General features: G+C 61.7%; 205 protein-coding genes, 2 tRNA genes and 4 pseudogenes (2 of these 211 running past the window's edge). 140 read left to right on the top strand and 71 right to left on the bottom strand.

The features are described from left to right. Positions 1-1,424: the 5' portion of a sulfate adenylyltransferase subunit CysN gene (gene cysN, locus OU993_RS04280; protein ID WP_326493823.1), read on the bottom strand. 454 nt of this gene lie to the left of the window's left edge; the window shows 1,424 of its 1,878 coding nt (coding positions 1-1,424); the start codon lies at positions 1,422-1,424; the stop codon falls past the left edge of the window. Beyond that, positions 1,424-2,323 carry a sulfate adenylyltransferase subunit CysD gene (cysD, locus tag OU993_RS04275; RefSeq protein WP_268155006.1) on the bottom strand — a complete coding sequence of 300 codons (900 nt, stop codon included), beginning with the start codon at positions 2,321-2,323 and terminating at the stop codon, positions 1,424-1,426. Before cysD ends, cysN begins: the two co-directional genes overlap by 1 nt. Before the next feature lie 344 nt (positions 2,324-2,667). Between cysD and OU993_RS04270 the strand changes: the two genes are divergently transcribed. The 23 genes from OU993_RS04270 (at position 2,668) to folD (ending at position 25,572) form a co-directional block, all read left to right on the top strand. Then, on the top strand, positions 2,668-3,609 hold the full coding sequence (locus OU993_RS04270) for a flagellin N-terminal helical domain-containing protein (RefSeq protein ID WP_268155005.1): 942 nt from the start codon (positions 2,668-2,670) through the stop codon (positions 3,607-3,609). A 278-nt stretch (positions 3,610-3,887) separates the two neighbouring features. Then, entirely contained in the window at positions 3,888-4,862 is a 975-nt protein-coding gene (locus OU993_RS04265; RefSeq protein WP_268155004.1) for a flagellin N-terminal helical domain-containing protein, read from the top strand. A 276-nt stretch (positions 4,863-5,138) separates the two neighbouring features. Continuing rightward, positions 5,139-5,771, top strand: a complete 633-nt coding sequence (locus tag OU993_RS04260; protein WP_268155003.1) for a hypothetical protein — start codon at positions 5,139-5,141, stop codon at positions 5,769-5,771. Next, positions 5,768-7,072, top strand: a complete 1,305-nt coding sequence (locus tag OU993_RS04255) for a MotB family protein (RefSeq protein WP_268155002.1) — start codon at positions 5,768-5,770, stop codon at positions 7,070-7,072. Before OU993_RS04260 ends, OU993_RS04255 begins: the two co-directional genes overlap by 4 nt. Further along, the gene (gene motC, locus OU993_RS04250; protein ID WP_268155001.1) at positions 7,072-8,352 is read left to right on the top strand and encodes a chemotaxis protein MotC; all 1,281 of its coding nucleotides are present in this window, start codon (positions 7,072-7,074) and stop codon (positions 8,350-8,352) included. Before OU993_RS04255 ends, motC begins: the two co-directional genes overlap by 1 nt. Positions 8,353-8,453: 101 nt before the next feature. Beyond that, positions 8,454-10,049 carry a flagellar hook-length control protein FliK gene (gene fliK, locus OU993_RS04245; RefSeq protein ID WP_268155000.1) on the top strand — a complete coding sequence of 532 codons (1,596 nt, stop codon included), beginning with the start codon at positions 8,454-8,456 and terminating at the stop codon, positions 10,047-10,049. After that, positions 9,964-10,554 carry a transglycosylase SLT domain-containing protein gene (locus OU993_RS04240; RefSeq protein ID WP_268154999.1) on the top strand — a complete coding sequence of 197 codons (591 nt, stop codon included), beginning with the start codon at positions 9,964-9,966 and terminating at the stop codon, positions 10,552-10,554. Before fliK ends, OU993_RS04240 begins: the two co-directional genes overlap by 86 nt. Positions 10,555-10,836: 282 nt before the next feature. Beyond that, positions 10,837-11,508: a response regulator transcription factor gene (locus tag OU993_RS04235; RefSeq protein WP_165215526.1), complete on the top strand. Its 672-nt coding sequence runs from the start codon at positions 10,837-10,839 to the stop codon at positions 11,506-11,508. Positions 11,509-11,717: 209 nt separating this feature from the next. Next, positions 11,718-13,274: a flagellar hook protein FlgE gene (locus tag OU993_RS28760; protein WP_326493822.1), complete on the top strand. Its 1,557-nt coding sequence runs from the start codon at positions 11,718-11,720 to the stop codon at positions 13,272-13,274. A gap of 29 nt (positions 13,275-13,303) precedes the next feature. Beyond that, complete coding sequence (gene flgK, locus OU993_RS04220) at positions 13,304-14,755, top strand: flagellar hook-associated protein FlgK (protein WP_268154998.1); 1,452 nt, start codon at positions 13,304-13,306, stop codon at positions 14,753-14,755. 5 nt (positions 14,756-14,760) lie between these two features. After that, positions 14,761-15,843 carry a flagellar hook-associated family protein gene (locus OU993_RS04215; protein WP_268154997.1) on the top strand — a complete coding sequence of 361 codons (1,083 nt, stop codon included), beginning with the start codon at positions 14,761-14,763 and terminating at the stop codon, positions 15,841-15,843. A gap of 37 nt (positions 15,844-15,880) precedes the next feature. Continuing rightward, positions 15,881-16,228 (top strand): flagellar biosynthesis regulator FlaF, encoded by a 348-nt coding sequence (gene flaF, locus OU993_RS04210; protein WP_268154996.1) that lies wholly within the window; start codon positions 15,881-15,883, stop codon positions 16,226-16,228. Next, entirely contained in the window at positions 16,225-16,674 is a 450-nt protein-coding gene (gene flbT, locus OU993_RS04205; protein ID WP_268154995.1) for a flagellar biosynthesis repressor FlbT, read from the top strand. Before flaF ends, flbT begins: the two co-directional genes overlap by 4 nt. Next, positions 16,665-17,165: a flagellar hook assembly protein FlgD gene (gene flgD, locus OU993_RS04200; RefSeq protein WP_268154994.1), complete on the top strand. Its 501-nt coding sequence runs from the start codon at positions 16,665-16,667 to the stop codon at positions 17,163-17,165. The genes flbT and flgD overlap by 10 nt, the downstream gene beginning before the upstream one ends. 64 nt (positions 17,166-17,229) lie before the next feature. After that, positions 17,230-17,496 carry a flagellar biosynthesis protein FliQ gene (gene fliQ, locus OU993_RS04195; RefSeq protein ID WP_268154992.1) on the top strand — a complete coding sequence of 89 codons (267 nt, stop codon included), beginning with the start codon at positions 17,230-17,232 and terminating at the stop codon, positions 17,494-17,496. Positions 17,497-17,614: 118 nt separating this feature from the next. Then, entirely contained in the window at positions 17,615-19,702 is a 2,088-nt protein-coding gene (gene flhA / locus OU993_RS04190; protein WP_268154991.1) for a flagellar biosynthesis protein FlhA, read from the top strand. After that, entirely contained in the window at positions 19,699-20,451 is a 753-nt protein-coding gene (fliR, locus tag OU993_RS04185) for a flagellar biosynthetic protein FliR (RefSeq protein WP_268154990.1), read from the top strand. Before flhA ends, fliR begins: the two co-directional genes overlap by 4 nt. An 8-nt stretch (positions 20,452-20,459) precedes the next feature. Then, positions 20,460-20,870: a hypothetical protein gene (locus OU993_RS04180; protein WP_268154989.1), complete on the top strand. Its 411-nt coding sequence runs from the start codon at positions 20,460-20,462 to the stop codon at positions 20,868-20,870. Between the two features lie 147 nt (positions 20,871-21,017). Then, entirely contained in the window at positions 21,018-21,575 is a 558-nt protein-coding gene (locus OU993_RS04175; protein WP_268154988.1) for a rod-binding protein, read from the top strand. 26 nt (positions 21,576-21,601) lie between these two features. Next, positions 21,602-21,967 (top strand): hypothetical protein, encoded by a 366-nt coding sequence (locus OU993_RS04170; protein WP_268154987.1) that lies wholly within the window; start codon positions 21,602-21,604, stop codon positions 21,965-21,967. Next, entirely contained in the window at positions 21,967-22,509 is a 543-nt protein-coding gene (locus tag OU993_RS04165) for a hypothetical protein (protein ID WP_268154986.1), read from the top strand. Before OU993_RS04170 ends, OU993_RS04165 begins: the two co-directional genes overlap by 1 nt. 159 nt (positions 22,510-22,668) lie before the next feature. After that, the gene (locus tag OU993_RS04160) at positions 22,669-24,546 is read left to right on the top strand and encodes a hypothetical protein (protein ID WP_268154985.1); all 1,878 of its coding nucleotides are present in this window, start codon (positions 22,669-22,671) and stop codon (positions 24,544-24,546) included. 126 nt (positions 24,547-24,672) lie between these two features. Continuing rightward, the gene (gene folD, locus OU993_RS04155) at positions 24,673-25,572 is read left to right on the top strand and encodes a bifunctional methylenetetrahydrofolate dehydrogenase/methenyltetrahydrofolate cyclohydrolase FolD (RefSeq protein ID WP_268154984.1); all 900 of its coding nucleotides are present in this window, start codon (positions 24,673-24,675) and stop codon (positions 25,570-25,572) included. 6 nt (positions 25,573-25,578) lie between these two features. Here folD and OU993_RS04150 read toward each other — a convergent pair whose 3' ends face one another. Beyond that, positions 25,579-26,604, bottom strand: coding sequence for a LacI family DNA-binding transcriptional regulator (locus OU993_RS04150; RefSeq protein WP_268157503.1), 1,026 nt, complete (start codon positions 26,602-26,604; stop codon positions 25,579-25,581). A 273-nt stretch (positions 26,605-26,877) separates the two neighbouring features. On the opposite strand from OU993_RS04150, the gene OU993_RS04145 reads away from it, so the two are divergent. The 8 genes from OU993_RS04145 to OU993_RS04110 all read left to right on the top strand — a co-directional run bounded on the left by OU993_RS04145 (position 26,878) and on the right by OU993_RS04110 (position 35,539). Further along, positions 26,878-28,239 (top strand): ABC transporter substrate-binding protein, encoded by a 1,362-nt coding sequence (locus OU993_RS04145; RefSeq protein WP_268154983.1) that lies wholly within the window; start codon positions 26,878-26,880, stop codon positions 28,237-28,239. Positions 28,240-28,356: 117 nt separating this feature from the next. Then, a complete protein-coding gene (locus tag OU993_RS04140; protein ID WP_268154982.1) occupies positions 28,357-29,370 on the top strand; it encodes a carbohydrate ABC transporter permease in 1,014 nt (337 codons plus the stop codon). Position 29,371: 1 nt separating this feature from the next. Beyond that, the gene (locus tag OU993_RS04135; protein WP_268154981.1) at positions 29,372-30,535 is read left to right on the top strand and encodes a carbohydrate ABC transporter permease; all 1,164 of its coding nucleotides are present in this window, start codon (positions 29,372-29,374) and stop codon (positions 30,533-30,535) included. A 27-nt stretch (positions 30,536-30,562) separates the two neighbouring features. Beyond that, positions 30,563-32,218, top strand: coding sequence for a beta-galactosidase BglA (bglA, locus tag OU993_RS04130; protein ID WP_268154980.1), 1,656 nt, complete (start codon positions 30,563-30,565; stop codon positions 32,216-32,218). A gap of 105 nt (positions 32,219-32,323) precedes the next feature. After that, the gene (locus OU993_RS04125) at positions 32,324-33,412 is read left to right on the top strand and encodes an ABC transporter ATP-binding protein (RefSeq protein ID WP_268154979.1); all 1,089 of its coding nucleotides are present in this window, start codon (positions 32,324-32,326) and stop codon (positions 33,410-33,412) included. 157 nt (positions 33,413-33,569) lie between these two features. Next, entirely contained in the window at positions 33,570-33,926 is a 357-nt protein-coding gene (locus OU993_RS04120; RefSeq protein ID WP_268157501.1) for a hypothetical protein, read from the top strand. Between the two features lie 62 nt (positions 33,927-33,988). Continuing rightward, complete coding sequence (locus OU993_RS04115) at positions 33,989-34,789, top strand: AraC family transcriptional regulator (RefSeq protein ID WP_268154978.1); 801 nt, start codon at positions 33,989-33,991, stop codon at positions 34,787-34,789. A gap of 138 nt (positions 34,790-34,927) precedes the next feature. Continuing rightward, positions 34,928-35,539 carry a LysE family translocator gene (locus OU993_RS04110; protein ID WP_268154977.1) on the top strand — a complete coding sequence of 204 codons (612 nt, stop codon included), beginning with the start codon at positions 34,928-34,930 and terminating at the stop codon, positions 35,537-35,539. A gap of 31 nt (positions 35,540-35,570) precedes the next feature. Here the strand turns inward: OU993_RS04110 and OU993_RS04105 are convergent, their stop codons facing one another. The 6 genes from OU993_RS04105 to OU993_RS04080 all read right to left on the bottom strand — a co-directional run bounded on the left by OU993_RS04105 (position 35,571) and on the right by OU993_RS04080 (position 43,981). Further along, positions 35,571-36,926: a metallophosphoesterase gene (locus tag OU993_RS04105; protein ID WP_268154976.1), complete on the bottom strand. Its 1,356-nt coding sequence runs from the start codon at positions 36,924-36,926 to the stop codon at positions 35,571-35,573. Between the two features lie 114 nt (positions 36,927-37,040). Further along, positions 37,041-38,861 (bottom strand): phosphogluconate dehydratase, encoded by a 1,821-nt coding sequence (gene edd / locus OU993_RS04100; RefSeq protein WP_268154975.1) that lies wholly within the window; start codon positions 38,859-38,861, stop codon positions 37,041-37,043. Between the two features lie 112 nt (positions 38,862-38,973). Continuing rightward, the gene (pgl, locus tag OU993_RS04095; RefSeq protein WP_268154974.1) at positions 38,974-39,672 is read right to left on the bottom strand and encodes a 6-phosphogluconolactonase; all 699 of its coding nucleotides are present in this window, start codon (positions 39,670-39,672) and stop codon (positions 38,974-38,976) included. A 5-nt stretch (positions 39,673-39,677) separates the two neighbouring features. Beyond that, entirely contained in the window at positions 39,678-41,150 is a 1,473-nt protein-coding gene (gene zwf, locus OU993_RS04090) for a glucose-6-phosphate dehydrogenase (protein ID WP_268154973.1), read from the bottom strand. A 94-nt stretch (positions 41,151-41,244) separates the two neighbouring features. Then, positions 41,245-42,531: an NAD(P)/FAD-dependent oxidoreductase gene (locus tag OU993_RS04085; protein WP_268154972.1), complete on the bottom strand. Its 1,287-nt coding sequence runs from the start codon at positions 42,529-42,531 to the stop codon at positions 41,245-41,247. A 10-nt stretch (positions 42,532-42,541) separates the two neighbouring features. Next, positions 42,542-43,981 (bottom strand): glutamine synthetase family protein, encoded by a 1,440-nt coding sequence (locus OU993_RS04080; RefSeq protein ID WP_268154971.1) that lies wholly within the window; start codon positions 43,979-43,981, stop codon positions 42,542-42,544. A 128-nt stretch (positions 43,982-44,109) separates the two neighbouring features. Here OU993_RS04080 and OU993_RS04075 point away from each other — a divergent pair, with 128 nt between their 5' ends. The 3 genes from OU993_RS04075 to OU993_RS04065 all read left to right on the top strand — a co-directional run bounded on the left by OU993_RS04075 (position 44,110) and on the right by OU993_RS04065 (position 48,389). After that, on the top strand, positions 44,110-45,291 hold the full coding sequence (locus OU993_RS04075) for an NAD(P)/FAD-dependent oxidoreductase (RefSeq protein ID WP_268154970.1): 1,182 nt from the start codon (positions 44,110-44,112) through the stop codon (positions 45,289-45,291). A gap of 212 nt (positions 45,292-45,503) precedes the next feature. Further along, positions 45,504-48,026 (top strand): methyl-accepting chemotaxis protein, encoded by a 2,523-nt coding sequence (locus OU993_RS04070; protein ID WP_442792864.1) that lies wholly within the window; start codon positions 45,504-45,506, stop codon positions 48,024-48,026. Positions 48,027-48,260: 234 nt separating this feature from the next. Continuing rightward, entirely contained in the window at positions 48,261-48,389 is a 129-nt protein-coding gene (locus tag OU993_RS04065) for a hypothetical protein (protein WP_268154968.1), read from the top strand. Between the two features lie 35 nt (positions 48,390-48,424). Here OU993_RS04065 and OU993_RS04060 read toward each other — a convergent pair whose 3' ends face one another. After that, a complete protein-coding gene (locus tag OU993_RS04060) occupies positions 48,425-48,652 on the bottom strand; it encodes a hypothetical protein (RefSeq protein ID WP_268154967.1) in 228 nt (75 codons plus the stop codon). An 88-nt stretch (positions 48,653-48,740) separates the two neighbouring features. Between OU993_RS04060 and OU993_RS04055 the strand changes: the two genes are divergently transcribed. Beyond that, positions 48,741-49,613 (top strand): LysR family transcriptional regulator, encoded by an 873-nt coding sequence (locus tag OU993_RS04055; protein WP_268154966.1) that lies wholly within the window; start codon positions 48,741-48,743, stop codon positions 49,611-49,613. Positions 49,614-49,646: 33 nt separating this feature from the next. Here OU993_RS04055 and OU993_RS04050 read toward each other — a convergent pair whose 3' ends face one another. Continuing rightward, the gene (locus OU993_RS04050) at positions 49,647-49,883 is read right to left on the bottom strand and encodes an SMc00767 family acetate metabolism repressor (RefSeq protein WP_165215450.1); all 237 of its coding nucleotides are present in this window, start codon (positions 49,881-49,883) and stop codon (positions 49,647-49,649) included. 207 nt (positions 49,884-50,090) lie between these two features. Next, positions 50,091-51,380, bottom strand: a complete 1,290-nt coding sequence (gene aceA, locus OU993_RS04045; RefSeq protein ID WP_268154965.1) for an isocitrate lyase — start codon at positions 51,378-51,380, stop codon at positions 50,091-50,093. Positions 51,381-51,607: 227 nt separating this feature from the next. On the opposite strand from aceA, the gene OU993_RS04040 reads away from it, so the two are divergent. The 5 genes from OU993_RS04040 (at position 51,608) to OU993_RS04020 (ending at position 57,268) form a co-directional block, all read left to right on the top strand. Further along, complete coding sequence (locus tag OU993_RS04040) at positions 51,608-53,026, top strand: helix-turn-helix domain-containing protein (RefSeq protein ID WP_268154964.1); 1,419 nt, start codon at positions 51,608-51,610, stop codon at positions 53,024-53,026. A gap of 145 nt (positions 53,027-53,171) precedes the next feature. Continuing rightward, on the top strand, positions 53,172-54,266 hold the full coding sequence (locus tag OU993_RS04035; RefSeq protein WP_268154963.1) for a polyamine ABC transporter substrate-binding protein: 1,095 nt from the start codon (positions 53,172-53,174) through the stop codon (positions 54,264-54,266). Between the two features lie 92 nt (positions 54,267-54,358). Continuing rightward, positions 54,359-55,525 carry an ABC transporter ATP-binding protein gene (locus OU993_RS04030; RefSeq protein ID WP_268154962.1) on the top strand — a complete coding sequence of 389 codons (1,167 nt, stop codon included), beginning with the start codon at positions 54,359-54,361 and terminating at the stop codon, positions 55,523-55,525. Positions 55,526-55,535: 10 nt separating this feature from the next. Further along, positions 55,536-56,444 (top strand): ABC transporter permease subunit, encoded by a 909-nt coding sequence (locus OU993_RS04025; RefSeq protein WP_268154961.1) that lies wholly within the window; start codon positions 55,536-55,538, stop codon positions 56,442-56,444. 5 nt (positions 56,445-56,449) lie between these two features. Then, complete coding sequence (locus tag OU993_RS04020) at positions 56,450-57,268, top strand: ABC transporter permease (RefSeq protein WP_268154960.1); 819 nt, start codon at positions 56,450-56,452, stop codon at positions 57,266-57,268. A gap of 65 nt (positions 57,269-57,333) precedes the next feature. Here the strand turns inward: OU993_RS04020 and OU993_RS04015 are convergent, their stop codons facing one another. From OU993_RS04015 to OU993_RS04000, 4 genes are all read right to left on the bottom strand, one after another. Then, complete coding sequence (locus OU993_RS04015; RefSeq protein WP_268154959.1) at positions 57,334-57,570, bottom strand: DUF378 domain-containing protein; 237 nt, start codon at positions 57,568-57,570, stop codon at positions 57,334-57,336. Between the two features lie 83 nt (positions 57,571-57,653). Further along, positions 57,654-59,465 carry an AsmA family protein gene (locus OU993_RS04010; protein WP_442792863.1) on the bottom strand — a complete coding sequence of 604 codons (1,812 nt, stop codon included), beginning with the start codon at positions 59,463-59,465 and terminating at the stop codon, positions 57,654-57,656. A gap of 406 nt (positions 59,466-59,871) precedes the next feature. Further along, entirely contained in the window at positions 59,872-61,440 is a 1,569-nt protein-coding gene (locus OU993_RS04005; RefSeq protein WP_268157497.1) for an ABC transporter permease, read from the bottom strand. A gap of 135 nt (positions 61,441-61,575) precedes the next feature. Next, entirely contained in the window at positions 61,576-65,463 is a 3,888-nt protein-coding gene (locus OU993_RS04000) for a PAS domain-containing sensor histidine kinase (protein WP_268154958.1), read from the bottom strand. 258 nt (positions 65,464-65,721) lie between these two features. Here OU993_RS04000 and OU993_RS03995 point away from each other — a divergent pair, with 258 nt between their 5' ends. The 3 genes from OU993_RS03995 (at position 65,722) to OU993_RS03985 (ending at position 68,054) form a co-directional block, all read left to right on the top strand. Further along, a complete protein-coding gene (locus tag OU993_RS03995; protein ID WP_268154957.1) occupies positions 65,722-66,168 on the top strand; it encodes a phasin in 447 nt (148 codons plus the stop codon). A gap of 142 nt (positions 66,169-66,310) precedes the next feature. After that, positions 66,311-66,387: transfer RNA gene (locus OU993_RS03990), tRNA-His, on the top strand. A 152-nt stretch (positions 66,388-66,539) separates the two neighbouring features. Continuing rightward, positions 66,540-68,054 (top strand): bifunctional aminoglycoside phosphotransferase/ATP-binding protein, encoded by a 1,515-nt coding sequence (locus OU993_RS03985; RefSeq protein WP_268154956.1) that lies wholly within the window; start codon positions 66,540-66,542, stop codon positions 68,052-68,054. 8 nt (positions 68,055-68,062) lie between these two features. Here the strand turns inward: OU993_RS03985 and OU993_RS03980 are convergent, their stop codons facing one another. Further along, a complete protein-coding gene (locus tag OU993_RS03980) occupies positions 68,063-68,944 on the bottom strand; it encodes a LysR family transcriptional regulator (protein ID WP_268154955.1) in 882 nt (293 codons plus the stop codon). A gap of 242 nt (positions 68,945-69,186) precedes the next feature. On the opposite strand from OU993_RS03980, the gene OU993_RS03975 reads away from it, so the two are divergent. Continuing rightward, positions 69,187-70,683, top strand: coding sequence for a CoA-acylating methylmalonate-semialdehyde dehydrogenase (locus OU993_RS03975; RefSeq protein ID WP_268154954.1), 1,497 nt, complete (start codon positions 69,187-69,189; stop codon positions 70,681-70,683). A gap of 295 nt (positions 70,684-70,978) precedes the next feature. Here OU993_RS03975 and OU993_RS03970 read toward each other — a convergent pair whose 3' ends face one another. Then, on the bottom strand, positions 70,979-72,007 hold the full coding sequence (locus OU993_RS03970) for a Fe(3+) ABC transporter substrate-binding protein (protein WP_268154953.1): 1,029 nt from the start codon (positions 72,005-72,007) through the stop codon (positions 70,979-70,981). A 185-nt stretch (positions 72,008-72,192) separates the two neighbouring features. Here OU993_RS03970 and rirA point away from each other — a divergent pair, with 185 nt between their 5' ends. The 3 genes from rirA (at position 72,193) to OU993_RS03955 (ending at position 75,009) form a co-directional block, all read left to right on the top strand. Beyond that, a complete protein-coding gene (gene rirA / locus OU993_RS03965; RefSeq protein WP_268154952.1) occupies positions 72,193-72,660 on the top strand; it encodes an iron-responsive transcriptional regulator RirA in 468 nt (155 codons plus the stop codon). 155 nt (positions 72,661-72,815) lie between these two features. Beyond that, positions 72,816-73,814, top strand: coding sequence for an AbrB family transcriptional regulator (locus OU993_RS03960; protein ID WP_268154951.1), 999 nt, complete (start codon positions 72,816-72,818; stop codon positions 73,812-73,814). 502 nt (positions 73,815-74,316) lie between these two features. Next, positions 74,317-75,009 carry a TetR/AcrR family transcriptional regulator gene (locus OU993_RS03955; RefSeq protein WP_268154950.1) on the top strand — a complete coding sequence of 231 codons (693 nt, stop codon included), beginning with the start codon at positions 74,317-74,319 and terminating at the stop codon, positions 75,007-75,009. Between the two features lie 53 nt (positions 75,010-75,062). Here the strand turns inward: OU993_RS03955 and OU993_RS03950 are convergent, their stop codons facing one another. Further along, positions 75,063-76,367, bottom strand: a complete 1,305-nt coding sequence (locus OU993_RS03950) for an NAD(P)/FAD-dependent oxidoreductase (protein WP_268154949.1) — start codon at positions 76,365-76,367, stop codon at positions 75,063-75,065. Between the two features lie 8 nt (positions 76,368-76,375). Further along, entirely contained in the window at positions 76,376-77,623 is a 1,248-nt protein-coding gene (locus tag OU993_RS03945; protein ID WP_268154948.1) for an NAD(P)/FAD-dependent oxidoreductase, read from the bottom strand. A 185-nt stretch (positions 77,624-77,808) separates the two neighbouring features. Between OU993_RS03945 and glf the strand changes: the two genes are divergently transcribed. The 3 genes from glf to OU993_RS03930 all read left to right on the top strand — a co-directional run bounded on the left by glf (position 77,809) and on the right by OU993_RS03930 (position 80,599). Continuing rightward, complete coding sequence (glf, locus tag OU993_RS03940) at positions 77,809-78,957, top strand: UDP-galactopyranose mutase (protein ID WP_268154947.1); 1,149 nt, start codon at positions 77,809-77,811, stop codon at positions 78,955-78,957. A 139-nt stretch (positions 78,958-79,096) separates the two neighbouring features. Further along, the gene (locus OU993_RS03935) at positions 79,097-79,924 is read left to right on the top strand and encodes a manganese catalase family protein (protein WP_268154946.1); all 828 of its coding nucleotides are present in this window, start codon (positions 79,097-79,099) and stop codon (positions 79,922-79,924) included. A gap of 312 nt (positions 79,925-80,236) precedes the next feature. Continuing rightward, positions 80,237-80,599 carry a hypothetical protein gene (locus OU993_RS03930; RefSeq protein WP_268154945.1) on the top strand — a complete coding sequence of 121 codons (363 nt, stop codon included), beginning with the start codon at positions 80,237-80,239 and terminating at the stop codon, positions 80,597-80,599. Positions 80,600-80,631: 32 nt separating this feature from the next. On the opposite strand, the gene OU993_RS03925 is transcribed toward OU993_RS03930, so the two are convergent. Next, positions 80,632-81,084 (bottom strand): sigma-70 family RNA polymerase sigma factor, encoded by a 453-nt coding sequence (locus OU993_RS03925; RefSeq protein WP_326493834.1) that lies wholly within the window; start codon positions 81,082-81,084, stop codon positions 80,632-80,634. 288 nt (positions 81,085-81,372) lie between these two features. Between OU993_RS03925 and OU993_RS03920 the strand changes: the two genes are divergently transcribed. The 6 genes from OU993_RS03920 (at position 81,373) to OU993_RS03895 (ending at position 87,022) form a co-directional block, all read left to right on the top strand. Continuing rightward, a complete protein-coding gene (locus tag OU993_RS03920; protein WP_268154943.1) occupies positions 81,373-82,497 on the top strand; it encodes an ABC transporter ATP-binding protein in 1,125 nt (374 codons plus the stop codon). 40 nt (positions 82,498-82,537) lie between these two features. Next, positions 82,538-83,671 carry an ABC transporter substrate-binding protein gene (locus OU993_RS03915; RefSeq protein ID WP_268154942.1) on the top strand — a complete coding sequence of 378 codons (1,134 nt, stop codon included), beginning with the start codon at positions 82,538-82,540 and terminating at the stop codon, positions 83,669-83,671. A 231-nt stretch (positions 83,672-83,902) separates the two neighbouring features. After that, complete coding sequence (locus tag OU993_RS03910) at positions 83,903-84,724, top strand: ABC transporter permease (RefSeq protein ID WP_268154941.1); 822 nt, start codon at positions 83,903-83,905, stop codon at positions 84,722-84,724. Further along, complete coding sequence (locus tag OU993_RS03905) at positions 84,724-85,548, top strand: ABC transporter permease (protein WP_442792862.1); 825 nt, start codon at positions 84,724-84,726, stop codon at positions 85,546-85,548. Before OU993_RS03910 ends, OU993_RS03905 begins: the two co-directional genes overlap by 1 nt. Positions 85,549-85,577: 29 nt before the next feature. Next, positions 85,578-86,576 carry a LacI family DNA-binding transcriptional regulator gene (locus OU993_RS03900; protein ID WP_268154940.1) on the top strand — a complete coding sequence of 333 codons (999 nt, stop codon included), beginning with the start codon at positions 85,578-85,580 and terminating at the stop codon, positions 86,574-86,576. A gap of 89 nt (positions 86,577-86,665) precedes the next feature. Continuing rightward, positions 86,666-87,022, top strand: coding sequence for a hypothetical protein (locus tag OU993_RS03895; protein ID WP_268154939.1), 357 nt, complete (start codon positions 86,666-86,668; stop codon positions 87,020-87,022). 96 nt (positions 87,023-87,118) lie between these two features. Here the strand turns inward: OU993_RS03895 and rpsU are convergent, their stop codons facing one another. The 3 genes from rpsU to OU993_RS03880 all read right to left on the bottom strand — a co-directional run bounded on the left by rpsU (position 87,119) and on the right by OU993_RS03880 (position 88,024). Next, on the bottom strand, positions 87,119-87,361 hold the full coding sequence (rpsU, locus tag OU993_RS03890) for a 30S ribosomal protein S21 (RefSeq protein ID WP_165215382.1): 243 nt from the start codon (positions 87,359-87,361) through the stop codon (positions 87,119-87,121). A 52-nt stretch (positions 87,362-87,413) separates the two neighbouring features. Beyond that, on the bottom strand, positions 87,414-87,698 hold the full coding sequence (locus tag OU993_RS03885; protein WP_268154938.1) for a cold-shock protein: 285 nt from the start codon (positions 87,696-87,698) through the stop codon (positions 87,414-87,416). A gap of 116 nt (positions 87,699-87,814) precedes the next feature. Next, entirely contained in the window at positions 87,815-88,024 is a 210-nt protein-coding gene (locus OU993_RS03880; protein ID WP_165215377.1) for a cold-shock protein, read from the bottom strand. A gap of 492 nt (positions 88,025-88,516) precedes the next feature. Here OU993_RS03880 and OU993_RS03875 point away from each other — a divergent pair, with 492 nt between their 5' ends. The 7 genes from OU993_RS03875 (at position 88,517) to OU993_RS03845 (ending at position 97,401) form a co-directional block, all read left to right on the top strand. Next, positions 88,517-89,950 (top strand): aldehyde dehydrogenase family protein, encoded by a 1,434-nt coding sequence (locus tag OU993_RS03875; RefSeq protein WP_268154937.1) that lies wholly within the window; start codon positions 88,517-88,519, stop codon positions 89,948-89,950. Positions 89,951-90,243: 293 nt separating this feature from the next. Further along, positions 90,244-90,504: a DUF4212 domain-containing protein gene (locus tag OU993_RS03870; RefSeq protein ID WP_268154936.1), complete on the top strand. Its 261-nt coding sequence runs from the start codon at positions 90,244-90,246 to the stop codon at positions 90,502-90,504. A 10-nt stretch (positions 90,505-90,514) separates the two neighbouring features. Next, positions 90,515-92,281, top strand: a complete 1,767-nt coding sequence (locus OU993_RS03865) for a sodium:solute symporter family protein (RefSeq protein ID WP_268154935.1) — start codon at positions 90,515-90,517, stop codon at positions 92,279-92,281. Positions 92,282-92,374: 93 nt separating this feature from the next. Beyond that, positions 92,375-94,198 (top strand): DUF294 nucleotidyltransferase-like domain-containing protein, encoded by a 1,824-nt coding sequence (locus tag OU993_RS03860; protein WP_268154934.1) that lies wholly within the window; start codon positions 92,375-92,377, stop codon positions 94,196-94,198. A gap of 17 nt (positions 94,199-94,215) precedes the next feature. Then, complete coding sequence (locus OU993_RS03855; RefSeq protein ID WP_268154933.1) at positions 94,216-94,746, top strand: hypothetical protein; 531 nt, start codon at positions 94,216-94,218, stop codon at positions 94,744-94,746. A 47-nt stretch (positions 94,747-94,793) separates the two neighbouring features. Continuing rightward, positions 94,794-96,428, top strand: coding sequence for a 3'-5' exonuclease (locus tag OU993_RS03850; RefSeq protein ID WP_268154932.1), 1,635 nt, complete (start codon positions 94,794-94,796; stop codon positions 96,426-96,428). Between the two features lie 40 nt (positions 96,429-96,468). Next, positions 96,469-97,401: a DUF429 domain-containing protein gene (locus OU993_RS03845; RefSeq protein ID WP_268154931.1), complete on the top strand. Its 933-nt coding sequence runs from the start codon at positions 96,469-96,471 to the stop codon at positions 97,399-97,401. 40 nt (positions 97,402-97,441) lie between these two features. On the opposite strand, the gene OU993_RS03840 is transcribed toward OU993_RS03845, so the two are convergent. Next, positions 97,442-98,269, bottom strand: a complete 828-nt coding sequence (locus tag OU993_RS03840) for a bifunctional allantoicase/(S)-ureidoglycine aminohydrolase (protein WP_268154930.1) — start codon at positions 98,267-98,269, stop codon at positions 97,442-97,444. A gap of 170 nt (positions 98,270-98,439) precedes the next feature. Continuing rightward, positions 98,440-99,699, bottom strand: coding sequence for a capsule biosynthesis protein (locus tag OU993_RS03835; RefSeq protein WP_268157493.1), 1,260 nt, complete (start codon positions 99,697-99,699; stop codon positions 98,440-98,442). Positions 99,700-99,781: 82 nt separating this feature from the next. Here OU993_RS03835 and OU993_RS03830 point away from each other — a divergent pair. The 5 genes and pseudogenes from OU993_RS03830 to OU993_RS03810 all read left to right on the top strand — a co-directional run bounded on the left by OU993_RS03830 (position 99,782) and on the right by OU993_RS03810 (position 111,436). Beyond that, a pseudogene (locus OU993_RS03830) lies at positions 99,782-100,774 on the top strand (IS481 family transposase). A gap of 66 nt (positions 100,775-100,840) precedes the next feature. After that, entirely contained in the window at positions 100,841-108,238 is a 7,398-nt protein-coding gene (locus OU993_RS03825) for a type I polyketide synthase (protein ID WP_268154929.1), read from the top strand. Positions 108,239-108,267: 29 nt separating this feature from the next. After that, entirely contained in the window at positions 108,268-109,626 is a 1,359-nt protein-coding gene (locus OU993_RS03820; RefSeq protein ID WP_442792861.1) for an aminotransferase class I/II-fold pyridoxal phosphate-dependent enzyme, read from the top strand. Between the two features lies 1 nt (position 109,627). Continuing rightward, positions 109,628-110,464: an SDR family oxidoreductase gene (locus OU993_RS03815; protein WP_268154928.1), complete on the top strand. Its 837-nt coding sequence runs from the start codon at positions 109,628-109,630 to the stop codon at positions 110,462-110,464. Between the two features lie 72 nt (positions 110,465-110,536). Further along, positions 110,537-111,436 (top strand): class I SAM-dependent methyltransferase, encoded by a 900-nt coding sequence (locus OU993_RS03810; RefSeq protein ID WP_268154927.1) that lies wholly within the window; start codon positions 110,537-110,539, stop codon positions 111,434-111,436. Positions 111,437-111,561: 125 nt separating this feature from the next. Here the strand turns inward: OU993_RS03810 and istB (OU993_RS03805) are convergent. The 4 genes and pseudogenes from istB (OU993_RS03805) to OU993_RS03790 form a co-directional block, all read right to left on the bottom strand. Continuing rightward, positions 111,562-112,357, bottom strand: a pseudogene (gene istB, locus OU993_RS03805) (IS21-like element helper ATPase IstB). Further along, entirely contained in the window at positions 112,347-113,867 is a 1,521-nt protein-coding gene (gene istA / locus OU993_RS03800; protein ID WP_268154926.1) for an IS21 family transposase, read from the bottom strand. Before istA (OU993_RS03800) ends, istB (OU993_RS03805) begins: the two are co-directional and overlap by 11 nt. Before the next feature lie 349 nt (positions 113,868-114,216). After that, the gene (locus OU993_RS03795; RefSeq protein ID WP_268154925.1) at positions 114,217-115,278 is read right to left on the bottom strand and encodes an ATP-binding protein; all 1,062 of its coding nucleotides are present in this window, start codon (positions 115,276-115,278) and stop codon (positions 114,217-114,219) included. After that, complete coding sequence (locus OU993_RS03790; protein WP_268154924.1) at positions 115,275-115,964, bottom strand: response regulator; 690 nt, start codon at positions 115,962-115,964, stop codon at positions 115,275-115,277. The genes OU993_RS03795 and OU993_RS03790 overlap by 4 nt, the downstream gene beginning before the upstream one ends. 210 nt (positions 115,965-116,174) lie before the next feature. Between OU993_RS03790 and OU993_RS03785 the strand changes: the two genes are divergently transcribed. Further along, positions 116,175-117,302 carry an efflux RND transporter periplasmic adaptor subunit gene (locus tag OU993_RS03785; protein WP_268154923.1) on the top strand — a complete coding sequence of 376 codons (1,128 nt, stop codon included), beginning with the start codon at positions 116,175-116,177 and terminating at the stop codon, positions 117,300-117,302. After that, positions 117,302-118,318, top strand: a pseudogene (locus tag OU993_RS03780) (efflux RND transporter permease subunit); the annotation flags it as partial. The gene OU993_RS03785 and the pseudogene OU993_RS03780, both read left to right, overlap by 1 nt. 249 nt (positions 118,319-118,567) lie before the next feature. On the opposite strand, the gene istB (OU993_RS03775) reads toward OU993_RS03780, so the two are convergent. Then, a complete protein-coding gene (istB, locus tag OU993_RS03775; RefSeq protein ID WP_268154921.1) occupies positions 118,568-119,341 on the bottom strand; it encodes an IS21-like element helper ATPase IstB in 774 nt (257 codons plus the stop codon). Continuing rightward, positions 119,334-120,833, bottom strand: coding sequence for an IS21 family transposase (istA, locus tag OU993_RS03770; RefSeq protein ID WP_268154920.1), 1,500 nt, complete (start codon positions 120,831-120,833; stop codon positions 119,334-119,336). The genes istB (OU993_RS03775) and istA (OU993_RS03770) overlap by 8 nt, the downstream gene beginning before the upstream one ends. An 824-nt stretch (positions 120,834-121,657) precedes the next feature. Here istA (OU993_RS03770) and OU993_RS03765 point away from each other — a divergent pair. Continuing rightward, positions 121,658-123,796 (top strand): annotated as a pseudogene (locus OU993_RS03765) (efflux RND transporter permease subunit); the annotation flags it as partial. A gap of 196 nt (positions 123,797-123,992) precedes the next feature. Here the strand turns inward: OU993_RS03765 and OU993_RS03760 are convergent. After that, entirely contained in the window at positions 123,993-124,907 is a 915-nt protein-coding gene (locus OU993_RS03760; RefSeq protein ID WP_268154919.1) for a LysR family transcriptional regulator, read from the bottom strand. Between the two features lie 131 nt (positions 124,908-125,038). Between OU993_RS03760 and OU993_RS03755 the strand changes: the two genes are divergently transcribed. From OU993_RS03755 to OU993_RS03695, 13 genes are all read left to right on the top strand, one after another. Beyond that, positions 125,039-125,965: an ABC transporter substrate-binding protein gene (locus OU993_RS03755; RefSeq protein WP_268154917.1), complete on the top strand. Its 927-nt coding sequence runs from the start codon at positions 125,039-125,041 to the stop codon at positions 125,963-125,965. A gap of 68 nt (positions 125,966-126,033) precedes the next feature. After that, positions 126,034-127,779 (top strand): thiamine pyrophosphate-binding protein, encoded by a 1,746-nt coding sequence (locus OU993_RS03750; RefSeq protein ID WP_268154916.1) that lies wholly within the window; start codon positions 126,034-126,036, stop codon positions 127,777-127,779. 1 nt (position 127,780) lies between these two features. Then, positions 127,781-128,602: an ABC transporter ATP-binding protein gene (locus OU993_RS03745; protein ID WP_268154915.1), complete on the top strand. Its 822-nt coding sequence runs from the start codon at positions 127,781-127,783 to the stop codon at positions 128,600-128,602. Further along, positions 128,599-129,369 carry an ABC transporter permease gene (locus OU993_RS03740; protein ID WP_268154914.1) on the top strand — a complete coding sequence of 257 codons (771 nt, stop codon included), beginning with the start codon at positions 128,599-128,601 and terminating at the stop codon, positions 129,367-129,369. The genes OU993_RS03745 and OU993_RS03740 overlap by 4 nt, the downstream gene beginning before the upstream one ends. Continuing rightward, entirely contained in the window at positions 129,366-130,133 is a 768-nt protein-coding gene (locus OU993_RS03735) for an ABC transporter permease (protein ID WP_268154912.1), read from the top strand. Before OU993_RS03740 ends, OU993_RS03735 begins: the two co-directional genes overlap by 4 nt. Before the next feature lie 29 nt (positions 130,134-130,162). Next, on the top strand, positions 130,163-130,597 hold the full coding sequence (locus OU993_RS03730; protein WP_268154911.1) for a GlcG/HbpS family heme-binding protein: 435 nt from the start codon (positions 130,163-130,165) through the stop codon (positions 130,595-130,597). A gap of 91 nt (positions 130,598-130,688) precedes the next feature. After that, positions 130,689-131,630 carry an alpha/beta hydrolase gene (locus OU993_RS03725; protein ID WP_268154910.1) on the top strand — a complete coding sequence of 314 codons (942 nt, stop codon included), beginning with the start codon at positions 130,689-130,691 and terminating at the stop codon, positions 131,628-131,630. A 713-nt stretch (positions 131,631-132,343) separates the two neighbouring features. Further along, on the top strand, positions 132,344-133,591 hold the full coding sequence (locus tag OU993_RS03720) for a helix-turn-helix domain-containing protein (RefSeq protein ID WP_268154909.1): 1,248 nt from the start codon (positions 132,344-132,346) through the stop codon (positions 133,589-133,591). Between the two features lie 73 nt (positions 133,592-133,664). Then, positions 133,665-134,078: a hypothetical protein gene (locus OU993_RS03715; protein WP_268154908.1), complete on the top strand. Its 414-nt coding sequence runs from the start codon at positions 133,665-133,667 to the stop codon at positions 134,076-134,078. A 119-nt stretch (positions 134,079-134,197) separates the two neighbouring features. Continuing rightward, positions 134,198-134,707 carry a hypothetical protein gene (locus OU993_RS03710; protein WP_268154907.1) on the top strand — a complete coding sequence of 170 codons (510 nt, stop codon included), beginning with the start codon at positions 134,198-134,200 and terminating at the stop codon, positions 134,705-134,707. Between the two features lie 4 nt (positions 134,708-134,711). Then, positions 134,712-136,751 carry a phage tail tape measure protein gene (locus tag OU993_RS03705; RefSeq protein ID WP_268154906.1) on the top strand — a complete coding sequence of 680 codons (2,040 nt, stop codon included), beginning with the start codon at positions 134,712-134,714 and terminating at the stop codon, positions 136,749-136,751. 294 nt (positions 136,752-137,045) lie between these two features. Further along, a complete protein-coding gene (locus tag OU993_RS03700; RefSeq protein ID WP_268154905.1) occupies positions 137,046-137,303 on the top strand; it encodes a hypothetical protein in 258 nt (85 codons plus the stop codon). Continuing rightward, positions 137,275-137,721, top strand: a complete 447-nt coding sequence (locus OU993_RS03695) for a hypothetical protein (RefSeq protein WP_268154904.1) — start codon at positions 137,275-137,277, stop codon at positions 137,719-137,721. The genes OU993_RS03700 and OU993_RS03695 overlap by 29 nt, the downstream gene beginning before the upstream one ends. A 56-nt stretch (positions 137,722-137,777) precedes the next feature. Here OU993_RS03695 and OU993_RS03690 read toward each other — a convergent pair whose 3' ends face one another. Beyond that, positions 137,778-138,026, bottom strand: coding sequence for an AtpZ/AtpI family protein (locus tag OU993_RS03690; protein WP_268154903.1), 249 nt, complete (start codon positions 138,024-138,026; stop codon positions 137,778-137,780). A 100-nt stretch (positions 138,027-138,126) separates the two neighbouring features. Then, the gene (locus tag OU993_RS03685) at positions 138,127-138,423 is read right to left on the bottom strand and encodes an Arc family DNA-binding protein (protein WP_268154902.1); all 297 of its coding nucleotides are present in this window, start codon (positions 138,421-138,423) and stop codon (positions 138,127-138,129) included. Positions 138,424-138,521: 98 nt separating this feature from the next. On the opposite strand from OU993_RS03685, the gene OU993_RS28815 reads away from it, so the two are divergent. The 7 genes from OU993_RS28815 to OU993_RS03655 all read left to right on the top strand — a co-directional run bounded on the left by OU993_RS28815 (position 138,522) and on the right by OU993_RS03655 (position 143,307). Next, positions 138,522-138,704: an Arc family DNA-binding protein gene (locus OU993_RS28815; protein WP_442792860.1), complete on the top strand. Its 183-nt coding sequence runs from the start codon at positions 138,522-138,524 to the stop codon at positions 138,702-138,704. A 49-nt stretch (positions 138,705-138,753) separates the two neighbouring features. Next, positions 138,754-139,062, top strand: a complete 309-nt coding sequence (locus OU993_RS03680) for a hypothetical protein (RefSeq protein ID WP_268154901.1) — start codon at positions 138,754-138,756, stop codon at positions 139,060-139,062. After that, positions 139,059-139,334 carry a hypothetical protein gene (locus tag OU993_RS03675; RefSeq protein ID WP_268154899.1) on the top strand — a complete coding sequence of 92 codons (276 nt, stop codon included), beginning with the start codon at positions 139,059-139,061 and terminating at the stop codon, positions 139,332-139,334. Before OU993_RS03680 ends, OU993_RS03675 begins: the two co-directional genes overlap by 4 nt. Before the next feature lie 112 nt (positions 139,335-139,446). Next, entirely contained in the window at positions 139,447-139,995 is a 549-nt protein-coding gene (locus OU993_RS03670) for a hypothetical protein (protein WP_268154898.1), read from the top strand. Between the two features lie 2 nt (positions 139,996-139,997). After that, on the top strand, positions 139,998-141,947 hold the full coding sequence (locus OU993_RS03665) for a prohead protease/major capsid protein fusion protein (protein WP_268154897.1): 1,950 nt from the start codon (positions 139,998-140,000) through the stop codon (positions 141,945-141,947). Between the two features lie 156 nt (positions 141,948-142,103). Further along, entirely contained in the window at positions 142,104-142,286 is a 183-nt protein-coding gene (locus tag OU993_RS03660) for a hypothetical protein (protein WP_268154896.1), read from the top strand. Further along, complete coding sequence (locus OU993_RS03655) at positions 142,276-143,307, top strand: tyrosine-type recombinase/integrase (protein ID WP_268154895.1); 1,032 nt, start codon at positions 142,276-142,278, stop codon at positions 143,305-143,307. The genes OU993_RS03660 and OU993_RS03655 overlap by 11 nt, the downstream gene beginning before the upstream one ends. Before the next feature lie 59 nt (positions 143,308-143,366). Here OU993_RS03655 and OU993_RS03650 read toward each other — a convergent pair. Beyond that, a tRNA-Gln gene (locus OU993_RS03650) sits at positions 143,367-143,440 on the bottom strand. Between the two features lie 432 nt (positions 143,441-143,872). On the opposite strand from OU993_RS03650, the gene OU993_RS03645 reads away from it, so the two are divergent. Together OU993_RS03645 and OU993_RS03640 are read left to right on the top strand one after the other, a co-directional pair. After that, a complete protein-coding gene (locus tag OU993_RS03645; RefSeq protein ID WP_268154894.1) occupies positions 143,873-145,537 on the top strand; it encodes a Ppx/GppA phosphatase family protein in 1,665 nt (554 codons plus the stop codon). Further along, positions 145,534-146,271 (top strand): RlmE family RNA methyltransferase, encoded by a 738-nt coding sequence (locus OU993_RS03640; RefSeq protein ID WP_268154893.1) that lies wholly within the window; start codon positions 145,534-145,536, stop codon positions 146,269-146,271. Before OU993_RS03645 ends, OU993_RS03640 begins: the two co-directional genes overlap by 4 nt. A 9-nt stretch (positions 146,272-146,280) precedes the next feature. Here OU993_RS03640 and OU993_RS03635 read toward each other — a convergent pair whose 3' ends face one another. After that, the gene (locus tag OU993_RS03635; protein ID WP_268154892.1) at positions 146,281-147,687 is read right to left on the bottom strand and encodes a DHA2 family efflux MFS transporter permease subunit; all 1,407 of its coding nucleotides are present in this window, start codon (positions 147,685-147,687) and stop codon (positions 146,281-146,283) included. A gap of 231 nt (positions 147,688-147,918) precedes the next feature. Between OU993_RS03635 and OU993_RS03630 the strand changes: the two genes are divergently transcribed. The 9 genes from OU993_RS03630 (at position 147,919) to OU993_RS03590 (ending at position 157,070) form a co-directional block, all read left to right on the top strand. Continuing rightward, complete coding sequence (locus tag OU993_RS03630) at positions 147,919-148,905, top strand: MBL fold metallo-hydrolase (protein WP_442792924.1); 987 nt, start codon at positions 147,919-147,921, stop codon at positions 148,903-148,905. 161 nt (positions 148,906-149,066) lie between these two features. After that, positions 149,067-149,570, top strand: coding sequence for a ferritin-like domain-containing protein (locus tag OU993_RS03625; protein ID WP_268154890.1), 504 nt, complete (start codon positions 149,067-149,069; stop codon positions 149,568-149,570). 172 nt (positions 149,571-149,742) lie between these two features. Continuing rightward, positions 149,743-151,236 carry an IMP dehydrogenase gene (gene guaB, locus OU993_RS03620; RefSeq protein WP_268154889.1) on the top strand — a complete coding sequence of 498 codons (1,494 nt, stop codon included), beginning with the start codon at positions 149,743-149,745 and terminating at the stop codon, positions 151,234-151,236. 100 nt (positions 151,237-151,336) lie between these two features. Then, positions 151,337-151,699 (top strand): hypothetical protein, encoded by a 363-nt coding sequence (locus OU993_RS03615; protein ID WP_268154888.1) that lies wholly within the window; start codon positions 151,337-151,339, stop codon positions 151,697-151,699. A gap of 82 nt (positions 151,700-151,781) precedes the next feature. Further along, entirely contained in the window at positions 151,782-152,198 is a 417-nt protein-coding gene (locus OU993_RS03610; RefSeq protein ID WP_268157490.1) for an MAPEG family protein, read from the top strand. A gap of 131 nt (positions 152,199-152,329) precedes the next feature. Then, positions 152,330-153,358, top strand: coding sequence for an alcohol dehydrogenase AdhP (adhP, locus tag OU993_RS03605; RefSeq protein WP_268154887.1), 1,029 nt, complete (start codon positions 152,330-152,332; stop codon positions 153,356-153,358). Positions 153,359-153,524: 166 nt separating this feature from the next. Continuing rightward, the gene (locus tag OU993_RS03600; RefSeq protein ID WP_268154886.1) at positions 153,525-154,688 is read left to right on the top strand and encodes a patatin-like phospholipase family protein; all 1,164 of its coding nucleotides are present in this window, start codon (positions 153,525-153,527) and stop codon (positions 154,686-154,688) included. A gap of 17 nt (positions 154,689-154,705) precedes the next feature. Next, complete coding sequence (locus tag OU993_RS03595; RefSeq protein WP_268154885.1) at positions 154,706-155,488, top strand: 3-hydroxybutyrate dehydrogenase; 783 nt, start codon at positions 154,706-154,708, stop codon at positions 155,486-155,488. 295 nt (positions 155,489-155,783) lie between these two features. Next, a complete protein-coding gene (locus OU993_RS03590) occupies positions 155,784-157,070 on the top strand; it encodes a methyl-accepting chemotaxis protein (protein ID WP_268154884.1) in 1,287 nt (428 codons plus the stop codon). Between the two features lie 77 nt (positions 157,071-157,147). Here the strand turns inward: OU993_RS03590 and OU993_RS03585 are convergent, their stop codons facing one another. After that, positions 157,148-158,101 (bottom strand): LysR substrate-binding domain-containing protein, encoded by a 954-nt coding sequence (locus OU993_RS03585; RefSeq protein WP_268154883.1) that lies wholly within the window; start codon positions 158,099-158,101, stop codon positions 157,148-157,150. A gap of 183 nt (positions 158,102-158,284) precedes the next feature. Between OU993_RS03585 and OU993_RS03580 the strand changes: the two genes are divergently transcribed. Continuing rightward, on the top strand, positions 158,285-158,584 hold the full coding sequence (locus OU993_RS03580) for a DUF1127 domain-containing protein (RefSeq protein WP_268154882.1): 300 nt from the start codon (positions 158,285-158,287) through the stop codon (positions 158,582-158,584). A 113-nt stretch (positions 158,585-158,697) separates the two neighbouring features. Here OU993_RS03580 and OU993_RS03575 read toward each other — a convergent pair whose 3' ends face one another. From OU993_RS03575 to OU993_RS03555, 5 genes are all read right to left on the bottom strand, one after another. Next, positions 158,698-159,576: a DUF937 domain-containing protein gene (locus OU993_RS03575; RefSeq protein ID WP_268154881.1), complete on the bottom strand. Its 879-nt coding sequence runs from the start codon at positions 159,574-159,576 to the stop codon at positions 158,698-158,700. A 97-nt stretch (positions 159,577-159,673) separates the two neighbouring features. Next, positions 159,674-161,047 (bottom strand): glutamate--cysteine ligase, encoded by a 1,374-nt coding sequence (locus tag OU993_RS03570; protein WP_268154880.1) that lies wholly within the window; start codon positions 161,045-161,047, stop codon positions 159,674-159,676. Between the two features lie 128 nt (positions 161,048-161,175). After that, complete coding sequence (locus OU993_RS03565; protein WP_268154879.1) at positions 161,176-161,913, bottom strand: 16S rRNA (uracil(1498)-N(3))-methyltransferase; 738 nt, start codon at positions 161,911-161,913, stop codon at positions 161,176-161,178. 21 nt (positions 161,914-161,934) lie between these two features. Next, positions 161,935-163,476, bottom strand: coding sequence for an inorganic phosphate transporter (locus OU993_RS03560; RefSeq protein WP_268154878.1), 1,542 nt, complete (start codon positions 163,474-163,476; stop codon positions 161,935-161,937). A 72-nt stretch (positions 163,477-163,548) separates the two neighbouring features. Further along, positions 163,549-164,052, bottom strand: a complete 504-nt coding sequence (locus tag OU993_RS03555; RefSeq protein ID WP_268154877.1) for an NUDIX hydrolase — start codon at positions 164,050-164,052, stop codon at positions 163,549-163,551. Positions 164,053-164,313: 261 nt separating this feature from the next. On the opposite strand from OU993_RS03555, the gene OU993_RS03550 reads away from it, so the two are divergent. Genes OU993_RS03550 through glcF form a run of 3 tightly spaced genes read left to right on the top strand, consistent with a single transcriptional unit; the run spans position 164,314 to position 168,251 of the window. Beyond that, entirely contained in the window at positions 164,314-165,753 is a 1,440-nt protein-coding gene (locus OU993_RS03550; RefSeq protein WP_268154875.1) for an FAD-linked oxidase C-terminal domain-containing protein, read from the top strand. Further along, the gene (locus OU993_RS03545) at positions 165,750-166,958 is read left to right on the top strand and encodes an FAD-binding protein (RefSeq protein WP_268154874.1); all 1,209 of its coding nucleotides are present in this window, start codon (positions 165,750-165,752) and stop codon (positions 166,956-166,958) included. The genes OU993_RS03550 and OU993_RS03545 overlap by 4 nt, the downstream gene beginning before the upstream one ends. Before the next feature lie 3 nt (positions 166,959-166,961). After that, a complete protein-coding gene (glcF, locus tag OU993_RS03540; RefSeq protein ID WP_268154873.1) occupies positions 166,962-168,251 on the top strand; it encodes a glycolate oxidase subunit GlcF in 1,290 nt (429 codons plus the stop codon). Between the two features lie 193 nt (positions 168,252-168,444). Here glcF and OU993_RS03535 read toward each other — a convergent pair whose 3' ends face one another. After that, positions 168,445-169,134: a L,D-transpeptidase gene (locus OU993_RS03535; protein WP_442792859.1), complete on the bottom strand. Its 690-nt coding sequence runs from the start codon at positions 169,132-169,134 to the stop codon at positions 168,445-168,447. 125 nt (positions 169,135-169,259) lie between these two features. Next, complete coding sequence (locus OU993_RS03530) at positions 169,260-170,087, bottom strand: L,D-transpeptidase (RefSeq protein ID WP_268154872.1); 828 nt, start codon at positions 170,085-170,087, stop codon at positions 169,260-169,262. A gap of 221 nt (positions 170,088-170,308) precedes the next feature. Here OU993_RS03530 and OU993_RS03525 point away from each other — a divergent pair, with 221 nt between their 5' ends. Continuing rightward, positions 170,309-170,938 carry a DNA-3-methyladenine glycosylase I gene (locus OU993_RS03525; protein ID WP_268154871.1) on the top strand — a complete coding sequence of 210 codons (630 nt, stop codon included), beginning with the start codon at positions 170,309-170,311 and terminating at the stop codon, positions 170,936-170,938. 10 nt (positions 170,939-170,948) lie between these two features. Here the strand turns inward: OU993_RS03525 and OU993_RS03520 are convergent, their stop codons facing one another. The 6 genes from OU993_RS03520 to OU993_RS03495 all read right to left on the bottom strand — a co-directional run bounded on the left by OU993_RS03520 (position 170,949) and on the right by OU993_RS03495 (position 174,602). Next, positions 170,949-171,614 carry a DNA-3-methyladenine glycosylase I gene (locus OU993_RS03520; protein ID WP_268154870.1) on the bottom strand — a complete coding sequence of 222 codons (666 nt, stop codon included), beginning with the start codon at positions 171,612-171,614 and terminating at the stop codon, positions 170,949-170,951. Continuing rightward, a complete protein-coding gene (locus OU993_RS03515) occupies positions 171,614-172,330 on the bottom strand; it encodes an HAD family hydrolase (protein WP_268154869.1) in 717 nt (238 codons plus the stop codon). Before OU993_RS03515 ends, OU993_RS03520 begins: the two co-directional genes overlap by 1 nt. Before the next feature lie 95 nt (positions 172,331-172,425). Beyond that, positions 172,426-172,803 (bottom strand): CopM family metallochaperone, encoded by a 378-nt coding sequence (gene copM, locus OU993_RS03510; protein ID WP_268154868.1) that lies wholly within the window; start codon positions 172,801-172,803, stop codon positions 172,426-172,428. Between the two features lie 51 nt (positions 172,804-172,854). After that, positions 172,855-173,256, bottom strand: coding sequence for a hypothetical protein (locus OU993_RS03505; RefSeq protein ID WP_268154867.1), 402 nt, complete (start codon positions 173,254-173,256; stop codon positions 172,855-172,857). 38 nt (positions 173,257-173,294) lie between these two features. Beyond that, complete coding sequence (locus OU993_RS03500; protein ID WP_268154866.1) at positions 173,295-174,050, bottom strand: hypothetical protein; 756 nt, start codon at positions 174,048-174,050, stop codon at positions 173,295-173,297. Positions 174,051-174,275: 225 nt separating this feature from the next. Further along, complete coding sequence (locus OU993_RS03495; RefSeq protein ID WP_268154865.1) at positions 174,276-174,602, bottom strand: hypothetical protein; 327 nt, start codon at positions 174,600-174,602, stop codon at positions 174,276-174,278. Here OU993_RS03495 and hisS point away from each other — a divergent pair. The 3 genes from hisS to hisG all read left to right on the top strand — a co-directional run bounded on the left by hisS (position 174,601) and on the right by hisG (position 178,152). Beyond that, entirely contained in the window at positions 174,601-176,109 is a 1,509-nt protein-coding gene (gene hisS / locus OU993_RS03490) for a histidine--tRNA ligase (RefSeq protein WP_268154864.1), read from the top strand. The two genes, OU993_RS03495 and hisS, sit on opposite strands and share 2 nt — an antisense overlap. 226 nt (positions 176,110-176,335) lie before the next feature. After that, the gene (locus OU993_RS03485; protein ID WP_268154863.1) at positions 176,336-177,460 is read left to right on the top strand and encodes an ATP phosphoribosyltransferase regulatory subunit; all 1,125 of its coding nucleotides are present in this window, start codon (positions 176,336-176,338) and stop codon (positions 177,458-177,460) included. Then, positions 177,457-178,152: an ATP phosphoribosyltransferase gene (gene hisG / locus OU993_RS03480; protein ID WP_268154862.1), complete on the top strand. Its 696-nt coding sequence runs from the start codon at positions 177,457-177,459 to the stop codon at positions 178,150-178,152. The genes OU993_RS03485 and hisG overlap by 4 nt, the downstream gene beginning before the upstream one ends. Before the next feature lie 228 nt (positions 178,153-178,380). On the opposite strand, the gene OU993_RS03475 is transcribed toward hisG, so the two are convergent. After that, positions 178,381-178,830: a DoxX family protein gene (locus OU993_RS03475; protein ID WP_268154861.1), complete on the bottom strand. Its 450-nt coding sequence runs from the start codon at positions 178,828-178,830 to the stop codon at positions 178,381-178,383. Positions 178,831-179,024: 194 nt separating this feature from the next. Between OU993_RS03475 and OU993_RS03470 the strand changes: the two genes are divergently transcribed. Continuing rightward, a complete protein-coding gene (locus OU993_RS03470) occupies positions 179,025-180,047 on the top strand; it encodes an alpha/beta hydrolase family protein (RefSeq protein ID WP_268154860.1) in 1,023 nt (340 codons plus the stop codon). An 88-nt stretch (positions 180,048-180,135) separates the two neighbouring features. Here the strand turns inward: OU993_RS03470 and groL are convergent, their stop codons facing one another. Then, positions 180,136-181,776 carry a chaperonin GroEL gene (gene groL, locus OU993_RS03465; protein ID WP_268154859.1) on the bottom strand — a complete coding sequence of 547 codons (1,641 nt, stop codon included), beginning with the start codon at positions 181,774-181,776 and terminating at the stop codon, positions 180,136-180,138. Positions 181,777-181,845: 69 nt separating this feature from the next. Continuing rightward, a complete protein-coding gene (groES, locus tag OU993_RS03460; RefSeq protein WP_268154858.1) occupies positions 181,846-182,142 on the bottom strand; it encodes a co-chaperone GroES in 297 nt (98 codons plus the stop codon). A gap of 286 nt (positions 182,143-182,428) precedes the next feature. Between groES and OU993_RS03455 the strand changes: the two genes are divergently transcribed. From OU993_RS03455 to OU993_RS03440, 4 genes are all read left to right on the top strand, one after another. Further along, positions 182,429-183,253 carry a sulfurtransferase/chromate resistance protein gene (locus OU993_RS03455; protein WP_268154857.1) on the top strand — a complete coding sequence of 275 codons (825 nt, stop codon included), beginning with the start codon at positions 182,429-182,431 and terminating at the stop codon, positions 183,251-183,253. After that, the gene (gene chrA, locus OU993_RS03450) at positions 183,250-184,611 is read left to right on the top strand and encodes a chromate efflux transporter (protein ID WP_268154856.1); all 1,362 of its coding nucleotides are present in this window, start codon (positions 183,250-183,252) and stop codon (positions 184,609-184,611) included. The genes OU993_RS03455 and chrA overlap by 4 nt, the downstream gene beginning before the upstream one ends. A gap of 102 nt (positions 184,612-184,713) precedes the next feature. Further along, the gene (locus OU993_RS03445) at positions 184,714-185,562 is read left to right on the top strand and encodes a TIGR01459 family HAD-type hydrolase (RefSeq protein ID WP_268154855.1); all 849 of its coding nucleotides are present in this window, start codon (positions 184,714-184,716) and stop codon (positions 185,560-185,562) included. Positions 185,563-185,575: 13 nt separating this feature from the next. Next, positions 185,576-186,556, top strand: coding sequence for a bifunctional riboflavin kinase/FAD synthetase (locus OU993_RS03440; RefSeq protein WP_268154854.1), 981 nt, complete (start codon positions 185,576-185,578; stop codon positions 186,554-186,556). Positions 186,557-186,577: 21 nt separating this feature from the next. Here OU993_RS03440 and OU993_RS03435 read toward each other — a convergent pair whose 3' ends face one another. Further along, on the bottom strand, positions 186,578-187,033 hold the full coding sequence (locus tag OU993_RS03435; RefSeq protein WP_268154853.1) for a type II toxin-antitoxin system VapC family toxin: 456 nt from the start codon (positions 187,031-187,033) through the stop codon (positions 186,578-186,580). Beyond that, positions 187,030-187,305: a type II toxin-antitoxin system prevent-host-death family antitoxin gene (locus tag OU993_RS03430; RefSeq protein WP_268154852.1), complete on the bottom strand. Its 276-nt coding sequence runs from the start codon at positions 187,303-187,305 to the stop codon at positions 187,030-187,032. The genes OU993_RS03435 and OU993_RS03430 overlap by 4 nt, the downstream gene beginning before the upstream one ends. A 285-nt stretch (positions 187,306-187,590) precedes the next feature. Here OU993_RS03430 and ileS point away from each other — a divergent pair, with 285 nt between their 5' ends. Together ileS and OU993_RS03420 are read left to right on the top strand one after the other, a co-directional pair. After that, positions 187,591-190,602, top strand: a complete 3,012-nt coding sequence (gene ileS, locus OU993_RS03425; protein ID WP_268154851.1) for an isoleucine--tRNA ligase — start codon at positions 187,591-187,593, stop codon at positions 190,600-190,602. A gap of 129 nt (positions 190,603-190,731) precedes the next feature. Then, the gene (locus OU993_RS03420) at positions 190,732-191,361 is read left to right on the top strand and encodes a hypothetical protein (RefSeq protein WP_268154850.1); all 630 of its coding nucleotides are present in this window, start codon (positions 190,732-190,734) and stop codon (positions 191,359-191,361) included. Positions 191,362-191,367: 6 nt separating this feature from the next. Here OU993_RS03420 and OU993_RS03415 read toward each other — a convergent pair whose 3' ends face one another. Beyond that, the gene (locus OU993_RS03415) at positions 191,368-191,820 is read right to left on the bottom strand and encodes a nucleoside deaminase (RefSeq protein ID WP_268154849.1); all 453 of its coding nucleotides are present in this window, start codon (positions 191,818-191,820) and stop codon (positions 191,368-191,370) included. 158 nt (positions 191,821-191,978) lie between these two features. Here OU993_RS03415 and OU993_RS03410 point away from each other — a divergent pair, with 158 nt between their 5' ends. From OU993_RS03410 to OU993_RS03400, 3 genes are read left to right on the top strand one after another with little or no spacing between them, the layout of a single operon-like run. Beyond that, positions 191,979-194,006 carry a pseudouridine synthase gene (locus OU993_RS03410; protein ID WP_268154848.1) on the top strand — a complete coding sequence of 676 codons (2,028 nt, stop codon included), beginning with the start codon at positions 191,979-191,981 and terminating at the stop codon, positions 194,004-194,006. Positions 194,007-194,012: 6 nt separating this feature from the next. Continuing rightward, entirely contained in the window at positions 194,013-194,573 is a 561-nt protein-coding gene (gene rsmD / locus OU993_RS03405) for a 16S rRNA (guanine(966)-N(2))-methyltransferase RsmD (protein ID WP_268154847.1), read from the top strand. Between the two features lie 11 nt (positions 194,574-194,584). After that, complete coding sequence (locus OU993_RS03400) at positions 194,585-195,475, top strand: patatin-like phospholipase family protein (protein WP_268154846.1); 891 nt, start codon at positions 194,585-194,587, stop codon at positions 195,473-195,475. Positions 195,476-195,486: 11 nt separating this feature from the next. On the opposite strand, the gene OU993_RS03395 is transcribed toward OU993_RS03400, so the two are convergent. Then, entirely contained in the window at positions 195,487-197,289 is a 1,803-nt protein-coding gene (locus OU993_RS03395; RefSeq protein WP_268154845.1) for a monovalent cation:proton antiporter-2 (CPA2) family protein, read from the bottom strand. A gap of 102 nt (positions 197,290-197,391) precedes the next feature. On the opposite strand from OU993_RS03395, the gene OU993_RS03390 reads away from it, so the two are divergent. The 6 genes from OU993_RS03390 to lpxK all read left to right on the top strand — a co-directional run bounded on the left by OU993_RS03390 (position 197,392) and on the right by lpxK (position 203,096). Beyond that, positions 197,392-198,738: a TldD/PmbA family protein gene (locus OU993_RS03390; protein ID WP_268154844.1), complete on the top strand. Its 1,347-nt coding sequence runs from the start codon at positions 197,392-197,394 to the stop codon at positions 198,736-198,738. A 2-nt stretch (positions 198,739-198,740) separates the two neighbouring features. After that, complete coding sequence (locus tag OU993_RS03385) at positions 198,741-199,541, top strand: 3'(2'),5'-bisphosphate nucleotidase CysQ (protein ID WP_268154843.1); 801 nt, start codon at positions 198,741-198,743, stop codon at positions 199,539-199,541. A gap of 59 nt (positions 199,542-199,600) precedes the next feature. Continuing rightward, positions 199,601-199,840 carry a DUF4170 domain-containing protein gene (locus OU993_RS03380; RefSeq protein ID WP_268154842.1) on the top strand — a complete coding sequence of 80 codons (240 nt, stop codon included), beginning with the start codon at positions 199,601-199,603 and terminating at the stop codon, positions 199,838-199,840. A gap of 108 nt (positions 199,841-199,948) precedes the next feature. Then, positions 199,949-201,262 carry a lipid IV(A) 3-deoxy-D-manno-octulosonic acid transferase gene (waaA, locus tag OU993_RS03375; protein WP_268154841.1) on the top strand — a complete coding sequence of 438 codons (1,314 nt, stop codon included), beginning with the start codon at positions 199,949-199,951 and terminating at the stop codon, positions 201,260-201,262. Beyond that, positions 201,262-201,990, top strand: coding sequence for an HAD family hydrolase (locus OU993_RS03370; protein ID WP_268154840.1), 729 nt, complete (start codon positions 201,262-201,264; stop codon positions 201,988-201,990). The genes waaA and OU993_RS03370 overlap by 1 nt, the downstream gene beginning before the upstream one ends. 65 nt (positions 201,991-202,055) lie before the next feature. After that, entirely contained in the window at positions 202,056-203,096 is a 1,041-nt protein-coding gene (lpxK, locus tag OU993_RS03365) for a tetraacyldisaccharide 4'-kinase (protein WP_268154839.1), read from the top strand. 9 nt (positions 203,097-203,105) lie between these two features. On the opposite strand, the gene OU993_RS03360 is transcribed toward lpxK, so the two are convergent. Together OU993_RS03360 and mutL are read right to left on the bottom strand one after the other, a co-directional pair. Next, complete coding sequence (locus OU993_RS03360; RefSeq protein WP_268154838.1) at positions 203,106-203,339, bottom strand: DUF2093 domain-containing protein; 234 nt, start codon at positions 203,337-203,339, stop codon at positions 203,106-203,108. Positions 203,340-203,433: 94 nt separating this feature from the next. After that, positions 203,434-205,284 carry a DNA mismatch repair endonuclease MutL gene (gene mutL / locus OU993_RS03355; RefSeq protein ID WP_268157486.1) on the bottom strand — a complete coding sequence of 617 codons (1,851 nt, stop codon included), beginning with the start codon at positions 205,282-205,284 and terminating at the stop codon, positions 203,434-203,436. 290 nt (positions 205,285-205,574) lie between these two features. On the opposite strand from mutL, the gene OU993_RS03350 reads away from it, so the two are divergent. Continuing rightward, positions 205,575-207,257 carry a response regulator gene (locus OU993_RS03350; RefSeq protein WP_268154837.1) on the top strand — a complete coding sequence of 561 codons (1,683 nt, stop codon included), beginning with the start codon at positions 205,575-205,577 and terminating at the stop codon, positions 207,255-207,257. A gap of 82 nt (positions 207,258-207,339) precedes the next feature. Next, entirely contained in the window at positions 207,340-208,707 is a 1,368-nt protein-coding gene (locus OU993_RS03345; RefSeq protein ID WP_268154836.1) for a putative bifunctional diguanylate cyclase/phosphodiesterase, read from the top strand. Positions 208,708-208,811: 104 nt separating this feature from the next. On the opposite strand, the gene OU993_RS03340 is transcribed toward OU993_RS03345, so the two are convergent. The 5 genes from OU993_RS03340 to OU993_RS03320 all read right to left on the bottom strand — a co-directional run bounded on the left by OU993_RS03340 (position 208,812) and on the right by OU993_RS03320 (position 212,846). Further along, on the bottom strand, positions 208,812-209,429 hold the full coding sequence (locus tag OU993_RS03340; protein ID WP_268154835.1) for a PRC-barrel domain-containing protein: 618 nt from the start codon (positions 209,427-209,429) through the stop codon (positions 208,812-208,814). A gap of 194 nt (positions 209,430-209,623) precedes the next feature. Beyond that, positions 209,624-210,511 carry an SMP-30/gluconolactonase/LRE family protein gene (locus OU993_RS03335; protein WP_268154834.1) on the bottom strand — a complete coding sequence of 296 codons (888 nt, stop codon included), beginning with the start codon at positions 210,509-210,511 and terminating at the stop codon, positions 209,624-209,626. Beyond that, the gene (locus OU993_RS03330) at positions 210,508-211,146 is read right to left on the bottom strand and encodes a 2-dehydro-3-deoxy-6-phosphogalactonate aldolase (protein WP_268154832.1); all 639 of its coding nucleotides are present in this window, start codon (positions 211,144-211,146) and stop codon (positions 210,508-210,510) included. The genes OU993_RS03335 and OU993_RS03330 overlap by 4 nt, the downstream gene beginning before the upstream one ends. 5 nt (positions 211,147-211,151) lie before the next feature. Next, positions 211,152-212,075, bottom strand: a complete 924-nt coding sequence (locus tag OU993_RS03325) for a 2-dehydro-3-deoxygalactonokinase (protein WP_268154831.1) — start codon at positions 212,073-212,075, stop codon at positions 211,152-211,154. Next, the gene (locus OU993_RS03320) at positions 212,076-212,846 is read right to left on the bottom strand and encodes an SDR family NAD(P)-dependent oxidoreductase (RefSeq protein WP_268154830.1); all 771 of its coding nucleotides are present in this window, start codon (positions 212,844-212,846) and stop codon (positions 212,076-212,078) included. Positions 212,847-212,966: 120 nt separating this feature from the next. Between OU993_RS03320 and OU993_RS03315 the strand changes: the two genes are divergently transcribed. The 11 genes from OU993_RS03315 (at position 212,967) to OU993_RS03265 (ending at position 223,495) form a co-directional block, all read left to right on the top strand. Then, complete coding sequence (locus tag OU993_RS03315) at positions 212,967-213,794, top strand: IclR family transcriptional regulator (RefSeq protein WP_442792922.1); 828 nt, start codon at positions 212,967-212,969, stop codon at positions 213,792-213,794. A gap of 167 nt (positions 213,795-213,961) precedes the next feature. Next, on the top strand, positions 213,962-214,693 hold the full coding sequence (locus tag OU993_RS03310; protein WP_268154828.1) for a LuxR family transcriptional regulator: 732 nt from the start codon (positions 213,962-213,964) through the stop codon (positions 214,691-214,693). A gap of 404 nt (positions 214,694-215,097) precedes the next feature. After that, positions 215,098-216,273 carry an Mrp/NBP35 family ATP-binding protein gene (locus OU993_RS03305; RefSeq protein WP_268154827.1) on the top strand — a complete coding sequence of 392 codons (1,176 nt, stop codon included), beginning with the start codon at positions 215,098-215,100 and terminating at the stop codon, positions 216,271-216,273. 144 nt (positions 216,274-216,417) lie between these two features. Next, on the top strand, positions 216,418-217,389 hold the full coding sequence (locus tag OU993_RS03300; RefSeq protein WP_268154826.1) for a magnesium transporter CorA family protein: 972 nt from the start codon (positions 216,418-216,420) through the stop codon (positions 217,387-217,389). A gap of 16 nt (positions 217,390-217,405) precedes the next feature. Beyond that, positions 217,406-219,319 (top strand): potassium transporter Kup, encoded by a 1,914-nt coding sequence (locus OU993_RS03295; RefSeq protein ID WP_268154825.1) that lies wholly within the window; start codon positions 217,406-217,408, stop codon positions 219,317-219,319. Between the two features lie 145 nt (positions 219,320-219,464). Beyond that, the gene (locus OU993_RS03290; protein ID WP_268157484.1) at positions 219,465-220,598 is read left to right on the top strand and encodes a cell wall hydrolase; all 1,134 of its coding nucleotides are present in this window, start codon (positions 219,465-219,467) and stop codon (positions 220,596-220,598) included. A 233-nt stretch (positions 220,599-220,831) separates the two neighbouring features. Beyond that, positions 220,832-221,188 (top strand): AtpZ/AtpI family protein, encoded by a 357-nt coding sequence (locus tag OU993_RS03285; protein ID WP_268154824.1) that lies wholly within the window; start codon positions 220,832-220,834, stop codon positions 221,186-221,188. A gap of 78 nt (positions 221,189-221,266) precedes the next feature. After that, positions 221,267-222,019, top strand: a complete 753-nt coding sequence (locus OU993_RS03280; protein ID WP_268154823.1) for a F0F1 ATP synthase subunit A — start codon at positions 221,267-221,269, stop codon at positions 222,017-222,019. 66 nt (positions 222,020-222,085) lie between these two features. Further along, a complete protein-coding gene (locus OU993_RS03275) occupies positions 222,086-222,313 on the top strand; it encodes a F0F1 ATP synthase subunit C (protein ID WP_010026583.1) in 228 nt (75 codons plus the stop codon). Positions 222,314-222,395: 82 nt separating this feature from the next. Further along, positions 222,396-223,004 (top strand): F0F1 ATP synthase subunit B, encoded by a 609-nt coding sequence (locus OU993_RS03270; protein WP_268154822.1) that lies wholly within the window; start codon positions 222,396-222,398, stop codon positions 223,002-223,004. Between the two features lie 5 nt (positions 223,005-223,009). Further along, the gene (locus OU993_RS03265) at positions 223,010-223,495 is read left to right on the top strand and encodes a F0F1 ATP synthase subunit B (protein WP_268154821.1); all 486 of its coding nucleotides are present in this window, start codon (positions 223,010-223,012) and stop codon (positions 223,493-223,495) included. A 176-nt stretch (positions 223,496-223,671) separates the two neighbouring features. On the opposite strand, the gene OU993_RS03260 is transcribed toward OU993_RS03265, so the two are convergent. Beyond that, positions 223,672-224,325, bottom strand: coding sequence for a ribonuclease HII (locus OU993_RS03260; protein WP_268154820.1), 654 nt, complete (start codon positions 224,323-224,325; stop codon positions 223,672-223,674). A 178-nt stretch (positions 224,326-224,503) separates the two neighbouring features. Further along, a complete protein-coding gene (locus tag OU993_RS03255) occupies positions 224,504-225,661 on the bottom strand; it encodes a PA0069 family radical SAM protein (RefSeq protein ID WP_268154819.1) in 1,158 nt (385 codons plus the stop codon). A gap of 130 nt (positions 225,662-225,791) precedes the next feature. Here OU993_RS03255 and OU993_RS03250 point away from each other — a divergent pair, with 130 nt between their 5' ends. Beyond that, on the top strand, positions 225,792-226,304 hold the full coding sequence (locus tag OU993_RS03250) for a glycosyl transferase (RefSeq protein ID WP_268154818.1): 513 nt from the start codon (positions 225,792-225,794) through the stop codon (positions 226,302-226,304). Between the two features lie 9 nt (positions 226,305-226,313). Here OU993_RS03250 and moaB read toward each other — a convergent pair whose 3' ends face one another. The 4 genes from moaB to OU993_RS03230 all read right to left on the bottom strand — a co-directional run. Next, positions 226,314-226,865 carry a molybdenum cofactor biosynthesis protein B gene (gene moaB, locus OU993_RS03245; RefSeq protein ID WP_268154817.1) on the bottom strand — a complete coding sequence of 184 codons (552 nt, stop codon included), beginning with the start codon at positions 226,863-226,865 and terminating at the stop codon, positions 226,314-226,316. Next, positions 226,865-227,743: a 4-(cytidine 5'-diphospho)-2-C-methyl-D-erythritol kinase gene (locus OU993_RS03240; RefSeq protein WP_268154816.1), complete on the bottom strand. Its 879-nt coding sequence runs from the start codon at positions 227,741-227,743 to the stop codon at positions 226,865-226,867. The genes moaB and OU993_RS03240 overlap by 1 nt, the downstream gene beginning before the upstream one ends. Positions 227,744-227,746: 3 nt before the next feature. After that, the gene (locus OU993_RS03235) at positions 227,747-229,750 is read right to left on the bottom strand and encodes a tetratricopeptide repeat protein (protein ID WP_268157483.1); all 2,004 of its coding nucleotides are present in this window, start codon (positions 229,748-229,750) and stop codon (positions 227,747-227,749) included. 143 nt (positions 229,751-229,893) lie between these two features. After that, positions 229,894-230,686, bottom strand: the 3' portion of a protein-coding gene (locus OU993_RS03230) for a polyprenyl synthetase family protein (RefSeq protein ID WP_268157482.1). Its footprint extends 224 nt past the window's final position; 793 of the gene's 1,017 nt are visible here — the last part of the coding sequence; the start codon falls outside the window, past its right edge; its stop codon occupies positions 229,894-229,896.

The raw sequence follows: 230,686 nt of genomic DNA, 5'->3' as shown, positions 1-230,686 counted from the left end.
ATCTTCTCCAGCGCGTTGGCGACGGTCGACTTTCCGGCACCCGAAAGCCCGGTGAACCAGAGCACCGCAGGCCGTTGCGCCTTCAGTTCGGAACGGACCTTTTTGTCGACCGACAGCGTTTGCCAATGAACGTTAAGGGCGCGCCGCAGCGGGTGGTCAATCATGCCGGCGGCAACGGTGGCATTGCTCATCCGGTCAATCAGGATGAAGTTGCCGGTCACCCGGTTTTCCCCGTAGGCATCAAAGAGGATCGGCGTCTGCGTCGAGATGTTGCAGACACCGATTTCGTTCATCTGCAGAACCTTCGCGGCCTCGTGCATAAACGAGTTGATGTCGATCTGGTGCTTCAGTGTCGTGACTGTCGCGCTCGTTGAATGGTTCTCTGTCCGCAGAATATAGGAGCGACCCGGCATAAGCGGGCTGCTATCGAACCAGATCAGCTTTGCCTGGAAATGATCGGCAACCGTCGGGCGATTGTCCGGCAGCGAGAGCAGGTCGCCGCGCGAGGCATCCACCTCGTCTTCCAGCACAAGCGTGACGGCCTGGCCGGCCTCGGCCTCGGCAAGGTCGCCGTCCATGGTGACGATGCGCTGAACGCAGGTGGTCTGCCCGGATTTCGCCAGCACGATCTCCTGACCCGTCCGGATCGATCCCGATGCGATCTCGCCCGAAAGCCCCCGGAAGCTGTCGTCCGGCCGCGATACCAGCTGGACCGGAAAACGGAACGGCCGGCCGGTCAGGTCCGTCTCGGTCTCGACACTTTCCAACTGCTCGATCAGTGTCTTTCCCCGGTACCACGGCATACGGGACGAGGGAGAGCAGACATTGTCGCCGAACCGCGCGGAGAGCGGGATCGGGCAGATGCTTGCAAAGCCCAGGGTTTTCGCGAAGGACTGATAATCGGTGACGATCCGGGAGAAGACCGCTTCATCGAAATCCACGAGATCGATCTTGTTGACCGCAAGAATGATGTGGCGGATGCCAAGCAGCGAGGCGATGAAGCTGTGGCGCCGTGTCTGGCCGAGTATGCCCTGGCGCGCATCGACAAGCACCACCGCCAGATCCGCCGTCGAGGCGCCTGTCGCCATGTTGCGGGTGTATTCCTCGTGGCCGGGCGTATCCGCAACGATAAACTTCCGCCGGTCGGTCGCAAAGAACCGATAGGCGACGTCAATGGTGATTCCCTGTTCGCGTTCGGCCTCCAGACCATCGACGAGGAGGGCAAAATCGATATCATCACCCGTGGTGCCGAAACGTGAGGAATCACGCTCGAGAGAACGCATCTGATCATCGAAGATCATCTTCGTGTCGTAGAGAAGACGACCGATGAGCGTCGATTTTCCGTCGTCCACCGAGCCGCATGTCAGGAAACGGAGAAGGGAGTTCTGGCTGGCCGCAGGCGCCTCGGAAACGTCGGTTGCCATCAGAAATACCCCTCCTTCTTCTTCTTCTCCATCGAACCGGCTTCGTCGCTGTCGATCAGCCGGCCCTGGCGTTCGGAGCTTCGTGCGCCAAGCACCTCGCGGACCACGGCATCCAGCGTGTCGGCGGATGATTCGATCGCACCTGTCAGCGGGTAGCATCCCAGAGTGCGGAAGCGGACCAGTTTCTCCTCGACCACGTCCCCGTCGCGCAGCGGCATTCGCTCATCATCGACCATGATCAGCGTGCCGTCCCGTTCGATGACGGGGCGTCTGGCGGCGAAATACAGAGGGACGATGGGGATCGATTCCTGCTGGATGTATTGCCAGATGTCGGCCTCCGTCCAGTTGGAAATCGGGAAAACGCGGATCGATTCGCCAGGCGCGATGCGGGTATTGTAGGTCTTCCACATCTCCGGTCGTTGTGCCTTCGGATCCCAGGCATGCTGGGCATTGCGGAAGGAAAAGATGCGCTCCTTGGCGCGCGATTTCTCTTCGTCGCGCCGCGCTCCGCCGAAGGCCGCATCGAAACCGTGTAGATCAAGCGCCTGCCGCAGCCCGAGCGTTTTCCAGACGTGGGTATGCAGGTTGGAGCCATGGGTGAAGGGATTGATGCCTTGTGCGATCCCGTCCGGGTTCCGGTGGACGAGGAGGTCGATGCCGAGGCGTTGCGTGATCTCGTCGCGAAACTTGATCATCTCGCGGAATTTCCAGGTCGTATCGACATGCAGGAAGGGAAAGGGCGGCCTGCGCGGATAAAACGCCTTCATCGCCAAATGCATCATCACCGAGGAATCCTTGCCGATGGAGTACAGCATCACCGGCTTGGAAAACGTCGCGACCACTTCCCGCATCACGTGGATCGATTCGGCTTCGAGACGCTGAAGATGTGAAAGGCCCATGGGTAAACGCTTATCCTTGCTGGCGTTTTGTATCCGGTCAGGTGATTCCCGTTCAGGATGTACATATCGACTAGCAGGAACCGGCGTGTCTGTCAGCGCATCGTGCCACGGGCGCTGTGACGACCGGAGAAGGGGAGGAGGGCTGAAGATGCCTTCGTCTCCAGGACGGCGAGAAATGGTTAATCTTATTTACGATACGTTAACTATGATAAGGTTAACTGTTCTCACTCAAGCGGTGCGTCTCTTGGCGAAGAACTAGTCGAGAATGGCATGATGCGCAGCACCCTTGCCGGAACAGGAACCGGAATGTCCCTGATCTTTCAGTCTGCACAAGGGGCAGTATAATGACGAGCATTCTGACCAACTCCGCTGCAATTGCAGCCCTTTCTACTCTGCGCACGATCAACAGCGATATGGAAATGACGCAGAGCCGCATTTCCTCGGGTTACAAGGTCGAGACCGCAGCCGATAACGCAGCCTATTGGTCGATCGCCACCACCATGCGTTCCGACAACAAGGCACTCGGTACCGTTCAGGACGCACTCGGCCTCGGCGCCGCCACCACCGACGTTGCCTACACGGCCCTCGAATCCTCCATCAGCGTTGTTGATGAAATCAAGGCGAAGATCACCGCCGCTTCCGAGCCGGGCGTCGACAAGGCCAAGATCCAGAAGGAAATCGATCAGCTGCAGAACCAGCTGGAGTCGATCTCCAAGTCGGCCTCCTTCTCGGGCGAAAACTGGGTTTACCACACCGCATCCGCCGGTGCCGGCACGCAGGCCATCGTTGGCTCGTTCAACCGTGATGCCGAAGGCAATGTCAGCCTGACGACGCTGGAATACGACACCAACAACTCCTCGCTCATCGAAGTCGACACGGCCGGCGCAAACGTCACCGACGGCACGGGCCTGCTCTCCACCAATATGAGCTTCTCCAGCGCGACCGGCGCGACCGTTTCGCTGACCTACTCGGTCCTGTCGCTCGACATCAGCAACATGACGACCGGCGACCTGGCTGACGCTCTGTCGGGTGTTGACGCGGTCCTCCAGGAAATGACGGACGCTGCCGCTGACGTTGGTGCGATCAACAGCCGTATCGACCTGCAGACGGAATTCGTCGCCGACCTGATGGACTCCATCGAAAAGGGCGTCGGCAAGCTGGTTGATGCCGACATGAACGAAGAATCGACCCGCCTGAAGGCCCTGCAGACACAGCAGCAGCTGGGTATCCAGGCTCTGTCGATCGCCAACAGCGGCTCGCAGAACATCCTCTCGCTCTTCCAGTAAGATCGATCCAGTCACCAATACCGAGAAAGGCCGCGGATTTCCGCGGCCTTTCTTTTTTGCGTTTTCCGTCACAATCCAGCTTCGCGCAGGTTAATGAGCTTTTAATAGGTCTTAAGAATTGGTTATTGCGTTCCCCGCGCCCTTGTTTATAAGGTTAACCATTGCTTAAGAACGCCGGGCAGCCACCAGGGCAATGACTGTGTCTGCCAGCATGATGCTATCCTGCGTTGCCGGTTGAGCTCCGGCATGTCCCGCCAACGTAAGGGGCAACTCCTCACATGACCAGTATTATTACGAACACCGGCGCATTGGCTGCGCTGCAAACTCTCCGCACCGTCAATCAGGACATGGAGCAGGTCCAGAACCGGATTTCCTCCGGTTATCGCGTTGAGACCGCCGCGGACAACGCAGCGTATTGGTCGATCGCGACGACCATGCGATCCGACAACAAGGCACTCGGGACCGTCCAGGACGCTTTGGGTTTGGGCGCCGCGAAAACGGATACCGCCTACACCGGTCTCGAATCGGCAATCAGCGTCGTCGACGAAATCAAATCCAAGATTACGGCCGCGTCCGAACCGGGCGTTGACAAGACAAAGATCAACAAGGAGCTCTCCGAGCTCAAGAAGCAGCTCTCCTCGATTGCCGAATCGGCATCGTTCTCCGGCGAGAACTGGCTTTACAACACTGGTTCGGCTGGCGCTGGTGTCAAGAACATCGTCGCCTCGTTCAACCGCGCTGCTGATGGTGCCGTTTCGCTGACCACGCTCGAATATGACGCCGGTGGATCGATCATGATCGACACCTACAGCGCAGGCCGCGGCATCCTAACCAAGGACTGGAGCGTCACGCAGCCCTATGGCACGTCCGGCACGACGGTCGCCAACTACTTCCTGATCGATATCGGCACTGCAGCAGGCGCAACAGCAACGGGGGCCGAGATCACCCTGGATGAAAACACCAGCGCTGATGACCTTGCGGGCATGCTGTCGGCCGTCGAAGCAATGTTGCAGCAGCTGACGGATTCGGCCTCGACCCTCGGTGCGATCACCAGCCGTATCGACATGCAGGAGAGTTTCGTGTCGACGCTGATGGATGCCATCGACAAGGGCGTGGGCCGTCTGGTGGATGCCGACATGAACGAGGAATCAACGCGCCTCAAGGCACTGCAGACGCAGCAGCAGCTGGCCATTCAGTCGCTCTCGATTGCAAACACCAACGCGCAGAACATCCTGCAACTCTTCCAGCAGTAAAAAAGATCCACCGCAAGAGCCTCGGCTGCCGGTCAGCGCCACAGGCTCACTTTGGACCGCGAACTGCCCTGTCGCGGTCCAAACGCTTCACTTTCGCACAAGTTTGGCTGCCTAAGGTTCCGATATCTTCACGCTATTTGTTTATCTGTAGTTCGCGTGCTTCTCGACTTTTATCAGGACTGAGTAAATGACCGCTGCGCTAGGATGCCGATTGTCTCGTCGTTGCCCAGAGAACGGCGGTGTCGTTGAAACGTTTGCGCGATCGGGAGCTTCGAAATGACAGCACCGCTTTCTCGTTACCTGAAAGATTTTTCCTCACCCCCGCCGATGCCGGCATCGCCGGAACCGGAAGATTTCGGCCCGGCGTTCAGCTTCGAACTCGATCCTCCCGAACCTGCGTTTGATCTCGATGCGGAGCGCGCCGCTGCCTTTGCGGAAGGTAAAGCGGCCGGCGAGGCGGAAATCCGCTCTGCCTGGGAGGCCGAACGCGAAGCCAGAGACCTTCAGCACGCAAAGGCGCAGGAATCGTTGCGGACCCGGCTGGAAGGCGATGCGGTGCTGCGTCTTGAGACGATGCTGCGCGATACCGTCGAGCGCCTCGCAGACCACGTCTGTCAGCAGGTCGCCCCGGTTCTCGCTCCGGTCCTGCAGGAGGCTGTCGCAGCCACGGCCATTGCGGAACTTGCGCGGTCCGTGAAGGATGCCCTGCTGGCGGAAAAGGCGGCACAGATTACGGTTCGCGGCCCGGCATCGCTGTTCGAGCAGTTCAAGGAGGCTCTCGGCGAGGACGCTCCAGACCTGTTGCACAAGGAAGCCGACGACCTCGACCTTGCCGTTGAACTGAACGATGCCGTCCTCGTGACGCGCCTGTCTGCCTGGGCTGGCAGCCTCAGGAAGGTGCTGGCATGAGCGAGCAGAATCACCATCACGGCAAGAACGAGATCATCATCGTCAAAAAACACGGCGGTGGTCATGACGGGGCGCATGGCGGTGCTTGGAAGATCGCCTATGCCGACTTCATGACCGCGATGATGGCCTTCTTCCTGGTGATGTGGCTGGTCAACGCCGCCAACGAGGAAACCAAGGCATCCGTCGCCAGCTATTTCAACCCGATCAAACTGTCGGACGAGACGCCGGCCAAGAAGGGGCTCGAAAAGCCGACCGAGGCTGCGGATGGCGAGGAAAGCAAGGAACGCTCGAAGGTCCAGGCGGATGCCGACAAGGTGGGTGCCGCTGCGGCGACCGGGGATGACCTGACCTCAAGCTCCGGCGAAGAAACCAACTATTCGGAAGCAGACTTCTTCGAAAATCCCTATTCGGTGCTTGCCGAGATCGCGCAGGAAGTGGGCCAACAGGCGAACGTCAGCGCGAAGGGCGAAGGCGGTGCCAGCGATTCCGGCCCTGCAACGGGTGCGGATGGCGGAGAGGCCTATCGGGATCCGTTCGATCCTGATTTCTGGACCAAGCAGATCGAAGTGACGCGCGCCGACGGCCAGGAAAAGGCACCGGCGGAGTCACAGCCCGTCAATGAGGCAAGTCAGACGCCGACTGAAATGCTGCCGCCGGCACCTCCGGCACCCGGACCTGTGCCGGTAACAGCACAACAGACCGCGCAGGCTCAGGTCAAACCTGATGCCGCCGATCCCGCGAAAGCGTTGGAAGTCGCTGTCGCCATTCCACAGGCCCGTCCGGATCCCGCGACAGTGCAGGCCGAGGCACAGAAGCAGGCAAAACTTTCGGATCAGGAACGCAGTGCCGAGGAACTCAAAGAGCAAATTGCGTCGGAAATCGGCGGCGTTGCCGGGAAGCTTCCGGAAGGCCTGATTGTCACCCCGGCGGAAGGCGGTTTGCTGATCACCATTTCGGATCAGTTGCAGACACCCATGTTCAACACCAGCTCTGCCGTGCCCCGCAAGGAGCTTGTGCTGGCGATGGAGAAGATTGGCGGGATTCTCGCCAAGCGGCAGGGGGATGTCGTAATCCGCGGGCATACCGACGCTCGTCCCTTCAAGGACAACAGCAACGACAACTGGCGGCTGTCCGCCGCACGAGCTCACAGTGCCTATTTCATGCTTGTGAAGGGCGGCTTGAAGGAGGATCGGGTGAAGCAGATTTCTGGTTTTGCCGACCGGCGCCCGCAGGTGACGGATGATCCGCTCGCGCCGCAGAACCGCCGGATCGAGATTTTGCTTGAGGACGGCAAGACCTGATGAAACGCGGGATCCGGCAACGTCTGCTCTTTGCCACAACGGCGGCATGTTTCCTCTCCGTTGTGTGGGAGAACGCGTATGCCCAGCAGGCAAGCGAGACGCTTGAGCCCTATCAGATGATACGCTCGCTGCAATATGTGCAGGATACGGTGGTGATGGGCGATCACTCGGCCGGCGAAATGCAGCGCTTCATGCTGACTGCGCTGGACAAGAGACTGCGCAACATCAACCCGAAGGTGTTCGAAGATCCCCGCAATGTCGATGCTGCCTTGATCTATGCGATGAGTGGCGGCAATCCGGCGACGCTTGAGTTCCTGGTGGCGCGGGATGTCGGCGGCAATTTCGACACGCGTGTCGGCGATGTATTGCGGAAATACCTGGCGGGCCGGGGGCTGATGGTCGCCAAGACGCTGACGGCGATGGTGCCGGAATATCAGAACCAGCGTATCGGACCCTATCTTGCGCTTGTTGCCGGCAATGTCATGGTGGCAAGAGACGCCAATGAAGCGTTGCGCTTCTACACGGCCGCGCGACTTGCCGCGCCGGGCACCATCATTGAGGAGGCCGCGCTTCGGCGTTCGGTCGCCATCGCCGTTGAAAAGGACATGCCGGAACAGGGGATACGCTATGCGCGCCAGTATGCGCGCCGCTTTATTCATTCCCCTTACGCCAGCCAGTTTGCCGACCTCTTTGTCGACCTGATCGTCAAACACTACGGTGTCATCACGCAGGATGACGTCGATGGCGCCCTTGAAGTCATGAGCGATGACCGCGCACAGGCGATCTACCTGCGCATCGCACGCCAGGCGGCAATTGACGGGAAGACGGAACTGGCGCGCGAAGCATCCTTGCGGGCCAAGGAGCGGGGTGGTGACGCCCCGACCCCTGGGGGTTCTGTGGCCAAGCTCTATGGCGGCGTGGCAAACCTGTCAGCCGGAGAAGTCGGCAAGGCTGCCGAAACGATCGATGCCGTGCCGGAGGATCAACTGTCTGCGCAGGACAGAGCGCTGAAGGCTGCGGCGCAGCGGGTTGCCGAGGAAGTGATGCGTCCACCATCGAACGTCAGCCTCGAGCAAGTCTCTGCGGACACAGTTGCAAATCAGATCAGTGCCGAGAAGACATCGGCATTACCCGGGCATGACGCTGCCGGGTCAAATGCCGCGGGAAATGCGGCAGCTTCTGCCAGCGCATCTTCTCTCGAATCCGAAGTCAAGTCCTTCATCGACAAGGGTCGTTCGAGTCTGAGCGCGGTTGACGATTTGCTGAAAAAGGACAAGTGACAATGCTCACACCGGGAACAATTGTATCTGACGTCAGTCAGCCCTCACGTACGTCTGCGAACCGTACGAGCGCGGGCCGATCAGGTGAGTTCGGTGAGGCGTTGTCGGCCGTTGCCCAGGAGGAGCGGCCACTTCGCGATGATCATGAGGACGCGGAGCCGGATGTTGCGGCAGAAGATGACGAAACAGCGGAATCCACTGGTACACGCACCACCTCTCGCCTGGCGCTGAGCTTCCTGCGCCAAGCCGGCGACACGGCATCTGCAGAGGCAAAGCTGGAAAATGGACAGCTTGCGACAACGACTGTGTCTCTGTCTGGGCAGAAGACTGCGGCTGTCGCGGCGGCAGGGGGGCAAACGCACCCCTCAGCGGGTGCGGCGGAGACGCTGGAAGGTCTCGGCGGACTCGTTGAAGCGGACGGAACTCTGACAGATCCGGCTGTGGCGACGGATTCGGCAATCACGGCGGGCTTGGATGCGCTCACTGTGAGCGGCGGAAAGAAGTCTGCCGTGGCGGGCGCGATGTCTGACCTGTCGACAGAAACACTGCCGGCCTCGGATCTGGATGCCCTCGTGAAGAATGCCGGAAAGCTTGGCGCAGACGACAAGACAGGCAAGGTGGCATCGGGCGACCGCAAGACGCCTGGCATCGGCGAATCGAACGTCACAAAGCAGAGCGCCGTGGATGCAGAAGCTGGTCAAACCGCAGCTGCTGATGCGGGTCAGATCGTTTCGGAGACCAGCACGGCCACCGATAGTGACCTGCAGACCAGTGCGCAGGCAGTTGCGACACTGCTGGGCGGTCTGATGGCAGCGGAGGGCCCGCAGTCGCAGGTCAAGACGACAGCCCGCAGTGACGCCGCGTCGAGCAAGTCTGACAAGGAAAACGCAGTCCTCGCGAACTCTGCCGCTCTGGAAGACGGTGTTCTGCTTGATGCGGCTTTGGCCGAAGATGCACTGAACAAGACCATTCTGGAAAAGTCCGTGGCCGCCGACGAAACCGAAAAGCGGTCCTTCCGCCTCGTGTCCGCTCAAGGTGGGCGCAGTCTGGACATGACCATCGGCACCGACCAGAACGGCAAGGCGACCGTCGATACCTCGACGAAAACGTCAGGCGCGGAAACCGTCACCGTACTCGACAGCCGCCGGTTCCTGGGTTTCATCCAGTCGACCAATGGCGCGGCTTTGACGTCGACGATCTCAGGCGATGCCGAATGGCAAAGGGCAATGCAGCCGGGTGCGACATTGCAGAATGAACAGGCCCGCAGCGGCACGAGCAATGTCGTCAACACGCTGAAACTCCAGATGACGCCGATCGACCTCGGGACGGTGACTGCGACGCTGCGTCTCGTTGGCGAGGAGTTGAGCGTTCATCTGACCGTGGAGACACGTGCGGCCCATCAGCAGCTGTCGGACGACAGCAGCGGCATCCTTGGCGCTCTGCGTGCCCAGGGTTTCTCGGTGGACCAGGTCACCGTCACCATGTCGTCGCAGGATTCGAACGCCCAGCTGTCCGGTAACGGCCAACAGCCCTCGGCGGACACGAATGCGCAGCAGGGTAACTCCCAGTCACAGGGACAGTCATCGGGCCGGTCAGAGGCATCAGTGAAGCATGGATCGAACGAAATCGAAGCGGGGTCTGAAGCACGGCCTCATTCCACTGACAGTGCTGGCGGGACTTCTGACCTCTATCTCTGATGCCAGGGCGACGGCGGATGGAGCCTGTGAACGCGAAATCCAGGCGGCCGCATCGAAGTATGGTATCCCCGAGGGGATCCTGTATTCGGTCGGATTGACGGAAACCGGACGCAAGGGCAGTCTCTATCCGTGGGCACTGAATGTTGAGGGCAAGGCGGTCTTTCCGGAGACTTCTTCCCAGGCGCTGCAGGCCTTTGCCGAGGCCCGGCGCCAGGGCAAAACCCTCATCGACGTCGGGTGCATGCAGATCAATCAGTACTTCCACGGCGAGAATTTTGCGTCCGTGGAGGAGATGCTGAACCCGAGGCGCAATGTAGAGTACGCGGCGAAGTTTCTCCGCAACCTTCATGACAGGCATGAAACCTGGACCATGGCGGTAGCAAGATACCACGCTGGACCCAATAATGATCCCGCGCAGAAGCGTTATGTCTGTCGCGTGATCGCCAACCTGGTCGCAACGGGTTATGGCAATTGGACTCCGACGGCGCAGCAATTCTGCCAGTAATGCAACCATAGATCTATTGCATGCTCGCGATTTTTCGTGGGTGTTTGTCCCGTTGCTGATTTGTCCAAAACATGGCAAAGCAAGGGCTGAAAAAGGTCTTGTTAACTTTTCCACCGCAAAATAGTGTGGAAAATTCGAAAGACCCACAAGATGTAGGGCAAATCGCGCCCCAATCCTTAATCAACTATTAAAACCCATGGTTAATTTTGTAGAGTTGTCCATGACTCCTTCGATTCGTACCCATAGTGCATCGAGGCACCACACTGATTCGGAGGCGGACGAATGATCGTAGTGGTTGATGAGCGCGAGCTCGTTAAAGAGGGTTACACCTCACTATTTGGGCGCGAAGGCGTACCTTCAACAGGATTTGATCCGAAGGAATTCGGAGAATGGGTCAATACGGCGGCGGACACGGACATTGCCGCGGTCGAAGCATTTCTCATCGGGCAGACCGAACGCTCGCTGGAGCTTCCCCGTGCGATCCGGGATCGCACCTCAGCTCCCGTGATTGCGGTCAGTGATCAGCCGTCGCTCGAGGCGACGCTGGCACTGTTTGACAGCGGCGTCGACGATGTCGTGCGCAAGCCTGTTCATCCGCGGGAGATCCTTGCACGTGCGGCAGCGATCCGCCGGCGCATCAAGGCGCTGACGAACTACACCGATATCGGTCCGATCCGCGTCTTCGACGATGGTCGCGATCCCGAGATCAATGGGGACATCTTCCCGCTTCCGCGTCGCGAGCGCCGTATCCTGGAGTATTTGGTCGCCAACCGCGGACGTCGCGTGTCGAAGACGCAGATCTTCAATGCAATCTACGGAATCTTCGATGACGAGGTCGAAGAAAATGTCGTAGAAAGCCACATCAGCAAGCTTCGCAAGAAGCTGCGCAAGAAGCTTGATTTCGATCCGATCGACTCCAAGCGCTTCCTTGGCTACTGCATCGACTGGAATTGAGACAGGTAACGCCTCGGCGTTCCTCTTCTTCATCAAGTATTAGTTACATTCGACCCCGGAAATCGACGCAGGTTTCCGGGGTTGTATTTTGTCGGCGTGTTGAGCTCCAAGCGTTGCTCTCAGGTCGTCAGTTGCAGGCGGTCATCTCAGACAGCTTCACGCAAGGCCCGTCATCTAGTGTCGTCTCATAGGCAAAACGGGGATTTGATATGAGCCTTTACGGAACGATGCGGACGGGTGTGTCCGGTATGAACGCACAAGCCAACCGTCTCGGCACCGTTGGCGATAACATCGCCAACTCCAGCACGGTCGGCTACAAAAAAGCATCGACAGAATTTTCATCAATGCTTCTTCCTTCCTCAGGCGGCTCTTATAATTCGGGCGGCGTCCAGACCAATGTCCGTTATTCGATCAACGAACAGGGCTCTTTCAGCTACACAACATCCACGACCGATCTGGCTATCAACGGTTCGGGCTTTTTTGTCGTCACCGGCGCTGATGGAACGGAATATCTGACCCGCGCTGGCAACTTTGAGGTCCAGTCCGACGGGACTTTGATGAACGCGGCGGGTTTCACCCTTATGGGGTATCCTTACGAGGAGGGTGTTGATCCGACCATCGTCATCAACGGTTTCGAAGGGCTGTCGGAGATCAATGTCACGGGTGGTGGTCTGCAGGCAACGGCATCGACCAGCGGAAGCCTTGAAGGCAACCTGCCGGAAAACGAGGCCGTGGGTTACACGAAGTCTTCTTCCGTCGTCGCTTTTGACAGCAAGGGCAATTCCCGTCTTCTCGATTACGTCTACACCAAGACGGCGCAGAACACCTGGACGCTCGACATCCAGTATGAAGGCACCTCGGTCACCGGTATCACGCCTGTTGGTTCGACAACGGGAACGGCAACCGGCAACCTTTACAGCGCCGCGGCTGTGGGTGATGTTGTTACCACGAGCTCGATCGCTTACGGTAGCGATGGCGAAGCACACACGCTGACCTACAACTACACAAACACCGGTGCCAATACCTGGGATCTCGAGATTCTGGACGGAACCACGTCAATCGGTACCCAGACCGGCCTGACCTTCGACGCGACGACCGGCGCCCTGACGTCCGCCCCCACAACGCTGACCACCACGGCCAACGGCACACTCGGCGCGCTGACCATTGACTTCTCGGCACTCGCCGAGAGCACCAGTGTGAGCTCCGTAGCGGCTCAGTCGGACGGCAATGGTACAGCCTATGAACTGTCTTTCGACGGCGCAGGTGTGCTCACAACGCCGACCTCGGTCACGACGACGCAGCAGTCGATTGATGGCGCAACGCTCAACGCTCTGACGATTGATATCAGCGCCCTCACCGAACTTGGTGCCGACTATTCGATTACCGGCGACGTCGATGGCAAGGGCGCTTCGGCTGTCGACTCGGTCGAAATCAGCAGCGATGGCATCGTGTCGATCCTCTACGAGAACGGCCAGTCGGTTCCGACCTATCGTATCGCCGTGGCGAACGTCCAGAGCCCGAACAACCTTACGTCGCTCGCCGGTAACGTTTACTCGCAGAGCCAGGATTCGGGTGTCGTCGTCATGGGTTACGCAGGCAATTCGGGCTACGGCGAAATCCTGTCCAACACGCTTGAAGACTCAAACGTCGATATCGCCGAGGAACTTACCACGATGATTGAAGCGCAGCGCAACTACACCGCTAACTCGAAGGTCTTCCAGACCGGTTCGGAACTGCTGGAAACCCTCGTGAACCTCAAGCGATAATCGCTTCGTAGCGTAACAAAGGTAAGCTAATGTCGCTTTCTACAGCACGGTCAACAGCTCAGGCGATCTTCAACAACACGGCCCGTCAGACGGCCGTGCTTGGAACGAACATCTCGAACACGCAGAACGCCGATTACAACAAGCGTACCGTGATGATCGTCTCGACGGAGTCCGGCGCCCGCGTCGGAACTGTCTACCGCGAAGAGAATGCGGCATTATTCCGCCAGTCGCTGGAAAGTCGTTCACAGGCCAGCGCCCAAACGACGCTGGTCGACGGATTGACGAACCAGATCGCAAACCTGCTCGGAGGCAACGATTACGGGCTGTCTCCGAACACTTATCTGACCAGCTTCTACAGCGCGCTGGAATCCTACGCTGCCAAACCAAGCGATACCACGCTTGCGTCGGGTACGGTTTCAGCCGCGCAGGATCTCGCAAACTCGCTCAACACGACGTCCAAAGGACTGCAGAGCATTCGCGCCGATGCAGACAAGACCATCAGCGAACAGGTCTCCGATCTCAACAACCTGCTTGAACAGTTCGAGGCCAAGAACAACGAAGTGGTCACGGCAACGGCGACCGGCAAGGATGCGAATTCCGCTCTTGACGAACGCGATTCCCTGCTGAAGCAAATTTCCGATATTGTTGGCGTCTACACTTGGTCGCGCGAAAACGGCGACATGGCGCTCTACACCATGGACGGGACCACGCTGTTCGAGACGGTGGCGCGACAGGTTACCTTCACGTCGACCACGACCTACGATGCCTCTGTGACGGGCAATGCGGTCTTGGTGGATGGCGTCCCTCTGTCGGCCGGAGAGGGTGGCGATACCACCGCAAGCGGTTCCCTGCAGGCTCTTCTTCAGATTCGCGACGATATTGCCCCCACCTATCAGCGGCAGCTCGACGAGATGGCAAACTCTCTGATCGAAATGTTCTCGGAAACCGACACATCGACGTCCACGACCCTCACCGGTCTGTTCAGCGACAGCGGTTCGACCACCGGTTCGATCGGCTCGATCGACAACCTCGCCTATCGCATCACGGTCAATTCGGCGGTCATTCCTCCGAACGGTGATCCATCGCTCATTCGCGACGGTGGTATCAACGGAACAGCCTTCGTTTCCAACACGACGGGTGAAAGTGGTTACTCGGACTTGCTCGACGCCTATGCCCAGAAATTCGAAGAGACGCGCACCTATACCAATGAGACCAATATCGGCGGATCGCAGACGCTCCTGAATTTCTCCACCGCGTCCATCGGCTGGTTCGAAACCATTCGCAGCTCGGCAACGAGCGCCGAAGAAACCAAGACCGCGCTCATGTCTCGCACAAGCGAAGCATACTCTAATGCGACTGCAGTCAGCCTTGATGAGGAACTGTCTCTGCTTCTCGAAGTGGAACAGTCCTACAAGGCAGGAACAAAGCTGCTGAACGCAGTCGATGAGATGATCCAGACACTTCTCGATACGGTAGGCTAAGGGTTATGAAAACGTCATTCAGCTCCAACATTGGTATCCAGAGCAGCCTGGCACAGACCATGGCCAAGGCCCAAAAGGAGCTTGTTGAGGCAAACCAGGAAGTGTCGACGGGTGTTCACGCGGATATGGGCGTTGCGCTCGGTTCCTCGACGACCCGCAGTCTGAATCTGACGCGCGATCTGCTTCGGATCGAAAGCCTCTTGGCTTCCAATTCCTTGGCAACGACCCGTATTGATTCGTCCGAGGGTGCCCTCAGCAATATGGCGGATCAGATCACCACGGCTTCCGGCCTGCTGACCGGTCTCGGCAATACCGAATCGACGGTCAACGAGGTCGTATTGACCATGACGTCGGCTCTTGATGCATTCACCGCTGCTGGCAATTCCTCCGCCGCTGGCGAATATCTGTTCTCCGGAACGAACACCGATGTCGAACCGCTGACCTCCTATACAGAGGACGGTTCAACGTTCAAGGCGGCGGTTGATCTGGAACTCAACCAGTTCCTGTCGGACAATGGCATCGCGTCCAAGGCCGATATGACCGAAGCCCAGATGCAGACGTTCCTGACGGATCTGGAAGCGAAGTTCACCGGTACGGCAACTTTGACCGATCCGCCGCACACGGGGCTCGCGGGCGAGGACTTCTGGACGACCTTCGTCTCCGACGCGTCTGATACGAACATGACGACGCGCATCACATCGAGCGAGACCATCGTCAGTTCGGTCAATGCGAATGATGCCGGCTTCCGCAACTTCATGTTCGGTGCCATCGTCACCATTGAATTCCTGCCGACCGCAACGGATGAAACCCGTTCGGCGATCGTCGACAGCGCCCAGGCTGCATTGGGCCGCGCCTCGACCGGCATCTCCAGCCAGCGCAGCCAGCTTGGTCTTTCGAGCGAGCGAATCTCCAAGGCGACGGACAGCCTGGAGGCGCAGAAGACCATTATCGAAAACAGCGTGAGCGATCTGCAATCGGTCGATTCGTATGAAGCAGCAACGCGGGTCACGGAACTGCAGTCGCTTCTTGAAGCGGCTTACACGCTGACCTCGCGAATACAGCAACTGAGTCTCATTAACTACCTTTGATGATCAAAGGGAGTCCGTGAAAATGAAGGATACATGAATGTACCAGTTTTCATATGCCGAGATCATGGAGGATGACGTCGCTGACGCCAAAACCCGAGAACGGCAGGCGTTGGATCGCTCCATCGAACTCTTGAAGGCTGCACGAGAGGAAAAACGATACTCGCGCGCCTCGATCGAGGCGCTGTTTTACACGCGGCGCGTCTGGATCAGGTTCATCGAGGACTTGAGACAGCCGGAAAACGAGTTGAACGCCGACCTCCGCGCCAATCTGATCTCCATCGCCATCTGGATCTTGAAGGAATGCGAACAGATCAGGCGACGGCAGTCGGACAATTTCCAAGGTATTATCGACGTGACCACCATCATCAGGGATGGACTTAAATGAAAAGTACGCTGCGCATCTCGCTGAAATCGGGCGAAAGGATCTTCATCAACGGGGCCGTTCTGCGCGTCGACCGTAAGGTGGCGCTCGAATTCCTCAATGACGTGACCTTCCTGCTCGAAAACCATGTTCTCCAGCTGGAGGACGCGACGACGCCGCTTCGTCAGCTCTATTTCATCGCTCAGATGATGCTGATCAACCCGGAAGGCAAGGATCAGTCGCTGTCCATGTTCCGCAAGTCGATCACCATGCTGTTGACCTGCTTCCGCGATGAGGAAGTCCTGGCGGAGCTGAAGCGGATCGATGCGATGGTCGTCAGCGGCCGTGCATTCGACGCCCTGAAGGCGATCCGCGGCCTCTACACGATCGAAGATCGCATCCTCAACAACCAGGAAATGTCGCCTGCGACGGTCGAGCAGATTCGCAGGGAGATCGCTCCGTGGCGGTAGATTCGGTCACCTCCACCACCTCCTCGTCCAACCCCTGGGCGAATGCAGCAGCATCGTCGACCGACGCCGACAATGCGAGCCTGAACTACGACAGCTTCCTGCAGCTCTTGATCGCCCAGATGAAGAACCAGGATCCGACGGATCCGATGGACGCGTCCGAACAGATCTCGCAGCTCGCTTCGTTCTCGCAGGTCGAGCAGACGATCCAAACGAATACCCACCTGAAGAGCCTGCTTCAGGCGGAAGCGATCACACGCGCCGGCGACATGGTCGGTAAGTACATCATGAGCGCTGACGACACCACGACCGGCAAGATCCAGGAAGTCCAGGTCTATTCGGATGGTATCATCGCCGTCACGGAAGCTGGCGACAAGATCCTTGTTCAGGCTGGTGTTGTCGTTTCGGATCAGGAGATCGAGGCTGACACTGATACCGACACGAGCACTGATACGACCACCGACACGAGCACGACCGACGAAAGCTCGACGTAATCCAACAGGCCCGGTAAAACGGGCCTGTCGAATCACCCTGAATGATTCAGGGCAGGAGAGGCTGATGAACGAAGCCGATGCGTTGGAAATCATGCAAGCCGCGATGAGGACGGTCCTGATTGCTTCGGGACCGGCAATCCTCGTTGCCATGGTCGTAGGGGTGGCGATCGCCTTCCTTCAGGCCTTGACGCAGGTGCAGGAAATGACGCTCACCTTCGTGCCGAAGATCGTCTCGATCCTGCTGGCGGTGGGATTTACGGCTCCCTTCATCGGCAGTCAGATCAATCTGTTTGCCCAGCTGGTGTTTTCGCGGGTCCAGTCCGGTTTCTGAGGAACCGGACGGGAGATGGCGCGCGCATGCCATCCTCGCGCAAGCTTCGCCCTCTAAGGTCTCGTTGACTAGGCATGATCTCCGTCATGCCGCCTTCTCATGAAGAGATGGATACCTGATGGCGCAACCACCGGCATTATCGATTCCCAAGGTCAATCCCAACGGCCGCGACATTGGCTTCGCGCTCGGCATCGTCTGCATCCTGTGCATTCTGTTCCTGCCGATACCGACCTTCCTGATCGACATGGGTCTTGCCTTCTCGATCGCCTTTTCCGTCCTGATCCTGATGGTTTCTCTGTGGATCCAAAAGCCGCTCGACTTTTCGTCCTTCCCGACCATCCTCCTCATCTCGACGATGATCCGCTTGTCGCTGAACATTGCGACGACCAGAACCATCCTGACCCACGGTCATGAAGGACACGATGCGGCCGGCGGCGTGATCGCCGGTTTCGCCTCGCTGGTCATGTCGGGCGACTTCATGATCGGTGTGATCGTCTTCATGATCCTGGTGACGGTCAACTTCATCGTCATCACCAAGGGTGCCACGCGTATCGCGGAAGTCGGCGCCCGCTTCACCTTGGATGCCATTCCCGGCAAGCAGATGTCGATCGATGCGGACCTGTCCGCGGGCATCATCGATGAGAAGGAGGCGCAGCGCCGCCGCCGCGAACTCGAAGAAGAAAGCATGTTCTTCGGTTCGATGGACGGTGCCTCGAAGTTCGTGCGCGGTGATGCCGTCGCCGGCCTGATCATCACCGCCATCAACATCTTCGGCGGCATCGTCATCGGTGCCTTCCGCCATGGCATGCCGATCGGCGAAGCGGCCGACGTGTTCGTCAAGCTGTCGATCGGCGACGGTATCGTGTCCCAGGTTCCGGCGCTCATCGTTTCGCTCGCCGCCGGCCTTCTGGTCACCCGCGGCGGTACGGCAGGCACGGCCGACCAGGCTGTTCTGGACCAGCTTGGCGGTTATCCGCGCGCCCTGTCGGTCGCAGCCGGCCTGATGGGTATCCTTGCACTCGTTCCCGGTCTTCCCTTCGTACCCTTCGTTGCGCTCGGCGGCCTGATGGCCTTCGGTGCCTGGATCGTTCCGCGCCGTATCGAGGCGGAGAACAAGGCACGCCGCGATTCGGAAGAAAAGAAGAAGATCCAGACCAAGGAGTCCGACAAGGATTCCGTCAAGTCGATGCTCAAGACGGCGGAGATCGAGCTTGCTCTCGGCAAGCAGGTCTCGACCCGCCTTCTCGGCGCGCATCAGGAGCTGGCCTTCCGCGTCGGCAAGATGCGCAAGAAGTTCGCGACGCAATACGGTTTCGTCGTCCCGGAAATCAAGGTCGCCGACGACATCACGATCCCGGAGAAATCCTACCAGATTCGCATCCACGGCACGACGATCGCTTCCAACGTCCTGCGGGTCGGCGATGTTCTTGTCATCACCGGTTCGGGACGAAAACCCAGCATTCCGGGCGACGAGATCCGCGAACCCGCCTTCGGCATGCCTGCGGTCTCCATCCTGGAGGCCTTTGCCGAAGACCTGAAGCGCGAAGGGTTCCACCCGATCGACAACGTGTCGGTCGTGCTGACGCATCTGAGCGAAGTCATCCGCAACAATCTGCCGCAGCTTCTGTCCTACAAGGACGTCAAGATCCTCATCGACCGTATGGATCCGGAGTACAAGAAGCTCGCCGACGAGATCTGCACCTCGCATATGTCCTATTCCGGCCTGCAGGCGGTGCTCAAGCTGCTGCTGGCGGAACGGGTTTCGATCCGCAACCTGCACCTCATCCTCGAAGCGGTTGCGGAACTTGCGCCGCATGTGCGCAAGACCGAGCAGATTGTCGAGCATGTGCGTGTGCGCATGTCGCAGCAATTGTGCGGCGATCTTGCCGACAACGGTCAGCTGCGTGTGCTGCGCCTCGGCAGCAAATGGGATCTTCTTTTCCACCAGGCGCTCAAGCGCGATGCGAAGGGTGAAGTCCTCGAATTCGACATCGATCCGCGTACGCTGGAGGAGTTCAGCGAACAGGCCAGCAAAGTTATCCGTGAGTTCATGGATCGCGGCCTGCCCTTCGTGCTTGTCACATCGCCCGAAACAAGGTCCTATGTGCGCATGATCATCGAGCGACTCTTCCCGACACTGCCCGTCCTGTCGCATGTGGAACTGGCAAAGGGCCTCGACATCAAGATATTGGGCTCGATTTCATGATCACTGACCCGCAGGGGACCGTGCTGACACTCTTTCTGGCTTTCTGTCGGATCGGGGGATGTTTCATGGTCCTTCCGGGTTTTTCAAGCGCACGCGTGCCGTCCAATATTCGGCTTTTCCTGTCCCTGGGCTTGTCGCTCGCCGTCATGCCGGTTCTTTGGGACACGCTCTATCCGAGGGTATCCGCCACGCCGGCGAGCATGATCGGGCTGATCGGCTCGGAGATGCTGATCGGCATCATGTACGGAATGATCGCCCGCATGTACGTGCTGGGCCTGCAGTTTGCCGGCTCCATCCTCACCATGTCGATCGGCTTTACCGCACCCGGCGGGCACGATGTGCTGGAAGACATGCAGGAAACCTCGCTGACCAGCCTCATCACCTTTTCCGGGCTGATGTTGCTCTTCATCCTGGACTTTCATCACATGATCTTCCGGGCGCTCATCGATTCCTATTCCGTCACGCCGGTCGGCGCCGTGCTGGAGCCGCAGAAACTGCTGATCACGCTGACGGATACGCTGAGGGCCTCCACCAACATCATGTTGCGACTGGCGAGCCCGTTTCTGATCTACGGGCTCCTGTTCAACGTGGCGGTCGGTCTCGTCAACAAGCTTGCGCCGCAGGTTCCCGTCTACTTCATTTCGACGCCCTACCTGATCACCGGGGGGATCTTCATGATGTATCTGGCAATCGCCGCGATGATTCGTCAGTTCGCCGATGGTTTCGGCCCGATCTTCCAGTCGTTTTGAGGTCTGAGATGGCAGACGGCGGACAACCCCGATCCAAGAAGCTGAAGCGCCTCGTCGCCCTGCAGCGGCACGTCGAAAAAATGGTTGAGGGGGAACTCGCCGACACCACGCGGCAACGCACCGAAGTGGGCGAACAGATGGATATGGTCATCGGCGCCATCGGTTCGATGGCTCCCGTTCATATGCAGTTCTCCAAAGGTTATTCGGAACGGTTCAGCCGGTTGATGGTGAAGGACAAGCAATTGTCCGGTGTCCAGCAGGTGCAGGAGGCGAGAATCCTGCGCGAGCGCACCAAGGGTGACCGCCTGGAAGAGCAGATGCAGGAGGCCCGCGGTCTTGAGGATCGGGAGAAGGAAGACAACGCCGTCTACGATCTGCTCGAGATCATGCTGATGCCGGGGCGCGACAAGAAATACTGAGCCAGGCCCGCGCGGAGCGTCAGGCCCGCTGTGGCAGATCCTCTACACCTTCCGCACGCGATGCGTTTAGTATTCGCTTGCGACGACGCCAGCCTGCAGCAAGCTTCAGAACGCATAGTTTCGCCACTTACATGAAAGGAAGCTCAAGTGGCGATTTCTCCTCCAAGCGATCTCGTACTCGACGTCCTGCGCGCAGCAGATCCGACGGACGTCCAAGCCGCCCAGGCGAAGCTGAAAGCAACCCGCGCCGCCTTTGCAGCGAGCAGCCTGGCCTCTGCCGGCACGGGTTTTTCCGCGGCCGTCGACCTTCTGGATGGTTCGGCCACGAAAGCGCGTGTGGACCACGCCGACCGATCGGCGAAATCGGCGGAAATGCCCGAGGAATACCGTAAGTTTGAAGCCTCCATCCTGCAGAACTTCGTCAACGACATGATGCCGAAGGACAGCGAGGAGATCTATGGAAAGGGTTCGGCCGGTGAATTCTGGCAGAGCATGATGTCCGAGCAGATTGCCGATCAGATGTCGAAGAACGGCGGCGTCGGCATTGCGGAGCAGATCTACTCCCAGTCGCTGCAGCGGCTGCGCAACGAAGGCACACCCAACGCCGTGACGGATGAGGACAGCCGCAATCGCTCCCTCAGCATGGTGGATGATTTTCAGAGAAAAGTACTCGACCTCGCCCCTGCTGAGCGAAGCGAGGCATAATGATGAATAGGACTGGAACAGGGCACATGGAAGTTATTTCCGCGGATTACCGTATCAAGTCGGTTCTGGGCCGGCTCGAAATGATCATCGACAACGAGAACGAGCGGATCGGCAAGGATCCGCAATTCGATCTCAAGGTGTCGAATGCGCATAAGAGCCGTTGCCTCTATGAACTGACAATGCTCTTCCGCGGCACCAATCCGCAGGAATTTGCCGTCAACCACATCGAGCAGATGCATGCGCTGAAGGCGAAGCTGACGCTGAATGCGCGTCGCGTCGAGGCGCATCTTCATGCCGTGCGCACGGTGGCGGATCTGTTGAAGAACGCCGCGCGTGATGCGGAAGGTGATGGCACCTACACGCAAGAACAGTTCATTTACAGCGAAGTCTGATGGTCAAGCTCATCCTCACCGGTCTCTGGGTCTGCGTCGTCACGCTCGGTGCCGTCTATTTCTCCGTTCAGATGTCGCTTCCCAAGCCGCCGGTGGATGAAGCGACACTTTTGAAGGAAAAGTCCGAACTGGTGAAGGGCGAGTCGATCAACGTTCCGATGCTCGCCGATGGCGCGGTCCAGGGTTATTTCCTGACGCGCATTTCCTTCATGATGGACAAGGAAAAGATCAAGGGCGTCCACCTGCCGGTGACGGAAATGATGACCGACGAGTTGTTCACCCTTCTCGTCGGCAACAAGATGGTCAATCTGGATAACACCAAGGCGTTCGATCTCGCGGCATTCCGCAGCAACATCAAGGAATCGCTGAACAAGAAGTTCGGCGGAGACTACGTCCTTGATGTTCTGGTCGAACAGCTCGATTACATGTCGAAGGACGATATCCGCGCCAATGGCGAGCGCAGCCCCACCAAGCAGGTGACCCCTCTCAAGATCGTCGAGGGTGCGAAGGTCGAGGCAGCACCCGCCAGCAGCGGGCACTGAGGTGCTTTGACCGGCCCGTGGTTCCGCGGGCCGGGACGCTTTTCAGCATCGCAAGCGCGATCCGCTCCGCAAATTAACGATTTGTTCGCCAAAGAAATTTAGACTGCCTTAACATTTTGGCGGCCGAACCGATGTGCGGCCGTGGGAACGGTTGAGCACATGGTTTCTGCGAGCGAAGCAAGGATCGGCGAGATGGCAGGCGATGGCAGGCCCCCCCGCGCGGTCCGCAAAGGCGGCCTGGCCGTCAAGGCATGCGTGCTGAGTGCCGCAGCCGCCCTCGGTGCCCTGGTGCCGTTCCTGCTTCCCGTCGATCTCACCCGCCACTATACCGCCGAAACACAGCTTGAGTTGCCGGGGGCGGGGAGGGCGCAGCAGACCGCCTTTTTGGCCGAGGCCCATCGCAAGCTGGAGGCGCAGGCCTTTCTGGACCAGGCCCTTCACCGGATTGCGTCGTCGCTTCCGGACGCTTCGGGACCGCAACAGCTGACGGCGCTCGGTTTCCTGTCCGATCTCGTGACGCGGCGCGACGTCCGCCCCTCGACCGCCGAACGGTTGGAGCGAAGCCGCCTCGCCGAGCAGATCGTCCTCGTCGGCGGCGACACCGACCGCCGGGTGGCGGTTGCCGTTCGTGATCCAAACGCCGCGCGTGCCGTGGTGACGGCCAATGCCATTGCAGATCTGCTTGCATCTTCCGGCCAGGGCCAGCCGCTGGGCGAGGCTGAGACCGTCCGCACCGCTCGTCAGAAGCTGGAGAAGGTTCAGGCCGAGCTGGAAGCGATTGTCGTTCCCGATCATGAACTCGACGCCCTGAAGGCACTTGAGACTGGACGCTCCGAGCTTGCGGCCGAGCGCGAAGCCCTCGACGCAGCACAAGCCGCCTTGCAGGAAAAGGCGGCCCTCTTGGGAGAGCTTCAGCCGCGGTCCATCCTCGACAATGCGGTGCCGGAAGCGCTGGCCGGAACCGGTCTGGAGGAAGCTCGCCGCCGGTATCAGGATGCCAAGCTCGAGGTTGATCAGCTGTCGGTCTCGCTCGGACCACGCCATCCACGGCTTGTTGCGGCCAAGGCCACCGAAGATGAAGCGCGTGCCGCAATTGCAACCAGCCTTCAGCGCGCTGCTGCCAATCTGAAGCAGCAGCAGGATGGACTGAAGGCGCAGATCCAGGATCTGACGAAACGGCAGGCTGATCTTAACGCACAGCCTGTCTCCGAAGCAGCGCGCAAACGGCTCGCGCTGGAAAACCAACTTGATGAGGCGCGGCGCATCTATCTGGACGCGCTGCGACTGGCGGAACAGGCGCCGCAGTCCTCCCCGTCCGTCATCCGCCTCGACAGGGCAACCGTCGCAGCCGCCGACGCTTCGGGTCTTCCCGCCTGGCTCTACTCGTTGCTTGGGGCCCTCGCTGCGATGTGTCTTGCAGGCGCGGCGATGCCCGCACGCATCGCGGACGAAGCGGAAGAGGAGCGATTTGCAGATGTTCCTGCAACGCGCCTGCCCGAAAGGTCAAACGAGCCCGAATTCTCGCAGTTGCGTCCGAGCGATCCGATACATCGATCCGACACCTTGAGGATTGCGGCGCCGTCGGATCTGGGCATTTTCAATGCGCCGGAATCCCTGCCGCCGGCTGGAACCGTTGCGCGCACTGTTGTGCCGGAGCCAATGCCGCGGATGCCGAGCTTTGACGCGTATTACGAGCCGAAGCAGCAATACCCTGCGAAACCCGCCTGGATGGAAGCGCTTGCGGAGCATGCCGCAAATGATGCCGACCCAGGCCGCCCGGACGACAGCGTGGTTCTGTCGGCCCTATTGTCCAATCGGACAGTTCCGTCGGAGCAGCAGCCCTTGCCGGTGCTTCTGGCCTCGATCCTCTCCCGCCGTCAGGCGGAAGCCCGTCCGGAGGTCAGGGCGCAGTATGCGGCGGAAGACCGCGAAATGCTGGAACTGAAACGCGGCATCGAGGCCCTGCGCCGCCAGGTCGAAGAGCAGCTGGCGGATCGGGAAGCCCATCTCCAGCCACGCTACGCATCGGGGCGTTGAAGTCGCACCCGCCAGCAGGACCGCATTCCGCCCTTGCAATCCCGGCCATGTCGGCATAGGCGTCTGCCACGAACGGCACTGGCCTCCCGTTTGCACGGGAGCTCTTGAACACCGTAGGAGCAGGACGTGGCAACGATCATTGACGGTAAGCAGGAAGCGGCAAAGGTGACGGATATCGTCACGCAAGCGGCGGCGGTGCTGGAGCGCGAGGCGCATATCAAGCCTGGCCTTGCCGTGGTGATCGTCGGCAACAATCCGGCAAGCCATGCCTATGTGAACGCCAAGAGCCGCATGGCCAAGCAGTGCGGTTTTCATTCCATGCAGTATTCGCTTGCCGAAGACACGACGCAGGACGACCTGGAATCGCTTGTCGCCAAGCTGAATGCAGACCCTTCCGTGCACGGCATTCTGGTTCAACTGCCGCTGCCCGACCATCTGAATGCCGAGCCGGTCATCCAGTCGATCCGCCCCGAAAAGGATGTCGACGGCCTGAACGTCGTCAATGCCGGCAAGGTGGCGAGCGGTGATCTGGCAAGCGGTCTCGTTTCCTGCACGCCAGCCGGCGCGATGATCCTGGTGCGCAACATCCACGGTTCCGACCTGTCGGGGCTCAATGCCGTCGTCATCGGCCGCTCCAATCTGTTCGGCAAGCCGATGGGGCTGCTGCTGCTTGCCGCCAATGCGACGGTGACTATGGCGCATTCGCGCACGAAGGATCTGGCCTCCGTCTGCCGCCAGGCGGATATTCTGGTTGCCGCTGTCGGGCGGCCCTTCATGGTCAAGCAGGATTGGGTGAAGAAGGGTGCCACGATCATCGACGTCGGCATCAACCGCATCGACGCGCCGGAAAAGGGTGAGGGCAAGTCTCGTCTGGTCGGCGATGTGGCGTTCGATGAATGTGCGGATGTGGCCGGTGCGATCACCCCGGTTCCGGGTGGCGTCGGCCCCATGACGATCGCCATGCTGATGGCCAACACGGTGGTTGCTGCCTATCGTTCCGTCGGCAGACCGATCCCGAAATTCTGACCCGTCTCAGACGGGCGCCGGCCCCGTCGAGGCACGGATGGTAAGGTCTGCCGTCCACAGTTCCTGCTGCGGCAGGTCGGCCTCCGGTCCGGTTACGGCGGCGATCAGTCTTTGCGCGATCCGCCGTCCCGCCTCGCGGAGCGATGAGCGCGTCGTCGTCAGCGGCGTTGAAAAATGCTCCGGCTTCAACAGCATCAGGTCGTCGTCATGGGCGATCAACGAGATGTCGCTGCCAAGCTGCAAGCCTGCTTCGCGGATGGCACGCACGGCGCCGAGCGCCAGAACCGTACTGGCGCAGAGGACGGCGGTCGGCCGTTTATCGCCTTGCAGCAGCCGTGCCATCTGCAGGTAACCGTTGGCATCGGTCATCATGGTATTGCTGACGCTTGCCTCTTCCAGGACAAGGCCCGCCGCCGCGAGCGCACGTTCCACGCCAATTCGCCGACGGGCAGCGAAGTCGAGGTCGGCCGGGCCGTTGATCAGCGCGAAATGTCGATGCCCCAGCTGAAGCAGGTAGTCTGCCGCCTCCCGGAACGCCCGCTCATTGTCGACGTCGAGAAACGGGTAATCCTCGGCGATCCCCAATGAGCGGCCATGCACGATGAAGGGGAGCGCAAGCGACTTCGCCATCTCGATGCGAGGATCCTGCGCCCGCATATAGGCGAGATAATAGGCGTCCACGCTGCCGCTGTTGACGAGATCGCGGATCGCCTGCTCCTCCTTCTGCGGATGGGCGGGCATGATCACGAAGTGGAATTCGTGATTGAGACATTCATCGGCAAGCCCGCTCTGGAATTCCGCGAAGTGGATGTCCGCCGATTGTCCATCGGAAATCGGCATCACCAAGCCGAGCGAACCGGCCTTGCCGGTCGCCAGACGGCGGGCGGCGCGGTTGGGGCGATAACCGGTTTCCTCCGCTGCCTTCAGAACGCGCTGGCGCGTTTCCTCGCTGACCTCCGGATAGCCGTTCAGCGCACGACTGATCGTCGTCTGGGACAGCCCCAAAAGTTCTGACAATTGCTTGAGATTCACCGTGTTCACTCCCCACTTTCCCGACGTTCCCCTCAAAAAACGTCGTTCAAAGCGCTTCGGGAGCTTATCAGCCGCGCGGCGGCACGGAAATGAAAAAGTGGACGCTGGTGACGTGTGCTCTAATTCATGGCACACTTCGCTTCAATCCGAAGTGGAATGAAAAGACTCTTGACTCACAGGGGCAGAGCGTGGCTTCTTCGCATCCAAAGCGCTTTGAATGCTTTTGATGTGTCTGGGTGGAAGACAAAGATTTCAGGAACGGGAGGTACTTGCATGAGACATTTGTTGCTTGCTGGCGTTGCGGCCATTTGCCTGGGAGGTTCGGCTGCCACGGCTGCAGATCTGAAGTTCGCGCCCGGACAGGATGCGAAGTTCAACTGGAAGAGCTATGAAGACTTCAAGAAGGCGCATGGCGACATCAAGGGCCAGACGCTGACGATCTTCGGTCCCTGGCGCGGGGATGACGAGAAGCTGTTCCGCAGCGTACTCGCCTATTTCAACGATGCCACCGGAGCGAACGTCCAGTATTCGTCCTCGGAAAATTACGAGCAGCAGATCGTCATCGATACGCAGGCAGGTTCGCCGCCGAACATCGCGATCCTGCCGCAGCCGGGTCTTCTGCAGGATCTGGCCTCCAAGGGTTTCCTCACGCCGTTGAAGGCCGACACCTCGGACTGGGTCAAGACGAATTACGGCGCGGGTGAATCCTGGGTCAAGCTCGGCACCTACAAAGGCAAGGACGGCAAGGACGCCTTCTTCGCCTTCCCGTACAAGGCCGACCTGAAGTCGCTCGTCTGGTACGTTCCGGAAAACTTCGAGGAGGCCGGCTACAAGGTGCCGAAGACGATGGAAGAGCTGTTCGCGCTCTCCGACCAGATCGTCAAGGATGGCGGCACGCCCTGGTGCATCGGCCTCGGTTCGGGCGGTGCGACCGGCTGGCCGGCAACCGACTGGGTCGAAGACCTGATGTTGCGCATGAACACGCCGGAAACCTATGACGGCTGGGTCAACAACACGGTGAAGTTCAACGATCCGAAGATCGTCGGCGTCATCGAGGAATTCGGCAAGTTCGCCAAGAACGAAAAGTATGTCTCGGGTGGCGTGGCCGCAGTCGCCTCGACCGATTTCCGCGACAGCCCGAAGGGTCTCTTCGACATTCCGCCGAAGTGCTACCTGCATCACCAGGCCTCCTTCATTCCGACCTTCTTCCCGGAAGGCACGAAGCTCGGAACGGATGCGGACTTCTTCTACATGCCGACCTATGCCTCGAAGCCCGAGCTGGGCACGCCGGTTCTCGGCGCCGGCACGCTGGTCACGATCACCAAGGATTCGCCGGCGGCCCAGGCCTTCGTTGATTTCCTGAAGACGCCGATCGCGCATGAAGTCTGGATGGCCCAGTCCGGTTTCCTGACACCTTACAAGGGTGTGAAGACCGAAGCCTATGCCAATGATGCGCTGAAGAAGCAGGGCGAGATCCTGACGACGGCAACGACCTTCCGCTTCGACGGTTCCGACCTGATGCCGGGCAAGATCGGCGCCGGCGCCTTCTGGACCGGCATGGTCGATTTCGTCGGCGGCAAGTCTGCTCAGCAGACCGGCGACGAGATCCAGAAGGCTTGGGACGGCCTGAAGTAAAGAACGCCAACACCCGTGCGCGACCGGCGTCCTACCGGTCGCGCACGCTCTGCCTTAACAAACAGCCGGAATGATCACCGGTATAACGAGGTCCGGGCAGGACCATGAGGAGGGGACATGATATCGCAGATCGTCTCGGCCGTTGGCGTGATGATCGTCGGCGTTTTCGCCTGCGCTCTCTATTATTGGCTGTCGGATAAGATCCTCAATCTGGCGCTGCCGGTGCGCGATGGGGATGTCACGCAGGCCTCGCGCAATCTGAACCGCCGCGCTGTCGTGCGTCCCTGGCTGTTTCTCGGGCCGGCCCTTCTGCTGCTCGGCATCTATCTCGTCTACCCGGTCATCGCGACCTTCATCCTCTCCTTCTACGATCGCAGCGGCCAGACCTTCGTCGGTCTCTCGAACTATCGCTGGGCCTTTTTCGACGCAGGCTTCCGGCAGTCGATCTTCAACAACATTCTCTGGCTTGCGGTCGTCCCGGCTGCCTGCACCTTCTTCGGCCTGGTGATCGCCGTGCTGACCGACCGCATCTGGTGGGGCAATATCGCGAAAAGCATCGTCTTCATGCCGATGGCGATTTCCTTCGTTGGTGCCTCCGTCATCTGGAAGTTCATCTACGAATATCGCGGGGCCGCTGATAACCAAATCGGCCTCCTGAACGCCATCGTCACCTCGCTGGGCGGCGATCCGCAGGTGTGGATCTCCATGCCCTTCTGGAACAACTTCTTCCTGATGGTCATCCTGATCTGGATCCAGACGGGTTTTGCCATGGTCATCCTCTCGGCAGCTTTGCGCGGTATTCCGGAAGAGACGATCGAGGCGGCTGTCATCGATGGCGCCAATGGCTGGCAGATCTTCTGGAAGATCATGGTACCGCAGATCTGGGGCACGATCGCTGTCGTCTGGACCACCATCACCATTCTCGTCCTCAAGGTCTTCGACATCGTGCTGACTATGACCAACGGCCAGTGGGATACGATGGTGCTCGCCAACCTGATGTTCGACTGGATGTTCCGCGGCGGCGGCGACAGTGGCCGAAGTGCGGTCATCGCGCTCGTCATCATGGCAGCCGTCACGCCGATCATGGTCTGGAACATCCGCCAGGCGAACCGCGACGCAGGAGGACACTGACATGGCGAACCTTGTGACCCGTCTCAAACGCGTCGGCCTGCCGCGCCTCATCGTTCACCTCTCGGTGCTCCTGATCGTCATCCTGTGGCTGATCCCGACGCTTGGCATCCTGGTCACCTCGATCCGCGATAAGGACCAGATCACCACGTCCGGCTGGTGGACGGCCTTCAGCAGTTCGACGCAGACCAGCGCCGGACGTCTCGGCGATCCCTCGAGCGCAAAACAGGACGGCGCCAACTACGTGATCACCGGTTCGGTCTTCGAGGAGGGCCAGGGTGGAACCGTGCGCGCCTTCGGTGTTCGCGTTCAGGACCCCGCAGCCTTCCCGGCCGGCGAACCGGCGGATCTCGGCGAAGGCGAGACGCTGACCATCGAGAGCGACGGCTCCTACGTCTACACCAAGACCGCGCCCTTCGAAGGTTCGCGCGGCAAGCGCATCTATCTGACGGTTGCCACCCCGCCGGAATTCACGCTGACGAACTACCAGACCGTTCTGCAGGGTGAGGGCATCGGCCAGGCCTTCATCAATTCGCTGACGGTGACGATCCCCGCCACCATCATCCCGATCCTGATCGCCGCCTTCGCCGCCTATGCGCTGTCCTGGATGAGCTTTCCGGGCCGGGCGCTGATCATCGCCATGGTGGTCGGCCTCATCGTCGTGCCGCTGCAGATGTCGCTGATCCCGCTACTCAGGCTCTATAACGAGGTCGGCAATTTCTTCGGTACCTCGTCGAAAACCTATGCCGGCATCTGGCTGGCGCATACCGCCTTCGGCATGCCGCTCGCCATCTATCTGCTGCGCAACTACATCGCCGGACTTCCCAAGGAGATCATCGAAAGTGCGCGCGTCGACGGCGCGTCGGATTTCGAGATCTTCGTCAAGATCGTCCTGCCTCTGTCCTTCCCGGCACTTGCCTCGTTTGCCATTTTCCAGTTCCTCTGGGTCTGGAACGACCTTCTGATCGCCATCGTGTTCTTGGGGACAGGGCGCGACCAGCTGGTGCTGACCGGCAGCCTCAATGCGCTGCTCGGCTCACGCGGCGGCAACTGGGAAATCCTGACGGCCTCCGCCTTCGTCACGATCATCGTGCCGTTGCTGGTGTTCTTCGGGCTCCAACGTTATCTGGTGCGCGGTCTCCTTGCCGGTTCGGTCAAGGGCGGCTGAGCACTTCTCTCTCAAGGTCAACAACGCATGATTGCTTCTCCCCAGACGACGGAAGCGCCGGACGCCGATTGGTGGCGTGGCGCGGTCATCTACCAGATCTACCCGCGCTCCTATCAGGATTCGAACGGCGACGGCGTCGGCGACCTGAAGGGCATCACGGCGCGTCTGCCGCACATCGCAGCCCTCGGCGCCGATGCCATCTGGATCTCGCCCTTCTTCCCGTCGCCGATGAAGGATTTCGGCTACGACGTCTCCAATTATGCCGATGTCGACCCGATGTTCGGCACGCTGTCGGATTTCGACGCGCTGATTGCCGAGGCCCATCGCCTGAAGATCAAGGTGATGATCGACCTCGTCATCTCGCACAGTTCCGACCAGCATGCCTGGTTCATCGAAAGCCGGTCGAGCCGTGTCAATCCCAAGGCCGACTGGTATGTCTGGGCCGATCCGAAGCCGGATGGCACGCCGCCCAACAACTGGCTGTCGATCTTCGGCGGGTCCGCCTGGGCCTGGGATCCGACACGCATGCAGTATTACCTGCATAACTTCCTGACTTCGCAGCCGGACCTCAACCTGCACAATGCCGATGTGCAGGATGCGCTTCTGGATGTCGTGCGCTTCTGGCTGAAGCGCGGCGTCGATGGTTTCCGCCTCGACACGATCAACTTCTATTTCCACGACAGGGAGCTGCGCGACAACCCGGCGCTGGCACCCGAGCGGCGTAATGCCTCGACGGCGCCGGCCGTCAACCCGTACAATTTCCAGGAACATATCTACGACAAGAACCGTCCGGAAAACATCGCGTTCCTGAAGCGCTTCCGGGCCGTGCTGAACGAGTTCCCGGCGATTGCCGCCGTCGGCGAGGTGGGCGACAGCCAGCGCGGTCTCGAAATCGTCGGGGAATATACCTCCGGCGGCGACAAGATGCAGATGTGCTACGCCTTCGAATTCCTGGCGCCCGATCAGCTGACACCGGCGCGTGTCGCTGAAGTACAGAAGGATTTTGCCGCGGCAGCACCGGAAGGCTGGGCCTGCTGGGCCTTTTCCAACCACGACGTCGTGCGCCATGTTTCCCGCTGGGGCGCCGACGTGATGGACCGCGAGGCCTATGCCAAGCTGCTGTCTGCCATTCTGCTGACGCAGCGCGGTTCGATCTGCATCTATCAGGGCGAGGAACTCGGCCTGACGGAGGCCGATATCGCCTTTGCCGATCTGCAGGACCCGTATGGCATCCAGTTCTGGCCGGAATTCAAGGGCCGCGACGGTTGCCGCACGCCGATGGTGTGGGACGATCATGCGGCTCAGGCCGGCTTCTCCACCGCGGAAAAGACCTGGCTGCCGATCCCGGTGGAGCACCAGCTGCGCGCCGTCAACGTTCAGCAGGGCGTTGAGACTTCGGTGATGGAGCAGTATCGCCGCTTCCTCGCCTTCCGGCGTGAGCATCTGGCCTTCGCCAAGGGCGAGATCGCCTTCCTGGCCCCGACCGAAAGCCTGCTCGCCTATACCCGCTCCTTCGGCAACGAGACGCTGCTCTGCCTCTTCAACATGAGCGCAGACTCGATCGACGCGGAACTTCCGGCGGGCGAATGGGAAGTGCTGACCGGTCACGGCTTCGAGGCGACGCTCGATGGTCGCACCGTCGGCCTGCCGGCCTGGGGCGCGTTTTTCGCCCGGCTGGCATGACATGACAATCAGGTCCGGGAGGGGCAACGCTCCCGGACCAGCAACACGAACGAAACCTGGCCCATCGCAAACAACCGGGCACAAGGCGTGAAGAAGGGGAGAGACATGGCTGGCTTGGTTCTGAAGGACATCCGCAAGGCGTATGGTCAGGTGAAGGTGCTGCACGGCATCGATCTCGACATCCGGCAGGGCGAATTCATCGTCTTCGTCGGCCCGTCCGGCTGCGGCAAGTCCACGCTGTTGCGCATGATTGCCGGCCTGGAAGAGATCACCAGCGGCGACATGTTCATCGATGGCAACCGGGTCAACGAGGTGCCGCCCTCCAAGCGCGGCATCGCCATGGTCTTCCAGTCCTACGCGCTCTATCCGCACATGACGGTCTACGACAACATGGCCTTCGGCATGCGCATTGCCGGCGAAAGCAAGGAAGAGATCGATCGTCGCGTGCGCGCGGCTGCCGATATTCTCCAGCTGACGCAGTATCTGGAGCGGCTGCCGAAGGCGCTCTCCGGTGGCCAGCGTCAGCGTGTTGCGATCGGCCGGGCCATCTGCCGTGATCCAAAAGTGTTCCTGTTCGACGAGCCGCTTTCCAACCTTGATGCGGCCCTGCGTGTCGCGACCCGTATCGAGATCGCCAAGCTCAACGAGAGCATGCCGGACACGACGATGATCTACGTCACCCACGACCAGGTGGAGGCGATGACGCTTGCCGACCGGATCGTCGTTCTGTCGGCCGGGCGCATCGAACAGGTCGGCCCGCCGCTCGAACTGTACGAGCGCCCGCAGAACCTCTTCGTAGCGAAGTTCATCGGCTCGCCGGCCATGAACATCATTCCGGCAACGGTGAAGGAAACCGGTGCGACGACCCGCATCGACCTGAAGGGCGGCAAGCTCGTCTCCGTTCCCGTTGCGACGGAACCTTCGGAGACCGGCAAGGCCGCAAGTTTCGGCATCCGCCCGGAGGATCTGACCGTCACGACCGGCGAGGATTACCTGTTCGAAGGCAAGGTCGCGATCGTCGAGGCGCTTGGCGAGGTGACGCTTCTCTACATCGAGGGTCTCACCGACGAGGAGCCGATCATTGCCAAGCTGCCGGGCATTTTCAGGGTCGAAAAGGGCGAGGTCCTGCGCTTTTCCGCCGATCCCGCCAAGATGCATCTTTTTGATGCAAGCGGACAGACCTACCGGCGCTGAGCGTCTTGCGCAAAGCAATGGGCGTAACCAAAACGTAACAGTTGGCCACACCCAATGTTAAGGTTCGCTCCCTAGGATCACGGCATTGAATAAAGACGTCGATGCCGAGGGTAAGATGAATTCTCGTCCGCACTACCTGAAAAAGGAAGAGTCCTTCATGTATGACCGCGAAACGCGGTTCAAGCTTGAAGAGACGATGAATGCGGGACGGATCGAGTTCACCGAAAAGCACGTCATGCACATGGCGCAGCGCCGCTGCGACGTGATCGCCATCTCGATGAGCGGGGCGGTCCTGTCGCTCCTCTCGCAGTCGAACCTGCCCAACGAATTCGTCCTCGACATTCCCGATGCCCGCATCATGAAGATCGGCTGCGTTTTGATGCGCATGAATGCCAACAACACGATCGATGTGCGTTTCCTGCGCCTGTTGACGGAAAAGGAACTGAACCGCATCTTCATCTTCTCGACCCATCCGGCGCACAAAGACAAGAAGCTGGATGTGAGGAGCTGGTGAGGGTGCCGGGCTAAGATCTCGGATTTCGCCGGCAACCAAGATGCTTGGCAAAGGTGACCCGGATGAATGGCCGCTTTCTCTCTCTGCCGTCAGGTATGTCCGGCATCGACGCGGTCGTGGCCGATTCCGCCATGACCTTTTGCCGCCACACCCATGACCAGTTCGGCATCGGCGTCATCCTGCGGGGTGCGCAGCAGTCGGCGAGCGGACGTGGCCACGTCGAGGCCGAGGCCGGCGACGTGATTACCGTCAATCCGGGCGAGGTGCATGACGGCAAGCCGCTTGGCGAGGGCGGCCGCGCCTGGCGGATGATCTATCTCGATCCGCAGATCGTCTGGGCGGCAGGCCTTGACCTGACGGATGGCAAGCACCGGCAGCTCGAGCTGACGAGGCCGGTCGCCCGAGACCATCGGCTTGCCGACGAGGCAGCGGCGCTGTTTGCCGCGGCCACGGCCGCTCCGGTGAAGGATGCTCCCTTGATGGTGGAGGAGCGTCTTTTTTCGCTTCTGATGCACCTGGCCGAAGAGCGGCCGGCGCAGACACTGCCGGATGACCGGCTGCGGTGCGCGCTGCAGCGCCTGCAGGAGGACCCGGCACAGCCGGTCACGCTTCAGGATCTCGCAGACCTCACCGGCCTCAGCCGCTTCCAGGTCCTGCGGGCCTTCCTCAAGATGACGGGCCTTCCGCCACATGCCTATCAGCGGCAATGTCGTCTGCATCTGGCCCGCCGCCTGCTTCGCCAGAGGAAGCCCCTGGCGGAGGCAGCCCTTGAGGCCGGTTTCGCGGACCAGAGCCATATGAACAGGCTGTTTGTCAAAACCTACGGCATGACGCCCGGCGCCTATGCGGCGGCCGTGCGATAGCCTCGCCCTGCAATAGCGTTCAAGACCGGGTGCGGAGATTGACGGCATAAGAGGCTCATTCAAAAGGAGCCTCTGCATGAAAACGAACGTCACATCATCGTATCGTTCAATCCAGTCGTTGGCAGCGGGAGGCCGCGCATGAGCTGGGAATTTCTGCTCACCTCGCTGATCGTGGTCGCGACCCCCGGCACAGGTGTCATCGTCACCCTTGCGGCCGCGCTCACCCATGGCCGCCGCGCCGCCATCATCGCCGCCTTCGGTTGCACGCTCGGCATCGTGCCGCACATGCTGGCGGCCATCACCGGCCTTGCCGCCGTCCTGCACGCGAGTGCGCTGGCCTACGAGATCATCCGTTATGCCGGTGTCGCCTATCTTGCCTATATGGCCGTGATGATTTTACGCGAGGAGGGCGCACTGTCGATCGACACCGGACAGGCCGCCCGCTCGGACCGGCAGACGATCCTTTCGGCGATCCTGGTCAATCTGCTGAACCCAAAACTGTCGATCTTCTTTTTTGCCTTCCTGCCGCAATTCGTTTCTGCCGGGACAGGAGATGGTCTGTGGCGCATGATCGAGCTGTCGCTCGTTTTCATGGGCATGACCTTCGTGATTTTTGTTGCCTATGGCTCGTGTGCGGCGGCGGTGCGCGAACACATCACGTCGCGACCGAACGTGATGACGGGTCTCAGGCGCGGTTTTGCCTTGGCCTTCGTCGGGCTCGGCATCAAGCTTGCGACGGCAGATCGATAAAAGCCTGCCGTCGCCGCTCGGAGCGACGGGATCAGGCGCGGGCGAGCGCCTCGATCACCAGGGCCTTCAGCTTCACGTCCGGGACTTCGGCAAAGGCCAGGTCCTCGCGGCCGAAATAGGCCTTGCGGTTGATCGCCGACCAGTCGTTGCAGGCTATGATGTAGCTCTGTTTGCCGGGGGCAAGCGTCGGTGCCGAATAGAGGAAATCGCCGGTGCGGGCAGACAGGGGCACGTCCCCATCCTGGTTGCAACGCGCCAGGATGGCGGCAAGGGTCGCCGCATCCACCTCGGTCTTCATGATCTTGCCCTCGAAACGCAGCGCCGCATTGTAGTCGAAACGGCTCACCTCCCCCTTGGGCAGGCCGGTGCCGAAGGAGGTGTGGCCGATGAAACCGATATCGGCGCCGGCCTTGGCGGCAATGGCGGCGGCGGCAAAACGGGCCGTCTCACCCAGCGTCAGCGGCGCCTTGGTGCGGGCGACGACGCTGCGGTCTTCCGCCGTCAGGTGTTTTTCCAAAACGGCGGCGATGGCGCTTTTGAGGTCCGGCGCGGCCGGGCCGCCGCGTTCGATCGCGATCCGCTCCAGGCTGGCGGCTGCACCCGGGGCTGCAATCGTCGCCACCGTCATCAGCGAGGCCCAGGACCCGGTATGCACATAGCGGGTCTTGCCCTGTTCATGCACCAGCGTCAGGTGGTCGTGGCCGCCGATCATGAGCGTGCCATCCGGCAGCATCGGCAGGATGTCGCGATCGGCGATGACACCGGCATGGCTCAGCACGATGTTGACGCTATTGCCCTTCAGCATCGACGGCAGGTTGGCCTTGGCCCATTCCACCGGCTGCGGCACGGCGATCATCTCGCGCGTCGCCTTGGGATAGGTGTTGATTGCATTGGTGCCGAGGGCGGCGATGCTGAGCGTCAGGCCGCCGGCGGAGAGCGTGGTGGAGGCGTCCGTAAAGGGCTTGTCCGACCGTTTGTCGGTGATGTTGCTGAGCACGGTCACGCCGAGCGAGCGGGCCTTCTCGACGAAATGGGCGAGGTCATTGTCGAAATCCGGCTCGTGATTGCCGATGTTGAAGACGGTCGGCGCGAGTTTTGCCAGAGCGCCGAGGAAGGCCCAGTCGGCCTCGCCGCCGGAGCGGGCGGCAACCACATTGCCGACCTCGAACAGATCGCCGTTGAAAAGAATGACTTGGGGCCGGCTGGCAGCCGCCACACGCGCCTGCACCGCCTGCAGCAGCTCGGCCATCCGCTCATAGGCCGAATGCAGATCCGAGAGAATGATGAGATCGACACCCGCCTCCGCGGCGCGGGCACCGGTGCCGATAAGCGGCAACAGCGCGGTGGAGGAAATCAGGCCAAGCACGGCACGGCGGTTCAGCAACATCTGGGCAATCCTTTGATTGGAAATGCCTCCGCCTACCAATGCTGTGCTACACGCTTGTGACGTGTATGCCGGGGCGGCGATGCCCGCCCCGTATATTGTATGGCGTGCTTTCGCTTATCCGAAGAACACGCTTGCGCCGGAATCCGCCGGGCCGACATTGCGGCGGAAGGGGGCGAAGAGTTCGCGGCCCATGCCGAATTCGTTGTCGTCCAGATTGGCCTCGGCCAAGGGGCGCGAGGCAAACTCAGCCGCATCCACCAGCACTTCCAGCGTGCCGTTGACGGCATCGAGGCGGATCATGTCGCCGTCCTGGATGCGGGCGATCGGGCCGCCATCTGAGGCTTCCGGCGTCACATGGATCGCCGCCGGCACCTTGCCGGAGGCGCCCGACATGCGGCCATCGGTGACGAGCGCCACCTTGAAACCGCGGTCTTGCAGCACGCCGAGCGGCGGGGTGAGGCGATGCAGTTCCGGCATGCCGTTCGCCTTCGGGCCCTGGAAACGCACCACGGCGACGAAATCCTTGTTGAGCTCGCCCTTCTTGAAGGCGTCCTGCAGTTCCTGCTGGTCGTGGAAGACGATTGCCGGTGCCTCGATGACATGGCGCTCCGGCTTGACGGCGGAGATCTTGATGACCCCCTTGCCGAGATTGCCGGTCAGCATCTTCAGGCCGCCATTCGACTGGAAGGGGTTTTCGATGCGGGTCAGCACCTTCGGATCGCCGCTCTCTTCCGGGCTCTGTTCGCGCATCACCATGCCGTTTTCGTCGAGCCGTGCCTCGACGGTATAAGCGGCAAGGCCCTGGCCGAAGACGGTCCGCACGTCGTCATGCACGAGGCCGGTCTTCAGGAGCTGCTTGATGAGGAAACCCATGCCGCCGGCGGCGTGGAAATGGTTCACGTCGGCAAGACCGTTCGGATAAACGCGGGCAAGCAGCGGCACCGTGTCGGAAAGTTCCGAAATATCCTGCCAGGTCAGATGGATGCCGGCCGCGCGCGCCATGGCGACGAGGTGCATCGTGTGATTGGTGGAACCGCCGGTGGCATGCAGACCGACAACACCGTTGACGATCGAGCGTTCGTCGATCATCTCGCCCGCGGGCGTGAACTCGTTGCCGAGCGCCGTGATCGCGAGCGCGCGCTTTGCGGCTTCCTTGGTCAGTGCCTCGCGCAACGGCGTGCCGGGATTGACGAAGGAGGCGCCCGGCATATGGAAGCCCATGATCTCCATCAGCATCTGGTTGGAATTGGCCGTGCCGTAGAATGTGCAGGTGCCGGGGCCGTGATAGGATTTGGATTCGGCTTCCAGCAGTTCGGCGCGGCCGACTTTGCCTTCCGCATAGAGCTGGCGAATGCGCGACTTCTCGTCATTCGGCAGGCCGGAGGTCATCGGGCCGGCGGGAATGAAGACGGCCGGCAGATGGCCGAAGGTGAGAGCGGCGATCACGAGGCCCGGCACGATCTTGTCGCAGATGCCGAGATAGACGGCGGCATCGAACATGTTGTGGGAAAGACCGATGCCGGCCGCCATGGCAATCGCATCACGCGAGAAGAGCGACAGCTCCATGCCCGGCTGGCCCTGGGTCACACCATCGCACATGGCGGGCACGCCGCCCGCCACCTGGGCGACGCCGCCGGCCTCACGCGCCGCATCACGAATGATCGGCGGGAAGGTTTCATACGGCTGGTGCGCTGAAAGCATGTCGTTATAGGCGGTGATGATGCCGAGATTGGGCACCACGTCTCCGGCGAGCGCGGCCTTCTCGGCGGGGGAACAGACGGCAAAACCATGCGCAAGGTTGCCGCAGGACAGCGTCGAACGGTGCACGCCCTTGGCAACCGCACGCTGCACCCGGTCGAGATAAGCTTCGCGATGCGGTTTCGATCGTTCCACGATGCGCCGGGTGATTGCTTCTATGCTGGAATGGGCAGCCATCTCGTCCTCCATGGGCAAGGTCCGCGGCGGTTGGGAGGCCGCCGCGCCTGGTCATCTGTTTCCTCGGTTGCCGCAGTTTGCGGCCTGCGTCACGGGTGCCGTCCTTGTCGGATCAAGGCGCCCAGTAAATCTCGACCGGCGAGGGCGCACGGTTCAGCACGGCGCGGATAGGCATCTCCATCTCGTCGGTGCCGGCCTTGGCCTGGTCGAGAACGTTTTTCTTCGCGTCGCCTTCGATATGCAGCACCAGAAAGCGCGCATCGGCCAGGCTCGGAAAGGTGAAGGTCAGGCGTTCCTCGCCGGCGCCGTCCGCCATCATCGTCATCACGCCGCGCGGCGCGTCCTCGGCAATCGCGCGGGCAAGATGATTGCCGCCCGGGAAGAACGACGCGGTGTGCCCGTCCGTTCCCATGCCAAGGATCGCCACATCGAAGGGATTACCGATGTCTTCCGTCTTTTCCGTCGCAATCGCCGCCGCCTGCAGGGCAGAGGCGACATCCTGGTAGAGCGGCAGGAAGATCGCGTTGGCAGCCTTGTTCTGCAAAAGATGCGTCGCGACCAGCAGATGGTTGGAGCGCGGATTGTCGGCCGGCACGAAACGCTCGTCCACGAGCGTGATCGTCACCTTGTCCCAGGCGAGATCCTGCGTCGACAACACTTCGAAAAAGCGCTTTGGCGTCGAGCCGCCCGAAACGGCGATCGAGGCGGAACCGCGCGTCGCAATCGCCTGGGTGAGGCGCAAGGCGACGTCGCTTGCCAGTTGCCCTGCAAGCGTTTCCGCACTGCCGAAATTATGGAAGGTGAATGCCATGCCCGTCAGCCCTCATGCCAGGTGCGGCCGTCGCGCTCGATCAGCGCAATGGCCTGGCTCGGGCCCCAGGTGCCGGCGGTATAACCCTGCGCCAGCTGCCCGGTCAGTTCCCAGCCCTTGAGGATCGGATCGACCCACTTCCACGCCGCTTCCACTTCGTCGCGGCGCATGAACAGCGTCTGGTTGGAACGGATCACGTCCATCAGAAGGCGCTCGTAGGCATCTGGATTGCGCACGTTGAAGGCCGCGGCAAAGCTCATGTCGAGCGAGACGTTGCGCAGGCGCATGCCGCCCGGACCGGGGTCCTTGATCATCAGCGACTGTTTGACGCCTTCATCCGGCTGCAGGCGGATGATCAGCTGGTTGGCGGAGATACGACCGGCGGCCGGCTCGAAGATGTTGTGCGGGATCGGCTTGAAGGTGATGACGATCTCCGACATGCGACCGGTCAGGCGCTTGCCGGTGCGGATGTAGAAGGGAACGCCGGCCCAGCGCCAATTGTTGATCTCGGCCTTGATCGCCACGAAGGTTTCGGTGTTGGACACGCCGCCTTCGAGCTCTTCCAGGTAACCCTTGACCGGGCCGCCAGCCGAGGCGCCGGCGCGGTACTGGCCGCGCACCGTCATCTGCTCGACATTGGCTTCCGTAATCGGCTTCAGCGCGCGCAGCACCTTCAGCTTCTCGTCGCGCACGGCTTCGGAATCCATCGAGGAGGGCACTTCCATCGCCACAAGGCAGAGCAGCTGCAGGATATGGTTCTGCACCATGTCGCGCAGCGCGCCGGCCGTGTCGTAATATCCGGCGCGGCCTTCGAGGCCGACGGATTCTGCGACCGAGATCTGCACGTGGTCGATGTATTGCGCGTTCCACAGTGGCTCATAGAGCGCATTGGCAAAACGCAGCGCCATCAGGTTCTGCACCGTCTCCTTGCCGAGATAATGGTCGATGCGGAAGATCTGTTCTTCCTTGAACACCTTGCCGATCGTGTCGTTCAGGTCGAGTGCGGAGGAGAGGTCGCGGCCGATCGGCTTTTCCACCACGATACGGGTGGATTTGGTGATCAGCTTGTGGTCGCGGATCTTTTCGGAGATCGCGCCGAAGATGGCGGGCGACACCGCGAGATAGAAGGCGCGGACGCGCTCCTTGCCCTCGTCCAGCAGCTTCTTCAGCGTGTCCCAGCCGCCATCGGACTTCGCATCGACGGAGACGTAGAACAGGCGGGCCAGGAATTTCGCCACCTCGGCCTCGGCATATTCGCCGTCTTTCAGGTGCTTCTTCAGCGCCTCGTCGGCAAACTTGCGAAAATCGTCATGGCTCAGCGCACTGCGCGAGGCGCCGATGATGCGGGTCGGCTCGGTAAACTGACCCTCGATCTGCCGGTGATAGAGCGCCGGGAGAAGCTTGCGTTCGGCAAGATCGCCGGTGCCGCCGAAGACGACGTAATCGAAGGGTTCCACGGGGATGATCTGGCTGCTCATGCCTTGCTCTTTCGAAGTTCCGAGGTTGAGGTCTACATAATCTAATCGATTTAAAAAAGCCAGCCCTGCCGCGGGCCGATCTTTCAAATCCGTGTCAGAAGCGGTCGCGCAGCGCATACCAGGTGAGGGCGAGGAACAGCAGCGGGCTTCTGAAACGGGCGCCGCCCGGGAAGGGCGGTATCTTCAACTCCTTGTACAGGTCGAGTTCGCTGGCATTGCCCGCGATGAGATCCGCATACATCTTGCCGGAATAGTTTGACAGCATCACGCCATGGCCGGAATAACCGGCAATCGAGGTGACGCCCGGCATCACCTCGCGCACGAAGGGCTTGCGCGGCATGGTGATTCCGACGGAACCGCCCCAGGCATGGGTGATCTCGATCTCCTTCAGCGCCGGATAGATTTCGGCGATCTGCCGGCGGATGTGTTTCGACATGTCGCGCGGGCTGTCGGCCGTATAGGCCTCGCGACCGCCGAACAGCAGGCGCCCGTCGCGGCTTTTGCGGAAATAGCGCACGACGAACCGCGAATCGGCCACCGCTTCGGAACCCGGCAGGATCTCTGGATGCTGGTCGAGCGGCACGGTCGCGCCGATGAAGGAGCGGATCGGCATCACATGCGATGCCGTTTCCTTTTCCAGATTGCCGATATGCGCATTGGCCGCCAGCAGCACACGATCGGCGGTGATCGTGCCGCGCGGCGTTTCAATGAGCGTCTTCCCTGCCGCCTGCGTCAGGTTTTTCGCCGGCGTCATCTCGCAGAGCCGGGCGCCCGCTTCGGCCGCCACGCGCGCCAGCCCGATCAGCAGCTTCAGCGGGTGAATGTGTCCGGTGCCGGCATCACGCACGCCGTAATGATAACGTGTCGACCCAAGCCGCTCGGCGGTCTCCGCGCGATTCATAAAGGAGACATGCGGATAGTCGTAGCGGTCGGCCAGAAGATCGGCGACGCGTCGGTAATCATCCTCATGACCGGGCTTGTGCGCCACATTCATCTGGCCCGGCAGATAATCCATGTCGATGCCGTGGGTTTCGCAGAAGTCGAGAAGGTAGCGCTTGGCATTTTCCGCCATGTCGAACAGCGCGCGTGACCGCTCGTACCCGATTTCCGGCTCCAACTCGTCCGGCCAGGCCCGCTGGCCGGAGCCGAGCTGTCCGCCATTACGGCCGGATGCCCCGTCGCCGAAACGGCCCGCCTCGATCAGTACGGTGGAGACCCCCCGTTTGGCCAGATTATAGGCGGCCTGCAGACCGGTGAAACCGCCGCCGATGATCGCGACGTCCGTCGAAACCGATCCGTCGAGCGCGTCATAGGTCGGGCGCTCCGCGACGCTGTCCTGATACCAGGACAGGCCGGGCGCGATGGGGCTCTGCCAGGTCATGGCGGCCACCTTACACGTTAAGGAGCAGGAATTCACGCTCCCAGGGACTGATCACCTGCATGAAGGTTTCGAATTCGCCACGCTTCACGCCGGCATAAAGGCCGATGAACTCCTTGCCGAAGACTTCCTCGAAGGCCGGTTCGCCTTCCAGAAGCGCGACTGCCTCCAGAAGCCCGCGGGGAAGATCGATGGATCCTTCATTGGCCGTGTCATAGGTCGGTTCGGTCGGTTCGATTTCCTTCATGATGCCAAGCCAGCCGCAGGCCAGCGAGGCCGCCAGCGCCAGATAGGGGTTCGCATCCGAACTCGGCAGGCGGTTTTCGACACGTCGCGCCGCCGCATCCGAGATCGGCACGCGAAATGCCGTGGTGCGGTTGTCGTAACCCCAGGCATTGTTGACCGGGCAGGCCATGTCCGGCGTCAGGCGGCGGTAGGAATTGACGTAGGGCGCCAGCATGACGAGCGAACTCGGAACGTATTTCTGCATGCCGCCGATGAAGTGGAAAAAGGCCCGCGACGGCGAACCGTCCGGATTGGAAAAGATGTTCTTGCCGGTCTTGGCATCCACCACCGACTGGTGGATGTGCATGGCGGACCCCGGCTGGCCCTGCATCGGTTTGGCCATGAAGGTGGCATAGATGCCGTGCTTCAGCGCCGCTTCGCGGATCGTGCGCTTGAAGAGGAACACCTGGTCGGCAAGCTGGATCGGATTGCCGTGCCGCAGGTTGATCTCCAGCTGCGCCGGGCCTTCCTCGTGGATCAGCGTGTCGATCTCCAGCCCCTGCTTTTCGGAGAAATGGTAGATGTCGTCGATCAGCTCGTCGAACTCGTTGATGCCGGCGATCGAATACCCCTGGCCGCCGACGATCGAACGGCCGGACCGGCCCTTCGGCGGGTGCAGGGGATAATCCGGGTCTTCGTTGATCGCGACGAGATAAAACTCGATTTCCGGCGCCACGACCGGCTTCCAGCCCTGTTCGTCGTAAAGCCGCAGGACGTTCTTCAGCACGTTGCGCGGTGTATAGGGCACCTGTTCCCCGGTCGTGCCCACCACGTCGCAGATCACCTGCGCGGTCGGGTCGCTTTCCCACGGAACCACGGAGAGAGTGGAAAGGTCGGGCACCAGCTTCAGGTCGCTGTCGCGCGGTTCGTAGCGGAAGTTCGCCGTTTCGTCCGGATAGTCGCCGGAAATCGTGTGGCGGTAGAGGGCGGACGGCAGCGCCAGCGAGGTATTGGATGTGAATTTCGATGTCGGCATCATCTTGCCGCGCGGAACCCCGGCAAGGTCCGGCGTGATGCATTCGACATCCTCGATGCCGCGGGCCTTGAGCCAGGAGGCCGCTTCTCGCCAGTTCGCCACACCGCGAAGCGATGTCAGGGATGGCTGTGCCGCAGCCGGCTTGGGCGCGTTTGCAGAGGCACGGGCGGTCGACTTTTTCTTGGGCGGCATGAGGCACCGGGTGTTGTTGACGTTACCGACATCATAGTCGGAACATGGCGATTGGCCAGCCGGGCACATTGACTTTGTCACGCCGATCGAAAACAGGAAGAGGGCAGGCAGGATGGAATGGACGGATCGTGACACGCAGGTTTGACGTGGTGGTGCTGGGCGCGGGAGCCGCCGGCATGATGTGTGCGATGCGCGCCGGCCAGCGCGGTCGCAGCGTGCTTGTGCTCGACCACGCCAAGGCCCCCGGCGAAAAGATCCGCATCTCGGGCGGCGGACGCTGCAACTTCACCAACATCCATGCCGGCCCCGCCAATTACATCTCTGGCAATCGCCACTTCGCCAAGTCGGCGCTTGCCCGTTACACGCCGCGGGATTTTCTCAACCTCGTCGAAAAACACCGTATTCCCTGGCACGAGAAGACGCTTGGCCAGCTGTTCTGTGATGACAGCGCCAAGGACATCATCCGCATGCTGCTGTCGGAAATGCAGGCGGCCGGTGTCAGTCTGTGGCTGCAGCAGTCGATCGGCGCCGTGGACAAGACGGAGAGTGGCTTTCGCATCCATCTCGACAGCGGCCCGGTGGAGGCCGATCATCTGGTCGTGGCAACCGGCGGCAAGTCGATCCCGAAGATGGGCGCGACGGGTCTTGCTTATCGTATCGCCGAGCAGTTCGATCTCCCGGTCACCGAGACGCGGCCGGCACTGGTGCCGCTGACGCTGGAGCCCGTCCTGCTGGAAAAACTTGCGCCGCTTTCCGGCATTTCGGTCGAGGCCGAGGTTCGCCATGGCAAGACGGCTTTTCGCGAGGCGCTGCTGTTTACCCATCGCGGCCTCAGCGGCCCCGCCATCCTGCAGATCTCGTCCTTCTGGCGGGAAGGCGATGCGATCACGCTTGTGCTCGAACCGGGCGTCGACATTCTCGCTCGCCTGAAGCAGGCCCGAAAGGAAAATGGCCGCCAGGCGGTGCAGACGGCGCTCGGCGAAAGCCTGCCGCGACGACTGGCGCAATTCTTCGCCGAGGAGAAGGGGCTGCCCGGTCACATGGCGGACCAGAGCGACAAGGTTCTCGTCTCTCTTTCTGCTGCAGTGCAGCAGTGGGTGGTGAAACCGGCAGGCTCCGAAGGATACCGCACCGCCGAGGTGACACTTGGCGGCATCGATGTCGGTGCGATCGATTCCCGCACCATGCAGGCCAAGACCGTGCCCGGTCTCTATTTTATCGGCGAATGTCTGGATGTGACCGGCTGGCTGGGCGGCTATAATTTCCAGTGGGCCTGGGCCTGCGGCCACGTCTGTGGGGAATCGGTCTGAGACCAGGCCGTCTTGTTCCGGCACAATCGATCAGCGTGACGCGCGCGGATCTGACCCTCTTTTGAACAGATCAGTATGTGCGCAATTGTTCAGATAAATTGCGTCTGCTCACGTTTAGTATTGATTCATGTGTGCATGGCACAACAAGTCATCCCCAATTCCGATGGGCTAAATTTGATAGTCTGTCGATAAAGAATTTTCAGGAGACAAAGATGGTCATTGATCGTCTGCTGGCACGATTTAAGATACAGACCAAGGTCATCGCGTTCATTGTTCCGTTCCTGGCCAGTATATCTGCCGTTGGTTTTTCCGGAATGTACGCCTCCAATCTTTTGCAGACGCGAATGGATATGTCCAACGCTGTGCTGCAATCTCTAAGCGGCTTCAAGTCCGTTTATGCGGGGATGACGGAGTTCCTCAAGAATACCAACGAGACCACGCGGGCGGCGTTGACGACTCAGGTCAGGACGCAGAGTGCGCTCCTGCAGAATGTTCGCGCCGGCGCAAACAGCGGTGAAGGAGAGACGGAAATCAACGCCGCCATCACCGGCACGACCGCGATTTCCGGTCAGATCGACCAGCTCTGGTCGCGTTATCAGGAAGAAGTCACCACCCGCCAGGAAATCGACACTGCGATTGGCGCCATGGTCAAGCTCCAGGCGGAGATCATGGGGTATGCGACCGTCAGCCGTGATGACCTTGCCGCCGATGAGGGCCGGGCCAAGAACCTGCTGCGGGACGCCGAGAAGCTGACCAGAGGTTCCTCCACCATCGCCAAGGTGGTGACGGAATTTAATGCCAAGACCGCTCCGCAGGAGCGCATGGATGTGTTGTCCGGCCAGTTCGCTGCGCTGAGCAGCGCTGTGAAGAGCATTTCCGAAGCGCTTCCGACCGATCAGCGTCTGCTCGGTGACCAGTTGAAGGAAAACCTGGCACAGATGAAGCAGCAGCTGGATATCGGCGTGGTCAACGATGCCACCATCGGTTCGACGGAACGTGTCGTCAATCTGATGCGCCCGGTTTCCATTCGCCTCCAGGGCATTGCCGCCACCAAGGCGCGTGAAGCGACCGAGGCCTTTGGCAAGCTGGACCAGCCCATCGCTGACGCCACCCAGTTCATCAACGCGGCCCGTATCCTGATGGATGCGGTCAAGGCGCTGGAACTGAAGACGGTCCGGTACACGGCAACGCCGAACGACGGCCTTCTCAATGATCTGCAGGGCGCTCTGATGTCGGTCGATATCGCAGCCGGTTCGATGCAGTCCGACAAAACGGTGCCGGCCGAGGCGCGCAAGCGTGCCGACGCCATCGTGCCGCTGATCACCACGGTCGATGAAAACACCGTGGCGCTGCTCGACCTGTCCCGCAAGCGCCTGAACGCCTTTAATGCCGCAGCCCAGGAAATCGACCGGATCTGGACGAACCTGACGACCTTTGCAGCGCATCAGCGTGATGCCGCCGGCGTTGAGCGTGAAAAGGCAAACCAGATCTCCATCACCGCCATGGCCATCGGATTCCTGGTTGCCGTCTTTGCCGGCATCGGCTTGATCATGACCTTCAAGGGTCCGATCCTGCAGATCGCTGCCACCATGCGGCGCCTGGCCGCCGGTGAACTCGACACCCGTATCGAAGGGGAAACACGTCGCGACGAATTGGGCGACATGGCCCGCGCACTCGGCATCTTCAAGGAGAATGCGGAGGCCAAGGTGCGGATCGAAGCGGAAAGCGAGCAGGAGCGTGCGGCGGCCGAAGCCGAGCGCCTGAAGAACGAGCAGGAAAAGCAGGAGATTGACCGGCAGATCCAGTTTGCCGTGACCGCTCTCGCCGCCGGCCTGGAGCGTCTGGCGGAAGGCGATGTCTCCGCCACGATCGATACGCCCTTTGTCGGACGTCTCGAGCAGCTGCGTGCGGACTTCAACCGTTCGCTGAACCGCCTGCAGGATACGATCGGCCAGATCCAGGTCAATGTCGTCGCCATCCAGGGCAATGTCCGGCAGATGTCGGCCTCCACCGATGATCTGTCGCGCCGCACGGAAACCCAGGCGGCTTCGCTCGAAGAGACTGCGGCCGCCGTCAACGAAGTAACCGCCAATGTCCGTTCCGCCGCCGAGCGGGCACGGGAGGCGAATGCCATCGTTGCGGAAACCCGTGAGCAGACCGATGGCTCGATCTCGATCGTCAGGGATGCTGTTGCCGCGATGAACCGGATCGAGGCTGCCTCGCAGAAGATCGGCCAGATCACCGAAGTGATCGATGCGATCGCCTTCCAGACGAACCTGCTGGCCCTGAACGCCGGTGTGGAAGCCGCCCGCGCTGGCGATGCCGGCAAGGGTTTTGCCGTCGTTGCGCAGGAGGTGCGTGACCTCGCCCAACGGTCGGCCAGTGCCGCCAAGGAGATCAAGCAGCTCATCAGCGCCTCGACCGAAGAAGTCGCCGGTGGTTCCCGCCTTGTCCAGCAGACGGGCGATGCGCTGGCAACGATCGGCGAGCAGGTTCTGCGGATCTCCTCGCAGGTGGAAAGCATTGCCAGCTCCTCGCGCGACCAGTCGTCCGCGCTGCAGGAAGTCAACGGCGCCGTCAGCCAGATGGACCAGCTGACCCAGCAGAACGCAGCCATGGTCGAGGAAACCAGCGCTGCCAGCCGTCAGCTGGCAGACGAGGCAGACGAGCTTGTCGCGCTGTTGAACCAGTTCCGCATCGATCAGCGTTCCGCAGCCTACGGCGTTGCCGCCTGATCCGATCTGCCGAAGTCAAGATGAAGGCCTCCCGACCAAGTTTTAGGGAGGCCTTTACTATGTCGAGCGTCTGCGCATTCGCAGAAAAAGACCTTTCGCGGCATTCAGCACTTCTTAACGGCCCGCGCGCACTCTGGAGAAACGCGCTGTTTCCGGCGACAGCAACTGGCTCTGGAACCGTCGCGCATCCCTGTTGTTCATGTTTTCAGGGACAACGATTGTTGAGGAACGTCCATGCAGAAGCCTCGTGCCCGTGCCATTGCCATTGCTCAAGCCAAAGCCGACCGCAAGCAGCGCCTCCTGGTGCTGACACTCTGTGCCACGGCCGCCTTCCTCGCGCTTCCGGGCCTTCTCCTTCTCTGAAAAGGCACCGGCGGTTTTCGTCCGCGATCCTGCTGTCAGGTAGTCGATTGGCGCGCCTTGCCATGATCGTCCTGCCGCGAACGGCACGTTTTTGCTAAGCCTGATGACCTGGCGTGGACGGCGCGCAACATGTCTGCGGCCCAACACAAGGCCCGGCCGAGCGGGCGGGGCATGGGGTCCGCGTGACGGCGATAGAATTCGTCTTCCGACATGGCCCGCGTCAGCAGTCTGGCGGCCACCATGGCCGTAATCATCTCCTGCATGGATCACTCCTGAGGTTGAGGTGATCCCTTTCATTAGGCGCATGGACGCCATTTCCGAACAGACAGAAATCGACTAGGTTTTTCATCCATGAAAAACCTCGCCTGGGATCTCTACGCGCAGTTTCTTGAAGTGGCCCGCCATGGCGGCCTGTCCGGTGCTGGAAAGTCGACCGGGCTCAGCCCCGCCACACTTGGCCGGAAGATGCTGGATCTGGAGGCGGAGATCGGCCGCCCGCTGTTTCTGCGCAGCCGCACCGGTTATCGTCTGACGCCGGATGGCGAAACGCTGATGGCCTTTTGCCTGGAGATGGAGGGTATCGTCCGCAACATGTCCGGCTGGGCCTGCGCGCAGGAGCGGCCGCCGCTTGTGCGCCTCGCCTGCGGCACATGGATGGCGCGTTTTCTTCTCGCGAGCCTTTTGCCGCAATCGCTTGGAGATCGATGCCGGCTGGATCTCGTCATCGGGGAACGCCGGGCCAATCTCGCCCATCGCCAGAGCGATATCGGCATTCGTGCCTTCGAACCGCAGGAGCCCAATCTTGCCGCTTCCATGCTGGGGGAGGTGGCCTATGCCGCCTATCGTGCCGGCGACCGGGACGTGCCTCTTCCGGTGATTGCCGTTGCCGAGGAGGAGGCGCTTTCCGCCTATCTGCGCTTCCCGCACCGGATCTGGCCAGAGAGGATCGGCCTCGTGGTCAGCCGGCCATCCTCTCTTCTAGACGCCGTCAAGGCCGGGGCGGGCATTGCCGTGCTCCCCTGTTTCGTCGGCGATCTGGAGGAAGGGTTGCGGCGCGAGGGCGGGGAGATTGCCGAATTGCGGCATCGCCAGTGGATCGTGATGAACAACGAGGACCGGCATCGCAGGGAGATCCGCGCCGTGGTGGATCGGGCGACCGAGCTGGTCAGAAACAGCGCAGATCTCTTTGCCGGGCAGAGGGGACACACCACCCGGCAAATCTAGCATTGGGGGCAGTCGTCACGCACGCACCGCTCCTCAGCGCGGATTGGCGACGATCACCGGGATCATCAGGTCGCCCCAGTTGCCTTCACCGCCATGGTGGCGGGCCGAGCGGACCAGCTCGACGGAGACGCCGGCATCGACGGCGCGCATCACGGCATGGTTCAGCCGGTGCAGTTCATTGGCAAGGGTGCGGATCGCCGACTGTTGCTCGGCAGTCATGGCGGTGGACTGTTCTTCGGCGCGTTCCTTGACGCGGGTTTGGACGTTCATGGCATTTCTCCTCTTGTTGTGCAGGGGTTGTTGAAGGGGATGTTCAAACCCCTCCCCAACCCCTCCCCACAAGGGGGAGGGGCTTTGCCTGCAGCACCGGGCTGCCCTTCAGGACCGTCCAGCAAGCTGTCGGTTACAATAGGGTGAGGCGGTTCTGCGGGTTACCCCTCCCCCTTGTGGGGAGGGGCTGGGGAGGGGTCTTGTTCGTTACTCAGCCGCCGGGCGGAACTGTTCGTGCTCGGTGGATTCCTTCATCGCCGTGGTCGATGACTGGCCGCCGGTGATGGCAAGCGACACGGCATCGAAATAACCGGTGCCGACTTCGCGCTGGTGTTTGGTCGCGGTGTAGCCGTTGATCTCTGCGGCGAATTCCGCTTCCTGCAGCTCCGAATAGGCCGCCATCTGGCGTTCCTTGTAACCGCGGGCAAGTTCGAACATGCCGTAGTTCAGCTGGTGGAAACCGGCGAGCGTGATGAACTGGAATTTGTAGCCCATCGCACCCAGCTCACGCTGGAACTTGGCGATCGTCGCGTCGTCCAGGTTCTTTTTCCAGTTGAACGACGGCGAGCAGTTGTAGGCGAGCTTCTTGCCCGGATGCACCTTGTGCACGGCCTCGGCGAACTTGCGGGCCTGTTCGAGGTCCGGTTTGCCGGTTTCCATCCAGATCAGGTCGCAATGCGGGGCATAGGCGATGGCGCGCGCAATGCACGGGTCGATACCGTTTTTCACCTGGTAGAAACCTTCCGCCGTGCGGCCCTTGTCGTAATCGACGAAAGGCTGGTCGCGTTCGTCGATATCGGAGGTGAGCAGCTTGGCGGCCTCCGCATCGGTGCGGGCGACGAGCAGTGTCGGAACGCCCATGACGTCGGCGGCAAGTCGGGCGGCGTTCAGGTTGCGGATATGGGCGGCCGTCGGGATCAGAACCTTGCCGCCCAGATGGCCGCACTTCTTTTCCGATGCCAGCTGATCCTCGAAGTGAACGCCTGCAGCGCCGGCTTCGATGAAGGCCTTCATGATCTCGAAGGCATTCAACGGTCCGCCGAAGCCGGCCTCTGCATCGGCAACGATGGGCGCGAACCAGGTCTCGACCGACAGGCCCTTGCCTTCCTGCGTTTCGATCTGGTCTGCCCGCTGCAGGGTTCTGTTGATGCGCTTGGCGAGCTCCGGCGCGGCATTGGCCGGGTAAAGCGACTGGTCGGGATACATGGCAGAGGCCGTGTTGGCGTCTGCTGCAACCTGCCAGCCGGACAGGTAGATCGCCTTCAGGCCGGCGCGAACCATCTGCATGGCCTGGTTGCCGGAGAGGGCGCCGAGTGCGTTGACGAAATCCTCTTCGTTGATCAGCTTCCAGAGGCGGTTCGCCCCCATCTCCGCCAGCGAATACTTGATCTCGACCGACCCACGCAGACGCTTCACGTCCTCAGCGGAGTACGGGCGCTCGATGCCGTCAAAACGGCCCTGCGGCGCGGTGGGAACAAGTTTGTAAAAGTCTGTCATGATGCTCTCTCCCGAATGTGTCGGAGATTGTGACACGCTGTGTGTTTGTCGATTTCCTCTCCGAATGTCTGAGACTGAATTTACAGTGCACCGCAGCGATCCGCCAGAAAATAAGCAGAAACAGCGAGATGAAAGAGGTTAGGTTGTCTTGTCTTTGACTGTGAAGTTTGTAAAACTGTAAAAGATGTAAAAATGCCCATTCCTGACGGCGATGTAAAAGGTGTGACATGGCAGAGCGAAAGATCTTTGCGGGTCCGCGGGTGCGGCGGGTTCGCCTGAGCCTCGACCTGACCCAGACGGCGATGGCGGAGGGGCTGGGCATCTCGCCCTCCTATCTGAACCTCATCGAGCGCAACCAGCGCCCGCTGACGGTCCAGCTGCTGCTGCGACTCGCCTCCGTCTACAAGGTCGATCTCGACCAGCTGCAAGGGGAGGGCGGGGGCGCCGCTGCCCAGTTGCGCGAGGTCTTTGGCGATCCGCTGCTCGCCGGCGAAATTCCGGGCGATCAGGAACTGATCGAGGTGGCGGATGCGGCCCCGAATGCGGCGGTCGGCGTCATCAAGCTGTATCGCGCCTATAAGGAGCAGGCCGAACGCCTGTCGGATCTGGCCGATCTTCTGGCCCGCGAGGGGCACGAGACGTCGCTTTCGGGAGCTCGCCTGCCGATGGATGAGGTGCGTGAGAAGCTGGAAAAGCGACCCTTCTTTTTCGCCCGCATCGAGGATGCCGCGGAGGCCTTTTATGCCGAGCTTTCGCCCGGTGACGATCTGCCGTCCGCCCTGAAGGCCTGGCTCAGGACAAAACACGGCATCGCGGTGCGCACGCTACCGATCCACGCCATGCCCACGCTCAGGCGCCGTTATGACCGCCATTCCATGCGCCTCTTCCTGTCCGAGCGTCTGTCGCTGGTGGACCGGGTGCGCGAGATCGCGCAGGAGGCGGCGCTCCTGGCCATGGGCCGGGAGATCGCCGAAGAACTCAACACGCTCTCGCTCTCCAGCGGCGAGGCATTGCGTATCGGCCGGTTCGAACTTGCGCGTTATGCCGCCCACGCCTTGATGATGCCTTACGGCACGTTTTTTGCCGCTGCCCAGCGCGCCCGCTTCGATGTCGACCTTCTGGCCTCCCGCTTCGATGTCTCCTTCGAACAGGCGGCGCACCGGCTGATCTCGCTCGGGCGCAGCGGGGCTGCCGCGCCGCCCTTTTTCCTGATGGAGGCTGATCACGCCGGTAATGTCATCCGGCGTTCCGGGGCGCAGGGTTATCCGCAGGCCCGTTTCGGCGGCCTCTGTCCCAAGCTTGGCATTCATGCCGCCTTCGCCCAGCCGGGACAATTGCTCGCCGAGCGGGTGGAGATGCCGGATGGTGCGTGTTTCCTGACGTTGTCACGCACGCTGGACGGGCCGAAGGCCGGATTCGGCGAACGGATTCGCCGAACCGCCATCCTCCTCGGCTGTGATTGGGACGCCGCCTCCGAGACCGTCTACGCCGCTGCGGCGGAGCTTCCGGCTGCGCGGGTTCTGGCGGGAACCGCCTGCCGGCTTTGCGAACGGCAGGGCTGTCTGTCGCGCGCCGAACCACCGCTCACACGGCCGCTCGGCCTCGACGAAATGGTGACGGGCCTCAGCGCCTTTGATTTCCAGTAAGGGCCGGGGCGCGATAAGTTTGTGCGGCGCCACACATTTTTGCTTGTGGGGCGAAAAAATCCTTCTTACTCTGCCCTTAAAACAAGAGCTGGAGAGACACCAAGCCCAGGCCCAGCCGAAGTAAAAACGGGAACAGGAGAATATCATGAAACAGACCGTGCTCCGTATGCTGGCGCTTGCCGCGACAGCACTTACCTCGACAGCTGCCCTTGCACAGGAGCGCGTCGTGCATGTCTACAACTGGTCCGACTATATCGACGAATCGGTGCTGGAGGATTTCACCAAGGAAACCGGCATCAAGGTCGTCTACGACGTCTTCGACAGCAATGAACTGGTGGAAACCAAACTTCTGGCCGGCGGCTCCGGTTACGATGTCGTCGTCCCGACCGGTCCATTCCTGGCGCGCCAGATCAAGGCCGGCGTATTCCAGAAGCTCGACAAATCCAAGCTGCCGAACCTCAGCAACATGTGGCCGCTCGTCAGCGAACGGCTGGCGAAATACGATCCCGGCAATGAATACGCCGTGAACTACATGTGGGGCACGACCGGCATCGGTTACAATGTCGACAAGGTGAAGGCGGCTCTCGGGGATATCCCGGTCGACAGCTGGGACATTCTCTTCAAGCCGGAAAATGCGGCGAAGCTGAAGTCCTGCGGCATCAACATTCTCGACGCATCCGACGAGACCTTTGCGATTGCGATGAATTACATCGGCAAGGACCCCGACAGCAAGGTGGCGGCCGATCTGGAAGCGGGCGGCGAAGTCTACAAGAAGATCCGCCCGAACGTGAAGACGTTCAACTCGTCGGCCTATATCGATGAACTGGCCAACGGCGACACCTGCATCACCATCGGCTGGTCGGGCGATATCCTGCAGGCGAAAGCGCGGGCCGAAGAGGCCAAGAACGGTGTGAAGGTCGACTACGTCATTCCGAAGGAAGGCACCTATATGTGGTTCGACAATCTGGCCATCCCCGCGGATGCCAAGAATGTCGCGGAAGCCCATGCCTTCATCAACTTCCTGATGAAGCCGGAAGTGATCGCCAAGGCGTCGAACTATGTCCAGTATGCCAACGGCAACCTGGCCTCCCAGAAGTTCATCGAAGAATCCGTGCTGAAGAACCCGTCGGTCTATCCGAACGAAGCGACACTCGCCAAGCTCTTCACCATTTCGCCCTACGACCCGCGTGCTCAGCGTGTGATCAACCGGGAATGGACGGCCATCAAGACCGGCCAGTAAGCCGGACGTGCATGCCAAACAGTGCCGGCGGTGGATGTTCTATCCGCCGGCATCCTGAATGACGGATCGGTTGTAACGGAGCGGGGGCGCGCATGGCGAAATCTTTGGGACCGGTGAAACGCAAGTTTTCGCCTTGGACAGATCCCGCGGCCACGCCCTTCATCCGGTTCGAGAACATCACCAAGCGGTACGGCGATTTCGTCGCCGTCGACAATCTGACGCTCGACATCTACGAGCGGGAATTCTTTTCGCTTCTTGGGCCCTCGGGCTGCGGCAAGACCACGCTGATGCGCATGCTGGCCGGCTTCGAAGAGCCGACCGAGGGCCGCATCCTGCTGCAGGGCAAGGATCTTTCGGGCACGCCGCCCTACAAGCGCCCGACCAACATGATGTTCCAGAGCTACGCGCTTTTCCCGCACATGACGGTGGAAAAGAACATCGCCTTCGGTCTGGAGCAGGACGGCCTGCCCAAGGCCGATATCCAGGCGCGCGTCGAGGAAATGCTGCGGCTGGTGAAACTCGAGAATTTCGCCAAGCGCAAGCCTGCGCAACTGTCCGGCGGTCAGCGTCAGCGCGTGGCGCTCGCCCGGTCGCTCGCCAAGCGCCCCAAGGTGCTGCTGCTCGACGAACCGCTGGGCGCGCTGGATCGCAAGCTGCGCGAAGAGACCCAGTTTGAGCTGATGGACATCCAGCACACGCTGGGCCTCACCTTCCTCATCGTCACGCACGACCAGGAAGAGGCCATGACGGTGTCGGACCGCATTGCCGTGATGGACAAGGGTATTGTCGTGCAGGTGGCAACGCCGGCGGAAATCTACGAGGCGCCGAACAGCCGCTACGTGGCGGAGTTCATCGGCGATATCAACATCCTGGAATGCGCGCTGGTGGAAAATGCCGGCGAATGCGTGCATCCCGGCCATCCACCCGTGGTGCATCTGGAGAGTGACGGCCTGAAGATCGCTGTCGAGCAGGAATGCGCGGCCGTCGTGGGCGACAGGGTGGCCTTTGCCATCCGCCCGGAAAAAGTGCGCATCTCGCTCGATCAGCCGCCGGAAACCGGCAGCAACCTCGCGCATGGCGAGGTTTGGGACATCGGTTATCTGGGGGATTTCTCGGTTTTCCTCGTCCGGCTGGAGGATGGACGCACGATCCGCGCCGCGCAGGCGAATGTCTCGCGTCTCGTCGATCGGCCGATCACCTTCGGCGACATGGTCTGGTTGAGCTGGCCGCTCGACGGCGGCCTTGTGCTGACACGATAGGGGGCGGACGATGGCAGAGACCGGAGCCACCTCGCAAAACAATCCCTGGCGCTGGCTCGTGGTCGGTGTGCCCTATCTTTGGTTGCTGGTCTTTTTTACCGCGCCCTTCCTGATCATCTTCAAGATTTCGCTGTCGGATACGGCCATCGCCATGCCGCCCTACACGCCGACCTTCGAAGGGTTTGGCGCGATTGGCGATTTTCTCTCGCAGCTGGATGTCGAGAACTATCTCTTCCTGACGGAAGACCCGCTTTATATCAACGCCTACCTTTCATCGCTGCGCATGGCGTTGATTTCCACCGGCCTGCTGCTGCTGATCGGTTATCCGATGGCGCTTGCCATGGCGCGTGCCCCGTCGACGATTCGGCCGACTTTGCTGATGATGGTCATCCTGCCCTTCTGGACCTCGTTCCTGATCCGCGTCTATGCCTGGATCGGCATCCTGAAGCCGGAAGGACTGCTGACGCTCCTCTTGCAGAGCATCGGTCTGTTCGGTCCCGACCAGCAGGTGCAGATCTTCCGCACCGACTATGCGGTCTTCATCGGCATCGTCTATTCCTATCTGCCCTTCATGGTGCTGCCGCTCTATTCGGCGCTGGAAAAGATGGACAACACGCTGCTGGAGGCAGCGAGCGATCTCGGCTGCCCGCCCTGGAAGGCCTTCTGGAAGATCACCTTTCCGCTGTCGTTGCCGGGTGTGATTGCCGGATCGATGATCTGCTTCATCCCGATCACCGGTGAGTTCGTTATCCCGGATCTTCTCGGCGGGGCCGAAACCCTGATGATCGGTAAGACGCTCTGGACGGAATTTTTCGGCAATCGTGACTGGCCTCTGGCCTCCGCCGTCGCCGTGCTCCTGCTTCTGGCGCTGGTCGTGCCGATTGTCATCTTCCAGAACCAGCAGCAGAAGGTGAGGTGATCGCCATGAAAGCTTCCCGCTTCGACAGCACGGTCCTGACGCTCTGCTTCGCCTTTCTCTACATCCCGATCCTGATCCTGATCATCTATTCGTTCAACGCTTCGAAACTCGTCACGGTCTGGGGCGGTTTTTCGCTCGAGTGGTACCGGGTGATGTGGTCGAACGAGGGGTTGATGGATGCCGCCTGGGTGACGGCCCGCGTCGGTGTGCTGAGTGCCACGATCGGTACCGTGCTCGGAACGCTGGCGGCCTTGGCGCTCACCCGTTACCCGCGGTTTCCGGGACGCATGGCCTTTACCGGCATGATCTACGCGCCGTTGGTGATGCCGGAAGTCATCACCGGTCTGTCGCTGCTTCTGCTGTTCGTGGCGATGAACGTCGAACGCGGCTTCTGGACCGTCACCATCGCACACACCACCTTCACCATGTGTTACGTCGCGATCATCGTGCAATCGCGGCTCGTCACCTTCGACCGGAGCCTGGAGGAGGCGGCGCTCGATCTCGGTTGCCCACCGGTCAAGACGTTCTTCAAGATCACTTTGCCGCTGATCCTGCCGGCCATCATCTCAGGCTGGATGCTGGCCTTCACGCTGTCGCTCGACGATCTGGTGATTGCAAGCTTCACCACCGGGCCGGGTGCGACGACCCTGCCCATCAAGATTTATTCGCAGGTCCGCCTCGGGGTGACCCCGGAAATCAATGCCATCTGCACGATCCTGATCGGGCTTGTCACGATCGGTGTGATCTTCACATCCATTTCGACAAAGCGGGCCGAAACCCGCCGCATCCTGGACGAACATCAGGCGGTGCGGGCAGCGGGGTGACCGGACAGGCGAAAGCCGGCACGCTTGCGGGCGCACCGGCTTCCGGATTCAGGCGACGGTTATGATCAACGGTGGCCGATATTGGACTGCGCTGCCGTTTCGCCAACCGACATGCTGCGGCTGAACGGTACCAGCTGCCACAGGGCCGACAGACCGACGAGTACGTAGACGATGGTTGCCAGGGCAGTGTCCTGACCGCCGAAGATCGCTGCGACAAGGTCGAAATCGGCAATGCCGACCAGCAGCCAATTCAAGCCGCCGACAATGATGAGAAGAAGTGTGATGATGTTCAATGCGCGCATGCCGGGTCTCCTATCCTGGTTGGCTGTCAGTCCAACAGGCACATGCCCACATTGTTCCGCCTTGGCGGTGAACATATCGCAGATTACCGCTCCGACGTGACCGGCCAGATGACGGGGTTCGGCCAGGCGCCACCAACGAAAAGATTGACCGGCGGCTGACTGCCGCTCTTGTCGTCCACCGCCGCCGACAGGGCGAGGCTTTGCGTGAGGTAGGGCACGACACCGGATACGGAGAGAGACAGGTTCTGGTTGGCAAGCCGGCCGGTCTGGATTTCGGCATTGCCTGCCGCAATCTTCGCAACGAGTTCGAGGGTCTCGAATGTCGTTGATCCGTTGCGGGCCTGGTCCAGCGAGAAATAGGTGCCTTTGGCCGCAAGCGCGCGGATCTCCGACAGCGACAGGCCTTCGACGTCGCCCGCTTGGGCCGTCACCTTGAGGGTTCCCGATAGGTCGTTGCCGGGCGCATCGGTGATCGCACCCTCTGTCGCAAAGCTGAGATCAAGCGAAGCCGGCGCATTGATCGTCGGTCCCTTCAAGGCCATTTGGCTGGCCAGGGTCGCGAAATTGACGCCACGGATCGAAAGCCGCGCCTTTGTCCGGGGTGCCTGTTGCTGCATCTGCAACTGCGCGGTCAGCGAACCGGTCAAGAGGTCGCTGTCGAGGATCTCGACCTGGCTTCGTTTCGGATCTGCGAGCACGCTGACGGCAACATTGGTCAGCGCAAGCGGTCCGAAGGAGGCCTCGCTGGCGGAAAACCGGACGTCGAAACCAAGGTGCCGTTCCGCGATCGGGTCGTGTCCGGCCCTGGTGTCATCGGGATCACGTTGATCGGCAGACAGAGCCGAGACGAGCGCCCACAAATCGAGATTGTCGAAGGCAAGCGTGCCGGTCACCCGCCGGGGACGGTCTTCGGTTGCCGCCATCAGATCCATCACGCCGTGGCCCTGCGTGCCATTGGCCTTCACCTGAAGCTTGTCGAACCGCAGCACGGTTCCCATGGTGGCAAGCTGTGCGGAGAGCGACAGATCCTTGAGGCGGTCGGCCGTATGAACCGGAAACTCGGCCCAGCGGGCGAGCCCGTTGACGTCCGGCACGCTCAGTTGAAGATCACCGGAGAAAAACGCGTAATTCGCAAGGTTCGCCATGCCGGAGAAGGTGCCGGTGACAAGCGTCGAGGTGATGCTCGCGCTCAAAGATGCATTGCGTCCGCCCAGCAGTTGCAGCGGCTGCGGCGAGGAGAAAGTGAGCGCAAACGACTGGCCGCGAATGTCGGTGTTCAGACGCAATTGCGCCGCCGAACCCAACTGAGGCCAGACCATCATGCCGCTGATGTTCTCCATCACCAGCGCCCGGCCTTGCGGATCCTCGAGACGCAGACGCCCCCCTGCGATCGTGACGTCGCCGATCACCGTCGCTTTTTCCTCAGGATCGAGCGGCTGTTCGTCTGCGGCCTTGCGGAGCGCTTTGCCAAGCAGGCCGCTGCTGCTCCAGTTGACGCGATTGTTCTGGCCCATGCGCACGGTCAGGTCGGGAGACGTGAGGGTGAAATCACGGAAGACCGGCACACCGTAGAGCGCATCGAGAAGGCTGAAACGTGCGGACAAAGTGGCGATGTGACCGAGAACCTCGGAGTCGTCGCGATCTTCGGCGCGGATGGTAATGTCGCGCAAGGTGATGAGCGGTCTCGGCCAGAACTGGAGGTCCGGATTTTCCCGAATGATCACGTCATGGCCAAGCCAGGCTTCCACGGCGGTTTCCATCCGCTCCCTGACCAGGGCAGTGGAGACGAGCACCGGTGCCACGAGCCGGAACAAGAGGATCAGCAACAGGATGCTTCCACCGCTGATCAGAGCGATCCTCAAGATGGTCTTGCCTGGTCGGTAGATCGTCATCACGTGTGAGTTGTCATCTTTCGGTCTTGGCTGCGCAGGCTGCGCGTCCCTGGCTTCGTTAACGGAATTGCCATGCGCATGCAATTCGCGCCGGAACCTGTCGAACAGATGCCCCGTCACGCACCAACGTGGCGGAAGAAAGACGGTTGGCGGCGGTCGATGTCCCAAGATCGTCAGAAGTATCGACGTTCTGTGCCAATACGAGGCATTGGGTCGTCTATCGTACGCAAAGTGCATCCCAGTATAACATGGTGTCGCTTTTTAACGCATTCTTAAGGCGAACACCGGACGATGTCGGCGAGACAAACGGGTGACAATACCCGTGTTTCACGGACCCCATCCGGCAAATCTATCAGCATAAATTACAGGCAGCTTCGGCTGCCTTCTTTTTTGCACAGCTGTGCCTGCCTCATCTTTCTAGCGAGCGCGAGACGATGATCACCGGGATGAGGCCGACGAGGACGATGATCAGCGAGGCGATCGAGGCATTTTCGATCTGTGCCCGCGAGGCATCTTCATAGATCAGGGTGGCCAGCGTGTTGAAGTTGAAGGGCCGCAGCAGGATCGTGGCCGACAGTTCCTTCATGCTTTCCACAAAAACGAAGAGCGCTGCCGTCAGGATGGCGGGCCGCATATTCGGCAGAAGCACGCCGAATAGCGTCTGGGCCCGGTTGCGGCCCAGGGTTCTGGCGGCCATGTCGAGATGCGGCGAGAGCTTCTGGAAACCGGCTTCCACCGTTCCCTCGGCCATCGTCAGAAAACGCACGGTGCAGGCATAAAAGATGGCAAAGCCGGTGCCGGACAACAAAAGGCCGGTCGAGACGCCGAACTGGCTGCGCATCAGCGCGTCGAACGCATTGTCGAAGCTTGCAAGCGGCATCAGGACGCCGATGGCGAGTACGGTTCCCGGCATGCCATAACCGAGCGAGGCGATGCGCCCGGCCAGTCCGGCGAGCTTCCGTTTTTCGGTCCGGTTCGTGTAGGCGAGCAGGAAGCCGAAGATGACGGTGGCAAGGGCTGCAGCGCCGGACACGGTGATGCTGTGCCAGAGCGCTTTCGACAGGCGCGGGTCTGCCAGCAGTTCCAGCCGGCGCAAGGCATAACTCAGCAGCATCAGGAAGGGCAGCAGGAAACCGATCGCCACCGGGATGAAGCAGAGCAGGGCGGCCAGCCAGCCGGACAAGCCGTTCAGCTTCGGGCGCAGCTGGTCGTTGACCAGCGCCGTGGTGCGGTTGACGGAAAAGCGCTGCCGTTGCCGGGCCAGCCGCTCGATCGCGATCAGAACCGCGACGAAGGCGAGCAGGACCAGCGAGAGCTGGGCCGCCCCCGGCAGGCTGCCGCGATTGAGCCAGGTATCATAGATCGAGAAGGTCAGCGTGTTGACGCCGAGATATTCGACCGCGCCGATGTCGTTCAGTGTCTCCATCGTGACGAGCGTCAGGCCGATGACGATCGCGGGGCGAGCCATCGGCAGCTGGATGCGCAGCATGGTGCGCAAGGGACCGGAGCCGAGGGTGCGGGCAACGTCTGCTGCGGCGCGTCCCTGCATCAGGAAACTCGAGCGGCAGGCGAGATAGACATACGGGTAGAGCACCGACGACATGATGAGAACCGCGCCGCCAAGCGAGCGGATATCGGGAAACCAGTAGTCGCGGGCCGACTGGAAACCGAACAGCGACCGGTAGAAACTCTGCACGGGCCCCGTGAAATCGAGAAACTCCACGAAGGTGTAGGCGCCGATGTAGGAGGGGATGGCGAGCGGCAAAACGAGCGCGACAGACAGCAGCCGGCGCAGCGGAAAACGGAAGGCGGTGACGAGCCATGCAGTCACGATGCCGAACAGGCAGCTGACAAGGCCGGTCAGAAGAACCAGGGAAAGCGTGCGCAGCGTTGCGCGCGGCAAAACGGTCTGCAGGATGTGTTGCAGGTTTTCCGTGCCCCCCGACAGGGCGATCCAGACCACGGCAATCACCGGCATGGCTGCCAGCGACGAGGCAAGGACAGCCGAGATCAGCAGGGGGCGGATGGCGTGGCGCACCGTGCGCCCAGACTGCGGACGGGCAAGCAGCAAGGCCGAAATCCTTTCGTTTTCCGACGCTTTACTGCATTGCCCTCAGTTTGCAAGCACCCGCGGCGAGGGAAAGGTCACCTCGACCAGCGTTCCCTCGTTCGGTGCCGAGTGGATGGAGAAATTCGCCCGGTTGGCATCCACCATCGCCTTGGTCAAAGGCAGGCCGAGCCCGGTGCCATCGCCGCGCTTGCGGCTGGCGCCGGCCACCTGGCGGAAGGGCTTCATGGCAAGATCCAGTTCCGCCCGGGTCATGCCGATGCCCGTATCGCGCACCCGCAAGACAACGCTGCCATTCGCTTCATAGGCGGTGGAGACGACGATCTGCCCGCCGGACGGCGTAAAGCGGATGGCATTCGACAGGATGTTCAGCACGATCTGCTTGATCGAGCGCAGATCGGCCACCACCGGCGGCACCGATTGCGACAGCGCGGTGCGGATGATCACCCGCTGGCCATTGGCCTGCGGCTGCACCAGGGAAACGGCCTCCGACACGGTCTCGTTCAGGCCGACCGAGGCGAAATCGAGGTCCATCTCGCCCGCCTCGATCTTCGAAATGTCGAGCAGATCGTTGACGATGTCGAGTACATGGCGACCGGAGCGGCCGATGTCATTGGCATATTCCACGTAACGCGGATGGCCGATCTGGCCGAGCCGTTCGGTCGCCATCATGTCGGCAAAACCGATGATGGCGTTGAGCGGCGTGCGGATCTCGTGGCTCACATGCGCCAAAAATTCCGTCTTGTGGGCGCTTGCCGTCTCGGCGGCACGCTTGGCGCTGCGCAGCTCTTCTTCGGTGCGTTTCCACTGGGTGATGTCGCGGATCACCGCACAATAGCCGTTCGAGGAGGTGAGGTGGCCGATCGTCATGAACAGCGGCACGAAACCGCCGGACGCCTCTCGGCCGATCACCTCGCGCCCGTCGTTCAGAAGACTTGCCACGCCGTGGCCGCTGAGGCCCGAGAGATAGTCCATGACATGTTTCTGGCTTTCATGCGCAAACAGCATGACGAAGGGTTTGCCCGTCGTCTCGTCGCTGTCGTAGTTGAAGAGCGCGCTCGCGGCCCGGTTCATGGAGCGGATGTCGCCATCGGCGCCAATGATCACCACCCCGTCGGTGGCCGTGTCGAGAATGGCGCGCAATTCGTCCACCTCGACCTTGAGGCGTGCCACTTCGTCGGCCTGGCGTGCACCCTCTTCGCTCGGACCGGCGGCGTGCGGCAGGGCCTGCAGGTCCTGAGGGGCAGAACCCGTCGGCATCAGGGCCAGGATCAGCGCGGAGGCATTGTCCCAGCGGACGGATTGAAGACGCGCGCTCACCGGCACCAGCGCATCGTCTGCGCGGACCACGACCATGCCGCCGGCTTCTGCCGTCTTGTCTTCCAGATCCTGCCGCTGCAGCAGGGCATCCAGGCCACCCACCTCGGTGAGCGCCTCCAGGCTGTCATAACCGGTCAGCCGCAGGAATTCCGGATTGCCATGGATGAGCCGGTCGCCGGCATGCACCAGAAGCGCCACCGGCATCTGGTCAACCACATCGGCGGACAGCTGCGGGCGGGGCCGCAGCGGAATGGCCTGCGCATACGCTTCCTCGATCGAGAGCGGCGCCTCCTCGGCATCCGCCGGCTCGTCCGTGTCGTGATCTTCGATCTCGGTCGCAATCGTCTCGGTGCTGTCGTCCGCGGCAGGTTCGGCGTCCGTTTCCGCCGTGATGGCCGGTTCACCGTCGGCCTCATGCGGTTCGGTCGTGTCTGCGGGCTCCTCGGCCACGGAATCCTGATCCGTTACCGCCGGATGCTCCGTCGTTTCCTCGGGAGCCGACATTGCGGGGGCTGCATCCATTGCATCAGCCACCGTCGATGCATCCTCGGCCTGATCGTCCATCTGCGGTGCCGTCGCCTCGGACGGGGTTTCCGGGGTGTCGGTCTCGGCCACGACGTCATCTGCCCGGCGGAACACGTCCAGGCGGCGGGCAATCTCGCGGAAATTCGCCTGTTCGGAGGGCGACAGCCGCTCGTTCAGCGGGCTGCGATGCTCCTCGAACCGCACGACCTTGTCCGAATGACGCCGGCCGGGATTGTCGATGATGCGTAGAACCGGTCGCTCCGCCGTCGGCGCGGGTAAAGGCTCCGGTTCATCGGCCGGTTCGTTCGCCGCGGCGTCTGTGTCGAAATCCGCGTCCGGCACTGCGTCCAGCGTGGTGTCCTCTTCAGCCTCCAGCGCGCCCACGCCCGGCTCTTCGGCTGGCTGCAGGTCCGCCTCGTTCTCCTGGTCCGGCAGGTGGAAGGGCGGGAAGGGTGGTTCGGCGGGGATGGCTGCAGCCTCTTCCACCGTTTCGCTGTCGGTGGAGATCTCCGGTACGGAGTCTGCATCTGATTCGTGCGGCAGATCCGAGCCGGCGTCCGCCTCGATCTCGTCCGTCATCCCCTCTTCGGGGGCGAGTGTCAGGCCGGTTGCCAGCGGGTCTTCGTGCAGGTCCGCCATGCGGATGATGCCAAAACCGCGGAAACCGTCGAAATCGCGGTTGCGGGTATAGGTCGGCAGAGCCGCAAGATCGATCGGCACGGCGAGCGACGTTCCCTCGATCGGCCAGCGGATCGTCTTGCCGGACCAGGTGTCGCGGCGGTTGAGAAGTTCGGTGATCCGGCCTTCCGGGTCGAGGTTGAAGAGCGCCGCCACATCGGTGAAGGCAAGGCCGACGACTTCGGCGGCATGCGGGCCAACGGCTGCCGCAAGCTCCGGCGAGATTTCCCGGAACCGGCCCTGCGCATCGATCTTCCACACGAAACGGGTGGCGCGCATGTCGGGCTGGAACGGGACGGCGGGCGCACGCACCTCCGCCACCGGCTCCTCCGTGACGGGACCCGGTTCGTTTACGGTCTCCTCGACATCGTCCTGCGCGGCAGGCGCGTCAAAGTCCTCAGCAACCGGCTCCAGGGCGGCAGAGGATACCGTTTCCTCGACGAGAGCCTCTTGCGCCTCGGGCTGGATTTCCGCCGGCAGATCCGGTTCGTTCCCTTCGGCCGCCGGTGCTGCATCGGCAGGCTCTTCCGTATCCGCATTCACGGCAATCGTCTCATCCCCGTCGGTCTCCGACACACCCGGTGCCGAAAGATCCTCGGTGAAATCCGGATCTTCCTCGGTGTCTTCCTCCAACTCGTCGATGGCCGACACGGCTTCGAGCGCGTCCTCGAAGGCCGGTGCTGCGGCAAAGGATGCGGAAGGGGCCTTTTCTTCGGTCGCGAGAACCGGGTTCTCCGGTGCGCCATCTTCCGGCTGGACCAGGAACAGAAGATTGAGCGCCGGTTCGTCGGACAGTCTTGCGATCGCGCCCGGCAGGTATCCCGCGGCTGTCGGCACGGGCCGCTTCACCAGACGCTCCCGGTCATGGCCGGCCAGCGTCACCAGCATTCTCGCCGTCTGCGGCGTCAGTTGCAGGGCCGCAAAGGAGGGCGAGGCGGAGATGATCTCGCCATCGGCGTTCAGAACGGCGATATGGGTCTGCGGGTCATCAAAACCCTCCAGCATCTGGCGTGCGCAATCGATCGCCTTCGGGTCGGCGGCCCCGGCGGGCGCTGCGAACAGAATGCCCTCGCCGCCGCCCGGAAGCGTGATGCGCTCGCACACCGCGGTCACGCCGATGCGCTCGAACCCTTCCGTCATGCGGATCATGAAGGTGCGCGTTTCACCCGCCGCACGCAGCCCGCGCGCGGTCGAAAGGGCCTGGCGATAGGTGAGATCGACACGGATCGGCCCCTGATCCATCAGGTCGTAGATCGAGCTGCGGCCGAAGAGGCGTGCGCCACGGCCATTCGCCCACAGAACCTCCGCCATATCCGTCGAAAACAGGACAAGCGCCTTGCCCGCTGCAAAATGGGCGCGGATCCGTTCGTGAACGGCGATGTCGATAAATGGATATTGCACAGAGGACATGGCGGGCCTTGGGTGGATACCGTCTTCTTCTCGAGCCGACGGCAGATTAACACATTGTTAGTAACTTCGAAGCCCCCTCGGGTCCACAATCGGAATCCGGGTTTCGGGCGATAGGGTTAATCAGCAAAATCTTATGTTGCGATGCACAATGATATTGCAATGCACAACGGTTTCGTCTATATAAGTCATATGCGGTCGTCGGAAACGCCGGTGGCCACCCAAACCTTACCGAACATCAGCTGAAAAGGGATGATGACAATGGCATACAGAACTGACGACATCTTCTCATTCTCCGCCTTCGACCCGGCCAAGATGACCGACAGCCTGCGCGAATTCGCCGAAAAGGGTGCTGCCCAGTCGCGCGAAGCCTTCACCAAGATGAAGACCGCTGCGGAAGAAGCCACCAAGACCGTTGAAGCCACGATGCAGACCGCCCAGGCCGGCACCGTCGAGCTCGGTCTCAAGGCCATCGACGCCATGCGCACCAATGCCGACCTGTCGCTCTCGCACATGGAAGCTCTGCTGGGCGTGAAGTCCGTAGCAGAACTCATCGAACTGCAGACCGGCTTTGTCCGCAAGCAGGCCGAAACGACGGTCGAGCAGGCCAAGGCCATGCAGGAAGCCGCCCGCAAGCTCGCCGAGGAAGTCTCGAAGCCGGGCCGCGAAGCCGCCGAAAAGGTCATGACCACCTTCAAGCCGGCCTGATTTCGCCGCGCGACGATTGCAAGGGGCCGGGATTTTTCCCGGCCTTTTTCTATATTCTCGCCAAACTCGGGGCTTGCAAAACGCATTCAATGCTTTTATGTCACGCCCCAGACGCGGTCGGCACATGTCGACCCGATGGTATGCGGTTGTAGCTCAGTTGGTTAGAGCGCAGGTTTGTGGCACCTGAGGTCGGAGGTTCGAGACCCCCCAACCGTACCATTTTATCCCCAACGAAATCCTCCTGAACGTTCAGTCGCCAAATTGGCCTCCGTTGAAGCGCCTGCCCACTTGCGCGAAATCAACGCGGATCATTCCCGCCTGCCTTAAGTTATTCCTCATCTGACAGTCACACTCCCGGCGGAGGGCATGGCATGATCGTGGATGAGCAGCGCGAGGTGCGCGATTTTCTCAAACAGTCCGCCAATCTCGGCCAGAACGGGCCGGTGGAATTCATCGAGACGCATATCTCGCTGATCGCGCTGGCCGGGTCCCGTGCCTTCAAGATGAAGCGCGCGGTCAATCTGCCTTACGTGGATTTTTCGACACCGGAAAAACGCCTGGAGGCCTGCGAGGCGGAGCTTGCGATGAATTCGGTGACGGCGCCCGGTCTTTACCGGCGGGTGCGGCGTATCACCCGCAGCGCCGACCAGTCGCTCGTCTGGGATGGTGAGGGCGCGCTCGTGGATGCCGTCGTGGAGATGGTGCGTTTCGATCAGGAACAGCTGTTTGACCGCATGGCCGGCGCCGGGCGGCTGACGCCGGCGCTGATGACGGAGACGGCGCGGATGATTGCGCGCGCGCACCGGCAGGCGCCGATCATCGCCGCCGGGGACGGGGCAGGCCGGGTCGGGCGCGTGCTTGCCATCAACCGCGCCGGTTTTGCCACAAGCGATGTTTTTTCCGAAGACGAGGCGGATCGCCTGACGCAAAACTTCGAGCAGCAGTTGTCGCGCCTTGCCGATCTTCTCGACCGGCGGGCCGATGTCGGGCGGGTCCGGCGCTGCCATGGTGATCTGCATCTGCGCAATATCTGCCTTCTGCATGGCGTGCCGCGGCTTTTCGATTGCATCGAGTTCAACGCGGAACTGGCGACGACCGATGTACTCTACGATCTCGCGTTCCTGCTGATGGATCTGTGGCATCGCGGATTTCCGGCTCTGTCGAACCTCGTGATGAACCGTTATCTGGACGAGGGCGAGGATGACGAGGGCATGCGGCTTCTGCCCTTCTTCGTGGCCCTTCGCGCCGCCGTGCGGGCGCATGTCACGGCAACGCAGGTGGCCGAAGCCGATAGCCGGTCCGAGGCGCTGATTGCCGAAGCGCGCTCCTATTTCGATCTGGCGGAAACCCTTCTCGGTCACATGCCGCCGCGACTGATCGCGATCGGCGGTCTCAGCGGTTCGGGCAAGACGACGGTTGCCGATCATCTGGCGCCGCAGCTTGGGCTCGCACCCGGCGCCCGTATTCTGGAGAGCGACCGGGTTCGCAAGGCGCTGTTTGATGTGCCCGCCGAAACCCGCCTGCCGGAAGCCGCCTACCGCCCGGAAGTTTCGGCCGAGGTCTATCGCGAGCTTGCCATGCGCGCTCAGGATCTGCTCGCAAACGGTGTCTCGGTGGTGGCCGATGCAGTGTTCGACAAGGAAGACAACCGCCTGAAGATGAGTGCCGCCGCCCGCCAGGCAAAGGCCCGCTTCACCGGAATCTGGCTGGAGGCGGATGCGGCGACCCTGCGCCGGCGCGTGCGCGAAAGAGAGGCGGGTCCTTCGGATGCGACGCTGGATGTGCTGGCAAAACAGCTCGAACGCAAGCCGCAGGTGAGCGACTGGCAGACGGTTGCGGCCGATGCACCGCTGGACAAGGTGGTGAGGATGGCACTCGAGGGCTGAAAGCTGCCTCACACGAACATCGGTTTTGCCGCCGTGACCGTTTCCTGCAGAAAGCTGACGACGGTGCGGATGCGGGCGAGATCCCGGAGGCTTTCGTGATAGCTCGTCCAGTAGGCGCGGCGAATGGTGATCTCCGGCAGCACACGGGCAAGCTCCGGCACCTGGCGGGCAATATAATCATGCAGAATGCCGATGCCGGCCCCGCTGCGCACCGCCTCCGTCTGGCCGATGGCGCTGGAAATCTCAAAACCCGCATCCCAGTCGCGCATCACTTCGCCGGTAAAGTTCAGCTGAGGCGAAAAGATCAGGTCGTCGACGTAGCCGATACGCGGATGCAGGCGCAGCTGGTCGATCGATTGCGGTTCGCCATTGCGGGCGAGATAATCGCGCGAGGCATAAAGGCCGAGCGTGTAGTCGGTGAGTTTGGACGAGACCAGCCGCCCCTGCGCCGGGCGTTCCACGGTCACCGCAATATCCGCCTCGCGCTGCGACAGCGAAAAGGAGCGCGGCACCGGCACCAGCTGGATGCGCAGGTTCGGATGCCGCTGGATGAGGGCGCCGAGCCGCGGCGCAAGAAACGAGACGCCGAACCCATCCGGCGCGCCGATGCGCACCGTGCCGTCGATTGGCGCATTCACCTGGCCGGTGCGCGATTGCGCGGCCAGCATTTCCGCCTCGATCCGCTCCGCCGACTCCAGAAAGGCATGGCCCTCGGCGGTCAGCTCGCAGCCATTCGGCTTGCGGATCAGAAGCCGCGTGCGCAAGGCGTCCTCCAGCGCGCTGATCCGCCGCCCGAGCGTCGCATGGTTCAACCCCAGCCGGCGCGAGGCCGACAGCAACTGCCCCTCGCGCGCCACGGCCAGAAAGATGCGCACATTGTCCCAGTCCATCAGGCTGTCCTCGCGGGTGGTGTTTGCCCCTCACCCTGACCCTCTCCCCGCATGCGGGGAGAGGGGACGCTGCCGCTGCGGCTTGTGCCCTTCTCCCCGTTGAGACGGGGAGAAGGTGCCGGCAGGCGGATGAGGGGCAGCAAAATGCACATCAATTTATGCACAACGGATGCGTAAATCATCGTGTTGTCTTGTGCAAATGAAAGCGCATACTGCCGCCATAACAATCCTGGAGGACACCCATGTATCAGATCGGTCATTTTATTGACGGCAAGCACGTGCCCGGCACGTCAGGCCGCAAGCAGGGCATATTTAACCCCGCCACCGGCGAAGTGCAGGGCGAAGTCTCGCTCGCCAGCGCTGCAGAACTCGATGCGGCTGTTCAGAGCGCCAAGGCTGCGCAGGTCAAGTGGGCCGCCACCAATCCGCAGCGCCGCGCCCGTGTGTTCATGAAGTTCGTCCAGCTTCTGAACGACAACATGGACTCACTCGCCGAGACGCTCTCGCGCGAGCATGGCAAGACGATCGAGGATGCCAAGGGCGATATCGTGCGCGGTCTTGAAGTCTGCGAATTCGTCATCGGCATTCCGCATCTGTCGAAGAGCGAGTTCACCGAAGGCGCCGGCCCGAACATCGACATGTATTCGATCCGCCAGCCGGTCGGCATCGGTGCGGGCATCACGCCGTTCAACTTCCCGGCGATGATCCCGATGTGGATGTTTGCGCCTGCGATCGCCTGCGGCAACGCCTTCATCCTGAAGCCGTCCGAGCGTGATCCGTCCGTACCGATCCGCCTTGCCGAACTGATGATCGAAGCGGGCCTGCCGACCGGCGTGCTGAACGTCGTCAACGGCGACAAGGCGGCCGTCGATGGCATCCTCACCCATCCGGAAATTTCCGCCGTTTCCTTCGTCGGCTCCACGCCGATCGCCCGTTATGTTTATGGCACCGCGGCAATGAACGGCAAGCGCGCCCAGTGCTTCGGCGGCGCCAAGAACCACATGATCATCATGCCGGATGCCGATCTCGACCAGGCCGCCAACGCGCTGATGGGCGCCGGTTACGGCTCGGCCGGCGAGCGCTGCATGGCGATTTCGGTGGCCGTCCCGGTCGGTGAGGAGACCGCCAACCGCCTCGTCGAAAAGCTGACGCCGATGGTGGAGAGCCTGCGCATCGGCCCCTACACCGACGAAAAGGCCGACATGGGTCCGGTCGTTACCAAGGAAGCCCGCGAAAAGATCCTTGGCCTGATCAACAGCGGCGTCGAGCAGGGCGCAAAACTCGTGGTCGATGGCCGCGATTTCAAGCTGCAGGGTTATGAGAACGGCCATTTCATCGGCGGCTGCCTCTTCGACCACGTCACGCCCGAGATGGACATCTACAAGACGGAGATCTTTGGCCCGGTTCTTTCGGTCGTGCGTGCCAAGAACTACGAGGAAGCCCTCGACCTGCCGATGAAGCATGAATACGGCAATGGCGTCGCGATCTTCACCCGTGATGGTGATGCCGCCCGCGATTTCGCCTCGCGCATCAATATCGGCATGGTCGGCGTCAACGTGCCGATCCCGGTTCCGCTCGCCTATCATTCCTTCGGCGGCTGGAAGTCCTCGTCCTTCGGCGATCTCAACCAGCACGGCACCGATTCGATCAAGTTCTGGACCCGCACCAAGACGGTCACGAGCCGCTGGCCGTCCGGCATCAAGGATGGCGCCGAATTCGTCATGCCGACGATGAAGTAATTCCGCCTGAGCCGCGCGCCCTACAGCAGGGCGATTGCATCTGGAGAAAACCCCCTCTGCCCTGCCGGGCATCTCCCCCACAAGGGGGAGACACGTTGCGGCACCCGCTCGGGCTTCGATCGGTTTCGGCGGCTCGGCTGGGGTAAAGCCCTCCCCCTTGTGGGGAGGGTTGGGAGGGGTCTTTTTTCCTATGCAATTGCCTTGCCCGCACCGGCTGGCGCGGCTTGCAGGCAGAACCGGCAACAAAAAAGGGCGCCCGAACACGGCGCCCTTTTTCCATGCAGCGTAGAGCGATTTACATCGCCGGGCCTTCGTTGAAGCCCACCTTGTCCACCAGTTCAGACGCCGTCTTGCGGTTCTTGGCAATATCGACGAGCGGCAGGGTGTCCGGCTTGATCGAACCGAAGGATTTGACGATTTCGGACGGCTCCGCACCCGGCATCACCGGATATTCGAATACCTGCTCGGCATAGATCTTCTGCGCTTCGCCGGAGGCGAGGAATTCCATCAGCTTCAGCGCATTGGCCTTGTTCGGAGCGTTCTTGGCGAGTGCCATGCCGGAGATGTTGACATGTGTGCCGCGGTCACCCGCATTCGGGAAAAGAACCTTGATGGCCTTCGCCCAGTCCTTCTGCTCCGGTTCCTTGTCGTTCGTCATCATCAGGCCGACATAATAGGTATTGCCGAGCGCCAGATCGCACTCGCCGGCCATGATCGATTTTGCCTGGCTGCGGTCATTGCCGTCCGGCTTGCGGGCCAGATTGTTCTTCAGCCCGGTCATCCACTTTTCGGTATAGTCTGCGCCATGATGGGCGATCATCGAGGCGAACAGCGCGATATTGTAGGAATGCTGACCATCGCGGATGCAGATCTTGCCCTTCCATTTCGGATCGGCGAGTTCTTCGTAGGTGATGGCATCCTGTTTGACGCGGTCCTTGGAGGCATAGACAACGCGGCCGCGCGTCGTCAGACCAAACCAGTCGCCGGCCGGATCGCGGTAGGCGGCCGGGATGTCCTTATTGATGGTGGCATTGTCGACCACCGGCTGCACCACGCCGCCATCCTTCGCCTCGGTCAGGCGCTGGATGTCGACCGTCAGGATCACGTCTGCCGGCGAATTGGCGCCTTCCGCCCGGATGCGCTCGACCAGGCCCTTGTCGAGGAAGAGCACGTTGGTGGTGATTCCGGTTTCCTTGGTGAAGGCATCGAGCAGCGGCTGAATCAGCTCCGGCTGACGATAGGAATAGATGTTCACCTCGCCATCGGCGAGCGCCAGGCTTGCGCTGGCGCCAAACGCCGCGCCGGCCAAAATCAGGGTTTTCATGCTGTGTTTCATCCCGTGCCTCCCAATTTTAGGACTTTGTGGAATTCAAAAGTCATGATTTTTCCGGGGGGTCAATTCACACGGGCGTGAAAAATGCATAAGCTGAACAGAAATTTCATATTTTGGAATTGTTCAAAAGTAGCGAACAGCTTATATAGTCCGGGAAGAGACGCGGGGAGACCGTAATGCGCTTGACCAAACAGACCAACTACGCCGTCCGCATGCTGATGTATTGCGCCGCCAACGAGGGCAACCTCAGCCGAATCCCGGAGATTGCCAAGGCCTACGGCGTGTCCGAGCTCTTCCTGTTCAAGATCCTGCAGCCGCTGACCAAGGCTGGCTTGGTGGAAACCGTGCGTGGCCGCAATGGCGGCGTTCGGCTTGGCCGGATGGCAGACAAGATCACCCTGTTCGACGTGGTGAAGGTGACCGAGGACAGTTTCGCGATGGCGGAATGCTTCGAGGACGGTGCCGTCGAGTGTCCGCTCGTGGACAGCTGCGGCCTGAACGCAGCCCTGCGTCGCGCGTTGAACGCCTTCTTTGACGTGCTGACGGAATATACGATCGATGATCTGGTCAAGGCACGCCCGCAGATCAACTTCCTGCTCGGCCTGGATGACCTGCCGCCGCGTCTGGCTGCCGCACGCGTTTAAGCCTGCGTCAATACCATTCGCATGAGATAACGCAGACGGCTTGACCCCGCCTGCGCTTTCCCTGAGACTTCGTGCTGCTTTCCTTTCCTGTGCAGCCTTGTGCTGCTCCTCATTTTTTCAGCGCGATGTCCTTCCGAATTTCTTTTGATTACAGTTTGACGCTTGCCCTCGGTGCCGGCGGAGCGTTTCTTGCCTATTGGCTGCAAGTGCCGGCGCCCTATCTCGTGGGGCCGGCCGCCGTTGTTACGCTTGCCGGCCTGTCGGGCGTGCGCGCGGCGGTTCCCGGCCGCCTGCGGGATATGGCTTTTATGGCTGTCGGCCTGTCCATGGGGTCCGGTGTGACACCGGAGGTGCTTGCCGCCACCCGGCAGTGGCCAGTGAGCTTCCTGGCGCTCTTCCTGATGACCGTGCTTCTTTTGGTCGTGGGCTGGGTTCTGCTGCGCAAGGCATTCCGATACGATGGCCTGACCGCTATGCTCGCCGCCTGTCCTGGCCATCTGAGCTATGTGCTGAGCCTTGCCGCCGGAACGAAAAGCGATCTCGCCAGCGTCAGCATCATCCAGAGTGTGAGAGTGCTGGCGCTCACTTTGCTCGTTCCCCTGATCGTCGAGTTCTATGGTTTGTCGAAGCCCGGCGCGCTCGTTCCGCCGATGTCGGTCGATGCCCTGACCGTCCTGCTGATGGCTGTGCCTGCCTATGCGCTGGGCTATGGTTTGCAGCGTGTACGGGTGCCGGCCGCTCTTCTCGTCGGCGGCATGATCGTGTCCAGCACGATGCATCTCACCGGGCTTGTCGAAGGGGTCATCCCCCTCTGGGTTCAGGTGCCGGTCTATGTCGTGCTCGGCTGCATGATTGGAGCTCGTTTTGTCGGCGTCTCGGCCGCCGATCTCAAGCGTTCCTTCCTTGCCGGCATGTCCCTTACGGTGGTCGTCAGTCTCCTCTCGGCCGTGATTGCGCTCGCCGTCTCGACAGCACTCGACATTCCGCTGGATGCGGCTTTGATTGCCTTTGCTCCAGGTGGTCTCGAAACCATGGCAGCGATGGCCGTCATCCTGCATGCCGATCCGGCCTATGTGGGAACACATCACATTCTGCGGCTGGTCTTTTTATCGATCCTGATGCCGCTTCTTTTGGCCAGAAGACGCGCGCTGTGATTTCTTACCCGTGAGAAAGTATATTCAAAAGATCGGATATTGTGTCAGTGAAGTAGTTGAACAAGCGTAAAACATGAAGTACTGACAGAGAAGAAAGTGGGGGAACGTGAATCTTGACGGTTGAGATATTATGATGCAATCCGTCAAGGTTGATCCTTTTCTACCGAATGGCCGAATAAGTTAAAATGTCGCGCGGTTTTCGTGTGACTAAACAGAAAAGGCCTTACGGAGCGTCAATCATGTCCCTCCATGCACAGATCCGTCAGGACGTCCTGGACGTATTTGTGGTTCCTGCCCTGTGCGCAGGGCAAGAGCGGTGATCGTCGGGAATGTCCTTGATGGGACAATGGAATGAGAGCGGCGCGTTGTGGCAGCGGCCCGGGGCATAATGAAAAACAATGCTTGCGCGGGACGCCAAGCGAAGGGCCGTGATCGATAGGGGCAAAGGGACAGCGTATGCGTTGCCTGTGCAACGTGGTCTGTTGCTGGAGGGTGAGAAGGCATGGAAGGTTCACGGATCAAGGCGGCGGATAGTCGGGGAGCAGCGAACCGTACGGCTCTGCGGCGAATTCCGAAACAGGATCGCAGTCGAGAGCGCATCGATGAAATTCTCAAGGTGGCGATGGAACTCATCGGCAAGAAGGGAATCGATGCGGTGACGATGAAGGAGATCGCGAGCCTCTCCGGCGGCCCGATTGCCTCTGTCTATCAGTATTTCCCGAACAAGTCGGCGATCATCGCCACGCTCTATGAGCGCTATCTCGAGCAGGTCAAGGCGCTGCTCTTCCAGGGGCTGGAGACTATTCGCGGCCCGGAAGATGTCGGTCGCGCCGCAGAAGGCCTTGTTGATTTTTATGCCATGTTTGTCAGTGGCAATCCGTCGATCCAGGACCTCGTCAATGCCATCCAGGCCGACAAGATGCTGGCCGACATGGATATTGCCGCAACGCGGGAAATTGCCGCGACCTTCTGTCAGGCAACGGAGCAGTTCGTCGAGGAGAGCCAGCGGGAGCGTTTCCGCTGCACGACCTTCATGATGTGCCATCTGACAGTGAGCGTTGTGCGCCTTCTGTTGAAGGTCTCCCCGGAGGAAGGGCAGCGGATCGTCCGCGATTTCAAGACGTCGATCGCGAACCAGGTCGCAACCTTTGTCGATCTGTCCGTTCCGGCTGAGGAGCAGCGGATCGCCGTCTGAACGTTTGTCCTTTCTGCTGACGCAGGCGCTTCCGCGACGCACCGGGCGCCGCGTCAGAGACCCAGACGGTCGCGCAGGCCATACCACCAGGCACCGAGCACCGTCAGCGGAACCCGCAATGTCTTGCCCCCGGGGAAAGGCAGGTTCGGCAGGGAACTCCACACGTCGAACCGTTCGGCATGGCCGGCGACGGCCTCGCCCAGGATCTTGCCGAGAAGATGCGTGGTCGTCACCCCATGTCCACTGTCGCCATGCGAGAAGTAGACGCTGGGTGAGATCCGACCCATATGTGGAATGCGGGTGAGCGTGAGCGCAAAATTGCCGCCCCAGGCATAATCGATGGCAACCTTTTCCAGCTCTGGAAACGTCAGGAGCATCTTCGGGCGAATGACGGCCGCGATATCCTTCGGATCGCGCCCGCCGTAACCGATCCCGCCGCCGTAAAGAATGCGGTTGTCGGCCGTGCGCCGGAAATAATCGAGAATATAGTTGGCGTCCTCGACGCAGTAATTGGCAGGCAGCAGGGCCTCAGCCAGCTCGGCGCTCAGCGGTTCGGTCGTCAGCACCTGGCTGGAGACTGGCATCATGCGACCGCTGATTTCCGGAAACTGCGGGCCGAGATAGGCATTACCGCAGATGAGCACGTAATCTGAGGTTACGGAACCGGAGGCGGTGCGCACCACGTTGCGGTTGCTCTGGTCCAATCCCAGGACGCGCGATCCCTCGAAGATCCGGCCGCCGAGCGCCTCCACGGCCTGAGCTTCACCCAGAACGAGGTTCAACGGATGGATATGGCCGCCCAGCTTGTCGATCATGCCGCCGGCATAACGGCCGGTCTTCACGTAACGACCGACCTCGCTGGCGGACACCATTTCGAGCCCCGGGTGACCATGCACCTCCCAGTCGGCCTTGTGCGCCTCCATCTCGCGCATCTGCTTGTCGGTAAAGGCGGCAAAAAAACCGCCGTCCACCAGATCGCAAGCGATCGCGTATGTCTGCACCCGCGCGCGGATGATCGCCGCCCCTTCCAGCGACATCTCGCCGAGCCTGCGGGCTTTCTCCGCACCGTAACGTCCGGCAATGGTCGCCAGATCGCGACTGTAGCCGTTGACGATCTGGCCGCCATTGCGACCGGACGCGCCGAAGCCGATGCGATCAGCCTCCAGCACCACGACGGAAAAGCCGCGTTCGCACAGTTCCAGCGCCGCTGATATCCCGGTGAAACCGGCGCCGATGACGCAGACATCGGCCGTAATTTCCCCCTCCAGTCCGGGCCGCCCCCGGCGGTCTTTGGCCGAGGCCGCATACCAGCTGTCGGTATGGCCGGGATTGTCGCTGCGCTTCAGGCTGTGCGGCATGGCAGGTCTCAGATCTTGAACCGGTCGGGACGGTAGGGAGCAACGTTGATGAAGGGCGTATCGCCGCAGATCATCTCGGCGATGGCACGTCCGGTCACCGGTCCAAGCGTCAGGCCGTGATGGGCGTGGCCGAAGGCGAACCACAGGCCCCGATGCCGTGGCGCCTTGCCGATCACCGGCATCATGTCCGGCGTGCAGGGGCGCGCGCCCATCCACGGCTCCTTGTCCAGCCGCTCGCCAAGCGGGAAGATGGTGCGGGCAACCGCCTCCGCCCGGCCAAGCTGCACGGGTGTCTTCGGCGCATCGCGGAGCGCAAATTCCGCCCCGGTCGTCAGCCGGATGCCCTGGCGCATCGGTGCGAGGAAATATCCGCGCTCGGCATCCATGGTCCAGCCGTTCAGGACCGCATTGTCACGCGCACCGTAATGCATGTGGTAACCGCGCTTGACGCCGACGAGGAATTCGTAACCGAGCGGCTTCGTCACGGTGTCAGACCAGGGCCCGAGCGCGATCACCACGTCCTTACCCTCGATGCTGCCATCGTCGGTGGAGACCGTCCAGCCGCTCGCCGTCTGGCGCAACGTCGTGGCGTCGCCCTTGACGAAGCGTCCGCCGAGCTTTTCGAACAGCGCCACATAAGCGAGCGTTAGCGCATGCGGATCCGTTACCGACCATGGGTCGGTCCAGGTGAGCGCGCCGACAAAATCATCCGAAAGATGCGGTTCCTTCTCGGCAAGTCCCTTGGCATCGAGCACCCGGAAGTCGAGCTCGTATTCCCGCTTCAGGCGTTCGGCCTCGTGCACCTCGACATCCTGCCTGGCCTTCGTGCGGAAGGCCTGCGTCCAGCCTTCCTTGCGGATCAGGTGGCCGGCATCCGCCTCGCGGATCAGGGCGTCGTGTTCGGTAATCGATTGCTCGATCAGCGGCGCATAGGAACGTGCGATCACCTGATGGCGGCTGGCATTGGAATTCCACCAGTACCGGCTGAGGAATTTTGCGGCGGAAGGCAGGGCGCCGAGATGATGATGCGCGTCGATCCGGTTGTTCATCGCATAACGCAGGATCAGGCCCATCTGCTGCGGGAAACCGTAGGGCACGACCCCTTCGCGCTGGATGAGCCCGGCATTGCCGTAGGATGTTTCTTCGCCCGGTCCGCGCCGATCCACCAGAACCACCGCCTTGCCGCGCTTGGCCAGGTGCAGCGCGGTCGATACCCCAATAATGCCCGCACCCAGAACGATTGCATCCGCTGCCATGTCTTGCCTTCAACCAATTTGCATGAATGTTTTCTGGAACATGCGCCGAGGCCGGTGCTGCTGCAAATGAAAACTGAACCGGCGGGACCTTGTGTCACAAGCTTTGCGACAGCCTTCTCCATTACATGCGAAGAAGGGGCATCCGCCCGCGGTGAAATTGCGATCGTTCAGGGGGAACACGAGCGGTGAGCTTTGCAGATTACGACCTCATTATCATCGGTGCCGGCTTTTTCGGTGCGACGATTGCCGAACGGGCGGCCAATGAACTGGGCAAGCGCGTGCTCATCATCGACCGGCGGCGCCATATCGGCGGCAATGCCTATAGCGAAAACGACCGGGAGACCGGGATCGAGGTGCATAAATACGGCGCGCACCTGTTCCACACGCCGAACAAGACCGTCTGGGACTACCTGAACCGCTTCACCGCCTTCACCGATTACCGCCACCGCGTTTTCACCAGCTACCGGTCGCAGGTTTATTCCATGCCGATCAACCTCGGCACGATTTGCCAGTTCTTCGGCAAGCGCATGAGCCCGGACGAGGCCCGCGCCCTGGTGGCAGAACAGGCCAAGGAACTCGGTGATCGCCAGCCGCAGAATCTCGAGGAAAAGGCGATCTCGCTGATCGGCCGGCCGCTCTACGAGGCTTTCATCCGAGGTTATACCGCCAAGCAGTGGCAGACCGATCCGCGCGAACTGCCGGAATCGATCATCACCCGTCTGCCGGTGCGCTACAATTTCGACAACCGTTATTTCAACGATACCTATGAAGGCCTGCCGGTCGACGGATATACGGCGATCTTCGAGCGCATGCTGGACAATCCGCTGATCGATGTGCAGCTGAACACCGATTATTTCACGGTGAAGAACGAGATCCCGGCCGGCAAGCCGGTCGTCTACACCGGCCCGATCGACCGGTATTTCGATTACCGCGCCGGCGAGCTGAAGTGGCGCACCATCGATTTCCAGGAAGAGGTTCTGGGCGTCGGCGATTTCCAGGGCACGGCGGTGATGAACTATGCCGACGAGGACATTCCCTATACGCGCATCCTGGAGTTCCGCCATTTTAATCCGGAGCGGGACTACCAGAAGGAAAAGACGGTTATCGTGCGGGAATTCTCGCGCTTTGCCACCCGCGCGGACGAACCCTATTACCCGATCGATACGGCGGAAGACAAACGCACCTATCTCGCCTACCGCGAACTGGCGGAGAAGGAACAGGACGTCATCTTCGGCGGACGCCTCGGCACCTATCGGTATCTCGATATGCACCAGGCGATTGGCGCGGCGCTGAAGAGTTTCGAGACGGAGGTCTCTCCGCGCCTCAAGGCCTGATTTTTTACCTCCTTCGTGACCGGAAAGCAGGCCCCTCGCGGGCCTGTTTGCATTTTGCCTGCCAGATGGATCTCGGCAAAACGGGAACTTCTCTCACCCCCTCTTGTTGGGCTGCCGATCCAACATGAAGGAGAGAGTAATGTTTTACACAGACGGCAAGCTTCAATATCCGGTTCGCGTGGAAAAGGCAGACCCGCTGTTTGCCCGTGCCCTGCAGCAGGCGATCGGCGGTATCGAGGGCGAAATCCGCGTCGCGATGCAGTATTTCTTCCAGGCCTGCGGCGCGCGTGGCAACAACAAGTTTCGCGACATGCTGATGAACACGGCGACCGAAGAGCTCGGCCATATCGAAATGCTGGCCACCGCCGTTGCCCTCAACCTCGAAGGTGCGCCTTTGTCCGAGAAGGAGGAAGTCGCCAAGGATCCCGTCTCCAGCATGGTGCTGGGTGGCCTCAACATGAAAAACATCCTCTCGTCCGGCCTGTCCGCCATGCCCGTGGACAGCGACGGCGTGCCGTTCGACATGTCGCATATCTATGCCAGCGGTAATATCGCCGCCGACATGACGGCCAATATCGCGGCCGAATCCACCGGTCGCACGCTTGCCGTACGCCTCTACAACATGACGAACGATCCGGGCATGAAGGACATGCTGTCCTTCCTGATTGCGCGTGACACGATGCACCAGAACCAGTGGATGGCGGCGCTGGAGGAACTGGGAGGCCATAAGGGTGCCTTCCCGATCCCGAACAGCTTCCCGCAGGAAAAGGAGAACAGCGATTTCTCCTACGCCTTCCTCGGTTTCCAGACCGATGACAGCGTCGACAAAATTGCCGGTCGCTGGTCGGAAGGTCCGTCCATGGATGGCAAGGGCACCTTCACCTCGGCGCCCATGCAGCCGCTTGGCGAAAAGCCCAGCCTCGGACAGGCCAAACCCAACAGCGGCGCCCAGACCGAACAGATGTAAGGGATCGCGAGCCACGAGGAAGGGCGGCGTCAGGCCGCCCTTCGTTTTTCCACGAATGCCGAAAAGGAAATTCCATGAGACTTCGCTGGATAGTGGTGGCCGCTCTGGTCGTGTTGGTTGCCGTCGTCATCTTAGGGTCGCGGCCCTTCACTCAAACCGCAACGGAGAGCCCCGGACAGCCCTCGCCACATTCGCTGACCGAATAGCGCAATTTCCTGCGGCGACAGGCTTTCTGATGGAGCCCGTCTGCGGGACGGCGGGGGAACTTTCGCATCATCGGCGGGTTTGTCTGGGTGAGGCGAGGATCCTTTGATGACAGAGACGGTAACGAGCACGGGCGATAAAAAGCCCTCGACGGCATCGCAGGTAAGAGGCGATATCCAGCGCGGATTGACCGGCGACAAACGGCCGGGGATCGATCCGGCGGCCGCGCCGATGGAGGCCGATGCCGAGGCAGGCGGCACCTCGCCCACGCAGGAAGAGATCGACATGGCGCGGACCACGCAGGCTGCGCCTTCGGCTGGACACAGCCAGTTGAAATCGCGGAATTTCGATACGGCGATGCAGCCGACCGCGGGAACGCTTGAAAAGAAGCCGAGCCTTCCGGCGCTCGTGCCGGGGATCGTCGTGGTCGTGATTGCTGCCGCCCTGCTGCTGGGCGTCGTCTTGCGCTGATCCGGTGCGGGTTGCCTTCCGGTGAAAAGACCTCAGTTCAGCTGGCTTGCCAGTTGCGCACGGGCGCGGTTGACGCGGCTCTTGATCGTTCCGACCGGGCAGCCGCATTGTTCGGCCGCCGCCTCGTAAGACTTGCCCTGCAGCAGGATAATGTCGACGGCATCCCGGTAATGGTCCGGCAGATCGAGCAAGGCCCGGTGGAATTCGTGAGCCCTGACCGACCATTCCTGTGGCGCATTGACAGAAGGTCTGGCCGAAGCACAATCCTCAAGCCCAACGGTCTCACGTTTGGCGAGCCCGAACTTCGTGCAGAAGGTGTTGCGCAGGATCGTGAACATCCACGACTTCAGACTGGTGCCTTCCTGGAATTTGTCGATGTTGGCCAGGGCACGCAACAGCGTTTCCTGCACGAGATCATCCACGTTGGTGGGACTCCTGTCCAAGCGCCTCGCAAAGGATCTGAGGGCAGGGATCAGTGCAATCATCTCGGCTCTTACACGCTCGCTTCCTGGGTGGTCAGTCATGATTTCTCCCTCATGTTTCCCCAGCTTTGACAACCGGTCACTTTCGACATTGTTCCAGCCCTCGATGTACCGCGGCGAAAAATTATGACGACGTCCCCGATCGCCCCTGGCCGCGCATCACGCGGAGGTTGCGACGGCGCGCAAACGGCGAAATTCCGTTCGGCGTCCGCACCCTGTCATCCGGTTGTTAGAAACGCGCCTTAAGAGACTCCCATAGAGTTTGCACAGCTGTGCATTAGGGGAATGTCGATGAGTGGCGCGGGTTTTCTGAAGATCGATGGTGTGGCGACCGGTTACGGTGCGACCCAGGTTCTGAAGGACATCAGCCTGTCGATTGCGAGCGGCGAATTCGTTGCGCTGCTGGGCTCGTCCGGATGCGGGAAGACGACGCTTCTGCGCGTTCTCGCGGGTTTTGTAGCACCGAAATCCGGTATCGTCAGCGTTCGCCAGCGTGAGGTCACGCATCTGCCACCCGACAAACGCGGCATGGCGCTGGTCTTCCAGTCCTACGCGCTCTGGCCGCACATGAGCGTTGCGCAGAATATCGGTTACGGCCTGAAACTGCGCGGTGTCGCGTCGGCAGATATCGCAAGGCGGGTGTCGGCCATGCAGGCCATGCTGGGTCTGGAGGGTCTGGAAGACCGCAAGCCCGGCGCGCTTTCCGGCGGCCAGCGTCAGCGGGTGGCACTTGGCCGTGCGCTTGTGGTCGATCCGGAAATCCTGCTGCTCGATGAACCGCTGTCCAATCTCGATGCGCGTATCCGGCTCACGGTCCGCCACGAACTGCGCGCCCTGCAGCAGCGCCTCGGCATCACCGCCATTCACGTGACCCACGACCGCGAGGAAGCCATGGTGATGGCCGACCGCATCGTCATTCTGGATGCCGGACGGATCGCCCAGCAGGGCTCGCCGGAAGAGGTCTATAATCGCCCGGCCTCGGCCTTCGTCGCGGCCTTCATGGGAGCGGAGAACCATGTTTCGCTGACGGTCGATGTTCAGTCCGACACCGTCTCCATCGCTCCCGGTCCAGCCAACAGGGCGGGCCAAGTGCCGCTTTCCGGACGCTCGCTCTCATCCGGTCCCGTCGAGGCCCGGTTCCGTCCGGAAGCGGCACGCCTTTTCTCGTTGTCCGCCGAAACGCCCAATGAGCCAGGCCTGGTGTTCGAAGGCCGCGTCGTTTCGGTCACCTATCCGGGCGGTCTGTGGCGCCATGTCGTGCGCCTGGCCGATCGCGAAATCCTCGCCGATGCGGTGCATCCGTTCGCGGCCGGAGAAACGGTCGGCGTCTTTGTCGCAGCCGCTTCACTGTTCCTGTTCAACATGTCGGCCAATGCTGCCGATTCTTCCGTTTCCCGGCCCGATGGGCGGGAGTGATTGCCCTGATTTCCTTCCTTTATCCCTTGGAGAGACTGTCATGAAAAATCTGTCTTACCTCGCCTTTGCAGCGGCCCTGACGGCCATGCCCGTTCATGCTGAAGAACTGACGGTTGCGACCGCCGGTGACCAGAATATGGTCGATTACATCAACCAGTATCTCGCTCCCCTGTTCGAGAAGACCTATCCGGGCAACACGGTGCGCGCCGTTGGCACCGGCCCCGGCGATGCCGGCTCGCAGAAGATCCTCGAGCGCTTCGATGCCCAGGCTGGCGCCAAGGCCGAGAAGTGGGACACCGATGTCGCCGTCGTGCATGAAAAGTTCGTCGGCCCGATGGTGAGCAAGGGTTACCTCGCCAAGTATCGTGGCGATATCGACACCGGCAAGCTGGTGACGCGCGACAACGCCAAGATGGCGCTCGGCACCAATGTCGAAGGTTACGTCATGCCGATGTTCAACAGCCAGACGGCAATTGCCTACAATCCGGCGCTCGTTGCCAACCCGCCGAAGAGCTATGCCGAAATCGTCGAATGGGCGAAGGCCCATCCGAAGCAGTTCGGTTACAACGGCATCAAGGGCGGCGCTTCCGGCGTCAGCTTCGTCATGGGCTGGATCTATGCCTTCGGCGAAGGCGATGCCAAGACGCTGATGAACGGCCCCTTCAAGGAAGACGAAACGAAGAAGTGGGATGGCGCTCTGAAGAGCCTCGCTGCCTTCACCACCAACGCCACCCTGACGCCGGGCAATGCCGGCACGCTCGATCTGCTGTCGCGCGGTGAAATCGCCATGGGCCCGGTCTGGGTCGACATGTTCTACAGCTGGAAGGCCGATGGCCGTCTGCCGCCGGACATGAAGCTGACGCTGCCGGCTCCGGGCATGCCGGGCCAGCCGATGCACTACGTCGTGCCGCAGAATGCCGCGCACAAGGATCTGGCGGAAAAGTTCATCGCGCTTGCCACCAGCCCCAAGGTGCAGGCCGAAGGCATCGTCAAGCGCTTCAACTGGTATCCGGGCATCGATGCACAGCATGTGAAGGCCGAACTGGACGACGCCACCTGGAACAAGCTCTTCGTCGACATTTCGCCGGAAGACCTGGCCTCCAAGGGCAAGCCGTTCCCGATCGCGCCCTACAACACCGCGATCCTGGAAGCTTATGAGAAGTCGGTGAAGTAAGCTTTTCGGTTCCGCAAAGACCCCCTCTGGCTGCCGCCATCTCCCCCACAAGGGGGAGAACGCAGAGCGGTAAGCCTCTCATCCGTCACGGCGGATGAGAGGGAGGGCGGCATTGCCGGTTCGGTCTCCCCCTTGTGGGGGAGATGGCCGGCAGGCCAGAGGGGGAGGAGCGGCGGGTGCATTGCCCCGTTGTCGGAACACTTGATCCATCTGTTGTGACTGGTTCCCTTGATGCCAAGACGACTCCTCGGTCTCCTGCTTGTCCTGCCCGCACTCTCGGTCATCGCGCTGCTGTTCATTCTGCCGCTCGTGATGTCGGCGGTTGGCGCGTTTCGTGTCGAGACCGGCTGGGGCCTCGGAAATTTCGCCAAATCCTTTGATCTTTACCTGAACGACATCCTGTTCAGCGTCGGCATCGTCAGTCTCTCGACGCTGCTGATCGGCCTCGGCGCGATTGCCATCGGCGGTTATCTGACGCTTGGCGCCCATCCGCTGGCCGTCACCATCCTGCGCTGGCTCTACCGCTGGCCGATGTTCATTCCCTTCATCGTCGTCGGCCAGATCCTGCGCACCTTTCTTGCCAAGAACGGCATGATGAACAATACCGCGATCAGCCTTGGCCTGATGACGCCGATCGATGCGGTGAGCTTTCTCGACTGGCGCGGCATCGTGATTGCCTTCGTCTGGAAACAGACGCCCTTTGTCGCGCTGCTGGTGGCGGGTGCAATGGCATCGGTGAACCGGGAAGGCATCGAGGCGGCCGTCAATCTCGGCGCCTCGAAGCTCAGGGTGCTGGCGGAAATCATCGTGCCGCAGGTCACCGCCACGCTTGCCGTCGGTCTCATCCTCTCCTTCGTCACCATGATGTCGGTGCTCTCGGTGCCGCTGATGATCAACGCGCAGTCGCCGACCATGCTGACGGCCGACATCGCTTTCCGGGTCAATGCCTATGGCGATTACGGTGTGGCGAACGCGCTCGGCCTCATCTCGCTCGTGCTCGCCTCGTCGGTTGCCTGGATCTACCTGCGGATCAGCTTGAGGGAGCGCGCGTGATGATGTCGAACCGTTCCCGCCTTGCCGCGCTCTGGTGGATCCCGCGCGGCCTCATCTTCGGCCTGATGGCCTTCTTCATCTTCGGCCCGCTGTTCAACATGCTTCTCTGGACGGTGACCGAGAAGTGGTATTTCCCGCATGCACTGCCGCTGGAATACGGATTTTCCGCCTGGGGCCGCGTGTTTGCGCCCCGCGGCGGGGCGCTGGAATCGCTCGGCAATTCGCTGATCGTCGCGATCCTGACGGTGGCCGTGTCACTGGCGCTTGCCATTCCCGCCGGTTATGCGCTGGCGCGGCTGAAGCTGCCACTGCGAAGCCTGATCCTTCTGGCTTTCCTCATTCCGCAGGCCTTCCCCAATCTCACGGTCTACGTCAACGTCGCCCGCATCTTCTACGAAATCGGGTTGAACGGCACGATTGCCGGGGTGGTGCTGGTGCATGCCTCCCATGGTCTCGTTTATGCGGTCTGGATCGCGACGGCTGCCTTTTCCGCCATCGATGTGGAACTGGAACAGGCGGCGCGCTCCATCGGTGCCGGTGCGCTGCGGACCTTCCGCGACATCACCCTGCCGCTCGCCGCCCCCGGCCTGCTGGCCAGTGCGATCTTCGTTTTCCTCGAATCGCTCGACGAGTTCACCGGCAGCTACTTTGTCGGTGCGCCGGACGTGAACATGCTGCCACTGCTGCTCTATACCGCAGGCTCCGGCGGCAACTACCAGATCGCATCCATTACGGCGCTGCTCTTGCTTGTGCCGTCTCTGATCTTCATGTTGATCGTCGAGCGCTTCCTGAAGGCCGACGTTCTGTCTCGCGTCGGGCGGTGAGGTTGCAAATGAAAGACGGAAAGACTCGCATGCGTTTCGTCAGTGCAGAGCAGGTGGCAAGGCGGGCAGGGGTGTCGCGCTCCGCGGTCTCGCGAACCTTCACGCCGGGCGCCAGCGTCTCGCCTGCGACGCGCGAGAAGGTGCTGAAGGCGGCGGAAGAGCTCGGTTATCACGTCAACGATCTGGCGCGGGGTGTTCTCAACAATCAGAGCCGCCTCGTCGGCATCGTCGCGACCAAACCGGAAGTCGGTTTCCGCGCGCACCTGACGGCGGCGCTCACCAAGGCGCTGATCCGACGCGGCAGTGTTCCGGTGCTGATCAACACCGGACAAACGGAAGAGGAAATGCTGGCCGCCCAGAAGATGCTGATCGGCCACCGGGCGGAAGCGACCATCATCCTCTCCGGCTCGCCGCCGGCCAGTTTTTTAGAACTTGCGCGGCGAAACGGCCAGCCGGTGGTGCTGATCGGCCGTTCCGAACCGGAGGCCGATCACGTGCATGCCGGCAATTCCGAAGCCTCGATCGAGGCCGCCCGCCTGCTTCTGAAGGCCGGACGCCGCAGGCTTGCCTTTGCCGGCTCCCAATCCGCGACCCCCTCCATCCTCGAACGGCAGGTCGCCTTCGTCGCCGAAGTCGAACATCGCGGTTTTGAGGTGCAGATCGCCCACGGACATGATTCCAACTATGACTGCGGGCTTGCCGCAGCGCGTGCCCTTCTCGCCGAAGGCCCGGCGCCGGACGCGATCTTCTGCGCCAACGATCTGATTGCCTTCGGCGTGATGGATGTGCTGCGCCGCGAAGGGGGCTTGCGCATTCCGGACGATGTGGCGGTGATCGGCTTCGACGATGTGCCGGAAGCCTCGTGGCTCAACTACAACCTGACGACCTTCCGCCAGGATCCGCTCGTCATGGCCCAGCGCGCCGTCGATCTCCTGGAGCGGCGCATCGCCGATCCGGATGCCGAACAGGGGCATGACCGGGTGGTGCCGGAACTTGTCGTCCGAGAGACCTTCGTTCCGGAAACGTGACCGGGATTTCGCGCGTTTCCGGCCGTTCCAGACGGGCAGGCAGGGAACGTGCACGCCTCCGACGGGTTGATCCCTCAGGAGGTACGACCATGAAACAGTTTTCGCAGACAAAGACACCGCGCCTGTTCTTCGGGATGATGTCCGCCGCTTCGGTTCTTGCCGCCGTTGTCGTCATGCCCGTTCAGGCCCAGGATACGACACAGGCCCGGCAGCCATCGGGCGACAAATGTGTGGCAAGGCCGGATCAGGACCCGCAAGTCCAGCGGCCGGATGTGCAAGGCGGCACGACGCAGAAACTCGCCGAGTGCAACAGCGTGCTGAAGCCGCCAGCGGTTGGTGATCCGGAAATGGTGGAGCCGGCCCCTTCCGTCGGGGAGACGCCGGTGATCAAGCCACGAGAGCTTCCGCCGGAGCAGACGCAGGACCGCACGCTGAAAAAGGGCTGATCGGCAAGAAAAACGAGGAAGAAGCGGCACAGGCCGCTTCCTTCCAGGGTGGATGCGCGGCTGCGCATCCTGTATGGCTGGTTTTGTCGGCCAGGCTTAGCGGCGGCCGCGAACGGCGGCTTTCTTCGGCGCCGGCAGAAGGCCTTCGCGCTGCATCTTCTTGCGCGCGAGCTTGCGCTGGCGGCGGATCGCCTCGGCCTTTTCACGGGCGCGGCGTTCGGACGGCTTCTCGTAGGAGCTGCGCGCCTTCATTTCGCGGAAAACGCCTTCGCGCTGCATCTTCTTCTTCAGGACGCGGAGGGCCTGATCGACATTGTTGTCTCGGACTAGAACCTGCAAAATCTCTCCTTTTTGCACGGCTGAAATCGCCACTGTGCAATGTTCGTGTTGATCACTTGCCGATCTTCATCGACGCGGGGTTAAGCCACGAAGAACCCTTGCCGGGAGCTGAGGCCTCTTCACGGTGTGTCGCACGCTCCGACCGTTCCGGGTCGATATCCGTGTCGACGATCCGGCGCTCGAACGTCTCGTTCTCGTACCGAACTCGATATTGGTTTTGGCCATAAGCCGCGGGCAGAACCGCAGCGATGCGGCAGACCGCCTCTGCGGCAGTGCGCATCCCGGATCCCGATTTCAGGACCACACGGTCGCCAATGGCATAACGCGCAACTCTCATATTTGTGCTCCGGACTGGTTCCAAAACGAAAAAAAGGCCGGGATGTCCCGACCTCTCCCAGTCATCCTGTCGATCAACCGCCAGTACATCCGTGGTCGGTTTCGACGAATGGCAGCTTAGGCAGCCCGAAGGTTGTCAGCCGAGCTCTTGCCAGAACGCTTGTCCTGAACGATGTCGTAGCTGATCTTCTGGCCGTCGTTGAGGCCGTTCATGCCGGCGCGCTCAACAGCAGAGATGTGGACGAATACGTCCTGGCCACCCTGGTCCGGCTGAATAAAACCAAAACCCTTGGTGCTGTTGAACCACTTAACGGTACCTGTATTCATAACGATTTCCTTTTCAAAATCGCGGGTTGATCTGACACACCGTGTCAGTTGGATCGATGTTTGAGAGGAAATCTGACAGAGCGCCTTAGCTCTCGGACGAAGTCACGACCAAGTTCGATGTCCGCAATTTACGCCCATTGACGCGAATTACAAGAGTGGCTGTGAAATAAAATTTCCGACAAGTGGAAAATTGAAAATGGATCTTTCTGCTATCCCGCTGTTTATGCACCATGATAGGCAAATTTTTGGCGAAGTTTCGAGGGCTGTGATCAACCTGTTTGCGGCCCGCTACGTGCCTGAAATATACGGGATGTCATATATCTTGCGTTGACACGTATTATAAGTATGGTGGCAGGGCTTTTTTCTGGACTCTGCCGTGGGGCGGCTCCAAGTTTGGCAGTAGGCGGCGAAGACCGCTTCTTCGATCCAAGGGCGGTTTTGCCGTCCGACATGAATCCAATAGACGGCGGACATCCGCCCAAGGGAGGCATTATGACCGTTCATCAGAACCTGATCGCCGGCGAGTGGGTTGGCGCCCAGGCATCGGAAAACATCAATCCGTCCGACACGAAGGATGTCGTCGGGCTTTATGCGCAGGCGAGCGCAGAGGATGCAAAGGCTGCGATTGCTGCGGCCAAGGCGGCATTCCCGGCCTGGTCGCGCTCCGGCATTCTCGAGCGCCACGCGATCCTGAAGAAGACGGCGGACGAAATCCTCGCCCGCAAGGAGGAACTCGGCCGCCTTCTGTCGCAGGAAGAGGGCAAGACACTGCCGGAAGGCATTGGCGAAACGATCCGTGCGGCGCAGATCTTCGATTTCTTCGCCGGCGAAACCCTGCGTTTGGCTGGCGAGGTTCTGCCCTCCGCCCGCCCGAACATCGGCGTCGAGATCACCCGCGAGCCGCTCGGCCCGATCGGCATCATCACGCCGTGGAACTTCCCGATCGCCATCCCGGCCTGGAAGATCGCGCCGGCGCTTGCTTACGGCAATACGGTCGTCTTCAAGCCGGCCGACCTCGTGCCCGGCTGCTCCTGGGCGATCGTCGATATCCTGCACCGTGCCGGCCTGCCGAAGGGCGTGCTGAACCTCGTGATGGGACGCGGTTCCGTCGTTGGCCAGGCGATGCTCGACAGCCCGGATCTCGCCGGCATCACCTTCACCGGCTCGACCGGGACCGGCAAGCGCGTGGCACTCGCCTCCATCGAGCATAACCGCAAGTTCCAGCTGGAAATGGGCGGCAAGAACCCGATGGTGGTGCTGGACGACGCGGATCTGTCCGTCGCCGTCGAAGCTGCCGCCAACTCCGGTTTCTTCTCCACCGGCCAGCGCTGCACGGCCTCCTCGCGCATCATCGTGACCGAAGGCATCCACGACAAGTTTGTCGCAGCCCTCACCGAGCGCCTCAGCAAGCTCAATGTCGATCACGCGCTGAAGGACGGCACGCATATCGGCCCGGTCGTCGATGAAAAGCAGCTGAAGCAGGATTGCGATTACATCGAGATCGGCAAACAGGAAGGCGCCAAGCTCGCTTTCGGCGGCGAGCGCATCGAGCGCGAAACGCCCGGTTTCTACCTGCAACCGACGCTGTTTACCGAAGCCACCAACGACATGCGCATCAGCCGCGAGGAGATTTTCGGGCCGGTGGCCGCCGTCATCCGCGTCAAGGATTACGAAGAAGCGCTGGCCGTTGCCAATGATACGCCCTTCGGCCTCTCGGCGGGCATCGCGACGACGAGCCTGAAGCATGCCACGCACTTCAAACGCAATTCGGAAGCCGGCATGGTGATGGTCAACCTGCCGACGGCTGGCGTCGATTTCCACGTGCCGTTTGGTGGCCGCAAGGCCTCCTCCTTCGGTCCGCGCGAACAGGGCAAATATGCGGCCGAATTCTTCACCGTGGTGAAGACCGCCTATACGCTCGCCTGAGCCCAAACGATCCTGCCGGCGGACCTTCAGGGTTCGCCGGCTCCTCTGCTTCTTCCCTCTTCATTGTGCAATGCACAACCCTGTCGTGCGTCACGACCGCGACCTTGCGGGGCATATTTCCCGTGGAAATCCCCAGTTTCCGGCTCCCGCATACGACTAACGGACAGTGTGCCAAGCCCTCGTCTTTACGTTAGTCTCTTTCTCACAACCGGCTGTGGGGAGTTTGAATCAGCCAGCGTTGGGTGAGCGGCCGTGTTTTTGCCGGCCTGTCGAGGAAAAGAGGAGGAGTACTCGTGTCGGACAATTCATCGTCCAATGCGTATTGGGAAGCCAACAAGCGCATCATCTATATTTCATTGGTGATCTGGGCCGTCGTATCTTACGGCTTCGGCATCATCCTGCGTCCCATGTTGTCCGGCATTCCGGTCGGCGGCACGGATCTCGGCTTCTGGTTCGCCCAGCAGGGTTCGATCATCATCTTCATCGCCCTGATCTTCTACTACGCCAATTACATGAACAAGATCGACCGCGAATTCGGCGTCGACGAGGAATAAGGGGGAGATCATGGATCAGTATACGCTCAACCTGCTGATCGTGGGCGCGTCCTTCGCGCTCTACGTCGGCATCGCCATCTGGAGCCGTGCGGGCACCACGGCGGAATTTTATGCCGCAAACCGCGGCGTCAATCCGGTCATGAACGGTATGGCAACGGCCGCTGACTGGATGTCGGCGGCCTCCTTCATCTCGATGGCCGGCCTGATTGCGGCTGTCGGCTACGGCAACTCCACCTATCTGATGGGCTGGACCGGCGGTTACGTTCTGCTGGCGTTGCTTCTCGCACCTTACCTGCGCAAGTTCGGCAAGTTTACCGTGCCGCAGTTCATCGGTGACCGCTTCTACAGCCAGTCGGCGCGCCTTGTGGCCGTGGTCTGCCTGATTGTCATCTCTGTCACCTATGTTATCGGCCAGATGACCGGTGCAGGCGTAGCCTTCTCGCGCTTCCTGGAAGTCTCGGTGTCCACGGGCCTGTGGATCGCAGCCGCCGTCGTGTTCGTCTACGCCGTTCTCGGTGGCATGAAGGGCATCACCTATACGCAGGTCGCCCAGTACATCGTGCTGATCGTTGCCTACACCATTCCGGCAATCTTCATCTCGCTGCAGCTGACGGGCAACCCGATCCCCGGCCTTGGCCTGTTCTCCGAACATACGGCCTCCGGCCAGCCGCTGCTGCAGAAGCTGGACCAGGTCGTGACCGATCTCGGGTTCAACGCCTATACCGCGCAAGGGTCCATGGTGAACATGACGCTGTTCACGCTGTCCCTGATGATCGGTACCGCCGGTCTGCCGCACGTCATCATCCGCTTCTTCACCGTTCCGAAGGTGGCGGACGCCCGCTGGTCTGCCGGCTGGGCGCTGGTCTTCATCGCGCTGCTCTACCTGACGGCTCCGGCTGTCGGCGCCATGGCACGCCTGAACATCATCGACACCATCTTCCCGTCCGGTCCGAAGGCTGAGGCCGTTCTGTATGAAGAGCGCCCCAACTGGATGAAGAACTGGGAAGTCACCGGTCTGCTGAAGTTTACCGACAAGAACGGCGACGGCCGCATCCAGTACTACAACGACAAGGCTGCCGGCTTTGCCTCCGAAGCACAAGCCCGCGGCTGGAAGGGCAACGAACTCGATATCAACAACGACATCCTGGTTCTCGCCAATCCGGAAATCGCACAGCTTCCGGGCTGGGTGATCGCGCTCATCGCGGCCGGTGGTCTTGCCGCGGCGCTGTCGACCGCAGCCGGTCTTCTGCTCGCCATTTCGTCCGCGATCAGCCACGATCTGATCAAGGACTGGTTGAAGCCGGACATTTCGGAAAAGAGCGAGCTTCTGGCTGCTCGTATCTCCATGGGCGGCGCCATCCTGGTGGCAACGCTTCTCGGCCTCAACCCGCCGGGCTTTGCGGCACAGACGGTGGCACTCGCCTTCGGTCTGGCAGCAGCCACCATCTTCCCGGCGCTCATGATGGGCATCTTCTCCAAGCGCATCAACTCGCTCGGAGCAACGCTCGGCATGATCGTTGGTCTCGTGGCCACCTGCCTGTACCTCTTCACCTATCTCGGCTGGTTCTTCATTGCCGGCACGAACATGCTGGAGAACGTCCCGGCCAACTACCTGTTCGGCATCCCGCCGACAGCCTTTGGCCCGATTGGCGCGCTGCTCAACTTCGCCGTCGCCTACTTCGTCTCGATGGCAACGGCGGCTCCGCCGAAGTCGGTCCAGGATCTGGTCGAATCGATCCGCATCCCGCGTGGTGCGGGCGCTGCCTCCGGCCATTGATCTCAATCCCGGAATGGGCGGCATGCGTCGCCCATTCCCTTTCCGCGCCAGCGTGGCTATCGTCTTTCGGGTGGGGTGCCAGGTGGGGGGACCATGGGACTAGCAACAGACGACATCACCCGATTTCTCGAGACGGTTCATCCCTATGACAGCCTGCCGCGCACGGAGATGGAGACTGTCGCCGCCCGCTTCGGTTTCAGAAGGCTGAGTGCCGGCGAAAAACTCTACAATCTCGGCGAGCCACTGCCGGGCCTTTTCCTGATCATGGACGGCCAGGTGGACGTACACGATGCCGCCGGCGAACTGATTTCCCAGCTTTCTCCCCGCAATTCTCTTGGTGAACGCGGTCTTCTGCGCGATGGACGGGCAGTCACCACCGCAACCGCACGCACCGATGGCGTCGTGCTCATCCTGCCGGCCGGTGAATTCCACCGCCTGATGCAGGAACAGCCGGTCTTTTCCCGTTTCTTCACCCGTGGCCGCATCAGTGAAACCCGCCGGGCCGACATGACGTTGTCGCGGGTTGGCGACCTGATGTCGAAACCGCCCGTCACCTGCAGCCCAGGCGACACCGTGTTTGAGGCGGCACAGATCATGCGCGACCGGCTGGTCTCCAGCCTCGGTGTGGTGGACGGCGAGCGTCTGGTTGGCCTGCTGACCGCGCGCGATTTGACGACGCGCTTGATCGCGGAAAACCGCGATCCGAAAACGACGCCCGTGTCCGCCGTGATGACCGAAAATCCGACCGGCCTGCCGCAGACGGCACTGGGTTCCGATGTGCTGCAGGTGATGCTCGAGCAGAAGGTCGGTTACCTGCCGATCGTTGACGGGTCGCGTCTCGTCGGCATGGTCACCCAGACGGATCTGACGCGGTTTCAGGCGGTGTCGTCCGCCCTTCTGGTGCGCGATGTCGCCAATGCCGAAACCATCGAGGACATGAAGGCGAACACCGCCCGCATTCCCCAGCTTCTCGTGCAGCTGGTGGGGGGCAACAATGCCCATGAAGTCGTCACCCGCCTCATCACCGATATTGCCGACACGATCACCCGCCGCCTGCTGGTTCTGGCCGAAAAGACGTTCGGCCCGCCGCCGGTGCCCTATCTCTGGCTTGCCTGCGGCAGCCAGGGGCGCCAGGAACAGACGGGCGTCTCCGACCAGGACAATTGCATCTTTATCGATGATCGCGTGACGCCGGACGACATGGCCTATTTCACCAAGTTTGCCGGCTTCGTCAGCACCCACCTGAACGACTGCGGTTATATCTTCTGCCCCGGCGAGATGATGGCCACCAATCCGCAATGGTGCCAGCCGGTCAGCACCTGGCGGCGCTATTTTCACGGCTGGATCGAGCGGCCGGACCCGATGGCGCAGATGCTCTCGAGCGTCATGTTCGATCTGAGGCCGATCGGCGGCGATTTTTCGTTGTTTCAGGACCTGCAGGCCGAAACCCTGGAAAAGGCGAGCCGCAACTCGATCTTCGTCGCACATATGATCGCCAACTCGCTGAAGCATGCGCCGCCGCTCGGGCTCTTGCGCGGCTTTGCCACGATCCGCAGCGGCGAGCACCGCAACCAGATCGACATGAAGCACAATGGCGTGGTGCCGGTGGTCGATCTCGGCCGTGTCTATGCGCTGCAGGGCCGCCTGACACCGGTCAACACGCGTGCGCGCCTCGTGGCTGCAGAAGAGGCCGGCGTGATCTCCGGTGCCGGCGCGCGTGATCTCATCGCAGCTTATGACCTGATCGCCGAAATGCGGCTGCGCAACCAGGCCCAGCAGATCAAGGCAGGTCGCCGTCCCGACAATTTTCTCGGTCCTTACGAGTTCGGCGATTTCGAACGTTCCCATCTGCGCGACGCATTTGTCGTCGTGCGCACCATGCAATCCGCGCTGAACCACAGCCGCGCGCCCAGTTGAATTGAGGAATTTCCCGCATGCTGTTCGAGTTGATCGCTGTCCTGACCGTGGGTGTTGCCCTGGCCGGTGTCGCCATGACGTTGCGCTTCATCACCCGGCAGCGCCTGCCCAAATGGATCATCCCCGCATTTGCGGGCCTCGGCATGCTGTCTTATGCGATCTGGAGCGAATATAGCTGGTTTTCTCGCGTTTCCGTCGCGCTGCCGCCGGAAATCCCGGTGGCGTGGCACAATGCGGACACGGCCTTCTGGCGACCCTGGTCCTATTACAAGCCGGTCATCAACCGCTTTGCCGCCGTTGATCTGCGCACCGCCCAACGCAATGCCAATTTCCCCGATCAGGTGATGGTCGATGTCATTCTGGCCGCGCGCTGGCAGCAGTCGGCGCGGGTGAAGGTGGTTCTGGATTGTGCCGGTCATCGTCGCGCCGATTTGATCGGGCGCAACGTATCCATCGGCGAAAACGGCGAGATTACCGGCGCCGACTGGATCACGTTGCCGGCAGACGATCCCGTCCTGCAGACGGGCTGCGCGGCTAGGACCGGCTGAGGCGGTTGCGGAAGGGGAGCCGCAACCTTGCCGGGGAGGAGATGATAATGGCACGATGGAGCCTCAGGGCACGCCTGTTTCTGTTCTTTGTGGCGCTGGGCATGGGGTCTCTCGCAGCCCTTGCCGCAGGCCTGTGGTTTGCACTGCATCGCGGTGCCGATCCCGAGGCCGTCAGCACGGCCGTGCGTGTGGCGGTGGTGGCCGGTTTCCTGATCCTGGCGCTGACCGCCGGCATCGGTTACCTGTTCGATGTCAACCTCGCCAAGGCGCTGGAGCGGCTGGCCGGTGCCATCCGTGCCCGCGCCAATGCCGGTGTCGCCCAGGAGATCGACACGACCGGGCTCACCTACCTCGGCAGCATCACCGATGCCGTGTCCGAAGCAGCCATTCGGCTGACCCAGACCCGTAGCGCCATGGCCGAAACGGTGGCGCGCGAGACGGCCCGATTGTCCGCGGAACGAAGCCAGCTCGAAAGACTGCTGTCCGATGTGCCGCCGGGCGTGCTGCTCTGTACCGGTCGCCATCACCTCGTATTCTACAATGGTGCCGCCCAACAATTGCTCGACAATCCGGTTCTGCCGCTCTGTCTGGACAAGAACCTGTTCGATTATCTGAATGACGGGCCGGTGCGCCATGCCCACCAGCGGCTTCTCGAAGCCGGAACGGCGGCGGCGGCCGTCGAGCTCGTCTGCACCACGCATGGCCATACCCGCCGTCTGGCGGCCCGCATGCGTCTTGTTGGCGAAGACACGGCCGATCCCGCCGCCTATGTGATGACGCTGCGCGATGTGACGGCAGAACTTTCCGCCGATGCCCGCCGCGACGCCCTGTTGAGCGAGGTTTTTGATGATCTTCGCCCCGCTCTGGATGAGCTGAAACGCAGGACCGCGGATCCGGAAAGCCGCGACCGGGCACTGGAGGCCGTTCAGCAGCGGCTCGCCTCGCTCTCCGCCCGGTTCGAGGCGATGCGGGAAGGCGAGATGTCGCCGCTTCCGGTGATGCAGCCCGTCTCCAACCGTTTTGTTGTCTATGATTTCGAGCTTTTGTCCCGCCTTTACGCGGAAAAGATCGGCGAGGCGCGGCTGGACGACCTGACCTATGTGGTCTTTGACACGGAAACGACGGGCCTGCTTCCAGACCAGGGCGACGAGATCGTGCAGATTGCCGCCGTGCGTATCGTCAACGGCAAGCGGGTGAAGGGCGAGGTCTTCGATACGCTGGTCAATCCGGGCCGCTCCATCCCCGCCTCATCCACAGCCGTGCATGGTGTGTCGAACGAAATGGTCGAGGACGCACCAAGCGTCGTTGATGTGCTGGAGCGTTTCAGGGCCTTTGCGCAAGGGGCGGTTCTGGTGGCCCACAATGCGCCCTTCGATATGGAATTCCTGCGAAGGCGCGAGCGGGAACTCGGCGGACGCTTCGACAACCCGATCCTCGATACGGTGCTGCTGTCGGCCGCCGTCTTCGGCCAGGCCGAAACGCATACGCTGGATGCCCTGGCCGAACGCCTGGGCCTTTCCATTGCCGGCAGCGACCGCCACACCGCAATCGGCGATGCGATGGCGACGGCAGAGGTCTTCCTCAAGCTGAAGGACATGCTGGCGGCGCGGGGCATTCGCCGTTTCGGCGAGGTGCTGCGCGAAACCCGCAAGCACCGGCGCCTGCTGAAGGATCTCAATTGAGGCCGCACGCGTAAAGACAGGCAAAACGGGAAAGATCGACATGCAGCCTTCGGTGATTGCCCATTGCGACTGGAGCATCGATGCCCGCAAGCGCTGGATGGCGGTTGCGCTGAACAGGGCAGGGCGCTTCGAACTGATGGCACCGGAGCCGGTTGGCGAAACGTCCAGTCTGATCGAACGCCTGCAGGCGCGGGCACTTGGCGACGGTCCGCTTCTTCTCGGCTTCGATTTCCCGATCGGCCTGCCGCACGCCTATGCGCAAAAGACCGGCCTTGCCTCCTTCCGCGCCTTTCTCGATGTGCTGGGCACGGAGATCTGGACGGACTGGTTCCGGGTTGCCGCGTCTGCCGGCGAAATCGGCCTGACCCGTCCCTTCTACCCCGCACGGCCCGGCGGCACGCGCCGCAGCCAGCTGTTCGAGGCGCTGGCCATCGAACCGGTCGATCTTCTGCGGCTGTGTGAACGCCCGGCACCCGGCCGCCAGACACCGGCTCTGCTGTTCTGGACGCTGGGTGGCAACCAGGTGGGAAAGGCGGCGATCACCGGCTGGCGGGAGGTCATCCTGCCCAACCGTCACCGGATCGGGCTCTGGCCCTTCGACGGTTTTCTGGTCGACCTGCTGCAGCGCCATGCCGTGGTGGTGACGGAAACCTATCCGGGCGATGCCTATGGCCAGATCGGCATTCCCCGCCGACCCGTCTGGAGCAAACGCCGCCAGGAGGGGCGCATCTCCGTCTCCGGCCATTTGCGGCGCTGGCTGGCGGGGCATGATCGGATTTCTGCCGAAACGGCGCTTGTCGACAGTATCGATGCCGGCTTTGGTGTGGATGCCGCCGGCGAAGACCGTTTCGATTGCACCGTCGGTCTGATGGCGATGATCGACATCGTGTTTGGCCTGAGGGGCGAAGGCGCCCCGCAGGATCTAAGCGTCACGACCTGGGAGGGCTGGATCCTCGGAAGGCCGGCGTTTTGAGCCGCTGGCTGCGTTATGCGCGCAGCCTCTGGGCTTGCCGTCAGCCTTTCCAAAGTTCGACGTGGCGGTTCACGTCCTTGTAGAGCAGGTACCGGAAACGGCCGGGACCACCGGCATAACAGGCCTGCGGGCAGAACGCGCGCAGCCACATGAAATCGCCGGCCTCCACCTCGACCCAGTCCGTGTTCAGCCGGTAGACGGCCTTGCCTTCCAGCACGTAAAGCCCATGCTCCATGACATGCGTTTCCATGAAGGGAATGGTGCCGCCCGGCTGCAGCGTCACGATATTGAGGTGCATGTCGTAACGCACGTCGTTTGGATCGATGAACCGTGTCGTGCCCCAGGTGCCGTTGGTATCGGGCATTGGCGAGATCGCGTGTTCATCCTCATGGGTGAAGATCGCCGGCGGCGGCTCCAGCCCCTCGACGGCCTGGAATTTCTTGCGCACCCAGTGGAATTTTGCGAGCCCCGCACTGCTGTTCGTCAGGCTCCAGCGGGAACCGGCCGGCAGATAAGCGAAGGATCCCGCCTGAAGGTGATGTACCTTGCCTTCGTGGACGATCGTCATTTCCCCCTCGACCACGAAGATCGCGCCCTGCACCCGGGCATCCGGTTCCGGCCGCTCGCTGCCGCCGCCCGGCGCCACCTCCATGATATATTGCGCAAAGGTCTCGGAAAATCCGGTCATCGGTCGGGCAATGATCCAGGCCCTTGTTTTCGACCAGTGCGGCAGAAGGCTGGTGACGATATCGGCCATCACGGTGCGGGGGATCACCGCATAGGCGGTGGTGAACACAGCCTTGCTGGATAGAAGTTCCGTCTGGCCGGGAAGCCCGCCCATGCCCGCATAATAGCGTCTGTCGTCCATGTCCGTTCGTCTCCAAATCATCCTGCCGCCTGGCCCCCAAGGGCCGCGCGCATCACTCATATCCCCAAGCCGTGCGGGAGTAAAAATGATTTGTTGGGGGAGGCGGGCAGATGATGCAGGGGTGGGGAAACATCCTGGCCGCACGATGGGCGGGTTCGCTCGCCGCAGAATTATCCGGAGAGCGCCGGGTTGAACTTTGCCGCGATTTCTTCCGCAGCAGCAGCAGCACCACGGCGGGTATAGAGATTGCCGCGAACATGGTAACTGTGAGCCATCAGCCGGAAAAATGCGTCTGTAACATCCTGCTTCGGCGGCACGGGGGCGGTCCAGAAGGCGTCGAGCGAGGCCTGATGCGTCAGCCCGTCGATATCATAGACGGCGCTGCCCAGGACCTTCACGGGCTTCCCCAATCGAATGGCGGGAAGAGCGGCGGTCGAATTGACGGTGACGACGCCTTCACACGAACCGAACAACCTTTCGAGGTTGCCGCCATCGATGATGTCGATCCTGGAACTTAAGCCCGCATGATCGCACTGCTGACGTATGTAATGCGTCCAGTTGATGAGCCCCGCATCCATCGGATGCAGTTTGACGACCAGCCGTACGTTGCACGGTGCCGATCGCGCAAAGGACGCGAGAACAAGGTCGATGGCCTCTTCCTGTCCCTGAAACGGTGAGTGAACCCGCAATTGATAGTCGGTCTGTAGTTGTAACGGATAGACGAAATAGGCAGCCCCGCCGCCGATCACCGCCTGGATCGTCTCTTCGGCGTGTCTCTGCCGTTTCTTTTCTCCCGCAAGTCGCCCGATCCAGCCCATGTACTCAATGAGAGGATGGTAGAGCGTGTGCCGGACATAGAAGGGGTAAAGCCACCATAGAAGCACGGTCGTGACATTATAGAGGATGTCGTAGCCGGCATCGGCCCAGAAACTCTGGGTATAACGCCGTGTCCAGTCCGGCTCCGGCAGATCCCGGCCTTGTGCAAGCACGTCCCCCGAGCGGCGCGGAAACCGCGAGTTGGATGCGGTACCATTCCGTTCGAAGATGACCCAGTCTGGTCTCAGATAACCGAGATCGACCACATGCACCGCAATCTTCCGGGACTTTGCCTCCTCGACGGCGATCTTGTGGTAAGGCCGCTCCTCTCCGAGAAGGATGAGGTTGGTGACCTGGTTCTGCTCGAGGAAGTCTCGGATAAAAGACTGCCAGTTCTTCAGGCGCCCCCTGTAGTTGAAACCGTTCTTCCTGCGCCAGAAGATCCAGTCTCCCACATTGAGGTTTATCCGCAGGCACCGATGTCCCTGCGTTTCGAGACGCTCCGCCAGAAGCGCAAAGAGCGGCGAAGACGATCCTTGCAGGAACAGGAACACCGGGGCTCCGGTCTTTTCCGTTGGCCGGGCTCCCGCCGTTCCGTCCTGGTCGCGCGACACATCAGCCAACGGCCAAGCTCCCTAGGTGTTTAGTCCCGGCATTTGATGGTGCCTTATTCAGCCAGGAATGGAGAGATGCGCTATGGGTCAAATTCTACACGGGAGCGCCCGCACGACAGGGGCAGTCCGTCGAGCGATACAACATGGTCAAGAGAGCCTGAGAGTTCTGGCGAAACGCTATGGGATCAACCAGAAGACCGTAGCTAAGTGGAAGCGGCGCACAGCGGTGAAGGACCTGCCAACCGGTCCGAAAGACGCGCACTCGACGACACTTTCAATCGAAGAAGAGGCGATCGTCGTTGCCTTCCGCCGACACACGCTGCTGCCGTTGGATGACTGCCTCTACGCCCTGCAGGCTACGATCCCGCATTTGACCCGCTCGTCCCTACATCGCTGCTTGCAACGGCATGAGATCAGCCGATTGCCAGAAGTGACAGGGGACAAGGAACCGAAGAAGACGTTCAAGACCTACCCTATTGGGTACTTCCACATCGACATCGCCGAAGTGCGCACTGCCGAAGGCAAGCTCTATCTTTACGTAGCGATAGACCGGACCAGCAAGTTCGCCTTCGTCCAGTTGGTCACCAAAACAGGCAGGACATCGGCGTCCGCCTTTCTGGTCGCGCTGATCGCGGCCGTGCCCTACAAAATCCACACCGTCCTGACCGATAATGGCATCCAGTTCACGTTCCCGCCGCGCTACGCCGACGGGCCGACTGCCACTTACATGACGCACATGTTCGACATGCGTTGCCGTGAAAACAGGATCGAGCACAGGCTCACCAAAATCAAGCGTCCCTGGACCAACGGCCAGGTCGAGCGGATGAATTGAACGATCAAAGAAGCGACTGTCAAACGTTACCATTACGACAGCAATGCCCAGCTAACCGCCCATCTCCATGACTTCGTCGATGCGTACAATTACGGCCGTCGGCTAAAGACGCTGCGCAGCCTGACGCCCTACGAATACATCTGCAAAATCTGGGCAACAGAGCCAAAACGGCTTAACCTCAATCCGCACCATCAAATGCCGGGACTAAACACCTACTTCGGCACGCAGGCGTTGCCATCATGAGCAAGATACTGCTATTTCTTTATGTTGACGTTGCCCTTATTAATTAATCTTTACCCTACGGTACTCATGACAGTCGAAATCATCGGATATGCTGCGATTGCTCCAGGTGCTCTGTCGGCGGTCGACCTGTTCCAGCAGCTGCGCGAAGGTGTTTGCTCTGTAACCGAGGTCCCGGCTTCACGGTGGGACAAGGCGCGTTTTTGGCATCCTCTGCAGGGCATGTCCGGCAAGACCTATACGTTTGCAGCTGGCGTCGTCGAAAATGTTCATGATTTCGATCCGGTGGTGTTTGGTCTCTCCCGGCGCGAGGCCATGGCTATGGATCCGCAGCAGCGGCTGTTATTGTCGGTTGCCTGGCGAGCCCTGGAAGATGCGTCTTTGCCGCTGTCGGCGTTGCAAGACAGAGTTGTAGGGGTTTATGTCGGCGCGTCGAGCCTCGACAGCGCGAACCTTTCGGCGGAGGATCCGGCCTCTGGCGGCCCGTATTTTATGACGGGCAATACCCTTTCCATCGTTGCCAACCGTCTGTCGCACATTTTCGGCCTGAATGGACCGAGCTTGACCATCGATACGGCCTGTTCGTCCTCCCTCGTTGCGCTGGATCAGGCGGTGCGTGCCCTGGAGCGCGGTGAGGTCGACACGGCGATCGTCGGCGGTGTCAATCTTTTGAACCATCCGTTGCCGTTTGTCGGGTTCGCGCAGGCGAGAATGCTGTCGCCGGAAGGCCGCTGCCGGGCTTACGATAACGACGCCTCGGGTTATGTCCGCTCGGAAGGCGCGGTCGCGATTGTCCTGCGTCGGACCGATCTGGCAAAAGCCGATGGCGACCGCAGTCGGGCGAGGATTATTGCGACGGGCGTTAATTCCGCGGGACGCACCAATGGTATTTCGCTTCCCTCGGCAGAGGCGCAGGTCGCGCTTTTGCGGGGGATGTATGATGACAATCGGATCGATCCCAATGACTTGGCCTTCCTGGAAGGGCACGGGACCGGCACCAAGGTCGGCGATCCGGCGGAGGTCCGGGCGATCGGGCAGGTGATCGGCAAACGTCGTCGCGCGCCTTTGCCCATCGGTTCGATAAAAACGAACATTGGTCACACGGAACCGGCATCCGGGCTTTTCGGTCTGCTGAAGGCCGTAATGTCTTTGGAGCAGAACTTTCTTCCGGCCTCGCTGTTTTTCGAGAAACCGAACGAGACGATCGATTTTGAGGACCTGAACGTTCGCGTGAACAGTACGCCGCTCGAACTGCTGCGCTCCCGTCGTCCACGTCTTGCCGGCGTGAATTCCTTCGGTTTCGGTGGGACGAACGCGCATGTCGTGATTGGCGATCCGGAGCGGGTGGTGCAATCCGAGGCGAACGAGCCGGCTGGCGACCACTATTTCGTCGCAAGTGCGCATACCGAAAGCGCGTTGAGGACGCTGGTGGATGCCTATGTGCATCGCATGGACAAAGCTGCCCCCACTCAGGTGAACCGCATTGTTGCGGCGTCCGGTGGCGGACGCACCCTGTTGCGGCATCGGTTGGTCGGTGTGCCGACAACGCCGGACAAGCTGAAGGCTCGACTTGCAGCCTTTCTCGAGTCACAAGCGGTCGACGGCATCGAGACCGGCGAGGTGCCGGCCGGGCACACCAAGATCGCCTTTGCGTTTGCCGGCAATGGTGCGCAATGGGCCGGGATGGGTGTCAGTGCTTATCGCAGGAGCAAGGCATTCAAACGGCATTTCGATGCGGCGAGCGCCCTCTTCGAGACGCATCTTGGAGAAAAGCTCGTTGAGCTTCTCGTTTCTGACACGCTGGATGAGCGGCTGTCGGACACCCGGATTGCGCAGCCGCTGCTGTTTTCGATTCAGGTCGCCACCGCAAACGCCTTGGCAGTAGCTGGTATTCGTCCGGCTTGTGTGTTCGGGCACTCCATCGGTGAGGTGGCCGCCGCCCACATCGCAGGCGCCATGTCCCTGGTCGATGCCGTTGCGGTCGTCGCCGCCCGTTCCCGGTGCCAGCATGCGACCCGCGGACGCGGCACAATGGCTGCGGCCCTGTGCAGCGAGGAGGTTGCCAAAGCCTTTCTTGCGGACAACGCCATCACCGATGTCGTGGTTGCCGCCGTCAATGCGCGGAATTCCATCACATTCTCCGGTCCCCGTCAGAGCATCGAAGAGGTGAAGGCGCTCGGTCGTCGCCGCAAGATTGCGGTCCAGCTTCTCGATATCGAATATCCCTTCCATCATCCGCTGATCGATGACGTGCGCGAGGAATTCGTCGCTACGCTGCCGGATATCGGGCTTCATGATGGTGACCTGCAATTCCTGTCCACCGTGACAGGCGATCGCCTGTCCGGCAGAAAGTTGAATGCCAGCTACTGGTGGCGCAATGCCCGGGAGCCCGTTGCCTTCCGCAACGCCGTCGCCAAGGCTCTGGACGAGGGCTGCAATCTGTTCCTCGAGATTTCACCTCGTCCGATTTTGAGCAACTACATCAAAGAGACGGTTCGTGAGCATTCGGCCAATGCGCCTGTGCTCAGTTCGCTTTCTAAGGACAATGAGGACAGTGCCGATCCGATTGCTCAGATCATTGCGCGTCTGTTCGCGTTCGGTGCCGACGGCATTTCGCTCAATCGTCTTCCGTATGTCGATCTGCCGAGCGTGCCGTTTGAGCCTGAGACCCTGACCGTTCCGGCAACAACGGATACCTACGACCTCTTCGGACGTAACGCCCGGCCTTATACGCTGGCCGGATGGCGGGTCGATCCCAACGCGGGAGCCTGGAAGAACCACATCGATGCTGCGCTGTTTCCGGATCTTGCGGAGCATGTGGTCGAGGGGCGGGCGATCATGCCCGGTGCCGGTCTGGTGGAAATCGCGCTTCAGGTCGCGCGGCAGCATCTTCGCACCGATCAGGTGACGCTGACCAATGTCGAACTGCTCAATCCGCTGCCGCTCGATGACAAGCTCCTTGAACTTTCCACCATTGTTTCGGCAGAAACGGGTGTGATCGAGATCCGCTCGCGCGAGAGACTGTCGGACGATGACTGGACGCTGCATGCCGTTGCGCGCTGCCAGAAAATGGTGGATGCCCAAGCGTCCGATATCTTCGATGCACATCAGGTTACGGCTGACCGGATCAGCAAGGATCGAATCTACGCCATTGCGGCCGCTTTCGGTCTCGATTACGGCCCCAGCTTCCAGCGTCTCAACGAAGCCGCGACGGATGGTGGTTCCAGGATCGTCGCGCGCCTAGCGCCGGCCGCCGATCCGGCGCATCCGCTTCTCGAATGGGCTGTGAGCCCCATGTCGCTCGACGCGGCCTTCCACGGTCTGGTCGGGTTGTTCGATCGACTGTCGGGGGATGCGCAGGGCTCTCCCTACATCCCGGTCCGCTTCGGCGTCATTCATCTTCTTTCACCTGGTGCCGATATTCATGGCGCCCTGATCGAGATTCAGAAGTTCAGCGCCCATTCCATCAAGGCCCGTTTCCAGTTGACGGATCAGGATGGCAATGCCGTCCTCGTTATCGAGGATTGCCGCTTCCGCAGGACATCCCTTCGCCAGCACCGTTCAATCCCGTCGCTTGGCTTCCATTACGAAGTCCTGCCGTGGAACGGAAACGTCCTGAATGCGCCGGTTACGGTGTCACAGCCTTTGATTTCGCTGGCGGGTTCTCCGGAGCCTGACGATTCCAGCCTGCTTTTGCAGGCGGCCGTGTTGCGCAGCTGCCTTGATATCTCGATGGGCGCGGTGAATGCGGATGGCATCATCTCGACCGCGTCTGCGCCGCAGGAAGCACGAGTTTTCCTGTCCACCTGCCTGTCGATCCTGCAGAGCGCCGGACTGGCTGCGTCGATGGACGATGGCTGGCGCCTGGCAGGGGATATCGATCTTCCCGAGGTTGCCGAACTTCTGCGCGAGTTTGAAGCGGATCGCCCGGACCGTGGCGCCGAGGCTGTGGCTGTCGCGAGCATTCGTGCTGCGATGATGGCAAGGCTTGATCGTGGCACTGTTGCGTCGACGGAGGCTCCGGTTGCACCGACCTCTGCAACGGCGGACTACTTGCGGCAACGTTCTGCTGCTGCCGAGTGGCGTAATGCGCTTCTCGTCAATGCGGTTGAAACGCTGGCAAAGAACACCGGATTCCGCCCCCTGACGCTTGTCCAGATCGGCGCGACGGCGCCGTATCTTGTCCAGCGCGTTCTGGATCTGCTGGAGCCGCTCGCGGGGCGCCTTGCGGTGTTCGAGCCTGACGACGAACTGCGCCGCTCGCTGGAGATCCTGTTCCAGGACAATCCGCGGATCGAGATCGTCAAGTCTCTGGAGGCGGCAAAGGTCTACGATGCCGTCTACGCGTCCTCTGACCGGTATGCGCAGCTGATCATCAATGATGAAACGAACATGTCTGCCGTCCGGTCAATCGTTGCCGCCGGCGCGCGCCTTCTGATTGCCGAAAGCGCTTCCTCGCTCATCAACGATTTCATGAACGGTGTTGCTGCGGACCAGGATGATGGCGGGGTGCTGGCCGACCTGCATCTCGGGCATCTGGCAACCACCCGCGAGTGGAAGCGTCATCTCGCTGCGATCGGTCTCGACGCTGACGCTACGCAGACCGTCGAGGGTCCGTATGGGCCGGTCAACATCATCGACACGCGAGCGAACGACATCGTTACGGGATCACTGCCGAGCAGTGGAGATCATGTTCTCCTGGTGTCTGGATCGACGGTCGAGGCAGACGGTGCGAGCATCGCGCTGGATCAGGATGCCGAAAGCCTTGCGGCAGCGATCGTCTCCTCTCTGTCGCAGGCCAGGGACCGCCGGATCACCTTCGTTTATGCAAGGGGCGTTGACGATGGCGCGCCAAGTCGCGATCTGACGGACGACAGCTGGAAGCTGACGCATTTCGCCCGGACCCTGCATCAGGTGGTCGAGGAGCAGAACCGCAAATCGTCGACACACCTGGTGTTGCTGTTGCAAGGCGGAGCGCCGATCGGCCGTTCCGCGCCGGGCATGAGTGCTCCGGTGTCGCCGATCAATGTCGGCTTGTGGTCGTTGGCGCGTGTTCTGCAGAATGAGCTGGAAAGCCTTGACATCTTTCTGTTCGATGCTGCGGAAGCCGAAGTTGATAGGGCATTGATGCTTGCCGCTCTCGATCAGAGCCGGGAATGGATTATCGGTGCCGGGGGAGACGACATCCGCGAGATCCGTGCGGTGGAAGGCGCTCTTTCCCGCGGCAATTTGTTGACCACCCGTTATCCCGCCGCAACGATCCGCCAACGCACGCCGTCGCGTGTCGATGCCCTTTACTGGGAAGCGTGTGATCTGCCGCAGCCGGAGGCCGATCAGGTTGTCGTGGAAGTCGCCGCCGCCGGATTGAATTTCCGTGATGTCATGTGGGCCATGGGCCTGCTGCCGGAAGAAGCTCTTGAAGAAGGATTTGCCGGTGCAACCATCGGCATGGAACTGTCCGGTCGCGTCGCAGCCATCGGCGCGGCGGTGTCTGACCTGAAGGTTGGCGATGCTGTGATGGGGATTGGCCCGGCCGCATTCTCCACCCACGCCGTCATTTCGCGGGCGGGACTTGCCAAGGTTCCGGCGGAAATTGATCTGAAGGCCGCAGCGACTGTTCCCGTCACCTTCCTCACCGCGTGGTATGCCATCGTCGTCCTTGCCCGTGCGCAGGCAGGGGAGACCCTGCTGGTGCATGGTGCAGCGGGAGGCGTTGGTCTCGCGGCCATCCAGATCGCCCGTGCCCTCGACCTCACTGTGATTGCCACCGTCGGAAGCGAAGAGAAAAAGGCCTATCTGAAGATGCTCGGTGTCGAGCACGTCTTCAACTCCCGCTCGCTTTCCTTCGTGGCAGACGTCAAACGCGTGACCGGCGGCGAAGGCGTTGACATGGTTCTGAACTCGCTCTTCTCCGATGCGATGGAGCAGAGCATTGGCCTCGTCAAACCATTCGGACGGTTCCTCGAACTGGGCAAGCGCGACTACTATGCGGATCGCAAGATCGGCCTTCGGCCCTTCCGCCGGAACGTCAGCTACTTCGGTATCGATGCCGACCAGTTGCCGCTGAAGGCTCCAGCCCTGACGAAGGAAATCTTCGAAACCCTGGGACAACTCTTTGCCGAGGGGAAACTGGCACCGCTTCCCTACCGCCGGTTCCAGCACGACGAGATCGGCGATGCCTTCCGCTTGATGCAGAATGCCGGCCATGTCGGAAAGATCGTCATCGAACCTCCGGTGCTGGGCAAACATCCCGTGGCACGCAAGCCCGCGTCCCTGCAACCGCTTCCTCCAATCGGCCTTCACATTGTCGTGGGCGGCATTGGGGGCTTCGGGCTTGCGGCGGCGGAATGGCTGGTGGCACGGGGCGCCCGAGAGATCGCGCTTGTCACGCGGCGGGGTGTTGCGGATGACGAGACCGCGGCAGCCATGCGGACATGGCAGGACAAGGGCGTCAACGCCTCGTGTTATGCTTGCGATGTGACGAGTGCCTCAGCCGTTGAGGAACTGCTGCAAACTCTGCGCAAACGCGCGCCGATCAAGGGTGTCGTGCATGCCGCCATGGTGTTGGACGATGCGCTGGTCGGCAACCTCACCCGAGAACGGTTCGAGACGGTCATTGCTGTCAAGGCGGCCGGTGCGGCGAACCTCGACCGGGCGACCCGCGAAGATGCGCTCGATTATTTCCTGATGTTCTCGTCTGCGACCACCCTCGTCGGCAATCCGGGCCAGGCCAATTACGTTGCGGCAAACGGTTACCTGGAAGGGTTGGCGCGCAGGAGACGCCAGGAGGGGCTTCCGGGCTTAGCGGTCGGTTTCGGTGCGATCGCGGACACGGGTTACCTCGCGCACAATGCATCTGTGAACGATGTTCTGAGCCGCAGGCTTGGCAATTCCTCAATGAAGGCAGCGACAGCCTTGGCCTTTGTCGAGCATTACATGGCAGTCGACCCCGGAACGGTGGATGGTGGCGTCGTGATCTGTTCGCCCATCGATTGGCAGGCTGCAAAGACGCTGCAGCTCGTCAACACGCCGTTGTTCGAGATTCCGCTGCGCCAGTTGGTGGCGGGAACGGCTGCCGGTTCTGATACGATCGACCTTGCGCAGTTGGTTGCGGACAAGAGCGAAGCGGAGGCCATGGATCTTCTGTTCAAGCTCGTGGCAAGCGAAATGGCGAATGTTCTGCGCATTTCGGAAGGCGCCATCACCCGCAACAAGGTTCTCAAGGATGCCGGTCTCGACAGCTTGATGGCCGTGGAGCTCAGCATGAGCTTCAAGGATCGGACGGGTGTCGACATGCCGCTGACGGGTCTTGGCGACACGACGACGGTGGATCATGTCGTGCGAAAGCTTTATGAGCGTGTCATGCGCCAGAACGATAGCGAGGACGAAGAGTTGCCGCATCAAGAGATCGAGGCTCTCGCTTCGCAGCACCTGGATGCCGCGCGCAAGACTGTGGGTGAGGCGTGACGGAAAAATCGAGTTTATCATCCGCGCGCATGCAGCAGGGACGGCGTAACGCGCTTCTGGCACAGATGCGAGGCCTTTCCCGTTCGATGGACGAGGTGGATCAGCGTGAGGTTCCCAAGCGCCAGCCGCCGCGTTTCGAAGAGCTTCCGGAGTACAAGCAGGTCCAGATCCAGAAGGTTGCCGGCGACCTTGTGAAGGTGGCAAATCCGTTTTATCGAACCCATGACGTTGGAGCCGGCGCGACGACGGAAATCGGCGGTGCCCGTCTCATCAATTTCGCCTCTTATGACTATCTCGGCACCAATCGCCATCCCTATCTTGCTGAGAAGGTCAAGGAGGCGGTCGAACGCTACGGGATCTCGGCCTCCGCCAGCCGTCTGGTCGCGGGAGAGAGGCCGGTCCACGGGCAGCTCGAATCGAGGATTGCGTCCCTGTATCAGGCCGAGGATGCTGTTGTCTTCGTCAGCGGCTATCTGACCAATGTGACAGCCATCGGCACGCTCTTAGGGCCGGACGACATCGTCATCCATGATGAACTGATCCACAACAGTATTCTCACCGGAATCCGCCTGTCGGGCGCCGCGCGGCGATTTTTCCGGCACAATGACATGGCACACCTCGACGAATTGCTGTCGACGTTTGACGGCCGCTTCCGGCGCATGCTTGTCATTGTCGAGGGCATCTACTCCATGGATGGTGATGTCGCCGATCTGCCGGCGCTTGTGGAACTGCGCGATCGTTACGGATTCTGGCTGATGGTGGACGAGGCGCATTCGCTTGGCGTGCTGGGTGAGGATGGCCACGGTACCCACACACATTTCGGCATCGATCCGAGACGGGTCGATATCTGGTGCGGCACGCTGTCAAAGACCACGTCGAGCTGTGGCGGCTATGTTGCCGGCAGCGAGGCGCTTGTGACGGTGCTGAAGGGCACCGCCGGCGGTTTCGTCTACAGCGTTGGTCTGTCGCCTCCGCTTGCGGCAGCGGCAAGCGCGAGCCTCGACATCCTCAACCGGGAGTCGGAACGCGTCCGGCGTCTACGCTCCAACGGGGCCTATTTTCTCGAGCAGGCGCGCAAGGCCGGGCTGGATACCGGCCTAAGCCAGGGATTCTCGGTGGTGCCGGTCCTGATCGGCGATTCGATCCGAGCGGCACGCCTGTCGAACGACCTGCTGGCGGTTGGTGTGAATGCGCTGCCCATCATCCATCCGGCAGTGCCTGAAGGGCAGGCTCGTCTGCGGTTCTTCATCACCAGCGAACACACGAGGGCGCAGATGGATGAGGCGATTGCCAAGACCGCGGCGTGCCTGTCGAAGCTGGTGGATGAGAATTTCGGCATTGCCTCGCTCGACCGGTCGGAAATCGCGCGCCTGCTGGCAGGGGCGTGAGGTGTCCATTTCCGGACATACCATCATTACCGGTGGATCGAGCGGCATCGGTTATGCGTTGGCAGAAAAGCTGGTTCGGCGCGGCGGGCGGGTCTCGCTGATCGCTCGCGATCCCGCCAGATTGCAACGCGCCCGCGATGATCTCTTGGCGCTCGGCGCCGCGCAGAACACTGTCTTGGTGGTCGCTGCAGACGTTATGGACCCGCGGCGGCTGGATCAGGCGGTGACCGAATGCGAAGACGTTGCTGGAGAGGCCGGGGCACTGATTGCGTCCGCCGGCATCGTCTGCCCCAAGTTTTTCCACGAACAGCCCGTGGAGGATTTTGATCGTCAAATCCGGACGAACCTGCTTGGCGTCGCAAACAGCGTTCGCGCTGTCTATACTCGCATGCGCCTGCGGGGACACGGCAGGATCATGATTGTCTCGTCGGGTGCGGCCTTTGTCGGAATACCGGGTTATGCGGCCTATTGCGCCTCGAAGGCTGCCTTGCGGGCATTTGCATCGTCTCTGCGTCTGGAAGCGAAACCCGCCGGCATCCAGGTTTCGATCTGCTTCCCGCCGGACACGGATACGCCGCAACTGCAGGCCGAATTGCCGCTGCGGCCGGAAGCTGCCCGTCTCTTCATGGGAGGATCAAAACCCTGGCCGGCCGACAAGGTGGCAGAGCGCATTCTGGCGGGCATGGAGGCTGGCAAGGATGAAGTCAATTTCGGGCTCTTGCTGACTGTGCTTGCCCGGACATCTCCGGCCCTCGAACCTCTCTTGCAATCGCTCCACCTTTGGCGCACGGCAAAGACCAAGACCACCGACACAAATTTGACGGACGGATCGCAGTAATGGAAGACCCATCATGGTTTGGACATGTTACGAGGCAAGTAGTCCGTCCCCGGACAACAGGTAACGAATTCGATGTTTGATGATGTCATCCGTGGCGTTCGTACACGATTAGGCAGTTCGAGGAAAAAGACGGCGGCTGAGCAGTCTGACGCCACCATTCTTGGCGCCTTGCAGGGGGATAACGGCGAGGGCGGGTTCAGCCAGTACGAGATGCGCCATCCGGCCTTTCAGAACGCGATCGATTCTCTGCCCGGCTGGAGTTCATCCTTCCCGCCGGACGCCGGCGTGTCGGCCGGCAATGTGCCCCTGTTTGCCGATGGTCGCATCATTGCAGCACTCGAAGCCTATGGGTCGATCGAAGGCAAGCGTGTGTTGGAGATCGGACCGCTCGAAGGCATGCATACCTACATGCTGAGCGCGCATGGTGCGCAGTCCATTGATGCGGTCGAGGCAAACAAGCTCTGCTTCCTTCGCTGCCTTGTGACCAAGGAGATCCTGAAGCTGGACAGGGCATCCTTCCATCTGGGAGACGCACAGGCCTGGCTGCGCGATCAGGAGATCAGCTATGATTTCGCACTCGCCTCGGGTGTCCTCTATCACATGCCGGATCCCGGTGAATTCCTGCGTCTGTTGGCCGCGCGCGCAAAGTCCGTTTTCATCTGGACGCACTTCTTCGACGAGACGGCGATGCCCAAGTCGGATGTTCGTTATCGTCCCTTCAGCGGAAACGTCGAGGTTCGTAACATTGCGGGCATGGACGTTCGTTATCATGAGCGGGGGTATCAGCTTGCCAATACCAACGCATCCTTCTGCGGCGGCATGAAGGACAGGCACTATTGGCTACAGCGGGATGAGATTCTGGCACTGCTGTCGCACTTGGGGTATAGCGAGATAACCGTTCTTGACGAAGAACCCCATCACAGAGGCGGCCCCTGCTTCTCGATCTTCGCAAGACAGGTTTCATCCCCGTGACGTCCCGCCAAAATGCTGATGGGTAGAAAACGTGCTGTTTAACGTCGAGTATGTGTTGGTTTCCACGGGGAACTGAGCCAGTTTTTCCACCGAGAAGTGAGCCACCTCTAAGTATGGTTTTCTGATCAGGCTTTGGTCAATGGGCTGGCCTTTTCTCCTCTCTTCTGTGCCGCTGCGGCCGAGCTGGCCTTGAAGCGGAAGCTGTCGTTTCCTGTTTCCAGGATGTGGCAACGGTGGGTCAGGCGGTCGAGCAGAGCGGTGGTCATCTTGGCGTCGCCGAAGACGGTCGCCCATTCGCTGAAGCTGAGATTGGTGGTGATGATGACGCTGGTGCGCTCGTAAAGCTTGCTCAGCAGGTGGAAGAGCAATGCGCCGCCCGAGGCGCTGAACGGAAGGTATCCGAGCTCATCGAGGATCAACAGGTCGAGACGGACCAGGGCTTCGGCGATCTGACCGGCCTTGCCTTTGGCCTTCTCCTGCTCAAGTGCATTGACCAGTTCGATGGTCGAGAAGAAGCGGACCTTTCTGCGATGATGCTCGATTGCCTGGACGCCGAGAGCGGTCGCTATATGTGTTTTGCCTCTGCCGGGGCCGCCGACCAGGACAACGTTCTGTGCTCCATCCAGGAACTCGCATCGGTGCAGTTGGCGCACGGTCGCCTCGTTGATCTCGCTGGCGGCGAAGTCATATCCGGAGATATCCTTGTAGGCGGGGAAACGAGCAGTCTATCATGTGATAGGCGATGGAGCGGACCTCGCGCTCAGCCATCTCAGCCTTCAGCAACTGGGACAGGATCGGCACGGCCGCATCGAAGGCTGGCGCTCCTTGCTCGATCAGATCCAGGACCGCCTGGGCCATGCCATACATCTTCAGGCTCCGCAGCATGATGACGACGGCAGCACTTGCGGGATCATGACGCATGGCGACCTCCAACGATGCGGACACGTAAGCCGTCATATCGTTCGACGTTGGCCTTGGGTTCGCGCAGCAAGGTCAGCGCCTGTGAGGTGTCTATATCGGGACCATCGATTGTCTTGCCGTCGATCAGACGGTGCAGCAGGTTCAACACATGCGTCTTGGTTGCTACGCCTGCATCCAGGGCCAGTTCCACAGCACGAAGGACGACCTGTTCGTCGTGATGAAGAACGAGAGCAAGAATATCGACCATCTCGCGATCACCGCCGGGGTGGCGGAGCATCTGGTCCTGTAATTTGCGGAAGGCGGGTGGCAATTCCATAAAGGGTGCGCCGTTACGAAGTGCTCCGGGCTTGCGTTGGATGACGGCAAGGTAATGTCGCCAGTCGTAAATCGTTCGCGGCGGCTTGTCGTGGCTCCGCTCAATGACCCGCTCATGCTCGCATACGATATTGCCCTCGGCCGCAACGACCAGCCTCTCGGGATAAATGCGCAGGCTGACGGGCCGGTTCGCAAACGATGCAGGCACGCTGTAGCGATTACGCTCGAAGGTGATCAGGCAGGTGGGTGAGACCCGTTTGCTTTGCTCGACGAAGCCGTCAAACGCGCCAGGCAGTGCCATCAATGCGGCCCGCTCATCAGCCCAGACATCCGCGATCGAACCGGGTAGGCTCCCGTGCGGTGTCTCCCGCCACAGGTCCTGGCAATGCTGTTCCAGCCAGGCATTCAATGCCGGCAGGTCCGGGAAGTCTGGCATCTGTTGCCATAGCCGTGGTCGGGCGTCCTGAACGTTCTTCTCGACCTGCCCCTTCTCCCAGCCTGCGGCAGGATTACAGAACTCGGGCGCAAAGACGTAGTGGTTCGTCATCGCCAGGAAGCGGACGTTGACCTGCCGCTCCTTGCCGCGGCCAACACGATCAACTGCGGTGCGCATATTGTCGTAGATCCCTCGAGCAGGCACGCCGCCAAAGACACGGAAGCCGTGCCAGTGGGCGTCGAAGAGCATCTCGTGCGTCTGCAGCAGGTAAGCTCTGACCAGAAAGGCACGGCTGTGCGCCAACTTGATATGCGCGACCTGAAGCTTCATGCGCTCGCCGCCAATCACGGCATAGTCTTCACTCCAATCGAATTGGAATGCCTCGCCGGGCTGGAAAGATAGAGGAACGAATATACCTCGGCCGACCGTCTGCTGCTCAACCCGCCACTCACGGGCGAACGCAGCGACGCGACCATAGGAGCCGGTAAAGCCGAGAGCCACCAGATCGGCATGAAGTTGCTTCAACGTTCGGCGCTGCTTGCGTGACCTCCCGGCTTCGGTCTTCAGCCAATCCGAGAGTTTGTCAGCGAATGGATCAAGCTTGCTCGGTCGTTCCGGTACCGTGAACGTCGGCTCGATCGTGCCAGCGCTCAAATACTTCGCGATCGTGTTGCGCGAAAGCCCGGTGCGTCGACTGATCTCTCGTATCGATAGCTTCTCGCGCAGCGCCATCCGGCGGATGATGTTTAAAAGTCCCATGTGGATCACTCCGTTGCCCCCGTCGCTCTCCGCGTTGGGGGAAGGTTCACATGGCTCAATTCTCAATGGAAATTATGCGCCTAACCGGCTCAGTTCTGCGTGGAAAACAACAATTGGTCATTACGTCTCTCCAACGGCTAGTTGAGGCGGAGCCGGGTTCTGCGCCCATGCGCACGCTTTCCGTCATCCCAAGCACAGAGTCCTGCTTAAGCCTGGGATGAACTCTTCATGAGAGAAGCTAGCAAACCAGGTTTGCCAGTTGTGGAGGGCTTGTGGAGACTGTGTGAAGGCGTGCAGCCGAGTGGAATGAGCCGCAGATTTCCGTGGGGAAACTACGGTCAACTGCAAGTCAGGAGAACGCTTCACCGAGAAGGATCTCGAAGATGGCGCCGCCTGTGTCAGACGGGGCGTAGCCGACCGTGCCGCCATGCGCCTCAACGATGGCACGAACCACGGATAGGCCGAGGCCGTTGCCGCCCTTTTCCATCGCTCCGGAACGCGTTCCCCTTCGGAAGGGTTCGAAAGCTGAGGAGGCGATATCGGCGTCAAGGCCCGGTCCTTCGTCAGCCACCCGCAGGATAACCACATCATCCTCTGCCTGCAGGCTGATCTCGATGATGCCGCGCATGGCGTAGCGGCGCGCATTGGTGACGAGAGCAAGAAGGGCCTGACGGATCCGCATGGCATCCACCCGGACCACCACATCGCTCAGGTCGAGCAGCAGTTCGAAGCCATCCTGCTTCAGCTCCTGATCCAGTACCGCTGCCAGCCGCAGGATCTCTTCCTTCAGGCGGACAGGCTGAAGACGGAGATCGAGGTGACCGCTGTCGGCCAGCGTGACCGTTCGCAGGTCCTCCACGAGCCTTGCCAATGAATCCACCTGCAGGATGAGGGCATGAAGAGATTTTTCGTCGGGCTCGAAGACGCCGTCGATCATGCCTTGCAGGCGACCCTTCAGGATGGTCAGGGGCGTGCGCAATTCATGGGCGATCGTTGCGTTCCATAAAGTCATGTCGGCAGCCATATCCTGAAGGCGTTGCGCCATGGCGTTGAAGTCTTGAACCAGAAGGGCGGTCTCGCCCAGAGAATGGTCGCCGGGGATGGCGCGGGCGGAAAGGTCGCCGTCCTTGATGCGCCGGGCGCTCATCGCCAGGGATTCCAGCGGCTCAAGAATGCGCCGCGCCAGCCTGATTGCTGCGACAGCCGCTACGATCAGCGCGATGAAGATCAGGAGGGTCAGGGTGATGAAATCAAAGCCCGTCAGCCAGTTGTCGGAATCTTCCGACCAGGGAGAGAAATAGAACAGGATGGTGAAGGCGAGGTAGGTGCCGAAGAAGACCAGCAGGCCGGCGGCCACAGTGACGGACGCCATGGCGACAAGGATCTGCCGGCTGAGCCCCTTTACGATCATGGATCGACCGCCAGACGATAGCCGACGCCCCGGATGCTGGCGAGCATGCCTTCGCCGCCAGCCTGCTCGAGCTTCTTGCGCAGCTTGCTCAAATGGCTGTCGATCGTCCGATCCAGCGCATCGGAACCGGGAAGACAGGCGTCAACCAGTTCGCTGCGCGAAAATACCTTGCTGGGCGTCCGGGCCAGGTGCGCCAGAAGCCTGAATTCGGTCAATGTCAGAGAAAGAGAGACCGACACGCCGTCCTTCTCGATCTTGACCTGATAGCTGTCCAGATCGATCGTGAGGTTTCCGACGCGGATTACCGCGCCTGCCTGGGTGAGGCCAGCGCGACGCAACACGGCCTTGGCCCGCGCGACAACCTCGATCGGATTGAACGGCTTGACGATGTAGTCGTCCGCACCGATGCGCAGCCCCTGCAGTCGATCGACATCCTCATCCAGTGCCGTGATCATGATGACCGGTGTGCGGCCTCGCCTCTGGATTTCGGCCAAAAGCTCCCAGCCATCCAGCCGCGGCATGGTGATGTCGGCCAGCACGATATCCGGCTTCAGCGAGCGGTGCAGGTCCAGCGCCACCTGCCCGTCGCGGGCATGGACCGTCCTGAAACCCTCACGGGTAAAATAGGCTTCAAGAATGCCGGCGATCTCCGCATCGTCTTCGGCGATCAAAACAAGTTCTGCCATGGTTTTACGCTCCTTGCGACTTCAATGCCACTGGAGCGTCCTGGCGTCGAGTGGGCTTCTGAAGCCTCCACGGGATCGCAATAAAACCTCCACAAATCCCCAACGCAACGCTTCTAGGGGTGTCATCACGTTTATTATTAACCGGGATGGACGGTCACTCAGATGCAGTACTTGGCGCTTTTCTGGATATTGGGCCTGCTTTGCGTGCCAATGTCGATCTTGGTCACTTGCAGCGATCAGCCGGACGCCAGCGAAAACAAGATCGTTGAGAGGCAGGCCGCGCGCGTCAGCGTCGTAACCCTCCGGCCGCAGCCCGTAACGATCTACGACGAACTGCCGGGGCGCGTCTCGGCCTTCCGGATTGCGGAGATCAGGCCGCAGGTGAACGGCATCATCCAGAAGAAGCTCTTCGAGGAAGGCAGCAGCGTCGAGGCTGGCGCAGCACTGTTCCAGATCGATCCGGCACCCCTCTCCGCAGAGGCCGATGCGGCGGCGGCCGTGCTGGCGCGCGCCGAAGCGGAACTTGTGAATGCCAAGGTGAAGTTCGAGCGATCGGAACTGCTCTCGGCGCAGAAGATCACCAGTGCGGAGGCCTTCAACAATGCATCGGCGGCGCTCGCCCAGGCCAAGGCCAGCGTCGCTGAAGCCAAGGCCAATCTGGCGCGGAGAAGGCTGGAATTGTCCAATGCCACCGTGCGCAGCCCGATCAGCGGTATCATTGGTCAGTCCTTTATGAGTGAGGGCGGACTGGCATCCGCGTCAGCGACCTCACCACTTGCCGTGGTTCAGCAGATCGATCAGGTCTATGTGGATGTCCGCCAATCCTCCATGAGTCTGGAGGAATTGCAGGAAGCGGCGCCTGAGGCCGGAACTGGCGATGCACAGGAATTGCCGATTGCGATCAGGACCATCACCGGCAAACCTTATGCGCATGCGGGAAAGATCCTGTTTTCCGACATTTCGGTCGATAGCGCCACCGGCAGCCTCGGCATCCGCATTCTGGTCCCCAATCCCGAAGGGCAATTGCTGCCGGGCATGTTCATCCGCGCCATGGTGCCGCGGGAAGTCCACGCAGCGGCGCTGATGGTCCCTCAGGAGGCGGTGACCCGCGACCCGGCTGGAAGACCCGAACTCGTCGTCATCGCCGCCGACAGGACCGGCGAGAGACGGGCCGTCGAGCTGGGGCCGCTGGTCGATGGAAAGTATCTCGTGACGAAGGGCCTTCGCGCCGACGACACCATCGTCGTGCTGGGACAGGAACGGGTGCAGAGCGGCCAGCCCCTGGAAACGTCACCGTCGCAAGTCCCCCCCCCCAAAGCAGAACTAAGGAGCGGATGATGCCGCAGTTCTTTATCGACAGGCCCGTCTTCGCCTGGGTTATCGCCATCATGATCGTGATCGCCGGGGTGATCTCCATCCCGCAGCTTCCCGTTTCTCGCTTTCCGGTCATCGCTCCGCCCAGCGTGTCGATCTACGCCAGCTATACGGGGGCCACGCCGCAGGTGATAAACGACAGCGTCACTACTGTGATCGAACGGGAAATCTCCGGCGCGAAGAACGTCCTCTATTTTGACTCGTCCGCAGATTCATCCGGATCGACAACCATCACCGTGACATTCAAGCCGGGCACAAATCCGGAATTGGCGCAGGTGGATATTCAAAACAGGCTGAAGGCGGTGGAAGCAAAACTGCCGGAGCCGGTTCGCCGCGCGGGTCTGACCGTCGAATCCGCTTCGTCGGGATTCCTGATGATTGTCTCCCTGAAGTCAACGGATGGGACGATTGGCGCCCTGACGCTTGATGATTACCTCGTGCGCAACATCGCGCCGGAACTCAAGCGTGTGGCCGGCGTCGGCCGTGTACAATCCTTCGGTTCGGAAGCAGCCATGCGGATCTGGGTCGATCCCATGCGCCTGCTGGCGCATTCCATTTCGATGGCGGAGGTGACGCAAACGATCCAGACCCAGAATATCCAGGTCGCGCCGGGTCGCTTAGGGGACGCACCGACGGTTCCCGGACAAAAAGTCAGCGTACCGCTGAATGTCAGGGGCCAGCTTCAGTCGCCTGAGGAATTTGCCCAGGTCATTATGCGATCGAACGCCGACGGCTCCCGATTGACCCTGGGCGACATCGCCACCATCGAGGTAGGATCGCAATCTTCCAGCTTTGCCATTCTGGACGGTGGCAAGCCTGCAACCGCAGCCGCCATCCAGATGACGCCAGGCGCCAATGCCGTCAACACGTCTGCCGGCGTCCGCGCCCGTATGGCCGAACTCGCCCTCACCATGCCGGCTGGGATCGAATATGGGATCTCCTACGACACCTGTTGGCGGCTGTCCAAAAGCGCGGATAAATGGTGCCGAGGATTGAGAACTTTGAAAGCGGCTGAAGAAGCCGCCTTCAGTGTTGCTAATCTTGATTATCGTCGGAAGCTTGTTGGTTTTGGACCATGTGCTGGATGTCAGGGGCGTAATGGTTCCAGATGGCGTCGCGCAGATCATCGAGGAGTTCGAAGACGGCCCATGCCTGCTCGGGGGTCCATTCGGCACTGATGAGGATTGGCAGGCCACGCTTGAGACCTGAAGAGTGGTGCGTCTTTTCGGTCATGATGCGGGCTCTGTTTCGCCGGATTGGTGACTGGCGCGTTGCTGACGCTGGGCTATGGAGCGCTCGTTGGCTTCCTTGAAGCGATAGGAATCTCCTTCGATCGCGACGACTTCGCAGTGGTGGACGAGACGATCGACCAGGCTGACGACGCACGCGGCGTTCGGAAAGACCTCCGACCATTGCGCAAAGGGTTTATTGGTGGTGACGATGGTCGAGCGTTTCTCGTATCGGCGGCTGATGAGCTCGAAGAGCAGATCGGCATGGCGGTTGGAATAGGATAGGTAGCCGATCTCGTCGATCAGCAGGACGTCATGGGAAGCATAGTACTGAAGCTTGCGGCGCAGCAGGGAATCGCTGTCGATGGCGGCGAGTTCGCCGAGCATTTCGCTGGCGGTGCGGAACAGGACCGAATGGCCCCGGATGAGTGCCTGGTAGGCGATGTTGAGGGCGAGCGTCGATTTGCCGACGCCGTTCGGACCGATGAAGACGATGTTGGTGGCATCCTTCATGAATGCCAGCGTCATCAGTTCCTCGACGGTGGCGCGGTCGATGCGGCGCGGCCACTTCCAGTCATAGTCGGCCATTTGCTTGAAGTGGCCGAGCCTGGCGGTGCGCATGCGTCGCAGCAGCGAGCGGTCGGAGCGCTCGTCTTCTTCCCACCGGATCACGGTCGGCACCCAGTCCTGTGTGGCGATCTCGTCCCAATGGGCCGTCAGGCCATAAAGGCGCAATTGTCTGGCGCGATTGAACAGGGTGTCGATCTTATTCATCGTCGTTTCCTTTCAATGTGAGTTGATCGTAACGGTCGAGCTTGTGGGGAATGACAGTCGTGTCCTTCTTGCGGACATGCTCGGGCAGCCTGGTTTCGACCGGGGGCGGAGCGCCCCGCGCAATCCGGCGGCGTTCGAGCACTGATCGAACCGCCTTGGAATGCGAGGCGCCGGCGCGCAAAGCGTCTTCGACGGCCGCCTGGAGTTCCTGGGCGCCGTAGAGGTCGAGCAACGTCAGCATGGCGTTGGTGATTGCGCCGATATTGGCGCCACGTTCTGCGGCATGCATCATCAGCTTCTGACAAGCCGGCACGGCCCGCGTCAGGCTATTGAGGCCGCGATGCTGGCGTGCCTCGCGCTTGACGGCGACGAGTGCCTTCAGGTGCTGAGGATCCTCGATCTGCTGGCCCCTATCGAAGCTGCGACGGTGGCTGGCGATCATCGTGGCGGCGTCGAATATCCTGACCTGGACGAGATCGGCGCGAACGGTGAGTGTTCGTTGGACATGCGTATGAGGGACCGAGTAATCGTTCAGATCGAAGCGCACGTAGGGTGTCTTGCCAACCTTCACGGCCACCTGCTCCTCGACGGGATAGGGATTGGCCGGCAAGGGCAGAAGCATGGGCTGTTCTTTTGAGAACGCCTCACGCACCGTCATTGCCCGGTCCTCCGGGCATGGCCTGTCGGCAGCCTGGGTCCGGCACCAGTGTTCGGCCTGGGCATTGAGATCGTCGAGGTCCTTGAAGGTGCGGGCGATGAAGAAGGCTTCCCGGATGTGGCGAATGGCGCGCTCGACACGGCCTTTCTCGTTGCCCCGTGCTACCGCGACAGGACGGGGTTCGAAGCGATAATGAGCCGCGAAGGCCAACAATGTCGGATGGAAGCGGATGGCATCGCCCTGCCGTTCAAGGACGGCGGACTTCAGATTGTCGTAGAGCAGCACTCTGGGAAGGCTGTTCCAGTCGTTGAATGCGCCGACATGGCCGCGCAGGAAGTTTTCCATGCGGGCATCAAGGAAGAAGCGCAGATAGATGTCGCGCGAGTAGGATAGCACCATGACGAAGGCCATCAGCGGGCGGCGGGCCCTGCCGATCTCGATGTGGCCAAAATGACCCCAGTCGACCTGGCCCTGCTCACCCGGCAGGGTGCGTAGTCGTAGATAAGCTTCCGCCGCCTTCCGTGGTCGGTGCAGCGCCACCATGTGCCGGAAGTGGTCGGGCGATCCCTTATAGCCGCGCTCCTGCACCATCCCGTAAAGGCGGCTGGACGTCAGGTCAGGATATTTGGTCAGCGTCTGCTGGATAAACGGCAGGTACAGGTCGATCTCGGCGGGGCGGATCACCGGCCTGTGTCGAGGCAAGCCCGCGTCCTTCAGGACCCTGAAGACGGTGGTGTGATGGCAATGCAATTGCTTGGCGATCGTGCCGCAGCGCCACTTCTCAACGTGGTACAGGCGCAGGATCATCGCTTCCTTCTCGGCAGATATGGTCATCGGTTCGATCTCCATGGTCGAATGGACGCACGTGTGTCCCCCGGCGACGCACGAAGCCGCGGCGAAAGAACAGCGGCACAGAGCTGCCGCAGCGCCGGCACCACGGCTCGATCGATGACACCACGCCAGCGGTGCCATCGCCCGGTGCAACGATGCCGCCGTTTGTGGACGCCTTCAGTCGTGAACCCTCTGGAACGACGGGTGGAGAGTGATGCGTCACGTTTTTGCGAGCCTGCCGATATCGGCGGGAGCGATCGGCATGGGCAAAGCGCCCCGGCCGGGTGCTCTGGTAGCGCCGTCCGGCTGCCCGCAGGCTGTCACGGCGCGCCGCATGGGCGCAGGCAGAACCGCAATAGCGCTGACCCCGATCGCAATGGCGGCAAAGCAGAACCTGCGCGCGACACCGCCCGCAGAGGAAGAAACGAGCAGTTTGCATCGCGGCGGCGCACCTTTCGAAGCGCCGTCGGGATTGATCGGAGAAGCTCGACGGAATGCGCCAATACCATTATAATGACGCTCACCGTGAACCAGTCGGCAGTCCTGCGTGATGACAGCCACGTCATCTCACAGATGCCTGAGGGATTGGACATCGAATTGGCCTGGTAGCTTTGGTCGATGTCTGTTTGCGGCGCTCCGCCAGTCTATCATTGACGGACGCAGCGCGGGATGTGCCTCAGTCGCCCTCCGGGCTCCTGACGCCACATCCCGCGCTCATCTCCCCCATCAAAACCTTTGCAATAATCTCAGGGCCCTGTCCGCCGCGTCCAGATTCGCCGTAATCCCGTCTCGGCACCAAATATGCGCGGTTCTCAACAGCCACCGACAACACCGCACCATTCGTGAAGATCTCGATCCATAAGGTGGTGCAAACGCTTGCCGAAGCCATGGTGCTCGTTTTCCTGATCATGCTGCTCTTCCTGCAGAATGTCCGCTACACGCTCATTCCCGCCATCGTCGCGCCGATTGCGCTGTTGGGCACCTTCGCGGTCATGCTGGAGATCGGCTATTCGATCAATGTCCTGACGATGTTCGGCATGGTTCTCGCCATCGGCATCATCGTCGATGATGCCATCGTTGTGGTCGAAAACGTCGAGCGGTTGATGGCGAAGGAAGGACTGTCGCCGCGCGAGGCGACCCGCAAGGCGATGGGCGAAATCACCGGCGCAGTGATCGGGATCACCCTCATGCTGACGGCGGTCTTCCTGCCGATGGGGCTGGCCTCCGGTTCCGTTGGTGCGATCTATCGTCAGTTCACGGTATCGATGGCAGTATCCATTCTCTTCTCCGCGTTCCTGGCACTGAGCCTGACGCCTGCGCTATGCGCCACCTTGCTGAAACCGATCAGCGCTGACCATCACCAGAAAAAGGGACTTTTTGGCTGGTTCAACCGCGGCTTTGATCGACTGACCCAGGGTTATGCCGGATGGGTGGCCGGACTTGTCCGCCGGACCGGCCGGACCATGGGTGCATACCTGGCCATCGTCGCCGCCGTCGCCTTTGGCTACACGACGCTTGCCACCACCTTCGTGCCGGAAGAGGATCAGGGCTCCTTCATGACCTCCTTCACCCTGCCGGCGGAGGCTACGGCCGAACGCACACGTGATGTGGTCAACCTGTTCGAAGAGCATGTCAAATCCCGCCCTGACATTGCCAATAATCTGACGATCATGGGGTTTGGCTTCTCAGGTTCGGGGCCGAACACGGCCATGTCGTTCACGACGATGACGGATTGGGACAAGCGCACCACCACCGTGGACGAGGAACTGGTTGCCGCCGCCGCCGCCATGTCCGCTGCCAATGAAGGCCAGGTCTTCAGCCTGAAGCCACCGGCCATCGATGAACTGGGTACGACCTCAGGCTTTTCGCTGAGGCTTCAGGATCGGGCCAATCAGGGTGCGGATGCGCTCGCGGCGGCGGCTGCCCAACTCACCGAACTTGCGTCGCAGAGCAAACTGTTGAGCGACGTCCGCGTGGACGGGCTCCCAAGCGGGCCCAGCGTCACGCTGAATATCGATCGGCAGAAAGCCGCAGCGCTCGGCCTGACCTATAGCACCATCAGCGACACATTGAGCGGCGCTGTCGGCTCGACCTATGTGAACGACTTTCCGCGCGACGGTCGTTTGCAGCAGGTCATTGTTCAGGCCGAGCCGGCAAGCCGCATGCAGGTGGACGATATTCTCAAGCTTCACCTGCGCAGCGATACTGGCAAGATGGTTCGTCTTTCCGAGATCGTCACTCCGGAATGGTCCACCATCCCGCTGCAGGTTACGCGCTACAACGGTTATCCCTCGACCAGTATTTCCGGGTCTGCGGCGAAAGGCGTGTCCAGTGGCAAGGCGATGGACGAGATCGAGCAAATCGCGCTCAAGCTTCCCAAGGGGTTTGCGGTCGAATGGACCGGGCAATCCCTGCAGGAGCGGCAATCCGGTGCTCAGGCACCGATGCTGATGGCCTTCTCCTTCCTGATCGTCTTCCTGGTACTGGCGGCGCTTTACGAAAGCTGGTCGGTACCGCTCTCCGTCATGCTCGTCGTGCCCCTCGGCGTTATCGGCGCCATGATCGCTGTTCATCTGCGCGGACTGGAAAACGACGTGTTCTTCAAGGTCGGCCTGATCACCCTGATCGGCCTTTCCGCCAAGAATGCGGTGTTGATCGTGGAGTTCGCCCGCAAGCGCCAGAGGGATGGGCAGCGGCTTGCCGAAGCCGTCGTCGAAGCCGCGCGCTTGCGTCTGCGTCCCATCGTCATGACCTCTCTCGCCTTCACCCTGGGCGTCGTGCCGCTGGTCATAGCCTCGGGCGCAAGCTCGGAGACCCAGAACGCCATCGGCACCGGCCTGTTCGGCGGCATGATTTCCGGCACGGTGCTGGCAGTGATTTTTGTTCCGGTTTTCTATGTTGTCGTCACAAGGCTGACGCGCCGGCTCGGACGTTCAAGTAAGCATCGCGCAACGGCTAGCCCTTAGGATTGATGCAGGTTTCCCTTATGAGATTGTCCGCTTCATTCGTCCCTGAGACAGAAGCGGACAGTCTCCTGTCGGCCCCCTTGCGGACATTTCAACTAGACCACTGTTTGATCTGCCTCGTTTATCTGCCGGCTAGCATCCGAAGTTATGGCGAGTCGATGGTTCGATTCCTTTCAAGAGCTGCCGATTGTCTCCCCTAATTCAGATAAAAGGCAATCCAGCGGCCCTGTTCGATACTTTCGCGAGCAGCGGCACGCAGCATGTCTATGAAATGTCGTGAGGCGAGTGACCGCTCTGTATTGTCGAGCGTCGCAATCAGCCAGGTCACCCACAGCCCCTCGATCGGCGCCCAGGCAAATTGCGTCAGCGGCGAATTCACCATGCCGCAATAGGGCATGATGGCATATCCCACCTTGCGGCGGATAAGGTCGTCCATCGGCGCATATTCCGTCTCGACAGCGATCTTGGCGCGGCGGCCGATGCGGGCGAATTCTCCCTCGATCAGGGTGCGAAGCCCGTCCGGTCGCGGCGTGAGGATGAGCGGGCAGTCGGCCACCCGATCGACGGAAATCGGCTGGTCCACCGAAAGCCCGCTATCGCGCGGGCCGACCAGATAAAGCTGCTCTTTCAGCAGTGGTTCCGTATGCAGGTCCGGTTCCGTCAGCGGTGCGGCCAGAATGCCGATATCGATATCCCGGAAGAAGATCGCCTCGCGCAGCTGGAAGGAATGGGCACCCCGAACACGCAGCCGTACATGCGGGTAGGTCTCGACATAGTTTGCCACCAGCGCTCCCGTCAGAACGCGTCCCATGAAGGGCGGCGCACCAAACGCAAGCCGGCCCGAAGGTGTGTTGGCTGCATGCGTCACCTCTCCTGGAACCCGCGCGATCTCTTCAAGGATTGCTTCGGCTCGCGCACGAAACACCTCGCCGGCGGGTGTCAGCGTCAGGCCACGGCCGGTCCGGTAAAACAGGGAGGTGCCGATTTCCAGCTCCAGCGCAGCAATCTGGCGGCTCAGCGCCGGTTGTGACACATCAAGCTTTTCCGCGACGCGCGACAGATTGCCGAACTCTGCGACCTTCAGAAAATATTCCCATTTGCGCAGGTTCATCAGGAGCTTCCGACGTCGATGATATGCATTTTAAGTTATATCTGAACTGCCGCTCTGTCTATTGATGAAAGTCAAGCGAATGGGGATAGTGGTTTCCGAGGGTTGAGGAGCCCGCATTCGAGGAGGAAACCATGTTCAAGCGCGCAATCATGATTGCCGGCACGCTGGCCGTCGCCACCATTCCGGCTCTGGCCGAAACCAAGATCGCCATCGGCACACCGCCGATCGCTGAAGTTGAGGCGGCCTTTGTCGCCAGGGATGAAGGCCTGTTCGACAAGAACGGCCTGAGCGTCGAGTTCCTGCCCACCGGCTCGAACCAGACGCTGGTGGCGTCTCTGGTCGCCGGCTCTCACCAGATCGTTGCCGTCTCACCGACCGTGCTGCTGCAGGCTGTCGATAGCGGCATTGATCTCGTTGTCGTGGCCAATTGCGGCGTGACAGCACCGCGTACCGCCAAGAATGTCGGGCTTGCCGTGCGGGAGGGTGTGACGATCGACAAGCCGGAGGATCTCGCAGGCAAGAAGGTCGGAACGCCCAGCATCGGCGGCACGCTCGACATCCTGTTCCGGCAGTGGCTGAAGCAGAAGAAGATTACGGAGAAGAGCGTCACCTTTATCGAGGTGCCGATCCCCAATACCGCCGATGTGCTGAAGGGCGGCACGATTGATGCAATCATTGCCGGACAGCCCTCGCTCGGGCGCGCAGTTGCTCAGTCGAATGGCAAGATCGCCTTCCACTTCATGTCGGAGCTTCCGGCAGACCTGCCCTATACGACCTTCGTCGCGACCCGTGACTGGGCCAAGGCAAATGCCGCGACCATCGCCTCGTTCCGGACGGCCTTTGCCCAGGCGGCGGATTTCATCGGCAAGAACCAGGACAAGACCCGTGAGATCGTGTCAAAATACACCCGCTTGCCGCTTGAGGTCCTGAGCAAGATCGAGCTGCCGGAATGCAAGCCGACTCCTACCGTCGCCGCTCTGGATTACTTCGAGAAGGCCATGCGGGGTGGCGGCATGCTGAACGGCAAGATCGATACGGCGGGCCTTATCGCGCCCTGACCGCACGCAGATGCCTGGCGGGCGGGAGGCCGCGACGCCCGCCCCCTTTTTCTTTCACAGGTGATATCATGATTGAGATGACCGGCGCCGAGGCGCTGACCCGATTGCTCGTTCCGGAAGCCGTTCCCTTCGTTTTCGGCATTGCGGGTGGCAAGCTGAACCCCTTGCTGCACGCAATTTCCCGCGAACCCTCGATCCGCTACCTGGGTGTTCGTCATGAAGCAGCCGGACCGCTGATGGGGGCGGCCGTGGCCGCCGCCACTGGGCGGATTTGCGTCGCACTCGGCGAAATGGGGCCGGGTTCGTCCAATCTGATCGGCGGGCTTGGGACAGCTTACAACAACAACCTGCCGCTCCTTTTGATCACCTCCAACAATCATCTCGCGGCCTCCTATCCGAACCGCGGCATGTTCATGGATCTCGACACTCACGCGCTGCTGAAGCCGCTCACCAAATGGAGCGCAGTGGTTCACGATGGGCGCCGGCTGCCCGACTTGGTGCGGGATGCCTTCCGCCAGGCCCTGACCGGGCGACGGGGCCCGGTGCATCTCGATGTACCGCAGGAGATCCTCGGTGGACGTTTCGAGTTCGATGAACAGGCCTTTGCACTCAAGCCGGAGCATTATCGTTCGCTCGAGGGACCGCGCGCGCCCGCAGGCCAGATCGCGCGCGCAGCCGATATGCTGGCGACGGCGAAACGGCCGCTGCTCGTCGCCGGAGGCGGCGTGGTGTCTGCCAATGCCGGGGACCTGTTCCGCATGCTTCTCGATCTCGTCCGGACACCGGCGCTGACCACGCAGATGGGCATCGGGACTGTGCCTTCGAATTCGCCCTACTTCATCGGTCAGGGTGGCATCATTGGTGGCGACGCGATCCAGACGGCGTTCAAGGACGCCGATCTGATCCTGGCGATTGGCTGCCGCTTCTCGTCCTGGCTTTGGGATGATGGCGGTGCGCTGAGCAAGGGCGATGCTGAACTCATCAACATCAACATCGACCCCATGAGCCTTGGCGCCAACACCCCGCATGCGCTCGGCATCTGGGCCGATGCGGCAAGCGCGTTGGAGGATCTGATCACAGTTCTCGGCACCCGGACGATCCCTGATCGCTCCGAATGGCTTGCGCATCTGCGCACCATTCACGCGGGTTACCGGACAAAGCTGGACAGGATGAGCGAGGACGACGGCACGGTCCTGCACCCGGCGCGCCTTGGCTCGGCACTCGGTAAGCTGCTGCCGCAGGACGCGCTGATTGCCTATGACGGCGGCCATACCTCCTTCTGGAGCAATGACCTGACGCCGGCGCCCCTCGAGCGGACGCGCTTTCATGAACCCGGCATGTGCCAGCTCGGTTTTGGCACGCCCTATGCCGTTGCCCTGAAGCTGCTCTATCCCGACCGGCCGGTTTTCAATATCTGCGGCGACGGCGCCTTCGGCTTCACCCTCTCGGAACTTGATACGGCACGGCGTTATGGTCTGCCGATCATCAACATCATCCACAACAATGCCTCTTGGGGTGTGATCAAGATGGGCCAGCGCAGGAGTTTCGACTTCTCGTTCGGCGCCGATCTGGAAGGCACGGATTATGCCGAGATCGCCCATGGCTTCGGCTGCCATGGCGAGGTCGTCACGACGGTGGAGGAGGTCGAACCGGCGCTGCAGCGGGCGATGGCGTCCGGCCTTCCCGCCGTTCTCGATTGTCGCGTGCGTTTCGAGGCGCATCCCAGCATGCCCTATTTCGCGCGGATGAACGCCTTCGGTTACACCAAGGGCACGAGCGCTGGCCCGCATGCCGCTCTTGTGAAAGGAGCATGACATGGCCGCAACACACGCCTCTCTCCAGGCCGGACAGGTCGCGATGACCACGGCGCCGGCCGAGCAGCCACGCATCCGCATTCGCGATGTCACACTCTCCTATGGCGCGCTGCAGATCATCGGCGGTATCAGCGTCGATATCGCAGCGGGTGAAACGATTTCCATCATCGGGCCGTCGGGCTGCGGCAAGACGACCTTGCTCAGGATGTTGGCAGGCCTTGCAAGACCGACGACGGGCACTGTCGAACTTGACGGAGCAGTCCTTGGCGGGCCGGATCGTTCCGTCGCGATCGTTTTCCAGGATTACGGCAAGGCTCTTCTGCCCTGGCGCACGGCCGCCGGAAACGTATCGCTGGCGCTGGAGGCGCGCGGCTGCCCTGCGAAGGAGCGACCAGTCATCATCCGCGAGCTTTTGGACAAAATCGGCCTTGGTCGGCATGCGGACAAATATCCTTCGGAAATGTCGGGCGGCATGCAGCAGCGCCTTCAGATTGCGCGTTGTCTCGCGCAGGAGCCGAAGGTTCTTCTGATGGACGAACCCTTTGGCGCGCTGGATGCGATGACCCGCCAGGCGCTGCAGGACGAGGTGCTGGCGCTTGTCGCCACGACGGGCGCGACCATGGTCTTTGTGACTCATGATCTGGAGGAGGCGATCTACCTGGGTGATCGCATTGTCTGCCTGCAGCCCAATCCGGGCCGTATCGGCCGCACGGTTGAGGTGCGTCTGCCGCGGCCGCGCGATCAGCTCGTCACCCGCGAGGATCCGGAATTCCTGCGGCTCCGGCGTGAACTTTACGATCTCATCAAGGACGATCACCAATGAGATCTGCCCTCAGAAACGGCTGGCGCGCCGCTCTGCTTCCTGTTTTCGTCATCGTTATGGCGCAGGTGGCCGCGACCGCGACGCAACTGGAGAGCGACAGTCTGGCAAGCCCGGCTGCGATCGTCGCCGCCTTCTTCGCGGTCCTGACGGATGGATCCCTGATGCGGGCGACGCTTGACACGCTGATGGCGGCCCTTTGCGGCTGTATTGTCGGTGTCGGCGCAGGCTCCCTGCTCGGTATTGTGCTGGGGCTTTTCCGTCTGGTGGATGATGTGCTGGACCTCACCATTGAACTGCTGCGGCCCGTTCCCGTGGTTGCGCTCATTCCGGTGGTCATGATGCTTCTTGGCTTCGGAGCGCGCATGGAGATCGTCATCATTTCGCTCGGCCTTCTGTGGCCTTCTGTCGTGCTGGCCAGGGCGGCGGTCAAAGAGGTCGAGCCGCGGCTGATGGAGGTCTCGGCTATGTTGCAGCTCGGTTTCCTGGCAAGGCTGACGAAGATCGTTCTTCCGGCCATCCTGCCGCAATTGTTCATGTCGCTGAAACTGGCCGCGGGTTATGCTCTTGTCGTCGCCGTTACGGTGGAGATCACCGCCAACCCGTTCGGTCTCGGTTACGGAATCATGATGGCGCAGCAGGCGCTGCGGCCGGCGGAAATGTTTGCCTACCTCATCTGGATCGGCGCGATCGGCTGGCTGATGAGCCTGATGCTGAACGCCGCACAGCACCACTTCTTTCCTGCCTTCGCGAAGGGAGAGTCCCGATGAATAACCTTTCCTTGCGCAGGCTGTTGCTTGGCCTACTCGGACTTGCGGCCTTCATCCTCGTCTGGAAGCTGATCACCGATGCAAAGCTCGTCTCGCCGATCTTCTTTCCCAGCCCGCAGCGGACCCTGACGTCGCTGATCAACGGTCTCGGTGGCGGACCACTTCTCGGACAGACGCTGGAGACGGTTGAGCGCATGCTGCTCGGCTGGCTGCTCGCATCGCTCGTCGGCATCATGCTCGGTGCCTTGATCGGCGTGTCGCGCCGGGCGCGCGCCTACATCGCGCCGACGCTGGAACTGCTGCGCCCGCTGCCGGCATCCGCGATGATCCCGATCGCCATCGCCTTTCTCGGGTTCTCGGATCAGATGGTGCTGGTGGTGATTGCCTTTGGGGCACTCTGGCCGATGCTGCTTGCCACCATCCACGGCTTTGCGGCCATGGAGCCGCGGCTTTACGAGGTGAGTGCTGTGCTCGGTCTCACGCGCCTGCAGATCATCTGGAAACTGGCCCTGCCCAGTGCCATGCCGATGATCCTCGCCAGCCTCCGGCTCGGTCTGACCATCTCGCTGATCCTGGCGGTTGTCGGCGAAATGCTGGCCAGCCGCGAAGGCCTGGGGCAGAGTGTTCTGCTCGCGAGCCGCAGTTTCCGGTCGGCGGACCTGTTTGCTGGCATCGTCATCCTGGGCGCCATCGGCCTTGTCGGTAGCCGCCTCCTGTCGGCTGCCGAACGGCGGCTTCTGCGCTGGCAGGCCACCAGCCGCTAATCTCACCAGTCACAAAATCGGATATTGTCATGTTCAAGCTCTCTGACGCCACGACCATCATCGACGCCGCCCTTGCCGAGGCGCGCACACGCTCACTTGCACCGCTTGCCGTTGCCGTGCTCGATGCGGGCGGCCATCTCGTTGCCTACAAGCGCGAGGACGGCGCCGGCATCGTTCGCTTCGACATCGCCTATGGCAAGGCGTGGGGCTCGCTTGGCATGGGCTTTGGTACGCGAGAATTGACGGAGAGAGCGGCCAAGAACCCTGCCTTCATTACCGTTCTGGCGACGGTCAGCGGCGGGCGTATGGTTCCATCGCCGGGCGGCGTTCTGGTCGTGGATGCGCAAGGCGTGGTGATGGGCGCCGTCGGAATTTCCGGCGATATTGGCGACAATGACGAGATTTGCGCCGTCGTCGGCATCGAAAAGGCTGGCTTCCGCGCCGCGCCGGAGGGTGTTGCGTAAACCTTTGCGGGAGAGGTTGCCGCGAGGAGGCGGCGCCTCTCCAAAGGCTTGCGTCAGACGGATACAGGATTCACGCATGAGGGAGGAAAACATGCGATCAGTTTACGGAATACTGACCATCTTGGCGGGGATCGCTATGGGCTCGGCTGCCCATGCACAGATGTCTGCCAATCCGCCGGAAATCGCAGAAGGCGTCAGGGCCTTTGGCGACAAACTTGGGCCGGATGTCGTCAAGGGTATAACCACACTCTATCGTCCACTTCACGAGGCAGCGTCGAAGGGAGGCGTCACCGTCAGCAAAGACATTGCCTATGGCAGCGGCGAGAGACAGAAGCTGGATCTCTATGTGCCCTCGACGACAAACGGGGCCAAAATGCCCATTCTTGTCTTTGCTCATGGCGGTGGTTTTGTTCGCGGCGACAAGCAGGATGTCGCGCATGTCGGTTACTATTTTGCGCAGCACGGCATCGTCACCGCCCTGATGAATTACGGCTTTGCGCCGCAGGCGCGTTTTCCCGCCGGTGGGGAGGACATGGGCAAAGCGGTCGCCTGGTTACGCAACAACCCGTCCGCCCATTCCGGCGACACGCGGTCCATCTTCGTATCCGGCAATTCGGCGGGGGCAACCCATGCCGCCACCTATGGCTTCCTCACTTCGGTGGTCAACACTCACGATGGAGCGCGTGGACTGATCCTCATCTCCATTCCGACGGCGGATGCAGAAGATCTCGGCCCGCAGGACAAGGTCTATTACGGCGAGGAAGCAAGCCAGTACCCGCAGATGTCGATCATCCGTCACATCGGCGACCGGACACTGCCGGTGTTCATCGCGGTCGCGGAGTATGACATGCCGTCTATCCAGCGGCAGAACAAGAGACTGATCGATGCCCTTTTCAATCGTGACGGCAGGCTGCCGAATTACAAGACTGCGCTTGGGCACAACCATATCTCGATCATCGAGCACTTCGGCACAGCGGATGAGAGCCTTGGCCCCGATATCCTGGAGTTCATCCGACAGAACGCTGCGAAGTAGTCACATCGGGTTAAGCAGAAGCCGGTGGTCAGAATTCAAATTAAGTGTCTAATCTCGACGCTGGCAACGCAATTGTGATGCGCTACTCGCGGCCCGCACGCAATGACCGCTTTGCGCCTCCAATGCCGACATTCGTCGAGACTGCGAGTTGCCCCAAAAACTGCCGCTCTTTGCTAACAGGCCGAGTGTCCGCTCAGCGTCCTAGAATTGAGCATTCACAGCATCCACGCGTTGGTTGTTTACTCAACGTCTGGCCAGCTGCTTCTGAACAGGTGTTGCCAGTAGCTTAGATTGATGCTGGTTGTATTCACGGATTTAAAGGGCATCAAGGGCGGCGACTATCTTGGACTTCAATTCATCGGTTTGGCCTCCTTGCGGGGAGGGAACGGTTTGAATTGGGGTACGTCGCTGGCAACGAACCGGAGCATAAGGTTTGTCTCGACCGTGATGACAGTGTCGCTGAAGAAGTAAGCTGAGGCGATTTGAGGTACATAATGCGGTACCAACAGAGGTACGCTAACACTGATAACTAATTGATTTTTAATTTCTTTGAAGTGTTGGCTGGGGAACCTGGATTCGAACCAAGATTAACGGAGTCAGAGTCCCCCGCGTCGTGATGTAAAAACTAGCGTTTTTCTCCAAATATGGAGAAAGCGCCCGATGAAAAATCAAAGGGTTACAGACGAAGTTCCAACTAAGACTGAGGTGCTGTCATGAGCATCAAGGTTATGTCTTTGGTTTGGAGCAAGGCCCCGGTGCAGGGCGGCGAACTCCTTCTCCTGCTGGCGCTCGCTGACAATGCGAATGATCACGGTGCAGCTTTTCCAAGCGTGCCATATCTTGCGAGCAAGGCAAGGATGAGTGACCGGAATGTGCAGCTTTGCATCCGTAAGTTGGCTGATAGTGGGTTCATCCTGATCAGGCCAAATGCTGGACCGAGCGGGGCAAACAAATATGTCATCGACCTGAGGAAGCTCGAAAGCTTGCCGGACGATTACGTGCCTTCCAGAGCTTCTGCAGGGGGTGAAAAATCTTCACCCCCGACAAATTGTCACCCGGTGAAATCTGAAGCCGAAGGGGTGAAAAATGACGCACCAGGAGGTGAAGCCGGCTTCACCCAAACCATCATAGAACCATCAGAAGAAGAACCTCTCAGCGCGCATGCGCGCACGAGAGAGGCGATTTCTGAGGATCATGGGGCAAGTGCGGAAATTCCGCAGTTCGATCGCAAGGCCTCGATCCGGGCTTTTCGGAAGCTCATCAACGGATGGCCGAACTTCGCAGGCATGTCTCCGGAGAAGGCCGAACGTGAATGGCTGGACATGTCGCCCGAGGACCAAGCGGCAGCGCTGGCGAAGCGAGATCCGTGGATCGCCTTGCTTCGGAAACAGGGCAAGGATCACACGCCAGCACCATCGACCTATCTGCGTCAAAGGTTGTGGGAAGCGGTGCCCGATGTCGTCGAGAAGGCGCCGGACACGGTGCAGGCGGCGCCCTACGGCAAGCTCTGGACGCACCACGTTCTGCAGGCGCTCAAGGAAGGGCCTGGGCAGTTACCGACGCCTCCGGCCTTCATCGCCAAACAGATCCAAGCCGGGACACCGATCGGAAAGCGTGAAGCCATGCAACATCAGGCGCGGCACGGATGGCCGAAAGTGAACTTCATGTTCCACCAGGCTGCGGAGGGCAAGGGAACGCATGTTCCAGCCGTCGAACAGGCAACGCTTCCGGAGATGGAAGCCGTGATGGTCGACTCGGTTTTGTACCACGAATGGCAGTGCGCCTTTAGCGATCGCGGCTGGCCATGGATGAAGCTCCCGGACGCCGTTCGCGTCGTCTGGTTTCCGAAGGGCGGGCCATCGGCCCACCTGGGCGCCCGCACCCCGTCGCGGGTCCTTCCCCCTGATGCCGGCCATGCGGGCCGGGACGCGTCCGCGGGTTTTCTAGTGAATGGGGTCTAAAATCTGACCTGACTGACCTGACCTGACTTGATCTGACCTGACTCAACACACTGAAAAAGAGGAATAATTTTCCATGTCACGCATCACCGTGAAGCTTACCCGCCGTTACGAAGCACCGGGTTATGAACCCTTCGATGAGATCGAGCTGCGCGAACCCTCCTATGTGGATCTCTTCATGGCGGGCCTCGGGCGCCCGTTCGAATTCCACTCAACGGCCTCCGGAACGATCGTCGTTCGTCATCCGGAAGTGATCGACCAGTATGCGCAGCGCCTTGTCGTGAAACCGGATTACCGGGCGATCATGCAGATCTCTGCCGTCGATGCCGGGCGCCTGGAGAACGCCATCAACGGTTTTTTATGGAGAGGATCGCGCAAGAGACGCAGCCCGCTGGCTCGTCTTCAAGTTCGGATTCGACGCCGCAAGCGTCCAGCGAATGACGGTTTCCGAGATCGCCCACTGGGCCGCCGAATGCGTGGCGGCTTTTGAGCACCAGCAGAAAAGGACGTAAGGCCATGTCTCTGCAAATGTACCTCATGAGCCGCGACATAGCAGCTCTTCGGCAAGGGATCGAACGCTCATCGAAAGGAAAGCTGGAAACGGCGGCCATGAATCAGGCCATGCGCGTTCTGGTTCGCATGGCGCGCGCGCGGCTGGTTGATCGTGCTGCAGAACACACGAACATGCCGAAACCGTTTGTGCGTGACATGACGACGGCGGCCTTCAACGCTGGGGGCAACACGGCCTATGTAACCTTTACCGCCGGATGGATTGCGCTCTACAAGCTGGGCGCGGTGCAGGCTGCCACAGGGACCTATGTTAACACGCGCGGCGAATACGAGGGCGCTTTCATCGCCGGCATGAAAAGCGGCCATGCGGGCGTCTTCAAGCGCATCGCCGGAACGCAGATGACCTCTGCACCGGAAAGCAGCCGCAAGCCCGGCCAGTATGTGAAGCGCCAGAAGATTCGCGAGTTGCACGGCGCAAATCCCGCCAACGCCATCACGAACAATCCGGATCTGTATCTCGAAGTGGTGGCGCAACTGATCGAAGAGCATCTCTATCCGCAGGCGGAAAGGGCCATCGATCGCGCGTTCGCACGACTGACGGGAAGGTAAGACGATGGCAAACAGAAAGATCAAAGCCGAGGTTGAGATCGGCGCGAAGGACAATACCGACAAGGCGTTCAAATCCGTCGCGCTGCGCATGGGGCAGGTAGAACGGCAGATTTCGAAGTTCAACAAGACCGCCTCGGAATTCAATCGCAAGGTGGAATCCATCAACCGGGCGACCTCCGGGCGGGCGAACGGCTTCGCCTGGCAGCAGATGAAGCAGGTTGGTTCGCAGATGGAGGCGGCAGCCGTGGCCGTGCGTGCGGGCGTGGCCGGCATCGGTGCGGCGGCGGTAGGGGCAGGCGTCAAATCCGCCATCGTCGATTTTGCCGCTCTGGAACGGCAGATGACGCGGATCGGCCTCACGGCGGGCGTCTCGAAGGAAGAGACGGACGAAGCGCTTCAGGAGATGCAGCGGCAGGCGAAGGCGCTCGCCTTGCCGCTCTCCGAAGTGCATGACGCGCTGCAGGTGATGACAAGTGCGGGCATGGGTTTCAAGGAAGCTATGGCCTTCCTGCCGTCCGTGCTGGCGACGACGCAGGCCGCCGGATCTTCCGCGGCGGAAATGGCAAACACTACCGTCCAGGCGGCCGGCGCGCTGAAGATTTCCGCCAATGAGATGCAGCGGGCCTTCGATATCATCAACGAAGCCGGCAAGGCAGGTTCTTTCGAAGCAAAGGACATGGCAACCTATCTTCCCGGTTTCGCCAACTCGTTCGCAGCCCTGGGCTACACGGGAACGGAGGCGATCGGCGAACTTTCTGCCTATATGCAGACGCTTCGGGCACACACGTCCAATGCCTCCAAGGCTGCGACGCAAATGGAAAACATCCTGGCCAAGATGAATTCCGAGGAAACGCGCAACCGCTTCAAAAAATTCGGCATCAACCTTGAAGCCGAAATGAAGAAGCGCGCAGCTGCGGGTCAAAAGCCGCTCGAGGCGTTCATCGACCTCGCGCGAAAAGCTCTCAAAGGCGACTTGTCGAAGATTTCTCAGCTTTTTGGTGACGTGGAGTATCAGCAGGGCATGCTGTCGTTGATCGGCGATGTCGAGACCTATCGGAAAGTCATCGCCATCATCAACAGCTCCCGTGTCGATGGCAGCGTGCAGCGCGATAACCAGCGTCTGCTCGGCGAAACACAGGCAACCATCGACAGGCTGACCGAAAGCCTCAACCAGTTGAAGACCGGGATCGGCGCCGCCATTGCCCCCGCACTTCAACCGCTCATCGACGACGAGCTGAAGAAGCTGGATCTTTCGACGGCTCTCAACGCCGGCAAACGAAAGCGCGGCTACAGCCTTGCGCAGCAGTGGAACCCCTTCCTGACGGAAGAGGAGCGAATGCAACTGCCCTATGAAGGCGGTTATCGTGATCCGGCCTATGTGGCGGAATACTGGAACTGGCGTTACGGGCGCCCGGAAGGCGATCCTTCCAGGCCGAAAGCATCGACAGGGCGGCAGGGCGTGCCCGTGGTGTTGCCGGAGTTTCCCGGCGGCGGGCGCGGCTACACGGTCAAGACCATGCCGAACGGCGATGCTCCGATCCCGATTCCTCGCCCCTCGTTCGCAGCAGGTGGCGCCCGCAAGCCGCTCTTTGAGCCGGGTCTGCCACTTGCCGAGGTGCAGCGGCAAGCGGCGGCGACACCCGCTTACGTGGCAACGGATCTGCAGGCGCAATATGCGGCTTACGGCTCCGGCCGGCAGATGGCGGTGGACCGGATGGCCGACCTGAACGGCATGAATCCTTTCCGGGGTTTTGCCGAACGGCTTGAGGCGGCCTCGGCAAAGACGGCGGACAGCGGCGAAAAGGCAGGGCAGGCGATCGAGAAGGGCGCGCAGGCGCTGGACGAAAGCGGCAGCAGCCTGGTGGACGGTCTGCGCTCTGTCATTGCGGATTTTCGGCAGGCCATCCGCGAGCTGGGAGCGACGAAAGTGCAGGTGAGCGGTGCGAGTGCCGCCGGCGCCGCGATGGGGGGCATGCCGGGCAAGCCTGCGGTGAATGCCGATACCGGGCGAAGCATGCCGCCGGAAGGTTTCGGGCCTCGGTGAAACATTCTTCGGGAGAATGTTTGCGGAAAAAGTTGGCTTGGAAAACCTTTCCGAAAGGATTCGAAACGGTCCGGACTTCGGACCGTTTCCCGTGGGTGGGGAGTTTTCCCACCAACTGGCGAAATTAGCCGGTTGCCTTCAAGCGCAGCTTAAAAAATCCGACTCCAACGGAACTAGGACACCAAAAATTCACGATGATTTGCGACAATTTCCTCACACAAGCTTCGTGATATAGAGTTGATACGCGTCGAATTGCCTCGGAAACGTACTGGCTCTTGCCGAGTTAATTCCTATATGCAACGTATGAAAAAAAACAAAAAGTCCATGCAGGAGGCGAATGTGATGGCTCAGAGTGTAAGGATCGACCGTGACGCGTTCCGCAGGGGTGTCAACGACGTTATGACCTTTGCTCCGTTGCGAGATGCTGTGCGCAACGCAACCGACCTGTTTGGTGGCATGCGTCACCAGAATACGGAACGTGCGGAACGAGACGATACAAAGACCGGGAAAAACGTAAAAGAGCATGACGGAAAATCTACCTTCCGGAAGTGATCCCGTTTCACAAGACAATGAGAACGGTCGCCGTGATGGCGGCCGTTTTCTTGCTATCAATAACCTTCATTATCATGCCAACGAGATTTCAGAGCTTCGCCGGTTAGCGGAAACCAATCCCGAATTGGCCGAAAAAATCATTGATCAGCGCGACCGTTCTGAAGCACGTGTGGCTGCAAGCTATAATTTTGGCGTTGGTGCAACGGTTGTTCTGCTGACGATATTGTTGACTGCCGCAGTTGTAACGCTCGCATTCGGCGGCGTACTTCACCTATTAGTGCTGGTGGCGGTTCTACTCGCTGGGTCTTTTTTGGTCAGGGTCGTTCTCACCGGAGAATGGTCTGATACCAGTTGGTTTGGCAAGCTTGTGACCTCTATGATAAGCGTTTTGGGTGGTAAGGCGCCATCCGATGAGTAAAAGGCGCGAGCCATTCTGAGGTGTCGCAATCCCGAGTCCAGACACTGGAGGCGGCTTCAATCGGCCTTAATGGCCGGCCCGCTGGCCAGCTTGCGCAGGTGCTTCTCGATCTCGATCAGCGTTGCCAGCAGCCCGCACACGACAGCGGCAAGAGCAAAGCCGGCAATGAGGCCGATGATGGTGAAGGTTGGCATGGTGCCGTTCATGCTGTCGTAGCTATACCCGACCACAGCGCAGACGATGATCAGCGCCGCCGCAAGCAGATTGTTGAGTTGGTCAAGCGCATTGATCAGCATCTTGTTCATGGTGCAGCCCTCGATTGAATATCGAAGAGTGAAACAGACTTGTGCTTGCCTGTCGAGAGATGCGGCGACCTGAGTTCCGGAAATATCAGGTTATCGGCACTCAGGATTCGTCTTTCTCTTCCTTGCGAATCCTGTCGAGACCGCGTGCCAGTTCGATGAACTGGGGAAGCTTCGCGAGTTCTTCGGCAAGCTCCATGGCAACTTCGCGGGCGCTCTGAGTCCTTTCCGTGGTTGCTTCCGTCTCCGGCGCCGCGAACGTCTGTTCCAGGCGGTGGATGATCTCGGCATTCATCGATCGCCCGTTCTCATCAGCAGCTTGTCGGATACGATCGCGCATCCCCTCTGGAAAGCGCAGCATGAACTTGTCTTGAAAGGTTCGATTTTGATCTTCTGCCATGATGTCCTAATGACATCATTTTATGCTTGACGGCAATAATGTCCTTAGGACATATTGCGGTGGTGTCCTAATGACATCATATTCGAAGGAAGTGAGCAGTGATCCAGCAAACAAGACGATCGGATAAGTTTCCTCTGCGCCTGTCTGACGGACTGCGGGAAGCCATCAAGCGGTCCGCGACGGAAAATGGTCGCTCCATGAATTCGGAAATCGTTTTCCGTCTGACACGTGCATACGAACTGGCACAGCCAGAGACGCAAAAAGCCGACGCTACGGCCTGACAAACCAGCGTCGGAATTGATCAACCCACATTGAGGAAGGATTGCAGGGATGTTCAACACACCCAGCGAAGCCGGCTGCGCGAATGGTGCCAGCCATCAGGACAAGACCGCAAAAGAGCTGCTGGATGCGGCTTACCTCGATCTGCGCCGCGTTCTGGCCGTTACTCGGCTGGCAACTGTTGCGCTTCAGGATCTTGATGAGCGTGTATCCGTGGATGTCGAGACCTTCAAGCTGCGCGCCCGTGATGTCATCGAGGTGCTGGAAGGGATTGAAGCTCCGCTTGAAAAGGCGATGACCGGCATCGACGAGGCGTGCCTGGCTTTGCCTGATAGCGGCGCGGAAGGGGCGGCGTCGTGAAAATGGATCTTACCCGGAAGGAAGATTTCGAAGGCCTGTTCGAGCGGCTGACGAAAACAAGGATTGCCGATCTGGATGACGGTCAACTGCGGTGGATCTTTTCCGCCTTCACCTATCAGGCGGATTTGATGCTCGTCGAGATGACGCGGCGGGGCATGATTGGGGTGCTTGATGGTGCGCCCGTTGTGCCCTTCGAAATGCCGGACGGCTGCGAATGGCCGCAAACGGTGATGACCGGGGCGCCGCTGCCTGACCCGGTGTCCCGGCATTGATTGGCTTTATACACAGAAACGTTATCGCATATTTTAGTATGCAATATTGACGTGCGCGAAGTTTGCGCGCCTGATATGCGCATATTGAAGTATGCGAAATGGAGTTCGCGCCATGGAAGTTCGCCTCTCGGTGTTTGCGGAGATCGTCGGCACCACCACTGCCACCATCCGCAATGCTATCCAGCTCAACAAGCTGCCTTTCCTGGATACGCATAGTCAAAGCGAGTCCACGAAAGAGGGCACCGTGTCGCGGCGCCTCTATTCGGTCTCTGATGCTTTCGGATGGTTCCTTCAGGATACGTTGGGCATGGTTTTGCCCATGGGGCAGTGGGCAATTGCGGGCGCCTTGCAGACCTCCTATCGCCATGGCCTCCGCCACTACATCAACGACCGCCTCGCAAGTGCTGAGACATCAGACTTTTATTTGGTTCTCGCGAAAGGTCTGCCGAAGGCTTCAGGATTGATTGGCGGTGTTCCTGAGTGGTCGTTTTCCACGTGGGTTTGCAGCTCCGAAGCGGTTGCGGACTACCGCAAGAATTATCCGGTCGTGACCGAAATCCATCTTGAACCACTGTTCTCCCTCTTCGTCGAGACGCTGCGTCTGCGCGGCTGGTCAATCGACGCGGATGGTTTCCGCAAGATCAGCGATGGCGAGGCCTGACCATGGCGAAGTCCGCAACGCGCAAGGCGCCCGACACGGACAATCTGCGGCGGAACTGGTCGTTCAAGCCGGATACGCTGGACGAAGAACAGCGTACAGTGTGGGCGGTGGCTGCAACGGAAACGCCCGTTCGCACCTGGTACGGTTCGGAGCTTCTTCGCTGCCAGCGGACTGCCATCGACGCCGGACGGATGAAGCTGCTTCCGGTGATCGACACGCATGACCGCTCCAGCATTCTCAACACGCTGGGGCAGGTGGTGGAACACCAGATCGAAGGCCGCAGCCTGCTGGTGAAGATTGCCTTTGCCGACAGTGAACGCGGGCGCCACGCCTTCGACCTGGTGCGCAGCGGCATCGTGAACAAGGTATCCGTGGGATACCGCATTCATGATTACGAGGAACAGAGGGCGTCTGACGGCTCGACGCTTCTGACGGCCACACGCTGGGAGCCGATCGAAGTCTCGCTGGTGAGTGTGCCGGCAGATCCTAACGCAACAATACGAGGTGTTACAATGGCAGGACGAACCGGAGGTTCGCGGCGTGCGGCCGCGCGTGACCAGATCCACGACCAGCAGGGCAACGAGCTGGAGAACGAGCGCGGTGCGCTGAATGACGACGATGACGATGACGGCACGCGGACGGTGGTTCCGCGCACCCGTGCTTTTCAGCGGCAGCTCGATGACCTGCAGGCGCTGGCCATCCGCAACGGCCTGCGCTCGGCAGAGATCGAAGACGAATTCGATGGTGTGCGTTCGATCGACGAAGCCCGGAACATCGTATTCCGGATGCTGGACGAGCGGACGAACCGCACCCGCACGTCTCCGATCCACGGTGGCGGTGATCGGCCTTCGGATGCCGATCAACTGCGGGGCCATGTGGTCGATGTGCTGGCGGCGCGTCTGTCCGGTGGTGTCACTCCGGAGGGCAACCCCTTCCGCAGTGCGAGCCTGATCGAGGTCGGGCGCAGCTATCTGGAAGCGCAGGGCGTTTCGGTGCGTGGCTGGAATGATGCCGATGTGGCTGGCTACCTCGTCGAAGGCCGCGGCCCGAATATGGAATTCGGCGTCCGCTCGCACACGACCTCCGATTTCCCGTTGCTTCTCCAGGCCGCCGGCAACCGAGCGCTGCTCGATCGCTACACGCCGATGGCTTCGCCGATCAAGCGGCTTTCGCATCAGCGCGACGTGAAGGATTTCCGCCGCATGACCTTCATTCGGCCTGGCGAAGCGCCGCGTCTGGAAAAGGTTCCTGAAGGAGGAGAGGTCAAGTATGGCACGCTTAAGGAAAGCGGGCAGGGCCTCAAGATTGATACATACGCCAAGATGTTCGCGTTGACGCGTCAGGCAATCATCAATGACGATCTCGGCGCTTTCACCGATTTTCTGAGTGCCTTTGCTCAGTCGGCAGCGGAGACGGAAGGCGATCTTCTGTTCGGTGTCCTGTCCGCCAATTCCTACGGCGGCGCGACGATGGACGATACGCTTCCGCTGTTCCATGCCGACCACGGCAACCTTGCCGCATCTGGCTCGACGATTGACGAGGCCAGTGTGACGGCGGCGCGGACGGCGATGCGGCTTCAGAAGAACATCAACGGCACGGGAACGGCTGGCGTGACGCCTGCGGTGATCCTGGTGGGTCCGAAGATGGAAACGGTCGCGGAAAAGTTCGTCGCCTCGATCAGTGCCACCAGCACCAGCAACGTGAACCCCTTTGCGGGCAAGTTGCGGGTGGAAGTCGAAAACCGTTACGACGGTTTTGGATGGTGGCTGTTTGCGGAACCGCAGCAGCGCCCGGCGCTGGTGCACGGATACCTGTCCGGACAGAACGGCCCGCAGGTGGAATCGCAGAACGGGTGGAACGTCCTGGGCACGGAAATGCGTTGTGTTCTCGATTTCGGTTGCGCTCCCTTCGACTTCCGGGCGGCCTATTTCAACCCCTGGAACGGGTCCTGATCACACGGAATTCGTCCGGCTTCTAGCGCGGCCGGGCGGGTAACGGGGCGAGGTTCTGGACTGCCTCTCCCCATTTGGCCAGCTTCCTCTTCTGGCCGGGTGCCTTGTTTCTTAGCGGATGGCGAGGCACCCATTTTTTCACACGGACGCGAGACGATGGCCAAAGCTTCAACCTTCAGAAAATCGGATCTCACGCGGGCCATCGAAGCCACGCGCGCGGGCGGCGTTCCTGTCGGGCGGATCGAGATCGAAGGCTCCAAGATCGTGATCGTTGCGGCAAGCGAGGCGGCGGCCTCCGACGACGCCCTCGATAAATGGATGCGGGACAATGCGCGTTAAGCTCAAAGGGCTGAACAAGGTCAGGAAGACGCTCGCGAACGGCGAGACGGTGACATACTGGTACGCCTGGAAGGGCGGGCCACGGCTTCCGGGAAGGCCGGGAGATCACGAATTCATGGCAGCCTACAATGAAGCCGTGGCGCGCAAGGTGCAGCCGCAGGCCGGGACGCTGCAGACGATCCTCAACGGGTTTCAGGACAGCGCTGATTGGGATGACCTCGCGCCGCGAACCCAGAAGGATTACATAAAACTCATCAAGGTCGTCGAAGCCAAGTTCGGCACGTTTCCGCTGTCGGCGCTGGGGGACCGGCGCGCACGCGCGATCTTCATGGCGTGGCGGGACGAGCGGGCGAAGGCATCGCGCCGACAGGCCGATTACGGCTGGCAGGTGCTGGCGCGAATCCTGTCCTGGGCACATGGGCGCGGCCTGGTGGTGGCGAACCCGTGTGAGAAGGGCGGGCGCCTGTATCGCGGTTCGCGCGCCGAAATTGTCTGGACGGATGCCGACGAGGCCGCCTTCCTGGCCCTTGCGCCGCTGCACCTACATCTGGCGTTGATCCTGGCGCTGTGGACTGGCCAACGGCAGGGGGACCTCCTGATGCTGACATGGCCGCAATATGATGGCGAGACCATTCGCCTCGTCCAGGGCAAGACACGCACCCGTGTGGTGATCCCGGTCGGGGCGCCGCTGAAGGCAGCACTTGATGCAGCTCGCCAGAAGATCGGCAAGGTGCTGCTGAACAGCGACGGCGAGGAATGGACACCGGACGGCTTCCGCACGTCATGGCGCAAGGCCTGCGCAAAGGCTGGCGTCGTGGGTGTGACCTTCAACGATCTGCGGGGAACGGCTGTCACGCGCCTGGCGATCGCCGGATGCACCGAGGCGGAAATCGCGACCATCACCGGACACAGCCTGCGGGACGTGCGGTCGATTCTTGACGCGCACTACCTCAACCGCGATCCGCAGCTTGCTCAAAACGCAATCCGGAAGCTCGAAGCGAGAACAAAATCTCCCAACTGAGTTTCCAACTGACCTTAAATGTTCTGCTGAACGGAGGGAAAAACGCTAGGATAATCAAGTGGCTGGGGAACCTGGATTCGAACCAAGATTAACGGAGTCAGAGTCCGTCGTTCTACCATTGAACTATTCCCCAATCGTCCAAGGCGGTTTGCCTCAGGATTGGAGCGGTCAGCCTTTGTTGCCGTGCAACGAAAGTCCGTGTGGCGATGCCCGACCGCTTCGTGGGCGCTTTCTAGCAGATTCTGCCGGGTGATCAAGGGGCGTTTGACACTTTTTCGACAGTTGTCCCGAGGCGGTGAATCGGTGTGGCGGCAGGACACGGCGTCTTGGGGTTTGGTGCCGGGTGGTGTTGGTGGGGAAGGGGCATGTTCTTCAGGCGGCATGGCCTCAGCCTATCCTGTTCTCGTCTCCTGCTACCTTCCCTTGCAGACGGCATTGCTCGGGCGCGTGACAAAGCCATTGGCGAAATCGTCCGTCACTGTTATCCTAGGGGCAACGAAACAGATGAGTGCCGCAGCGGGCTTTTCCGAACACGCTCTTGCGCGGCCAGATGGACAGATCCGTGATGAACCCCGACAGCGGCGGCAAGCCGCCCGAAGGCGGGGCGTCGGCAGACAACCGGCCGGGTGGTAAAGCCGCCCGCCGGCGGAAGGGGAAGCGGGGCGGCAAGCCGCCTGCCGCCGTTCCCGTCGTGCGTGGCAGCGATTCGATCGACAGCCACGCTGCCCGACGTCCTGAAACGCAGGAGACCAAACCGCCCCGCAAGCGCAAGCGGCGCCGTGCGCGCGCTGTGGAAGCCGTACGTGATGGCGGGCGTCAGCCCTCCTCGGTGCAGGATGCGGTTGCCGAACGTGCGCCACAGCCGTCTCAGGAAACGCCAGGCTCCAGCCCTCAACCGGGTGCCGGGCGCCGGCGAAACCGCGGCAAAAAGAAAAGCGAGGCCCGTGGCCCGCAGGGGCGCCCGCTCGTGCCGCACGGCAAGCCGCAGCATGGCAAGGGCGGCGGTCGGCATCAGGGACACCAAGGACATCACGGGCCTGCCAGCAAGCAGGGTCAAACGGCGGTCAACCGCGGCGACCAGCCCCCCCCGGCACCATCGGCACGCAGCGCGCCGGACCATCGCGGCAGTCATTATGGTGGCCATCACGCACGGCCGCAGCCGGATGTCGAGAGCGCGGACTCCTTGCGCCGTCGCTCCGGCCCGGACGATCTTTACGCCGCGCTGGATCTCGGCACCAACAATTGCCGCCTGCTGATTGCCCAGCCCACGCGGCCCGGCCAGTTCCGCGTCGTTGATGCCTTTTCGCGCATCGTGCGCCTGGGCGAGGGGCTTGCCAGAACCGGCCGCCTGTCATCCGAAGCCATGGATCGTGCGGTCGAAGCACTGCGCGTCTGCGCGGCAAAACTCGCCACACGGCAGATCCGCAAAATGCGGCTGATCGCCACCGAAGCCTGCCGTGCCGCGGCCAATGGCGAGGAATTCCTTGAACGGGTCACGCGCGAGACGGGGCTGAAGCTCGAAATCATCGATCGCGAGACCGAAGCGCGGCTTGCCGTTTCCGGCTGCTCGTCGCTGGTCGGGCGCGAGGCCCGCTCCGTCGTGCTCTTTGATATCGGCGGCGGCTCGTCGGAAATCGCCGTCATCCGCATCCGCGACAACCGCTCCAGCCGGCTGGCGAACCACATCACCCATTGGACCTCGCTGCCAGTCGGCGTCGTGACCCTCTCCGAACGCCACGGCGGACGCAACGTGACGCCGGATGTCTTCGCGGCCATGGTTGCCGAGGTGGAAACCATGCTGGAAGGGTTTCATTGCCCGGGCCTCAGCAGCGGCGACGAGGATTTTCATCTGATCGGCACTTCCGGCACGGTGACAACGCTTGCCGGCGTGCATCTCGATCTGCCGCGTTATGACCGGCGCAAGGTGGATGGACTCTGGCTCTCGGACCAGGAGGTTTCTGCCATGCAGGCAAAACTTCTGTCCTGGGATTTCGAGGGCCGCGCCTCCAACCCCTGCATCGGGCCGGATCGTGCCGATCTGGTGCTTGCGGGCTGCGCCATTCTGGAGGCGATCCGCCGGCGCTGGCCGAGCCGGCGCATGCGGGTGGCCGATCGCGGCCTGCGCGAAGGACTGTTGACGGATATGATGGCCGATGATGGTGTCTGGCGTCGGTTGAGACGCCGCCAGGCAGAACTGAACGCACAGGAAGCTCCGGAGAAGAGCCGATGACAAAGACGCCGATCGGCCGCAAGCTCGGCCAGAAGGTGAAGAAGGGCAAGCTGAAGGCGTCGTCGCGCCGCTGGCTCGAACGTCACATCAACGATCCTTACGTGCAGCGGGCAAAGCTTGAAGGCTATCGCGCGCGCGCCGCCTTCAAGCTTCTGGAAATCGACGAAAAACACCAGGTTCTGAAGGGCGCGCGGCGCATCATCGATCTGGGCGCCGCACCCGGCAGCTGGTCGCAGATTGCCGCCAAGGTCACCGGCTCGACGGAAGAGGATGTCCGGGTCGCCGCGATCGATTTCCTCGAAATGGCGCCGATCCCCGGCGTGAAGATCCTGCAGCTCGATTTTCTCGATCCCGCCGCGCCGGACCTCCTGATGGAGGCGGTTGGCGGCACCCCGGATCTCGTGATGTCCGACATGGCGGCCCCCACCACCGGCCACCAGAAGACCGACCACCTGCGCACCATGCATCTGTGTGAAGTGGCGGCGCATTTCGCCATCGAGGTTCTGGGCGAGGGCGGCCATTTCCTGGCAAAAACCTTCCAGGGCGGCACGGAGCGCGAGCTGCTGACGCTTCTGAAGCAGAATTTCCGCCAGGTCCTGCACATCAAGCCGGCCTCGTCCCGCTCGGAATCGGTCGAGATGTTCCTGCTGGCCAAGGGGTTCAAGGGGCGCCGCGCCGTGCGTCCGGATGCCGCCGACGAAGAGGTTCCTTCGGCGGATGAGGCGGAGGCGTAAACGCCTCCCTTATTCCCCCGGCACCTCGGCTGTCTGCTGGTAACGCCGATGGCCGGAAACGCCGGAGCCGGCATTGGCGGGCAGCGACAGCAGCGGCAGAAGTGCGGCCAGCGACACGCCGGCCACCAGATAGAAGGCCAGGTGAAAATCGGCGAGCTGCAGGTGCGAGCCGGAGAGGTAGGACGAGGCCTCCAGCACGAAGGCGGCAAAGGCCACGCCCAGCGCCAGGCTGACCTGCTGCAGCACGGAGCTGATCGAGGTGGCCTGGCTTGCCTCGTGGTCCTCGATCTCGGAGTAGCTCAGCGCATTGGTGCCGGTGAAGAACATCGAACGCGCCAGCCCCGAGGCAAACAGGAAGAGGATGATCAGCGCCTGCGGCGTTGCCTCCGTAAACAGTCCGTTGACGGCGGTGGTCGCTGCCCCCGCCACGCTTGCGCCGATCAGCGTGGTGCGGAAACCGGTCGCGGCAAACAGCCGTTTGGCGACGAATTTGACGGTGAGCGCTCCGAGCGCGCCGGCAAAGGTGGTGAGGCCCGACTGGAAAGGTGTCATGCCGAAGGAAAGCTGCAGCATCAGCGGCATCAGGAAGGGCACCGCGCCGGTCGCGATACGAAACAGCGTCCCGCTGGCGGTTGCCGCCCGGAAGGCCTGGTTGCGAAACAAGGACAAAGCCAGGATCGGCGCCGGGTGTATCCGCTGGTGACGCAGGTATAACCCGCCGCAGATCAGGCCGATCGCCGTGGTGGCAATGCCGACGGCGGGCGGCAGGGCCGGCAGGCTCACCACCGACAGGCCGAAGACCGTGCCGGCAGCGGCGAGCGAAATCAGCAGGAAACCGGTGATGTCGAGTGGCGGCGTCTCGCGGCGCTCAATCTCCGGCAGATGGATGGTGGCAAGCCAGATGCCGATCACGCCGACCGGCACATTGATGAGAAAGATCCAGTGCCAGGTGAAATAGGTGGTGATGAAACCGCCGACGGGCGGGCCGGTCAGTGGCCCGACAAGCGCCGGTATCGTCAGAAGGGCCATGGCCGAGACGAGATCCTTCCTCTCCGTCGTGCGCAACAGCACCAGGCGCCCGACCGGCGTCATCATGGCGCCGCCCATGCCTTGCAGGAAACGGGACACGACAAATTCCACGACGGATGACGAGACCGCGCAACAGATGGAACCCACCATGAACACCAGGATGGCCAGGCGGAAGATCGATTTTGCGCCGAACTTGTCGGCCATCCAGCCGCTGATCGGGATGAAGACGGCCAGCGCCACCATGTAGGAGGTAAGCGCCAGCTTGAGCGTGATCGGTCCGACCCCGAGATCGGTCGCGATCGCCGGCAGGGCCGTGGAGATGACGGTGGAATCCATCTGCTCCATGAAGAGCGCGACGGCGAGGATGAGCGGAACGATGCGGTTCATGGGGGCAGGGATCATCATGAGGGGATGCTGGTTCTTACCTACGCCGGCCAAACGCGTATTGCCACAACAATCACAGGTTCCTGAACGGGGAATCACGACTACGTGAGACCGGTTTTCGGCGACCTGTGGCACCATATCTCTGCCAACGACCGGAAGTTCAAACCAGGCACAAACATGGCAAGGCGCGGTTACGGTCCCGCGTTGCGGAGGTTTTAGATGGCACAGGTGACAATGGGACGGCGGGCCCTTCTGGGATCCGCAGGGGTAAGCATGCTGGCCGCACCGGCAATCCTGTCGGGACAAGCAATGGCACAGAGCAGCCAGCCGGCTGCCGCGGATGGAAAGATGACAGCCACAATGCCGCCGCCGACGGATATGTTCAAGGTGGGCGAGTTTGAGGTCCTGGTGGTGCGTGATGGCGCGCGTGCGTCCGGAAAGCCCAACGAAATCTTCGGCACGAACCAGAGCGCGGAAACGGTTGGTGCGCTGCTTCAGGAAAACTTCCTGCCGGCGGATAATTTCGTCAATTCCTTCGCGCCGACGCTGATCAAGGCCGGCAACGAGGTTGTCCTCTTCGACACCGGTTTTGGGGCTGGGGGTCGCGCCAATGGCATGGGCCGTCTTCAGGATGGCATGAAGCTCGCCGGTTACCAGCCGGAGGATGTCACGGTCGTTGTACTGACCCATCTGCACGGCGACCACATCGGCGGCCTGATGGAAAGCGGCAAACCGGCCTTTCCGAATGCGCGTTATGTCACCGGGCAGGCGGAATATGATTTCTGGACGAACACGGCGCGTGTCGGCACGCCGGCAGAGGGGGGGCACAAGGCGGTGCTTGCCAACGTCAAGCCGCTCGCCGACAAGATGACCTTCATCGGTGACGGTGCCTCGGTGGTCTCGGGCATTACCAGCATGGCCGCCTTCGGCCATTCGCCGGGCCACATGATCTACAACATCGAATCCGGCGGACGCCGTCTGATCCTGACAGCCGATACCGCCAACCACTTCGTTCTGTCGCTACAGCGTCCGGATTGGGAAGTGCGTTTCGACATGAACAAGGAAATGGCGGCGGCGACCCGCAAGAAGGTCTTCGACATGATCGCCACCGACAAGGTGGCTTTCGTCGGCTACCACATGCCATTCCCGGCGGTCGGTTACGTCGAAAAGCAGGAGACGGGTTACCGCTTCGTGCCGAAGAGCTACCAGTTCGAGATCTGAACCTCGGCTGAAAGCCTGAAGAAGGCCGGCGCTGTCAAGCGCCGGCCGGAACATGACCGTTTGGTCATGCTGGATTAGATTTTGTTCATATTGATCTGGATCACGCGGGTATGCGGGACGGCGCTGTTAGCCTGTGTCCATCATCACCGAGGAGATCGATCATGAAACGCAGTCTTTCCATTCTGTCCCTGTGCGCCGCCAGCCTCTTGTCCGGGGTCTTCTACACGGCCACCGCGCATGCCGCGCCGCTGGATCTCAAGGCCGAACAGGCCCTCATCCGGGCGCTGGAAGATGAATACAATGCCGAGGCCTTCTATGATGCGGTCATCGCGAAGTTCGGTGCGGTTCGGCCTTTCGTCAACATCATCGAGGCCGAGCGCAAACATGCGGCGGCCCTGACGGACCTGATGCAGCGTTACGGTATCGAGGTGCCCGTCAATGCAAGCCTCGGCTCCGCTAGCGTCAAGACCGCGGTGCCGGCCACGCTGGCGGAGGCCTGTCGTCTGGGGGTCTCGGCGGAAATCGCCAACCGCGATCTTTATGCCAAGGAACTCATGCCGGCTGCCGCGAACCATGCGGATATCCTGCGCGTTTTCGACGCTCTGCGGGCGGCTTCGGAGAACAATCACCTGCCGGCCTTCGAGCGCTGTGCGGCGCGCAACTGATGCCGGATCATGACGTGAGGATGAAATTCTGCCGTCGCGCAGCATTTTGCAGCCGATGGCAGTTTTCATCCTCATGAAAGCGTGTTACCAGCCCTCGCCAACTTCCCATTCCCGAAGACCGCATCCGGTGGCCTCCCGACCGGACGGACTTCCTTTACTGAAGGAAATTGGCATGGCACGCATTGTAGAATCCGCAACCGGCGCAGAAGCGCTTACCTTCGACGACGTGCTGCTGCAGCCCGGTCATTCCGAAGTCATGCCGGGCCAGACGAATATCGCAACGCGCATTGCCCAGGACATCGAGCTCAACCTCCCGATCATCTCGTCGGCCATGGACACGGTGACCGAGGGACGGCTGGCCATCGCCATGGCGCAGTCCGGCGGCATCGGCGTCATCCATCGCAACCTGACGCCCGTCGAACAGGCGGAGCAGGTTCGCCAGGTGAAGAAGTTCGAAAGCGGCATGGTGGTCAACCCGGTCACCATCGGCCCGGAAGCAACGCTTGCCGAAGCCAAGGCGCTGATGAGCGCGCATGGCATTTCCGGTATCCCCGTGGTGGAAGGAGCAAGCCGCCCCGGCCGTCTCGTCGGCATTCTGACCAATCGCGATGTGCGTTTTGCCTCCGATCCCAATCAGAAGATTTATGAACTGATGACGCGGGAAAACCTCGTCACCGTGAAGGACGGTGTCGAGCAGCAGGAGGCCAAGCGGCTTCTGCATTCGCACCGCATCGAAAAACTGCTGGTGGTCGACAATGAAGGCCGCTGCATCGGCCTGATCACCGTCAAGGATATCGAGAAGTCGCAGTTGAACCCGCATGCCTCCAAGGATGCGCAGGGCCGCCTGCGTGTCGCGGCAGCCATCTCCACCGGCGACGACGGGCGCGAGCGGGCCGAGCGGCTGATCGAGGCCGGCGTCGACGTGATCGTCGTCGATACGGCGCATGGTCATAGCCAAAAGGTGCTGGATGCGGTGGCTGAGGTGAAGAAGATGACGAACTCCGTTCGTATCATCGCCGGCAATGTCGCAACCGGTGACGGTACCCGCGCGCTGATCGATGCCGGCGCCGATTGCATCAAGGTCGGCATCGGCCCGGGCTCCATCTGCACCACGCGCGTGGTGGCCGGTGTCGGCGTGCCACAGCTCGCCGCCGTTATGGCCGCGGTGGAAGAAGCCAACAAGCACGGCATCCCGGTGATCGCCGATGGCGGCATCAAATTTTCCGGCGATGTGGCAAAGGCGATTGCCGCCGGCGCCTCTGCCGTCATGGTCGGCTCGCTGCTCGCCGGCACGGATGAAAGCCCAGGCGAGGTCTATCTGTACCAGGGCCGTTCCTTCAAGGCCTATCGCGGCATGGGCTCCGTCGGTGCCATGGCCCGCGGTTCGGCAGATCGGTATTTCCAGGCGGAAGTGCGCGACACGCTGAAGCTGGTGCCGGAAGGTATTGAAGGCCAGGTTCCCTACAAGGGACCGGTTTCTGCGGTTCTGCATCAGCTCGCTGGCGGCCTGAAGGCAGCCATGGGTTATGTCGGCGGCCGGGATATCCCGGATTTCCAGCAGAAGGCCACCTTCGTGCGCATCTCCGGTGCGGGCCTGCGTGAAAGCCATCCGCACGGTGTGACGATCACCCGCGAAAGCCCGAACTATCCGGGCGCCGGCAGTTAAGTCGGTTGCGATGAACGACGGGCGGCGGCCCATTGCCAGCCGCCCGCGCTCGGTTATTCTCCCGTCGTCGGCGATCCTGCCGGCATTCTTGGGGGAATACATGAAGAGATTATTTGCTTGCGCTCTGTTTGCCGCAGCGTCCCTGTCCCATGCACAGGCGCAGACGGTCGAGGCCGGGCTCTACGATGTCTCCGGCACCAATCTGGACGGCTCGAAATACAGCGGAACGGCACGAATCAAGCTGACGAGCGAGACCACCTGCTCGATCGAATGGAAGACCGGGTCGACCGAGTCCGTCGGTATCTGCATGTTGCATGAAGATGCCTTTGCTGCCGGTTATGTCCTGGGCGACAGTGTCGGTCTGGTCATCTACCAGGTGAAGCGTGGTGGCGTACTGGATGGCGTATGGACCATCTCCGGCGAAGACGGTGCCGGCACGGAAGTCTTGCGCCTGCGCAAGTGAGCGGGCCATAACGCAAACGATCGCGGGCGATCTGCCCGCGATCACCGTTCGTCAAGCAAACATCGGAGACCCCTGATCCATGATAACCAATGAAGCCATGATCTGGCCGATGATTGCGCATGTGATGCTGGTCTTTACGCTCTACGTGCTCCTGTCGCGCCGGCGGGTGGCGGCGGTCAAGGCGGGCCGTGCAACGGTCTCGCAGTTTCGCGAGAACCTGAAGGAGCCGGAAGACAGCCTCTTTGTGCACAACAACCTGAAAAACCAGTTCGAGCTGCCGATCTTCTTCCACATCGTCTGCGTCACGCTCTATGTGGTGCAGGGCGATAACCTCGCCACGGTGGCGCTGGCCTGGGGTTTCGTCGTTTCGCGTTATCTGCACGCCTATATTCACGTAACGACGAACCGGATCCGCCACCGCCGCCCGGCCTTTATCGCCGGCGTTGTCTGCCTGTCGCTGCTGTGGATCTGGCTCGGCATCTGGCTGGCCTTCAACTGAACCGCAAGGCCTTTGCGGCAGATCAAACTGGCCTATCATCATCTCCTTTAGAACTCGAACCGGGCGAAGGATCGCCCGGTACAAGTTTCTGCGGCGTCACGGGGCGCCGGTGTTCCGACAAGGAGAAGATCATGGCGCAGATGATGAAGGCAGCAGTGGTGCGTGAATTCGGCAAGCCGCTGGTGATCGAGGAAATGCCGATCCCGGAACCGGGCCCGGGCCAGATCCTCGTCAAATACGAAGCGACCGGCGTCTGCCATACGGATCTGCACGCCGCCAATGGCGACTGGCCGGTCAAACCGAACCCACCGTTCATTCCGGGTCATGAGGGCGTGGGGTATGTCGCCAAGCTCGGCGCTGGCGTGTCGCGGATCAAGGAAGGCGATCGGGTTGGCGTGCCGTGGCTGCACACCGCCTGCGGCTGCTGCAACCCCTGCCGCACCGGCTGGGAAACGCTGTGCGGTTCGCAGCAGAACACCGGTTATTCGGTCAACGGCACCTTTGCGCAATACGGCCTTGCCGATCCCGATTATGTCGGTCGCCTGCCGGACAATCTGGCCTTTGGCCCGGCCGCACCGGTCCTGTGCGCTGGCGTGACCGTCTACAAGGGATTGAAGGAAACCGAGGTGCGTCCCGGCGAATGGGTGGTCATCTCCGGCATCGGCGGTCTCGGTCACATGGCCGTGCAATATGCCAAGGCCATGGGCATGCATGTGGTGGCGGCCGATATCTTTGATGACAAGCTGGAGCTTGCGAAAAAGCTCGGCGCCGATGTCACGGTCAATGGCCGGGCATCCGATGCGATCGAGCAGGTGCAGAAGGCAACCGGCGGCGTGCACGGCGCGCTCGTCACCGCCGTCTCCCCGAAGGCGATGGAGCAGGCCTATGGTTTCCTGCGCGCCAAGGGCACGATGTCTCTCGTCGGCTTGCCGCCGGGCTTTATCTCGCTGCCGGTCTTCGACACGGTCCTGAAGCGCATCACGGTGCGTGGCTCCATCGTCGGCACCCGCCAGGATCTGGAGGAAAGCCTGATGTTTGCCGGAGAGGGCAAGGTCGCCTCGCACTTCTCCTGGGACAAGATCGAAAACATCAACGAGATCTTCCACCGCATGGAGGAAGGCAAGATCGACGGGCGTGTCGTGCTGGATCTCGCCGCCTGAGCGGATCACATTTTCGGGATTTCGGCGCCGCCCTCAAGGGGCGGCGTCTTTCTGTTCTCTTCCTGACAGAAGTTTAATCTTGCTGCGGGTGAAAAATTCACCGCCGTGCCCCATGTTGAAGTTCATGCTGCAGTGCGAAAGCCTGCGGGCCACGGAGTCTTCAATCATGCGCAGTACTCAGAACATTCTTGTCTTCCAGGGTGGCGGAGCGCTCGGCGCCTATCAGGCCGGCACCTTCGAGGCCCTCCATCGCCACGGCATCGAACCGGACTGGCTGGCGGGAATTTCCATCGGAGCCATCAATTCGGCCATCATCGCCGGCAGCGCGCCCGATCAACGGGTCCGCAACCTCAGGGACTTCTGGGACATGGTCTCCTCCGGTCTCGACTACGGGTTTGTGCCGGACGACCATCTGGGCAAACGTATGATGAAGGACTGGTCGGTGCTGGCCGGCTCGATGACCGGCGTCCCCGGTTTCTTTTCGCCCCGCCTGCCGACGCCCTACCAGATGCTGCTCAATCCCGATTACCGGATCAGTCACTACGACACCGAACCCCTGATCAAGACGCTTGACCGGCTGGTCGATTTCGACCGCATCCATCACGGCAATATTCGCGTCAGCCTTGGCGCGGTGAACGTCAAGACGGGCAACTTCGCCTATTTCGACACCCGAAAGACGAAGCTCAGGGCGCAACATGTCGCCGCCTCCGGTGCCTTGCCACCTGGCTTTCCGCCGATCGAAATCGATGGCGAATATTACTGGGATGGCGGCCTCGTCTCCAACACGCCGCTGCAATATGTACTGGGGGCGGATCACAGCGACGCGGATCTCTGCATCTTCCAGGTCGACCTCTTTTCGGCCCGCGGCTGCATGCCGCGCGACATGTTGGAAGTGGATGCCCGCGTCAAGGAGATCCGTTATTCCAGCCGTACCCGCATGAACACCGACGAATTCGCCCGCAAGCAGATCGTCCGCCGGGCGGCGCGCCGGCTTCTCGACAAACTGCCTCCCGAACTGCGGGACGACGAGGACGTCGCGCTGCTGCGCTCGATCGGCCTGGAATATGATGTGACGATCGTTCATCTCATCCACCGCACCGCCGCCTATGATTCCCATGCCATGGATGCCGAGTTCTCCCGCGCAACGGTCGAGGAGAACTGGAAGGCCGGCTACGACGATGCTGTGCGCACGCTGACACACCCGAAATGGACAAGACGCGGGCGGCCCAAGAACGGCATCCAGATCTTCGACCTCGCTCAGGACAATGAGCGCGATCGCGACGAAGCGACCGAAACGGCACCGGCCCGTCCGGCACGCCGCTCGGCCTGAACCAAGGAGCTTGCGACATGAAACTGGACGGAAAAGTAGCGATCATCACCGGTGCTGCCAGCGGAATCGGCGCCACAATCGCCAAACATTATGTCGAGGCGGGCGCCCATGTGGTGATCGCCGACCTGAAACGCGAAGCGGCCGAGGCGAAGGCGAGCGAACTCTCTGCCATCGGTCCCGGCAAGGCGATCGGCGTCGAGATGGATGTGACGAACGAGGACGCGGTGAATGCCGGCGTCGCAAAGACCGTCGAGACTTTCGGTCGCGTCGACATTCTCGTTTCGAACGCCGGCATCCAGATCGTCCACCGTATCGAGGATTTCCCCTTTGCCGACTGGAAGAAGATGCTGGCGATCCACCTCGACGGTGCCTTCCTCACCACCAAAGCCTGCGTGCCACACATGAAGGCTCAGGGCGGCGGCGCGGTCATCTACATGGGCTCGGTTCATTCGCATGAGGCATCGCCGCTGAAATCCGCTTATGTCACGGCCAAGCACGGGCTCCTCGGTCTTGCCCGCGTGCTGGCCAAGGAAGGCGGCGAACATGGCATCCGAGCCAATGTCATCTGCCCGGGTTTCGTTCGCACCCCACTCGTCGACAAACAGATCCCCGAACAGGCCGCCACGCTTGGCATTTCCGAGGAAGAGGTGGTCAAGAAGGTAATGCTGGGCGAAACGGTGGATGGTGAATTCACCACCGTGGAAGACGTCGCAGAGGTTGCGCTGTTCCTCGCCGGCTTCGAGACGAATGCGCTCACCGGCCAATCCTTCACGGTCAGCCACGGCTGGCATATGGGATGATCGAGAACAGGGCGCGGCGGAGTTCGACCGCTGCGCCCTGTCAGATATCGTAGAGACTTAAAATCAAAAAATTAACGATGTTTCGCAAGATTGCGCTGACTCTATTTCTATGTCGGGGACGGTCGTGCGGAAGATTGAAGATGAGATCAAGCCATGGACAGGTGAGCGGAAAGCCGTTGGCCAGGAGTTATTTAAGGTATTAGACAAACATATTAGAGATGTCAGTACACGATGCTTCAAGTCCTTTGATCCATCGACGACAGAACTCTCGGATGAGGTGGTTTCCCGCGAAAGGGTGAAATTCCAGCACCTGTGCGAAGGCGAATTCACCAAGACCTATTTTGCGGCTCAGGCGCCTGTCATCCGTTCGATCGCTGAAAAAACCGGCTTCACCGACTTCATCGTCAAGGCGGCTTCGATTTATGCGGCCGAATGGGTGCTCGTGGTGCTCAGGGAAACCAACTGGTCGCCGCGCAAGCGCGAAACCTACATCCGCAGCATCACCGAATCGATCTTCACCGATATTGCCGTCGCTGTGCATGTTCTCCTGGGCGATATCAATGCCGAGGTTGCCCAGCAGCGTGACGGGTTTGAACGCCAGCGCGCGGCGGATGCCGAAGCCGATGGCAAGGCCATGGCCGCGCTGGGGGAAGCCTTGAACGCGCTTGCCGCCGGAAACCTGGCCGTTCGTCTGCCGAACACCCTGCCGCAGAAGAATGAAGGCGCACGGCAGGATTTCAACCGCGCCACCGAAGCCTTGGACGGCGTGATGACGACGATCGTGCACACGGTGGGCGATCTGCGCAACATGGTGGAAGAGGTGTCCGTCGCCAGCGAGGATCTGTCGCGCCGCACGGAGCAGCAGGCACAGGCGCTGGAAGAGACGGCGGCGGCACTGCATGAACTGACGACGACGGTGCGCAAGACCTCCGAAGGAGCGGCCACCGCAAGTCGTGTCGCGAGCCTGACGAAGGACGAGGTGGATCGCACCGGCGAGATCATGACGGAGGCCGAAGCTGCGATGGATCAGATCGCGTCGAGCTCGCAGGAGATCGCCCGCATCGTCTCCGTGATCGACGAGATCGCCTTCCAGACCAACCTCCTGGCCCTGAACGCGGGCGTGGAAGCCGCGCGCGCCGGGGATGCCGGCAAGGGTTTTGCCGTCGTCGCCTCGGAAGTGCGTGCGCTGGCCCAACGGTCGGCAGAAGCCGCCAAGGATATCCGCAATCTGATCTCCACGAGTTCGGATCAGGTGAAACACGGGGTGGCGCTGGTGGAAAGCACGAGCCAGACCCTGAACGGCATCGTCCAGAAGGTGGCGGAGATCGACGAGGTGATTGCCGCCATCGCAAGCTCGGCCCGCGAGCAGGCAAGCGGCATCCAGAACATCAACGAATCCGTCGCCCAGATGGACCGCGCCACGCAGCAGAACGCCGCCATGGTCGAGGAATCCACCGCTGCGACGACGGTGATGCGGACGAAATCGCGGCAACTGTCGGAACTCGTCGCAGATTTCACCCTGACGGAACAGCAGCGGGGCAATCGCCCATCACGCGCCGGTTCGGCTCGGGCCGCGGCCTGAACAGCTCTGAGCGATGGAACACGGGGCGCGCATCCGAGGGGAGGCGCGCCTTTTTTGTGCCGCGGAGAACGGAAGCCTTACCAGCCGGGCATCAACTGCGGCGCACGCATGCGGGTGGCCGAGCGGCCATAGGCCTTCATGTCGGCGTCGAGATCGTCCGGGGCAACCGCTGGCGAGATGTTGTCGAGGCAGGCGGTGATGTGGTCGGTAATCGCCGTCATCAGCGAGGTCGAGAGGCCAGGCCGTTTCATCAGGCCGATCTGCACCGGAGCCAGTGGCGGGAACCCGTCCGACTGGCTCAGCACCTTCATGCCGGGCCGTAGCGCCGATTCCGGCAGAACGGAGACCGCCATGCCGGCGAGAACCGCAGCCGCAACGACGGTCGACGACCAGCTGGTGAACAGCACCTGATAGTCGCGGCCATCCGCATCGAGTGCCGAACAGGCAAGCTGGCGCCAGTTACAGTCGCGCCGGCCGACGGCGAGCGGCACGGGGGCGTCGTCGCGCAAGGGGTGGTTGGCGGACGCCACCCAGCAGAGTGGTTCGGTCCGCACCACATCCGATTGCCGAGCGCGGGGATTGTGGGTGACGAGTGCGATATCCAGTTCGCCGCGCGCCATCTTCTCGGCCAGGTCCACGGATGGTTCGCACACGATGTAGAGCTCGACATTGGGATGCGTCTTGGCAAAACGACCGATGATTTCCGGCATGTAACGGTCGGCATAATCATCCGGCGTACCGATCCGGAGCGTGCCTTCCAGCCGGTTGTCGTCGAAGGCGGCAATCGCCTCATTGTTCAGCCGGATGATCCGGCGCGCGTAATTCAGAAGCTTCTCACCCTCCGCCGTCAGGCGGTTGCCGCGGCCATCCTTGGCAAACAGCTGTTTGCCGACCCGCTCCTCCAGACGTCGCATCTGCATGGAGACGGCACTTTGCGTCTTGAAGACACGGTCCGCAGCCTTGGTAAAGCTGCCGGTATCAACGATGGCGATGAAGGTCTGCAACTGGTCGATATCAAGCGGAGCGGACATGAGAAGATCCATCAGTGTGTTTGATGCATATCATTAGAAACATTCGTTGGACTGATCAATAGAGATTTCGCATAACGCAAGGGTCAGCACAGTCCAAAAGGGTTTCCCACCGCCCCTGCTGTCTCCCTTCCGGCCCGCCCCGGAAGGGAAGGTTTTCGCGTGCCTGCAGAAAGGAATTGCATCATGAGCACGATCGAACGGATGACCACCCGCGCCCCGTCCGCCGCCCGGACGCCCGAAACGCGCCTCGTTGCCGAAGTGGCAAGCTTCGTCAAATCCGTTCTGCATGCTCTGCGCAATCGCAAGGCCATGAACGCACTGAATGATCTCGAGGATTACCAGCTTCAGGATATCGGTCTGACCCGGCGCGACGTGGACGTCGCCGTCAACCGCTCCGGCATGCTGGATGACCCGTACAAGCTTCTGCCGCGCCACCTTCGTCTTCGCGGCTCACGCTCCGCTGCAATGCCGCAGCGGAGCTGAACGCCACCAGTTTTCCCCGCAGGGTAACGCCAATAAACCCTGCTTCTTGCCCGGCCGGTTTTCACCGCGCCGGGCCTTTTCATGTCCGCCGTTCGGAGTTTGGAGTTGAGAGGTCAGGCGGATGCGGGTTTGCCGGCCTCCGCGGAGGTGCCGCGCATATACCCTTCGAAAATCGCTTCCATGTTCTTCTGATAGGCCTTCTGCACCTCGACACCGCTGTCGAACATGGTGTTCAGCATGGCCTGGATCTTGTCGTAATCCTGTCGTGCGGCCTCCGGCGCCGGTTCTGACGTCTTGGACGTCGGCTGTTCCGGCGTCGCCGGTTTCTGGACAAAGGTGCTGTTCATCATCTCCTGGAAAGCCTTGGTGAAGGGATTGTCCAGGAAGGGATTGGCCGAAGGCTGCGGCGCGGTCGGCTTTTCCAGCCCCCACATCACGCGCATGGCCTGGAACATTGGATTGTCGAAGGGAATCGGCTGCGGCTTGGGTTTTGGCGCAAAACCGATCGCCTGCAGCCATTGCTGGGTCATCTGGCCCATGGCCTCCGCCGAAAACGGACCGCCATTGATCTGGCCGGTCATCTGCTTGAACAGGCCGCCCATCAGCGTATCGGCCATGGCCGGCATCATGCGCATCAGAATGTCCTGGCCGACGCCCGTCAGCTGCGCGGCATTGTTGGCAATCGCGCGCGTCACGTCCTGCGAGCCGAACAGTTTTTCCAGCACGGCATTGCCGTCTGCCATACCCTGGGGGGTGAAGGCCTTCGTCATGTCCTCGAAATATTTCGCATAGCTGCCGGAATAGGCGCCGTTCATCAGGGTCATGAAGTCGTAGGGGTTGTTGGCCGTCCGCTTGAAACCGGAGGAGAAGGCCGGCAGCAGCGCTGCCATGGCCTGCGCCGCCTGTTCCTGGGCCAGGTTGAACTGCTTTGCCATGGTGTCCATGGCGGCGCCGTTCTGCGCCTTCAGCATCATGTCGAACAGGGGCAACATCAGGTCGGCTCCTCTCTGGAATCTCTTGTTGTCCAGTCACTATAACTGGAAAAGCTTCCTGCGAAACCGGTTTGTTCAACCCCCGCTCACATTGATTTCAATATTGAAACTCGTCGAACACGGGTTCCACGCTGCCGTTCCAGCGACCGTTGTAGAGGGCCAGCAGATCCTCGGCCAGCGTGCGCTTCTTGGCCAGGATCTCCTCGAGCGTCTGCAGGAAAATGGTTTCGTCCTGGCCGTCGCCATTCGTTCGCGCCCGGGCCTTCAGGCCCTGCGTGGAGATGCCGATCACCTCGCGCGCTACGTCCAGCAGTGAACGGCCGGCAATTTGGGCCGACAGCGCCTTTGCGGGCACGGCGTCGCGCAGCGCCAGCACATCGGCATAGGTCCAGTCGCGGGTCAACGCTTCGGCCGCCGCCATCGCGCCATCGTCATAAAGAAGCCCGACCCAGAAGGCTGGCAGTGCGCAGATCCGACGCCACGGGCCGCCATCGGCGCCGCGCATTTCCAGGTACCGCTTCAGCCGCACATCGGGGAAGAGAGTGCCGAGATGGTTGGTCCAGTCGCCGAGCGTCGGTTCCCACTGCGCGACCTCGCCTTTCAGCGCGCCATTCATGAACTGCCGGAAGGTCACATGCGTGCAGTCATGGTAACGGCCATCACGCACGATGAAATACATCGGCACGTCGAGCGCCCATTCCACATATTGCTCGAAACCGAAGCCCGGTTCGAAGGCCTGCGGCAGAAGGCCGGCGCGGGCATTGTCGGTGTCGCGCCAGATCTCGCCGCGCCAGGACAAAAGCCCGTTCGGTTTGCCTTCGGTAAACGGAGAGGAGGCGAAGAGTGCGGTAGCAAGCGGCTGCAGCTTCAAGGAAAGCTGCATCTTGCGGGCCATGTCCTCTTCCGAGGAAAAGTCGAGGTTCACCTGGATCGTGCAGGTGCGGTACATCATGTCCAGCCCGTGGCTGCCGACCTTCGGCATGTAACGGGTCATGATCTCGTAACGCGATTTCGGCATGCGCGGCGTGTCGGCCAGCGCCCATTTCGGGCTGCCGCCAATGCCGAGGAAGCGGATGCCCATCGGCTCGGCGATCTGGCGCAGGACGGACAAATGCTGGTTGGATTCGCGACAGGTGTCGTGCAGCGTCTCCAGCGGTGCACCGGAGAGTTCGAACTGGCCACCGGGTTCGATCGAGATCGCGCCCATGCCGCCGTGTTCGCCAAGCCCGATGATGTTTTCGCCGTCCATGATCGGTTCCCAGCCGAGCTTCTCCTGCATGCCGCGCAGAAGGGCCGAGATGCTGCGATCACCGAAATAGGGCACCGGCGAATGATCCGCCTGGAAGAAGGCGAATTTCTCGTGCTCGGTGCCGATGCGGAAACTTTCCTTCGGTTTGCACCCCTTCGCGATGTAGGCAGTCAGCTCGGAAACGGAGCCGAGAGGGGTGTGATCGGTGGTGTCGCGGGCCATGAAGTCGACCTTGTCCTCAAAATACCTGTCCGAAGGCGCACTTCGGGAAATGCTGCTTGTACCGGATCACTCTGGGGCGCAAGTGAATTTCTTTTAAAGCACTGTCAGCGCCAGTCTCACGACTGCTTTCACTGCCAATCACCAAGGCTGGCCTGCACCACGGCAAGTGCCGCAACGGCGGCGGTATCGGCGCGCAGGATACGCGGTCCGAGCGGGATGGCGGTGACGAATGGCAGGCTGTGCAGCAACTGCCGTTCCTCCTCGGAAAAGCCGCCTTCCGGTCCGATGAGGAGGGCGAGCGACCGTTCGGAGATGCCCTTCAGGATCGGCAGCGGGTTGTGGCTTTCGGCCCCTTCATCGCAGAAGATGATCCGGCGATCGGCCGGCCAGCGCTCCAGAAGATCCCTGAGCTTCACCGGTGCCCGCACCTCCGGCACGGCCAGCACGCCGCACTGTTCCGCCGCCTCGATGACATTGGCCGAAAGGCGCTCCAGGCTGGTGATCTTGCCCTGCACATGCTGGGTCATCACCGGCTGCAGCAGGCCGGCCCCCATTTCCACCGCCTTCTGCACCAGATAGTCCAGCCGGCCGACCTTCAGCGGCGCGAACAGGTAATGCAGGTCGGGCAGGGGAGATTGCGGGCGCGTCTGCTCGACCATTTCGAGCATCAGTCTCTTGCGGCTCGGCAGGCGAAGGACCGCCTTCCATTCGCCGTCCTGCCCGTTGAACACCAGAACCTCGTCGCCGTCCTGCATGCGCAGCACGTTGATCAGATAGTTGAACTGTTCGCTGGTGGTTTCGTGCGTCAGCCCGGCTGCCAGGGGAGCCTCGATGAAAAGCCGCTGCATGCGGAAATTGGCGCGCATTCGTCCGTCCTGAAGAAAACTCTAGATGAAGAGCCGGAACATAACCAAGGCGAGCGCGGCTGCAAGGGCGGCGGATGCCGGAACGGTGATCGTCCAGGCGGCAACGATGGTGAGCAGGTGCGAGCGCCGCACGAGATAACGCCGCCGCGCCTCGTCGGGATTGGCCTCTGCTTCCTCCTTGGAAGGCGGCAGTTCGCCACCGGCCTTCATCCTGAGATAGGCCTGCCGGCGCTTGGAGTTTCGGATGTACCATTCGCGAAACAGGCCGACGCCGAAGATGGCGCCAACCGCCACATGGGTGGAACTGACCGGCATGCCGATGGCGGAGGCGAGGATCACCGTCATGGCGGCAGACAGCGCCACACAATAGGCGCGCAACGGATTGAGTTTGGTGATCTCCTTGCCCACCAGATGCACCAGCTTCGGGCCGAACAGCAACAGGCCGAGCGAAATGCCAAGGCCACCGATCATCAGTTCCCAGAGGGGAACGTCGGTGTCGCCGGTTCCTGCCTGCCCCTGCGCCAGCCTGACGATCGCAGCAAGCGGCCCGACGGCATTGGCCACGTCATTGGCGCCGTGCGCGAAGGACAGCAGCGCCGCCGAAAAGATCAGCGGCACCCGGAACAGGTGGCGAAGCGACTGGTTGCGGTTTTCCAGACCCTCCGACTGCCGGCGGACGAGGGGAACGGAGAGGCCCCAGGTCGCCAGCCCCACCACAAAACCCGTCGCCAGCATGCCGGCAAAACTTCCGCGATCCGGCGGGCTGATCAGTTGCAGGGAGAGATAGATGGTGAAAGCGCCGAACATCAGACCGATCAGGATCGGCACCCAGCGCCGCGCAGCCGCAATCTTGTCCGGCGTGTAGACGATCGTGGTCTGGATGAAGGCCAGCACCGCGATGGCAATCAGTGCACCGAGCAGCGGAGACATCAGCCAGCTCACCGTGATGCCGACCAGCATCGTCCAGTTGACGGCGGGCAGTCCGGCGGCGGCAAGGCCTGCCCCCATCACACTCCCGACGATCGAATGGGTGGTCGAGATCGGCGCGCTCATCCAGGTGGCGATGTTGATCCAGATCGCCGCCGCCAAAAGCGCCGCCATCATGCTCCAGAGCAGGTAGTCGGGATGGGAGAAATAGGCGGGCCGCAAAATGCCGTTGGCAATCGTGTCGACCACCCGGTCGCCGGCAATCAGTGCGCCAGCAATTTCGCAGACGGCGGCAATCGCAAGGCCAAGCCCGAGGCTGAACGCCCGTGCGCCGACAGCCGCGCCGATGTTGTTGGCAACATCGTTCGCGCCGATATTCATGGCCATGTAGGCTGCGACCAGGCAGGCGATGATCGGGATGACCAACGCGGAATGGCCGAGCAGCGAGACGACGAACAGCAGGGTAATGACGATCAGCAGCAGGAAGACGAGGCTCGGGACGACGATGCCGCGCGAGACGTTCTGTGAGGCGTATTCGACATAGGTGATCTTCTCGAGATCCTTGTCGAGCGTGTCTTTCCGCCGGGCCTTGGTATCGCGGGCCTTTCGCTGCAGATCGTCAGGGGTGGCGTTCACGTCGGCTTGCGTCTTTCCCGCAGATGAGGATGGGCCCGCGAGCCACCGTAGACCTCAAATGCGACATTCATGTCAGCGGCCGACGGCCCGCATCTTCGTCTCGACAGCGATCGGAAAACGGTGGGAAAACGCCAGGATCAGGTCACGCAACTCGGTCTCGCGAACCCGTTTGGCTGCTTCTTCACACGGCACCCATTCCAGCTGGCGGCTGCCCTTTTCAGGAAAATCCTCCAGCATGCTGTCGACGGCGAGTGCGTGAACCTGCACGCGCACCGGTACGGTCAGCCCGCTCTTCAGCCGCTTCAGATAGGTGAAAAAGCCGAGAGGTTCCTTTTCCGCCTTGCCGCGAACACCAGCCTCTTCATAGGCCTCTCTTTCGGCCACCGCATGAGGTTTCTTCTTCTTCATCGGCCAACCCTTCGGAATCACCCAGCGCCGCGTTTCACGGCTGGTCAACAGCAACACCTGAACGCCCGACAGGGTGTCCTGTCGATAGCACAAAGCGGCGTATTGCTGTTCCGGCGGGCGTCGCAGCAGGAGGATGAGGTTGGTGGTGATGCGATCGAGAAGGTTCAACGAGTTTATGACTCCTTATGTGAACTGTTAGATAGCACGATTCCTGCGTTGCACAGCTGTTCAATTACGACATTTTTGCGAATTCTGCGGTGCCTCGGCACCTTTGCAACAAGTTTCGCATGGGGAAGTTGCGTCCGGCTTAATATAAGCAGACAGTTTTATAGATAGGGTGGTCGAACGGCATTTACATGCGACATAGGGAGCGCTTGAAGGCCTTCGCCAACCGTGGGAGGAAGGAAGGGGCCAGTTGGAGGAGACACCGTGTCCGCAAGCATCCAATTCCTGAAACCGCGGCAGGATATTCTGTCGCGACGCGCAACGATCATTGCCGATCTGCTGGAGCTTTTGCCGCCGGACTGTCTGGTGCATGAGCCGCGCGAACTGGTGCCCTTCGAGACCGACGCCTTCGTCTCCTATCGCCGGCTGCCGCTCGCGGTTGCCCTGCCGGAAACGACGGCGCAGGTTTCCGCCGTGCTGAAATACTGTCATCGGTATGGCGTGCCGGTTGTGCCGCGCGGTGCCGGCACCTCGCTCTGCGGCGGCGCGATCCCGCAGGAGGATGCGCTGGTGATCGGCCTGTCGAAGATGGCGAAGATCCTCGAGGTCGATCTGGTGAACCGTTGTGCCGTGGTCCAGGCGGGTGTCACCAACCTCGCCATTTCGGATGCGGTGGGGCCGGACGGATTTTTCTACGCGCCCGACCCCAGTTCACAGCTCGCCTGCACCATCGGCGGCAATATCGGCATGAACTCCGGTGGTGCCCACTGTCTGAAATATGGCGTCACCACCAACAACCTGCTGGGCGTCAAACTGGTGCTGGTGGACGGCACGGTGATCGAACTCGGCGGCAAACATCTGGATGCCGCAGGTTACGACCTGCTCGGCCTTGTTTGCGGCTCGGAAGGCCAGCTCGGCATCGTAATCGAGGCGACGGTGCGGCTGATCGCCAAGCCCGAGGGCGCGCGCCCCGTGCTCTTCGGTTTCGAAACCTCGGAAGAGGCGGGCGCCTGCGTCGCCGATGTCATCGGCGCCGGCATCATTCCGGTGGCGATCGAATTTATGGACAAACCGGCGATCGAGATCTGCGAGGCCTTCGCCAAGGCCGGTTACCCGCTCGATGTCGGCGCGCTGCTGATCGTCGAGGTGGAGGGATCCGAGGCCGAGATGGATGCGATGCTTGCCGCGATCGTCGAGATCGCCCGCCGTCATGGCGTCAAGCGCGTCAAGGAATGCCAGTCGGCAACCGAGGCCGCACTGATCTGGAAGGGCCGCAAATCCGCCTTCGGCGCCACCGGCCGCATCGCCGATTATATCTGCATGGATGGAACGGTGCCGCTCAGCCAGCTGTCCTATGTGCTCAAACGCACCGACGAGATCGTCAAGGGTTTCGGCCTTCGCGTGGCCAATGTCTTCCATGCCGGCGATGGCAACATGCATCCGCTGATCCTGTTCAACGCCAATGATCCCGACGAGGCGGCCAAAGCGGAAGCCGCCGGCAACGAGATCCTGAAGCTCTGCGTCGATGCGGGTGGCTGCCTGACCGGCGAACACGGTGTCGGCATCGAAAAGCGCGACCTGATGCGCCACCAGTACAGCACGGCCGATCTCGACCAGCAGATGGCGGTGCGCGCCGCCTTCGATCCGCAATGGCTGCTCAATCCGTCGAAGGTGTTCCCGCTGGATGGGAGACCGGCCATATGACCGCCGCCCTGATCCCCGCCACCGAATCCGAAGCCGCAGACATGGTGCGCGATGCCGGTGCCGCCGGCCGCAGGCTTGCGATCGCCGGCGGCGGAACGCGCTCGGGCTTTGCCGGTGGGCAGCAGGCGGATGCGGTCCTCCGCTCCACCGGGCTCTCCGGCATCGTCACCTATGATCCGGCGGAAATGGTGATGACGGCACGCGCCGGCACGCCGGTCGCCGAAGTCGAGGCGGCGCTCGCCAACAACAACCAGATGCTGGCCTTCGAGCCGATCGATCATCGCGCCCTGATGGGCACGGATGGCGAGCCCACCATCGGCGGCGTGTTTGCCACGAATGCCTCCGGCCCAAGACGACTCTCGGCGGGAGCTGCGCGTGACAGCCTGCTTGGCATCCGCTTCGTCAACGGCAAGGGCGAAGCGATCCGCGCCGGCGGGCGTGTGATGAAGAATGTCACCGGGCTTGATCTCGTCAAACTGCTCGCCGGCTCTTTCGGCACGCTGGGCTTTTTGACGGAAGTGACCTTCCGCGTGCTGCCGCGGCCGCAGGCAGAGGAAACCATCATCGTCTCCGGCCTCGATGACGAAGCGGCCGCGCAGGTTATGGCGCTTTCCATGGCGCTGCCGCTCGACATTTCGGGAGCTGCCCACCTGCCGGAAAGCGTGCGCGGCCGGTTCCTCGCCGGCGGTCTGCCGGAGGGACCGGCGACCGTCCTTCGCCTCGAAGGCCTGCCGGCCTCGGTGCCGGTCCGGGCGGATAAGCTTGTTGCGGCGCTATCCCGCCTCGCCCCCCTGGCGCGGCTGGGGACGGATGACAGCCGCAGGCTCTGGCGCGAGATCCGCGACGTGGCGCCCTATGCGGACGGCACGAAACGACCGCTCTGGCGCGTCTCGGTGGCGCCCGCCGCCGGCGCCCGCCTGGTGGCGGATCTGCGCCTCGAAGCCGGCATCGACGCCTTCTACGACTGGCAGGGCGGCCTTGTGTGGATGCGCATGGAAGCCGATCCCGAAGCCGATCTCGTTCGCGGCATGATCCGACGGCACGGCGGCGGCCACGCCACCCTGCTGCGCGCCAGCGATGCGTCGCGGGCCGTAACGCCAACCTTCGAACCGCAACCGGCGGCGGTGGCCATGCTCAGCGAGCGGGTGCGCGCCTCGCTTGATCCGGCGGGTGTGTTTTTCTCCGGCCAGATGGGAGAGGCCTGATCCATGCAAACCTCCTTTTCCCCCGATCAACTGGCCGATCCGCATGTCGCCTTTTCCGAAAGCATTCTGCGGCGTTGCGTGCATTGCGGTTTCTGTACCGCCACCTGTCCCACCTATGTGACGCTCGGCAACGAGCTCGACAGCCCGCGCGGACGAATCTACCTGATCAAGGATATGCTGGAGAATGGCCGGCCCGCCGATGCCGAGGTGGTCAAACATATCGATCGCTGTCTCTCTTGCCTCGCCTGCACCACCACCTGTCCCTCGGGTGTGGATTACATGCATCTGGTCGATCACGCCCGCGCCCATATCGAAGAGACCTACCGCCGGCCCTTCATTGACCGGATGATCCGCGCGCTGCTGATGGTCGTTTTGCCCTATCCGGCCCGGTTCCGGGCAGCCCTGACGCTCGCCCGGCTTGGCCGCCCGTTCGCGCCGCTTCTGAAAAAGGTCGAGGCCCTGCGCCCGCTCGGCGCCATGCTGGATCTGGCGCCGAAATCCGTGCCGCCGGCCTCCAGGCCTGTGGCTGCGGCAGTCGCTGCGCCGCGCCGCGGCCGTGTGGCGATCCTCACCGGCTGCGCCCAGCCGGTGCTCGATCCGGGCATCAATGCCGCGACCGTCCGGCTGCTTGGTCGTCTCGGCGTCGAGATCGTCACACCGCAGGGGGAGGGCTGTTGCGGCGCTCTGGTCCATCACATGGGCCGCGAGGAGGCAGCTCTTGAATTTGCCCGGCAGAATGTCGATGCCTGGATGCGCGAGATCGACGGGAAGGGGCTTGATGCCATCCTGATCACCGCCTCCGGCTGCGGCACGACGGTCAAGGATTACGGCCACATGCTCAGGCTCGATCCCGCCTATGCCGAAAAGGCGGCGAGGGTTTCGGCGCTGGCGAAGGACGTCACGGAATATCTGGCCGCGCTCGACCTGCCGCAGCAGCCGTCACAGGGGCTGACGGTCGCTTATCATTCCGCCTGCTCGATGCAGCACGGCCAGAAGATCACAATACAACCGAAACTTCTCCTGAAGGCGGCCGGTTTTGTGGTGAAGGACCCGGCGGAAGGCCATCTCTGTTGCGGCTCGGCCGGCACCTACAACATCCTGCAGCCGGAGATTTCCGCAAAACTCAAGACGCGCAAGGTGAAAAACCTCGAGGCGACCAAACCGGACCTGATCGCCACCGGCAATATCGGTTGTATGACCCAGATCGGCTCCGGCACCGGCATTCCCGTGGTGCATACGGTGGAACTGCTCGATTGGGCCTATGGCGGGTCAAAGCCGGCAAAGCTTGGATGAGGATGTAGGCAATTGGCAGTAGGCAGTAGGCAGTAGGCAATAGGGAGTAGCCAATAGAACGGGGTGAGAGGCTCGCGTGGCCCTTTACAGAGGCGATGAACGGAAATTCTATTTCCTACTGCCTACTGCCTACTGCCTACTGCCTACTGCCTACTGCCTACTGCCTACTGCCTACTGCCTACTGCCCCACAACCTATCCCCCGAAAATCGAACCGAAGAAATCCAGTCCGCGATCCTCGAAGGCGACATTGCCCTGGCGGTTGCCGGGGCCGATGACGATCACCTTGGCGCCGATCGCCGCGCGTTTGTAGAGATGTTCGACATCCTTGTTCATCATGCGGATGCAGCCGGACGACATGTTGAGGCCGATCGTCCAGGGCTGGTTGGTGCCATGGATGCGGAAGATCGTGTCGCGGCCGTTCTTGAAAAGATACATCGCGCGTGCGCCGAGCGGATTGTCGATGCCGCCCTCCTGCACCACCGGCAGGATATGGCCCTTGGCGGCTTCACGGCGGCGCATTTCCGCCGGCGGGCGCCAGTCCGGCCATTCTTCCTTGCGGCCGATCGAGACGACGCCGGACCAGCCGAAACCTTCGCGGCCAACACCGACGCCATAGCGGATCGCGCTGTTCTCGCCGTTGATGTAATAGAGAAACTTGTTGTTGGTATCGATGATGATGGTGCCGGGCACCTCGTTGGTGCGGAAACGCACCACCCGCCGCTGGAACTTTTCGTCCGGTTCCTTGCGCTGTGCTACGGTGGTGACGTCGCTGCGACTGACCGCAGGCGCTGCGGTTCGCTGAAACGCCTCTGCCGGTCCTATGGCTGTGACCATCATCGCCGCAGCCGTCAGGCTGAGAAGAATGGTTTTCCCCCTGGTCATTCCTGGCCCCCTCTTGGACTATGACAAGAGCCGGAGTTTTCCCGGAAAGCGTCCGCAATGCAAGTAGATGCGCACGAAAGAATAGTCGGTTCCACCACGCGAGGTGGCGGAACCGCACGGAATTATTACATCACGATGACCTTGGTGCCGACATTCACCCGGCCGTAGAGGTCGGTCACGTCTTCATTGCGCATGCGGATGCAGCCGGAGGAGACGGCGCTGCCGATCGTCCAGGGCGCATTGGTGCCATGGATGCGGTAGAGGGTGGAGCCGAGATAGAGCGCGCGGGCGCCAAGCGGGTTTTCCGGACCGCCCTCCATCTTCACCGGCAGGAAATGGCCCTTGGCGGCCTCGCGCTCGATCATCTCCTTCGGCGGATGCCAGCTTGGCCATTCCGCCTTGCGGGTCACCTTGTGTTCGCCTGCCCATTCGAAGCCCGGCTTGCCGACGCCGACGCCGTAGCGTTTTGCCTTGCCGCCCTCCATCACCAGGTAGAGGAACCGGTTGTTGGTATCGATGACGATGGTGCCCGGAGCCTGTTCGGTCTGGTAATCCACCATCTGCGGCAGGAACTGCGGCTCCAGCTGGCTGCGGATCACCGGAGCCGGACGCACGGCGGCCGCCTGTACCGGCTGGGCCGGACGGATCTGTGTGGATTGCGGGCGCGGTGCGAGCAGAGGCTGGCGTGCCGGCGCATAACGCGGCTGGTAGGCCTGGCGCTGGTAACCCTGAGCCGGCATCTGGTTGCGGTAAATGACGCGCACCTGTCCCTGCTGCGCGGGTGCCCGATAGGCCGGAGCCTGCTGCACCTGTCCGCCCAGTTGCAGGATCCAGGGGGCGGTGAGGTCAGGGCTCACCACCACCGGCGGGCGTTCGCGGTACCGGTCGTTGGCCAGTGCCGGCCAGGTGAACGCGGCCAGAAGGCCAGCGGTGATCAGCAGCATCTTTTTCATCGACGGCTCCACTCCATACACATTGCGTCATAAAGGACCTGAGGGCCGCAGGCGGCGCCCCGTTGCAACCGACCGTGCGGCGGAACTCGCAAGTGAAAGGTAAATGCGCGAGCGTTCAAATGCACGGCTTGCGGGAAAGCTTTTCGCAAGGTTAATGCTCGGTTCGAAGACATGGTTGATGAGCGTTGAACGCGACGCCTGGGGCGTTAACGGAGGAAAGAATGGCAAAACCGGGCACGATCGAGGGCGAAGATGGCCGCTGCCGGTGCGCCTGGCACCAGGGTCTTGCCGATTACGAGCGCTATCATGACACCGAATGGGGCCGGCCGGTGACGGACGATATCCGCCTGTTCGAAAAGATCTGCCTGGAAGGGTTCCAGTCGGGCCTCTCATGGCTCACCATTTTGCGCAAGCGGGAGAATTTTCGCGCCGCCTTTGCCGGGTTCGACTTTGAAAAGGTTGCGGGTTTTACCGAAGCGGATGTCGAACGTTGCGTCGCTGACGCCGGCATCATCCGCCATCGCGGCAAGATCGTTTCCACCATCAACAATGCCCGCCGCGCCGTGGAACTGCGCGATGAATTCGGTTCGCTTGCCCGTTTCTTCTGGTCCTACGAACCGAAGCCGGAGGAGCGCCCGGCGGTGATGGATCTCGAAACGTTGCGGGCCAACCCGACGACCGCCGTCTCCGTCCGCCTGTCGAAGGATCTGAAGAAACGCGGCTGGACCTTTGTCGGCCCCACGACCGTCTATGCCTTCATGCAGGCCATGGGTCTGGTCAACGATCATCTGGACGGCTGTTATCTGCAGCCGGTGGTGGAGGCGGAACGCCAGGCTTTCATACGGCCCTGAATGGACGGCGTCAGTCGATGCTGAGCGCCAGCACGCGGCTGATTTCCGTCAGCGACCGGCCGGATTGCGCCTTCCAGGTGTTGAAGGCCGCCTGCGCCGCCGCCTTGTCGCGCGCCGAGGTGGGCGCCTTTGTAACGATGCCTTCCGCCACCAGCCGGTTCACCACGCTTTGCGACAGGATGAAGCTTTCGAGCCCGGCAAAACGCAGGAAATACTGACCGGTATTGCCGCCCAGCCGCGAACCCTTTTTCTGCAGGAGATCCAGAAGGCCGACATAGTTTTCCGCCGGCCATCCGGCGAAGAAGGCGCCGGCGGAGCCGTGGTCGCGGGCAAGGTCAGCCAGGAAAACGGCATTTTCCTGCACGGATTTGATCTTTTGCCCGTGCCGCACGATGCGGGTGTCGCTCACCAGCCGGCCAAAGTCCTCATCGTGCAGCATCATGCAATGGCCGATATCGAAACCCTCGAAGGCGGCTTCGAAACCCGGCCACATGGCATCCACGACCTTCCAGTTGAAACCGGACTGGAAGATGCACCGGGTCATCAGCGAGAGAAACCGGTCATCCGGCATCGCGGCAATCTCGGCCTGTGGTTTGGGAAACTGCAGACCCTCCCGCACTGCCTCTTCGCCCTTGCGATCCACCGCGAGCGACCAGATGTCCTCAAAACTGCGCATCACAGAGCCTCGCTGCAAATCTCGTCGATCAGGGGTTTCACGTCTCCCAGCGTGGCGATCTCGCGAAAACGCGGCGCCTCCGCCGGCTTGTCCACATGCTCCAGCACCCAGGTCAGTTCGTGCGGCACGAAGACACCCCAGGCGCCCGCCGCAATGGCCGGCACCACGTCGGATTTCAGCGAATTGCCGATCATCATCGCCTGCTCCGGGCCCTCGCCATGTTTGCCAAAAATGCGGCGATAGGTGGTGGCACTCTTGTCCGAGACGATCTCGACCGCATCAAAAAAATCTCCGAGACCGGATTGCGCCAGCTTGCGCTCCTGGTCGAAGAGGTCGCCCTTGGTGATCAGGACGAGGAAATAATGGCCGCACAGCGCCTCCAGCGCCTCACGCGCATGTGGCAGACATTCCACCGGATGCGACAGCAGCTCGCGGCCGATCGAGAGGATTTTGCTGACCACCTCGGCCGGTGCCTTGCCCTCGGTCACCTCCAGCGCCGTCTCGATCATCGAGAGCGTAAAGCCCTTGATGCCGAACCCGTAATAGGCAAGGTTGCGCCGCTCCGCTTCCAGCAGCCGTTCCGAGACATGCTCACCCTCGGCGAATTCGGCCAGAAGGTCGCGAAAATGGCTCTCCGTCAGCTTGTAATACTGCTCGTTCTGCCAGAGCGTGTCATCGGCATCAAAACCGATCACCGTCAGCGGGCGCATGGTCATGGCGGGCCTCTTCCTCGCGTGTCGCCTCTACCCTAACTTCATGATGCGGCAATGCAATGGCGCTTTCGCGCCATTGCATCCTGCTCATTGCCGGCTCACTGCCCGTGTTTGGCAAGCCAGGCCCGCATCATAGCAATCTCGCCTTCCTGGGCGCGGATCACCTCTTCCGCCAGCTTGCGGATCTCCGGGTCCTTGCCATGTTCCAACTGGATCTTCGCCATGTCGATCGCCCCCTGGTGATGCGGGATCATCGAGCGGACGAAATCGACATCCGGATTGCCGGAATAGGCGATCGCCATATCGGTGTGCATCTTCGCATTGGCCGCTTCGAATTCCTGTGTCGAAGGTGACGCGGCCGCACTGGCTTTTGCGCCATGCATCTGGTGGCTGCCACCATGCGTGTCCTGGGCGCTGGCAGGCAGGGCGAAAATCAGGCCAGCCAGAAGGGCAGCCGAAAGGGTTTTGGCGTTCATGGGTCTCTCCCGTTGTGACGCGAATGAAAGAAGGCTGTCTTGTCTTCTGCGTCAGGTGCGGGGAGGGGGATCGGCGGGGCCGGGTGCCATGCCGGTGAGCGGCGAGGTCGGCAGCGCTGCCGGCTGATCGGCCATGGCCGGCCGGAAGGCGGCCAGCATCAGCTCCGGCACCAGCGAGGTGCAGGCGGCGCAGAGGCTCATGGCGCAGCCAGGTTTTGCCGGTTGGCCGTCGCAGTCCGGGCAGGGCGCTGCCGTGTTCATGGCCGCGTGGTCATGCGCGCCGGCGCCTGCATGCGGGTGCGCGGCAACAGCTGCCGCATGCGGCATCGCCTCCATGACCGGCGCATGGCCGGCATGGTCCTGCGCTGTCGACAGCGCAAGCGCCGGCATCAGGCTGGTCAACAGCCAGGCGATGACGGCGAGGAGAAAGGCGAAACGGCGCATGACGAACAAGATGATGATGCGGCGGCGAAAAATCCAGTGACATTTCGTTAACCTGCAATCACGCGGTGCACGGCCTGGTAATCGCCTGTTCCCTCGCCGAACGGAATGACCGGCCAGTCCCAGCTTGTGCGATGTGCGGGCACGGCCACGCCAGCGAGAAGATCGTCTTCTTCCAGCACTTTGCCCTGCCGGTCGGTCACATGATAGGAAATGTCGGTGATCAGGCAGGTGCGGCAGGGCAGGGCGCCGAGGCCTTCCAGATGCGCGGCAATCAGCGCCGGCACGATGTCCGCCGCGCGGTCCGCCTGGCCTTCACGCTCCAGCCGCCGCCGGCAACCGACACCGATCTGCGACAGGATATTGGCCGAGACGACGAGATCGAGATATGGCACCTGGCGCAGGAAGGCGAGCGGTTCGGCTGTCTGGCCGGCGATGGCCTCATCAAAGCCGGAGAGATCGCGATGGATCAGCCGCGTGTTGCGTAGGCCCTTCGCGGCAAGCCACAGCCGGACGCTGGAAAGATGCACAAGATCGACCAGCACCACCGTATCGAAGGCTGTCGAAAGTGCCCGGATCGGCACGTCGCGCAGCAGGCCGGAGCCCAGCACCACGGCGGTGCGCCGCTCCCGCATGGTCTTCATTGTCTCCAGAACCTGCGCCTGGCTGTGGGCCTCATGCTCCGCCCAGGCCGTTTTGCACCGTCTGGCGCGGGCCGAGAGGCTGACGGAGGAGGCAATATGCGGGCGGAAGGCGGCAGGCGTCAGCGGCACGCTTGCGGCGTAATCAAGGGCTTCGAGGATCATGGGCTATCGGTCCACCGGGCATTGAAAATTCCACCCCCCTCTGCCCTGCCGGGCATCTCCCCCACAAGGGGGGAGATTGGATGGACGGCACCGGCTTCCCGCCCCTCAGCGCCGATGTTAGACGAGACGTTGCTGTTGACCAATCTCCCCACCTGTGGGGGAGATGCCCGGCAGGGCAGAGGGGGGCGAACTGGCTCAAACGCCAACCTGGATAGGCAATCAATATCAACCGCTCAACTGCTCTTCGCGATTTTCCGCCATGTCCTGTCCTTGAGGGTGGCGGGCCAAAGATTCGCGGATTGTGTCGAGGATGTATTCCTCGACAGTCATGCCTGCCTGTTCAGCGGCCTCGCAAACCAGTGCATAGGCGTGGTCAGGCATCTCGAAGGTAAATTGGTGGTTCATTGCGCGCACCCTCCGCCATGCCGCCATCTTATCAGGCGAGCGTGAACGTCGCCAGCCTTCACCCTTGCCGCGTCTGGCGTGATCCTCTAAGAAACCGCTCAAAATTCCGGCCTTTTTCCATGTGCCGGCGGCAAGGAAGAGCATCATGAGCGACAAGCAGAAGAAACCGCAGAAACTGAAGGCCCGCCTGCCGCGCGGCTTTGTCGATCGCACTGCCGCCGATATCCATGCCACCAACGAGATGGTCGCGAAAATCCGCGAGGTCTACGAGCGTTACGGTTTCGACCCGATCGAAACGCCGCTGTTCGAATATACCGATGCGCTCGGAAAATTCCTGCCCGACAGCGACCGCCCGAACGAGGGCGTGTTTTCGCTGACGGATGACGACGACCAGTGGATGAGCCTGCGCTACGACCTGACGGCGCCGCTTGCCCGCCACGTCGCGGAAAACTTCAACGAGATCCAGCTGCCCTACCGCACCTATCGCGCCGGTTATGTGTTCCGCAACGAAAAGCCGGGTCCGGGCCGTTTCCGCCAGTTCATGCAGTTCGATGCCGACAGCGTCGGCGCACCGGGCGTGCAGGCCGATGCCGAAATGTGCATGATGATGGCCGATACGCTGGAAGCGCTCGGCATCAAGCGCGGTGACTATGTGATCCGCGTCAACAATCGCAAGGTTCTGGATGGCGTGATGGAAGCCATCGGTCTGGGCGGCGAAGAGAATGCAGGACGGCGGCTGAACGTGCTGCGGGCCATCGACAAGCTGGACAAGTTTGGCCCCGAAGGCGTGCGCCTGCTGCTTGGCGAAGGTCGCAAGGATGAAAGCGGCGACTTCACCAAGGGAGCGGGGCTGAACGAGGAGCAGATCAATCTCGTAATCACTTGCACAAATGATCCGATGGCGGCGATAGCGGACAACGGTGGGTGGGCGAACGACACCCTCTCCACGGGGATCAATGAACTTTCTCAGATGGGGATTTTGTTCGAAGCATCTGGCTATGACGCCTCCCGCATCAAGATTGACCCCTCCGTCGTCCGTGGTCTCGAATACTACACCGGCCCCGTCTACGAAGCCGAACTCACCTTCGATGTCACCAACGAAAAGGGCGAAAAGGTCGTCTTCGGTTCGGTCGGCGGCGGCGGGCGGTATGATGGTCTGGTCTCGCGCTTCATGGGCCAGCCGGTGCCGGCCACCGGATTTTCCATCGGTGTCTCGCGCCTGATGACGGCGCTGAAAAACCTCGGAAAGCTCGGTCAGGACGAAATCCTCGCGCCGGTTCTCGTCACCGTCATGGATGGCGATGTGGAGGCCATGGGGCGTTACCAGCGGTTCACGCAAAGCTTGCGCAACGAAGGCATCCGCGCCGAAATGTACCAGGGCAACTGGAAGAAATTCGGCAACCAGCTGAAATATGCCGATCGTCGCGGCTCGCCCATCGCCATCATCCAGGGTGGTGACGAGCGCGAACAGGGCGTCGTGCAGATCAAGGACCTGATCGAGGGCAAGCGCCTCTCCGGCGAGATCACCGACAATGCCGAATGGCGCGAGGCGCGCGTCGCGCAGGTGGTGGTGCCGGAAGCGGAGCTGGTGGAAAAGGTCAAGGAGATCCTCGCCCACCAGGCCGAAGACCGCCGCCGGGCGAAGGATGTTTGATGTTGGCGTCTGTGGTTTTTCCCCTCCCCAACCCTCCCCACAAGGGGGAGGGAGCAGGTCGGCGCGTGCCGTTCTCCCACCTGTTGAATTTGCCAGCTCAGACTGTTTGTTCTGACCGGGGCGCTAGATTGGTACTGAGCGCTTGCTCCAAGTCTTCTCCCCCCTTGTGGGGGAGATGGCCGGCAGGCCAGAGGGGGTCTTGCGTCCTGAAAGCAGGAGCAACTCCATGCCCCTGATCGACATGCCCGACTTCGCCCCGGCGATCCTGGAGGAATTTTCCCGGCGCAACACCACCCGCGTCGACACCCCGGTCATCCAGCCGGCCGAACCCTTTCTCGACATGGCCGGCGAAGACCTGCGCCGGCGGATCTTTCTGACCGAAAACGAGCGGGGGGAAAGCCTCTGCCTGAGGCCGGAATTCACCATTCCGGTCTGCCTGCGCCATATCGAAACCGCCACCGGCACGCCGAAACGTTATGCCTATCTCGGCGAAGTGTTCCGCCAGCGCCGCGAGGGCGCAAACGAGTTCTATCAGGCGGGGCTGGAGGATTTGGGCGATACGGATGCGGCGAATGCCGATGCGCGCATCGTTGCGGATGCGCTGGCCTGTCTGCAGACCGTGCTGCCGTCGCATGCCTTTGCGGTCACCATCGGCGATCAGGCGGTGTTCGAGGCCGTCGTGGCAGCGCTTGGCCTTCCCGTCGGCTGGCAGCGTCGCCTCGTGCGTGCCTTCGGCCAGACGGATGTGCTGGAGGCGATCATTGCGCGTCTCGCCAAACCCGAACCGGTCGCCGGCCTTTCGCCGGAGGTGGAGCGCATGCTGGAGGCGGGTGACGACGCCGGCCTCGCAAACCACCTGCGCGATGAGATGGAGCGCACCGGTTATCTCACCAATGCCAGCCGCGCCCCGGAAGAGATCGTGCGGCGGCTGAAGGAAAAGCGGCTGCTCGCCGGCGCCTCGCTCGATAGCGCGAAGCTCGATGCGCTGAAGGAGTTTCTCTCCATCAACGTCTCGCTGCGTTATGCGCCGGGCGTGCTGTCCGATTTCGCCCGCTCCGCCGCCCTGCCGCTGGAGGCGGCGATTGCCGGGTTCGATGCGCGCGTGGCAGCGCTTCGCGATGCCGGTGCGTCGCTTGCCGATATCACCTGGCGGGCCGCCTTCGGCCGTCCGCTCGATTATTACACCGGCCTCGTTTTCGAAGTCACCGTGCGCGGCGAACACGATGTGCTCATCGGCGGTGGACGGTATGACCGCATGCTGACGCTGCTCGGCGCGAAGGATCACATCCCGGCCGTCGGTTTTTCCATGTGGCTGGACCGCATCCAGAAGGCCAAGGAGGCAAAACGATGACGATTACCATCGGGCTTCCCTCCAAGGGCCGCATGAAGGACGATGCCTCCGCCATCTTCGAAAAGGCCGGCATGAAGATCGTCGCCGTCGGCAATGACCGCTCCTATCGCGGCCGCGTCGAAGGGTTTGAGGATGTCGAGATCGCCTTCCTGTCGGCGTCTGAAATCTCGCGCGAGATCGGCAACGGCACCGTGGATTTTGGCGTCACCGGCGAGGATCTGGTGCGCGAGGGGCTGGCGGATGCCGATGCCCGCGTGGAAATTGCCGCCCGCCTCGGTTTCGGCCGTGCGGATGTGGTGGTCGCGGTGCCGGAGATCTGGCTCGACGTGGAAACCATGGCCGATCTCGGGGACGTGGCGGCTGAATTCCGTGCCCGCCATGGCCGGCGCCTGGCGATCGCCACCAAATACTGGCGGCTCACCCAGCAGCATTTTTCCGGCAGCCACGGCATTCAGCTGTATCGTATCGTCGAAAGCCTCGGCGCCACCGAAGGCGCGCCGGCCGCCGGCCAGGCGGATATCATCGTCGACATCACCTCCACCGGTTCCACGCTCGTCGCCAACCACCTGAAGGTGCTGTCGGACGGCGTGATCCTGCGCTCGGAAGCCTGTCTTGTCCGCGCCCGCAAGCCGGAGCACGAGGGCAATGCGACGGTGGCGAAGATCATCGAGGCCGTGCGCGGGGCGGTTTAGTCGTTCTCGTCCGATGAATTGCCCCTCACCCCGCCTCCGCTGACGCTCGGCGACCCTCTCCCCGTTCTGACGGGGCGAGGGGGAACGGCGGCGTTGCGGCAATCTCGTTCCCTCTCCCCGCACGGCGGGGAGAGGGTTAGGGTGAGGGGCCCATATGACCTTCGCTGCACGCACAAAACCCGCCGGATTGCTCCGGCGGGTTTGTTTTTGCCTTGCGGGCGGTGGATATCAGGCGGTGACGACCGAGGCTGCGCCACGGCGGGCGTCCAGCGAATAGGCGCCGGCACCGACGGTGGCGAGCAGGATATAGGCGCCGGCCAGCGTAAAATTCTTCATCATCATGATCTGGTTCAGCGTGTTGATCCAGCCGAGTGCTGCGTCCGGCCAGCCCGGGATGGCAACCGTGCCGGAATGGAAGACGGCGCCGGTGAAGATGCAGAAGAGCGCGAGAGCCCAGCCGACGATCTTGACCTGGAAGCCGACGAGAACGGCAAGGCCGGTCACCAGTTCGAACAGGCCGGCGAGATAGGCAAGCGCGGTTGCGGCCGGCAGGCCGGCGCCGGTGATCATGCCAGCGGTGGCGGCCGGATCGGCCAGCTTGCCGAAGCCGGACAGGATGAAGATGAACGAGAGGAGGATGCGGGCAACGAGAATGACTGCGTTGTTGGTGGTCGACATGGAAAGTCTCCAGAGGATGTGCCGTGGCGGCGGTGTATGTCTGGTGGAGAATATGCGCCAGATTGTCGCGCCGCGAAAGATGAACGGATGGAGACGAATTGTTCGGTAATTGTGAACGAAGCTTGCGCCTTGGTTTCCCGGTTGAAATTGGCAGCCACTGGTCCCTATGCTGCGGCGCAATCATGGGGGTGGATATGACGGATCAGTGCATAGGGTTTCGAGGCGGACTGCTGCTGGACGAGGCGCGGTCGAACTGGAGCGGCGAGGGGCCGCGTCCTGTCCGCTGGTCCGCCTGGTATCCTGCCGCGCCCGGCAGTCTCATGCAGGAAATCGCGATCCCGCCCGGCCGCCCCTTTTATTCCCTTGGGCTGCTGGCGCCGGAGGCAGCCATTCGACCGGGCATTGATCGTTTTCCGGTGGTTCTGATCTCGCACGGCACGGGCGGTTCCGCCTCGGGTCTCGGCTGGCTCGCCTCTGCCCTTGCCGCGCAAGGTCGTGTGGTGCTGGGCGTTGATCATCATGGCAATACCGGCGTGGAAGCCTATCGCGCCGAAGGGTTTTTGTGCTGGTGGGAAAGGGCGCGGGATCTGAGTTTCCTGCTGGATTGCCTCTCGTCGGAGGGCGCGTTTGCCGGGCGGCTGGATCTTTCCGATGTCACGGCAGCCGGCTTTTCGTTGGGCGGTTATACGACGCTGGCGCTGGCGGGTGCCATTACGGAAACGGAACGGATGATGGCCTTCGTCAAGGACCATCCCTCGACCGCCGGCCCGCAGGAAATGCCGGATCTGGCCGGCCAGATCGAGCCGCTTCTGGCGTCGAGTGCCGTGTTCCGCCAGTCCTGGGAGCGCCAGTCGCAGAGCTACCGCGACGAACGGCTGCGCGCGGTCGTGGCAATCGCGCCGGCGCCGCCGGTGCGTGGTTTCACGGAGGAGAGCCTGCGCGACATCCACCTGCCGGTGACGATCCTGTGTGGTGAGGCGGATGAGGAAGCACCCTATGACCTCTGCTCCGCTTGGTTGAACGAGCGCCTGCGCAACAGCAGCCTGACCAGTCTAGGCAAGGACGTCGGTCACTATACACTGCTACCGGTCGCGGCGGAGACGGCAGCCCGCTACAATGCACAATACTGGGTGGATGCGCCGGGGGTTGACAGGGCCGCCGTGCACGCAACCGCCGCGCAACTGACGCTCGCAGGACTTGTCGGCCCGGCAAGCTGAAGCATCCGGCAATGCAAAAAGGGCGGCCTTGCGAGCCGCCCTTTCCGTAAGTCCGAACCGGATGGTCCAGATGTCAGACCCGAAGGTCTTACATCATGTCCATTCCGCCCATTCCGCCCATGCCGCCCGGCATGCCGCCAGCGGATTCCTTCTTCGGCAGTTCGGCGATCATGGCTTCCGTCGTGATCAGCAGCGAAGCAACCGAAGCGGCGTTCTGCAGAGCGGTACGAACGACCTTGACCGGGTCGACGATACCCATGGCGATCATGTCGCCATACTCGGAGGTCTGAGCGTTGTAACCGAAGTTGTCGTCGTTCTTTTCGAGGATCTTGCCAACAACGATCGAAGCTTCGTCACCGGCGTTGTCTGCGATCTGGCGAACCAGCGACTGCAGAGCGCGGCGAACGATGTTGATGCCGGCTTCCTGGTCGTCGTTGACGCCCTTGACGGTGATCTTCGTGGAGGAACGCAGCAGAGCGGTACCACCGCCCGGTACGATGCCTTCCTGAACGGCCGCGCGGGTTGCGTTCAGAGCGTCATCGATGCGGTCCTTGCGCTCCTTGACTTCGACTTCCGTTGCACCGCCAACGCGGATCACGGCAACGCCGCCAGCGAGCTTGGCAAGACGTTCCTGCAGCTTTTCGCGGTCGTAGTCGGAGGTGGTTTCTTCGATCTGGGCCTTGATCTGGGCAACACGGCCTTCGATGTCAGCCTTCTGGCCTGCACCGTCAACGATCGTGGTGTTTTCCTTGGAGATCGAAACCTTCTTGGCGCGGCCGAGCATGTCGAGGGTGACATTTTCGAGCTTGATGCCGAGATCTTCGGAGATCACGGTACCGCCGGTGAGGATCGCGATGTCTTCCAGCATAGCCTTGCGGCGATCGCCGAAGCCCGGAGCCTTGACGGCAGCGATCTTCAGGCCGCCACGCAGTTTGTTGACGACGAGGGTCGCAAGAGCTTCGCCTTCGACGTCTTCAGCGATGATGACGAGCGGCTTGCCGGTCTGAACGACAGCTTCGAGAACCGGCAGCATGGCCTGGAGGTTCGAGAGCTTCTTTTCGTGCAGCAGGATGAAGGCGTCTTCCAGGTCAGCAACCATCTTTTCCGGGTTGGTGACGAAGTAAGGCGACAGGTAACCGCGGTCGAACTGCATGCCTTCGACGACTTCGAGTTCGGTCTCGGCGGTCTTGGCTTCTTCAACCGTGATGACGCCTTCGTTGCCGACCTTCTGCATGGCTTCCGCGATGTCGCGGCCAACCTGCGTGTCGCCGTTTGCCGAGATCGTGCCGACCTGGGCAACTTCTTCCGAGGTGTTGATCTTCTTGGCCTTGGCCTGGAGATCCTTCACGACTTCAGCAACGGCGAGATCGATGCCGCGCTTCAGGTCCATCGGGTTCATGCCGGCAGCAACGGCCTTCTGGCCTTCGCGAACGATGGCCTGGGCCAGAACGGTTGCGGTGGTGGTGCCGTCGCCTGCGATGTCGTTGGTCTTCGAAGCAACTTCGCGGACCATCTGGGCGCCCATGTTCTCGAACTTGTCTTCCAGTTCGATTTCCTTGGCAACCGATACACCGTCCTTGGTGATGCGCGGAGCGCCGAAGGACTTGTCGATAACGACGTTACGACCCTTCGGGCCGAGCGTAACCTTGACGGCATCTGCGAGAATGTCGACGCCACGCAGCATTTTTTCGCGCGCGGTGCGGCCGAATTTGACTTCCTTAGCAGCCATTTTGAAAACTCCTTGGGGCGTTCTGCCCGCTGTCGTTCAATCTTGTTGTGGAAGAACCCTCGGCTGAAATCAGCCGATGATGCCCATGATGTCGGCTTCCTTCATGATCAGAAGGTCGACGCCGTCGAGCTTGACTTCCGTGCCGGACCACTTGCCGAACAGGACGCGATCGCCAACCTTGACGTCGAGCGCGACGAGTTCGCCGTTTTCCTTGCGGGCGCCCGGGCCAACAGCGATGATTTCGCCTTCAGCCGGCTTTTCCTTGGCGGTGTCGGGAATGATGATGCCGCCCTTGGTCTTTTCTTCAGACTCGACGCGACGAACGACAACGCGGTCGTGCAGCGGGCGGAAATTGGTGCTTGCCATTGTCTAATCCCTCGATCAAATGACATAGACGGGTCTCTAGGGCCCGTGATCCTGCTGTTAGCACTCCTTAGTGGCGAGTGCTAGCGAGGTTGAGATAAGATCGAGCGACGGATGAGTCAAGAAGCGGCGCAAAAAATCCGTGTTCTTGCCCTCTTGGGTCGCCGATCCGCGGTTTGACAGTTCCGGTGACATCTGAGATGGTCAGGTCGTGGAGTGCGCGGAACTCTCCATGAGGCGCCATGCCGGAATTTCGCATCCGTCAATCATCAGACCACGGACATCGAACATGGCACCCTTTGGCGCAATTTCCGCAGACAAGCTCTTTCGCTTGCTGGGGTCAGCCCAGTCCCCCCTTCTTATCGACGTCCGCACGGCAGACGATGCCGAAGCCGACCCGTTTCTCCTGCCCGCATCCGTTCGCCGCGATCATCGTTCTGTCGAGCAGTGGGCCGCAGAGATCCGTTCCTCCTCCGTTGTGGTGATCTGCCAGAAAGGCAGAAAGCTGAGTGAGGGCGTTGCCGCCCATCTGCGGCTTCTGGGCCTTTCTGCGGAAGTCCTGGAGGGAGGAACGGTTGCCTGGATGCAGGCGGGACTTCCGCGCGTGCCGATGGCCCCTCTCCCAACGCATCAGGGTGGCACGCTTTGGGTCACCCGCAATCGCCCGAAGATCGACCGGATCGCCTGCCCGTGGTTGATCCGCCGCTTCGTCGATCCCTTTGCAAGGTTTCTCTTCGTGACCGCGTCTGAGGTCGATGCCGTCGCCGAACGGTTCGACGCAATCCCTTTCGATATGGAAGGTGGTGTCTGGAGCCATCACGGGGAACGCTGCACGTTCGACACGATGCTGAGCGCCTTTTCACTGGAGACGCCAGCCCTCACGACGTTGGCGCGGATCATTCGTGGTGCCGATACAAACCGGCTGGACATCGCGCCCGAAACCGCGGGTTTGCTGGCGATATCGCTTGGCCTGTCGAGACTCCATCAAGACGATCTTCAGCAGCTGGAGCAGGGTCTTGCGATCTACGACGCCCTCTACAGATGGGCGCGAGACGCCATGGATGAAAAGCATGACTGGATCGTCCGCGGTCCCCGAAACGAGGTGAAGGAATGAGTGTCGCAGTCGATTCTCCCGCCCGGGCCAGTGGTGCAGAGCCGAGCTTCCCCGACCTCGTCCGGGTGTTCGCCCGCATCGGCTGCCTCTCCTTTGGTGGGCCGGCTGCGCAGATCGCGCTGATGCACAAGGCGATCGTCGACGAGCGCAAATGGCTGTCGGAGGAGCGGTTCCTGCATGCGCTGAGCTACTGCATGCTGCTGCCCGGCCCTGAAGCGCAGCAGCTTGCGACGTATATCGGTTGGCTGATGTTCGGCGTCCGCGGCGGCATCGTCGCCGGCCTGCTGTTCGTGTTGCCGGGCCTTTTCGTCATCATCGGCCTGTCGACGCTCTACGCTTTGTTCCAGGATGCCGGCTGGCTCGCCGGCCTGTTCTTTGGGCTGAAGGCGGCGGTCCTGACCATTGTGCTTCAGGCGGTCATCCGGCTTGCCAGCCGCACGCTGAAGACGCGGTTTCTGCTGGGCCTCGCCGTTGCTGCCTTTCTGGCGCTTTTCGTCTTCGCTCTGCCGTTTCCGCTCGTGGTGCTGGCCGCCGCTCTTGCCGGGTTTTTCCAGGCGCGCAGGGTGTCGGCCGGAGCCGGCACACCAGAGCCGGTCTTGACGGAGCCGCCGCGCGGCCGCGTGCCGCTTGGCCGCTCGCTTCTGTCGCTCGCCTTCTGGGTGCTGGTCTGGCAGCTGCCCTTCCTGCTTCTTTTTTTTGTGGCCGGGGCGGAAAACCTTGCCGCCATGTTCGCCTTCTTTTCCAAGATGGCGCTCGTCACCTTTGGCGGCGCCTATGCGGTACTCGCTTATGTGGCGCAGGTGGCCGTGCAGGATTACGGCTGGCTGAGGCCGGGCGAAATGCTGGACGGGCTGGCGCTTGCGGAAACCACGCCGGGGCCGCTGGTGCTGGTACTCTCCTATGTCGGTTATCTCGTCGGCTTCCGGGCGGTGCCGGGCATCGATCCGGTTCTCGGCGGCATTCTGGGTGCGACGCTCACGGCCTGGGCGACCTTCGTGCCGAGCTTCATCTGGATCTTTGCCGGCGCGCCTTACATCGAGCGCCTGCGCGGCAAGCCGCAGATTTCCGCCGCCCTGTCCGCCATCACCGCCGCGGTTGTGGGTGTCATTGCCAACCTGGCGCTGTGGTTCGGCCTGCATGTGCTGTTTGCCGAGGTGGCCCGCCTGCCGCTCGTCCCCGGATGGACGGGGGAGAGGGCGCCAGGCCTCTGGTGGCCAAGCCTCACCACACTCGATCCGGCGGCCCTGGTTCTTTTCCTCGTCTCGGCGCTGATGCTGCTGAGGCTGAAGATCGGCCTGGTGAAGGTGCTTCTGGCGTGCGCCCTTGCCGGCCTTTTCTGGCGTCTTGCCGGCTTCTGATCCGGCGGCGGCAGCCGTCAAGGGCAACGGAAACTCCTTGCCATCGCAGCCGAGCTTTGCCATGTCAGCGCCAGACATATTCTTGAACCGTATCGGGTGACCATGGCAGACCGCATTCAGAACCTCAGCGCGATCACCTCGGGCTACGAGCTCGTGCTTTCCGATGTGTGGGGCGTGCTGCACAATGGCATCGACGCTTTCCCCGCAGCCTGCGTGGCGCTGTCCGAAGCCCGCAAGGCAGGGCTGGCCGTGGTGCTGATCACCAATTCGCCGCGCCCGGCGCCGGGTGTCATCGATCAGCTGCGGGCCATCGGCGTGCCGGACGAGGCCTATGACCGCATCGTCACCTCCGGCGATGTGACCCGTACCCTGATCGCCGAAGGTCCGCAGAAGGTCTTCCTGCTCGGCCCCGAACGCGACATGCCGCTGTTCGACGGGCTGGACGTAACCGTCACCGGCGAGGGCGAGGCAGAGGCAGTCGTCTGCACCGGCTTTTTCGACGATGAAAAGGAAGTGCCGGAAGATTACCACGACATGCTGGTGCGTTTCGTGGAAAAGGGCGCCCCCTTCATCTGCGCCAATCCGGATCTCGTCGTCGAGCGCGGCCATCGCATCATTCCCTGTGCCGGCGCCGTTGCCGCCTATTACGAACAGCTCGGCGGCGCCACCCGCATTGCCGGCAAGCCGCACAAGCCGATCTACGAGGCAGCGCTCGCCGCTGCCCGCGAGGTGAAGGGCGAAATCGACATGGCCAAGGTGATCGCGGTGGGCGATGGCATGCCGACGGATGTGAAGGGAGCCCTCAGCTACGGTCTCGACCTTCTCTACATTTCCGGCGGCATCCATGCGGCGGAATACACCATCAATGGCGAGACCGACGAAGCCATTTTGAACGCCTATCTGAAGCGCGAAGGTGCAACGCCGAAATGGTGGATGCCGCGCCTCGCCTGACGGAAACCGCTCCATGACCGTGTTCTACCGCAATGAAAAGAAGGAAGCGCTGCCACCCGAACTGAAGGGCGGTGTGGTGGCGATCGGCAATTTCGACGGCGTGCATCGCGGTCACCGCAGCGTGCTGGAACGGGCGCTGGCGCTTGCCGAAGCGCGGGGCGTGCCGGCGCTGGTGCTGACCTTCGAGCCGCATCCGCGTACGGTCTTTCGGCCCGACCAACCCGTCTTCCGTCTCACGCCGGCGCCGATGAAGGCAAGGTTGCTGGAGGCCATGGGCTTCCGCTCCGTCATCGAATATCCCTTCGACCGCGAATTCTCCCAGCGTTCCGCCGAGGATTTCGTCAAATCCGTGCTCGCGGACTGGCTGCAGGCAAGCGCGGTCGTCACCGGTTTCGATTTCCATTTCGGCCGCGGCCGCGAAGGCGGACCCGCCTATCTGATGGAAGCCGGCCGCCGCCACGGGTTTGACGTCTCCCTCATCGATGCGTTCCGCGACGAAGGCGCCGAGGTGATTTCCTCGAGCCGCATCCGCGCGCTGCTGGGCGAGGGGGATGTAGCTCAGGCCGCCGGCCTGCTCGGCTATCGTTATACCGTCGAGGCCGAGGTGATCGGCGGCGAACAGCTCGGCCGCACCCTGGGTTACCCGACTGCCAACATGCGGCTGGTGCCGGAAACCGAACTGAAGGCCGGCATCTACGCCGTGCGCTTCCGCCGCCCGGATGGCACGCTGCATGATGGCGTCGCAAGCTTTGGCCGCCGCCCGACGGTGACCGACAACGGTGCGCCGCTGCTCGAAACCTTCCTCTTTGATTTCTCCGGCAATCTTTACGGCGAAGTCTCGGCCGTCTCCTTCTTTGGTTACCTGCGCCCCGAGCTGAAATTCGATGGTCTCGATCCGCTGGTGGTCCAGATGAAGCAGGACGAGGCGGAAGCGCGTGCGCTTCTCGCAGGCGTCACGCCGCTTGGGGACCTGGACGCGACGATTGCGTTTTAAAGACGCTTCACGGCACTTTAGCTATGGGCTGATCGGATAGAGTGACGGATTGTCATTCCACGGATTGAACACGGCAGCACCCGTGTGGACAACATCGCGGGTGTTTCTGGTTACGAGATAGAGGCGATGTCGTATTGCCGTCGCCGCCAGAAGTGTATCAACGACCGGCGGCGCGTGTGTGGTTGCCAATTTGATCCTTCCGGAGAGCTGCCCCCAGAGCCGAACAGTTTCATTGTCGACGGGCAATGTGCGGTGCGAAAACCGTTCCTCCAAGGCATCTCTGGCCCCGATGTAGCGAGCGCGGCTGGGATCAGTAGGCGGTAGGTTCTCGATCCCTTTATCGTATTCTGCTAAGGTGAGAATACTAATGTAAAGGTCCCGCTCATCAACAGCATTGGCCCAGGTTTTTACCGAGCGCGCTCCGGTGGCATTGGAAAGGGCTGCGATGACGTTGGTGTCGAGAAGCCAGCCGATCAAAGGTCCAGGTCCCGCCCTTTGTCTGGCTCCCTCTCGAGCGGCAGGTCTTGAAGCCCGAGGCTCTCCAGAAACGAGACCAATGGCTGCCGATTACGTTCCGTCAGGCGCTCAAGTTCGTCAGAGCTGATTACGAATACGCTTTCACCGTCACGCACGGCAACCCTCTGTGGTCCTTCTTGTCGCGCTCGGCGGACAACCTCGCCGAAACGAGCTCTTGCATCGTCCAGTTCCCAGCTGTCGCTTTCCTGAGGTGGCACTTTGAACCGTGGCATCCGGCGCTCCCTATCGGTTATATAGACAATCTAAGCCAATGCCCGCCACCTGTCCAATTCGCCGCCATCTTGCCCCTTCCTTTTGTGGCCAAAAACCCGTAAAGACGCGGCACCATGATGAATTTCCGGGCGGCCCGCATCCTTCGAATTATTGGCCCGGCCTTCCTCGCTGCGTGACCGCGCGGGAAGGTCCGGGATTTTGCTGCTCGGGTTCCACTCGGGCGCTCGCCGCCATTCCATGACACATCCGCGACCCCGCCGGTCGCCTTTTCCGATGGTTGATCCATGACCGACACCAAGACCGAGACCGCCGACAAGACCGATTATTCCTCAACGCTCTACCTGCCGCAGACCGAGTTTCCGATGCGCGCCGGCCTTCCCCAGAAGGAGCCGGAAATGGCGAAGAAGTGGAAGGAGATGGGGCTCTACAAGAAGCTGCGCGCGTCTGCCGCCGGCCGCGAAAAATTCGTGCTGCACGATGGCCCGCCTTACGCCAACGGCAACATCCATATCGGCCATGCGCTGAACAAGGTGCTGAAGGACGTCATCACCCGCTCGTTCCAGATGCGTGGGTTTGACTCGAACTATGTGCCGGGCTGGGATTGCCACGGTCTTCCGATCGAATGGAAGATCGAAGAAGCCTACCGCGCCAAGGGCAAGGACAAGAACGAAGTCCCGATCAACGAATTCCGCCAGGAATGCCGCGAATTCGCACAAGGCTGGATCAACATCCAGTCGGAGGAATTCCGCCGCCTCGGCATCGAGGGCGATTTCGACAATCCCTACACGACCATGGCCTTCCATTCGGAAGCCCGCATCGCCGGCGAGCTTTTGAAGATCGCCATGAGCGGCCAGCTCTATCGCGGCTCCAAGCCGATCATGTGGTCGGTCGTCGAGCGCACCGCGCTGGCGGAAGCCGAGGTGGAGTATCACGAGGTCGAAAGCGACACGATCTGGGTGAAGTTCCCGGTGGTGAGCTATGATAAGGAGTACGACCAACAGCAGTCTGAGGTCCGTAAGGCGCTCTATCTTACTGGCGGGCTTTCTGAAGTCGAAGCGACGCGGGCCGCGCAGCAAGGTAGTCTTGCTGATACCTCAGTTCTTATCTGGACAACTACGCCTTGGACCATTCCGGGCAACCGCGCGATCTCGTACTCACACAAGATCAAGTACGGACTTTATCTCGTAACCGACGCACAGAATGAATTTGGACCTCAGCCCGGTGAGAGGTTCATTGCTGCTGAAGCTCTGGCTCGTGGTTGTGCAGAGAAGGCGAAGCTAACGATCAAAGAGCTCCGCAGTGACATTGCTTGGCATGAGCTCCAGAATATCACCTGCGCCCACCCGCTCGTACACCTCGGCTACACCTTCCCTGTTCCGCTTCTCGATGGCGATCATGTCACCGACGATGCCGGTACCGGTTTCGTCCACACCGCGCCTTCGCATGGTCGCGAAGACTTTGACGCCTGGATGGCCAATGCCAATCTCCTGCGCAATCGCGGCATCGACACGAAAATCCCGTTCCCGGTCGATGACGCCGGTTTCTACACCGAGGAAGCCCCGGGCTTCGGCCCCTCAGCGGAAGGTGGTGCCGCGCGTGTCATCGATGACAACGGCAAGAAGGGTGATGCCAACAAGCGGGTGATCGAGGCTCTGATCGCCGCGAACAACCTGTTTGCCCGCGGCCGTATCAAGCATGACTACCCGCATTCCTGGCGCTCCAAGAAGCCGGTCATCTTCCGCAACACGCCGCAATGGTTCGTCTATATGGACAAGGACCTCTCCGACGGCACGACGCTGCGCACTCGCGCGCTCAATGCGATCGACCAGACCCGTTTCGTCCCCGCCGGCGGCCAGAACCGCCTGCGCGCCATGATCGAGCAGCGCCCGGACTGGGTACTGTCGCGTCAGCGCGCCTGGGGCGTGCCGATCTGCGTCTTTGCCGACAAGGACGGCAATGTGCTGAAGGACGAGAAGGTCAATGCCCGCATTCTCGAAGCCTTCGAGACGGAAGGGGCGGACGCCTGGTTTGCCGAAGGCGCCAAGGAACGTTTCCTCGGCAACGAGCATGACGGCGAGAAGTGGCAGATGGTCACCGACATCCTCGACGTCTGGTTCGACTCGGGCTCCACGCATACCTTCACGCTGGAAGATCGCCCGGACCTGAAATGGCCGGCGGATGTCTATCTGGAAGGATCGGACCAGCATCGCGGCTGGTTCCATTCCTCGCTCCTGGAAAGCTGCGCCACGCGTGGCCGCGCGCCTTACAACGCCGTCATCACCCATGGCTTCACGATGGCGGAAGATGGTCGCAAGATGTCGAAATCGCTCGGCAATACGGTGACGCCGCAGGATGTGATGAAGGAATCGGGCGCCGATATCCTGCGCCTCTGGGTCATGTCGACCGACTATGCCGAGGATCAGCGCCTCGGCAAGACGATCATCCAGACCAATATCGATGCCTATCGCAAGATCCGCAACACGATCCGCTGGATGCTCGGCACGCTCGCCCACGACAAGGGCGAGGAGATCGCCTATGCCGAGCTGCCGGAACTCGAAAAGCTGATGCTGCATCGCCTCTCCGAGCTCGATCAGCTGGTGCGCAAGGGTTATGACGAATTCGACTTCAAGCGCATCGTCCGCGCTCTGAGCGACTTCGCCAATGTGGAACTGTCCGCCTTCTATTTCGACATCCGCAAGGACACGCTCTACTGCGAGGCACCCTCCAGCCTGAAGCGCCGCGCGGCACTCCACGTCATCCGCAAGCTCTTCGATTGCCTGGTGCTGTGGTTTGCCCCGATGATGCCGTTCACCACGGAAGAGGCCTGGCTGTCGCGCGATCCGTCCGCCGAGTCCGTCCACCTCGAACAGTTCCCGGCCATTCCGGCAGACTGGGCGAACGAGGCGGTCGCGGAGAAGTGGAAGCATGTCCGCACCGTCCGCCGTGCCGTCACCGGCGCGCTGGAAGTGGAACGCAAGGAAAAGCGCATCGGTTCGTCGCTGGAAGCAGCCCCGGTCGTGCATGTGGCCGATCCGGAGCTTCTGAAGGCGCTGGACGGTCTGGATTTCGCCGAGATCTGCATCACCTCGGATATTTCCGTCGTGGCGGGCGAGGGACCGGCCGAGGCCTTCCGTCTCGATGACGGCACCAAGGTTGCGGTGGAGCCGAAGCTGGCCGAAGGCACCCGCTGCGCCCGCTCCTGGAAAATCACCAGGGATGTCGGGTCCGATCCGGACTATCCGGATGTCTCCGCCCGCGATGCGCAGGCGCTGCGCGAACTTGCCGCGCTCGCGTGACATGGTTGCCGGATGATTGCGCTTTGCCGCGTCATCCGGTAAGTCTGCCTGAAATTGGCCGGATTTTTCGGCCAAGGGTCGTTCTAGTAGTCTCGCTGGCGTTTGTGTTGCGCCGCTGCAAGGGGTTGAATGAAGACGATGCAGGGAATTCGCGTGCGCGCAAGTCTGTTGGCCGTGACCGCAGCTGCCATCGGCCTGTCGGGCTGCGTTGGCGGCCCCACCTACGGCACCAGCAAGACCGCCGGCGAACAGCTGATGGACGATCTCGGTCAGTCGCTGGCCTTCCAGCAGGAGCCGGCCAACAAGGATACGCGCTACAATCCGCGTCCGCAGCTCGTCGTTAACAAAAAGTCCGAAGCTGTTCTTCCCTCGCCGCAGGCATCGCTGGTCGGCCGCGAAAACAATCCGAACTGGATCGAATCGCCGGAAGAAACCCGTGCGCGTCTGCGCCAGGAAGCGGAAGACAACAAGAACAATCCGAATTACCGTTCGCCGCTGCTCGTCGGCAGTGGCACGGCCGGCACCTTGACCGAATCCCAGAAGTGGGAAGCCTTCCGTCAGGCCAAGGCCAATGCGGAAAGCCCCGGCATTGCCGGCCAGCGCCGCACGCTGACGGAACCGCCGGCCCAATACCGCCTCGCCGACAATGCGGCGCTCACCGATCTCGGCGAGCCTGAGGAAAAGAAGGAGCGCGAGCGGAAGAAATCCGCCGCTGCCGCCTCCGCCAACACCTCGTCCTGGTGGAACCCCTTCAAGTAAGGGCTGTCAGCTTCTCTTTGCGTGAAAGAAGCCGGTGAGGATCGCCGCCGCTTCGGTCTCCGCAATCCCCGAATAGACGTCCGGCGCATGGTGACAGGTTGGCTGGTTGAAGAAGCGCACCCCGCTTTCCACCGCGCCGCCCTTCGGGTCCTGTGCGCCGTAATAGAGCCGGCGGATACGGGCAAACGAAATCGCCGCCGCGCACATGGTGCAGGGCTCCAGCGTGACGTAAAGATCGGCACCCGTCAGCCGTTCCTGACCAAGCGCTTCGCAGGCGTACCGGATGGCGGCAATCTCCGCATGCGCCGTCACGTCGTTGCGTTCCCGCGTCATGTTGCCGGCCCGGGCAATGATCTCGCCGTCCAGCACGATCACCGCGCCAATCGGTACCTCGTTGCGATCCGCCGCCTTCTGCGCCTCTTCAAGCGCAGCAACCATGAAACGATTTGTCCCGTTCATGCCGCGATTTCCTCTTAACCCGAAGGACGCGAAGTGCTAGCAACGGTCCAACCCCGTGTCGCGCGCAGGACCTCTGCATCGTGACCAGACGAAAAATTCAGTCAAACAGTGATGTCCTGGACGGCTTTCGTCCGACACACGCCCCAGGCAAACAACAAATGAGCTTCAAAGACAAGCCGAAGCGCGAGGGCCGCAAGCCCTTCGAGCGCGAGACGAAGAAGACCGATACCGCCAAGCGCAGTGACGGCTCAGCCAAACCCGCCCGCAAGCCGGCAGCAGACCGCACGACGGCCGCTGCGTCTACCGAAGGCAAGCCCGAACGGATTTCCAAGATCCTCGCCCGCGCCGGCGTGGCCTCGCGCCGCGATGTCGAGCGCATGATCATGGAAGGTCGCGTGCGGCTGAACGGCCAGGTGCTGGATACACCAGTTGTCAACGCCACGCTTTCCGATGCGATCGAGGTGGATGGCCAGCCGATCCGCGGCATCGAGCGCACCCGCCTCTGGCTCTACCACAAGCCGGCTGGCCTGGTGACGACCAATTCCGATCCGGAAGGCCGCCCGACCGTGTTCGACAACCTGCCGGAAGACCTGCCGCGGGTCATGTCGGTCGGTCGCCTCGACATCAACACCGAAGGCCTGCTGCTGCTCACCAATGACGGTGGCCTGTCGCGCGTTCTCGAACTGCCGACCACCGGCTGGCTGCGCCGTTACCGTGTGCGTGCCTATGGCGAGGTGAGCCAGGAAGATCTCGACAAGCTGAAGGACGGTATCGCCGTCGACGGCGTGCTCTACGGCGCGATCGATGCGACGCTGGACCGAACCCAGGGCCACAATGTGTGGATCACCATGGGCCTGCGCGAAGGCAAGAACCGCGAGATCAAGAACGTGCTCGGCGCCCTCGGGCTCGAGGTCAACCGCCTGATCCGTATCTCCTACGGTCCCTTCCAGCTCGGTGACCTGCCGGAAGGCCATGTGGTGGAAGTGCGCGGCCGTATGCTGCGCGATCAGCTCGGCCCGCGCCTCATCGAGGAATCCAAGGCGAATTTCGACGCGCCGATCTACAGCAGTCCGGTGGCGGATGACGAGAAGCCGCAGCCGAAGGCAGCCTCTTCCCGCGAAGAGCGCCCCTGGGGCGCCGAAGACCGTCCGGAGCGGCCGAAGGGCCGTCTCGAGACCCGGTCGGACCGCGGTGGCGACCGTTTCGAAGGGCGCGATAAGGGCCGCGGCAAGGATCAGGGCCGTGGGCCCAAGGATTTCGACAAGCGTGGCGGCAAGCCTGGCGAGGGCAAGTTCGGCGACGACAAGGCCAAGAAACGCCTGCCGATGGGCACGTCGCGTACGGCCAATGTCTGGATGGCGCCGGGCGCCCGCCCGACGGCCGATGCCGGGACCAAGAAATCGGCCCGCGCCGAGGCCGAGCGCCTGTTCAACAAGGCGCCGGAGCCGCAGCGCCGCACCTCCAGCATTCCGATCAACCGCGTCGAAGGCGACAGCGACTGGATCCGCGCCGAAGCGCCGGCCCGTCGTCCGCGTGACGAGGAAGAGGGCTTTGGCCGCCGGGATCGTCCGGAACGTGGTGGCGACCGCCCCGCCCGTGGCGACCGGCCGGACCGTGGCGAGCGTCCCGCCCGCGGTGAACGCCCGGCACGCAGCGAAGGCCGTGATCGTCCGGAACGGTCCGACCGGTTTGAACGCTCCGAACGCTCGGAGCGTCCCGACCGCGGCGAGCGCAGTGAACGCGGTTTTTCCGATCGTCCTCGCGGTGATCGGCCGCGCGGCGATTTCAAGCCGCGCGAGGAGGGAGATCGTCCGCGCGCCAAACCTTACGGTTCTGGCTCCGGTCCCGGCCGCTCGGCCCGCGAAAATGCCGAACGTGCCTTCAGTCGCCCCTCTGGCGACCGGCCGGAAGGCAAGCGGTCGGAAGGTGGTCGCGGTGGTTTCGGTGGCAGACCGTCGGGTGACCGGCCTTCGGGCGAGAGGTCTTTTGGCGAGCGCTCTGGCGGTGGCAAGCCGTTTGGCGGCAAGCCCGGCGGTGGCAAGAGTTTTGGCGGCAAGCCGGGTGGTGGAAAGCCCGGTGGCGGCAAACCGGGCGGACGTCCTTCGGGCGGCAAGCCTTCGGGTGGTCGCGGCCCGGGTTCCGGGCCGAAAGGCGGCGCTTCGCGTTCCAGAACACCGAGAGGATGACGTGACGTGCGGATCGTAGGTGGTGAGTTTCGGGGCCGCACTCTGGCCGCGCCCAAATCCAACGCGATCCGGCCGACCATCGACCGGACGCGCGAAAGCCTGTTCAACATCATCGGCCATGTCTACCCGGAAGCGATCGAGGGCGCGCGCGTCATCGATCTGTTTGCCGGCACGGGGGCCGTGGGGCTGGAAGCCCTGTCGCGCGGCTGTCGCAGCGCGCTGTTCGTCGAAAACAGCATCGAGGGCAGGGGCCTTCTTTGGGAAAACATCGAACAGTTCGGCCTGCATGGCCGTGCGCGTATTCTGAGGCGCGACGCCACGAAACTCGGAGGCGTCGGCACGATGGAACCCTTCCATTTCCTGTTTGCCGATCCGCCTTATGGCCAGGGCCTCGGCGAAGCAGCGCTTCTTGCCGCCCACCAGGGCGGTTGGCTTTTGCCCGGTGCGCTGGTGGTCGTCGAGGAACGCGCCGATGTGACGCTTTCGGTCGATCCGGTCTTCGCGCCCCTGGAGCAGAGACTGTTCGGCGACACCCGGATCAATTTCTTCCGTTACCAGCCCGCCTGAAGGGGACCCGGATGAATACCAGGCTATCGCTTCCCGAGACACGTGCCGCGTCCGGTAATGGATCCGGCGATGGTTTCAGGGTGGCGCTGGCGCTCGGTGGCGGCGGTGCCCGCGGTATTGCGCATATCGCGGTGATCGAGGCGCTGGATGAGATGGGCATTCGCCCGGTCGCGATTGCCGGGTCTTCGATCGGCGCCATCTTTGGCGCCGGCATGGCCGCCGGCATGTCGGGCGCCGAAATCCGTGCTTTCACCCTGGAGACGCTCGGTAACCGCGGCACGGTGCTCAATCGCCTGTGGTCGCTCGGGCCCGATGCGATGCGCGACATGGTGGGCGGCTTCCGGCTCGGCCATTTCAACCTCGCGCGCATTCTGACGGCCTTCCTGCCCGCGCAGGTGCCGGCGCGTTTCGAGGATCTCGCAATTCCGCTGAAGATCGCGGTGACGGATTATTACGGCCAGTCGGAGGTCATCCTCGAAGAGGGCGACCTTCAGGCCGCCATGGCCGCCTCGGCCGCCATTCCCGGCCTCTTCATGCCGGTGCGTATCCACGGCCGCATCATGGTGGATGGCGGCATCTTCAACCCGATCCCGTACGAACACGTCGCCGATGGTGCCGATATCGTCATCGGCGTCGATGTGGTCGGCGGCCCGGAAGGTGACGGTACCCACGCGCCGAACCGTATCGAGAGCATGTTCGGCGCCAGCCAGCTGATGATGCAGGCCTGCATCGCGCTGAAACTCAAGCTGCATCCGCCGCATCTTTTCCTGCGCCCGCCGGTCAGCCGCTTCGGTGTCCTGGATTTCCTCAAGGTGCGCGAGATCCTGGAGGAAACCGAGGTCGTCAAGGACGAGCTGAAACGCGGGCTGGAGAGCCTGATCGAGGCCTCCTCCCGCGCCTGATCCCGGACAGATCAGAGTGTGTCTGCCTGTTCGGCCGCGTCGCGCGGATCGAGGATCGGCGCGCGTTTCGGTTTCATCAGCGGTTCGGGGCGAACCGGGCGGGTGTGGAGCATGTGCAGGCCGGCCGTCAGGCCCTCTGCCGCCTGGATCTGCAGCCGCTCCTCGTCACGTTTGCGAATATCGTCGCCAATCTCGGCGGCCTGTGCTTCCGACGTGCCAAGGCCTTCCAGCATCTTGCGGCCGAACAGAAGGCCTGATTCCAGCGTTTCGCGCAGTTCGTATTCCACCTCGCGCGCCCGGAGCGAGAGCGTATGGATGCGGTCGTAAGAGCGCACGTAAAGCCGCACGTCGGGAAACTCGGCCCGGATCATGTTGACCACCTTGTCGGTGATCTCGGGTTTGTGGGTACAGACCGCGACGATCTTGGCCCGTTCGATGCCGGCGGCCACCAGCACTTCACGCCGCGTCCCATCGCCGAAATAGATCCGAAAACCGAAGGCGGAGGCCTGGCGGATACGATCGGCAGAATCGTCGATCATGGTCACGTCGCTGCCTCCGGCAAGCAGGATCTGCGCGGCGATCTGGCCGAAACGGGAAAAGCCCACCATCAGCACATCGGCGCCGGCACCATCGAAGTCCTCCGCCAGTTCCTCCCGCTTCTCCCGCACCAGGAAACGCCGGGTCAGCGCCGCGCCGAGCGGTGTCAGCGCCATCGACAGCGTGACGCTGGCAATCAGCAGCGAGGAGGTGGCGGGCGTCAGCAGGCCGGCGGCGACCGCCGTGGTGAAGAGCACGAAGCCGAATTCGCCACCCTGCGGCAGAAGCGCCGCGATGCTGGCGGCATCCTGATGGGTCGAGCCCCAGAGGCGGCTGAGGCCATAGAGCACAAGCGCCTTGACGATCATGAAGGCCGGCACGCCGAGAAGGATCAGCAGCAGGTTGTCGAGGATTGCGCCGAGCTCCAGCGAGAGACCCACGGCGATGAAGAACATGGCAAGCAGCAGGCCGCGGAAGGGTTCGATATCCGCTTCCAACTCGTGCCGGTAGGAGGATTCGGCCAGCATCACGCCGGCGAGAAAAGCACCCATCGCCATCGAAAGACCCGCGAGCTGCATGATGATGGCTGATCCGAGCACCACAAGAAGTGCCGCCGCCAGCATCACCTCGCGCGCGCCTGTTCGGGCAATCACCTGGAACATCGGCGTCAGCAGGTAGCGGCCCGCCAGCACCAGCAGCCCGACCGCCGCCGCAGCCACACCGAAATCCCGGAAGAAGGTGCTGGTCTCCGTTGCCCCGGCGCCCAGCAGCGTGACGAGTGCGAGAAGCGGAACGATGGCGAGATCCTGAAACAGCAGGATCGAGAAGGATCGCCGCCCATAGGCGGTGTTGCCTTCGCCGTTGTCCGCCAGGATCTGCAGCGCAAAGGCGGTGGAAGACAGTGCAAGGCCGAAGCCCGCAATGATGCTGCCCTGCCAGGAGGAAAGGCCGACGAGCCAGGCAAGGCCGGTCAGCAGGAAACCGGAAATCACCACCTGCGCGGTGCCGAGCACGAAGATGTCGCCACGCATCTGCCACAGGCGCGACGGCTTCAGCTCCAGCCCGATGATGAAGAGCAGGAAGACCACGCCGAGTTCCGAAACGTGCAGGACTTCCTTCGGATCGTTGATCAGCCTGAGGATCGGGCCGATGACGATGCCGGCCGCCAGATAACCCAGCACCGTACCGAGCCCCAGCTTCTTGAAAATCGGAGCGGCCAGCACTGCGCCGCCCAGAAGCAGCAGCGTCTCGTTCAGCATCGGGTCTGATGTTGCCATGCGTTCTCTCGGGTTCCTGATGTTTGCGGCGAAGAATCGAACTCCGCCCTTGATGCTTTCTCTAGTGCACAATACATGGTTCGGGAATGAAAGGCTCATCCCATGTCGTCTGAAATCGATTCCGGTGCCCTCCTGTCTCGCGCAAGCGAGCTCATCGATCTTGCACAAAAGTCTGGCGCCGATCAGGCCGATGCGGTGGTCGTCCGTTCCCGTTCCCGCTCCGTCAGCGTGCGCCTCGGCAAGGTGGAAAGCACCGAAGCCTCGGAAAGCGATGACTTTTCGCTGCGTGTCTTCGTTGGTCGCCAGGTGGCGAGCGTTTCCGCCAATCCCGGTTTCGACCTGAAGGCGCTGGCCGAGCGTGCCGTCGCCATGGCGAAGGTCTCGCCGGAAGATCCTTTCGCCTGCCTGGCGGACGAAGCGGATCTCGCCCGTTCCTATCCGGATCTCGAACTGTTCGATCCGACGGAAATGTCGACGGAAGCGATGACGGAAGCGGCGCTCGCGATGGAGCAGGCGGCTCTTTCGGTCTCCGGTGTGACCAATTCCTCCGGGGCAGGCGCTTCCGCCGGCATCGGTGGTCTGGTTCTTGTTACCTCCAACGGTTTTTCCGGCAGCTATATGGCCAGCCGCTTTGGCCGTTCCGTCAGCGTCATTGCCGGCGAAGGCACGAAGATGGAGCGCGATTACGATTTCGACAGCCGGCTTTATGCCGCCGATCTCGATGCGGCCGAACTGATCGGTCGCCGCGCCGGCGAACGGGTCGTCAAGCGCATCAATCCGCGTCAGGTGCCGACCGGCAGCAATGTCACCGTGGTCTTCGATCCGCGCGTTGCCCGCGGTTTTGTCGGCCACATCGCCGGCGCGATCAATGGTGCCTCGGTTGCCCGCAAGACCAGCTTCCTGCGTGACAAGATGGGGCAGCAGGTGCTGAAATCCGGACTTCACATCACCGATGATCCGCTCGTCGTGCGCGGCTCCTCCTCGCGTCCCTTCGATGGCGAGGGCGTGAAGGGCGAACGCATGGTGATGATCGAGGATGGTGTGCTGAAACACTGGTTCCTGTCGACCTCGACCGGGCGTGAGCTGGGCTTGCCCACCAATGGCCGCGGCGTGCGTGGTGGAACCGCCGTCACCCCGGCCTCGACCAACCTTGCGCTGGAGCCGGGCGACATCGCGCCCGAAGACCTGATCCGCAGCATCGGCACCGGTTTTTACGTCACCGAACTGATCGGTCAGGGCGTCAACATGATCACCGGCGAATACAGCCGCGGCGCTACCGGTTTCTGGATCGAGAACGGCGAACTCGCCTATCCGGTCTCGGAGGTCACGATCGCCTCGAACCTCAAGGACATGTTCATGCGTGTCACCCCCGCCAACGACATCGATCGTAAGTACGGCGTTGCCGCGCCGACGATCGCGATCGAAGGCATGACGCTGGCGGGACGCTGATCTTGAACGCAACGCCGGCCGCAGACTGGACGGAAGACCTGGCGCTGATCCGCGACGCTGCGCGGCAGGCCGGTGAGATTGCGCTCGGTTTTTTCGGCAACGCGCCGGAGGTCTGGTGGAAGAATGAGGGACGCTCCCCCGTCAGCGCAGCCGATTTTGCCGCCAACGACCGCCTGCAGAACCTGCTTCTGAAGGCGAGGCCCCATTACGGCTGGTTGTCCGAGGAGACCGATGACGATGCCGCGAGGCTCGACGTCGAGACCCTCTTTGTCGTCGACCCCATCGACGGCACGCGTGCCTTCATCAATGGTGAGAAGACCTGGTGTGTCAGCGTCGCCGTTGTGCATCGCGGCAGCCCCGTGGCCGGCGTGCTGTATGCCCCAGCGCTGGCCGAGGAATTTTATGCCGCCGCGCAGACGCCGGCCTACAAGAACGGCGTCGTCATTTCGGTCTCGTCCGAAAAGCCCGGTTCTGTGCGGCAGATCGCTGTGGCCGAAGACATGCTCGGCCGCTTCTCGTCCGAGTTTCGCGCAACGCTGAACCGCATCCGCCATGTGCCCTCGCTCGCTTATCGTCTGGCCATGGTCGCTGACGGCCGGATCGATGGCACGGTGGTCAAGCGCAACAGCCATGACTGGGATCTGGCGGCCGCCGATCTCATCCTGGAACGGGCCGGCGGTCGGTTGGTGGATCTTGACGCAAGCCGCCTGATCTACAACCGCCGTGAGGTGCAGCACGAAATTTTGTGCGGCGGCGCGGAACATGTGCTGGATAGCCTGGTGCGCGGCCTTCGCGCGGGTTGACCTTTGCCGCGGAATGCCGCAGGAAAAGTACTCTTTTTCAAGCATAGACGAGGCTGACAATGACCGACCAGAGCGGCAAAAAGCAACTTCTTCACCTGGTGTTCGGGGGCGAGCTTGAAAGCCTGCAAGGGGTCGAGTTCAAGGATCTGAACGCGCTCGACATCGTCGGTATCTTTCCGGATTACGCAAGCGCCCTGACGGCCTGGAAATCCAAGGCGCAGGCCACCGTCGACAATGCTCATATGCGCTATTTCATCGTCCACATGCACCGCCTTCTGGACCCCAACGCCAAGGACTGACAAGCGGCAGGCACTGCGCGGGACGGCGCGTTTTTGACGCATTTATGACTTAGGGCGAGCAGGTGGATCGGCAGTGAGGCGGACGGTGAGCGGAAGGAACGACCAAAGGTGAGCGGCTTGGCGCGCATAGCCCTGTTGGGATACCGTGTCGCTGGCATCTGCGCCTATCCGCTGATGTCGCCTTATCTCACGTATCGTGCGCTGAAGGGCAAGGAAGACCGCAAACGCCGGCTGGAGCGTTTCGGTTTTGCCAGCCAGCCGCGCCCGCATGGTCCGCTGGTCTGGGTGCATGCGGCAAGCGTTGGTGAAACCAACGCCGTCATTCCGCTGATCCGCGAACTTCTGCGTCGCGAAATCCATGTTCTGCTGACGACCGGCACGGTGACCTCCGCCGAAGTGGTCGCCAACCGCCTCGGCAATGAGGTCATCCATCAATATGTGCCGCTCGATCTGAAATTCCCGATCAAGCGGTTCATCGCCTATTGGCACCCGGATGCGGCGATTACCGCTGAATCCGAGATGTGGCCGACGACCATGGCGGAGCTTGCCCGCCGCAACATTCCGCAGATCCGCGTGAACGGCCGCCTGTCGGACCGTTCCTATGATCGCTGGCAGCGCAACAGCAAGGTGGCTGAGCTTCTGTTCGGAAAGCTTTCGTTGGTGGTGGCGCGCTCCGATGTGGATGCCGAGCGTTTCCTGGATCTGGGGTCCTGGCCGGTCGTGATTTCCGGCAACCTGAAGGGCGATACCGATCCGCCGCCGGTCGATCCGGACCTGCTCGCCCGTTACCGGGCGCAAATCGGCGACCGCCGCACCTGGGCCGCAGTCTGCACCTTCAACGGAGAAGAATCTGCGGCGGCCTTTGTGCACCGGGCGTTGAAGCCGCGTAACCAGCAGCTCACCATCATCGTGCCACGCCATCCGGAACGCGGCGACGAGATCGAGGCGATGCTGGTGGAAAAGGGCCTGAAGGTTGCCCGCCGCTCGCGCAATGACGAAATCACGCCGGAAACGGACATCTTCCTCGGCGATACGATCGGCGAGATGGGTCTTTACCTGCGCCTGACGGAAATCTCCTTTGTCGGTCGGTCGTTGACGGAGGAGGGCGGGCAGAACCCGATGGAATCCTCGATGATCGGCTGCGCCGTGCTTTCGGGTCCGAATGTCCAGAACTTCCGCGAGACCTATCAGCATATCATCCGCAAGGGTGGCGCCCGCATGATCCGCGACGTCGAGATGCTCGCCAAGGCCGTGCATTACCTGATGTCCAACGACATCGCCCGCCGCAAGATGATCGATTGCGGCCAGGAGGCGGTGCAGGACATGCGCGGTGCGCTGTCGACCACCATCAAGGCGCTGGAACCCTACATCAACCCGCTCACCGTGACCGCACGGCTGCGCCCGGCCGGAACGGATGGCTGATGGCATCCCCCCTGTCCTCGATCCGCGGTCTCCTGTTCGACAAGGACGGAACGCTGCTCCGGTACGATGAAAGCTGGGGCCCGGTGAATCGCGAGGCGGCCCGCATTGCCGCAGCAGGCGGTGGGACGGAACTCGAAGAGCAACTGCTGCTGGCCTGCGGCATGGACCCCGTTACCGGTAAAACGAAAGCCGACAGCCTGTTTGCCGCGGGCACTGCCGCGCAGATCGCCGCCGGTTTCGTCGCTGCCGGTTCTCCGCGCGAAGTGGGAGGCCTGACCATCGAACTCGACGATCTCTTCGTGCGCGCGTCGGATTTTTCCGTCGCGGTGACGGATCTCGGCGCCTATTTCGGCCGGCTGAAGGCGCGCGGATTTCTGCTGGGTGTCGCCTCGAGCGACAATGAACGTTCGATCCGCGAGACCGCCCGCCGTTTCGGTTTCCTGGAGCATCTCGATTACATTGCCGGTTATGACAGCGGCTTCGGCTGCAAACCGGAGGCCGGGATGGTGCTGGGCTTCTGCCGCCTGACAGGGCTTGACCCGTCCGAGGTCGCCGTCATCGGCGACAACAATCACGATCTGCACATGGCCGCCGCCGCGAAGGCGGGCCTGAAGGTGGCGGTCCTGACCGGCACGGGTTCGGTTGCCTCGCTGGAAGCCGCGGCCGATCACGTGCTCGGCGATATCACCGGCCTGGAAACGCTTTTGCCCGAGCGCCTGCCCGCCTGAGGCGACGGTCCTCGCTTCTGTTGCGGGGACAAAGGCGTGCCGGTGCAGCTGGAGGGATGGGACACATGGTTTCGGAAGCGCCGCCCTTCTGGTGGACGAAAGCCGACTGGCGGGCCTGGAGCCTGTGGCCGGTCTCGCTCGTTTATGGCAGCATTGCCGGCCGGCGCATGGCCCGTGCAAAGCCGCCGAGCGTTGCCGTTCCCGTCTTCTGTGTCGGCAATTTCACCGTCGGCGGGGCCGGCAAGACCCCGACGGCGCTGGCGATTGCCAAGGCCGCCAAGGCCAAAGGACTGACGCCCGGTTTCCTCAGCCGCGGTTATGGCGGTTCACTCGACGTGACCACCCGGGTTGATCCGCATCACCACCGCGCCGATGCGGTGGGCGACGAACCGCTGCTGCTGGCGCAAGAGGCGATCACCGTGATTGCCCGCCGCCGCCATCAGGGCGCCGAGCGGCTGGTGGCGGAGGGTGTCGATTTCATCATCATGGATGACGGGTTCCAGAGCGCCCGCCTGCGCATCGATTTTGCCCTGGTGGTGGTCGATTCCGGCCGTGGTATCGGCAATGGCCATATCGTGCCCGCCGGACCGGTACGCGCGCCGTTGCGCCAGCAGATGCTGCAGATGTCGTCGCTGCTCAGGGTCGGGCAGGGGGAGGCCGCCGATCCGCTGGTGCGCCGTGCCGCGCGAGCCGGCAAGCCGGTGCGTGTCGCCAGCCTCGTGCCGCGCCCCGCACCGGAGATCAGGGATCGCCCGCTGCTTGCTTTTGCCGGCATTGCCGATCCCGGCAAGTTCTACCGCACGGTGGAGAGCCTCGGCGGAAAGATCGCGCTGACGCGTGACTTTCCGGATCACCATTATTTCAGCGAGGATGAGCTGACTGACCTGATGACGGATGCCGACAAGGCCGGTCTGACGCTGGTGACGACGGCCAAGGATGCAGCCCGCCTTGCCGGCCATCACGGCGCTGCCGAGACGCTTCTGGCGCGGGTCAGGATCGTCGAGGTCGAGATGGTCTTCGACGATCCGCAGGCGCCGGCCAAGATGATCGACGAGGCGCTCGCCCGTTGCAAGGCGCGGCTGCTGCAGGAAAAGCGCGGTTCGTAAAGTCCGGGCTCAGGCGCGCGTCTGGTTTGGCAGAATGCCGGCGCGTTTGTCGGCTTCCAGCGAAGCGGCGCAATCGGCATAGGCCTCCTGCCGTGCAACGCTCCAGTAGCGCAGTTCGTCCACCGGGATCGTCGAACCGGTGATGGCGCAGGTCACGAAGGCACCCGGCGACTGGATCTGGTAGTCGCCATCCAGGTAACGGATCTTGGCTTCCCGATGGCCACCGCCTTCGAACCGGTTCATTGTGCGTCTCCTGCGGAATGTCATATCGTTTCTGCTCTATCGCCGGGGCGCTTGGAAGGCCAGACCTCTTGGCGTGTCCTGTGACACAAAATTGTCAGCTGCGGCCGAACAGGCGCTCGATGTCGCTGAGTTTCAGCTCGATATAGGTGGGCCGTCCGTGATTGCACTGGCCGGAACCGGGCGTCGCCTCCATCTCGCGCAACAGCGCGTTCATCTCTTCGGGTCGTAGCCGGCGACCGGAACGCACCGAACCGTGGCAGGCCATGGTGGCGGCAATGTGCTCCAGCCGGCTTTTGAGGCCCGATGCCGTGTTCCACTCGCTGACCTCGTCGGCAAGATCGCGCACCAGCCGGTTGGCGTCCACCTCGCCGAGCAGCGAGGGTGTCTCGCGCACCGCGACCGCGCCGGGCCCGAAACGTTCGATGACAAGGCCGAGTTTTTCCAGATCCCGCGCATGCACCATCAGCCGGTCGCAGTCCTCTTCCGGCAGATCAATGATCTCCGGGATCAGCAGCACCTGTGAGGGCAGGCGGTCCGTTTCCAGCGCCTTGCGCATGGCCTCGAAGACCAGCCGCTCATGGGCGGCATGCTGGTCGACGATGACGAGTCCGTCCTCGGTCTGGGCGACGATATAGTTTTCGTGCAGCTGTGCGCGGGCGGCACCCAGCCGGTAGCGGGTGGCAAGCTCCACCGGTTGCGCGGCCGTTTCGCCTTGGGGAATGTCCGCGGCGGGCAGGGTGGTATCGGCACGGGCGGCGGGCGACAGCAGTGGTTCGAAGGCACTCTGCCGCTGTTCGGCAAAACAGGATGCGGCCGTCGTTCCCGCAGGCATGCTCATCGGGCGGAAAGGAGAGGCAGCCGCGCTCCAGTTGAGGTTCGAGGCGGGACGCGGTGCGCCGCTGCCGAAACCGGGCCGGAAGGCGCCGAGAAGCCCGCTGGCGCTGGTGGTGGCGGCCCGGTCGCCTTCCCGCGACAGCGCCTCGCGGATGGCGCCGACGATCAGTCCGCGCACGAGGCCCGGATCGCGGAACCGCACATCGGCTTTCGCCGGATGCACGTTGACATCGACGAGCGCCGGATCGAGCGTCAGGGACAGAACGGCGACGGGATAACGGCCTGCCGGGATCGTTTCGGCATAGGCGCCGCGGATGGCGGACAGGATCAGCTTGTCCTGCACTGGCCGGCCGTTGACGAAGGCGTATTGGTGGCCGGAATTGCCGCGGTTGAAGGTCGGCACGCCGGCAAAGCCTTTGAGCCCGACCTCTTCGCGCAACGCATCGATCTCGATCGCATTGTCCTTGAACTCCGCCCCCAGCACCTGTGCCATGCGGGCCAGCGGATCGCCGGGCGTGGCGGGAAATTCGAGCGTCGTGCGGTCGGCGCCCGACAGAACGAAGCGCACCTGCGGAAAGGCGATCGCCATGCGCTTGATCACCTCGGTGATCGCGCCGGCTTCGGCCCGTTCGGTCTTCATGAATTTCAGCCGCGCAGGCGTGGCAAAAAAGATGTCGCGCACCTCCACCACGGTGCCCTGGTTGGCGGCCGCCGGCCGGACCGGGGACATCCTGCCGCCGGTGACCGAGATCTCGACGCCGGTTTCTGCCCCTCTCGGGCGGCTGGTGATCGAAAGCTTGGCAACAGAGCCGATGGAGGGCAAAGCCTCGCCGCGAAAACCGAGCGTGCGGATGTCGTCGAGCGACTGGTCGATCTTCGAGGTGCAGTGGCGGCGCACTGCCAGCTCCAGATCGCCCGCATCCATGCCGCAGCCGTTGTCGGTGATGCGGATCAGGCTTTTGCCGCCGCCGGCGGTGGCGATCTCGATGCGGGTCGCGCCGGCATCGATGGCGTTTTCGACCAGTTCCTTGACCGCACTCGCAGGCCGTTCGATGACCTCGCCGGCGGCGATCTGGTTGATGAGTGTTTCGGGAAGCTGTTTGACGGGCATGTGCCATTGTCTCGCATCCGGCGTCCGGTTGGAAGGCTTGAAACTCCGCATGCCCAATTTTCTGACCGTTAATTGCGACTTAACGCAAAGCCGATAATTGTTCATTTTGGAACGTCCAGGGCAGCTTCACGCCAGCGTGGTCGGTGTATGGTCCTGCAGTGAAAGAGCAGTGGGGTTCGAGCGGTTATGCGTAGCCGTATGGCGAAAAGGGGTTGAGGATATGCGACCGGCACTGGTGAACAGCCGGCCCGGCCTGTTTGGGGTTTCGTCCTGCACCCGGATGCGCAATCATGGGTGAGGGGATTCCCTTGGGCGAATTCGCCGAAACCTATCTGCTGGACATCATCGCCGACACCATTTCCGGCGCGGTGCTTCTTTATGATCGCAACGACACGATTGTGTTTGCGAGTGCACAGCTGCGCAATTTCCTGCCTGCGCTCCCCGTCATCCCGGCCCGCGGAACACGGCTTCGCGATGTTTTCGGTGCGATCTTCGACAATGGCGGTTATGCGCCGAAACCCTCCTCCGCAACAAATCACCGCCATCCCGCCAGCCGCGAGGATTGGGTGGCCGGCGAAATCGCATCCCTGTGGAAGGAACGGGCGGAAACGGTGGTCAACCGTGGCGGCGACCGCTGGATGAGCCTGGCCAAACGCCGGCTGCCCAACGGTTATGGTATCTGCATTTTCCGCGACGTATCGGATGTGCGCAAACGCGAGGAGCAGTGGCGCGCGGATCTGGAGCGGGTCCAGGTCACCGAGGAAATCCTCGACCACCTGCCGTTCCCGGTGATCGTCAAGGATCGCAAGCTGACCTATGTCGCGATCAACCAGGCGGCCTGCAGTCTCTACGACCTGGTGCCGGAAGCGATCCTTGGCCGCAACACCATCGATCTGCATGTAAAAGACTTTGCCCAGCGGGTCGACCAGGCGGATCGCCAGGTCCTCGAAACCGGTGCCTCCTCACAGATCGCGGAAAACGTTATCCGTCCGGACGGCACATCCGGCATGCTGATTACCCACAAGTTCCGGATCGGCAAACCGGGCCGTTACCTGGTGGTCACGGCCATGGAGGATCTGTCGGGCGCGGTGGAAGCGGGCTTCCAGCCGGAACGTCTGTTCGCTGGCCTCGAGGGTCTCGATTTCGTCCATTCGGACATGCGCCATGTCGTGAAGGACGAAAAAGCGCCCGCCTCGACATCCGGTCCGCGCGATGTCGCCGGCTGCAAGGTGCTTCTGGTGACGGAATCGGAGTCTATGGAGGAGACGGGCGTGGGCCTTCTGCTCCGGGCGGGCCTTGATGCGACGGCCGCGCGCAGCGTGGACGAGCTGAACGCCATCGTCCAGATCGCCGAGGAACGTCAGGTGCGTATCGATCTGATCGTGGTGGATGGCGCGATGGACGTGGCCTGCCTTGAGGCCGCCCAGGCGACCGGCATCGACTGCGCCATCATCGAAGCCTTCCAGCTCGAAACGGAACTGGTCAGGCTTGTCACACGTCACCTGCAAACCTTTGCTGCGGCATCACCGCCGGCGACCCCGGAACCCGACTGGCAGATCGCGCAGACCGCATCCATCGACGTGCTCGTCGCCGAGGACAATCCGGTGAACCAGATCGTCTTCTCGCAGATTCTCGAGGGTTTTGGTTATCGTTATGCAATCGCTGCCGATGGCGAGGAGGCCGTGCGTCTGTGGCGCGAGCTCAATCCGCGCCTCATCCTGATGGATATCACGCTGCCGGTCCTGAACGGCTTCGAGGCGGCATCCAAGATCCGCGAAACGGAGGAGGTCGCCGGTCGCACGCCGATCATCGGCGTTCTCTCGCCGGCCATCGAAGGTGACCGGGATGCCTGCTGGGCCGCCGGAATGAATGATGTCGTTATGAAACCGCTCAGTCCCGATGCGCTGGAGGAAAAGTTCCGTCAGTATATGGGAGAAGATTTCCGCAAGTGGCGCCATAGCATCGGCAACTGAAATCCGTCATTGCAACGCTATAATTTTCTTAATCTTTCAGCCGCATGCTTGCGCCAAACCCAAAGATGCGGCGGGGCATTACATGATATCGGCGGGTCAACCGTTGCCACAGGTCACCGAGAACGAACTGAAGGTCATGGCCTATCGTGATTCGTTGACCGGTCTGGGTAACCGGCACCGCATGCGCGAGAAGGTCATGGCCATTGCGGCCGAGCGGGCGGAAGACCCCGCACCCTTCACCATCGGCATTGCCAATCTCGACGGATTCAAACCCATCAACGACCTGTTCGGGTCGCAGGCGGGGGATGAAATTCTCTGCCAGGTGGCGCATCGGCTGAAGGCCTGTATTCCGGATGGCGCCACCGTGACCCGCCACGACGGCGACGAATTCGCCTTTCTCCTGCCTCTGGTCTTCGAAAAGAACGGCGCCGAGCGGCTCGGCCAAATGATCAAGGAGGTGCTGTCGGCGCCGTATGATCTCGGTGATCGAAACGTCCGCCTCTCGGCCTCCTTCGGTTTTGCCATCTACCCCTTTGCCGGCGAGGAATTCGAGGAACTGCTGAAGAGTGCGGAAACGGCGCTTTACCGGTCGAAGCGCCGCGGGCGTGGACAGATCACCGTCTATTCCCGCGAGATCGCCCAGGAAATGAAGCGGTCGACGCAGCTCGAACAGGCCCTGCGCAACGCCATCATCGCCGATACCGTCGAGGTGCACTTCCAGCCGATCGTGCGCATTCGTGACGAGGCGGTGGTGGGTTTCGAGGCGCTGGCCCGCTGGATCGATGCGGATCTCGGATTTGTGTCGCCCGCCGTCTTCGTGCCGCTGGCCGAAGAACGGGGTTTCATCGACGCCCTGTCCGATACGCTGCTGCGCAAGGCAGCCGAAGCGGCACTCTCGTGGCCGCGCGAACTCTTCCTGTCTTTCAACCTCTCTTCCGCCCAGCTGATGGATCCCGGCACGGCGCCGTCGATCCTGGCAACGCTCGGGCGTGTCGGGCTTGATCCGAACCGGGTCGAACTGGAGATCACCGAGACGGCGGTGATGACGTCCGCCGATACGGCCGAACGGATCATCGGCGAATTGCGCCATGCCGGCGTCAGGATTTCGCTCGACGATTTCGGCACTGGCCAGTCGAGCCTCGGGCGGTTGCGTGATTTCACCTTCGACAAGGTCAAGATCGACCGCGCCTTTGTCTCGCGCATCACGACGGATCGCACGTCGGAGCACATCGTCAAGGCCATCATTGCCATGTGCGACGGCCTTGACCTGCAGGTGGTGGCCGAAGGCATCGAAGAGAAGGCGGACGCCGACAAGCTGAAGGCGCTCGGCTGTACCATGGGGCAGGGTTATTATTACGGCCGGCCGGTGGATGCGGCGGCAACGCTCCGGTACTTGGAGAGCCACTACCGAGACTTCGGCTTTCTGGAATGCCAACGCGAGCGGGCCTGACACCCCCGCTCGGACGGCCCTTCCATAACAAATCCTCTCTCTGAACATGCCAAAGGGCGGCGCGATGGCGCCACCCTTCAGCGATGCGATGGTAAGCTTGTCCGTTAGGGACGGGTCGTGGTCGCCGGGGCAGTCGCACCGCCAGCAGCCGGAGCCGTGGTGGAGGACGTCGTGGTGCCGTCCGTCGAGGCCTGGTCGTCCAGCGTCTGGAATTCCGGCGCGGACTTCAGCATTTCTGCCGTTTCCGTGGTCGTCAGGCGAACCTGGTTGTTTTCGGTGTCGCGGCTCATGGTGACCTTGCTCATCGGCAGGGCGACGTTCTTTTCGCCAATACCGAGGAAGCCGCCGACGCCGACCACGACAGCTGCGATGCCGCCGTTTTCTTCGAGGATCAGGTCGTTGACGTCACCGATCGAGTTGTTTTCGCCGTTGTAGATGGCCTTGCCGATGTAGTCGTTGGCGCTGACCTGCGTTTCGGACTGCTGCGTCAGGTATTCACCGGAGGCGGCACCCATGGTGCCGGCAGCGTTGTTCGTGCCCATCGCACCGGTGTTGGAATTCATCGAACCGCCGGTGGCATTCGGCTTCATCGTATCCGTCTGCGCCGAGGGCGCTGCGGGCGTGGCCGGGTTCGTTGTGCTCGTCTGTGCCAGTGCCGGAGCCACTGCGGTGGAAGCCATCAGAATGGCGGTGGCCGCCAGGGTGCTCAATGTCTTCTTCATCTCGAACCTACCTTTCTTCGGTTGCTTTCGAAGCGCGGCGCTTGGGGTCTGCCGCGCCGGTTCGAGCCTTCAATGCGATCCGATGGAGGTTGGTTCCGAGGCAATATGATGAAAAAATAGGCGGAAAATGCCGGAACATTTCCGCCCATCCGGTGTTAGGTGCCCTCGCGCATGGCGGGCGTCTCGGAGCCGTCTTAGAGACGATAGGAGGGTTCGTGGCGCCCGGAGACGGCAATGCCGAGATCGAAGACGGTCCCGGCGAGCGTGTCGGACTGGCGTTCTTCGGCCGTTGCGCCTTCGAAGGCCGTGGTGGCAAACAGCCGATCCGCCTTGGCGCCGGCAAAGGCCGGGCAGGAGACCCGGCTGGTCGGCAGCGCATAACGGGCGATCAGCTGACCATCGGCCGAAAAGCGCTCGATGCAGGACTGTCCCCAGCGGGCATTCCACACCGTTCCCTCGTTGTCGCACACGGCGCCATCGGCACCGCCCGGCCTGCTGCTCGTATCCACGAAGAGCTTTGCTTCGCCTGAAGGAAGTCCGGTCGCCGGGTCGAGCGGCACCCGCATGATCCTGTTGACACGGGTATCGGTGAAATAACCGGTCGTGCCATCGGGAGAGAAGCAGATGGCGTTCGGAATGCTGATGCCGGTGAACAGCCGGGTCACCGTCCCCTGTGCCACGTGATAGATGGAACCCGCGCCGTCCTGTGCCTTCAGGCCCATGGTGCCGATCCACAGGGCGCCGGACGGGTGCACGCGCCCGTCATTGGAGCGGCTGCCCATGTGTGCCGGTTCCAGCTCGACATGGAGATCGAAAGCGCCGGAGCGCACGTCGCGGATCATCAGGCCGCGTTCGGAGGCGATCAACTGGCGGTCGCCGTCGATCCGCGCCAGAACGCTTGCCTTGAAGGGCAGCGTGTGAACCTTCTTTTCGCCGCTGGCCAGCGACAGCTCATGCAGTTCCTTGCCGAGGATGTTGAACCAGTAGAAGGTATCCGTGTGCGGATCGTAGGTCGGGCCTTCGCCGAGTTCGGATGTGGAACTGCACAGGGCTTTCCCCTGGAATGCGATTGTCTCCGTCATGCCGTGCCTCCGATCGCGCGGTCATAGGCTTCGATGGTCAAGCGGGCGCGTTCGGCCACATCCTTGGCGCTCATGCCGGGTTTGTAGAGGCTGGACCCCAGTCCGAAGGCGGTGATCCCGCCCTTGATGTAATCGGCGAAGTTCGTTTCCGACACGCCACCAACAGCGGCAATCACGAGATCCTTCGGCAAAACGGCGCGGATCGCGTTGATACCGGAGGGGCCAAGCACGCTGGCGGGGAAGAATTTCAGCCCCGTGGCACCGGCGCGGGCGGCGGCGAGTGCTTCGGTTGCGGTAAAGCATCCGGGCAGTGTCACCATGCCGCGTGCGGCGGCTGCTTCAATGACGGCTGGCTCGACATTCGGACTGACCATCAGCCGGCCGCCGGCGGCATCCAGCGATGCGACGTCGTCAACGGTCAGCACGGTTCCTGCACCGATCAGGCAATCTGCCGGCGCGAGTTTGGCGGCGATCTCGATCGACCGGAACGGATCCGGCGAATTGAGCGGGATTTCGATCGCGGTGAAGCCGGTCTCGATCAGCCCGCCGACGACCTCTTCGGTTTCCTCGGGTTTCAGGCCGCGCAGGATGGCGACCAGGGGCCGCTGCATCTGGGGGAAGGGAATGCGGGTCATGCCGGTTATCTTTCGCTCGTGAAGAAAAGGGATTGGGCTGCTGCGGAGAGGCCACGACGAACGGCAAGATCGGCATCCATCGTCTGATAGGCAAGCCCCTTGGCGCGAAGGGCCGCCTCATAAAGCCCCTGCAGCCTGCCGGATGCCACCAGTTGCACGGTGGATTCGCGGCCGGCAATCGAAAGCCCGCCGGCAATTTCCGCCCCGATCAGCGTGCCCGACAGACGGGCGGCGGCGCCTGTGGCGTCCAGCCCGTGCAGCAACTGGCCGGAGCGCACCGTGAAGATCAGATTGGTCAGCATCGCGGGATTGGCGCTTGCCGCAAGCACGGCGGCCTGAAAGCTCGGATGATCGCCATCGAAGCTTCCGGCCTCTGCCACCGCATGCTTGAGGATGGATTGTTTGGCCAGCACGTCGAAGACTTCGCCGGTCATGAAGGAGGAAAAGGCCATCACGGTTTCGTTGCGCACGCTCACCCATTTCGAATGGGTGCCCGGCATGCAGACCAGCCGTTCGGTCAGCGTGGTGTCGGCCGAGCCGAGCAACTGCGTTTCCTCACCGCGCATCACGTCCGGTGCGGAGTCGTGACGCTGGGCAATGCCCGGCAGGATACGGATGTCTCGCCCCTGTCCCTCGACGGAGGCGGCAGCGGTGAGGACGGCGGTAAGCTTCGCCGGCACATCCACATAACCCGCCTCCACCCAGCCCTGGCGGGCGCCTGCCATGCCGCAGATGATCACCGGCAGCGAAGAGGGGGCCGAGACGGCGGCGAGATGCCCGTTCAGCACTTCGGCAAAACCCAGCGATGCTGCCGTCGTCATGCCTTCGCCGCTGCGGCGTTCGGCAAGCACCGTATCCTCGGCGCTCATCAGCCAAAGCCGGAAACTGGATGTGCCCCAGTCCACGGCCACGTAAGCGGCTTCACTCATCTAAAGGGTTCCTCCATCAACGATGATCGATTGGGCCGTCATGCCCGCGGAGGCGGACGAGGCCAGGAAAAGACAGGGGCCGACCATATCTTCTGCCAGAAGCGTGCGCTTCAGGCACTGGCGATCAAGCATCGTGGCAATGCTTTCGTCCGTCAGCCACAGTTCCTTCTGCCGTTCGGTCACCACCATGCCGGGCAGGATCGCGTTGACGCGCACCCCCTGAGGGCCGAGTCGTCCGGCAAGGCTCTTCGTCAACCCCAGAATGCCGGCCTTGGCCGCGGCATAACTCGGCAGGCTTCCCATGTTGAGCAGGAAGGCGATCGAGGACAGGTTGACGATGGCACCGTGACCGTCACGGATGAGATGCGGGGCAGCCGCCTGCGCGGCAAAGAACATCTGCTTCAGATTGATTGCCTGGTTGTCGTCCCAATAGTCTTCGGTGACGTCGGCGAGATCGTGCCGGTCGTCCCAGCCGGCATTGTTGACCAGCACTCCAAGGCCGCCGAAGGTTGAAGCCGCCGTCTCGACGCAGGTTTTGACCGCGTCCACGTCGCGCAGATCCGCCTTGAGATAAAGGACGGGATGGCGGGCCGTTTCGTTGAGCGATGCGGCCAGGGTCCGGCTTGCCGTTTCGGAAATGTCGATGAAGGCGACCTTGGCCCCCTGTTCGCTGAAGGCGCGGACAAAGGCGGCGCCGATACCCGAGCCGCCGCCGGTTACAAGAACCCCGCGATCGCGCAGGTCCGGGTAGGAGGGTGTGAATTCAGCCACGGCAGGATCCTGTTCCACTATTTGGAACTATGTTTGACTATCCGGAATAAAGCGACTAAACCTGTTGCCTGTCAAGCGTCAACCATGCCGCTTCAGGGGCCAGACATGACCAAGCGCACCATGCTGCATGACGCGACGGAGGAGACCCGGGATCAGTCTCAGCCAGCGGATCGGGCGTTGTTGTCGGCAGACACCGGAACCCTCGGCAAGGCGATCGCGCTCGTGGAGCTTGTCTGCTGCGCCGACCAGCCATTGCGGTTCAGCGACATCCTGCGCCTGACGGATCAGCCACGCGGCAGTCTGCACCGTCAGTTGAAACACCTTGTCCTCGAAGGGCTGCTGGATCTGTCCCCCGATGGCACATATGCGGCCGGTCTGCGCCTCCTCAATTTCGCCTCGCGGGCTTGGGCGCAGAATTCCGCGCGCAAGGTGGCAGAGCCGCATTTGCGCCGCCTGCAGGACCTGACGGGAGAGACCGTTCATTTCGGCGCCCTGCGCGGGGCAGATATCATCTATCTCGACAAACTGGAAAGCCGGCAGACCGTGCGGATGCATTCGCAGGTCGGCAATGCCTCGCCCGTCTATTGCACGGGCATCGGCAAGGCGGCCCTTTCGACGCTGGAGGATGCGCGCGTGCAGCAGATGGTGCGGACCCTGCAGTTTTTTCCGTTCACGCCGAAGACGATTCTGGATCCGGAAACGCTTCTCGCAGAAATCCGCGCCATACGCACACAGGGGTTTGCCTATGACCGGGAGGAGCATCAGCCGGGGATCTGCTGTGTGGCGGCCCCCATCTGCGCCGTCTCGCGTGGTTTCGTCGGCGGCGTTTCGGTCACCGCTCCGGCCTTCCGGGCGCAGGAGGCGCAATTGCGTGACTGGGCGCGTCCGGTTCTGTCGGCGGCAGCGCGGATCGAGGCTGATCTCGCCGTGGCGCTGGCGCCCCGTTGATCTTGCGTGCCGCCTATAAGTTTTTAGGGGTCAATTGACCAACTATTTTCTCAGTTAAGAATCCGATAGGTTGTTTCATAATAAGTCGAAGTCGCTTGATTTCCGCAAGACCCGCTGCCGTACACTCGGGGTTTTTAGAGGCAGATATTTGTTAGAAGGCAAATGAAATGGATCTCCGGTCCTTGCAGAAGAAAAAATTTTCGTTGTACGAATCTATTTTGGAAATCTCGAAATTTGATACGCAGTTCGACATCCTGCGTCTCATGCGCAACGTCTCGGAACACTATGGGTTCAAGTATTTCGTAGTGTTCACGCTTCCGGCCCGCACGGTTTTGGATCTCAGCGCAAGTACCGTCATTACAAATCTCCCGGCGGAATTTATTGCTCTATTTGACAAACATCAGCTGCTGCAAACAAGTCCTTTGTTGCATAAGCTGCGTGGGACGACTCTTCCGATCTGCTATAGGGTCTCCGAGGTTGGACGGGAACGCGCAAGCGCCGCTGTTCCCGATATCTTCAGCCAGTTCGACTTTATCTGTGGTCTTGCCGTTCCCGTACATGATGTAAATGGCAAGCGCGGGGTGGTCGGTTTCATGGGGAATCGGTCCGATCTCGCACCCAATGAAATCATGGAGCTGTCTTATCTGTCGACGCACGTCTACGACCGGTTGGCGGCGATCTGCTCGATCGACGTTCGCGTTGCCGAAACGCTGAGCGAACGTGAACTGGATTGCGTAAACTGGACCGCGGCCGGAAAAACGAGCGCGGAAATCGCCGATATCCTCAACCTCTCGGAACATACGGTCAACCATTACCTCAACCGCGCAACTCGCAAGCTGAATGCGGTCAACCGCACCCAGGCTGTGGCCAAGGCCTTCCGGCTTGGGCTGGTGAAATAGGCGCCCCTTATGCTGATTTTTCGTGCGCTGCACAAATTTGTGGCGCCGGTCTCGCGCATTCCTGCCGTAATCGCGTGGTTTGCGACCGAATCATCGGCAATCTTGATCTGGCACGCATCCTGCATCGCTATGGCAGGTCCAGAGGGGACTTAAAAAGCGTCCCAAGAGGCGCGACAAAAGAAAAGCCGCCGTTGAGGCCATGCGCGTGATCTGTCGCTGCAGGCCTGGACGGCGGCTTCTTTGTCCTTGTTCCTGGCTGTCCCCGGAGGCGCGCGCCGGCGGGTGTGACGGCATCAATCGGGAAATCTTGTTGCTCCTGCCCCACGCCCGCACCTATATGTCTGTCCAAGGAAAACCCGTCGGGACGCAATCGGTCCGGCAGGAGTAGATGGCAGGGAGTGACCATGGCCGACGTGACCAAGGAAACCGTGATCGAGGCGTTGCGCCGCGTGCGTGGTCCTGATCTGGAAGGCGATATCGTGTCGAGAAACATGGTTTCCGATGTGTTTATTGCCGATGGCAAGGTCTATTTCTCGATCTCCGTGCCCTCCGAACGGGCACAGGAACTGGAGCCGCTGCGGGTCGCCGCCGAACGGACCGTCAGGGATATACCGGGCGTCAAGGGCGCGCTCGTTACGCTGACGGCGGATCGCAAGGCCGGCAGTGCGCCGCCGCCGCGTCCAGCACCCGCCCAGGCCTCCCGCGGCCCCCAGGGCCACGCCCACGGCCATTCCCATGCCGCACCGCAAGGCGCAGGGCAGGGCCAGCGTCCGCAGAAGGCGGGCGTCCCGGGTGTCGGCGCCATCATCGCGGTCGCCTCCGGCAAGGGTGGCGTCGGCAAATCGACGACCGCCGTCAACCTGGCGCTCGGCCTCATCGCCAACGGCTTGAAGGTCGGCCTGCTCGATGCCGATATCTACGGCCCCTCGGTGCCGCGGCTGTTGAAGATTTCCGGCCGTCCGCAGCAGATCGAAAACCGCATCATCGTGCCGATGGAGAATTACGGCCTGAAGGCGATGTCCATGGGTTTTCTTGTGGAAGAGGAAGCGGCGATGATCTGGCGCGGGCCGATGGTGCAGTCGGCCATCCTGCAGATGTTGCGCGAGGTCGCCTGGGGTGAGCTCGACGTTCTGGTGGTCGACATGCCGCCCGGCACCGGCGATGCGCAGCTGACCATGGCGCAGCAGGTACCGCTTGCCGGTGCCGTCATCGTATCGACGCCGCAGGATCTGGCTCTCATCGATGCCCGCAAGGGCATTGCCATGTTCCGCAAGGTCGAGGTGCCGCTTCTCGGCATTATTGAAAACATGAGCTATTTCCTCGCGCCCGATACCGGCACGCGTTACGATATCTTCGGTCACGGCGGAGCAAAGGCCGAGGCGGAGCGCATCAAGGTGCCCTTCCTCGGCGAGGTGCCGCTGACCATGGACATCCGCGAAAATTCGGATGCGGGCACGCCGGTTGTCGTCTCCGATCCGTCCGGCCCGGCCGCCCGTATCTACCGCGAGATTGCCGCGCGTGTCTGGCAGGAGTTGACGGGACGTCCGCTGCGGGCAGCCCCCGCCATCGTCTTCGATTAACCGTCCGTGCGGGCGAATCGGGCTATCGCTTGCATTCGCCACCGGCGAGGCGTATAGGCGCATCCCGCTTGGGACGAGGGAACTGGAATCTGGCCCTAACGTTCAATTGTGTCGGTTAATCGGGCGCCGGCACGGAGACGCTGCGTGATCAAAGCCTACCGCGCCAACGGGTCTGAAACGGTCCTCATACCGGATCAATCCTCGTCCGGCCTTGCCGATGATATTGTCTGGATCGACCTTCTTCACCCGACGCCGGAGGAGGATCGTTTCGTCGAAAGCTTGCTCGACATTTCCGTTCCCACCCGCGACGAGTTGAAGGATATCGAACCTTCAAGCCGCCTTTATGTCGAAAAGACGAGCGTCTTCATGACGGCCTCGCTGGTCTGGCGGGCGGATACCGATGATCCGCAGTTGACGGACGTCGCCTTCATCCTCGCACGCGACCGGCTGCTGACCGTGCGTTATGCCGAGCCGAAATCGTTCCATCTCTTCGTTGCCGCCTTCGGGCGCGTTCCGGAAGACATGTCGAACGGCTGCGCCGTGCTGGCTCATCTGCTGGAAACCATTGCCGACCGCACGGCGGAAATTCTCGAAACGGCGATCGCCCGCATCGATGGGCTCTCCTCCGAGATCTTTCGTGACCGCGCAAGACGCCGTCCGCCGAAATTCCTCGAGGGCAAGCTTGCCGATATCGCCGAATGCCATCGGTTGATCGGCAAGGTGCGCGACAGCCTCGGTTCCTTGTCCCGCGTGCTGACCTTTTTGATGAACACCCATGCGGTGACGAGCGACAAGGACACCGCCAAGCTGTGCAAGACGGTGGCGCGTGACGTCGCCACGCTCTCCGAGCATGTCGGGTTTGTCGCGGCCAATATCTCGTTCCTGCTCGATGCCTCGCTCGGGCTGATCAATGTCGAGCAGAACGCCATCATCAAGATCTTCTCGATCGCCTCGGTGGTCTTCCTGCCGCCGACGCTGGTCGCCTCCATCTATGGCATGAACTTTCAGAACATGCCGGAGCTCGGCTGGAGCTTCGGTTATCCCATGGCACTCGTCGCGATGATCATTTCCGCGGTCGTGCCCTTTTATTTCTTCCGCTGGAAAGGCTGGCTCTGACGAGCCAGAGGGTCGGATGTCCGAACTCCATCATGAACATGCGCATGACGACAAAGGCCTGAAGAAATTCCTTGGCCTTGCGCTCGGCTCCGTCGGTGTCGTTTACGGCGATATCGGCACCAGCCCGCTTTATGCGTTTCGCGAGGCGCTGCGGCCGGTGTCTGCCGATGGCGTGACGCAATACGAGATCATTGGCATCATTTCGCTGATGATCTGGACGCTGACGATCATCGTCACGTTGAAATACGTCCTCTTTCTGTTGCGCGCCGATAACGACGGTGAAGGCGGCACCCTGTCGCTGCTTGCCATGCTGATGAAGACGGCGGGCGGTCATCGCGCAACGCTGATGGTGCTCGGCCTTATCGGGGCGGCGCTCTTTATGGGGGATGCGATGATCACGCCGGCGCTGTCGGTCATGTCGGCGGTCGAGGGCCTGAAACTCGTAACGCCGGCCTTCGATGAAGCGGTGCTGCCGATCTCGATGGTGATCCTGATTGCGCTGTTTGCCATCCAGTCCCAGGGCACCGGCATGGTGGCGCGTTTTTTCGGGCCGATCACCGCCGTCTGGTTTTTGGCCATGGCGGTCGCCGGCGTCTCGCATATTTTTGACGATCCGACGATCCTGCTTGCCTTCAACCCCTATTACGCAATCCTCTTCATGACGCAGGAAGGTTTTGTCGGCATTGTGGTGCTGGGCGCGGTGTTCCTGACCGTCACGGGCGCCGAGGCGCTGTATGCCGATCTCGGCCATTTTGGCCGCAAGCCCATCCAGTGGGCCTGGCTGGTGCTGGTGTTTCCGGCCCTCACGCTGAATTACCTGGGGCAGGGCGCCTTCGTGCTGAAGCAGCCGGAGGCCATGCAGAACCCCTTCTTCCTGATGTTTCCCTCCTGGGCGCTGCTGCCGATGGTAATTCTGGCGACGGCCGCCACCATCATTGCCAGCCAGGCGGTAATCACCGGCGCCTTTTCGCTGGTGCGCCAGGCGATCCATCTCGGTTATCTGCCGCGCATGGAAATCCTGTTTACCTCGGAAACCAATACCGGGCAGATCTTCCTGCCGGGCGTCAACATCCTGCTCCTGATCGGCGTTCTGGCCCTGGTGCTTGGTTTTGAAAGCTCGGATGCGCTTGCCACCGCCTATGGCATTTCGGTCACGGGGGCGATGGTCGTCACCACGCTGATGGCGTTCGAATTCGTCCGCAAGCGCTGGAACTGGCCGCGCAGCATCGCCTTTGTCACGCTTTTGCCGCTGCTTTCGCTTGAATTCGTCTTCCTTGGCGCGAACCTCCTGAAGATCCATGATGGCGGTTACGTGCCGGTGCTGATCGCGATCGTCTTTACCGTCGTCATGTGGACCTGGAAGCGCGGCACCAGCATTCTGGCGGAAAAGACCCGCCGGGCCGATGTGCCGCTTGCCACCTTTGCCGCTTCCATCGAACGTTCGATGGAAGCAAAAAGTGCGCACGCGCCGGTCAACGTGCCGGGCACGGCGATCTTCCTGACCAGCGATCCGGAATCGGCACCCGCCGCGCTGATGCACAACATCAAGCACAATCACGTCCTGCACGAAAAGAACGTCATCCTGACGATCCGCACCGTCAACAAGCCGCGCGTTTCCGCGGAAAACTCCTTCACCATCACCAAGCTGACGGAACGTTTTACGTTGATCGAACTGCGTTTCGGTTTCATGCAGTCGCAGAACGTCTCGCAGGCGCTGGGTTATTTGCGAAAGTGCGGCCTGAAGTTCGACATCATGTCGACCTCCTTTTATCTCGGCCGCCGAAAGCTGGTGCCGGATGCGGAATCGGGTATGCCCATGTGGCAGGACCGCCTGTTCATCGGGTTGGCGAACACGGCCATCGATCCGTCGGACTATTTCCACCTGCCTGCGAACCGTGTGGTCGAACTCGGCTCCCACGTTATTATTTAAGCAATATCTGATGCCGGAAGCGCCCGGATTTCCGGGCGTTAACCCTCCATTTAGGTTAATCCCACATTGTTTTCTCCAAGAGTGAAAGCGTCTTGGAGTTGCGTCTGTGCGTACGCGGAGTAACAGCAAGTCCCGCCGGTCCGTCATGGATCGCTGGGCATCCCCCGTCCTGTTCGGGTTTGCCGCATGGCTGATCTTCCCCTCCATCCCGGCCCAGGGTGATCTGGCCGATCTGCTCGCCGGTTTCGACCGGTCCGGCATGCAGTGGCGCATGGTGCTGACCAATTCGCCGGCCGGTTCGCTGCATGCGGCAGAACTCACCTTCCCGGAGGGCGAGGCACGGCTGATTGCCAATGCCGGCATGTCGCTGCCGGATGGCCGCAAGATCGCCTTCAACACACCGGACAAGAACGCCGACCAGACGCCGGACGAAGAGTGTGTCCGGCGCGCGGACAAGAAGGGGCGGGTGGTCGCCGTCGAACCCATGCAGCCGCCCAAGGCTTTTTCCGCCGGCTCCATCCTTCAGCGGTCCAGTTCGCTGCTCGATCCGCCGGCGAAGAAGACGGAACTGGTGGCCTTCGCCAAGGCGCCGAAAACGGCCGAACAGGTGCAGCTTGCCTCCTTCTATTTCCGTCGCGAGGAAAAGAAGACGCCTGACATTCCCCTTTCGCCTATGGTGGCAAGCCTGGTGACCAATGACCGGGCGGATGTGCTGGCGACGGCCTATGCCCCGCCGAAACCCGATTTTGCCCGGCAGTCGCCCTTCGACGCCATCCTGACCGAAAAGAAGGACAATGGCCGCTTCGTGCCGGAGATCAACCCGGACGATCACGCCTGGGCGGCGACGCCGTTGCCGCCGGCGGTGTTTTCCGCCGCGGAACAGCAGTGCCTCGCCTCCGGCATCTATTTCGAGGCGCGCGGGGAATCGGTGAAGGGCCAGGCGGCGGTCGCCCAGGTCATCCTCAACCGCGTGCGCAATCCAGCCTATCCCGATACGATCTGCGGCGTGGTCTACCAGAACGAGGACTGGCGCAACCGCTGCCAGTTTTCCTTTGCCTGCGACAATATCCGCGACCGCATTCGTTCGCGTGAGCACTGGGCGATGGCCCGCGAAGTGGCACTTGCGGTGACTGCGGGCAAGATCTGGCTGAAGGAGGTCGGCTCCTCCACGCATTACCATGCCGTCTATGTGCGGCCGAACTGGGCCCGCACCATGAAGAAGGTGGGGCGCATCGGCCTGCACGTCTTTTATCGCACCTATGGCGGCGGCTGGAGCTAAACGTCACCGATTCCCTGCGCGGTGTGTCGCAACTTTCGTCGGTTGTGGCTTAAAGCGCTGAAATTTCTCGGTTAATTTGTTCTGGATGAGCGTCTTGCGACGCCTTGACTATGGATGCGCGCAAAACTATGGTGCGCGCGACTTCAAAACGGGCCTGAAGGCGCTAATTTCCAGGGCTTAGAGAGTGGTTCGGACCGGGGCGGTTCGGGCAGGGCCTTGAGGGGGACGCGCTGATGACGGAAGACCGGGACGATAGTCTGGAGCAACGCCGGAAGAATTTGTCTGCCAAGCTGGCCGGACGAACAAAAGGCGAGGCTGCGGAGCGAGCCAGGGAGATGCAATCCGAGGAAAGCCGCAAAGGCATGGCCCTCGGGTTGAAGATATCTTCCGAATTCATAGCCGCGGTGGCCGTTGGTGCCATGCTGGGTTATCTGATCGACCGTTTTGTTGGCACTGCGCCGTGGGGGATGATCGTTTTTCTTCTTCTCGGTTTTTGTGCCGCAATTTTGAATGTGCTCCGTGCCGTCGGCATGGTCGCCAAGCCCGGGCCGTTCAAGCCCGGCGCCAAGGACGATCAGAGCGGTCACTGAGTGCCGGGTAGGCCCGGGTAGAGCAATGAGAACGATCTGTCGTTTTGACAGGTCATAGGCAAGAAAGAAGGTAGAGCGGTGGCAAACGATCCGACCCATCAGTTCCAGATCTCGAAGATCGTCCCGATTGAGATCGGCGGTATGGATTTCTCGTTCACCAATGCGTCCCTGTTCATGGTCGCAACGGTCGCCTGCGCAGCCGGCTTCCTGTATTTCTCGACCGCCAATCGCGGGCTGATCCCCAGCCGGTCGCAGTCGGTTGCGGAAATGTCCTATGAATTCATCGCCTCCATGCTGCGCGAAGGCGCCGGCAGCCATGGCATGAAGTTCTTCCCGATGGTCTTCACGCTGTTCATGTTCGTGCTGACCGCGAACCTGCTCGGCATGTTCCCTTACTTCTTCACCGTGACGAGCCAGATCATCGTGACCTTCGCGCTGGCGGTTTTCGTCATCGGTACGGTCGTGGTCTACGGCTTTTACAAACACGGTTTCCACTTCCTGAACGTCTTCGTTCCAAGCGGTGTTCCGGGCGTGCTTCTGCCGCTCGTCGTCGCAATCGAAATCATCTCTTTCCTGTCCCGCCCGATCTCGCTGTCGGTTCGTCTTTTCGCCAACATGCTGGCGGGTCACATCACGCTGAAGGTGTTCGCAGGCTTCGTCGCCTCGCTCGGAACCCTTGGCGCAATCGGAATCGGTGGCGCGATCCTGCCCCTGATCATGACGGTCGCTCTGACCGGTCTCGAATTCCTCGTAGCCTTCCTGCAGGCCTACGTCTTTGCGGTACTGACATGCATGTACCTCAACGACGCAGTCCATCCGGGCGGCCACTGAGGAGCGACATTGGCGTATTGAAGCGTCAGTCATCCGCCGCAACAACCCATTCGAAGGAGCATTCACATGGAAGCGGAAGCAGCAAAGTTCATCGGCGCAGGTCTGGCTTGCTTTGGCATGGCCGGCACGGCCCTCGGCCTCGGCAACATCTTCGGCAACTACCTCTCCGGCGCTCTGCGCAACCCGTCTGCCGCTGACAGCCAGTTCGGCCGTCTGGTATTCGGCTTCGCCGTTACGGAAGCTCTGGGCATCTTCTCGCTGCTCGTAGCTCTCCTCCTGCTGTTCGCCGTCTAATTCACGGCAACCGGATTGGGATCACGGCCGCACCTAAGCCTGGCCGTGATCCTTTTACATTGAATACCCCCTGGAGGTGATGATGTTCGTGACACCGGCATTCGCGCAACAAGGCGCGCCGGCCAATGGCGATACGCATGGAGCTGCTGGCAACGTGCATACGGAAACCGGTGTGGCCCATGGCGAACATGGCTCCGGCGTTTTTCCGCCGTTTGACCAGTCGACCTATCCGTCCCAGCTTCTGTGGCTGGTCATCACGTTCGGTTTCTTCTACCTGGTCATGCAGAAGGTGATCGTGCCCCGGATCGGTGGCATTCTCGAACACCGTCACGACCGCATTGCACAGGATCTTGATGAAGCATCCCGCCTGAAGGCGGAAGCCGATGCCGCCGTCGAGACCTATGAAAAGGAACTCGCAGCCGCACGCGGCAAGGCCGGCACGATTGCCGAGACCGCCCGCGAAGCTGCCAAGGCAAAGGCCAATGCCGACCGCGCCGCCATCGAAGCGGAACTGTCGGAAAAGCTTGCCGCCGCCGAAACCCGCATCGGTGACATCAAGGCGAAGGCTTTCGCCGAAGTGGGCGCCATTGCCGAAGAAACGGCCTCTGCCATCGTCGAGCAGCTGATCGGCCCCAAGGCCAGCACTGACGACGTAAAGGCTGCCGTTGCCGCCGCCAAAGTGGGAGCCTGATCGTCATGGCATTTGATGCAACTTTCTTTGCCTTCGTCGGCCTCGTCCTCTTCTTCGTCCTGATTGCCTACCTCAAGGTTCCGGGCATGATGGCGCAGGCGCTCGACAAGCGCGCCGACAATATCCGCGACGAGCTGGAACAGGCCAAGCGCCTGCGCGAGGAAGCCCAGGCTCTGCTCGCCGAATACCAGCGCAAGCGCAAGGAAGCCGAAGCGGAAGCCGCCAACATCGTGGCCGCTGCCGAACGTGAAGCTGCGATGATCACCGAGGAAGCCCGTCAGAAGACGGAGGAGTTCGTGGCTCGCCGTAATGCTCTCTCCGAGCAGAAGATCCGTCAGGCGGAAGCCGATGCGATCGGTGCCGTCCGCTCTGCAGCCGTGGATCTCGCTGTTGCCGCTGCCGAAAAGGTCATCGCCGCCAAGGCCGATGCCTCGACCCAGCAGGCGCTCTTCAGCCATTCGATCGGTCAAGTGAAGGCGCGCCTGAACTGATCAGGCGGCGCATCCGCCAGATATCAGTAAGTGTTAAGGCCGGGTTCGCCCGGCCTTTTTGCGTTTATGAGGGTCAAGCGGGCACGGGCAGGCGATCAAGCGGTGCGCAGCCAAAGGCGGCGAAGGAAGCGCGTACCGGGCCTTGGCTCTGCCCGGAGCGCGGCACCGGCACGACATCAGTCCTTGCGCAAGGGGCGAAAACTCATGCGGTGCAGCGGGCAGGGGCCATCCTTCTCGATGGCACGCCGGTGCTGGGCGGTGCCATAACCGGCATGGCTGGCAAACCCATAGGCCGGATAGACCTCGTGCGCCCGCGCCATCATCCGGTCGCGGGTGACCTTGGCGATGATCGAGGCCGCGGCAATCGACACGGAACGCGCATCGCCCTGGATCACCGCTTTGGCGCTGCACGGAATGCCGGGTGGAATATCGCGACCGTCCGTCAGCACATAGGCCGGTGCAACGCAAAGCCCGAGCACGGCGCGACGCATCGCATCCAGGCTGGCGCGCAGAATGTTGCGTTCGTCGATCAGGGTAGGGCCGGAACTCGCGATCGAGACGTGGGCCGTCGCCAGGATCTCGTCGAACAGCCGCTCTCGCTGTTTGGCCGTCAGTTGCTTGGAATCATTGAGGCCGACCGGAATATGATCCGGATCGAGGATGACCGCTGCCGCCACCACCGGGCCCGCCAGCGGCCCCCGCCCGGCTTCATCCGTTCCTGCCACCGGCCAGTGACCGGCAGCGCGGGCGGCAAGCTCCAGCGAAAAATCCGGCGCCAGAGGGCCAGCGTCGAAAAGGCTCGGAGAATCGGGTGGCGTGCGTTTCAACATGCGGCATTCACTCGCACGCGCACCCGATCTCCTGCAAGCCCTGGCGAAGCGGTGAGGCGGCAACGCTTGCGACCATCCAAGGGGACAGGATGGTTCCAGGGCTCTCCGGCAGGCCGAGGCGGCGGACCTTGCCGAAATCTTCAGAGTGTATAACGCCGGCTCTGGCCGGCCGGATCATTCACAACAACGACAGCTGCACGCCGCCGCCGGCAGGCGCAATGAACAGATCGTCGCGAAGCGCCACACCGCGCCGACCGAGCCCCAGACGTTTGGCCGCGATCTCGAAGCGGCGGGAAATCTGCCAGGCATAGGGGCCGGCGCCTTTCATGCGCTTGCCGAATTCCGCGTCGTAGTCCTTGCCGCCGCGCATCGAGCGGATCAGCGACATCACATGCCGGTAGCGGTCCGGATAGTTGCGCAGCAGCCAGTCCCGAAAGAGGGGGCTCACCTCGAGCGGCAGCCGGAGCAGAATGTAACTGGCGGTGGTTGCTCCCGCGGCCTGCGCGGCCTCCAGAATGCGCTCGAGTTCATGGTCGTTCAGCGCCGGAATGATCGGTGAGGCAAGAACACTGGTCGGAATGCCCGCCTCCGTCAGCTGGCGGATCGCCTCCAGCCGCTTGGCCGGCGTGGACGCCCTCGGCTCCATGCTCCGGGCAAGTTTGCGGTCGAGCGTCGTCACCGACAGCGCCACCTTGGCCAGCCCCTTGGCCGCCATCTCGGACAGGATGTCGATATCGCGTGTCACGAGCGCCGATTTGGTCACGATCATCACCGGATGATTGGCCTTGGCCAGCACCTCGAGAAGCTGGCGCATGATCCGCCATTCCTTCTCGATCGGCTGATAGGGATCGGTGTTGGTGCCAATCGCAATCGGCTTTACCTTGTATTCGCGTCGGCTGAGCTCCCGCTCCAGAAGCCGAGGTGCATCCGGTTTGGCAAACAGCTTCGTTTCGAAATCGAGACCGGCGGACAGGCCCATATAGCTGTGCGTCGGCCGGGCAAAACAATAGATGCAGCCATGTTCGCAGCCACGATAGGGGTTCACCGACCGGTCGAAGGGAATGTCGGGGGATTCGTTGCGGGTGATCGCCGTCTTCGGTTTTTCCACCTGCACGTCGGTCTTGAAGGGTTCGAGGTCCTCCAGCGTCTGCCAGCCGTCGTCGAACACTTCCCGACGCAGTTCCTCGAACCGCCCGCTCGGGTTCAACCCCGCGCCGCGGCCGCGCCGGCGATCGACCTCGATCCTGAGGCCGGAAGCCTGCACCAGGCTATCGGCAATATCAGCCGTATGAGCAGGCGCGAATGCGTCCTGCTGCAACTGGGACAGCTCGTTCATGGGAAACTCCTGCGGTGAACTCCCCGTCCACCGTGACAAGATTCCTACTGCAGAAATGAGAACAATGCAAGAACAAATTCCGTGTGACAGCTTTGTGGCAATTCCTGCTGCGATGCGATAAGCATGCATCATGCTGACTGTTTTACTGGAATGCCGCGATCAGGAATCGGAGCTGGCACAGACCCTGTCTGTGCTGGTCACGGGTGCCGTGGAGGGGCTCGTGAGCGATGTGGCCGTGCTCGATTGTGGCTCCAGCGATGCCTCGCCGCGGGTGGCCGATGCCGCCGGTTGCCGGTTCCATCAGGACTGGGACCTGCGTGATGTGCTGCAGGCGGCGCGTGGCGAGTGGCTGTTCCTCATCGAACCCGGTGCCCGGCCGCAGATCGGCTGGGTGGAGGAGGTGACGGAGCATATTGCCATGAACCGCCAGCCGGCCCGGTTTTCGCCATCGCGCAACCATCGGCGTCCGCTGTTTCGACGCCTGCTGTCGCCGGTCCCGCCGCTTGAGCAGGGTCTGATCCTGCGCAAGGCAGAAGCGATGGCGCAGGCGAAAGCCGGCATGCGGCTTGTGGATCTAGCCGGTGGCCACAAGCCGTTCCAGCTGATCAGCGAGATTGTTCCTGCCTGGGCGACCCGTCCCTGATGGGCGACATCAGCCTTTTCCGCCGCGTCTCAAATGTTCGTCCAGGCGCGGCATGATTTCCACGAAATTGCAGGGCATGTGCCGATAGTCGAGCTGCGCGCGCAAAATGCCGTCCCATGCATCCTTGCAGGCGCCGGGCGAGCCGGGCAACACGAAGATGAAGGTGGCATTGGCCACGCCGCCGGTCGCGCGCGACTGGATGGTGGACGTGCCGATCTTGTCGTAGGAAATGCGGTGGAAGACTTCCGAAAAACCGTCCATGCGCTTTTCGAATAGCGGTTCCAGCGCCTCCGGCGTTACGTCACGGCCGGTAAACCCCGTGCCGCCGGTGGTGATCACCACATCGATCTCATCATGCAAAGTCCAGCTGCGCACCTGCTCGAAGATCGCCTCGCGTTCGTCGGGGACGATCACTCGGGAAATCAGCCGGTGGCCAGCTTCCGTAATACGCTGCACCAATGTGTCGCCGGATTTGTCATTGTCCAGGCGGCGTGTATCGGAGACGGTCAGGACGGCAATGCCGACTGGAATGAAGGGGCGGCTTTCGTCGATACGGTCCATCATGCGTCTCCCGGCAGCGTGCGTGTCGCCTTGATATAGGCCTCGGGAAAGCGGGCTGCCAGTTGTTCGCTCGCTGCAATGGCGTCCCGCTCCGCGGCATAGAGGCCAAAACAGGTGGCGCCGGAGCCGGACATGCGGGCAAGGCGGGCGCCGCTCTCCTCCAGCGCGGTGATCAGTTGCCCGATCACCGAGACAAGGCTGCGGGCCGGCGGCTCCAGGTCGTTGCGCTGGTCTTTGAGGTAATCGAGCCAGACAGAGGCATCGCCGGAAGGCGGCAGGGGAGGCAGGGGCGCATTGTCACGTCGCTCCAGCCGCCGGAAGATCTCCGGGGTGGATACACCGATCAGCGGGTTGACCAGCACCATGGAGAAGGCCGGCAGCGCAACCGGCGTCAGCGCCTCGCCAATGCCACGGGCGATCAGCGGTCGGCTGGAGAGGCACATCGGCACATCGGCGCCGAGCTTCAGCGCAAGCACAGCCAGCGCTTCATCCGGCAGTGTGGCGTTCCAAAACCTTTGTAGGCCGCGCAAGGTCGCCGCCGCATCGGCAGAGCCGCCGCCAATGCCGGCGGCAATCGGCAGGTCCTTGTCGAGGTGGATATGCACCGGCGGGGCTGCGTGGCCAAGCTCCTGAAGCGCCAGCCGCAACAGATCGCGCGCCTTGACCACGAGATTGTCGCCCTCGGCATCGAGAAGAGCCCCGAAACGACCGCCAAGCGTCAGCCGGTCGGCGGCAGAGGACGCGAAGCGCAGCCCATCGCCCGCTTCGGCAAACGTCACCAGGCTGTCGAGCAGATGATAGCCATCCGCCCGCCGGCCGGTCACATGCAGCGCGAGATTGATTTTCGCACGCGCTGTTTCGTGGATGGATGGATCCATCGATCAGTCTTGGACGGCAGGCAGCTTCAGCACCTGGCCCGGCTGCAGCCGGTTCGGATTGCGCTTCAGGTCCGGGTTGAGATCGATGATCTCCTGAGCCCGGTCCCGGTCGCCCAGCCGTTCTGCTGCGATCTTCCACAATGTGTCGCCGGCATTGACGATGTATTCCAGCGGTTCCGCCGCTCCCTTGGTCGCATCCGTTGCTGCCTGCGGCACGGTCGCGCCGGGGGCGGCCATCGCGGTGTTGACCGGCGGCGTTGGCGCCTCCGTCAGGCCTTCGCGGATCTTCTGTTCGATCTTCGGGATCTCGGTCAGCTCCGGTTTCATGGTCAGCGCCCGCTGCCACTGGAAACCGGCTTCGAGCTTGCGGCCCACACGCCAGTAGGCGTCACCCAGATGGTCGTTGATCGTCGCGTCGCCGGCGCGCAGCTGCACCGCGCGTTCCAGCTCTTCCACCGCGTCGTCATACCGGCCGAGGCGATAATAGGCCCAGCCGAGCGAATCGACGATGTAGCCGTCATCGGGCCGCAGATCGACCGCCTTGCGGATCATCTGCAGGCCTTCTTCCAGGTTGCGGTTCATGTCCACCCAGGAATAACCGAGATAGTTCAGAACCTGCGGCTGGTCGGGATTAAGTTCCAGCGCTTTGCGGAAATTCGGCTCCGCCTTGTCCCATTCCTTCAGCCGCTCATAGGCAATGCCGCGCTGGAAGAAGACCGACCAGTCGGTGGCGCGCGGCACGGGGCCGATCACCTCGACGGCCTTGTCGTAATTGCGCGCCATTTCGGCATAGTCTTTTGCATCCGAAAGCACGCTGCCATAGGCGATATAACTGCGGATGTCGCTCGGATCGGACTCGATCAGCGACTTCAGGTGCTCGCGGGCAGCCGTCACGTCGCCGGTCTGGGCCAGCGTCAGGCCAAGCTGCAGCTCGGAAATCCGCCGCATCGGCGAATCCGCCGGCACGCGGCCGTAAAGCTCGATCGCCTGTTTCGGCATTTCCAGCTTTTCGGCAATGCCGCCGAGCAGGATCAGCGTGTCGGCGCTTTTCGGGTCCAGCGCATGCGAGATCTGCAGATAGAGCGAGACCATTTCCTCGGCACCCTGGCGGTTCAGGGCACTGCCGATGGAAAACAGAACCGAGGCCGCACCGGCGGTCGCGGTGGTGATCTGCTGCTCGGGCTTCTCCCCCTTCTCGATGCTGTCGCGCAGTGCCTTCAGCGGGGCGTAATTGGTGATCTGACGTTCGGCCACCGCAATCGCATCCAGCGCCTTGCGTTTGTTGCCTTCGGAGGCTTCCAGCCGTGCGAGTGCCATCACGGCGCGCATGAAGGTGTCCGGCGTCGTGGCAATCGCCTCTTCGCTGGTAATGGCCGCCGTCAGGTGGCGACGCGCGGTTGCATTGTCACCGGAAACCAGCGCCATTGCGCCCATGTGATATTCGGTAAAGGCCTTGAACCAGTCCGGCCCTTTGAGGTTGCGGATGGTCTTGATCCCGTCCGCACCCTTGCCGGCGCCCACTTTTGCCCAGCCGCTCATCAGCTGGTGGGTCAGGCGATCGAGATCGTTCGCACCCGTATAGGCCAGCAACTTTTCGGCCTGGGCGTAATCGCCACGGCGAATGGCGTCGAGCCCGCGCACGATGGTGGTGACACGCTCGACGGCGGCATCCTCCTTCAGCGCGTCCGCCTGCTTCAGGCCCTCGTCGAACTGGCCGTTCATCAGGAGCGAGATCATCAGCCGTTCGCGGATGTCCACATTGGCCGGCTCGAAGGCAAGCGCCTTCTGGTAGAGCGCGATGGCGGTCGGATAGTCATGGTCCACGTCAGCCGTGCGCGCAGCCAGGAAGGCACCGGAGAAGGTGTTCACCGTGTCGGGCGAGAAGGTGACGTCTTCGGTGACCGGATTGTCCGCTGCTGATGCCAGCTGGGTGTGAGCCGAACCCAGAAGCATGAGCGCCCCGAGTGCCGCGCCGGAGAGCAGACGAAGGGCAAATTTCTGCCGCATGAAGGTGCCTTTCATGAAGAGCATGGGACGGCTCGGTGGCCGTCATGAATCCTGCGCCGATGATTCACGACAGAATGGCTTTTTTGGAGCAGGACCGCAAGAATCTGAAGGCATTCGATGAGGGTGCATTCACACCCTCACGGTTAGTTGACGCGGTCGATGCAGAAATCGATCACTTCCATGAGCGCCGCCTTGTGGGCAGACGCGGGCAGCGGCGACAGCGCATCGCGGGCAATTGCTCCATAATGCTTGGCGCGCGCAATGGTGTCGGTCAGGCCGTTGTATTTGGTGATCAGGCCGAGCGCCCGCTCCAGGTTCGCGTCAGAGCTTTCGCCCTGTTCGATGGCCGTCTTCCAGAAGGCGCGGTCTTCGGCGCTGCCGCGGCGATAGGAGAGGATCACGGGAAGAGTGATCTTGCCTTCGCGGAAATCGTCGCCGACATTCTTGCCGAGATCGGCTGCCTTGCCGCCGTAATCCAGCGCATCATCGACCAGCTGGAAGGCGAGACCAAGGTTCATGCCGTAGGATTTCAGCGCAGCCCGGCTCGCTTTGTCGGTATCGGCAATGATCGGGCCGACTTCGGCTGCCGCGGCAAACAGCGCCGCCGTCTTGGCGCGGATGACGGAGAGATAGTCGTCTTCCGTCGTTTCCATGTTCTTGGCGACGGACAGCTGCAGAACCTCGCCTTCGGCGATCACGGAGGCCGCAGTCGCCAGAACGTCGAGCGCTTCCAGCGAGCCGACCTCGACCATCATCTTGAAAGCCTGGCCGAGCAGGAAATCGCCCACCAGCACGCTCGCCTGGTTGCCCCAGATCATCCGCGCGGTGGACTTGCCGCGCCGCATGTCGCTTTCATCCACCACATCGTCATGCAGAAGTGTCGCGGTGTGCATGAATTCGACGCTGGTGGCGAGCTTGATATGGCCGTCCCCCCGG

This window comes from Rhizobium sp. SL86 (assembly GCF_026672545.1).
Lineage (GTDB): Bacteria > Pseudomonadota > Alphaproteobacteria > Rhizobiales > Rhizobiaceae > Neorhizobium.
This window is presented reverse-complemented; position numbering and strand designations above follow the sequence as displayed.

Coding starts and splice junctions, on each gene's coding strand:
- cysD (WP_268155006.1), bottom strand. CDS start 2,323: ATGGGCCTTTCACATCTTCAGCGTCTCGAAGCCGAATCGATCCACGTG.
- OU993_RS04270 (WP_268155005.1), top strand. CDS start 2,668: ATGACGAGCATTCTGACCAACTCCGCTGCAATTGCAGCCCTTTCTACT.
- OU993_RS04265 (WP_268155004.1), top strand. CDS start 3,888: ATGACCAGTATTATTACGAACACCGGCGCATTGGCTGCGCTGCAAACT.
- OU993_RS04260 (WP_268155003.1), top strand. CDS start 5,139: ATGACAGCACCGCTTTCTCGTTACCTGAAAGATTTTTCCTCACCCCCG.
- OU993_RS04255 (WP_268155002.1), top strand. CDS start 5,768: ATGAGCGAGCAGAATCACCATCACGGCAAGAACGAGATCATCATCGTC.
- motC (WP_268155001.1), top strand. CDS start 7,072: ATGAAACGCGGGATCCGGCAACGTCTGCTCTTTGCCACAACGGCGGCA.
- OU993_RS04240 (WP_268154999.1), top strand. CDS start 9,964: ATGGATCGAACGAAATCGAAGCGGGGTCTGAAGCACGGCCTCATTCCA.
- OU993_RS04235 (WP_165215526.1), top strand. CDS start 10,837: ATGATCGTAGTGGTTGATGAGCGCGAGCTCGTTAAAGAGGGTTACACC.
- OU993_RS28760 (WP_326493822.1), top strand. CDS start 11,718: ATGAGCCTTTACGGAACGATGCGGACGGGTGTGTCCGGTATGAACGCA.
- flgK (WP_268154998.1), top strand. CDS start 13,304: ATGTCGCTTTCTACAGCACGGTCAACAGCTCAGGCGATCTTCAACAAC.
- OU993_RS04215 (WP_268154997.1), top strand. CDS start 14,761: ATGAAAACGTCATTCAGCTCCAACATTGGTATCCAGAGCAGCCTGGCA.
- flaF (WP_268154996.1), top strand. CDS start 15,881: ATGTACCAGTTTTCATATGCCGAGATCATGGAGGATGACGTCGCTGAC.
- flbT (WP_268154995.1), top strand. CDS start 16,225: ATGAAAAGTACGCTGCGCATCTCGCTGAAATCGGGCGAAAGGATCTTC.
- fliQ (WP_268154992.1), top strand. CDS start 17,230: ATGAACGAAGCCGATGCGTTGGAAATCATGCAAGCCGCGATGAGGACG.
- flhA (WP_268154991.1), top strand. CDS start 17,615: ATGGCGCAACCACCGGCATTATCGATTCCCAAGGTCAATCCCAACGGC.
- fliR (WP_268154990.1), top strand. CDS start 19,699: ATGATCACTGACCCGCAGGGGACCGTGCTGACACTCTTTCTGGCTTTC.
- OU993_RS04180 (WP_268154989.1), top strand. CDS start 20,460: ATGGCAGACGGCGGACAACCCCGATCCAAGAAGCTGAAGCGCCTCGTC.
- OU993_RS04170 (WP_268154987.1), top strand. CDS start 21,602: ATGGAAGTTATTTCCGCGGATTACCGTATCAAGTCGGTTCTGGGCCGG.
- OU993_RS04165 (WP_268154986.1), top strand. CDS start 21,967: ATGGTCAAGCTCATCCTCACCGGTCTCTGGGTCTGCGTCGTCACGCTC.
- OU993_RS04160 (WP_268154985.1), top strand. CDS start 22,669: ATGGTTTCTGCGAGCGAAGCAAGGATCGGCGAGATGGCAGGCGATGGC.
- OU993_RS04145 (WP_268154983.1), top strand. CDS start 26,878: ATGAGACATTTGTTGCTTGCTGGCGTTGCGGCCATTTGCCTGGGAGGT.
- OU993_RS04140 (WP_268154982.1), top strand. CDS start 28,357: ATGATATCGCAGATCGTCTCGGCCGTTGGCGTGATGATCGTCGGCGTT.
- OU993_RS04135 (WP_268154981.1), top strand. CDS start 29,372: ATGGCGAACCTTGTGACCCGTCTCAAACGCGTCGGCCTGCCGCGCCTC.
- bglA (WP_268154980.1), top strand. CDS start 30,563: ATGATTGCTTCTCCCCAGACGACGGAAGCGCCGGACGCCGATTGGTGG.
- OU993_RS04125 (WP_268154979.1), top strand. CDS start 32,324: ATGGCTGGCTTGGTTCTGAAGGACATCCGCAAGGCGTATGGTCAGGTG.
- OU993_RS04120 (WP_268157501.1), top strand. CDS start 33,570: ATGTATGACCGCGAAACGCGGTTCAAGCTTGAAGAGACGATGAATGCG.
- OU993_RS04115 (WP_268154978.1), top strand. CDS start 33,989: ATGAATGGCCGCTTTCTCTCTCTGCCGTCAGGTATGTCCGGCATCGAC.
- OU993_RS04110 (WP_268154977.1), top strand. CDS start 34,928: ATGAGCTGGGAATTTCTGCTCACCTCGCTGATCGTGGTCGCGACCCCC.
- OU993_RS04105 (WP_268154976.1), bottom strand. CDS start 36,926: ATGTTGCTGAACCGCCGTGCCGTGCTTGGCCTGATTTCCTCCACCGCG.
- edd (WP_268154975.1), bottom strand. CDS start 38,861: ATGGCTGCCCATTCCAGCATAGAAGCAATCACCCGGCGCATCGTGGAA.
- pgl (WP_268154974.1), bottom strand. CDS start 39,672: ATGGCATTCACCTTCCATAATTTCGGCAGTGCGGAAACGCTTGCAGGG.
- zwf (WP_268154973.1), bottom strand. CDS start 41,150: ATGAGCAGCCAGATCATCCCCGTGGAACCCTTCGATTACGTCGTCTTC.
- OU993_RS04085 (WP_268154972.1), bottom strand. CDS start 42,531: ATGACCTGGCAGAGCCCCATCGCGCCCGGCCTGTCCTGGTATCAGGAC.
- OU993_RS04080 (WP_268154971.1), bottom strand. CDS start 43,981: ATGCCGCCCAAGAAAAAGTCGACCGCCCGTGCCTCTGCAAACGCGCCC.
- OU993_RS04070 (WP_442792864.1), top strand. CDS start 45,504: ATGGTCATTGATCGTCTGCTGGCACGATTTAAGATACAGACCAAGGTC.
- OU993_RS04065 (WP_268154968.1), top strand. CDS start 48,261: ATGCAGAAGCCTCGTGCCCGTGCCATTGCCATTGCTCAAGCCAAAGCC.
- OU993_RS04060 (WP_268154967.1), bottom strand. CDS start 48,652: ATGCAGGAGATGATTACGGCCATGGTGGCCGCCAGACTGCTGACGCGG.
- OU993_RS04055 (WP_268154966.1), top strand. CDS start 48,741: ATGAAAAACCTCGCCTGGGATCTCTACGCGCAGTTTCTTGAAGTGGCC.
- OU993_RS04050 (WP_165215450.1), bottom strand. CDS start 49,883: ATGAACGTCCAAACCCGCGTCAAGGAACGCGCCGAAGAACAGTCCACC.
- aceA (WP_268154965.1), bottom strand. CDS start 51,380: ATGACAGACTTTTACAAACTTGTTCCCACCGCGCCGCAGGGCCGTTTT.
- OU993_RS04040 (WP_268154964.1), top strand. CDS start 51,608: ATGGCAGAGCGAAAGATCTTTGCGGGTCCGCGGGTGCGGCGGGTTCGC.
- OU993_RS04035 (WP_268154963.1), top strand. CDS start 53,172: ATGAAACAGACCGTGCTCCGTATGCTGGCGCTTGCCGCGACAGCACTT.
- OU993_RS04030 (WP_268154962.1), top strand. CDS start 54,359: ATGGCGAAATCTTTGGGACCGGTGAAACGCAAGTTTTCGCCTTGGACA.
- OU993_RS04025 (WP_268154961.1), top strand. CDS start 55,536: ATGGCAGAGACCGGAGCCACCTCGCAAAACAATCCCTGGCGCTGGCTC.
- OU993_RS04020 (WP_268154960.1), top strand. CDS start 56,450: ATGAAAGCTTCCCGCTTCGACAGCACGGTCCTGACGCTCTGCTTCGCC.
- OU993_RS04015 (WP_268154959.1), bottom strand. CDS start 57,570: ATGCGCGCATTGAACATCATCACACTTCTTCTCATCATTGTCGGCGGC.
- OU993_RS04005 (WP_268157497.1), bottom strand. CDS start 61,440: ATGCCGGTGATTGCCGTGGTCTGGATCGCCCTGTCGGGGGGCACGGAA.
- OU993_RS04000 (WP_268154958.1), bottom strand. CDS start 65,463: ATGTCCTCTGTGCAATATCCATTTATCGACATCGCCGTTCACGAACGG.
- OU993_RS03995 (WP_268154957.1), top strand. CDS start 65,722: ATGGCATACAGAACTGACGACATCTTCTCATTCTCCGCCTTCGACCCG.
- OU993_RS03985 (WP_268154956.1), top strand. CDS start 66,540: ATGATCGTGGATGAGCAGCGCGAGGTGCGCGATTTTCTCAAACAGTCC.
- OU993_RS03980 (WP_268154955.1), bottom strand. CDS start 68,944: ATGGACTGGGACAATGTGCGCATCTTTCTGGCCGTGGCGCGCGAGGGG.
- OU993_RS03975 (WP_268154954.1), top strand. CDS start 69,187: ATGTATCAGATCGGTCATTTTATTGACGGCAAGCACGTGCCCGGCACG.
- OU993_RS03970 (WP_268154953.1), bottom strand. CDS start 72,007: ATGAAAACCCTGATTTTGGCCGGCGCGGCGTTTGGCGCCAGCGCAAGC.
- rirA (WP_268154952.1), top strand. CDS start 72,193: ATGCGCTTGACCAAACAGACCAACTACGCCGTCCGCATGCTGATGTAT.
- OU993_RS03955 (WP_268154950.1), top strand. CDS start 74,317: ATGGAAGGTTCACGGATCAAGGCGGCGGATAGTCGGGGAGCAGCGAAC.
- OU993_RS03950 (WP_268154949.1), bottom strand. CDS start 76,367: ATGCCGCACAGCCTGAAGCGCAGCGACAATCCCGGCCATACCGACAGC.
- OU993_RS03945 (WP_268154948.1), bottom strand. CDS start 77,623: ATGGCAGCGGATGCAATCGTTCTGGGTGCGGGCATTATTGGGGTATCG.
- OU993_RS03935 (WP_268154946.1), top strand. CDS start 79,097: ATGTTTTACACAGACGGCAAGCTTCAATATCCGGTTCGCGTGGAAAAG.
- OU993_RS03930 (WP_268154945.1), top strand. CDS start 80,237: ATGACAGAGACGGTAACGAGCACGGGCGATAAAAAGCCCTCGACGGCA.
- OU993_RS03925 (WP_326493834.1), bottom strand. CDS start 81,084: ATGATTGCACTGATCCCTGCCCTCAGATCCTTTGCGAGGCGCTTGGAC.
- OU993_RS03920 (WP_268154943.1), top strand. CDS start 81,373: ATGAGTGGCGCGGGTTTTCTGAAGATCGATGGTGTGGCGACCGGTTAC.
- OU993_RS03915 (WP_268154942.1), top strand. CDS start 82,538: ATGAAAAATCTGTCTTACCTCGCCTTTGCAGCGGCCCTGACGGCCATG.
- OU993_RS03910 (WP_268154941.1), top strand. CDS start 83,903: ATGCCAAGACGACTCCTCGGTCTCCTGCTTGTCCTGCCCGCACTCTCG.
- OU993_RS03905 (WP_442792862.1), top strand. CDS start 84,724: ATGATGTCGAACCGTTCCCGCCTTGCCGCGCTCTGGTGGATCCCGCGC.
- OU993_RS03900 (WP_268154940.1), top strand. CDS start 85,578: ATGCGTTTCGTCAGTGCAGAGCAGGTGGCAAGGCGGGCAGGGGTGTCG.
- OU993_RS03895 (WP_268154939.1), top strand. CDS start 86,666: ATGAAACAGTTTTCGCAGACAAAGACACCGCGCCTGTTCTTCGGGATG.
- OU993_RS03885 (WP_268154938.1), bottom strand. CDS start 87,698: ATGAGAGTTGCGCGTTATGCCATTGGCGACCGTGTGGTCCTGAAATCG.
- OU993_RS03880 (WP_165215377.1), bottom strand. CDS start 88,024: ATGAATACAGGTACCGTTAAGTGGTTCAACAGCACCAAGGGTTTTGGT.
- OU993_RS03875 (WP_268154937.1), top strand. CDS start 88,517: ATGACCGTTCATCAGAACCTGATCGCCGGCGAGTGGGTTGGCGCCCAG.
- OU993_RS03865 (WP_268154935.1), top strand. CDS start 90,515: ATGGATCAGTATACGCTCAACCTGCTGATCGTGGGCGCGTCCTTCGCG.
- OU993_RS03860 (WP_268154934.1), top strand. CDS start 92,375: ATGGGACTAGCAACAGACGACATCACCCGATTTCTCGAGACGGTTCAT.
- OU993_RS03855 (WP_268154933.1), top strand. CDS start 94,216: ATGCTGTTCGAGTTGATCGCTGTCCTGACCGTGGGTGTTGCCCTGGCC.
- OU993_RS03850 (WP_268154932.1), top strand. CDS start 94,794: ATGGCACGATGGAGCCTCAGGGCACGCCTGTTTCTGTTCTTTGTGGCG.
- OU993_RS03845 (WP_268154931.1), top strand. CDS start 96,469: ATGCAGCCTTCGGTGATTGCCCATTGCGACTGGAGCATCGATGCCCGC.
- OU993_RS03840 (WP_268154930.1), bottom strand. CDS start 98,269: ATGGACGACAGACGCTATTATGCGGGCATGGGCGGGCTTCCCGGCCAG.
- OU993_RS03825 (WP_268154929.1), top strand. CDS start 100,841: ATGACAGTCGAAATCATCGGATATGCTGCGATTGCTCCAGGTGCTCTG.
- OU993_RS03820 (WP_442792861.1), top strand. CDS start 108,268: ATGCAGCAGGGACGGCGTAACGCGCTTCTGGCACAGATGCGAGGCCTT.
- OU993_RS03810 (WP_268154927.1), top strand. CDS start 110,537: ATGTTTGATGATGTCATCCGTGGCGTTCGTACACGATTAGGCAGTTCG.
- istA (WP_268154926.1), bottom strand. CDS start 113,867: ATGGGACTTTTAAACATCATCCGCCGGATGGCGCTGCGCGAGAAGCTA.
- OU993_RS03795 (WP_268154925.1), bottom strand. CDS start 115,278: ATGATCGTAAAGGGGCTCAGCCGGCAGATCCTTGTCGCCATGGCGTCC.
- OU993_RS03790 (WP_268154924.1), bottom strand. CDS start 115,964: ATGGCAGAACTTGTTTTGATCGCCGAAGACGATGCGGAGATCGCCGGC.
- OU993_RS03785 (WP_268154923.1), top strand. CDS start 116,175: ATGTCGATCTTGGTCACTTGCAGCGATCAGCCGGACGCCAGCGAAAAC.
- istB (WP_268154921.1), bottom strand. CDS start 119,341: ATGAATAAGATCGACACCCTGTTCAATCGCGCCAGACAATTGCGCCTT.
- istA (WP_268154920.1), bottom strand. CDS start 120,833: ATGACCATATCTGCCGAGAAGGAAGCGATGATCCTGCGCCTGTACCAC.
- OU993_RS03760 (WP_268154919.1), bottom strand. CDS start 124,907: ATGAACCTGCGCAAATGGGAATATTTTCTGAAGGTCGCAGAGTTCGGC.
- OU993_RS03755 (WP_268154917.1), top strand. CDS start 125,039: ATGTTCAAGCGCGCAATCATGATTGCCGGCACGCTGGCCGTCGCCACC.
- OU993_RS03750 (WP_268154916.1), top strand. CDS start 126,034: ATGATTGAGATGACCGGCGCCGAGGCGCTGACCCGATTGCTCGTTCCG.
- OU993_RS03745 (WP_268154915.1), top strand. CDS start 127,781: ATGGCCGCAACACACGCCTCTCTCCAGGCCGGACAGGTCGCGATGACC.
- OU993_RS03740 (WP_268154914.1), top strand. CDS start 128,599: ATGAGATCTGCCCTCAGAAACGGCTGGCGCGCCGCTCTGCTTCCTGTT.
- OU993_RS03735 (WP_268154912.1), top strand. CDS start 129,366: ATGAATAACCTTTCCTTGCGCAGGCTGTTGCTTGGCCTACTCGGACTT.
- OU993_RS03730 (WP_268154911.1), top strand. CDS start 130,163: ATGTTCAAGCTCTCTGACGCCACGACCATCATCGACGCCGCCCTTGCC.
- OU993_RS03725 (WP_268154910.1), top strand. CDS start 130,689: ATGCGATCAGTTTACGGAATACTGACCATCTTGGCGGGGATCGCTATG.
- OU993_RS03720 (WP_268154909.1), top strand. CDS start 132,344: ATGAGCATCAAGGTTATGTCTTTGGTTTGGAGCAAGGCCCCGGTGCAG.
- OU993_RS03715 (WP_268154908.1), top strand. CDS start 133,665: ATGTCACGCATCACCGTGAAGCTTACCCGCCGTTACGAAGCACCGGGT.
- OU993_RS03710 (WP_268154907.1), top strand. CDS start 134,198: ATGAATCAGGCCATGCGCGTTCTGGTTCGCATGGCGCGCGCGCGGCTG.
- OU993_RS03705 (WP_268154906.1), top strand. CDS start 134,712: ATGGCAAACAGAAAGATCAAAGCCGAGGTTGAGATCGGCGCGAAGGAC.
- OU993_RS03700 (WP_268154905.1), top strand. CDS start 137,046: ATGCAACGTATGAAAAAAAACAAAAAGTCCATGCAGGAGGCGAATGTG.
- OU993_RS03695 (WP_268154904.1), top strand. CDS start 137,275: ATGACGGAAAATCTACCTTCCGGAAGTGATCCCGTTTCACAAGACAAT.
- OU993_RS03690 (WP_268154903.1), bottom strand. CDS start 138,026: ATGAACAAGATGCTGATCAATGCGCTTGACCAACTCAACAATCTGCTT.
- OU993_RS03685 (WP_268154902.1), bottom strand. CDS start 138,423: ATGGCAGAAGATCAAAATCGAACCTTTCAAGACAAGTTCATGCTGCGC.
- OU993_RS03680 (WP_268154901.1), top strand. CDS start 138,754: ATGTTCAACACACCCAGCGAAGCCGGCTGCGCGAATGGTGCCAGCCAT.
- OU993_RS03670 (WP_268154898.1), top strand. CDS start 139,447: ATGGAAGTTCGCCTCTCGGTGTTTGCGGAGATCGTCGGCACCACCACT.
- OU993_RS03665 (WP_268154897.1), top strand. CDS start 139,998: ATGGCGAAGTCCGCAACGCGCAAGGCGCCCGACACGGACAATCTGCGG.
- OU993_RS03660 (WP_268154896.1), top strand. CDS start 142,104: ATGGCCAAAGCTTCAACCTTCAGAAAATCGGATCTCACGCGGGCCATC.
- OU993_RS03655 (WP_268154895.1), top strand. CDS start 142,276: ATGCGCGTTAAGCTCAAAGGGCTGAACAAGGTCAGGAAGACGCTCGCG.
- OU993_RS03645 (WP_268154894.1), top strand. CDS start 143,873: ATGAACCCCGACAGCGGCGGCAAGCCGCCCGAAGGCGGGGCGTCGGCA.
- OU993_RS03640 (WP_268154893.1), top strand. CDS start 145,534: ATGACAAAGACGCCGATCGGCCGCAAGCTCGGCCAGAAGGTGAAGAAG.
- OU993_RS03635 (WP_268154892.1), bottom strand. CDS start 147,687: ATGAACCGCATCGTTCCGCTCATCCTCGCCGTCGCGCTCTTCATGGAG.
- OU993_RS03630 (WP_442792924.1), top strand. CDS start 147,919: ATGGGACGGCGGGCCCTTCTGGGATCCGCAGGGGTAAGCATGCTGGCC.
- OU993_RS03625 (WP_268154890.1), top strand. CDS start 149,067: ATGAAACGCAGTCTTTCCATTCTGTCCCTGTGCGCCGCCAGCCTCTTG.
- guaB (WP_268154889.1), top strand. CDS start 149,743: ATGGCACGCATTGTAGAATCCGCAACCGGCGCAGAAGCGCTTACCTTC.
- OU993_RS03615 (WP_268154888.1), top strand. CDS start 151,337: ATGAAGAGATTATTTGCTTGCGCTCTGTTTGCCGCAGCGTCCCTGTCC.
- adhP (WP_268154887.1), top strand. CDS start 152,330: ATGGCGCAGATGATGAAGGCAGCAGTGGTGCGTGAATTCGGCAAGCCG.
- OU993_RS03600 (WP_268154886.1), top strand. CDS start 153,525: ATGCGCAGTACTCAGAACATTCTTGTCTTCCAGGGTGGCGGAGCGCTC.
- OU993_RS03595 (WP_268154885.1), top strand. CDS start 154,706: ATGAAACTGGACGGAAAAGTAGCGATCATCACCGGTGCTGCCAGCGGA.
- OU993_RS03585 (WP_268154883.1), bottom strand. CDS start 158,101: ATGTCCGCTCCGCTTGATATCGACCAGTTGCAGACCTTCATCGCCATC.
- OU993_RS03580 (WP_268154882.1), top strand. CDS start 158,285: ATGAGCACGATCGAACGGATGACCACCCGCGCCCCGTCCGCCGCCCGG.
- OU993_RS03575 (WP_268154881.1), bottom strand. CDS start 159,576: ATGTTGCCCCTGTTCGACATGATGCTGAAGGCGCAGAACGGCGCCGCC.
- OU993_RS03570 (WP_268154880.1), bottom strand. CDS start 161,047: ATGGCCCGCGACACCACCGATCACACCCCTCTCGGCTCCGTTTCCGAG.
- OU993_RS03565 (WP_268154879.1), bottom strand. CDS start 161,913: ATGCGCGCCAATTTCCGCATGCAGCGGCTTTTCATCGAGGCTCCCCTG.
- OU993_RS03545 (WP_268154874.1), top strand. CDS start 165,750: ATGACCGCCGCCCTGATCCCCGCCACCGAATCCGAAGCCGCAGACATG.
- glcF (WP_268154873.1), top strand. CDS start 166,962: ATGCAAACCTCCTTTTCCCCCGATCAACTGGCCGATCCGCATGTCGCC.
- OU993_RS03535 (WP_442792859.1), bottom strand. CDS start 169,134: ATGACCAGGGGGAAAACCATTCTTCTCAGCCTGACGGCTGCGGCGATG.
- OU993_RS03530 (WP_268154872.1), bottom strand. CDS start 170,087: ATGAAAAAGATGCTGCTGATCACCGCTGGCCTTCTGGCCGCGTTCACC.
- OU993_RS03525 (WP_268154871.1), top strand. CDS start 170,309: ATGGCAAAACCGGGCACGATCGAGGGCGAAGATGGCCGCTGCCGGTGC.
- OU993_RS03520 (WP_268154870.1), bottom strand. CDS start 171,614: ATGCGCAGTTTTGAGGACATCTGGTCGCTCGCGGTGGATCGCAAGGGC.
- OU993_RS03515 (WP_268154869.1), bottom strand. CDS start 172,330: ATGACCATGCGCCCGCTGACGGTGATCGGTTTTGATGCCGATGACACG.
- copM (WP_268154868.1), bottom strand. CDS start 172,803: ATGAACGCCAAAACCCTTTCGGCTGCCCTTCTGGCTGGCCTGATTTTC.
- OU993_RS03500 (WP_268154866.1), bottom strand. CDS start 174,050: ATGATCCTCGAAGCCCTTGATTACGCCGCAAGCGTGCCGCTGACGCCT.
- hisS (WP_268154864.1), top strand. CDS start 174,601: ATGAGCGACAAGCAGAAGAAACCGCAGAAACTGAAGGCCCGCCTGCCG.
- OU993_RS03495 (WP_268154865.1), bottom strand. CDS start 174,602: ATGATGCTCTTCCTTGCCGCCGGCACATGGAAAAAGGCCGGAATTTTG.
- OU993_RS03485 (WP_268154863.1), top strand. CDS start 176,336: ATGCCCCTGATCGACATGCCCGACTTCGCCCCGGCGATCCTGGAGGAA.
- hisG (WP_268154862.1), top strand. CDS start 177,457: ATGACGATTACCATCGGGCTTCCCTCCAAGGGCCGCATGAAGGACGAT.
- OU993_RS03475 (WP_268154861.1), bottom strand. CDS start 178,830: ATGTCGACCACCAACAACGCAGTCATTCTCGTTGCCCGCATCCTCCTC.
- OU993_RS03470 (WP_268154860.1), top strand. CDS start 179,025: ATGACGGATCAGTGCATAGGGTTTCGAGGCGGACTGCTGCTGGACGAG.
- groL (WP_268154859.1), bottom strand. CDS start 181,776: ATGGCTGCTAAGGAAGTCAAATTCGGCCGCACCGCGCGCGAAAAAATG.
- groES (WP_268154858.1), bottom strand. CDS start 182,142: ATGGCAAGCACCAATTTCCGCCCGCTGCACGACCGCGTTGTCGTTCGT.
- OU993_RS03455 (WP_268154857.1), top strand. CDS start 182,429: ATGGCACCCTTTGGCGCAATTTCCGCAGACAAGCTCTTTCGCTTGCTG.
- chrA (WP_268154856.1), top strand. CDS start 183,250: ATGAGTGTCGCAGTCGATTCTCCCGCCCGGGCCAGTGGTGCAGAGCCG.
- OU993_RS03445 (WP_268154855.1), top strand. CDS start 184,714: ATGGCAGACCGCATTCAGAACCTCAGCGCGATCACCTCGGGCTACGAG.
- OU993_RS03440 (WP_268154854.1), top strand. CDS start 185,576: ATGACCGTGTTCTACCGCAATGAAAAGAAGGAAGCGCTGCCACCCGAA.
- OU993_RS03430 (WP_268154852.1), bottom strand. CDS start 187,305: ATGCCACGGTTCAAAGTGCCACCTCAGGAAAGCGACAGCTGGGAACTG.
- ileS (WP_268154851.1), top strand. CDS start 187,591: ATGACCGACACCAAGACCGAGACCGCCGACAAGACCGATTATTCCTCA.
- OU993_RS03420 (WP_268154850.1), top strand. CDS start 190,732: ATGAAGACGATGCAGGGAATTCGCGTGCGCGCAAGTCTGTTGGCCGTG.
- OU993_RS03415 (WP_268154849.1), bottom strand. CDS start 191,820: ATGAACGGGACAAATCGTTTCATGGTTGCTGCGCTTGAAGAGGCGCAG.
- OU993_RS03410 (WP_268154848.1), top strand. CDS start 191,979: ATGAGCTTCAAAGACAAGCCGAAGCGCGAGGGCCGCAAGCCCTTCGAG.
- OU993_RS03400 (WP_268154846.1), top strand. CDS start 194,585: ATGAATACCAGGCTATCGCTTCCCGAGACACGTGCCGCGTCCGGTAAT.
- OU993_RS03395 (WP_268154845.1), bottom strand. CDS start 197,289: ATGGCAACATCAGACCCGATGCTGAACGAGACGCTGCTGCTTCTGGGC.
- OU993_RS03390 (WP_268154844.1), top strand. CDS start 197,392: ATGTCGTCTGAAATCGATTCCGGTGCCCTCCTGTCTCGCGCAAGCGAG.
- OU993_RS03380 (WP_268154842.1), top strand. CDS start 199,601: ATGACCGACCAGAGCGGCAAAAAGCAACTTCTTCACCTGGTGTTCGGG.
- OU993_RS03370 (WP_268154840.1), top strand. CDS start 201,262: ATGGCATCCCCCCTGTCCTCGATCCGCGGTCTCCTGTTCGACAAGGAC.
- lpxK (WP_268154839.1), top strand. CDS start 202,056: ATGGTTTCGGAAGCGCCGCCCTTCTGGTGGACGAAAGCCGACTGGCGG.
- OU993_RS03360 (WP_268154838.1), bottom strand. CDS start 203,339: ATGAACCGGTTCGAAGGCGGTGGCCATCGGGAAGCCAAGATCCGTTAC.
- mutL (WP_268157486.1), bottom strand. CDS start 205,284: ATGCCCGTCAAACAGCTTCCCGAAACACTCATCAACCAGATCGCCGCC.
- OU993_RS03350 (WP_268154837.1), top strand. CDS start 205,575: ATGGGTGAGGGGATTCCCTTGGGCGAATTCGCCGAAACCTATCTGCTG.
- OU993_RS03345 (WP_268154836.1), top strand. CDS start 207,340: ATGATATCGGCGGGTCAACCGTTGCCACAGGTCACCGAGAACGAACTG.
- OU993_RS03340 (WP_268154835.1), bottom strand. CDS start 209,429: ATGAAGAAGACATTGAGCACCCTGGCGGCCACCGCCATTCTGATGGCT.
- OU993_RS03335 (WP_268154834.1), bottom strand. CDS start 210,511: ATGACGGAGACAATCGCATTCCAGGGGAAAGCCCTGTGCAGTTCCACA.
- OU993_RS03330 (WP_268154832.1), bottom strand. CDS start 211,146: ATGACCCGCATTCCCTTCCCCCAGATGCAGCGGCCCCTGGTCGCCATC.
- OU993_RS03325 (WP_268154831.1), bottom strand. CDS start 212,075: ATGAGTGAAGCCGCTTACGTGGCCGTGGACTGGGGCACATCCAGTTTC.
- OU993_RS03315 (WP_442792922.1), top strand. CDS start 212,967: ATGCTGCATGACGCGACGGAGGAGACCCGGGATCAGTCTCAGCCAGCG.
- OU993_RS03310 (WP_268154828.1), top strand. CDS start 213,962: ATGGATCTCCGGTCCTTGCAGAAGAAAAAATTTTCGTTGTACGAATCT.
- OU993_RS03305 (WP_268154827.1), top strand. CDS start 215,098: ATGGCCGACGTGACCAAGGAAACCGTGATCGAGGCGTTGCGCCGCGTG.
- OU993_RS03295 (WP_268154825.1), top strand. CDS start 217,406: ATGTCCGAACTCCATCATGAACATGCGCATGACGACAAAGGCCTGAAG.
- OU993_RS03290 (WP_268157484.1), top strand. CDS start 219,465: ATGGATCGCTGGGCATCCCCCGTCCTGTTCGGGTTTGCCGCATGGCTG.
- OU993_RS03285 (WP_268154824.1), top strand. CDS start 220,832: ATGACGGAAGACCGGGACGATAGTCTGGAGCAACGCCGGAAGAATTTG.
- OU993_RS03275 (WP_010026583.1), top strand. CDS start 222,086: ATGGAAGCGGAAGCAGCAAAGTTCATCGGCGCAGGTCTGGCTTGCTTT.
- OU993_RS03270 (WP_268154822.1), top strand. CDS start 222,396: ATGTTCGTGACACCGGCATTCGCGCAACAAGGCGCGCCGGCCAATGGC.
- OU993_RS03265 (WP_268154821.1), top strand. CDS start 223,010: ATGGCATTTGATGCAACTTTCTTTGCCTTCGTCGGCCTCGTCCTCTTC.
- OU993_RS03260 (WP_268154820.1), bottom strand. CDS start 224,325: ATGTTGAAACGCACGCCACCCGATTCTCCGAGCCTTTTCGACGCTGGC.
- OU993_RS03255 (WP_268154819.1), bottom strand. CDS start 225,661: ATGAACGAGCTGTCCCAGTTGCAGCAGGACGCATTCGCGCCTGCTCAT.
- OU993_RS03250 (WP_268154818.1), top strand. CDS start 225,792: ATGCTGACTGTTTTACTGGAATGCCGCGATCAGGAATCGGAGCTGGCA.
- moaB (WP_268154817.1), bottom strand. CDS start 226,865: ATGGACCGTATCGACGAAAGCCGCCCCTTCATTCCAGTCGGCATTGCC.
- OU993_RS03240 (WP_268154816.1), bottom strand. CDS start 227,743: ATGGATCCATCCATCCACGAAACAGCGCGTGCGAAAATCAATCTCGCG.
- OU993_RS03235 (WP_268157483.1), bottom strand. CDS start 229,750: ATGCGGCAGAAATTTGCCCTTCGTCTGCTCTCCGGCGCGGCACTCGGG.